We start from the raw sequence: 220,007 nt of genomic DNA, 5'->3' as shown, positions 1-220,007 counted from the left end.
CCGCGCCGCCCCGGCCGCCGACCACGCCGAGCACCAGGCCGGCTTCCTCCGCCGGAGTATCGACGACGTCGGCGAAGGCGCCCGCGAGCTCGGTCTCCTCGTCGGGCAACGAGATCACGCGCTCGACGCCGACGCGGAACGCGTGCTCCCACGTCCGCGGCCCCGGGCTGCCCTTGCAGACCAGGAGGATCCCGCTCCGCCGGGGCAGGACCGCCGGCTGCCGCGCGGCTTCTTCGTCGAGGACCACCAGCGGGGCCCGGGCCCAGTGCCCGCGGGCCGCCGTCAGGTCCGGTGCCCGGTCGAGCTCGCAGCCCGCGACCGCGGCCACCCGCAGGATCTCGTCGAGCACGGTTTCGTCCGCGGCGACCACGATCGGTCGTTCCCCCGTCATGCGTTCCTCCCCCGTCGTCGGTGCGGGCCTGGGTGGCCCGGGTTCCACCGTCGCGGTGGGCGGCTCGGGGGCGCAATGGGGCGGGCGGGCAGCTGTGGACAACCGGGGTGTTGTGGACAACTGCCGTCCGGTGACCGGCTCGCGGGCCGGTTCCGTCGGTGGGCTGTGGCATGATCGCGCCCGCCCGCGACGCACGTGCGGCGGGAAACGCCGCCGATAACCGTATTCGATGGTTTCGACCGTGCCGAAGAAATGACAATGCGGCCCGGGAAAACGGAATCGAGAAAGGTAAGCGGAAGACAAGAAGGCCCTGCCGAGAGCGCGAACCGAAAGGCCTGCGGATGGTTAAGAGGGCGGCCCCCGCCAGGGGGGAGGGACGGGGGCCGCCGCGGGTTCAGCCCCGGGGGGTCGGACTGAACCAGCCCGGTTGGACACCGGGCTCCCTCACTGTAACTCCGCCGATGGCCGGATCGCGCGCCGGGCGAGGCATACAGTTCGATAACGGCACAGCGCCCCGGAAGTGCCTTCCTGTCATGGATTTTCCGCCCGCCGCGGCACGCGGGTGGCGGACCAACGGGACGCGCCGCGATCAAGCTCTTATCCTGGGCACGTGGCCGAACCGAGCAGCGCGCTCCCGCGCATCCGGAAGCCGGGCCCGGAGTACGCGGTGGCCGCGTTCTTCGACCTGGACAAGACGATCATCGCCTCGTCGAGCGCGCTGGCGTTCAGCAAACCATTACTGAAAGAGGGATTGATCAACCGTCGCGCCGCGTTGCGCAGCGCCTACGCGCAGCTGGTGTTCTCACTCGCCGGCGCCGACGAGAACAAGACCGAGCGGCTGCGGGCCGAGGTTTCCGCGTTGTGCGCCGGCTGGGACGTCGCGCAGGTTTCGGCGATCGTCCGCGAAACCCTGCACGACGTCGTCGACCCGCTCGTGTACGTGGAGGCGGCGGAGCTGATCGCGCGGCACCGCGAGGACGGGCACGACGTCATCGTGCTGTCGGCGACCGGCGAGGAGGTCGTCGCGCCGGTGGCGGAAATGCTCGGCGCGACCCGGAGCGTCGCCACGCGGATGCAGATCGTCGACGGCCGCTACTCCGGCGAAGTCGACTTCTACTGCTACGGCGCCAACAAGGCCGTCGCGGCGAAGCAGCTCGCCGCGACCCACGGTTACGACCTCGCCGAGTGCTTCGCCTACACCGATTCGAGCACCGACATCCCGCTGCTCGAGGTCGTCGGGCACCCGCACGCGGTCAACCCGGACAAGCTCCTGCGGCGCGAGGCCCTCGACCGCGGCTGGCCGATCCTGGCCTTCGACCGGCCCATGTCGCTGCGCAGCCGGATCCCGACCCGATCGGCGGGAATCGTGGCGCTCGGCGTCGGCGCGATGGCCGCCGGGGCGACCTGGTACGGCCTCAATCGTCGCCGTCGGTCCCGATAGCGGCGGTCGGGCCACCCACACGGCCGTACGGCGTCCACTTTGCTTGGCCCAGCCCCGAATTGTCCGTCGCGCAGGGTGCCCGTGTCACCCGATCCAGCCTCTGTACCGGTGCACCCGTCCGCGCACTTGAAGTGACCGGGCTCACGGCGTAGAAAGTAGGTGCGGACGTTTGGTCGGCCAGGGAACAGGTAGAAGAGAAGCCTGCTCCACCCCGGCAAATCTCCGTGCGCGGACTCCGGGTACCCACGCGCAGCGCGCCGCGGGAGGCTCGTCGTCTAGGGACTGCGTAGTGGGACGCCACACGCCGAGTCCATGTAGGTACGACCAGAGTTGCACGCTTGGTCGCCCGAGATGTTCGCGCTTGCAGGCGGCGCCCGTTGGCCCTAGGCCACGGGCGCCGCCTCGTTTATGCGGCAGGGTGGGCCCACCGACCGCCCCCGCCCACCACCCGTTCGGTCCTCTTGCACCTTGCGAACGGCGAATTTCTTACCGATCCGGGTACGAACGGTCCATTGGTGCTGTCGGTCGATGGACATCGACGGATTCGGTGAGTAGCTTCCCGATACTGACGCTTCCGAGTGGACTTCTGACGTCCGCCGAGCGTCCGCAACTTTCTGGGAGGCTGGTCGTGACGACCCGAAATCGGAGGTTCCATGCGCTCGCGCTGCCCGTCGCGGGGGTGCTCGCACTCACCGGTGTGGGTGTCGCGACCGCCGCGAGCGCACCGCCGAGCGCGTCGAGGGTGAGTGCGGAGGCGCAGGCGGAGGCCGCGGCGACGCAGGCGCTGCGCGGGCTGACGCTCGAGCAGAAGGTCGGGCAGCTGTTCGTCACCTGGGTGAACGGCAAGTCGGCCGACGAGGTGAACCCGAAGAACCAGACGGACTTCGGGGTCGACACCGCGGCGCAGGTGATCCGGAAGTACCACCTGGGCGGCGTCATCTACTTCAACAACGACTCGCGCGACAACTTCGACGACCCCGTCCAGGTCTCGAAGCTGTCGAACGGCCTCCAGAAGGCCGCCATCGGCAGCGGGGCGCACATCCCGCTGCAGATCGGCGCCGACCAGGAGGGTGGCACGGTGACCCGGATGGGCGCGCCGGCCACCGAGTTCCCCAACGCGATGGCCATCTCGGCCGGCCGGGACACCGGGCGCGCGACGAAGGCCGCCACGATCCTCGGCCAGGAGCTGCGGGCCGTCGGGATCAACCAGGACTTCGCGCCCGACTCGGACGTCAACTCCAACCCCGTCAACCCGGTCATCGGCGTCCGGGCCTTCGCCGGGCAGCCCGGCCTGGCCAGCGACTTCGTCACCGCCGAGATCAAGGGCTTCCAGAAGTCCGTCGCGGCGACCTCGAAGCACTTCCCCGGCCACGGCGCCGCACCGACCGACAGCCACACCGGGCTGCCGCGGATCGACAGCACCGAGGACCAGTGGCGGGCCACCGACGTGCCGCCGTTCAAGGCCGCCATCAAGGCCGGTATCGACTCGATCATGACCGCGCACATCCAGTTCCCGAGCCTCGACCCGTCGCTGGAGCCCGCGACGCTGTCGAAGCCGATCGTCACCGGCAAGCTGCGCAACGAGCTGCACTACAACGGCGTCGTCATCACCGACTCCCTCGAAATGCAGGGCGTGCGCGAGATGCACAGCGACGCCGAGATCCCGGTCCTCGCGCTCAAGGCCGGCGTCGACCAGCTGCTCATGCCGGTGCACCTCGACGTCGCCGTCAACGCCGTGCTCGCCGCCGTGAAGTCCGGTGAGATCCCGATGCAGCGGATCGACCAGAGCGTGCTGCGCGTGCTGAAGCTGAAGTTCGAGCGCGGCATCCTCTTCTCGCCGTTCGCCGACCCGAACCGGGTGATGAAGACCGTCGGTACGCCGGCGAACCTCAAGACGGCGCAGGACATCGCCGACCGCGGCATCACGGCCGTCGCGAACGACGCCGGCCTCCTGCCGCTGAAGCAGAAGCCCGCCACGGCGCTCGTGACCGGCTGGGGCGTCTCCACCACGACGACGCTCGCGCAGAAGCTGACCGCCCACGGCACGGCCGCGACGGCCTACCAGACCGGCCAGGCCCCGACGGACGCCCAGATCGCGCAGGCGGTCGCGAACGCCAAGAACGTCGACCTCGTCGTCGTGCTGACCAACAACATCGGCGGCTTCCCCCTGCAGACCAAGCTCCTCGACGCCGTGGGCGCCACCGGCAAGCCGGTCGTCGCGGTCGCCGCGCAGATCCCCTACGACGCGGGTTACCAGAGCGCTGTGCAGACCTGGCTGGCGACCTACGGCTACATCGGGCCGACCCTGGAGGCGCTGGCCAAGGTGATCCTCGGGGAGACGAAGCCGGTCGGGAAGCTGCCGGTCGACATCCCGGCGGGGGCCGACGTCCACACCGTGAAGTACCCCTTCGGCCACGGGCTGACCTGGTGAACCTGAACCGGCGCCACTTCCTCGGCGCGGGTGCGCTCGCGGTCCCGGCCCTGGCGGGCGGCTCAGCCGTCGCCGGTGCCCAGCCCGGGCCGCAGGACCAAGCCCAGGCCCACCCCGGTCGCGTCCTCACCGGCGCCGAGCAGCTGGCCGCGCAGGGCTGGCGGTCCTTCAAGGGCCGCAAGCTCGGCGTCCTGTCGAACCCGACCGGGGTCCTGCTGAACGGCGACCACATCGTCGACTCGATGGTCGCGGCCGGCGTGCGGCCGGTCGCGGCCTTCGGGCCCGAGCACGGCTTCCGCGGCAGCGCGCAGGCCGGCGGCTCCGAAGGCGACTACACCGACCCGCGCACCGGCGTACCGGTGTACGACGCGTACGGCGCCGACGCGGCGAAGCTCGCTTCGCTGTTCACCAAGGCGGGCGTCGACACAGTCGTCTTCGACATCGCCGACGTCGGCTCGCGGTTCTACACCTACATCTGGTCGCTCTACACGGCGATGGTGGCCGCGGCGCAGGTCAAGGCCGCCTTCGTCGTGCTCGACCGGCCCAACCCGATCGGCGGCCGGGCGGCCGGCCCGTTGCTCGACCCGAAGTTCTCCTCGGGAATCGGGAAGAAGCCGATCGTCCAGCAGCACGGCATGACCGCCGGCGAGCTGGCGCGCTTCTACGCCGAAGAGTTCCTCCCCGGCGAAGGCGTGCAGCTCGCGAAGCTCGACGTCGTCCAGGTACGCGGCTGGCAGCGCGACATGCTCTTCGCGCAGACCGGGCTGAACTGGGTGCTGCCGAGCCCGAACATGCCGACGCCGGACACGGCGCTCGTCTACCCGGGCACCGGCATGTTCGAAGGCACGGTGTTCTCCGAGGGCCGCGGCACGACCAGGCCGTTCGAGATCATCGGCGCGCCCGGCCTCGACTGGCGCTGGCGCGAGAAGCTCGAGGACCTCGCGCTGCCCGGTGCCCGGTTCCGCGAGGCCTACTTCGTGCCGACGTTCAGCAAGTTCGTCAACCTGACCTGCGGGGGTGTCCAGGTCAGCGTCGACGACCCGCGGTCCTTCGACGCGATCCGGACCGCGGTCGCCATGCTCGTCACGGCGAAGGTGCTGCACCCGGACGTCTTCGCCTGGCGCCCCGACAACTACATCGACAAGCTCTCCGGTTCCGACCGGCTCCGGACCATGATCGACGCCGGCGCGGGCGTCGACGAGGTCACCGGGGCCTGGCGGGCCGAGCTGGCCGAGTTCGACCGGAAACGTCGTCGCTACCTGCTCTACCGCTGAGGGAGAACTCGTGCGTGCTAGGAAGGTCCTCGCCGCGGCCACCGGAGTGCTGGTCGCGCTGACCACGTTGACCTCGGGAGCCAGCGCCATCACCGGACACCACGACGACGCCGCGGGCCGCTTCGACCGCCCACAGCAGGGGTTCGCCTCGCCGTGGACGACCCTGCGCGACGGCAAGCCGAAAGAGGTGAACCTCGACCCGGCGCCGATCAAGGCCGCCGAGGACTTCCTCGCGAGCTGGACGAAGCCGGACGCCACCGGGCACCCGCACTTCTCCGGCGCGGTCGGCCTGCTGGCCCACGACGGCGTGGTCGTCGACCGGTACGCCGTCGGTGGCGCCCTGCGGTACGCCGACGCCGCGGGCACCGAACTACCGCCCGCCCAGCAGGTCCCGATGCGCAACGACACCATCTTCGACATGGCGTCGATCTCGAAGCTGTTCACCTCGATCGCCGTACTGCAGCTCGTCGAACGCGGGCAGCTCACCATCGACACCCCGGTGAGCCGCTTCTTCCCGGAGTTCGCCACCGGCGACAAGGCCGCCATCACGATCAAGATGCTGCTCACGCACGTCTCCGGGTTCGACGCCGACCCGATCCCGTCGCTGTGGGCCGGCTACCCGGACATCCCGTCGCGCCGGCAGGCGGTGCTCGACAGCCCGCTGAAGAACAAGCCGGGCACGACCTACCTCTACTCCGACATCAACCTGCTCACCCTCGGCTTCATCGTCGAGAAGCTGACCGGGCAGTCGCTGGACAAGGTCGTCCACGACCGGATCACCGCGCCCCTGGGCATGGTCGACACGGGCTACAACCCGCCGGCGTCGAAGCTGAACCGGGTCGCCGCGGAGGAGTACGAGGCCACCCCGCCGCGCGGGATGGTGCGCGGCAGCGTGCACGACGAGAACGCGTGGTCGCTCGGCGGCGTCGCCGGGCACGCCGGGGTGTTCAGCACCGCGAACGACATGGCCACCCTCGCCCAGACGATGCTCAACGGCGGCACCTACCGCGGGCACCGGATCCTGGGCCAGGAGACCGTGCGGCAGATGATGCTGACGAACTACAACCAGCAGTTCCCGGACGACGCGCACGGCCTGGGCTTCGAGCTCGACCAGCCCTGGTACATGGGCGCGCTGGCCTCCCCAGTCACCGCCGGGCACACCGGCTTCACCGGGACGACGCTGGTCATCGACCCCGAGTCGCGCTCCTTCGCGATCCTGCTGACCAACCGCGTGCACCCGAGCCGGAACTGGGGCTCGATCAACACCGCGCGCCAGGTGTGGGCGACGTCGCTGGCGAGGGCCATGGCCGTGCGGCCCGAGGCCGGGAAGGACGCCTGGACGAGCACGCTGGGTAACGCGAGCGCCGCGACGCTGAGTACCCGCCCCTTTACTACACAAAGTGATCAAGCACGGGTGTCCTTCTACGCCTTCGTGGACACCGAGGGAAGTACAGATCCATTACAGCTGCAGGCGACCACCGACGGGGTGAACTGGCAACCGATCTCGCTGTCGGTTTCCGGGCCGGGTGCACCCTCCGGAGATGTGACGTCGCTCTCCGGACACGGACACCGTGCCTGGTGGAAGGCGAGCGGCACGCTGCCCCAGGGCGCGACGGTCAGCCTCCGCTGGCGTTACAGCACCGACCCGAACTACACGGGCCGCGGTGTTTCGGTCGACGGTGTGAAAGTCACCGAGAGCGGCCGATCACTCCTCGACGGTGAACGAAACCCGGCCGCTTTCGTCGCAGAGGGTTGGCAGTTGAGCTCACGGTGACCGTGCCGTCGCTCACCGCCGAACTTCTGGCCGAGTTAACCCTCCCCTTGCCGTTTGCGCCGCGACACTAAGTTGCCAAGTCGTTAGCTTGACCTCGTTAACAAGAGCGACCTGGTTGGCGACTTTCTGGTCAGTGATTAATCGCAAATCCAGATCCGCAGACACGGACGGGTTGCGATGAGACTGAAGGGTGTGGGTAGCCTTGTCGCAGATGCCAACGGTTAGTAACTTTCCGACGGTGAGTGATACCGAATCCGTGGTCGGCACGGCACCGTCCGAGCCCGTATCGGTCCAGACGGCCGTACGGGACGCGGACGCCAGCCCGCTGGTCCGGATCCGGTCCCTGCTCCCCGGCCTGGCCCGCGCCGAGCAGCGCGTGGCGAAGGTGGTGCTGGAGGATCCCGCGCACGTCGCGAGACGCAGCATCACCGAGGTGGCCTTGGCCGCCAACACGAGTGAGACCACGGTGACGCGGTTCTGCAAGGCCGTCGGGGTCGGCGGGTACCCGCAGCTGCGCATCGCGCTGGCCGCGGACACCGCACGCACCGAGGCGCGCACCACGCGCAACCTCGGCGGCGAGATCGGCCCGGACGACGACCTGGCGGCCGTCATCGGGAAGGTCAGCTTCGCCGACGCGCGTGCCGTCGAAGAGACGGCGGAGCAGCTCGACGTCGCCACGCTGGAGCGCGTGATCGAGGTCGTCGCGAGCGCCGGCCGCGCGGACGTCTACGGCGTGGGCGCCAGCGCCTTCGTCGCGGCGGACCTGCAGCAGAAGCTGCACCGCATCGGCCGCGTGTGCTTCGCGTGGTCGGACACGCACATCATGCTCACCTCGGCCGCGGTGCTGAGCCCGGGAGACGTCGCGATCGGCGTCTCGCACACCGGTGCGACCACCGACACCGTCGAGGCGCTGCGGGTGGCCCGCGAGCACGGCGCGATCACCATCGCCGTGACGAACTTCCCGCGGTCCCCGATCACCGAGGTCGCCGACTACGTTTTGACCACGGCAGCGCGGGAAACCACGTTCCGTTCGGGGGCCACGGCGAGCCGGATCGCCCAGCTCACCGTCATCGACTGCCTGTTCATCGGCGTCGCGCAGCGACACATGGACGCGTCGGTCAACGCCCTGGACGCGACCCGGGACGCGGTCGGCTCGCACCGCTTGGGAGTGAGGCCGGACGGTCGTCGCCGTCCGCGGGAAACCGGCAAGTAATGACCGGAGAAAATGTGAGGCGCATGATGACCGTCCCCACGCAGGCGGTGCACGTCGATTCGCCGACCGAGACTCGCAATCCCCGCACGACGGACATCGACCTGATGTCCACCGCGGGGATTCTGGGCGCGATCAACGCCGAGGACCGCACAGTCGCCGGCGCCGTCGCCGCCGTGCTGCCCCAGGTGGCGCGCGCGGTGGACTACGCGGTGGACGCCCTGCGGGCCGGCGGCCGGGTGCACTACGTCGGCGCGGGGACCTCGGGGCGTCTGGCCACGCTGGACGCGGCCGAGCTCGTGCCGACGTTCAACGTGCCGGCGGACTGGTTCATCGCGCACCACGCGGGCGGCGAGCGCGCGCTGCGCCAGGCCGTCGAAAACGCGGAGGACGACGACGGGGCCGGCGCGGCCGAGATGGCCGCCATGGTCCAGCCGGGCGACTTCGTGCTGGGGCTGACGGCGTCGGGCAGGACGCCGTACGTCTTGGGCGCACTGCTGGCCGCGTCACGCCAGGGTGCCCGCACGGGGCTCGTGTCGGGCAACGCGAACGCCGCCAAGCCGCCGGGTGTCGACGTGCTCATCGCCGTCGACACCGGACCGGAGGCGATCGCCGGCTCGACCCGGATGAAGGCGGGCACGGCGCAGAAGATGATCCTCACGTCGTTCTCCACGGCGACGATGATCAAGCTGGGCCGGACCTACTCCAACCTGATGGTCAGCATGCGGGCCACCAACGCGAAGCTGCGCGGCCGGACCATCCGGATCCTGCAGGAAGCCACCGGCATGACGATGGCGGACTGCTCGGACGCGCTCACCGAGGCCGGGGGCGACCTCAAGGTGGCGCTGGTGCACCTGCTTTCCGGGGAAGACGTCAAGAGTGCGGCCAAGGCGCTGCACGCGTCGGGCGGGCACGTCCGGAAGGCGTTGGATCTGGTGCGGGTGCGCGCCAGCTAGAACTAATTGCCGTTCATCTGTTCACCTGTCTAACCTCTCAGATGAGGAAGGGCGGGCGGCGATGGCGGGCACGGGAACGACCGAGGACTCGCGGCGCGGGCTTTCGCGCCGCGAGTGGGTGTCGATCGGCGGGATGGCGGGCTTCATCCTGCTCCTCAACGTCGTGGGCTGGGTGGTGCTGGCGGCCTTCGTCGCACCGCACCACTACGCGCTGGGCACGACGGGCGTGTTCGGGATCGGGCTGGGCGTCACGGCGTTCACGCTCGGCATGCGGCACGCGTTCGACGCCGACCACATCGCCGCGATCGACAACACCACCCGCAAGCTGATGGCCGACGGCCAGCGTCCGCTGTCGGTCGGCTTCTGGTTCTCCCTCGGGCACTCGACGATCGTCTTCGCGTTGTGCCTGCTGCTCTCCCTCGGCGTTCGTGCGCTGGCCGGGCAGGTCGAGGACGACTCCTCGACGCTGCACAACGCGACCGGCGTGATCGGGACGTCGGTGTCCGGCGTGTTCCTGTACGTGATCGCGATCCTGAACCTCGTCGTGCTGATCGGCATCCTGCGGGTGTTCAAGCGGATGCGCCACGGCGAGTTCGACGAGACCGCGCTGGAGCACCAGCTGAACAACCGCGGCGTGATGAACCGTCTGCTGCGCGGCGCGACGAAGTCCGTGCGCAAGCCGTGGCACATCTACCCCGTCGGCGTGCTGTTCGGGCTGGGCTTCGACACCGCGACCGAGATCGGCCTGCTGGTGCTCGCCGCCGGCGCCGCCACGTTCGCCCTGCCCTGGTACGCGATCCTCGTGCTGCCGATCCTGTTCGCCGCCGGGATGACCCTGTTCGACACCGTGGACGGCTGTTTCATGAACTTCGCCTACGGCTGGGCGTTCGCGAAGCCGGTGCGCAAGATCTTCTACAACATCACCGTGACGACGTTGTCGGTCGCGGTCGCGTTCGTCATCGGCACGATCGAGCTGGTGTCGATCCTCGCCGAGAAGCTGGACATCACCTCGGGTCCGCTGGCCGCGATCGCTTCGGTGAACCTGGACTACGTCGGTTTCGGGATCGTCGGGCTGTTCGTGCTGACGTGGGTCGTCGCGCTCGCGGTGTGGCGGTTCGGGCGGATCGAAGAGAAGTGGTCGGCGAAACTGTCCGGTTAAGACCTGGTCTCAAAACTCGGCGTGTCGCCAGGTGAACCAACGGCCCGCCCGTGGCTCCGCACCGCCCGCCTGTGGACCCGGCCCGACGGACCGGAGGTCTGTCAGAGAGACTGGGGGCCATTACCCGCCCTCTCGACCTGGAGCTTTTGATGCCGCAAGGGACCGTCCGTTGGTTCGACGCCGAACGGGGTTTCGGCTTCCTCGCGCCCGAGGACGGCTCGCCGGACGTGTTCGTGCACGCCTCCGAGATCGTCGGGGACGGCGGCGCGAAACTGCTCCGCGAGGGTCAGGCCGTCGTGTTCGAGGTCGGCGAGAACGACCGCGGGCCCCAGGCGCTGCGCGTTCGCGTCACCGCCGATGCGGCCACCGGCAGCGCCGTGGGCCTGCTCGGCACCATCAACTGGTACGAGCCGGGCAAGGGGTACGGCTTCGCGTCGCCGGACGGCGGCGGCGCCGACATCTTCGTGCACAGCTCCGCCATCGTGACCGGCGGCGTGGTCACCGAGGGGCAGCGGGTGGCCTTCCTGATCGTCGAAGGCGAGCGCGGCCCTCAGGCCGGGCACGTGATCCCGCTGGGAGCAGGGGCCGGCTCACCCGCTGCGGCTGGTATCGCGGACGGTGCCGACGGCACGGTGGCCTGGTACGACGAGGACAAGGGCTTCGGCTTCATCAACCCCGACTCCGGCGCCGGGGACGTCTTCGTCCACGCCCGGGCCCTGGCCGAGGGGCTGACGTGGCTCGCGGAGGGCGACCGCGTCGCCTACGAGGTGGCTAGTGGAGACAAGGGCCCGCAGGCCCGCGACGTGCACCTGGTCCGGGGCGCCGAGCCCCAGACGGCGCCGCAGCGGTCGGCACCTGCCGCGGCCGCAGGGCCGGCGGCGCGGGACGTGCCCGTACGAGGCGGCGAGGGCGTCGTCGCGCGCTACGACGACGACCGCGGCTTCGGCTTCATCACCCCGGACGCAGGCGGCGACGATCTCTTCGCCCACGCGTCCGTGATCATGGGGTCGGAACCGCTGCAGAAGGGTGACCGGGTCCGGTACATGGTGCGTCAGAGCGACCGGGGCCCGCAGGCCGACCGCATCGAACGCCTCTGACGAGGCGGCCCCACCGATGGCTGATCGCTTCCCGACGAGAGTGCTCGTTCATCCCCGTCGATGGTGCCGTCAGCAACGCGGCTGCAGCCTCCTCCAGGAGATCGATCTCCCTCGTGGTGACGGGGCGTGGACGGATGCGTTAGACCTGGTCGCAGAGCTCGATCTTTATGAGCCGGCGGACGTGATCACGGTGCAGGCCAGCGTGAGTAGCGCCAGCGTGGTGCGTTCGGTCCGGTCGTAGCGCAGCCCCAGGAGATGGTGCGTTCGACGACCCAGCGGACCCGGCCGAGGCGGGACTTGCCCTCAATCCCGCGCCGGGCGATACGGACCTTGATACCGCGGCGGGTCAGGTAGCGGCGGTAGTCGTAGCCCTTGTCGGCGTGCAGCTTGTCCGGTCGGCATCGTGGCCGGCCCGCCCGGCCGTGGTGGCCGCGCACGGTCGGGTTCGTGTCCAGCAGCGGCTCGAACAGCATGCGGTGTGCCCGGAACCGCATCCGAGCTCCTCGGGTAGGTCTCGCCGGCGGCAGCCGGTGTCGAGCACGAACAAGATCCCCTCTAGCGCGGCACGGTCATCGATCCGGGGCCGCCCACCCGGACCGCGCGGCGCCTTAAGTTTTGAGACCAGGTCTAAGAAGCCGCGTCGGAAATGCTCTTCGCTTCGCGCGCACCGGCTTCGAACGCTTCGCAGCAGAAGAGCAGCCACGCGCGTACGCCCTCGGGCGTCCCGCTCGCGAACCCTGCCGCGGTTTCCAAGTACTTGGGCACGCGACGGAAGTACGCGACTTCGGGAATGCTCAGGGCTTTCGGGTCCAGGCCCGTCGCGACCATCGTCAGCCGGGCCGCGGCCCGCGCCACGACGCCGTCCGCGCTGCCGAAGGGCTTGAGCGCCAGCAGTTCCCCGTGCACGACGGCCGTCAGGACGGGCCCCGGCACCGAGGACGCGCCGGTCACGAGCTGGGCGAGCAGCTCCAGGCGGCCGCCGCCGGAGTGCGGGCGCCCCAGCGCGTCCGGGTCGTCGACGAGGTCCGCCGCGGCCAGGACGTGCATGCGCGCCAGCGCCTGCATCGGCGCGCGGCGCCACGTCGGGAGCATTGTCTCCAGCGTTTCCGCGACACGCAGCGCACCGGCCAGGACCGGGTCGGCGACCGCGCCGTCAAGAGGTAGTTCCGGGTTCGCGCCTTCGATGCCCGCCGACGCGCGAGCCGCGCGGACCGACGCTTCGGACGCGGTCGCCGCGCCGCCGCGGAGGTTCGCGGGGAGGCGGTGCACCGCGAACACGGCGTCCTGCGCGGACTTCGCCGCCGCGGCGACGCCTTCGAGGTCGAGGAGGGGCTTCAGCGGATCAGGCATCGAGCACCTGGCCTTCGCGGGAGACCACGGGCGGCAGCACCGACCACGGGAAGTTGATCCAGCGGTCGGTGTGCCGCCAGACGTACTCGCACTTGACCGTGGAGTGCGGCTTTTCGTAGACGACGGCCGAGCGCACCTCGGCGACGTGCGCGACGCAGAAGTCGCGGACCAGCTTGAGCGTGGCGCCGGTGTCGGCGACGTCGTCGGCGATCAGCACCTTCTTGCTCGTCAGGTCGACGACGTTGGGCACCGGCGGCAGCATCACCGGCAGGTCGAGGCGCTGGTCGACGCCGGTGTAGAACTCGACGTTCATCACGTGCAGGTTCTTCACGTCGAGCGCGTAGCCGAGCGCGCCGGCGACGAACAGCCCGCCGCGCGCGATGGACAGGATGAGGTCCGGCACGAAGCCGTCGTCGGCGATGGTGTGAGCCAGTTCACGGCTCGCGGTGCCGAACAGCTCCCAGCTCAGCTCTTCCCGCTCTTCGGCCATCGATCTCGCCCTTCGTCGTGGTCAGCCGAGCATAGGCAACGCCGAAGTGGCCTGCGGAAATGCTCGAAAATTGGCTATCAGGGAAAGCCATTACCGGGCTTACGGTGATCCCGTGAGCGAGTGGAGCACCCAACCGACCCTGGCCGGCGAGCACGTCCGTCTGGAGCCGCTGACGCCCGAGCACGCCAAGGGCCTGTTCGAGGCCGGCGCCGACCCGGGCATCTGGGCCTGGCTGAGCCTGCGCCAGCCCGCGGACCTCCCCGCGGCCGAGCGGATGGTCGAGCAGATCCTCGCCGACCCCGACCGGCGGCCCTGGGCGCAGATTGACGTCGCCTCCGGCCGCGTCGCCGGGACGACGTCGTACTACCAGGTCGTCGAGAAGCACCGGATCCTCGGCATCGGGCACACCTGGATCGGCGCGGACTGGCAGCGCACCGGGCTCAACACCGAGTCGAAGCTGCTCCTGCTCACCCACGCGTTCGAAACCCTTGACGCGCAACGGGTCTGCTGGGAGACCGACATCCGCAACCTGCGCTCGCAACGCGCCATCGAACGGCTTGGCGCGCTTCGCGAAGGCGTGCTGCGGGCGCACCGGATCCGGCCGGACGGGTCGTCGCGCGACACCGTCACCTATTCGATGCTGGCGCCGGAGTGGCCCGCGGCGAAGGCGCGGCTGAACGAACGCTTAGTCACCAGGACTCGCCTGGCTCGGTGAAACCACAGGGCAACGTGGGTGCAACCTTTTACAAGGCGGACTAACGTCGCTAGCGTGCCGCTAGCCGTCATGTCGGCGCACTACAGGAGGCCTTGCAACCATGACCGAGCAGTCCCCAGCCCTGGACAACCTGCTCACCGAGAGCCGCACGTTCCCGCCCAGCGACGAATTCGCTGGCCAGGCCAACGCGAAGGCCGATCTCTACGCCGAGGCGGACGCCGATCGCGAAGCGTTCTGGGCGAAGCAGGCGGAGCGGCTGACGTGGGACACGAAGTGGACCACGGTACTGGACTGGACCAATGCGCCCTTCGCGAAGTGGTTCGTCGGCGGCAAGCTGAACGTCGCGTACAACTGCGTCGACCGGCACGTCGAGTCCGGGCACGGCGACCAGGTCGCGATCCACTGGGTCGGCGAGCCGGGTGACACGCGGGACATCACCTACGCCGAGCTGAAGACCGAGGTTTCCAGGGCCGCCAACGCACTCGCGTCGCTGGGCGTCACCGCCGGCGACGTCGTCGCGATCCAGCTGCAGATGGTTCCCGAGGCCATCTTCGCGATGCTCGCGTGCGCGCGGATCGGTGCGCTGCACAACGTCGTCTTCGGCGGCTTCTCCCCGACGGCGCTGCGGGCCCGCGTCGACGACGCCGCCGCGAAGGTCGTGATCACCTCGGACGGCCAGTTCCGCCGGGGCAAGGCCGCGCCGATGAAGGCCAACGTCGACGAAGCGCTCGAAGGCGCCGAAACCGTCGAGAAGGTCATCGTCGTGCAGCGCACGGGCGACAAGCTCGAGGGCGACGTCCCGTGGACCGAGGGCCGCGACCTCTGGTGGCACGAGCTCGTCGACGCACAGTCCGAAGAGCACACTCCCGAGGCGTTCGACAGCGAGCACCCGCTGTTCATCCTCTACACCTCCGGGACGACCGGGAAGCCGAAGGGCATCCTGCACACCTCCGGCGGCTACCTGACGCAGACGGCGTACACGCACCACAACGTCTTCGACCACAAGGCCGGCGAGGACGTCTACTGGTGCACCGCCGACATCGGCTGGATCACCGGCCACAGCTACATCGTCTACGGCCCGCTCGCGAACCGCGTCACGCAGGTCGTCTACGAAGGCACGCCGAACACCCCGCACGAGGGCCGGCACTGGGAGATCATCCAGAAGTACAAGGTCTCCCTCTACTACACCGCGCCGACGCTGATCCGCACCTTCATGAAGTGGGGCGCGGAGATCCCGGAGAAGTACGACCTGTCGTCGCTGCGCGTGCTGGGCTCGGTCGGCGAGCCGATCAACCCCGAGGCGTGGATCTGGTACCGCGAGAACATCGGCGCGGGCAAGGCGCCGATCGTCGACACGTGGTGGCAGACGGAGACCGGCGCGATCATGATCTCGCCGCTGCCGGGCGTCACCTCGACCAAGCCGGGTTCCGCGCAGAAGGCGCTGCCGGGCATCTCCGCGAAGGTCGTCGACGAACAGGGCACCGAGGTCGGCCACGGCGGCGGCGGGTACCTGGTGCTCGACCAGCCGTGGCCGTCGATGCTGCGCGGCGTCTGGGGCGACGAGGAACGCTTCCGGGACACCTACTGGTCGCGCTTCAAGGACCAGGGCTTCTACTTCGCCGGCGACGGCGCGAAGTACGACAACGACGGTGACGTCTGGCTGCTGGGCCGCGTCGACGACGTGATGAACGTGTCCGGCCACCGCATCTCGACGACCGAGGTCGAGTCGGCGCTGGTCTCGCACCCGACGGTGGCCGAGGCCGCGGTCGTCGGCGCGACCGACCCGACGACCGGCCAGGGCATCGTCGCGTTCGTCATCCTGCGCGGCAACGCGGTCGACGGCGGCGAGGAGGCCATCCAGGCCCTGCGCAACCACGTCGCGAAGGAGATCGGGCCGATCGCGAAGCCGCGGCAGATCATGGTCGTGCCGGAGCTGCCGAAGACGCGCTCGGGCAAGATCATGCGCCGTCTCCTGCGCGACGTCGCGGAGAACCGGCAGGTCGGCGACGTCACCACGCTGGCCGACTCGTCGGTGATGGACCTGATCTCGTCGGGCCTGAAGTCGGGCAAGTCCGAGGAGTGAGCTAGCGTTCCTCTTGTCAGAGCCCTTCCGGCTTCGCGCCGGGAGGGCTCTTTCATGAACCCCCGAGCGGCGCACTTCGAACGCATGTTCTACACTGTGCCGCGAACCACACCCCCTTCCCGGGCAAGGAGACGACACGACGATGACCGTGGATGTCCTGACGCACGACGAGGAAACGGCTTCGGCGACCACTGAGGCGCCCGCTGTTGCCACTGACGAGGCGACGACCGTCACCGAGTCCGCGTCCCCGGCCGCTTCGGAGGACTCGGCTCCGGCCGAGCCCGCCGCCGAAGAGGCCCCCAAGCCGAAGCGTGGCCGCCCGAAGGGTGCGGCGACCGCGTCGACGGCGAAGAAGACCCGCACGGTCGAGCTGATCCTGACCGTCACCGGCACGGCCGACGGCGAGTGGCAGGCCGAGCTGAAGAACGGCTCCAAGTGGGTCGCGAAGGGCCTGGAGATCCCCGCCGCCGCGGTGTCGCGCGCGGCGAAGGAGCTGCACTCCGACCTGTCCGGCCCGATCGACGAGGTGATCAACCAGGCCCGCGAAGCGCAGGCCGCGAAGGTCGCCGCGCTGGAGGCCGAGCTCGAGAAGGCCAAGCAGGCCCTCGCCGAGCTGGACGGCTGAGCTTCACGCTGAGCTTCACTCCAGGAAGCGCCCGGTTCCGCGTTGGCGGGGCCGGGCGTTTCCGCTTGTCAGGGGTCGGCTCGCGTACCCAGACAGTCGGCTCGCGTGCCTGGAGGGTCGGCTCGCGTGATCAGAGGGTCGACACGCGTGATTTGAGGGTCGACACGGCTCAGGCGATGGGTGGGCGGGCCGGCAGGGGTGACTTGAACTCCACCCACATGGCGTCCGTCAGTGCCTGCACGCGATGGGCCACCCCGCGCGGGTGCGTCACCGAATCCCCCGGTTCCAGCACCGCCTCGACGCCGTCGACCACTCCCCGCAGCTTGCCCGACAGGACGTAGACGATCGAGTCGTGGTCGTGCGCGTGGGTCGGCGAACCCACCCCCGCCGGGTAGTGGATCAAGTACGCGAGACCGCTCTCCGCCGTCTCCAACAGCCGGAACCGGCCTTCGCCGCCCCGGAGCGGCAGGCCCTCCACCGTCGTCAGCGGCTGCCACACTTGCTCGTCCATGCTGCCCATGATGACCCAGAACCCCGGAGTCCACACAGGACTTGGCTTAGGTTAGGCACGCGTTAATTAGGCGAACCTGACCCAAACCGGAGGTCTCGCCACGATTCTCCATTCGTGTTTCACTTGTCCCGTGACCGAAACGATCGACGGTGACGCCGTGCAGCACGCGCACGAACCGCACCAGGGCGTTGGCGGAAAGCTGAACTGGCTGCGAGCCGGGGTTCTCGGGGCGAACGACGGGATCGTGTCGGTCGCCGGCATCGTCGTCGGGGTGGCCGGCGCGACCACGGAAAGCACCACGATCCTCACCGCCGGAATCGCCGGGCTGGTCGCCGGCGCCTTTTCCATGGCCGGCGGGGAATACGTCTCCGTCAGCACCCAGCGCGACACCGAACAGGCTTTGCTCCGGCTGGAAAAGCAGGAGCTGAAGACCATGCCGGAGGCCGAAGAGCGCGAGCTGGCGGGGATTTACGAAGAAAAGGGCCTTTCGCCCGAACTCGCCGGCCAGGTCGCCCGCGAACTGACCGAAAAGGACCCCCTGCAGGCGCACGCGGAGGCCGAGCTCGGCATCGACCCGGACAACCTGACGAGCCCGTGGCAGGCGGCCTGGGCGTCCCTGCTCGCGTTCTCGTTCGGCGCGCTGCTGCCGATCCTGTCCATCGCCTGGGCCGGCGTCTCCCTGCGGGTGTGGGCGTGCGCAGCCGCGGTCGTCGTCGGCCTCACGCTGACCGGGTGGGTCAGCGCGAGGCTCGGCGACGCGAACGTGGGGCGCGCGATCCTCCGCAACGTCGGCGTCGGCGCCCTCACCATGGTGGTGACCTACTTCGTCGGGGTGATCTTCGGCGTGACCGTCGGCTAGCTCAGTGGACGCCCTTCATCAGCTTGCGGATGAAGGGGATGCCCAGGAACAGCAGGATGCCGACACCGATGGCGGCCCCGCCGACCGTGCTGAAGTACGGCGTCTCGTCGTCGACCGAGTAGTACTCGGCGAGCTTGCCGGACATCGCGGTGCCGAACGAGATCGACAGGAAGTTCAGCGCCACCATCTGCGTCCGGAACGCCGCCGGCGCGAGCTTCGTCGACAGCGACAGCCCGACCGGCGAGAGGCACAGCTCGGCGATCGTGAAGACGAACAGGATGCCGACCATCGCGAGCATCGGGCTGGCGTTCTTGCCGCTGCCCACCATCGGCAGGAAGAGCAGGAACGCCGCGCCCATCAGGACCGTGCCGAGGACGAACTTCATCGGCGTCGACGGCTGGCGCTCGCCGAGCTTCGTCCACAGCGCCGCCAGCACCGGGGCGAACAGGATGATGAACACCGGGTTGATCGAGTTGACCCAGGACACCGGCAGCTCCCAGCCGAACAGGCTCCGGTTCAGCCGCTGGTCGGTGTAGGCCGCGACGACCGTGAACTGCTGCTGGTACAGCGAGAAGAACACCGCGCTGGCGATGAACATCGGGATGAACGAGAACACCCGGCTGCGCTCGTCGCCGGTGATCTTGCGGCTGGTCAGGATGACGAGGAAGTAGATCACCGAGATCACGCCGACCACCACGACGACGACGTCGGCGAGGTTGCCCGGGTTGACCACACCGGTCAGCACCAGGACCACGATCGCGGCGACCAGCAGGAGCGCGGCGCCGATCGCCAGCGCGCGCTGCGACGACGGCAGCGGGTTCGGCACCTCCTTGGCCTTGTCGCCGAGGTTCTTGCGGCCGAACGTGTACTGGATCAGGCCGAGCGCCATGCCGATCGCGGCGAGGCCGAAGCCGAGGTGGAAGCCGACCTCCGTCTGCGCGAGCCCGGTCAGCAGCGGCCCGACGAAGCCGCCGAGGTTGACGCCCATGTAGAAGATCGTGAAGCCGGCGTCGCGCCGCTCGTCACCTTCGGCGTAGAGCGTGCCGACGATCGCCGTCGCGTTGGACTTCAGCCCACCACTGCCGACCGCGACGCAGACCAGGCCGACGCCGATGCCGCCCAGGCCCGGCAGCAGCGCCAGGCTGATGTGGCCGATCATGATCAGCACGGCGCTGTAGAAGAGCGTCCGTTCGGAGCCGAGCAGCCGGTCGGCGACCCAGGCGCCGATGACCGCGGAGAGGTACACCAGACCGCCGTACGCGCCGACGATGCCGAGCGCGGATTCCTGCGCCAGACCCAGGCCGCCTTGTTCGACCTTGTAGTAGAGGTAGATCGGCAGGATGCCGAGCATCCCGTAGTAGGAGAAGCGTTCCCACATCTCCACGCCGAAGAGGTTCGCCAGCCCTCGTGGGTGCCCGAAGAACCTCGTGTCCTGCTGGACCTCGGTAGAGGTGCTCACAACTCTGTCTTCCTTTGTCTCGGACTTCGTTGTCGCTTGGCATGCTATGAGCACACCGTGTGACCCACCACCGGTACGACGTGTGGCGACCGCCATAACGGTCCGTGACAAAGAGGCGTTAAAATTTCGCCAAGGTGCGCCGGGAAGTCTGGTCGGCAACAGTGATCAGAGACCCCTGGAGCCGCCCGTGTCCCGCCCGTTGACCGAGTTCGCGCGCTACCTACGCACCGAAACCACCGGCGGGATCATCCTGCTGGCGGCGACCGCCGTCGCCCTGATCTGGGCCAACTCCCCCCTGCGGGACAGCTACCACGCGTTGCGCGACTTCCGGCTCGGCCCGGAGTTCCTCCACCTGAATCTCACGATCGGTGACTGGGCGAAAGACGGCCTTCTCGCACTCTTCTTCTTCGTCGCCGGGCTGGAGCTCAAGCGCGAGCTCGTCATCGGCGAGCTGTCGCGGTTCAAGCAGGCCGTGCTGCCGGTCGTGGCCGCGATCGGCGGCATGGCCGTACCCGCGCTCGTCGCGCTGAGCGTCGGCTGGGGGACGCCGGGGATCGACCGGGCCTGGGCGATCCCGGTCGCGACGGACATCGCGTTCGCGCTGGGCGTGCTCGCGCTGACGGCGTCCAACCTGCCCTCGAGCGCGCGGGTGTTCCTGCTGTCGCTGGCCGTCGTGGACGACCTCGGCGCGATCGTCGTCATCGCGGTGCTCTTCACGACCGGCTTCGACCTGGTCGCGGTGGGCGTCGCGGTCGTGGCACTCGCGCTGTACGCCTTCCTGCAGCGCCGCCGCGTCCGGACGCCGTGGCTGTACGTGCCGCTCGCGCTGGTCACCTGGGTCGCGGTGCACTCGGCGGGTGTCCACGCGACGATCGCCGGCGTCGCGCTGGGCCTGCTCACCCGCGTCCGCGCCGACGAAGGCGAGGCCGAAGCCCCGGCGCTGCGGCTCGAGCACCGGCTCCAGCCGTGGTCGGCCGCCGTCGCCGTGCCGGTGTTCGCGCTGTTCGCGGCGGGGATCTCGGTCAGCGGCGACTCGCTCGGCGCGGTGTTCACGACAGCGTTGCCGCTCGCCGTGCTCGCCGGGCTGCTCGGCGGCAAGGTCGTCGGCATCCTCGGCGCGAGCTTCCTGGCGGTCAAGTTCAAGCTGGCTGAGAAACCGCGGGGCATGGGCTGGCGGGACCTGGCGGCGTTGTCCGTGCTCGGCGGCGTCGGCTTCACGGTCAGCCTGCTGATCGCGGACCTGTCGCTGCCGCCGGAGACGAGCGAGCTGGCCAAGGCGGCGGTGTTGATCGCCTCGGCGATCGCGTCCCTGCTCGCGGCCGCGCTGCTCCTGCGGCGGAGCCGGGCACACGCCCAAGCGGAGTGATCTCGCGACACTCGGCTACGCCGCCGCGCCTGGTTTCGGGACACATGGCACGATGACCCGGTGAGCAGCCCCAAGCACGAACGCATCGGCCCCGACGGCGTGGGGGCCGTGCCTTACCTCCCGCTGTCCTCCGACACCGACGTCCCCGGCGACCAGTCGCTCGGCAGGCTCGTCGGCGACGCGACCCAGCACATCTCGACCCTGGTCAGGGCCGAGATGGAACTGGCGAAGTCCGAGCTCGTCGGCGAGGTGAAGAAGGGTCTCAAGGGAGCCGTCTACTTCCTGATCGCGCTGACCGTCTTCCTGTACAGCACGTTCTTCTTGTTCTTCTTCGCCGCCGAAGGGCTGGCGGAGTGGGTGCGCTACCGCTGGATCGCGTTCGGCATCGTGTTCTTCCTGATGCTGCTGGTCGCGGGCGCGGCCGGGTTCCTCGGCTACCGCAAGGTGAAGAAGTTCAAGGCACCGGAGCGGACGATCGCCAGCGTCAAGGAGACCGCCGCCGCGCTCAAGCCGCACAAGGCGCCCGACGCCGACCTGACCACCACGCGCGACTGAGTCGTTGCCCGCGTCCCCCGACCCGTCGAGCGTCCGGCTCGACGGCCCGTGGGCTCACCGCGACGTGTCCGCGAACGGCATCCGGCTGCACGTCGCCGAGCTCGGCGAGGGTCCCGTCGTGGTGCTGCTGCACGGGTTCGCCGAGTTCTGGTGGACCTGGCACCACCAGCTGCGGGCACTGGCCGATGCTGGGTTCCGCGCGATCGCCGTCGACCTGCGCGGCTACGGCGACTCGGACAAGCCGCCGCGCGGCTACGACGCGTGGACTCTCGCCGGCGACGTCGGCGGCCTGATCAAGTCGCTCGGCGCGCGCCGGGCGCACCTCGTCGGGCACGCGTGGGGCGGCATGCTCGCCTGGACGGTCGCGGCCCTGCACCCCCGGCTCGTATCGTCGGTGACGGCGATCGGCGCCGCCCACCCGCTCGCGCTGCGGTCGTCGATCGCCCGCACGCTCTGGCGCGGCCAGGGCCGGGCGGCCGGGCACCTCTTCCGCTTCCAGATGCCGATGGCACCGGAGAAGTGGCTGGTCCGCGAGGACGCCCAGGCGGTCGAGGACTTGTTCGACACCTGGGCCGGCCGCGCTTGGCGGTCCACTTCGGACTTCGCGGGCAGCGTCGAGGCGTTCCGGCAGGCGATGCTCGTGCCGGGCGTCGCGCACAGCGCGCTCGAGTACTACCGCTGGGCGTTCCGCGCGCAGTTCCGCGGCGAAGGCCGCCGCTTCACCGAAGCCGTCGGCAGCCGGATCACGGCGCCGACGCTCCAGCTGCACGGCGCCGACGACACCTGCATCCTCCCCGAGACGGCGACGTCGTCGACGCGCTGGGCGGGCCCGCACGCCGAGCCGGAAGTCTGGCCGGGCGTCGGGCACTTCCCCCACCTCGAGGTCCCGGACCGCACGTCGGCGGCCCTGGTGGACTTCCTCAGTCGAGCGTGATGGCGTTCTTCGCCCGCCCCACCGACTCTTCCGCCGGGCCACCGGTCGGGTTCTCCGTGGCCAGCGCCTGGTTGAGCGCGACGAAGGGCCGCATCCGGCGCTCGTAAGCCGCGAAGGCCGCTTCGTGCTCTGCGCGGCCCAGTTCGTGGGCGAGGACGTACGCGCCGACCAGCGCGAGGCTCGTCCCCTGGCCGGACAGCGCCGACGGGCAGTAGCCCGCGTCGCCGACCAGCGCGACCCGGCCCGCCGACCAGCGGTCCAGGTGGATCTGCGCCATCGCGTCGAAGTAGAAGACGTCCGCTTCGGCCATCGCTTCCAGGAGCTTCGGCACCTCCCAGCCGATCCCGCCCAGCCGCTCGGCGACGAGCCGCTTCTGCGCCTCGACGTCCAACCGGGGCAGCGGGTCCGAGCCGAACCCGAGGGTGACGCGCAGCTCGGTGTTGCCGCGGACCGGGTAGATCGCCCCGCCGGTCTCCTCGTGCCGGAACCAGACCTGCCAGTCCTCGAGGCCCAGGAAGTTGGCCGTCGGGAAGATCGCCAGGTACTGGCCGAGGTGCGTGCTGAACTCCTCCTCCGGGCCGAACGCCAGCCGCCGCACCGCCGAGTGCAGGCCGTCCGCCCCGACGACCAGGTCGAACGTCCGGAAGCCGCCGCGCTCGAACTCCACCCGCACGCCGTGCGCCTCCTCCGTCAACGCCGTGATCGAGTCGCCGAAGACGTATTCGACGTCGGTGGCCTCGTGCAGGATCGCGACGGCGTCGTCGCGCAGGATTTCGAAGTCGTCGCTGTCGAGCCGGCCGCTGCTGTAGGTGAACTCCTCGGACCGGAACAGCTCCTGCCCGGCACCGTCCACCACGGACATCCCGCGCATCCGGGTGCGCATCGCCCGCATCCGCTCGCCGAGGCCCATCCGGTCGACGACGTCGAGCGCGGCTCCCCGCACGTCGATCGCCTGGCCGCCGGTGCGCGGGCCGGGCGCGCGCTCCACCACGGTCACGGCCCAGCCCGCCTCGGCCAAGAACCAGGCCAGCGTGCCGCCGGCGACACCGGCACCCGAGATCAGGATGTTTCGCATGTTTCCCTCCAGAGTCGTACGCTTGTGTGCACCACGCTGGAGTTTCAGCAGTTTAAGGCCAAATCTGTACTAGTACAGAAAGCCGACTGCACTAGGTCAGGGAGCAGCCGTGAAGTACGCGCTCATCGCCGAAGAGCTGCGCGGCCGGATCACGCGTGGCGAGCTCCGGCCGGGCGCGCGGGTGCCCTCGACCCGGCGGCTCGCGACCGACCACGGCGTCGCGATGGCGACCGCGGCCAAGGCACTCGCCCTGCTGAGCCAGGAAGGGCTGGTGCGCGCGGAGCCCCGGTCCGGCACGGTCGTCGCCGGCCGCGAGCGCCGCGGCGGCAGCCAGCAGGCGCTGACCCGCGAGCGGATCGTGCGCACGGCCATCGACATCGCCGACGCGGAAGGGCTGGCCGCCCTCTCCATGCGCGGGATCGCGGCCCGCCTCGGCGCCGCGGCCATGGCGCCGTACCGGTATGTGAACGGCAAAGACGAGCTGGTGCTGCTGATGGCCGACGCGGTGTACGGCGAGCGCGGCTACCCCACCGAGCCGTCCGGAGACTGGCGCGAGCGGCTGACGCTCGGCGGCCGGACACTCTGGTCGCTCTACCGCCGGCACCCGTGGCTGGCCCAGCTCGCCCCGATCACCCGCCCGCTGCCGCTGCGCAACCTCGGCACGCACGCCGAATGGGCGCTGGCGGCGCTGTCCGAGCTGGGCGTCGACGCGGCGACGCTGTGCGACCTGCACGTGCTGTTCTTCAGCTACATCCAGGGCATCGCGATCCACCTCGAACGCGAGCAGCACGCCCTCGCCGCGTCCGGACTGTCCGAAGAGCAGTGGATGGACCGGCAGACGCCCTTGATGGCCCCGATGACCAGCGGCCGGCCGGTGTTCACCAGGATGCTCCACGAACTCGGCGAGACCGGCTACGACCTCGTCCTGGACGACATCTTCGAGTCGGGCATGCGGGCGCTGCTGGACGGCCTCGCCCTGCGGTTCGGGCGTTAGGCGGCGCAGGAGCCGGTCGACACGTTCGTCGACTGCGACGGCGCCGCGTCGACCTCGGCCCGCACCTGCTCGGCCGTGAGCGTGAAGCCCGTCTCCGGGTCCTCGACCGCCGCACCGAACACGACGCCGATGACCTGGCCGTCCGGCGTCACCATCGGGCCGCCCGAGTTGCCGCTGCGGATCTCCGCACGGACCGTGAAGACGTCCCGCTGGACCGTGTTGGCGTCATAGATGTCCGGGCCACGCAGGTTGATGCGGCCGCGCACACGCGCCGGCGTCGCCCGGTACGGGCCGTCGAGCGGGTAGCCGAGCACGATCGCGCTGTCGCCCGCCCGCGCGGTCTCCGACGCGAACTGCAGCGCCGGGGCACGCAGCCGCGGCACGGCGAGCACCGCGATGTCGACCTCCGGGTCGAAGTACACGACGCGCGCCGGGAAGTCACCCTGCGGCGTCTCGATGCCGACGGTGTCGGTACCGGCCACGACGTGCGCGTTCGTCATCACCCGCTGCGGCGCGATCACGAACCCGCTGCCTTCCAGGGACCGCGAGCACGAGCTGGCGCTACCGCGGATCTTGACGACGCTGCCGTGCAGCTGCTGGACGGTCCCGCTGCTCTGCAACGCCGGGTCCGGCGGCGAGGTGTCCGCCGTCGGAGCCTTCTCGAACGGGGGCACGATCGACGGGAAGCCGGACGCGTCGAGCAGCTTGCGCAGCTGGTTCGGGAAGCCCTGCGCGGCCTCCGGCATGGCGTCGTTGACCTTGCCGAGCACCAGCGAGCTGTTGATCCCCTTGGCCAGCCAGGGCACGGCGGACACGGTCGTCAGCGGCGTCGCGACCAGCCACGCCACGACGAAGACGACCACGGCCTGCACGATCGCGCCGAGCGTCTTGTCGACGCCGGACAGCTTGTCCGGGTTGATCTTCTGGCGCAGGCGCCGGCCGGTGTAGACGCCGATCGCCTCGCCGAAGGCGACCAGGAACACCACGGTGGCGACCGCGAAGGCGACCTTCCACACCGGGTCGTCGAAGAACGAGACGACGACCGGCGCGAGCTTGATCCCGGCGAGCGCACCGAGCACGACGCCGACCAGCGACGGCAGCGCGACGATCACGCCCTGGTATGCGCCGGACACCGCCGCCAGCACGGCCAGCAGCAGCACCAGCACATCGACCCAGTTCACCGCTTCACTCCCCGCCCTTCAACCGCTCCTGGAACGCCGCCAGCGATTCGTCGAGGTCCCGGACGTCGCCGTCGTCCCATTCGCGCTCCCAGCCTCCCAGGCCGAGCAGGACGGACAGCAACCCGGCGGTGAACCCCCACACGAACAGGCCGCCGACCTCGAAGGCCGGCCCCTTCCACGGCATGCCGGCCTTCTGGATCGTGAACCGGTTGGCCGGGTCGACCAGGTCCGCGATCGCGACGCGGGCGACGGACGCCGTCTCGCCCGGGTCGACCGCGTGCACCGGCGACGGCTCCGCCCAGTGCGCCAGCACCGGCGTCACCGCGAAACCGGACACCGGGACGAACAGCTCCGGCAGCACCGCGACCGGCCGGACGCCCGAAGGGACGACCCCGGTTTCTTCTTCGGCCTCGCGCAGCGCGGTGCCGACCGGGCCGCCGTCGCCGTCCTCGGCGCCGCCGCCGGGAAACGCGACCTGCCCGGCGTGCGAGCCCAGCGTGTCGGCCCGCCGTTGCAGCAGGACATCGGGCTCGCCGTCGGCTTCGCGCTCGCCGAAGAGGATGAGCACCGCCGCGGCGCGCGTGTAGGCGGCCTCGGGCGGGCTGAACCGGGTGAACGTCTTCGAATCGACCTCGGCGCTCACCTTGACCAGCGGCCGGAGCCACTCGGGCACCGACTCCGGCTCGACCAGTGGTCCGATCACGATGCCCCCTCGACTGCCGCGCGCACCTGGTCAGTGTTCCCGAAGGTCGGCGGGTTCGCGATGAACCGCACCTCACCGGCCGCGGTGACCAGGTAGGACACCGGGAGCCGCGGCGGCACCTTCAGCGCCGTCCGGACGGGCCCGCTCGGCCCGTCGCCGTCGAACACCGACGGTAGGTGCACGCCCAGCTTGGCCAGCAGGTTCAAGCCGTCCTTCGCCGGGCTCTGGACCTGGACGCCGAGCACGCGCACCGCGCCCGGCTGCCGGGCGTACTCCTGGAGCACCGGCAGCTCGGTCCGGCATGGCTCACACCACGACGCCCACACGTTGACCAGCACCGGAGCGCCCGCGAGCGCACGTGCGACGTCGACGCTCGCGCCGTCGCCGAGGCAGTCCGCCTCGACCCCGTCGAACTGCTTCACCGGCTGCGCGGGGCCGGCCGCGGGGCAAGGCTGGAGCGCCGCCGCCGACCGCGCGGGCGCGAGATCCCCAGCCGGTTGCGCGGTGCTGTCATCACCCCCACGGGGCAGCAGGGCGACGATGAGCGCCACCGCCAGCACGGCGGCGGCCAGCGCCCATTTGGTGACGGTCGTCACCGGGGCGCCGCCAGCGCCAGGATGTGCTCCTTCTCGACGCCCTTGACCAGCTTCGCGGCTTCCTCGAAGCCGGTCGGGCCGGTGCCGTACGACGGGCAGTCCCTGGCCAGCGGGCACGCCCCGCAGGCGGGCTTCTTGGCGTGGCAGACGCGCCGGCCGTGGAAGATCACCCGGTGCGAGAGCATCGTCCACTCCTTGCGGGGGATCAGTTCGCCGACCGCGTGCTCGACCTTGACCGGGTCCTCTTCGGCCGTCCAGCCCCAGCGCCGGACCAGCCGGCCGAAGTGGGTGTCGACGGTGATGCCCGGGACGTCGAAGGCGTTGCCGAGCACGACGTTGGCGGTCTTGCGGCCGACGCCGGGCAGCGTGACGAGGTCGTCGAGCTTGGCGGGGACCTCGCCGTCGAAGCGCTCGACGAGCGCCGCGCCGAGGCCCATCACGGAGTTCGCCTTGGCCCGGTAGAAGCCGGTGCTCCGGAGGAACTCCTCCAGTTCGGTGCGGTCGGCGCCCGCGTAGTCGGCGGCGGTCCGGTAGCGCTTGAACAGCGCGGGCGTGACGAGGTTCACCCGGACGTCGGTGGTTTGCGCGGACAACACGACCGCGACCAGCAGTTCCAGTGGAGTGGTGAAGTCGAGCTCGCAGTGGGCGTCGGGATACACGTCGTCGAGGCAACGCTTCATCCGCCTGGCGCGTCTCACCAGAGCTAACCGGCTTTCACCAGCGCCCTCACGGGGGGCGTTCGTGGTGGCAGGTGGCACCCCGATAGCCTACGGGCGCCGTCGGACGAGCCGGTCAGTGCACCGGTGGACGACCGACACGCCAGAGCACCACCTCGGCGCAGTTTCCCGGCCGCCATGAGCGAGGATCTGGAGTAGATGCTTCCCACTGAGTGTTTCGGGGTCCGGTCATGACCGTCTGGTTCGTCATCCTGGTCCCCCTGGTGATCATGTTCTTCGCGCTGTTCATGGAGCGCGTCGAAAGCCGGCTCAAGCACGTCGCGGTGCAGGAGAACGAGGTCGAAGAGTTCCTCGAGCAGGCGCAGCCCAACGAGGTCAGGGCGCTCTACGGGCACGGCATCGGCCGCGCGCTGGAGCTGTTCCGGCTGCGTAGGCTGGGCGGACGGGCGGCCAGGCTACGCGCGCGGCGCGTGCGGAGTTAGGCTCCACGTTCGAACGAGATCATCTGGCGGGCGCGCGCGTCCGACAGGCGATCTCGCGAGTACGCCCTAGACTGACGCGCAAGTGATCGGCGTCACGCTCTTCCAGCCACGGGGGAGCGTGAACGTTTCTCGACGAGGAGGCACCCGAGGTGGATGAAACCCTGGCCCGTGCGGGCATTTTCCAGGGTGTGGAGCCGGCAGCGGCGGAGGCGCTGGCCCAGACCTTGGAATCCGTGGAGTTCCCCCGCGGCCATGTCATCTTCAACGAGGGTGAACCCGGCGACAAGCTGTACATCATCCAGTCCGGCAAGGTGAAGATCGGCCGCAAGTCCCCGGACGGCCGCGAGAACCTGCTGGGCATCTTCGGCCCGTCCGACATGTTCGGCGAGCTGTCCATTTTCGACCCGGGCCCCCGGACGTCGAGCGCGACCACCGTCACCGAGGTCCGCGCGGTCACCATGGACCGCCCGGCGCTGCGGCAGTGGATCTCGACCCGCCCGGAGATCGCCGAGCAGCTGCTGCGCGTGGTCGCGCGCCGCCTGCGCCGGACGAACAACATGGTCGCGGAGCTGATCTTCACCGACGTCCCCGGTCGCGTGGCGCGGGCGCTGCTGCAGCTCGCCCAGCGGTTCGGCAGCCAGGAGGCGGGCCTGCTGCGGGTCACGCACGACCTGACGCAGGAAGAGATCGCCCAGTACGTCGGCGCCTCGCGCGAGACCGTCAACAAGGCACTCGCCGACTTCGCCCACCGCGGCTGGCTGCGGCTCGAAGGCAAGAGCGTGCTGATCCTGGACCCGGAGCGGCTCGCCCGCCGGGCCCGCTGAGCTTTTCCCGAAAGAAGGCCTCCTCACCCAGGTGAGGAGGCCTTCTTCACGTCCTGCGACGAACAAGGAGCCGGGCGCCACCCCCGACGTGGCGCACCGGCTCCTTGTTCGTCGCGCGGACCATCCCCCGACGATCCGCGCTCCCCGCCCTCCGGACCAGGCCCCGACCCATATGCCGGAGGGAGCTGGGTTGTGTGCTGTTGTTCAACCATCACGGCCCATACCCACGAATTCAAGGCCATTCACTCTCAAGGACGCCGTCCACGCCGTTTTGTTGCACGGGTCCACGGAGAATATCGTGAGTGTTACCTGATCGAGACATCATTTGAGCGGACGTCGGTCACCCGGTGACGCACCTGACCGGCAAATAACTGGTACCGACGTACCACTCTGCGGCATACTGGTACGCGTGTCCCAGTCTGAAGGTCGTACGTCTCTGGCCGACTACCGCAGCGCGCTGACGACCCGCGCGGCCCGGCGGCCCGCCGTCGCGTCCGTGCTCGCCCGCCTGCCGATCGCCATGATCGGCATCTCCGCGCTGCTCTACGTCCAGCGCGAGACCGGGTCCTTCGCCGCCGCCGGGCTGGTCTCGGCCGGCTCGCTCGTCGGCGTCTCGGTGGGCGCGGTGATCCAGGGCAGGCTGATCGACCGGTTCGGCCCGACGCGGCCGCTCCTCGTCTCCGCCCTGCTTTCGGCCTTGTCGATGGCGGTGCTGGTCGTGAGCATCGAGTCGCACGCCGCCACGGCCGTCATGGTCGCGTTCGGCGCGATGACCGGCCTGTCGGAACCGATGGTCGGCTCGGCGTCCCGGGCGCTGTGGACGCGGCTGCTGCCCCCGGGTGGCGCGCGCAACGCCGCGTTCTCGTACGAGGCGATCAGCATGGAGGTGTTCTTCATCCTCGGTCCCGGCCTGGCCGGCCTGCTGGTCCTGGCCCCGTGGGCGGGGACCGGCCTGGTGCTGGGCGTCGCGCTGCAGTTCACCGGGGCGGTGCTGTTCGCGCTGAGCCCGGCGGTGCGGGCTTGGCGGGCGTCCCCGGGTTCGTCCGGCTCGCTGCTGGGCGCGCTGTCGAGCCCCGGCATGCGGACGCTGGCGCTGGCCGCGCTCGGCTTCGGCATCGTGATCGGGTTCGTCGAGGTCGCGGTCCCGGCATCGGCTACTGCGGCCGGCTCTCCTTCGGTCGGCGGGCTGCTGCTGTCGGCGTGGTCCCTGAGCTCGGTGGCGTTCGGCGTGGCGTACAGCCTGCGCCCGTGGCCCCGCCGCATGGGCCTGCGGTTGCCGGCCCTGCTCGGCGGCTTCGGGGCGCTGGTGGCGCTGCTCGCGTGGCCGTCGTCGCTGTGGGGCCTGGCGCTGATGATGCTGCTGGCGGGGGCGTTGATCACGCCGCAGTCGACCGCGCATTCGTCGGCGATCGAGCTGGTGGCACCGTCCGGGACGGCCGCCGAGGCGTTCGGCTGGGTGTTGACGGCGGTGACCCTGGGGCTGGCGGCCGGCCAGTCGGTCAGCGGGTACGTCGTGGAGCACGCCGGCCCGGGCACGGCGTTCTTGGCGGCGAGTGTGGCCGGGCTGGTGCTCGCGGTGGTCGTTTGGCTGCTGCGGGGGACGGTCCGGGAGCCTCAGCGGGCTTCGGCGGTTCCGGAGCTGGTCGGCGCCGGCCAGTAGGTCTGCCGTTTTTGTCGGTGCTCGCCGCTAGCTTGCGGGGATGGACGTCACCGCGCCTGCCCACCGCCTCTCAGCGGCCGTCTCCGCTGCTTCGCGCCTGCTGCCCGCCCGCGCCGGACTGCGGTTGCGGGCGGACGCGGCCGGGCTGACGGTCACCGGGAGCGATCCGGATCTCGCCGTCCGGTTCGACTGCCCGGCGACCACCCACACCGACGGTTCGGTCGCCGTCCCCGCGGCGCCCCTCGCCGAGACGCTGCGGATGCTCGACACCGACCTGGTGCGCCTGGTCGTCGAAGGCAGCCGCCTGGCCCTGCGGCTCGACAACGCCCGGTTCGCACTCCCCCTCCTTTCCGCCGAAGCCGACCGGCCGGCGCCCGAGCCACCGCAAGTGTCCGAAGTGGACGGAACGGCGTTCGCGTCGGCGCTGCGGATCGTCGCGGGAACGGCGTCGAAGGACGACCCGCTGCCGTTGTTCACCGGCGTCCGCGTACAGGCGGCCGACCGCCTGACGCTGACAGCGTCCGACCGCTACCGGATGGCGGTGGCCCGGCTGCCGCTGCACAAGCCGGGCTCGCTGGACGTGCTGGTCCCGGCAACCCTGCTGACGGAGGCGGCCCGCCAGGCGAAGGGCACCGTCGGCCTGCACGCGGGCCCGGGCCGGTTCGGCCTGAGCTGGGAGGGCGGCTTGGTCGGCACGGCGGTCCTCGACGCGGGCTTCCTGTCGGAGGACTCGATCCCGTCGAGCGCGGTCGACACGACGGTGACTGTGCACGCGGATGCCCTGGCTTCTGCGGTCCGCCGGGTCGGGGTGTATGCCGAGGATCGCCGGGTGTTGACCCTGGAGGTCGGAGACGCCCAGGTCCGCCTGGCGAGCGCCCGCCAGGACACGGGCGAGGCGGAGGAGACCCTGAAGGCCGACGTCGGCGGCGGCCGGACATCGCCGTCATTCCAGGCTCGGTACCTGCTCGACGCGTTGCAGGCGTTCACGGGTGAGCGGGTGGTGCTGTCGATCCAACCGGGGATGCGGGCGTGCATCCTGCGGGCTGCGGAGCCCGGGGAGGTGCAGCTGACGTACTACCTGATGCCGATGCTGGCCCGCTAAGGGGCCACCGTGCCGAAGCGCTTCAACGTCCGGATCATCGGCGCCGTCTCCACCTGCCGGACTCCCGCCAGCCCGCTCAAGTCATCGGCCAAATACGAGTACAGCGCCGCGTCGTCGCGGCAGCCCACGTTCGCCACCAGGTTCGCCGGGCCCGTTGTCGCCGCCGCGAATGCCACCTGCGGATGCGTTGCCAGCGCCTGGCCGGTCGACTCCAATGCCGAGGGCGCCACCGTCAGCCAGAGCGTTGCCGTCAACGGGTAGCCCAGCAGGGCCGCGTCCATCTCTACGTCGAAGTACAGCGCTCCCGAGTCTCGCAGTGCCTCCAAGCGGCGGCGGACCGTTGACTCCGAGCGGCCGGATGCCGCCGACAATGTCGACATGTCGGCACGGCCATCTTGGGCCAACGCCGCCAGCAAGTCGAGGTCTCCCGGTTCCGGGCGGTAAGAAGCAAGCCCAGGTGCGCGCCGCAACGCGGAAACCTGTGAAGCCGACAAAGCGCTGGACCGACCGCTCCACCCCGCCGGCCCGCCCGCGAACCGGCGCAGCATCCGGTACGCCGTCATCGACACCACCCGCGGGGTCCGGGGCAGCTGCCCCAGGAGCAAACCGTCCGTCTCCTCGCGCAGCGGGGCCCGGATGAAGCACGCGATCTCCGTGCCGCCGGACATCAAGCTCACCCACTGCGTGTCGGCGCGCCGGGCCAGGGCCGCCGCGATCGCCGCCGCCGAATCCGGGACGCAGCGCAAGCGCACCAGCCAGTGCACCTGACCCAGGGGCGCCGCCTCCGGGACGCCCACCACCCGCAGCACCCCGGACGACCGCAGCTTCCGGTAGCGGCGCGCCACCGTCTGGTCGGAGACGCCCAGCACCGACGCGATCGTGCTGAACGACGCCCGCCCGTCCAGCTGCAGCGCGTGCGCCAGGCGGCGGTCCAGGTCGTCGAGCAGGCCGGATTCCACCACCTCAGCCTAAGCAATGTCGGATTCCGGGCACAATCCGCGAGCAGGCGGAAGAAAGTGCCGCCGGGAGCCACCCTGGACGCATGAACATCGACCACACCGTCTTCCTGACCAGGGACTACGAAGAAACCTGGCTGCGCTACGAACAACTCGGCTTCACGCTCAGCCCGCCGTCGCGGCACTTCGCCGCCGCCACCGACACCACCGAGCCGGTCCCGAGCTGCACCGCCAACCGCTGCGCCTACTTCGGCGACTCGTTCCTCGAGTTCATCGGCATCGTCGACGAAGCCGCCGGCGACCCCTGGCACGTGCTGCCCATCCTGGACGCCCGCGGCGACGGCCTCCACGGCTGCTCCTTCGGCGTCGACGACTCCGAAGAGGCGTCGAAAAGGCTCAGCGAAGCCGGCCTCTCGGCCTCGGGGGTGCTGAAGCTGCAACGCGACGTCGAGCTGCCCGAAGGCACCCGCACCGCACGCTTCCGCAGCGTCCACATCAGCCGGGACCGGACGCCCGAGGGCATCCTCCACACCGCCGAGCACCTCACCCCGGAGTACGTCCATCAGCCGCGCTACCTCGACCACCCCAACGGCGCCCGCGGAATCGCCGGGATCGTCCTGATCGTCCCCGACGACGAAGTCGGCGCCTACCGCAAGCGCTACGACGTGATCACCAACGGCCAGCAGCTGGTCGACATCGCCGGAGCGAGCGACCTCGACACCCTCCTGCCGGGGGAAACCGCGAAAGACCTGCCGTACTTCGCCGCCCACGGCGTCGTGGTTGCGGATCTGGCGAAAGCGCGGAAGCTGGTCGAGGACCACGTCCCGACGACCACGCACCACCGCGGGTTCTTCGTCCGCGCCGAGGACGCCCACGGCGCCGCGGTGTACTTCCAGGAGGCACGATGATCGTCGAAACCGCCGCCGGCCGGGTCCGCGGAACGGACGGTGCCTTCTACGGAATCCCTTACGCCACCGCGAAACGCCTGGAACGCCCGGTGAAGCCGAAGCCGTGGAACGACGTCCGGGACGCACTCGAGCCCGGGCCCGCGGCGCCGCAACCGCCGTCACGCCTGGAGCACGCCCTGGGCCGGATGCCCCTGCCGCAGAGCGAGGACTGCCTGTCGCTCAACGTCTTCACGCCGTCGACCACCGGGAGCCGCCCGGTGCTGGTGTGGATCCACGGCGGCGGGTTCTCCAGTGGCTCGGGCGGCCAGGACTGGTACGCGGGCACGCGCCTGGCCCGCGAGGCCGACGCCGTCGTCGTGACGCTCAACTACCGCCTCGGCGCGCTCGGCTTCCTCGCCCTGGACGGTGTTCCGCCCAACCTCGGCATCGCCGACCAGCTCGCCGCCCTCGAATGGGTGCGCGACACCATCGCCGCGTTCGGCGGCAACCCGGCCGACATCACCCTCGGCGGGCAGTCGGCCGGCGCGCAGTCGACGCTCGCCCTGTGGTCGGCACCGCGCGCCAGGGGGCTCATCAAGCGGATCGCCCTGCAGAGCGCACCCCTCGGCATGCGACCGTCCACCTGGGACGAAGCAAACCAGAACGCCCTGCTGCTACAAGAAGAGCTCGGCGAAGACATTCGCACGGCACCAACCGGGAAGCTCCTCGAAGCTCAACTCAGGGTCGCGGCCAAGACCGCGAGACCCGGCTCGCTGGAACCGCCGTTCCAGCTGGTCGCCGACGGCGATCTCGTCGCGGACGACCTCATCGAGAGCGCACCGGAAGGCCCGGCGCTGATCAGCTCGACGAAAGACGAGCTACGCGCCTTCGCCCCCGACGCGCCGCAAGAAACAGTCGACGCCGCGAACAGCTTCTTCGTCAGCGACAGGCTGGCCGAGAAGCTCGACGCCGTCGTCTACCGCATCGACTGGCACGCGCCCGGCAACCCGTTCAAGGCGTGCCACTGCATCGACATCCCGTTCCTCTTCGGAACCCACGACGGCTGGGACGCGCCGATGCTCGAAGGCGCGCCCAAGGGTCTCGAAGACGAACGCGGGCTGCGCGAAGTCTGGGCCGCCTTCCTGCACGGAAAGCGGCCCAGCGCGGACTGGGAAGGGCTCAGGCCGATGCGGCCTTGACGGCGGCCTCGACCTCGGCGAAGGAGGGGTTGACCATGGCGGTCGACCCGACGATCACGGTCGGGACCGTCTCGTTCCCGTTCGCGACCTCGCGCACGCGCGCGGCCGCGTCCGGGTCCTCCCAGATGTTCAGCTTCCGGATTGTGAAGCCGCTCTTCGACATCGGCCGGTCCAGCGCGGCGCAGAACCCGCACCCCGGCCGCCAGTAGAACTCGACCTCGACGTTGCTCATCCCTGGTCCTCCGACCGCAAGTAGTCCAGCTGCGCCTGCACGCTCAGTTCGGCCGGCGCCCACAGCGCCCGGTCGACGTCGGCGTACACGACCTCGACGACCTGGCGCGGGGTGGCGTCCGCACCGAGCGTCTTCAGAGCCGAACGCACTTGGTCCAGCCGCTGTTCCCGGTGGGCAAGGTACTCGCGGGCGGTCGCGGGCAGATCGAGGAGCTCCGGACCGTGGCCGGGCAGCCCGAGCGTGCCCGCCGGGAGCTCGATCAGCTTCCGCAGCGAGCGCAGGTAGTCACCGAGGTCGTGCAGCACCGTGGTGCCGCGCCCGAGGATGGTGTCGCCGGTCAGCACCTGGCCGTCGAGCACCAGCGACACCGAGTCGCCGGTGTGCCCGGGCGTGTGCAGCACGCGGATCGAGAGACCACCGGCCGAGACGACTTCACCATCCACAAAGGACGACGCGTCGAGGCACAGCGAAGGGTCGAAGGCCCGCACCGGCGCGCCGACGCGCTCGGCGAACCACGGCGCGCCCTCGGCGTGGTCGGGGTGGAAGTGCGTCAGCAGGACCAGTTCGACCTCGCCCACCCCGGCCAGCAGCTCGAGGTGCTCGAGGTCGCGGTACCCCGGGTCGACGACGACGGCCGGGGTGTCCGGCGTCGCCCGCAGCACCCAGCTGTTGGTGCCTTCGAGCGTCATCGACGACGGGTTGTTCTCCAGCAGCACCGACGCCGTCCCGGTCACCTGGCGCAGCACGCCGTACGCGGGGGCGGTCATCGCTTCTCCAGCACTACGCGGACGTGGTCGCCCTCGCGGATGAGCATCGGCGCGATCCGGACGATCTCGCGCGGCGCGCTCAGGACGTCGTCGGCCGTGGCGAACTCGGCCAGTTCGCTCAGCGTCAGCCAGGTCGGTGGCATGAGCATCCGGCGGCCTTCGCGCGCGTCGGCGATCGCGTCCTCCGGGCGCTGCCAGCCGGAGCTGGACGCCTCCGACGTCGCGCCGTCGGCCTGCTGGCCTTCCGGCAGCTTCGCGACGTAGAACCGGGTGTCGTACCGGCGCGGCTCCTCCTCGGGCGTGATCCAGTGCGCCCACGGGCGCAGCAGGTCGGCCCGCAGCGTCAGCCCCGCGTCGGCGAGGAACCCGGCGAGCGAGACCTCGCGCGTCTCGAGGGCTTTGCGGGCGGCCGCGTACGGCGTGACGTCGGTGAGGACCGCGTCCGCGCTGCCCGCGAGCAGCACGCCGGACTCCTCGAACGTCTCGCGCACGGCCGCGCAGGTCAGCGCGCGGGCGAGGGCATCGTCACAGGTGAAGCGCGAAGCCCACCACGACGGCTCCGGGCCGGCCCACGCGACCGAAGCGTCGGCGTCGCGCTTGTCGACCCCGCCGCCCGGGAAGACGGTCATCCCGCCCGCGAACGGCATGCCCTTGACCCGGTGCTGCAGGAAGATTTCGACGCCGTCGGCGCCGTCCCGGACCAGGATCACGGTGGCCGCGTCCTTCGGCGTCGCCGGCGGGCCGTCGGCGTTGGCCCGCGTCGCGACGCCGGCTCCTACCGGGATGTCGAAGACGAACTCCGTTGACTGCTCCACCCGGGAAACATACCTCCGGACCCCGACGTCCCGTCGCGCAGTTGTGGCGTCTCAGACAGTGAAAAGGCGGTGCCTCCCGGAGGAAGCACCGCCTTTTCTCGAGAGGAGGACTAAGGAGCGGTCCAGCCGCGCTGGTCGCCGCCGGAGCGGGAAGCGCCGTTGAGCCGCATCTTCGCCGCCTCCGCGCGCTCGCGCTCGGCCAGCTCGGCGTGCAGCTCACGCAGCAGCGCCCGGTCGCGCTCGCTCAGGCTCGGGTCGTCCAGGTCCAGCGCCGGCAGCTCGACGACCTCGTGCATCGACGGCTTGCCCGCGGCGATCTCGCGGCCCTTCTCCGGGTCCTCGGCCAGCGCCTGCCGCAGCTGCGCGACCTCGGCCGGGGTCAGGTCGGCCGTGCGCTCCGCCCGCGACTCGGCCCGCTCGGACGACCGCTCCGACCGCGACTGGCGAGGCGGCTCCGGGGCGGGCGGCGGCGACACGATCGGCACCACCGGGGCGACGGGCTCCGGCGAGGTCGTCGTCGTGGTGCTGGAGCGCATGCTGTGCCGGCTGCCCGACGACTCCGCGACCGGTTCCGGCGCCACCGAGACCGGCGGCTTGGCCGGCTCCGGCCGGTACACCGACGCGGTCGACGTCGTGCTCCCGGTCACCCAGGCCGGCGACGCGGCCGCCGAAGCGGCCTGGTGGTACTCGGAGTGCGCGACGCCGGGTCCGCTGACCTCGACGACGGAGTGGATCCCGGCCCGGCGCAGCGCCGTGTCGACGCGGAACGCGACAGCCGGCGGGTTGCCCTCCGGCCCCAGCTCCACGAGCACCACGCGCTGCGGCAGCGCGCCCGGCACGCTGCCGGCCGGGGTGTTGCGCCACACCGCGTGCACCGAACGGACGTCCGGCAGCACCTGCAGGGTCCGGTCGAGCGCCTCGGCGATGCCGAACTCCGGGGAGTTCTCGCCGCTGAACCGGTGCGTGCTGACCTGCTCGGCCTCGTCGACCAGCAGGTCGTTCGCCAGCGTCGCGTCCGACCGGCTCATCTCGAGCACCAGCGCGAGCTCGCGCTGCTCGGCGGAGCTGACCGGGATCCGGCCCGCGATGAGCGTGCCGGTGGTCAGCTCGACCGCCTCGTCGATGTGCGCCCGGGCGATCAGCTCACGCGCCTCGGTGAGCGCGCTGTCGTCGATCCGGCCCGCCAGGGCCAGTAACAGGTTGTGCAGGCGCAGTGGCACCGAGAACCCGTCCATGGGCGGGCCGTCGTGGACCTCCACCATTGCCTTGCTCCCTCCCAGCTCGCTGGCGGGCGAGCGTTATGCGGCTACTAGCCGGTTCCCCGTCACCGCGCCCACGCAGACCAGCTCTGAGTCGGCCAGCGCGGCCCGGTGGTAACCCGGCAGGTCGAAGCGCGGCGGGATGACCTCGACGCTGGGCTCTTCGTCGCCCAGAACGCGCAGCACCCGCTGCAGTTCGCCGGTCAACCTCGGCAGACCGCTCAGCGCGGTGATCAGCAGGACGCGCTTGGCCGTGCCCTGTCCGACCACACCGACGTGTCGCCAGCTCTGCCGCACTTCCCCCACGTCCGGGCGTCCCCGCAACGTTGCGTGGATCAACACGGACACGGAGTCGACCGAGTTAACCCATTCGGGCGCACTCGACGTGAATGTGTACCGGTTCTCGGTGACGTCGTCTACCCCCAGCGTCGAACTGACCTGGTGCCAGTCGGCGCCGTGCGGGATGAGCCCGGCCACGAGCAGCCGGTACTCCGTCTGGTCGAGGTCAATCCTGTGCTTAAGCAAAGACCTCGGCAGGGTCCGGGCGAGGGTGCCCATGGCGCCCTCGCCGAGCCAGTCGCGGAACCGCCACAGCAGCTGGTCGGGCAGCCGCCCGGCCAGCCGGAGCAGCAGCTCGTGGGTGGACTGCTCGATGTCCGGATCCATCACTGCACCTCCACGATCAGTTCGACCTCCACCGGCGAGCCGATGGGCAGCTCCGCGACGCCGACGGCCGAGCGGGCGTGGATGCCCGCGTCCCCGAAGACCTCGCCGAGCAGCTCGGACGCGCCGTTGACGACCGCGGGCTGGCCGGTGAAGCCCTCCGCGGAAGCCACGAAGCCGACAACCTTGACGATCCGCGCGACGTTGTCAATGCCCACCAGTGCGTGCACGGCCGCGAGCGCGTTGAGCGCCGACGTGCGGGCGTGGCCCTTCGCCTCTTCGGGACTGATCTCCGCACCGACCTTGCCGGTCGCGGCGAGGACGCCGTCGACGAAGGGCAGCTGGCCGGAGGTGTAGACGTGCTTCCCGCTCTGGACGGCGGGCACGTAGGCGGCCAGCGGGGCGGCCACGCCGGGCAGCTCGATGCCGAGCTCCTTCAGCCGTTCGCTCCAGCTCACGGGATCAGCCCTTCGGACGCTTGAGGTACGCGACGTGCTGCTCGCCCGTCGGGTTCGGCAGCACCGTGACCAGCTCCCAGCCGTCCTCGCCCCACTGGTCGAGGATCTGCTTCGTGGCGTGGATCAGCAGAGGGACGGTCGCGTACTCCCACTTGGTGGCGCTCATGACCGGGAGCGTAGCCAAGCGGGCAAGACCGCCGGGGGCCGCCGCCGGAAATCCGGGGACGACGCGCCGTGGTGTGGTTCATCTCACGCCGCTAGCGTTGCCCCGTGGAGACGTGGCGCGTGATCGCGACGGTGCTGCTCGCGGTGGCCGGGCTGCCCCTGGTGCTCGTCGTGATGGCGAAGGTGCGCGACCGGACGCAGAACTCCGGCCAGGTCGCCGTCGGCGGGGTGATCACTTTCACGCTGCTGGTCGTCCTCGGTGTGCTCATGCTCACCGTGCTGCCCGGGCTCGTCACCTGGGTACTGGTCGCGGCGGTCGCCGGTGCGGTCAGCGTCATGCTGCTGGCCAGCTGAGCGCTGATTTAGGGTGAAGAAGTGACCACCTCCCATGCCGGCTGGACCGACGAGCTTGCCCGCGCCCGGCTGCACTTCGTCACCGGCAAGGGCGGGACCGGCAAGACGACGCTCGCCGCGGCGCTCGGGCTCGCGCTCGCCCGCGAAGGCCGGCGCGTGCTGCTCATCGAGGTCGAGGGCCGCCAGGGCCTCGCCCAGCTCTTCGACACCGAGCCGCTGCCCTACGCCGAGCAGCGCATCGCCGCCGTCCCCGGCGGGGGCGAGCTGCGCGCGCTGCACATCGACGTCGAAGCCGCGCTGCTCGAGTACTTCGAGATGTTCTACAACCTCGGCTTCGCCGGCCGGACGCTGCGGCGGATGGGCGCGATCGAGTTCGCGACCACGCTCGCGCCGGGGCTGAGGGACGTCCTGCTCACCGGGAAGATCAAGGAGTGCGTCGGCCGCACCGAGTCCGACGGGCGGCACACCTACGACGCCGTCGTCGTCGACTCGCCGCCGACCGGCCGGGTCGTCAAGTTCCTGGACGTCACCAAGGCACTGACCGACCTCGCGAAGACCGGCCCGATCCGCGGCCAGGCCGAGGGCGTCGTGCGGCTGCTGCACTCCGGCGAGACCGTGATCCACATCGCCACGCTGCTGGAGGAGATGCCGGTCCGCGAGACCGTCGAGGCCGTGGCCGAGCTGGACGGCGCCGACCTGCGCCCGGGCGCGGTGCTCGTGAACCGGGTCCGGCCGCCGCGGCTGCCCGCCCGGTCGGTGACCGCCGCCGCGGACGGCCGCGTCGACGCCTCCCGCGTGCGCTCCGGGCTCGCGTCGGCCGGACTGAAGCTGCCGGACGCCACCCTGGAGGCGCTGGTCGAGGAGACCGTCGAGCACGCGGTGCGGGTCGCGGCCGAGCAGCGGGCGCGCGAGCAGCTCGCCGAGGCCGACCTGCCGACCCTGGAACTACCGGACCTGACCGACGGCGTCGACGTCGCGGCCCTCTACGACCTGGCCGAGGCCTTGACCGACCAGGGGGTGCGGTTGTGACCACCACCATCGACATCGACGCGCTGATCGACGACCCGGAGAGCCGCGTCATCGTCTGCTGCGGCTCCGGCGGCGTCGGCAAGACGACCACGGCCGCGGCGCTGGCCCTGCGCGCGGCCGAGCGCGGCCGCCAGACCGTCGTGCTGACGATCGACCCCGCGCGGCGGCTGGCGCAGGCGCTCGGGCTGCGCGAGCTGGGCAACCACCCGAAGCAGGTGCGGGTCGAAGGGTTCGAGCCCAAGGGTGAGCTGTGGGCGATGATGCTCGACATGCGCCGCACGTTCGACGACATGGTGCGCGTGCACGCCGGCCCGGAACGCGCCGAGCAGCTGCTGCAGAACCCCTTCTACCAGACCATTTCCACGTCGTTCTCCGGCACGCAGGAGTACATGGCGATGGAGAAGCTGGGCCAGCTCGCGGCTTCCGGCGACTGGGACCTGATCATCGTCGACACCCCGCCGAGCCGGTCCGCGTTGGACTTCCTCGACGCGCCGACCCGGCTGTCGTCCGCTTTGGACGGCCGGATGATCCGGCTGCTGACCGGCCCGGCGAAGGCCGGCGGCTGGGGACTGCGCAAGGTCGTCAACGCGGGGTTCTCGATGTTCGCCAAGGCCGTGTCGACGATCATCGGCGGCCAGCTGCTGACCGACGCGTCGGCGTTCATGCAGGCGTTCGACAGCATGTTCGGCGGCTTCCGCGAGCGCGCCCGCAAGACGGCCGAGCTGCTGCGCTCGTCCGGGACGTCGTTCCTGGTCGTGGCCGCGCCGGAGCCGGACGCGCTGCGTGAGGCGTCCTACTTCGTGGAGCGGCTGTCGTCGGAGTCGATGCCGCTGGCCGGGCTGATCGCGAACCGCACGCACCCGGTGCTGGCCAAGCTGTCCGGTTCGGAAGCGCGCACGGCGGCGGATTCCCTGCAGGGCGCACCCCTGGCCGAAGCGGTGCTGCGGCTGCACGCGGACCGCGTCGACCTGGCGGCCCGCGAAGAGCGGCTGCTGGCGCGGTTCACCCGGGCGCACCCCGAGGTGGCGTTGGCCCGGGTGCCCGCGCTGGCCGGTGACGTGCACGACCTGGAAGGTCTGCGCGACATCGGCGTGAAGCTCGCCGGCTGAGCGGCACGGGCGGCGCGCCGGCAGGGCCGCGCCGCCCGCGTCCGCTCAACCGACTTCGACCCGCTCCAGCGCGTCGCGCTTGGCCGCTTCCAGCAACTCCGCCCAGCTCAGCACGTCGGGACGGCGGCGCAGCAACGCCCGCCGCTCCCGTTCGGTCATGCCTCCCCAGACACCGAAGTTGATCCGGCCGTCGAGTGCTTCGGCGAGGCATTCCGTCCGGACCGGGCAGCCCATGCAGACCGCTTTGGCCCGGTTCTGCTCCGCGCCCCGGACGAACAGGCCGTCCGGGTCGGCGTCCCGGCAGGACGCGTTCATTCGCCAGCTCGACTGGTTGGTTTCCATACCCCCAGCTCCCTACCCTGGTGATCGACGCACCAGCGGGGAAAGGCACTGCGCTCCTTGCCCCCGCGAGCGTGTCTCCCTCTGCTCACGTCGGTTCCGGGCACCTCCCCGGTGCCAGGTGCCGCCGTTCGGACCAAGCGAGCTCCCACCCGCGTTGATCCATCCGACGGCTTGTCTTCGTGAGACGTTGACGGACTGTAGGGGCCCTCGGTTCCCCCCGTCGAGACCTAGGATGCCTTCCGTTACCAGTTGTCACCGAAGGGGGTCGGTTTTGTCACTGAATTCACACCTCCGGAGACACGGCGTCACCGGCGCCTGACTCACTCCGGGTAGCCTGGCCCTCGTGCGAAAAGCGGATGGTTTGTTCAAGCTCATCGGCCTCTGTCTGCTCGCGGGGGTGCTCGTCGCCGGCATGCTCTTCCCGGTCGTGGGGGCGGCCGGTGTCATGTCCAACCAGGCCAGCGAGACGGTGGAGAAGACGTCGTCCGACCTCGCCGACATCCCGCCGCCGCTGGTCACGACGGTCACCGACAGCACCGGGAAGCCGATCGCGACCCTGTACGACCAGTACCGGCTGCCGGTCAACGAGAACCAGATCAACGAGGCCATGAAGTGGGCGCTCGTCTCGGTCGAAGACAAGCGGTTCTACGACCACCACGGCGTCGACTGGCAGGGCACGCTGCGCGCGGCCGTCAGCAACACCACGGGCGCCGACACCCAGGGCGCCTCGACGCTGACCCAGCAGTACGTCAAGAACTACCTGATCAACGTCGTCTACCGGACCGACCAGGTGGGCCAGAAGAAGGCCCAGGAGCAGTCGATCGCCCGCAAGCTGAAGGAAGCGCGGATCGCGATCCAGCTCGAGACGAAGCTGACCAAGCAGCAGATCCTCGCCGGCTACCTCAACATCGTCGAGTTCTCCCGGCAGATCTACGGGATCGGCGCCGCCGCGCACGCGTACTTCGACACGACGCCGGAGAAGCTGACCGTGCCGCAGGCCGCACTGCTGGCCGGGCTGGTGAACAACCCGATCAACAACGACCCGTGGAAGCACGCCGACAAGGCGACCGCGCGCCGCAACCTCGTCCTCGACCGCATGGTGGAGAACAAGAAGCTGGCCAAGGCCGACGCCGACCGCTTCAAGGGCGAGCCGCTGGGCGTCGTGCCGGACTTCCCGGCCAAGCCGGCGGCCAACTGCATCGGCGCGGGCCCGGAGTCCGGGTTCTTCTGCCAGTACGTCGAGGACTACCTGCTCAAGGCCGGCGGGATGACGAAGGACCAGCTCTACACCGGCGGCTACACCATCAAGACGACGCTGGACGAGCGCGCCAACCACGAGGCGAAGGTCTCGGCCGAGACGCAGGTGAAGAAGACCCAGCCGTACGTCGCCAACACGCTGTCCTTGATCAGACCGGGCAAGAACCGGCACGAGGTGGTCGCGCTGGCCGCGAACCGCGACTACGGCCAGAACCAGGACGAAGGCCAGACGACGTACGCGTTGCCCACCGGCGTCTACAACACCGGTGGCGCGGGGTCGACGTACAAGATCTTCACCTCGGCCGCGGCGCTCGAAAAGGGTGTGGCCGGGATCTATTCGCCGGTCCTCGTGCCTGACTCCTACACCTCGCGCGTGTTCACCGGTGGTGGCAAGAGCTGCCCGCCGACCGGGCCACCGCTGAACTCGAAGTGGTACTGCGTCGGCAACGCCGGCGACTACAGCCGGATCGCTCAGGGTGCGACCCTGCAGACGGCGCTCGCGACCTCGCCGAACACTGCGTTCGTCGAGCTGGAGGACCAGCTCGGCAGCACGGCGCCGGGCATCGACATGGCCAAGCGGCTGGGCATGCGCGACACGATGGCGAGCAACATCGGCGGCGGCACGGTCGACCCGAAGTCCGACGACTCGGGCAAGAACACGAGCCAGGCGGAGGCGTACGGTCCGAACGGCCGCAGCCCCGGCTTCGGCGCGTTCACCCTCGGCTTCTCCCCGCTGAGCGGCCTGGAGCTGGGCAACGTCGCCGCGACGATCCTGTCGGGCGGCGTCTGGTGCCCGCCGACGCCGATCGCCGGGGTGACCGACCGCAACGGCGCGCCGGTGCCGATCAAGGAAGCCCCGTGCGAGCAGGCGGTGCCCGAGGGGCTGGCGAACACCCTGGCCGTCGGCATGAGCAAGGACGACCAGCCGGGCGGCACGTCGGCCGGCGCGGCGGCCGCGGTGAAGTGGGACCGCCCGATCATCGGCAAGACGGGCACGACCCAGGGCAACGTCTCGGCGACGTTCGTCGGCGGCACCCCGCAGCTGGCGGGCGCGGCGATGACGTTCAAGTTCGGCGGCGGCCAGGGCGGTATCTGCGACGGGAACGTGCCCGGCTCGGTCCGGGTGTGCCCCACCGGCAACATCTTCGGCGGCAAGGCCCCGGCGAGGACGTGGTTCGGCGCGATGAAGAACATCATGGACGCCAGCCAGCCGAGAATGGAACTGCCGCAACCGGATCCGCAGTACATGGGTGGCGGCGCCCGCTGACCGGCAACTGAAACGCGGGGTGTGGGAGCGCGGCTCCCGCACCCCGCGTTTTCAGTTCCCGGGCATGTCGGACAGGATTTCCATGTTCCACCAGTAGTACAGCTGGTCCAGCTGGTCGTTGTTCGTGACCTTCGTGGACAGCAGCACCCCGCCCATGAGCTTCTTCGCGTCCGTCCACACCAGGTGGGCGGGATCGCCGGGGAAGCACGTCAGGTAGTCGCCGGCGACCGGCGCCCGGGTTTCGGCGCGGTAGTACGTGCCCCAGATCTTCGGCACCTTCAACGGACGGCAGGCGCCCTGGGCGTCGTTGCGGGTCAGGCCCTGCGCCTTGACGATGTCCTGGAACCACTTGTCCATCGCCGCCGCGTCGGCGAAGCGCAGGAACTTCGCCCCGGTCGGCTGCGGGAACACCACGTTGCCCGCCTTGACGTCCCCGACGTTCGAGTCCCCGCACTCGACAGCGGCGACGGAGCCGGCCGGCACCGCCGCGTCTTCGCACGTGTATTGCTTGTAGACGGCGGGAAGCGCGCCGTACAGCTTCTCGTCGTGGGCCGGCTTGGATTCCGAAGTGGACGGTGGCGGTGTGGTCGTCTTCTCGGACGTCGTCGGCGGGTCGACCGTCACCGGCGTCAGCGGACCCGGGGCGCCGGTCTGCGTCTTGTCGTCCTTGGTCACCACGTACGTGATCACGAGCGCCACCACGACGATCCCGGCGAGCACGGCGCACAGCGCGATCCACCGGTTCCGCTGGGACTTCGCCGGCCCGCCCGCGACCGGGGCGAGCTTGCCCGACGGTCCGGTGAACGGCTTCGGTCCCGTCGGCGGCCCGGTGTACGTCCCGTTCGGCGGGCCCGGGTACGCGCCGGTCGGCGGCCCCGCGTAGGGCGCGGCCGGCATCGGCCGCGGCGGGGTTGTCGGCGCGGACACCGCGTGCTGCTGCGGGATCGGTCCGGAGAAGGTGGGCGGCGGCGCGGCCAGGGTGGGCCGCGGCGGGGTCACCGGGCCCGGCAGGGTCTTCTGCCACGTCGGGATCGGCGGCGCCGGCGCGGTCAGGGCCGCGCGGACGGCGTCGGCGAACGCGGCCGCCGTGGGGTACCGGTCGGCCGGGCTCTTCGCCATCCCGCGCGCCACCACCGCGTCCAGCGCCGCGGGCAGGCCCGGCCGCTCTTGCGAAAGCACCGGCGGCGGCGCGTTCAGGTGCGCGCCCATCTGCGCGGCCGCCCCTTCCGCCGGGAACGGGCGGCGGCCGGCCAGGCATTCGAAGAAGACGCACGCGAGCGCGTAGACGTCGACGAGCCCGGTGATCGGCGCGTCACCGAAGCGCTCCGGTGCCATGTAGTCGAGCGTGCCGATCACGTTGCCGGTGCCGGTGATCGACGTGCCCTCGCCCGACATCGAGCGCGCGATGCCGAAGTCCACGAGGTACACGAAGTCGGCGCTCGTGACGAGCACGTTGGACGGCTTCACGTCGCGGTGGACCAGGCCGTCCTCGTGGGCGGCGTCGAGGGCGCCCGCGACCTGCTCGACGATCCCCAGCGCCCGCTCGGGCGTCAGCGGCCCGTCCTCGAGCAGCTCCTTCAGGTCCTTGCCCTCGACGAGCCGCATGTCGAGGTACAGCTGCCCGTCGATTTCGCCGTACGCGTGGATCGGGATCACGTGCGGCTCACGCAGCCGCGCGACGATCTGCGACTCCCGGCGGAACCGCGCGCGGAAGGCGTCGTCGCCCGCGTTCGGCCCGGACAACAGCTTCAGCGCGACGACGCGGTCGTGCGCCGTGTCGTAGGCGCGGTGGACCTCGCCCATGCCCCCTCGGCCGAGCAGGCCCTCGATCCGGTAAGGCCCGAACTGCTCCATCGTTCTCCCCAACCCCCCGGTTGGAAACCCGTCGTCGGGCCGACGCAAATGCTAAGCGGAAGGTTCCCCGTAACGGCGGCGAAGTCATCCAACTGTTGAGCACGTATCCTGGACTCCGTGAGCACGCTCAGTAACAAATCCACGTCGGGGGCGAAAGCGGCACGCCTCGCCGCGGGGACGCTGGCGCTCGGCGCCGCGACCCTCGGTTACGCCGTCGGCATCGAACGGCGCCACTGGACCCTGCGCACCGCCCAGCTCCCGGTGCTGGCGCCCGGGTCACGGCCGTTCACCATCCTGCACGTTTCGGACCTGCACATGCTGCCGAGCCACCTCAGCAAGCAGCGCTGGGTCGCGGCGCTCGACGAGCTCGAGCCCGACCTCGTCGTCAACACCGGCGACAACCTGTCGCACCGGCAGGCGGTCCCGTCCGTGCTGCGCGCGCTGGGCCCGCTGCTCGACCGCCCGGGCGTGTTCGTCTTCGGCAGCAACGACTACTACGCGCCGAAACCCAAGAACCCGGCCCGGTACCTGATGCCGAAGGGCAAGAAGAAGCGCATCCACGGCGTCCAGCTGCCGTGGCGCGACCTGCGCGCGGCGTTCGTCGAGCACGGCTGGACCGACCTGACGCACGTCCGCCGCACGATCGACGTCGGCGGGCAGCCGGTGTTCGCGGCCGGCGTCGACGACCCGCACCTGCGCCGCGACCGCTACGCCGACATCGCGGGCCCAGCCGACAGCGGCGCGGCGGTCCGCATCGGCGTCACGCACTCGCCCGAGCCGCGGGTGCTCGACACGTTCGCCACGGACGGTTACGACCTGGTCCTGGCGGGCCACACGCACGGCGGCCAGCTCCGGCTCCCGGGTTACGGCGCTCTGGTCACGAACTGTGAGCTGGATCGCACCCGCGCCCGCGGCGCCTCGCGCTGGGGCGCGCACATGTGGCTGCACGTTTCGGCGGGCTTGGGGACGTCGCCGTGGGCGCCGGCGCGATTCGCGTGCCCGCCCGAGGCGAGCCTGTTGACGCTGGTCCCGCGTGGGTCGGGGACGGCGGAGCCGCGAAAGTCGGCCCCCCGAAAAGCCCGAGACACCGTCCGCTAGACTTCTCCACGACCCGTTAAGCAGTACCTCGGGGTGTGGCGCAGCTTGGTAGCGTGCCTCGTTCGGGTCGAGGAGGTCGTGGGTTCGAATCCCGCCACCCCGACGAGTAAGAGCCGGTGTCTTCGGACACCGGCTCTTCTGGTTTCCGGGGTCAGCGCGTCGCCGTCACTTCGACCCAGCACTGGCTGAAGTCGCCGTCGCCGCTGCGGACCCAGGTCAACGCCGACCGGGCCGCGCTCGCCAGCTGGTCGCGGTCGCGGCCGGGCTCCGCGACCGCCGCCTCCAACCGGGTCTGCACGTACTTCGCCAGGTCCCGGTACGTCATGTCCGCGCGGTAGCGGGCGTGCGAAACGACCTCCGTGAACCCCGCCGTCGCACATTGTTCGGCGATCACGCGGCCCGCGAACGGGTTGCCGCCCGCCTGGCGGCGCAGCAGGTAGTGGCCGCGCAGGGCCGCGTCGACGTTCGCCGTCTTCGGGCGCACGCGGGCCTTGCTCCAGTCCGAAGTGGACAGCGCAAGTCTGCCGCCCGGCTTCAGCACCCGGCGCAGTTCCGCCAGCGCGGCCGGCGGCGCCGCCAGGTGCTCGAACAACGCGTGGGAGAACGCCACGTCCACACTCGCGTCGGCGAACGGCAGGTCGTACGCCGACGCCACCAGGAAGTCCACTGTGGACCTTCCAGCGCGGCGGGCCAGCGAGCGCGCCATGGCCACCTGGTCCGCGTCGAGGTCGACCCCCGTCACCCGGGACTCCGCGGCGAGCCCCAGGGTGATCGAGCCCGGACCGCAGCCCAGGTCGACCACCCACATGCCCGGCTTGAACAGGGGCTGCGCGAACGTCGCGCGCTCCGCCGCCGTGCGCGCGGACATCATCGAAACCGCGTCTCGCCCGTAGCCCGGCGCGTAACCCTCCAGCACCCCGCACACAGTACGGCCAGAAGGTGGCAGGATCGAGGGGTGAGCACGCAGTCAGCCAAGCAATTCCCGCCCGCGGTGGTCCCGGACCGGCTGTTCGACGACGCCGAAGCCGAAGCCCGCTGGCGCGCCCGCTTCCACGCCCCCCGCATCTCCACGCCCGATTGGGCCCGCGACGCCCCCGACGCCAACCTCTACGTCTCCAACTCCAGCGGTGTCTGGGAGGTCTACGCCTGGAACCGCGCGACCGGCGAGCACCGCCGCGTCACCGATCGGCCCAACGGCACCCTGCACTCGGCGCCGTCCCCGGACGGCGAGTGGATCTGGTGGTTCGACGACACCGACGGCGACGAGTTCGGCTCCTGGGTGCGCGAGCCCTTCGCCGCGACCGAGGGCAGCAAGCCCGAGAAGGCCGTGCCGGACGTCCACGACGGCTACCCGGCCGGCCTCGAGATCGGCGCCGGGATCATCACGCTCGGCGTCTCGACCGACGACGGCAGCGAGCTGTTCGCCCGGATCGACGGCGAGACGCACCGCTTCTACAGCCACGCGGACGACGCCGGCATCGCGTCGCTCTCCCGCGACGAGAGCCTGATCGCGATCTCCCACTCCGAGCACGGCGACTCGCGCCACCCCGCGTTGCGCGTGATCGCGGCCAACGGGTTCGCCGCGGTGGCCGAGAAGTGGGACGGCGAAGGCAAGGGCCTGACCGCCCTCGAGTTCTCCCCGCTGCCGGGCGACCAGCGCCTGCTGGTGCTGCACGAACGCCGGGGCCGCGAGGAGCTGCTCGTCTGGGACGTCCGGGACGACACCGAGACGGAGCTCGAGCTCGACCTGCCCGGCGAGGTCGTCGCCGGCTGGTACCCGGACGCGCGCGCCCTGCTGGTCGTCCACTTCCACGAAGGCCGGAGCTCGTTGTACCGCTACGACCTCGACACGGCCGAATTGTCCTCTGTAGACACTCCGGCTGGGCGCATCGGCGGCGCCGGGGTCCGTCCGGACGGGACCGTCGAGTACTCGTGGTCCAGCGCCGCCGAGCCGGCCGCGGTCCGCGCGCGGACTGTCGACGGCGCCGACTCCGTGCTGCTCGAGCCACCGGGCGACCGCGCGCCGGGGTCGGAGCCGGTGACCGACGCGTTCGTCGAAGGTGTCGGCGGGCGGATCCACGCGCTGGTCTCGCGGCCGTCCGGGGCGCCGGAGGGCCCGCTGCCCACGGTGTTCTCGCTGCACGGCGGCCCGCACGCGGCCGACGAGGACCGCTTCTCCGCCTACCGCGCGACCTGGCTCGACGCCGGGTTCGCCGTCGTCGAGGTCAACTACCGCGGCTCGACCGGCTACGGCTCGGCCTGGCGCGACGCCATCGAGGGCCGGCCGGGCCTGACCGAGCTGGAAGACGTCGCGTCGGTGCACGACTGGGCCGTCCAAAGTGGACTCAGCGACCCGGGCAAGTGCGTCGTGAACGGCGCTTCGTGGGGCGGTTACCTGTCGTTGCTGGCGATCGGCACCCAGCCGACGCGGTGGGCGGCGGCCGTCGCCGGGGTGCCGGTGGCGGACTACGTCGCCGCGTACGAGGACGAGATGGAGCAGCTGCGCTCGTTCGACCGCGCGCTCTTCGGCGGTTCGCCGGAGGACGTGCCCGCGGTGTACTCGGAGTGCTCACCGATCACGTACGTCGACGCCGTGACGGCGCCGGTGCTCGTGCTCGCGGGGGACAACGACCCGCGCTGCCCGATCCGCCAGATCGAGAACTACCTCGACCGGCTGAGCGGGCGCGAGCTGCACCACGAGTTCTACCGCTACGACGCCGGCCACGGTTCGCTGGTGATCGCCGAGACGATCAAGCAGACGTCGATCGAGGTCAACTTCGCCCAGCGGGTCCTCGGCCTGCGCTGACCTTTTGCCCTGAGGGGCACCTTCAGGGCTTATATGTCCCTGAAGGTGCCCCTCACGGCTTTCAGCGTTCGGAGTGCAGGACCCCGCCGGTCGCCCAGTGGTCCGCGCCGATCTCGACGAGCGTCACCTGGACACCCTCGGGCTTGCCGCCGCAGGTGCGGACGAACGCGTCCGTCAGCTCGCGGACCAGGGCACTCTTCTGGGCGGGCGTGCGGCCGGGGAACATGGCAACGCTGATCATCGGCATGCCGCGCAGCCTAGAGGCCGCGCTTGACCGACTGAAGTTTGGCGACCGCGGCCGCGTCACCCTCGAAGTCGAGGTGGACGGCGTCGCGGCCGAAGACGAAGAGCAGCAGGTCCACGGGCTCGCCGACGACCGTCACCGGGTCGGGCCCGGTCTTGACGGCGGCCTCGCGGCCGTCTTTCGTGCGCAGGGTCACGCCGACCGGGGACTTGCGCAGGTTGAGCTTCGCGGCCCCCTTCGCCGAGCGCCACGCGGCCGCGTCCCGGGTGGGGTCCGCGGGCCGCGGCGTCCACTCCGGCTGCGCGCGCCGGACGTCTTCGTGGTGGACGAGGAACTCGGCGGCGTTGGTCAGCTCGTCGAGCGGGCCGATCGCGGTGGGCCAGAACTTCGACGGCCCCCGGCGCACCTGCTCGACCAGGCCGTCCCACGGCTTGGCGGCGTAGCGGTCCTGAACCTTCTGCGTGTACCCGGCGAGCGCGGGCACCATGATCCCGGGCGCGGCGTCCGGCCGGTGCTCACGCACGACGAGGTGCGCGGCGAGATCCCGCGTCGTCCAGCCTTCGCACAGCGTGGGCGCGTCGGGCCCGAGGTCTTGGAGGAGCGAGCTCAATGCCTGGCGTTCGTCAGCAGCGACACCCATGTGGTCGACGTTACCCGTCGGTAGACGCCCTGGCGACGGGAAGAGACGCCGGGCACGTGTCGTTGATCCAGACGTGAGCCGACTCTTCAGCCCCATCACCGTCCGCGGCCTGACCCTGCCGAACCGCGCGTGGGTGTCGCCGATGTGCCAGTACTCCGCCACCGACGGCGTCCCGGACGACTGGCACCTCGTCCACCTCGGCCAGTTCGCCACCGGTGGCGCCGGGCTCGTCATGACCGAGGCGACCGCCGTCGTGCCCGAGGGGCGGATCAGCCCGCAGGACACCGGCATCTGGAACGACGCGCAGGCCGAGGCGTGGCGCCGGATCGTCGGGTTCGTGCACAAGCAGGGCACCGCGATCGGCATGCAGCTGGGCCACGCCGGCCGCAAGGGCTCGACGCGGCGGCCGTGGGAAGGGCCGGGCAGCGTCCCGGCCGAGGAGGGTGGCTGGCAGAGCGTCGGTGCCGACGCGCAGCCGTTCGGGACCTACGCCCCGGCGCGGCCGCTGGCCACGGACGAGGTCAGCGCCCTCCCGGCGGCGTTCGCGGAAGCGGCCCGGCGGGCGGTCGACGCCGGGTTCGACCTGCTCGAGCTGCACTTCGCGCACGGCTACCTGGTGCACCAGTTCCTGTCCCCGCTGTCGAACAGCCGCACCGACGGCTACGGCGGCGACTTCGACGGCCGCACCCGCCTGGCGCTGGAGATCGCGGACGCGGTCCGCGCCGAGGTGAGCGTGCCGCTGTTCGCCCGGCTGTCGGCCACGGACTGGACGGACGACGGCTGGACCCTCGACGAATCGGTCCGGCTGGCGAAGCTTCTGGCCGAGCGCGGGATCGACCTGATCGACACGTCCTCGGGCGGCAACGTCCCGAACCCGGACATCCCGGTCGGACCGGGCTACCAGGTCCCGTTCGCCGAGCGGATCCGCACGGAGACCGGCCTCCCGACGGGCGCGGTCGGCATGATCACGAACCCCCAGCAGGCGGAGGACATCATCACCGGCGGCGAAGCGGACGCGGTGTTCCTCGCCCGTGCCCTGCTGCGGGACCCGCACTGGCCGCTCCGCGCGGCGAACACCCTCGAAGCGGACGTGCGGTGGCCGGACCAGTACGCCCGAGCCAAGTCCTGGCACTAGTGGTGGAAAGCGGTCGCCTTCGCCGGGTCCTTCGGGCGGCCGCCCTCCTTCTCCAAGTCGGGCAGCACCCGCTTCAGATCGGCCAGCAGCAAGTCGGCCAAGTCGTGCGTGAAGCCGTTGCGGACCACGATCCGCAGCACCGCCAGGTCCGTCCGGTTCTCCGGGAACGTGTACGCCGGCACCAGCCAGCCGCGCTCGCGCAGCCGGCGTGACACGTCGAACACGTCGAAGCCCGCGTCCGTGCGGGTCGTGAACGCGAACACCGGCAGCTGGTCTCCGCGGGTCAGCAACGAGAACGGCCCGAGCGACGCGATCCCCGCCGACAAGTGCGTCGCAACGTCACGCGAAGACTGTTGCACCGCGCGGAATCCCTCGCGGCCGAGCCGCACGAACGTGTAGTACTGCGCCGCGACCTCGGCGCCCGGGCGGGAAAAGTTCAACGCGAACGTCGGCATGTCGCCGCCCAGGTAGTTCACGTTGAACACCAGCTCCGACGGCAGCGCGGCCTGGTCGCGCCAGACCACCCAGCCGACGCCCGGGTACACGAGCCCGTACTTGTGGCCCGACGTGTTGATCGACGCCACGCGCGGCAGCCGGAAGTCCCACTCCAGGTCCGGGTCGAGGAACGGCGCGACCATCGCGCCCGACGCCCCGTCGACGTGCACCGGGATGTCCCAGCCCGTGCGCTCGGCCAGGGCGTCCAGCGCCGCGGCGATCTCCGCGACCGGCTCGTAGCTGCCGTCGAACGTCGAACCGAGGATCGCCACCACGCCGATCGTGTTCTCGTCGCAGCGCGCCACCGCCTCGTCCGCCGTGAGGTGGTAGCGGTCGCCGTCCATCGGCACCAGCCGCGGCTCGACCTCCCAGTACTCGCAGAACTTCTCCCAGCACACCTGGACGTTGACGCCCATCACCAGGTTCGGCTTCCCGGTGCGGCCGAGCTTCGACCAGCGCCGCTTCAACGCCATCCCGGCGAGCATGCAGGCTTCCGACGATCCGGTCGTCGAGCAGCCCATGATGTCGGCGAGGTCGGGCGCGTGCCACAGGTCGGCGAGGATGTTCACGCAGCGCCGCTCCAGCTCGGCCGTCTGCGGGTACTCGTCCTTGTCGATCATGTTCTTGTCGACGCACTCGGCCATCAGCTCGCGCGCCTGCGGCTCCATCCACGTCGTGACGAACGTGGCGAGGTTGAGCCGGGCGTTGCCGTCGAGCATCAGCTCGTCGCGCACGAGCTGCAGCGCGGTGTCCGGGGGCAGCGAGGTGTCGAGCAGTTTGTCGTGCGGCATGACGAACCCCGCCGCCAGCGCCGGGTTCGCCCCGGCGTACATCGGATTCGTGCCGCCGACGCGGTCCGGGCGGTCCGTCTTCCCCTGATGCAGCACCATGCCGCCGAACGTACTGCGAATCCCGGCTTTCAGCAGACGCGAAAGGGGCCGTTCCACCCGGAACGGCCCCTTTGTGCGGAAAAGTCAGGCCTGCTGGGCCTGCCACATCCAGTGCGCCTCTTCGAGCGCGCGGGTGATCTCGATCAGCAGGTCCTGCGTCACGAGGTCGCTCTTGTCGGTCTCGTCGATGCGGGCCCGCAGCCGCTCGATGAGCGACGCGAGGATGTCGACGATCGCGGCGACCGTGGACTCCACGGACTGCCAGTTGTCGGGGTAGTCGGGCACGCCCGAGCTCTCGACGACGGTTTTGGCCTTGCCGTTCGGCGAGATGCCGATGGCGTTGGCGCGCTCGGCGACCTCGTCGACGTACTGGCGCGCGGTGGCGACGAGCTCGTCGAGCTGCAGGTGCGCGCTGCGGAAGTTCGAGCCGACGACGTTCCAGTGCGCCTGCTTGGCGATGAGGGACAGGTCGACCAGGTCGACCAGCGTCGCCTGGAGGGCGTTACCGGTGATCTCCTTGTCGGCCTCGGAAAGCGGGCTCTTGATCGGAGACTTGCTCATCTCTGGTGTTCCTTTCCTCGGACTCGTTGGGACGCGAAAGCGGGGGTCAGACGGTGGCGGAGAGCGCGACCTCGATGTTGCCGCGGGTCGCGTTGGAGTAGGGGCACACCTGGTGGGCCTGCTCGACCAGCTGGTCGGCCTGGGCCTGCTCGAGACCCGGCAGGGAGACGTTCAGTGCAACGCCGAGACCGAAGCCGACGTCCTGCTTGAGCACGCTGACCTCGGCGGTCACCGTCGACTCGGGCAGCGTCACCTTGGCCTGGCGGGCGACGAGCTGCAGGGCGCTGTGGAAGCACGCCGAATAGCCGGCGGCGAAGAGCTGCTCGGGGTTGGTCTTGTCCCCACCGGGGCCGCCCATCTCCTTCGGGATGGCCAGCGACTCGTCGATGACGCCGTCGGACGAGGTCACCTCGCCGTTGCGGCCATCGCCGCGAGCTGTCGCCACCGCCGTGTAGATCGCCTGACCCATGCTCATGCCTGCCTTCTGTCGCGGACGCTCCACAGCGAGCGTCTCACTGAGCACAACATCCCGCACCCGCGGAACAGTGCCCCCACATGGCAGGCGTCACGTGGATCGATTACCCGGCAGCCCCCGGGCAAAACCTCAAGCGGCGCGCGTCACCGCAAATTCGGCGACCTGGCGCCCGATCAGGCGCAGGGTGCGAACGCTCTTCTCGTCCGACGCACCGCCGCCCTCGTCGAACTTGGTCTCGGCCGAGTTGATCGAACCACCCAGAGGGGTGGCCCAGCCGCGCAGCGCGTGCGTGATCGTGCGCAGCTGCTCGAGCGTCGTCACCGCGGCTTGCCAGCCGTAGGCGACGGCGGCCAGGCCGACCGCGCGGCCGTCGAGGTAGGGACGGCGGTCGTCCCGCAGGTCTTCGACGTAGTCCAGGGCGTTCTTGACCAGGCCGGACAACGCGCCGTGGTAGCCCGGCGACACGACGATGAGCCCGTCGGCCTGCCGCACGGCTTCGATGAGCGTGGCGGCGCGGTCGTCGCGGCCCGGCTCGCCGGCGTCGTAGAAGGGCAGCACCAGCTCCGGACCGGTGAGCATCCGGGTCCGGACGCCGACTTCGGCCGCACCGGTGAGCGCGATCTGCAGAGCGCGTTCGGACTGGGAGCCCTCGCGCAGAGAGCCGCCGATCCCGAGCACGTTGACCGTCCTGGCTGAAGTCACGCTTTCCAGGCTAACCCCTCGACTTAAGTGGATATCCAGACTTTGGGACGGAGGTCCGCGTCACAGGTGGACCTGTTACCTACTGGCGAGTAACATCCCTCGCGGCACCCACGCTCAGGAGGCAACGATGGCGATCCCGCTCCCGGTCCGCATCCAGGCGGCGGCGTCCCAGCTCGCGTTCTGGCTGCCCACGCCGCTGCGGAGGCTGGCCGCGGGCCGCCCGGTGCGCCTAGACGGACAGGACCTCGCGCTCGACGCCCAGCTGCTGCTCCGGCTGCAGAAGGTCGCGAAAGCCGAGCTGGTGCGGGGCTCGGTGGAGCAGTCGCGCGCCCTGCTCGACGTCGGACGGCACCTGGTCAGCGGCAAGCCGATCGAGCCCGTCTCGGTGCGGGAGATCGCCGTGCCGACGCCTGATGGCGACCTGCCGGCGACGCTGTACACGCCGGTCGGGCTGCCCGAGAAGTCACCGCTGCTGGTGTTCTTCCACGGCGGCGGCTGGGTGATCGGCACGCGCGCGAGCCACGACAACGCCGTCCGCTTCCTGGCCAAGCACGCCGGAGTGCGGGTCCTGTCGATCGAATACCGGCTGGCGCCGGAGTTCCCGTTCCCGGCGGCCGCGGAGGACGCGCTCGCGGCGTTCGAGTACGCGGTGGCGAAGGCGGGCGACCTCGGCGCCGACCCCGCGCGGATCGCCGTCGGCGGCGACAGCGCGGGCGGCAACCTCGCCGCGGTGACGGCGCAGCAGGCAGTGAAGCGCGGCGGCCCGGCACCGGCGTTCCAGCTGCTGATCTACCCGGCGACGGACTTCGCGCGGCGCTACCGCTCGCAGGAACTGTTCGCCGAGGACCTGTTCCTCACCGACGTGCACATGAAGTGGTTCGAGGGCCACTACGTGCCGGAGGGCACCGACCTGACCGACCCGCGGCTTTCCCCGCTGCGCGCGGACGACCTGAGCGGCCTGCCGCCGGCGCTGGTCGTCACGGCGGGCTTCGACCCGCTGCGCGACGAGGGCGAGGCGTACGCGGAGAAGCTGCGCGAAGCGGGTGTCGAGGTGGCGTTGCGCCGGCACGACGACCTGATCCACGGGTTCATCAACTTCACCGGCGTCGGCACCCGGTTCCGCGAGGCGCTGGCCGAGACGGCGGGCGCGCTGCGGCAGGGTTTGTCCAAACGGGACTGAGCCGCCCGGGAAACGACCCGGAGCCCGGCGCGGAGAAATGTCCGCGGCCGGGCTCCGGGCCCCCTGTTTTCACTGGTTTTCGACTCAGCCCGCCGGCGCGGGCAACGGCGGCACCGGCAGCGGCGGCACCGGCAGCCCGCCGAGCAACCCGCCCAGGATGCCGGTGACGGCGCCGAGCAGGGCCTTCACCAGGTCGCTGACGATCTTCAGCGGGCCCGGCAGGTCCGGCAGCGACGGGATCGGCAGCGGCAGCGGCGGCAGCTGGCGGGCCTTGGCCGTCGGGTCGGTCAGCAACCGGCTGGACTCGTCCGCCCGCCCCTTGGCGAGGCCGGCGAGCTGCTCGGTGTCGGTCTGGACGGTGTAGCGCTTTCCGGCGGCGATGTCCGCGAGCACCGGGCTCATCTGCCCCAGGTCGGCGCGCGTGGCACCGACGTCGCCCGCGTAGGCCACCTTGGTCAGGCCGTCCCGCATCTGGAGCACCTGTGCGGCGAGGGCCTGGGTGCTGGAGGAACCCTTGCCCCCGTCCGGGCTCGCCGAAGCGATCCCCGCCATTCCGACCGCCAGCAGACTGCTCGCGGCTACCAGGGCGATGGACCGCCCGAACTTGCCTTTCATAACTTACCTCCATGGCCTCGGGAGACCTGACGGGTTAAATCGATACCCCCCGTATCGGAGATAAGCCACCCGATCACCGGTTAGGGACGTTTTCTAACCCTTACGTGCCGGATGCGCAGGAAGCGAACTCGACCACAATTGATTAACGTCGAAACCTTGCCCATCCCCCTGAAGATCATCCTGAGCGATCCTCGTCATTACTCCTGGTAGCGAGCGTCCACTGTAGAGCGGTTCGATCACTCACGCGGGTGTAAACGGTGATCTATTGGCTTCATCACTCCGTCGGACCGCGTGTCGAGACTGCTCCAGAAGGGGGCATCTCCCGCTGTCGCACCGCCACCCACAAGGCGCTCCCCTGGTCGGGGCGGAAATGCGAAATCAATTCCGGGAAACGGCCGCGGCGATCGGTTCGAGCCCCGCGACCAGCTCGTCGAGTTCGTCCGCGGTGAGCACGTCGTACGGCGGCGCCGCCAGCTCGTCGGTGCGGGCCTCGATCCGTTCCTTGAGCTCCCGCCCGGCGTCGGTGAACCCGCCGGCGGCGTCCACGAGGCCGCGGCCGCGCAGCCCGTCGACGACCGCGTCCAACCGGGCCTTGGGCAGGTGGTGGATCCGGCCGAACTCCGCCGCCTTTATCCCGAGGGAAAGCGCGAGGAGGACGTGGGCCTCGGTGCCGCCGATGCCGTGGGCGACGAGGACGGCGTTGTGGCCGTCTCCGCGGTGCTCCCGCAGCAGCGTCGCCGCGTGCCAGAGCCTGGCCACCGGCTCCTCGGGCACGTCGAGCGCCCGGAGCCCGGCGTACAGCGCCCGCCCGTCGGTCGGCGCGCTGACCGCGGCCCGGGTGGCGAGGTCGGCGATCCGCACCAGAGCCGGGGAGTCGGCGAGCTCCCCGATCTGCTGCCGCAGCGCGGCGGCGCTGGCCCGCTCGCGCACGGCGATCGCCTCCTCCGGGGTGAGCTTCCCCCAGACCCACGGGATGTGGCGCGCCACCTCGCCGTCGGCGAAGTTGTAGAAGACCGCGTGCACCACCTCGGCCGGCGCCATCCCCAGCGGCGCGGCCCGGCCCGCGAAGTACCCGTCCCAGTAGTTGCGCATGCCCAGGGCCAGGAACTCCTCGTTCACCGCTTCGGAGAAGGTGATGGTGGCGATCGGCTCGACGAGCTCGAACACGCGGTGGACCTTGACCTGGGTGTGCGGCATCGTCGACATCTCCTGGGACCGTGGCCGCGCCTTCGTGGACGGCCTCTCACTCTGGCTACGAACGACGCGGCCCGGATCCGACACTCCGGCCGGACGATTACAGCGGCAGGCCCGCTTCCAGGTGGACCAGCGCCTGGTCGAGCACGACCAGGTAGTCGCTTTCGGGGTCGCCCGCGGCCTTCAGGAACGCCGCCAGCAGCACTCCCACCACCGCGCCGGCCCAGTTGCGCACCACGAAGTCGTCCGGCGCCCGGCCGGTGCGCTGCGCGGCCACCCCGGCGATCTGATCGATCCCCTCGGCGAACTGGTCCATGGTCGCGGCACGCAGGTCGGGCTCGCGGAACACCAGCAGCTGCCGTTCGCGGACGAACTCCATCTCCTCCGCGGAGAACCGCTGGAGCACGTCGGTCACCGTCGCCCGCATGGCCGGGATCAGGCCGAGCTCAGGGGGCTGCGCGATCGCGATGGCGATGAAGACCGGGTCGACGGGGTCGTAGAGGACGGCCGCCTCCTTGGTCGCGAAGTACCGGAAGAAGGTGCTGGGCGAGATCTCCGCCGCGGCCGCGATCTGGTCGACCGTCGTGGCGCTGTAGCCCTGCTCCCGGAACAGCCGCAACGCGTGCCGCTGGATCGCGGCCCGCGTCTTGGCCTTCTTCCGCTCCCGCAGCCCCATGGGCTCAGATGGCGACGACGTCATGCTCCGATTCTCGCCGCTGCGCTCCGGTGGCCGCCCGCCCGGGCAGGAACAGCGACGCCAGCAGGGCGCCGGCGACGCCGAGCCCGGCGCAGACCCACAGCGTCGCCGCCATGCCGTCGGTGAACGCGAGCCGCGCCGAGTCGGCGAGCGCGGGCAGGTGGAGCTTCTCCGCGACGGCGACCGCGCCCGACGCGCTGCCGCGCACCGCGTCGGCGACCGGCGCGGGCAGGCCCGTCACGGCGACGCCGTCGCGGTAGGCGCTGTTGAGCACGGTGCCCAGCACCGCGACGCCGATCGTGCCGCCGACCTGGCGCAGCACCTGGATCAGCGCCGAGCCGGCACCCGAGCGACCCTCGGTGAGCGCGCCCATCGCCATCGTCATCAGCGGCGTCAGCGTGCAGCCCGTGCCGAGGCCGATGACGAGCTCCCAGCCGATGGTGGCGCCGTAACCGTCCGACGGCGTCGTCGTCGAACCCCAGGCCAGCCCGGCCGCGAGCAGCACGAACCCGGCGGTGACGACCGCGCGCACACCGAGTGCGGCGACCAGCCGTTCGGCGACCTTCGACGCCACCAGCATCCCGGCGATCAGCGGCAGCAGCCGGACCCCGGTCTGCAGCGCGTCGGCCCCCTGGACCGCCTGGAACAGCTGCGGCAGCACGAACATCACGCCCATCAGCGCGAAGGAGGCCACGGTCGCGAGCACCGCACCCCAGACGAACCGCGGCTCGCGGAACAGCGCGAGGTCCGCGAGCGGCGCGGCCGTCCGCGTCTGCGACCAGCAGAACACCCCGAGGAGCGCGGCGCCGAGCGCGAGCAGGCCGTACGTCGCCGGGTCGGCCCAGCCGTGCTCGCCGGCGTAGACGAAGCCGTAGGTGAGCGCGACCAGCCCGGCCGCCGAGAGCACGATGCCGCCGAAGTCGATCGCGCCCTGGCCGGAGCCGCGCGTCAGCGGAATCAGGAACAGCACCGCGACCAGGCCGACCACGGTCAGCGGGACGTTGATGAGGAACACCGAGCCCCACGCGAAGTGGTCGAGCAGCCAGCCGCCGAGCAGCGGCCCGAGCGGGATGCCGACGAACGTCGCCATCACCCACGTCGTCAGCGCCTTCGCCCGCTCCTCCGGCGGGAACAGGATGTTCAGCAGCGAGAGCGAGAGCGGGATGAGGAACGCGGCCCCGACACCGAGCACGACCCGGGCGGCGATCAGCTGGCCCGGCGAACTCGCGTAGGCGCACCCCAGCGAGGCCAGCCCGAACAGCGCGAGCGCGCCGAGCAGCAGCTTCTTCGGGCCGAACCGGTCGCCCAGCAGGCCCGCCGGCAGCAGCAGCGCGGCCAGCGCCAGCGTGTAGGCGTTGCCGAACCACTGCAGCTGCGTGGTCGTGGCGCCGAGGTCGACGGCGAGCGTCGGCACGGCGACGTTCAGCACGGTCAGGTCGAGGCCGACGGTCAGCAGGCTCACGGCGAGCGCGCCGAGCGCCCACCACCTGCGTGGATAGAGCTGAGTCATAGTGACCCCCAGTTGGTAGTGTCTACCAAATGAGAGTAACTGTCAGAATCTCCTGGCGCCAGCCGTTGTGACGCGGGAAATAAGTTGCACGTGCGTACCACCTTGGGTTCTCATCGGGACGTGCCACTGCAGCCGTACCGCCGGGTCCTCTCGGTCCCCCGCGTCCCGTCGACGATGGCGCTGATGTTCCTGGCGCGGCTGCCGATGACCATGAACGGCGTCCTGATGACGCTGTACATCGTCACCGGACTCGGCCGCGGCTACGGCGCCGCCGGGCTGGTCGGCGCCGGCGTCACCCTCGGGATGGCCCTCGGCGCGCCGCTGCTCGGGCGCTGCCTCGACCGCTACGGCCTGCGTCCGATCGTCACCGTCTGCGGGATCGGCACGACGGTGTTCTGGTTCGCCGCACCGCACCTGCCGTATGAGGTGCTCGCCGCGGTCGCGGTCCCGGCCGGGATGCTCTCGGTGCCCGCGGGCTCACTCGCGCGCCAGGTCCTGGCCACGCTCGTGCCGGTCGAGGAGCGCCGCGCGGCGTACTCGCTCGACACGATCTCCATCGAAGCGACGTTCATGATCGGCCCCGCGCTCGGCATCGCGGCGATCACGACGCTCTCGCCGACCTTCACGCTCAGCGCGCTCGGCGCGCTGTTCGGCGGCACGGCGTTCCTGATCTGGCTGGTCAACCCGCCGATCCGCGAGTCGGTCGAGCCCGGCGCGTCGACGACCCGGCCGCCGCTGCGGAGCTGGCTCAGCGGCCGGCTCGTGGCGACGCTGCTGATCGCCGCCGGCGCGCTGTTCGTACTCGTCGGCACCGAACTGGCGACGCTCGCGGCCCTGCGCGCGAACGGCGACATCGGCGTGACCGGGCTGGTGATCGCGGTGATGTGCGTGGCGTCCATCCTCGGCGGCATCGTGCACGGCGCGGTGAAGAAGTCGCTGCCGCAGGGCCTGCTGATGCTGCTGCTCGCGCTGCTGGTGGTGCCGGTCGGGCTGGCGGACCAGCCGTGGTGGCTGCTGATGCTGGTGCTGATCCCGACGAACCTGGTCTGCGCGCCGACGCTCGCGGCGACCACCGAGACGGTCAGCCGGATCGCCCCGCCGCAGGTCCGCGGCGAGGCGATGGGGCTGCAGGACGCGTCGACACGGCTCGGCCTGGCGCTGGGCAGCCCGGTGGTCGGCTTCGCGATCGACCACTCGAGCCCGGCGTGGGGCTTCGCCGCGGCGGGCCTCGGCGGTCTGGTCATCGCGGCGGCCGGCCTGCTGTACCGCCGCGCGCCGGAACCCGCGGCGGAGCCGGTCTCGGCACTGGCCGAAAGCTAGCGCCGCCCGCGTCGCGAATGACTCATTCGGGGCACCGGAGGCCGCGAATGAGTCATTCGCGGCCTCCGGTGTGGGTCAGCCGCCGCAGGCCACGCGGAGCGCGTCGAGCTTCTTGACGTTGCGCTGCACCCATTGGGCCACCACGCCGGCGTCCTCGATGCGTTCCTTCTGCACCTCGACGTACGACCCGGCCATGCCGAGCAGCGCGTTCTTGACGTCCTGGTCCTGGACGTTCCCCGCGAGCTCCCGCAGCCGCTTCTCCTTGTCCGCGGCGCGGGCCTTGAGCCTGTCCGGATCGACCAGCGGGTTCAGGTCCGCCAGCCCGAGCGCCTCGGTGCACGCGCCCACCTTGTCCGCGGTCTTCGACCCCTGGTCGACCGCGTCGCTGACCTGGTCGCACCCGCTCAGCAGCAGTGCGGCCCCGGCCAGCAGCGCGGCCGTCGTTCCACCCCTCGTCATGGCGCCAAGGTACCGCTCAGCCCTTGACGCAGACCACCTGCTTGAGGTGCGCCACCACCTCGACCAGGTCGGTCTGGGCCCGGATCACCGCATCGATGTCCTTGTACGCCGCCGGGATTTCGTCGACGACGCCCGAGTCCTTGCGGCACTCGACCCCGGCCGTCTGCGCCGCGAGGTCGTCGGCGGTGAAGAGCTTCTTGGCCTTGGTGCGCGACATCCGGCGGCCGGCACCGTGCGACGCCGAGTGGAACGACGACTCGTTCCCGAGGCCGCGGACGATGTACGAACCGGTCCCCATGCTGCCCGGGATGATCCCGAGGTCACCCGATCCAGCGCGGATCGCGCCCTTGCGGGTGACGAGCAGCTCGACACCGTCGTACGTCTCCTCGGAGACGTAGTTGTGGTGGCAGGAGATCGCGTCGTCGAAGGTCGTCTCCGGGACGACGTCCTTCAGCGCCTGCTTCACGAGCGCGACCATCGTGGCGCGGTTGCGCGCCGCGTAGTCCTGCGCCCAGAACAGGTCACGCCGGTAGGCCGCCATCTCCGGCGTGCCGGCGACGAAGACCGCGAGGTCCCGGTCCGGCAGGTCGGCGTTGTGCGGCAGCTTCCGCGCGACGGCCATGTGCCGCTCCGCGAGCTCCTTGCCGATGTTGCGCGAACCCGAGTGCAGCATCAGCCAGACCTGCCCGGTGCCCTCTTCGAGGCAGACCTCGATGAAGTGGTTCCCGCCACCGAGGCTCCCGATCTGGCGCGCGGCCCGGTCGTGCAGCTCCTGGACGCCGGAGTGCAGCTCGCCGAAGCCCTGCCAGAAGGCGTCCCAGCCGCCGACGCCGTGCACCTTCGCGGGGTTCACGGGCGTCTTGTGCAGCCCGAAGCCGACCGGCACGGCGCTTTCGATGCGCCGGCGCAGCTTGCCGAGGTCGTCGGGCAGGTCGGTCGCGGTGAGCGAGGTGCGGACGGCGCTCATGCCACACCCGATGTCGACGCCGACGGCGGCGGGCGAAACGGCGTCACGCATGGCGATGACGCTGCCGACGGTCGCGCCCTTCCCGTAGTGCACATCGGGCATCACGGCGACACCGTGCACCCACGGCAGGTTCGCGACGTTGTGCAGCTGCCGCATGGCCTGCTCTTCGACCGACGCGGGGTCCGCCCACATCCGGATCGGAACGCGGGCGCCTTCGACAGCGGTGTACATGGTTTTCCTTTCCTCACGGGTGATTCCTCTTCAGGATCCCGGGAGGGGGAGGCCGCGACAACGGGTTTTCCCGGTCGGCTCCTCGCCGCGGGACCGGTCCCCCGGCACTCGTGGTCTCCTGCACCGGTCGCAGCCGTGATTCCCGAGAGGTGCGCCCCGCCATGACCGAGCCGGCCCCTTACCAGCCGCTGCCCGCTTCCGACGCGAACGCGGAACGGGAGGTGCGCCGCGGGATCAGGACGATACGCGCGGCGATCGCCGCCCAGGCCGTGCTTTACCTGACGCTCGCCGGCTTCCTCTGGTACCTCGCCGCGGGGGTGGACGACGCCCGCGACGTCGTCTTGCCGTTGCTGCTCGTGTCGGTGAACGTGGTGCTGCTGATCGCGCTGGTGGTGTGCAGCGTGCTGCTGAGCACGCGCGAGCGCAAGGTCGCCTTCGCGATCATGTTGCTGGAATGCGCGTTCATGGCAATGCTGCTCATCGGGTTGATCGTGAGCCTCGCCACGAGTTCGGGATCCACCGGCAGCCCGGTCGGCCTGATCCTGTGGGGCGCGCTGATGATGGCCGTCCTGCGGCCGATGCAGAAGCCGGAGCTGCGGGCGGCGTTCGGCTTGCCGCCGATGCAGCCCCGGCAGAAGAAGAAGTGAGACCGCCCGGCCCCGCACAGCGGGACCGGGCGGCTTCTCACCGGTTCAGAGCTGCTGTGCGATCAGCTCCGCGATCTGCACGGCGTTGAGCGCCGCACCCTTGCGCAGGTTGTCGTTCGCGATGAACAGTGCCAACCCGCGGCCGCCCTCGACACCTTGGTCGGTGCGGATGCGGCCGACGTAGCTCGGGTCGTTGCCCGCCGCCTGCAGGGGGGTCGGGACCTCCGACAGCTCGACGCCCGGCGCGTGCGCCAGCAGCTCCGCCGCGCGCGCGGGCGTCAGCGGCTGCGAGAACTCCGCGTTCACCGAGATCGAGTGCCCCGAGAACACCGGCACGCGCACGCACGTGCAGGACACGCCGAGCCCCGGGATGCTCAGGATCTTGCGGCTCTCGTTGCGGAACTTCTTCTCCTCGTCCGTCTCGAGCTCACCGTCGTCCACAATGGACCCCGCCATCGGCAGGACGTTGAACGCGATCGGGCGGACGTACTTGTTCGGCGCCGGGAACTCGATCGCCGCGCCGTCGTGGGTCAGCAGCGCCGCGTGCTCCGCGCCCGCCTTGACCTGGCCCGCCAGCTCGTCCACGCCGGCCAGCCCGCTGCCGGACACCGCCTGGTACGTCGACGCCACCAGCCGGACCAGCCCGGCCTCGTCGTGCAGCGGCTTCAGCACCGGCATCGCGGCCATCGTGGTGCAGTTCGGGTTCGCGATGATCCCCTTACGCGCTTCCTTGATGGCGTGCGGGTTGACCTCGCTGACGACCAGCGGCACGTCCGGGTCCATCCGGAACGCCGAGGAGTTGTCGATCACCGTCGCGCCCGCCTCGGCGAACCGCGGCGCCTGCGCCTTCGACGTCGACCCGCCCGCGGAGAACAGTGCGATGTCCAAACCGGACGGATCCGCCGTCGACGCGTCTTCGATCGTGATTTCGGTGTCGCGCCAGGGAAGCGTCGACCCCGCCGAGCGCGCCGAGGCGAAGTACCGCAGCTCGGCGATCGGGAACTCCCGCTCCGCCAGCAGCTTGCGCATCACCGCGCCGACCTGGCCGGTCGCGCCGACCACCCCGATCCGCAGCCCGTCCGCCATCAGCGACCACTCCCCGCGTAGACCACAGCTTCTTCGTCGCCGCCGAGCTCGAACGCGTCGTGGATCGCGCGCACGGCTTCGTCGAGCTGGGCGTCCCGGATCAGCACCGAAATGCGGATCTCGGAGGTGTTGATGATTTCGATGTTGACGCCGGACTGGGCCAGCGCCTCGCAGAACGTCGCCGTGACACCCGGGTGCGAGCGCATCCCGGCGCCGACCAGCGAGACCTTGCCGACGTGGTCGTCGTAGAGCACCGACTCGAAGCCGATCTCCGCCTTGACCTTCTCCAGCTCCTTGACGCCCGCGGCGCCGTTGGCCTTCGACAGCGTGAACGTGATGTCCGTGCGACCGGACACCGTGCTGGACACGTTCTGCAGCACCATGTCGATGTCGATCTCGGCGTCGGCGATCACGCGGAAGATCCGGGCGGCGGCACCGGCGTGGTCCGGCACCCCGGTGACCGTGATCTTGGCTTCGGAGCGGTCGTGCGCCACACCGGTGATCAGGGCTTGTTCCACGGGGATCTCCTCGATAGAACCGGTCACCGTCGTGCCCGGCTTGTCACTGTAGGAAGAGCGGACTCGGATCGGGACGCCGTAGCGGCGCGCGTACTCGACGCACCGCAACATGAGGATCTTCGACCCGCTCGCGGCGAGCTCGAGCATCTCCTCGTAGGTGACGGTGTCGAGCTTCTTCGCGTCCGGCACCACCCGCGGGTCGGCGGTGTACACACCGTCCACATCGGAGTAGATCTCGCAGACGTCGGCGTTCAGCGCGGCGGCCAGCGCGACGGCGGTGGTGTCCGAGCCACCGCGGCCCAGCGTGGTGATGTCCTTGGTGTCCTGCGCGACGCCCTGGAAGCCCGCCACCAGCGCGACGTAGCCCTGCTCGAGGGCTTCGGTGACGCGGCTCGGCGTGACGTCGATGATGCGCGCGTTGCCGTGCACCGACGTCGTGACGACGCCGGCCTGCGACCCGGTGAACGACCACGCCTCCGCGCCCTGGGCTGCGATGGCCATCGCGACCAACGAGTTCGAGATGCGCTCACCGGCGGTGAGCAGCATGTCCATCTCCCGCTCCGGCGGCGCCGGGTTCACCTGCTGCGCCAGGTCGAGCAGCTCGTCGGTGGTGTCACCCATCGCCGAGCAGACCACGACGACGTCGTTGCCCGCCTTCTTGGTGGCGACGATCCGCTCGGCGACGCGCTTGATCCGGTCGGCACTTTCCAGCGACGATCCGCCGTACTTCTGGACCACGAGGGCCACGCCCGAACCTCCTCGACGGGCCGGGTCTGCTCCCTGGTGGGCACCGGAGAGCCCCCGCGTCCCATGATTTGAAGAGGAGCCTACCGGGGGTTTCGCGGCCCGCCACCCTCTTGACTTGGGGCGGGCACCGGATGGAGGCAGCCCGGAAGTAAATCTTCCGTAACACCAAGGAAATACGCGAAGCCCTTCCTCCCGAGTGATGCAGCGCACGCCTGGGTACCGTGATGATCGTGCGAAAGCCAGCTGTGACGAGCGTCCCGATCGCGTCGGTGATGGCGGAGCGTTGGAGCCCGCGGGCCCTGGACGCGTCTTTTGCCGTGACTCCGGAGCAGGTGAGGGCCCTCCTGGAGGCGGCCCGCTGGGCCCCGTCGTTCGGCAACACCCAGCCCGCCCGCTACCTGGTCGGGTTGCGCGGCACGCCGTCGTTCGACGCGATCCTGGCGACGTTCAACTCGGGCAACCGGGCGTGGGCCCACCGGGCGAGCCTCCTGCTGATCGGCGTGATGGTGACGACGAACGAGAAGGGGGCGGTGCCGTACGCCGAGTACGGGCTCGGGCTGGCGTCGGAGAACCTCGTGCTGCAGGCGGTGGAGCTGGGGCTGGTCGCGCATCAGATGGCGGGGTTTTCGCCGGATGAGGTGTGCGCTTCCTTCGCCCTTCCGGAGGACGCGGTGCCTCGGGTCGCCATCGCGGTGGGGAAGCCGGCCGCGCCGGACGTCCTGGAGGAGGACTGGCGGGTCGAGCGCGAGAAGGCGGAACGGAAGCGGATCCCGCTGGAGGAGTTCGCGTTCACCGGCCAGTGGGGCCGGCCGGCGCTCGGGGATCAGTGACCATCCGACAAAGGTCAGATTTCAAGGTTTGGGTCGATACCCTGAAATCTTGAGCCGAGACTGCAAGAACCCTTAGATGCCGCCACCAGAACTAAAGCTTTATGCGCTAAGCTTTAAAAGTGCAGGTAGAGACGTTCGACAAGTCACCCGTCGGTCAGCTGGTGCCGATCAGCGGCGTAGATGGCCGAACCAAGCAGTCCTACAACCACTTCGCCTTCGTGCCCGCTCCACTCCCCAGCGTAGTCGACCTGCTACCCGGCACCTACAAGCTCATCAGTGAAGCCGACCGCGCCCTGGGCTCGCTGGACGCCCTGACCGACCGGCTACCCAACCCCGACCTGCTGGTACGACCGTCACTGACCCGGGAAGCCGTCAGCACCTCGGCGCTCGAAGGAACCTTCGCCCCCTACGCCGATGTGCTGGAAGCCCAATACACGGAAAGTCAGCGGCCGACGGCAGAGGTGCACGAAGTGCAGAACTACGTCCAAGCGGCTTTCGCCGGTCTCGACCTCATCAAGAAACTGCCGATCTGCCTGCAGGTGGTGTCAAAGCTTCAACAGATCCTCGTGACGGGAACACGGGGCGACGCCTACGACGCCGGCCGGCTCCGAGAACGGCTTGTCTGCATCGGAGACCGTGGCCGGGGAATCGAACAGTCCAGGTTCGTCCCACCACCCAATGGCGACGTGCTGCGCGACGGTGTGAGCGACTGGGAAAAGTGGATAAACGCCGAACAGGAGATGCCGGCACTGGTGAAGGTGGCGCTCGGCCACTACCAGTTCGAGACACTGCACCCGTTCAGCGATGGGAACGGCCGGATCGGCCGACTGATCATCACTCTTCAGCTCATCGAAGAGCACGTGCTGAAGCACGCCGTGCTGAACCTGTCCCCTTGGCTGGAACCACGTCGTGACGACTACATCGACCACCTGCTCACCGTGAGCCGGACAGGAAACTTCGACCCTTGGGTTCGATTCTTCGCCGAAGCGGTCAAGGCACGCGCCCTGGCGGCGGCGGAAACCATCCGGAACCTGATGGCGTTCTCCCGGGAAGTCATCGAAACGATGAAGGACGCGGGCGCACGCGGCAGCGTTCACGACTTGGCGGTGAACATCATCGGGTACCCGATGATGACCATTCCGAAGGTGCAGGCCGACCTCGGCGTGTCCTATCCGACCGCCGCCGGCGCGATCAGGAAACTGGAGGAAGCCGGTTTCCTCCGCGAGGTCACCGGAGGGAACTACGGGCGCCGGTACATCTGCGACCGGGTGTACGACGAACTCGCCGAGAGCTAGGCCGGCTCAGGAAGCTCCGCCCACCCGGCGGATGACCTTCGCCAGCACTCCCGACACCACGAGCCAGAAGATCGCCGCGATGCCGTAGTTCACCAGCACCCGCAGCTTCTCGTCACTCGGCGTGAACAGGTCGTCGAATCCCAGGGCCAGGCCGTTCGCCCACGATTTCACGAACGAGACGATCCCGTTGTCCGGGTTGGCCGAGCCGACCGTGAAGATCACGTGGATCACCAGCAGGGCGGCGAAGATCAACCCCACCCAGCGGACGATCGACGCCACGATGGAGGCGATGCGGCCGCCGGTCCGGCGCCAGTCGACCGGGTCCCGGCGAGAGACCTTGGTCTCCTCGTCCGACGCCGCCGAAGACGACTCTGCGTGCTCAGCCATGTCCGCAGTTTCGCACGGCCACCGACCAATTGCTACCCACAGGTAACCCCCGGAACGAGACGCCCGGCTTCCCTCACCCGGCGTTCCGTGGTTATGGTGGAGCCGTGGCGCGTGCTCTCCTGCTTCGCTGCCGCGACGGGGCCTGACCGGACCGGCTCCCCGTCGCGGGGCTTCGTGGTGCCGGTCGCACCCGTCGAGCTGGAGATCCCCGAATTCGCATGAGCAAGATTCGCAAGCCTTCTCGCACCGCGCCCGCTGACCAGCCCGCTTGGAACACCCAGCGCGGCACGTCCATGCCGGTCCACCGCTACCGCCCCTGGTACGACCTCGTCGAGAACATCGACCTGCCCGACCGCACCTGGCCCGAAAAGCGCATCGACCGCGCGCCGCTGTGGTGCGCCGTCGACCTGCGGGACGGCAACCAGGCCCTGATCGACCCGATGTCGCCCGCGCGCAAGCGCAAGTTCTTCGACCTGCTCGTACGCATGGGCTACAAGGAGATCGAGGTCGGCTTCCCGGCCGCGAGCCAGACCGACTTCGACTTCGTCCGCGAGATCATCGACGAGGGCGCCATCCCGGACGACGTCAGCATCCAGGTGCTGACCCAGTGCCGCCACGAGCTGATCGAGCGGACCTTCCAGGCCCTCGAAGGCGCGCCCCGCGCGATCGTCCACATCTACAACTCGACGTCGATCCTGCAGCGTCGCGTGGTCTTCCGCGAGGAGCGCGAAGGCATCAAGAAGATCGCGACGCAGGCCGCGGAACTGGTCGTCGAGCTGGCCGCGAAGCAACCGGACACCGACTTCCGGTTCCAGTACTCGCCCGAGTCCTACACCGGCACCGAGCTGTCGTACGCGCTCGAGGTGTGCAACGCCGTCACCGAGATCTGGCAGCCGACGCCGGAGAAGCCGGTGATCCTGAACCTGCCGGCGACCGTCGAGATGGCGACGCCGAACGTCTACGCCGACTCGATCGAGTGGATGAGCCGCAACCTGGCCCGCCGCGACTCGGTCATCCTCTCGCTGCACCCGCACAACGACCGCGGCACCGGCATCGCCGCCGCCGAGCTGGGCTACCAGGCCGGCGCGGACCGGATCGAAGGCTGCCTGTTCGGCAACGGCGAGCGCACCGGCAACGTCGACCTGGTCGCGCTGGGCATGAACCTCTACAGCCAGGGCATCGACCCGCAGATCGACTTCTCCGACATGGACGAGATCAAGCGGACCGTCGAGTACTGCAACCAGCTGCCGGTGCCCGAGCGCTCGCCGTGGGGCGGCGACCTGGTGTTCACCGCGTTCTCGGGCAGCCACCAGGACGCGATCAACAAGGGCCTCGACGCGCTGAAGGACGCCGCCGACAAGCAGGGCGTGCCGCTCGAGGAGTACCCGTGGCAGGTCCCGTACCTGCCGATCGACCCGAAGGACGTCGGCCGCTCGTACGAGGCCGTCATCCGCGTGAACTCGCAGTCCGGCAAGGGCGGCGTCGCCTACATCATGAAGGCCGAGCACCAGCTCGACCTGCCGCGGCGCCTGCAGATCGAGTTCTCGAAGGTCATCCAGCGCTACACCGACACCGAGGGCGGCGAGGTCGACCCGACCACGATGTACAACGCCTTCGCGACCGAGTACCTGGAGCTGAAGACGCCGCTGGAGCTGGTCCGCCAGCACGTCCGCGACAACGGCGACGGCGAGTACGACATCACCGCCACCGTGCGCGTGGAGGGTGACGAGCACGAGGTCACCGGCCGCGGCAACGGCCCGATCGCGGCGTTCTTCGACGCGCTCTCGACCGTGGGCTTCGACCTGCGCCTGCTGGACTACTCCGAGCACACGCTCTCGCCGGGCGACGACGCGCGCGCCGCGTCGTACATCGAGTGCGCGATCTCGGACCGCGTATTCTGGGGCATCGGGATCGACGCCTCGATCGTCACGGCGTCGCTGCGCGCGGTCGTCTCGGCGGTGAACCGCGCCAACCGCTGAACCTGTGGGCCGGCTGTCGGGTTCCTGTGAGTCCCCGGTGATCGGGACTCATCGGGCCCCGGCAGGCGGTTAATGGAGATGTGGACGGATCGACGGCGGGACTGCTGCTGCTGTTCGTCGTCTCGCTGGTGCCGCTGCTCCCCACCGAGGTGACGCTCCTCGGCATGGGCATCGCGGCGGCGCAGGGCGGGACGTCGCTGGCCGTGGTGATCGCCGTGGCCAGTGCCGGGTGCCTGGTTTCCGACCAGGTGCTCTACGCCCTCGGCCGGTTCGGTGGCCGGGCGGCGCTGGACCGGCTGAGCCGGCGGAAGAAGATCGCCGCCGGCATCGGCTGGCTCGACGGGCGCCTGCAGCGCCACCCCCGGCCGGTGCTGGTGGTCGCCCGCTGGCTGCCGTCCGGCGGCACGGTCGGCGCCCTGCTCGCCGGGTCACTCCGGTGGCCGATGGCGGAGTTCTTCACCGCGTCGGCCGTCGGCGTCACACTCTGGACGTCCTACGTGGCCTTCCTCGGCTACGCGGGCGGACAGATCATCACCGAACCCTGGATCAGCCTGCTGCTCTCCCTCGGCGTGGCCCTGGTCCTGGGTTCGGTGATCACCTACGGCGTGAAGCGCGGCGCTAAAGCGATTTGAGGATGTCCGTCGGTTCGGTGCGCGTCACGAAGTCCGGGTGGACGTCGACGAACCGCAGCACCCGGTCCCGGCCGACCACGACGACGGCCGGGTGGACCAGTTCCCAGGTGCCGTTGACCTTTTCGAGGTCTGTGCCGAGTGTTCGCATGGCCTCGCGCACCGGGTCGGACACCGGATAGCTCAGCCCGAGTCCGCGCGCGACGGTGCTGCCGACGTCCGAAAGCACCGGGAATTCCAGGTCCGGGAGTGGGCCGTCCGGCTTCTGCGGGCTGATCGCCGCCAGCGTCGCGCCGCGCTTGGCCAGCTCGGGCAGCAGTTCCTGCTGATAGGTGCGCAGGGTCAGGTTGCAGTACGGGCACCACTGGCCGCGGTAGAACACCAGCACCGCCGGGCCGTTCGCGACGAGGTCGCCCAGGCTCGCCGCCGTTCCGTCGGCGCCGGGCAGCGTGAAGTCCTCGATCTTGCTACCCACGTCGGCGAACTTCGTTCCGGCGGCGCGGCGCCGGTCCGCGTCGAGAGCCTCGGCGATCTCCGGCGGCAGAGCGCCGCGGAGCTGGTCGTTCAGCCCGGTCAGAGCGGTTTCGAGCGTCATGGATCCCCCTAGCGATTGTACTGATTGGTACAGTGGAACGGACTGTACTATTCGGTACATGGAGACGCAAGTGGCTTCGACCCCGCGCGGCAAACAGACCCGCGACGCGATCGTCGACGCGGCGGCGGGACTGATGTACGTGGACGGCGTCGCGGGCACGAGCGTCGACAAGGTGCTCGCCGCGAGCGGGGCCGGGAAATCGCAGATGTACCACTACTTCAAGAACAAGGACCAGCTGGTCGCGGCCGTGATCGACCGCTACCTCGAGCAGATCCTGGCCAACCAGCCGGCGATCTTCGAGCTGGCCTCCTGGGCCGACCTCGAGACGTGGACCGAGCAGCTGCTCGACGTCCACCGCCGCGCGGGCAGCCCGATCGCGTGCCCGCTGGGCAACCTCGCCGGGGAAGTCGGCGACAACCCGAAGCTCGCGCCGCTGGTCGACCAGGCCTACCGGACCTGGGAATCCCACCTGGCGCGTGGGCTGGTCACGTTGCGGGACAAGGGAGAGCTGGCTCCCGGCGCCGACCCGGCCCGGCTGGCGCAGGCGGCGATGACGTCCGTCCAAGGTGGACTGCTGCTCGCCCACCTCCGGCACGACCTCACGGCGATGGAAGACGCGCTGGCGATCGCACTCGCCTACCTGCGCGGCTTCAAGCCGTGAGCTGAGCGATCTCCGCGCGCAGTTCGTCGATCACCTTGGCCACGGCCGGGCGCTGCAGCGCCCCCGTGCGGCAGACCGCCTCCACCAGCCGCGCCGCGCGGATCCCCGCCAGCGGTCGCGCGACCAGGCCACGGCCGCGGCCAGTATTCATCGTGTAGCGCGGCAGCAGCGCGATCCCGTGGCCGGCCGCGACCAGCCGCTCGGTGATCCGGAAGTCGTTGATCCGCTGCACCACCACCGGCCGCACGCCGGTGCGGATGGTCAGCGAGCGCAGCACGTCGTCCACCGGGAAGCCGAAGTCGACGCTGATCCAGCGTTCGTCGGCCAGCTCCGCCAGCTCGACGCGGCGCCGGTTCGCCAGGCGGTGCCCGGCCGGGAGCGCGACGTCGAGCGGTTCGCGCAGCAGCGGCACGACGTCGAGGCGGTCCTGGTCGAACTCCGGCGCGTGCTCGTCCCGGTGCGCGACGACGACGTCGTAGTCCGCGACCAGGCCGGGCACCTCGGGCGGCGTCATGTCGACGTCGCGGACGTCGACCTCCAGGCCCTCGTACCCGGCGACGCGGGTCAGCAGGCCCGGCAGCAGCATCAGCCCGGCCGACTGGAAGATCGCGATCCGCACGCGGCCGCGCGGCGCGCTGCGGTAGGTGTCCAGTTCGGACTCCGCGCGCTCGAGCGCGGCCAGCACCTCGTCGGCCCGGGCCACCAGCGCGCGCCCGGCATCGGTCAGCCGCAGCCCCCGCCCGGCCGGTTCGGTGAGCGGCAGGCCGACCTCGCCCTGCAGGGCCCGCAGCTGCTGCGAGACCGCGGACGGCGTGCAGTGCAGCGCCCGCGCGGCCGCCGTCACGCTCCCGCGGTCGGCGAACTCCCGCAGCGTGCGCAGGCGACCCAGATCCACGGGTCCCAGCGTAGTTGAAGTACGGCTACACAGTGGCGACGCTTTCGACCTTCGCCACTTCACGGTCGTGGCGCAGCCGCGCGACGGTCCCGGCGCTGACGAGCGCGACGATCCCGGCCACACAGCCGAGGGTGAGCACCGACGGCGTCAGGCGGCTGTCGGCGAGCTGCAGCACGTACGCGAACAGCGGCGAGAGCGTCAGCAGGATCGACGCGGTGATCGGCTCGGTCCGCCGGATCCCCACCTGCAGCAGGTAGAGCGGCAGCGCGACCCCGAGCAGGGCGATCAGCGCGGACGGCCCGAACGCCGGCCCGAAGCCCGGCGCGTCGTCGACCGCGACGAGCGCCCAGGTCATCGCCAGGATGAGGAAGAACCGCACGGCGAGCACCCGCCGCGGCGGCAGCGCGGCGTCGCTCAGCCGCTTCGAGTAGATCACGTTCGTCACCGAGCCGACGCCCGTGACGAGCACGAGAGCCACCCCGATGAGCGTCTCGCCGGGGGTCCGGTCGAGTCCACTGTGGCCGGTGAACGAGCCCCAGACGAGCAGCCCGATCAGCACGCCGATCCCGACCGCCACCCACGACTCCGCGCGCAGGATCGCGGTTCCCTTGCGCAGCAACGGGTTGAACGCGAGGGTCAGCACCGGGCCGAGCGCGATGCCGACGACGTTCACCACCGCGGGCTCGAGGTAGCGCAGCGCGAAGAGCATCGACAGCCAGGTCGCGGCGGTCGTCACGTTGATCATCACGACGTCGCGGCGCAGCTCCCGCAGCGGGCGGAACGTCTCGGCCACGCCGTCCCGCAGCAGCGCGAAACCCAGGAAGAACACGGCGGCGAGGGTGAACGACACCGCGGCGACGGTCGCCGGGCGCAGCTGTTCCAGCTGGTTGCCGGCGAAGACGTCGAGCGCCGCGGTCAGCGCCGCGAACCCGGTCAGCGGCAGTACGCCTCGCAGCATCGGAATCTCCCAGTCGTCGGCGGACGCTCATCGTTGCCGGATCCGGACATCGCGGGCAATACCACGCCGACCGGTGAGCAACGCTCAAGACGTCATCTCCACCGAACGGCCCAGGTCACGGGCTTTTCCTTGAAGGGTGGCTAAACAGTCCCTGCAGATATTCTCGCTGGTCCTTCACGATCGCCGCCGTCACAGTGGAAGCATGCCCACCCGTGACCGCCTGCTCGCCGTGCTCGTCGCCGTCCTCTGGGGCCTGAACTTCCTCGCCATCCACGCCACGCTCGGCCAGTTCCCGCCGGTGTTCGCGGGCGCGCTGCGGTTCGCCGTGATCGCCGTGCCGACGATCCTGTTCGTGCCGTGGCCGAAGGTGAAGGTGCGGCACCTGCTCGGCTACGGCCTCGGCTTCGGCACCGGGCAGTTCGCGTTCCTGTTCATCGCGATGGACTCCGGGATGCCGACCGGGCTGGCGTCGCTGGTGCTGCAGGCGTCGGCGCCGTTCACGGTGCTGCTCGGCGCCGTCTTCCTGCGCGAACGCGTCACCCCGCACCAGCTGGCCGGGATCGCGCTGGCCGTCGCCGGGATGGCCGCGATCGCGTGGCAGCAGTCCGGGCACGCGGCCCTGCTGCCGATGCTCCTGACGCTGCTGGCCGCGCTGAGCTGGGCGTTCGGCAACCTGAGCACGCGCAAGGCCGAGCCGGACAACCCGCTGCACTTCACGCTGTGGATGTCGGTCGTGCCGCCGCTGCCGATGTTCGCGCTTTCGCTGGTCATGGAGGGCCCGGCCGCGCAGTGGCGGTCGCTGACGACGCTCGGGACGCCGACCGGGCTGACCGCGCTGGGCGGGCTGACCTACGTCGTGCTGATCGGCACCGTCGTCGGGTCGGGCGTGTGGACGACGCTGATGCGGCGCAACCCGGCGAGTGTCGTCTCGCCGTTCTCGCTGCTCGTGCCGGTGGTCGGGCTGACGGCGTCGTTCCTGCTGCTCGGCGAGCGGCCGACCTGGCTGGAGGTCGGCGCCGCCGCCGTCGTGATCGCCGGGGTGCTGCTCGGGTCCCTCCGGCGGGCGCGCAAGCCCGACCCGGAGCTGCTGCCCGAGGAGGTGCCGGTCTAGGCCGTCGGCTCGTTGACCGGCTTCTCCTCGGCGCCGACGGTCTCGTCCTCGTCGTGCTTGCGGCCGAGCCGCTTCTTCATGACGAAGAAGATGACCACGCCGATGATGATCGCGGCGACCAGGCCGAACTTGGAGAACCGGCCGAGCCACTCTTCGGCGACGACGCCGAGGTAGTAGACGGCCGCGGTCGTGCCGCCCGCCCAGACGATGCCGCCGGCCGCGTTCGCCAGCAGGAACTTCGGGTAGTGCATGCGCAGCGATCCCGCGAGCGGGCCGGCGAGGATGCGCAGGAACGCGATGAACCGGCCGAGGAAGACGGCCCACACGCCGCGTTTATTGAAGATCCTTTCGGCGTTGGCGAGGTGCGTCGGGCCGAAATGCTTCGGGAATTTCCGGCCGGCCCAGGCGAACAGCCGTTGACCACCGGTCTTTCCGATCAGGTAGCCGATGCTGTCGCCGATGATGGCGCCGGCGCTGGCCAGGATGCCGATCCACAGCGGGCTCAGGTTGCTGTGCTGCGAAGCCAGCAAAGCCGCGCTGACCAGCACGATCTCGCCGGGCAGCGGAATGCCGAGGCTTTCGATCATGATCACCGCACCGACGATCAGGTACACCGAGAGCGGCGGGATCGCCTCCAGCCATTGGTCGATGTGCACTGCCCGTACCCCCTGCTGTCCGGCGATCTGCTTTTCGCAGAGTACCGGGGGCGGCACGTTGGGGGCGGCCTACTCAGGTATTGCCAGGGGTACGACTCAAGTCGGGTTCAGCCGAACGTGGCGAGGACCCAATTGCCTGGTGAAAGAGTTGTCCACAGGGTTCACCCCCATGTGGACAACTCCGGCGGGTAGGGGGCGGGAGCCGGTCCTCGGTCGGCGGCCCGGACGTCATGAACGACCCTTTCATGTCGTCAGGCGAGGTGAACGAGTCGTTCATGACACCGCAGCGCCGGCCGGTCAGGGCTCGAGCTTCGCGGCCCGCGACTGCAAGTAACTCTGCTCGGGCAGGCTCAACGTCCGCTGGGCGGCGGCCAAGTAAGCCGCCCGCGCCCCGGCGAAGTCCCCAGCCTGCTCCAGCAAGTGCGCCCGGACGGCCTCCACCCGGTGGTTCTCCTTCAACCCGACGTCCGCCAGCTCCGCCAGCCCGGCCTCAGGCCCGTTGACCTGCGCGAACGCCACGACCCGGTTCACCGTCACCATCGGCCCCGGCGCCACCACCCGCAGCAGGTCGTACAGCGTGAGGATCTGCGCCCAGTCCGTCTCGCCCGCCGTCGGCGCCTCCGCGTGGACCGCCGCGATCGCCGCCTGGAGCTGGTACGGCCCGACCGGGGCCGTCGACAGCGCGTCCGTGATCAGCGCGATGCCCTCCTCGATGAACGGGCGGTTCCAGCGCGTGCGGTCCTGGTCGGCCAGCGGAACCAGCGCGCCCGACGACGAAGCGCGGGCCGGGCGGCGGGCTTCCGTCAGGAGCATCAGGGCCAGCAGGCCCGTGACTTCGCCGTCGTCCGGGAGCTCCGCGCGCAGCCGGCGGACCAGGCGGATCGCCTCGGTCGTCAGCTCGACGCGGTTCAGCGCGTCGCCCGAACTGGCCGTGTGGCCTTCCGTGTAGATCAGGTACAGCACCTGCAGTACCGCCGCCAGCCGTTCCGGACCGCCGTCCCGCGTGAGCCGCTCCCCGCGGAGCTTCTGCTTCGCGCGGCTGATCCGCTGGCCGATCGCGGCCTCCGGGACGAGGAACGCGCGGGCGATCTCCGCCGTCGTCAGGCCGCCGACCGCGCGCAGCGTGAGCGCCACCTGGGACGGCTGGGTCAGCGACGGGTGGCAGCAGAGCAGCAGCAACGTCAGCGTGTCGTCGACCCCGACCGGCTCCGGCTCCGGCGGCGAAGCCAGCACCACCGCTTCTTCACGCCGTTGCCGGGCCGTCTCGCTGCGCCACTGCTCGATGCGCCGCCGGGATGCCGTCGTGATCAACCACCCCTTCGGGTGGTCCGGGATCCCCGAAGCCGGCCACTGCTGCGACGCCGCCAGCAGCGCCTCCTGGACGGCGTCCTCGCAGGCCTCGAAGTCGCCATAACGCCGGACCAGGGCCGCGAGGACCTCGGGCGCGAGCGAGCGCAGCAGCTCGGGAATCACAGGTCCGGCCCGTGCAGCCCCATCACCGGCCGCACCTCGACCACCCCGAACGCGGCTTCGGGGATTCGCCCGGCGATCTCGACGGCGCGTTCGCGGCTCTCGCAGTCGAGCAGGTAGAAACCGGCGAGGAACTCCTTGGCCTCGGCGAACGGCCCGTCGGTCGTCGTCGTGCCGCGGTCGCCGACGCTGACCTGCGTGGTGAGCTCGGGGAAGGCGAGCCGCTCGGAGACGATCCGCTCGCCGGACGCGTCGAGGTCGTCGTTGAGCTGCTGGTAGTAGGCGAGCCCGGCCGCGCGCTGGTCGTCGCTCATGCCCGCCCAGGCCTGCCGGGACTCGGGGTTGCCGTAGATCAGGACCACGTATTTCACGAAACACTCCCGGTCGATGTCGAAATCCGCGTGGCGGCGCCTACGTCCCTTCCGACAGGCACCACACCTCAGGAGGATGACATGACGGAGCAGCGGATTCGCGAACTGATGGCGACACGCGAAGCGGCGATGACCGCACGGGACGCCACGGCGCTGGCGGCGCAGTACGTACCGGAGGCCGTGGCGTTCACGCTGGCCCCGCCGCTGGTGCACCACGGGGAGGACGTCGCGGCCCGGGAAGCGTGGTTCGCGTCGTTCGACGGCCCGATCGAGTATTCGACCCGGGACCTCGCGATCACGGTCGGCGAGGACCTCGCGTACTGCCACGCGCTCACCTACCTGTCGGCGACGCCGCAGGGGATGCCGCAGAAGTTCGAGCTGTGGTTCCGCTCGACGGTGTGCTTCCGCAAGCGGGACGGCGACTGGCTGATCACCCACGTGCACGACTCGACGCCGTTCTACATGGACGCGACGATGAGCGCCGCCCTGGACCTCAAGCCCTGAAACGGCGACGGCCGGCCGGGGAGAACCCCGGCCGGCCGCGCACTCACAAGATCACAGGATCACAGGATCTCGGCGGACGTGCCGACGTCCGGCGGGCCCAGGTCGGGGTTGAGCGCCCCGGAGAACTCCACCAGCTCCGGCTTCACCTCGTGCGGCTGGATGCGCCCGTCGCGGATGTCCTCCGCGTAGTGGCACGCCACCCGGTGACCGGCGCCGATCTCCCGCAGCTGCGGGCGGTCCGTGTCGCACAGGCTCGCCTGCTTCCACGGGCAGCGCGTGTGGAACCGGCAGCCCGTCGGCGGGTTGGCCGGTGACGGGAGGTCGCCCGCGAGCAGGATCTGCTCGCGGGTGTCCTCCACCTGCGGGTCCGGCACCGGGATCGCCGACAGCAGCGCCCGCGTGTACGGGTGCAGCGGGTCCTGGTAGAGCGAGTCCGCGTCGGTCTCCTCGACCAGCGCGCCCAGGTACATCACGCCGATGCGGTCGGAGATGTGCCGCACCACCGCGAGGTCGTGCGCGATCACCACGTACGTCAGGCCGAGCTGGTCCTGCAGGTCCTCCAGCAGGTTCACCACCTGGGCCTGCACCGAGACGTCCAATGCGGACACCGGCTCGTCGGCGACGATCAGGTCCGGCTCCACGGCCAGCGCCCGCGCGATGCCGATGCGCTGGCGCTGCCCGCCCGAGAACTCGTGCGGGTACTTCCGCAGCGACGACTCCGGGAGGCCGACGGCGGACAGCAGCTGACGCAGCCGCCGCTGGGTGGCCTCCTTGTCCTTGTCGAGGCCGTGCGCGTGCATGCCCTCGACGAGGATCGACTCGACGGACTGCCGCGGGTCCAAACTGGACATCGGGTCCTGGAAGATCATCTGCATCCGGCGCCGGGCCTTCCGCAGCTCCTCACCCTTGAGCTTCGCGACGTCGGTGCCGTCGAACTTCACCGAACCGGAGGTCGGCTCGTTGAGCCGCAGGATCGCCCGGCCCAGGGTGGACTTGCCGCACCCGGACTCGCCCACCAGGCCGTAGGTCTCCCCGCGCCGGATGGCCAGGTCGACGCCGTCGACCGCGAACACGTGCCCGACCGTCCGGTCGAACACGACGCCGCTCTTGATCGGGAAGTGCACCTTGAGGTCGTTGACCTCCAGCAGCACGTCGCCAGCAGGACGGGTCATCGGGCTCCTCCTCCCGCAGCGACCGCCGGCCGCACGGGGTTGTGACAACGCAGCAGGCCGCCCTGGTCGGGCACCAGCTGCGGCGAAACCTCACGGCAGACCGGCAGCGCGTTCGGGCAGCGGGGCGCGAACGCGCAGCCGCCCTCCCACGGGATGTTGTCGGACACCGAACCGCGGATGGGGACCAGCTTCTCGCCGCGGCCCGCGTCGAGACGCGGGATCGAGGCGAGCAGGCCGTGGGTGTACGGGTGCCGCGGCTCGCCGAACAGCTGGTGCCGCTGCGCCCGCTCGACGATCTTGCCGCCGTAGAGCACGTTGACCTCGTCGCACAGCCCGGCGACGACGCCGAGGTCGTGCGTGATCATGATCAGCGCGGTGCCGGTGTCCTGCACCAGTTCCCGCAGCAGCGCCAGGATCTGCGCCTGGATGGTGACGTCCAGGGCGGTGGTCGGCTCGTCGGCGATGAGCAGCCGCGGCCGGCACGCCAGCGCGATGGCGATCAGCGCGCGCTGCCGCATCCCGCCGGAAAGCTGGTGCGGGTACTCGGAAAGCCGGCGCGACGGGTCCGGGATGCCGACCTTGTCGAGCAGGTCCGTCGCTTCGACGGACGCCGCCTTGCGCGACATCCCGCGGTGGCGTTCCAGCACCTCGGTGATCTGCAGGCCGATCGGGATGACCGGGTTCAGCGAGGACAGCGGGTCCTGGAACACCATGCCGAGGTCGCGGCCGCGGCGGTCGCGCATCTCCCGGTCGGACAGCTTGAGCAGGTCGGTGCCCTCGAAGCGCACCGAACCGCTGACCTTGTTGCCGCGCCGGGCCAGCAGCCGCATGATCGCCAGCGACGTCACGGACTTGCCGCAGCCGGACTCGCCGACCAGGCCGACGGTCTGGCCCGGTTCGACGTCGAAACTGATCTCGTCCACCGCGGTGAACGACCGCTCGCCACGGCGGACGAAGTCGACCTTCAGGTCGCGGACTTCAAGGAGTGCCATGGGTTCTCACCGCCTGTTCTTCGGGTCGAGGGCTTCACGCAGGGACTCGCCGACCAGCGTGAACCCGAGCGCCACGATGATGATCGCGATCGCCGGGTAGTACGCCAGCTCGGGACGGACGTCGAGGAACTGGTGCGAGGCCTTGCCCAGCATCAGACCCCACTCCGCCCGTGACGGGTCCGGGTCGCCCAGACCGAGGAACGACAGCGCCGCGGCCTCCAGGATCGAAGTGGCCAACGTCAGGGTCGCCTGCACGATGACCGGGCCGAGCGAGTTCGGCAGCATGTGCCGGAACACGATCGCCCCGCGCTTGACCCCGAGCGACCTCGCCGCCAGCACGTGGTCGGCGTCCCGCTGCGACAGCATCGAACCGCGCAGCAGCCGGGCGAAGATCGGCACGCCGATCATCGACACGGCCAGGATGACCGTCCACTGGCTCGGCTGCGCGAACAGCGCCGCGATCGAAATGGCCAGCAGCAGCGACGGGAACGACAGCATGACGTCGACCAGTCGCATGAGGACGGTGTCGACCCAGCCGCCGAACGCGCCCGCCAGGCCACCGATGATGACGCCGATGAGCACGCCGACGATCGTGGCGAGCACGCCGACGATCAGCGTCTGCTGGGCACCGGCGATCAGCCGCGACAGGAAGTCGCGGCCGAAGTCGTCCACGCCGAGCGGGAACCCGGACTGCGCGCCCGGGATGAAGTTCGGCCGGATCTGGTCGCCGAGGTAGTGGACGTCCGGGTCCTTCGGTTCCAGCAGGGGCGCGAAGATCGCGACGATGAGGAACAGGCCGGTGATGATGCCACCGGTGATCGCGACCGGGCTGCGCAGCATCCGGCGAATCGCTTCGCCACCGAGGCTGCGCCCGCTCGCCGCGGCGAGCTTGTCGATCGGTTCCTTCTTCTTGTTCAGCAGAGTGTTCATCGCACACGCACCCTCGGGTCGATGATCCCGTACGAGATGTCGACCAGCATGTTCACCAGGACGTAGACCACGGCACCGAACAGCAGGAGGGCCTGCAGCCGGGGGTAGTCACGCCGTTCGATCCCTTCGGCCAGCAGGAAGCCGAGGCCGCGGAAGTTGAACACCCGCTCGGTCAGCACGGCGCCGCCGAGCAGCGCGCCGGTCTGCAGACCGATCGTGGTGACCACCGGCAGGAGGCCGTTGCGCAGGACGTGCCGGGTGCGCACCACCTGCTGGGTCAGGCCCTTCGAGTTGGCCGTGCGGATGAAGTCCTCGTTGAGGACGTCCAGCACCGACGCGCGCGTGATCCGGGTGATCACCGCGAGGGGGATCGTCGCCAGCGCGCACGCGGGCAGGATCAGGTGCTTGATCGCGTCCCAGACGGCGTCCCACTCGCTCGTCATGATGCCGTCGAGGATGGCGAAGTTCGTGATGGCCGTGGCGTCGAGGCCGGCGGCCTGCCTGCCCTGGGAGGGAAGGCCCAGCGGCGCGGCCAGGATGTCCTGCATCATGTAGCCGAGGAAGAAGACCGGCACCGCGACACCGATCAGGCTCAGCACGATGACCACGTTGTCGACCGGCCCGCCGCGGTACCGCGCGGACAGGTAACCGGCGGGGATGCCGATGACGATCGCGATGATCATCGCGGTCATGCCGAGCTCGATGGTCGCCGGCAGGAAGGTGACGATCTCGCCCATCACGGGCTGGGTCGACACCAGGGAGTTGCCGAAGTCGCCGGTGAGCGCGCGGCCGAGGAACCCGAAGTACTGCACGAAGATCGGCTGATCGAGGCCGAGCACGTGGTTGAGGTTGGCGATCTTCTCCGGCGTCGCCTTGTCCCCCAGCAGAGCGGCGGCGGGACCGCCGGGCAGGGACCGGAGCCAAGCGAAGACCAGGATGGACAGGATGAAGAGCGTCGGGATCGCTTGTAGCAGCCGACGCACGAGGAAACGAAGCACTTGCAGTCCTTTGTTGCCAGCCCGGGATCAGGCGCAGGGGGTGGGTGCGGTAGCACCCACCCCCTGCCTTTGGCTGAAATCCAGAATCAGCTCACGGTCACGGTGTTGAAACGCTCATCGGTGAGCGGGCTCGCCACCAGACCCTTGACCTTCGGGCCGACCACGATCGCCGGGGTCGGGTAAGCGATCGGGATCGCCGGGAGGTAATCCATGATCTGCTTGTTCACTTCCTGGTACGCCTTGGCGTGGGCGTCACCGGCGGGCGAAGCGTCCGCCGCACCCAGAGCCGAGAACAGCTGCGGGTTGTCGAAGCCGAACTCCGCCTTCTTGCGGCCGAAGAACGTGCCCACGAAGTTGCCGGCGTCGTTGTAGTCACCGGTCCAGCCGAGCAGGTGGAGGTCCTGCTTGCCGGCCTTCTGCACGTCGTCCTTGTAGCCACCGTTCCACGGCTCGGCGTGGGCCTCGATGTTGACGCCGATCTTCTTGAGGTCCTCGGAGATCGCCGTGAAGGTGTCCGCCGGGTTCGGCATGTACGGCCGGCTGACCTCGGTCGGGTAGTAGAACTTCAGGGTCAGCCCGGTCGCCCCGGCCTCCTGCAGCAGCTGCTTGGCCTTGTTCACGTCGTACGGGTACTTCGTGACGTCGTCGGTGTAGCCCGAGATGACCTTCGGGACGAACTCGGTCGCGACCTCGGAACCCTCGGCCAGCTTCGACTTCACGAACTGCTCGCGGTTGATGCCGTAGGCCAGCGCCTGGCGGACCTTGACGTCCTTGAGCTTCGGGTTGTTGGCCTGGTTGATGCCCAGGTACAGCACGTTGAACGACGGGCGGATGAGCACCTGCTCGCCGTCGTTGCGCAGCAGGCCGTAGTCCGCCGGGCTCGGGTAGTCGTAGCCGTTGATGTCGCCGGCCTTGAGCGCCTGCTTGCGGGCGTTCTCGTCCGGGATCACCTTGAAGATCAGCTTGTCGAGCTTCGCGGGCGACGGGCTGTTGTCGTTGCGCACCAGGGTGATCTCACCCTTGGCCTGGTCCCAGCTCTCGAACTTGAACGGGCCGGTGCCGACCGGGTGCTTGTTCGCGTACTCGCTGTAGGTGAACGAGTCGCCGCTCTGGGTGACCGTGTCCGCGTTGAACTGCTTGAGCGCGGTCGGGCTCTGGATGGAGAACGACGGCAGCGTGAACGCCGCCGGGAACGCACCCTTGGCCTTGTTCAGGTTCAGGACCGCGGTCGCCGGGTCCTTCGCCTCGCAGCTCTTGTAGACCGGGTCGCCGCTCGCGTCGCCCTCGTTCTTGGCGAAGCCCTCGAAGACGTCGCCGTAGTAGATCATCTGGCTCTGGGCGGCGGCGCCCTTCATGTTGTACCAGCGGTTGAAGTTGAAGCAGACCGCTGTGGCGTCCATCGGGGTGCCGTCGGAGAACTTCACGCCGGACTTCAGGGTGAACGTCCAGGTCTTGCCCTCGTTGCTCGACTCCCACTTCTCGGCGAGAGAGGGCTCGAGGTCGGCGGTGCCCGGCTTGTTCTGAATCAGCGTGTCGTAGATCTGCCGCGTGATCCGGAAGGTCTCGCCCTCGTCGTTGAACGCGGGGTCGAACATCTTCGGGTTACCGGCCGCACCGAAGATCATCGTGCCTCCGGTACCACCCCCGGCGCCCTCTTCACGCTTGGATTCCGCACAGGCGGACAGCGAAACCGCGAGCGCGCCGGCGAGCCCGATCAGGGCCACGCGGCGTGTTCGGGTCAGCCGCAATTGCTGCATCTGGCACCCCTTGGGAGATGTTCGGGTTTCAAAGTCACCGTCCGGTCGGTCAGGAACTCGACGGACGATCGGTGTGCTCGCCGACACTAGCGGGAACTCGGCCCGCACTTAAGCACGTGAGGTTACGATCGCGCTACGTGGGCGTCGATTTGACCGCAATGTGTCCGTAAATCGCGACAGAATGTGACCATTTGTGGCAGACCACTCCACCCAGTGGCGGATCACTGACTCTGATGGCGGTACCAACGTTAGCCCGGTCGTGGTGAGCCGAACGGGTTCCCTTGATCGATCCGGAGTGGCCCGTTCACGCACGGTGACGGTGCGGTTTCCGACGAAAGTCGGGTATCGGCGGCCCGGGAAGTGCCGTCGACGGCGAACCAGCCACGCTCGAACCGTTGCCAGCGGCCCAGTTCGGCCCGTGCGGCCTCGCCGTCCCGCGCCACCGCTTTCGCCAGCCGCTCGGCCGCCGAGCCACCGGAGATCCAGCACAGGTGCGAAAGCAGGGGTCTTACCGAAGTGCGGCCGCACGAGACACCCTCCAGCACCAGCACTTCCGGCACGATCACCCGGACGAGCTCACCCGGCCGGGGTGTCCCGGTGGACCAGTCCATCGGCCGGTAAGCGCCGTCGACGCCGTTCGCGAGGGGCCGCAGGACTCCACCGGCGAGCCGTGGCCACCACGAAACCGGGTCGTCCCACGTCGCGAAGGCGTCGGTGCTCACCAGCTCGGTCCGGCACCCGCGAGCACGCAGTCCGGCGACGATCTCGGCGGCCAGTGTGGACTTCCCCGCACCCGACGGGCCGTCGACGGCCAGCAGGCGCACGGCCCCCAACCGGGCGGGCGCGGCGAGCAGGGCTTCGATCAGCCCGTCACTTGCTGACGCGCTCGACCTCGGGAAGCCCTTTGACGTTGTCCGGCGCCGCGGTGCGCGCCTCCAGCTCGGCGATCCGGCCGGCCAGCTCGCGCTTGGCGTCCTCGAGCTCGCAGCGCAGCAGCGCGGTCTCCTCGACCGACGTGCGCACCTCTTCCTCCAGGTGCCCGACCTCGGTGGACAGGTGCAGCGACACCAGGGCCAGCACGACGCCGGCGAGGAGGAAGACGAAGTTCGACGGCGTCTGCACGCCGGTGTGCTTGGCCAGGAAGTCGGCCGCCTGCGGCAGTACCGCGAGGACGACGACGCCGACCGCGACGACGAGCCACACGCCCGCGTACTTCTCCCGCAGCTTCCGCCGCCGCATCATCTCGAGGACGACGAACAGCACCACGCAGGCGACGACGATGCTGAGGATGCGCCAACCGGCCATTTCCAGTTCCCCTTACGCCGAGTCGGAGGAGTCGACCGCGGGCCGGCGGCGCACCAGCGCCAGCAGCAGCGCGAGCCCGGCCCGGCTCAGGTAGACGGCCGACTTCACGGGCGAGTGGCTGGGCGTGCCGCCCACTCGCTCCCGCATGACGACCGGGATCTCCTTGATGGTCAGCTTGGCCCGGATGGCCATCACCAGGGACTCCACGGTGTCACCGAGGTACTCCGCCGGGTAGTAGCCGGCGAACAGCCGGATCGCGCGCGGTCCCATCGCCTTGAAGCCCGACGTGACGTCGGTGAGCTTGGTCTTCGCCAGCCGCGAGAACACGAGCGAGAGCGCGACCATCGCGTACTTGCGCGGCCCGCTCGCCTTGTACGAGCCCTTGCCGGCGAACCGGGAGCCGATCACGATGTCCGCGTCGTCCAGGCCGCGCAGCAGCGCGTCGAGCTCGTCGGGGTCGTGCTGGCCGTCCGCGTCCACCTGCACGACCACGTCGTACCCGCGGGCGGCGGCGTAGCGGAAGCCGGTGCGCATCGCGCCGCCGACGCCCAGGTTCACCGCGAGGCGGGCCACCTCGGCCCCGGCCGCGCGGGCGAGCTTGGCGGTGTCGTCGACCGAGCCGTCGTCGACGACCAGCAGGTCACCGCCCGGCAGGGCGCGTTTCACCTGCTCGATGACCGAAGCGACGCTCGCGGACTCGTTCAGCGCGGGCATCACGATGAGCACGCGGCGGCTGGTCACGGAGGTGCTGGACACGCGATCACTCTAGCCTTTCACTGCCCGTCACCGGCCGCGGACCCTGGAGCCGCCCCAGCTGCGGCGACACCTTGCTGGCCCTCGATCTCGTAGACGGACGCGCCGGGGTTCTGGAACACGACCTTGAAGCCGGACGTGGTGTCGAGGTGGCTCAGGCCGGGCCCGCTGTACGTCGACGACGTGACCTTGCCCTTGCCGACGAAGACGTACCGCACCTTGAGGTCGGTGAGCAGTTCCCGCACGTGCGGGAACTCGTCGATGTCGTCGAGGTAGATGGAGAGGTAGCCGGCCGGGGTGTCCGGCTCGGCGCCGTAGAAGGTCCATTCGACCGGCTGGACGCCGTCGAGGGCGTACATCCAGACCGAGCCGTCGGCCTTGCCGTTCATCACGCGCTCGCCCGGCCCGACGTGCGCGGCCAGCCAGTCGAACGCCTGCCGCTCGTCGTTGCTGACCGTCGGGCCGCCGCTGTAGTTGGCCTGCAGGCGGGCGGCGTTGCGGCCGATGTACCCGCCGCGGCTCAGCCCGCCCACGACGACGACCAGCAGCACGAGGCCGACGGTGGTGAGCGTCGCCGGGGAGACGTTCGGCAGCCGGGTGCCCGCCTTGCGCGCGAACCAGCGGGCCGCGGTGTCGGTGAACTCGCCGAACGCGACCGCCCCGGCCAGCGGGACCAGCGCGCCGATCCGCCAGTGGTCGTTGTAGAAGATGCCGGTCAGGGTGTGGATGAGCGGCGTCTCCAGCGACACGGTGGCCGCGAACAGCCCGCCGAACACGACGTAGGCGGCGACCATCCACAGCATCCGCCGGTGCTTCGCCAGCAGGAAGATGCCGATGAGGGCGGGCACGCCGATCCACCACTGCGGGAACGCCGCCATCGGCGAGAACGTGAGCGTTTCGCCGAGCCCGCCGCTGACGGTGGCCTCCGACGCCCAGAACGCGCTCGTGACGCCGCCCGCGTTGTACAGCGAAGGCAACGCGAGCGGCAGCCCGCAGAGGACCGCGAGCGCGACCGTGGCCCCGAGCGAGGCCGCCGACCGGCGCCAGTCGATCCGCTCGGCCTTGAACAGCACGGCGACCAGGATCAGCAGGAAGTACACGACGACGACGAACGCGACACTGGTGTGCAGGCCGATCAGGCCGGCGACGCCGACGCCGATCGAGACCGGGCCGGAGATCCCGCGCGGCTCCAGCAACCGGCGCGCGAGCGCGAGCATCGCCGGGATCAGCGCGACACCGGCGACGTACGGCCAGAGCGGGCCGCGCCACAGCGAGTCGTACGGGAAGTTGGTGAACGACGCCGACACCGCCGCGGCCGCGGCGACCGCGAGCGCCGGCATCCGCCACACGTGGCACATCGCCGCGACGCCGATCGGCACGCACAGGATCACCGTGAGCGCGCCCATGTTCAGCGTCGGCATCATCGCCAGGCCGGCCTTGTCGAAGACCAGCGCGAGCAGGGCGTGGTAGGTGTCCGGGTAGAAGTAGTTCGTCTGGTCCGGCAGGTTCGCGATCGTGCCGACGGTCGAAGGCCGGGCGTCGCCGTGCTCGGCGATCCAGCGCACCAGGTTGGCGTGAAACGGCGCGTCCCAGCCCTGCTGGACCTGGTTGAGGCCGCGGGCGCCACGCAGGAACGTGACGATGCCGACGAGGCTGCCGGCCAGGACGCCGGCCCCGATCAGCAGGTGGTCGCGCAGGGACCGGGCGGGGGCCGCCGCGGCGGCGTCCTTCTCGGCCCAGTCCGGGTGCCGCCGCGCGGTGAAGCGCTGGACGACGAACGCGAGCCCGAAGCCGACGGCCGAGAGCACGAGCGTCCACAGGGCGACGTCGAGCGTCGTCCAGCGGATGCCGAGCCCGCCGAGCACCGGCACGCCCAGGCTGACGATGCCGAACGTGAGGATCGGCGCGGCCGCGGCGAGCAACCAGCCGCGCAGCCGGATCGCGGCCCCGAAGACGAGGCCCGGCAGCCAGAAGGCGAGCACGACCAGAAGTACGTTCATGGTTTTCCGCTGTCCAACCTCACCGGCGTCATCCCGCCGATCCTGTCCCGGGTTCCGGCCGGGGTCACCCTACTGGGACGTCCGGAGCGGGCCGCACGTTGCCCGGACGCCGCAAAACGAACATCAACACGACCACGAGACCCAGCGTGGGCCCCCCGGCCAGCCCGGCGACCGCCTTGAGGATCGGGTCGCCCGGCACGAGCAGCAGCGTCGCCGCGGTGGCCACCGCGACCACCGCCCACGAAACGAGCACCTTGCTCGCCTCCTTGCGGGCCACCAGCACCGCGGTCATCAGCTGCAGCGCCGTGAGCAGCACCGCACCCCACACCATCCACGCCACCCACCAGCCCTGGGCGACGAAGTCCGAGCCGTAGAGCAGCGAGACCAGCCACGGTCCGATGAGCCAGCCGACCAGGGCGCCGACGACGCCGAGGGCGACCGTGGCGAGCGCGCCGAGTGCGAGCAGCCGCCGCAGCCGGTGCGTGCCCTCCTCGGTGCCGGAGAGCCGGACGACCGTCGGCACCGCGAGCGCCTGCAGCGGGGAAAGCAGCAGGAGCGGCACCCGGGACACGGTGAGCGTCGCGAAGAGGACGCCGACGTCGGCCACCGAGCCGCCGGGCGCGAGCAGGCTCACCATCGCCGGGTAGCCGGTGATGACGCTCGCGGTCAGCGCGGCGCCGGCCAGCAGGACCAGGATCCGGGCGGTCACCGGTCCCCAGCCCTCGCCGTCGGCGTGCGGGTCGACCAGCCCGGAGACCGGCTTGACGAACAGCAGCCAGGCGAACGAGCCGGTCGCGGCCGCGATCGCGAACGACGTCACGCCGGTGAGCCCGGCGGCCGCGATCCCGAGCAGCACGACCACGCGGACCGCGGCTTCGGCGACGACCAGGCCCGAGTACGGCTTGATCCGCTGCTGGCCGACCAGCAGGCCGCGGGCGGCGAACTGGCAGGCGAACGAGATCGCGCCGCACAGCACGATGACGCCGAGCGCGGTGTTGCCCCCGTAGAGCCGGTCCGACAGCACCGGCACGGCCATCGTCAGCGCCGCGACCACGGCGACGGTCACGGCGCCGACGGTCAGGGCGCGCAGCGCGGGCTTGCCGGCCCGGCCGCCGTCGAGCGCGGCGACCGCGGACTGGCGGGACAGCTCCTGCTCCAGCGGCGACAGCGCGCTGCCGAGGCCCATCAGGATGCCCCAGAACGACAGGTAGACCTTGCTGTTCTCCGGCCCGAGCCAGCGGGTGGCGACCAGCGTCAGCACGTAGCCGAGCGCGATCGCGACGAGCAGCGAGATGCCGATCTTCCCGGCCGAGCGCCCGGTCTCCTTCGCGAGGCTGCGGCCGTCGGCTTCGTCGGACTCGTGGGTCACCGGTGAGCTCATCGTCCCCGCCGCCGGCGGGCACGCAGCGCCATGACGAGGCCACGGACGGCACCGGCACCGAAGCCGGCGCCGAAGACCGGGGCCAGCTTCGCGACGGCCTTGGCCTCCGCGGTCGTCGCGCCGAAGCGCGTCACCGCCGCACCGGCCGCGGCCGAGCCGGCGGCCGCGAGCACCACGGCCGTCTTCGGGCGCTTGGCCGCGAGGCCGAGGCCGAGCAGCCCGACGCCGAACGCGGCGAACAGGCCGTTGCGGGCCGGGCCCGGCGAGCCGAGGTAGGAGTCCACGAAGGTGGTCCCGCGGAAGTAGGCCTGGGCGGCGAACTTCTTGAAGCTCTCGCGCCCGTGGTAGGTCGCGGAGAACTCCGGGGCGAGGAAGATGCGGTGCCGCTCGGCGATCCAGCGCAGGACACCGGTGTCGTCACTGGCGAAGCGCACGTCATCGAACAGCGAAACGAAAGCGTCCGAAGCCGACTCGAGAACCGCGCGGGGCGCGGAAAAGAATCCGGTGCCCTTCGGGAACAGGTCGAACTCTTCGATGCCGAAGGACATCAGGCGCGGGTTCGCGCAGTACCGGCGCCAGGGAATCTTCACCAGCCCGGCCATGAAACCGGCGTACGGGTTGTTCTCGGAGTCGACGTTGACGTGGCCGTTCCAGACCGTCCGCTCCGGGTGGTCGACCAGCTGGTCGCGCAGGAACGTCAGCGCGCCGGCGTCCACCACCACCCGGCTGTCGAGCAGCAGGATCTGGTTCCCGGAGGCCTTGGCGATGCCCGCCCGCCGGGCCTCGAAGCGGCCGGAGTTGGCCTGGCTGAGCACGGTGATGCCGTGGCGTTCGCGCAGCTCGTCGAGCCGCGCCGGGGTGGCGTCCGTGCTGCCGTCGTCGACGACGACGACCTCGATCGGCCAGCTGGCCTCCGTGGCGGAGGCGAGTAGCGCGCCGACACTGCGTTCGATCCAGTCCTGCTCGTTGTAGACCGGGATCACGACGCTGAGCGAGGGGAGGAGCGGGTTCGCACTCACCGGGCCGAGGCTACCCGGCGGCCCCCGCGCCGGGTCGGCCAGTATCCTTGCGCCACCGCACCCGACCAGAAATGGGCCTTCACGGTGATTTCCTTCATTCTCGGCACCACCGCGGAACTGATCAAGATCGCGCCCGTCTACCACGGGATCCGCGAGCGCGGGATGCGGCCGAAGATCTGGTTCACCGCCCAGCACGTCGACGAGGTCGCGGACGTCCTGGCCGACCTGAACATGCCCGAGCCGGACGTCTGGCTGGTGCCGGAGGAGAAGGCGCACAACCTCGAGTCGCCGGCGCAGGTGCCGGGCTGGGCCGCGCAGGTCATGCGCACCGCCTGGAGCCGCCGCCACGAGCTGCGCGCCGCGCTGACCGAGGACGGCCGTCCCCCGCTGGTGCTGGTGCACGGCGACACGTTCACCACGCCGTACGGCTCGCTGATCGGGAAGCGGATCCTCAAGTCCCGCGTCGGGCACGTCGAGGCGGGCGCGCGGTCGGGCAGCATCCTGTCGCCGCTGCCCGAGGAGCTCAACCGCAAGATCGCGGCGAAGATCGTCGACATCCACTTCGCGCCGAGCGCGCGTGAGGTCAACAACCTGCGCAACGCCCGCGGCGTGGTCGTCGACACCGAGGCGAACACGGCGATCGACGCGATGCGCCTGGCCATCAACCAGCCGCTGGACGTGCCGAACCTGCCGGAGAAGTTCGGCCTGGCCACGCTGCACCGCTTCGAGCTGGTCTCGCGCCCGGACAAGTACCGCGAGGCGCTGGAGATCCTGCGCGAGCAGAGCCGCAAGATGCCGATCCTGTACATGGCCGGGGCGCCGGAGCGCGAGAAGATCCGCGCGCTGGGCATCGGGAACATCTTCGACGACCAGTTCATCGTCCAGCCGAAGATGCGGTACCTGAAGTTCCTCCCACTGGTGGCGCGCGCCGAGTACGTCGTCACCGACTCGGGTGGTCTTTCGGCGGAGTGCTACTACCTCGGCCTCCCCTGCGCGGTGCACCGCGAGCGCACGGAGACGCCGCAGCACCTCGGCGAGACGGTCGTGCTGACCGAAATGCGCGGCGACAAGCTGCAGAACTTCCTCGACACGTACCAGAACCGCCGCGGCGAGTCCTGGATGGACAAGTACCACCCGTCCGAGATCGTCGTGGACACGCTGGCGCAGCTCGGCTACTGCTGACGTCTCTTTAGGGTGACCCTCGGGTCGCTCTTTCCCGGTGGATCGGGCAGCGTTCGGCCATGATCCACATCGGACTGGCGGCGCTGCTGCTGGTGACCCCGCCGATCGACCAGGCCTCGGTCCGGTCGGCGGCGCTGGACGCGGGCTACCAATCGGCGTACGTCGACGCGGCGGGCCCGATCGCCCGCGCGATCCACGCGGCGTACGACATCCCGGCATCGGTGACGGTGGCGCAGTCGATCCTGGAGTCGAACTGGGGCCGCAGCAAGCTGTCGACGGCGGAGCTGAACTACTTCGGGTTCAAGTGCGTGACGCCGACAAGCCCGGGGCCTATTGCGTTGCGCTGTGCGCGGTATCCGACCACGGAGTGCATTCCGTCGCCGTGCCACCCGGTGGACGCGTTTTTCCGGTCGTACGCGTCGGTTTCCGACTCATTTCGTGATTACGGGCGATTGTTGACGACTTCGTCGAATTACGCGGCGGCGCTGCCGGTGCGGAACGACCCGGACGCGTTCGTCCGGGCGGTGGCGCGCAAGTACGCCACCGATCCGGAGTACGCGAACAAGGTGATCAGGCTGATGGACCTCTACGACCTGCGCCGCTTCGACGCCGCTTAGAGCACCCGGCGGCCCGAGAGCGCGCGGCCCAGGGTCAGCTCGTCCGCGAACTCCAGGTCACCGCCCATCGGCAGCCCCGACGCCAGCCTCGTCACGCTCAGCCCCGGGAAGTCCCGCAGCATCCGCACCAGGTACGTCGCCGTCGCTTCGCCCTCGGTGTTGGGGTCCGTCGCGATGATGATCTCGCTGATGTCCGCCTCGCCGATGCGCTTGAGCAGCTCACGCATCCGCAGCTGCTCCGGGCCGATGCCCGACAGCGGGTCGAGCGCGCCGCCCAGGACGTGGTAGCGGCCCTTGAACTCGCGCGTGCGCTCGACCGCCAGGACGTCCTTCGGCTCCTCGACCACGCAGATGACCGTGAGGTCGCGGCGCTCGTCGCGGCAGATGCGGCACCTCTGCTGCTCGGAGACGTTGCCGCAGACCTCGCAGAACTGCACGCCCTCCTTGACCTTGCCGAGGACGTCCTGCAGCCGCGAGATGTCCACCGGGTCCGCGGCCAGCAGGTGGAACGCGATCCGCTGGGCGCTCTTCGGCCCGACCCCGGGCAGCCGCCCGAGCTCGTCGATCAGGTCCTGGACGACACCTTCGTACAAGTTCGTCAGCCGCCGAAGCCGAGGGCGCCGAGGTCGGGCATGCCGCCACCGCCACCGAGGCCGCCGGCCAGGGGGCCGAGCTTCTGCTCGGTGAGCTTCTGCGCGCTCGCCGACGCGTCGCGGACCGCCGCCACGATCAGGTCGGACAGCGTCTCGACGTCGTCCGGGTCGACGACCTTCGGGTCGATCTGCAGGTTCTTCAGCTGGCTGTCACCGGAGACGGTCGCGGTGACCAGCCCGCCACCGGCCGTGCCGGTGACCTCGGTGTTGGCGAGCTCCTCCTGGGCCTCGACGAGCTTCTGCTGCATCTGCTGGGCCTGCTGCATCAGCTGGGAAATGTCGAAGCCGCCGCCGGGTTGCACCATGATCGCACTCGGTCCTCTCTGCACGCCTGTGTCCTCCGCCAGGGTAGTCGCGCCACGCCGGGTGCCGGGCTGTGGCACCGTGGTCGCCGTGCGACGCGCGATTGCCCCCCTCCTGCTGGCCGGTGCCCTGCTGCTCACCGGCTGCGAAGAAGACACCCCGGCGGCTCCGGCGCCCGCTCCCGTGACCACCCGGACGGTCACGCCACCGCCCACGACGGTGACGCCGTCCCCGACACCGTCTTCCTCGGTGGCACCCCCGCCGGCGCCCGCGTCCGGGAAGGTCGTCGTGCTCGACCCCGGCCACAACGGCGGCAACGGTGCGCACCCGGCGGAGATCAACCGGCAGGTGCCCGCCGGGCGCGGCCAGAAGAAGCCGTGCAACACGACCGGCACCGCGACCAACGCCGGCTACCCCGAGCACGAGTTCACCTGGGACGTCTCGCAGCGAGTCGGGAAAGCGCTGGCGGGCAAGGGAATCCGTGTTGTCTACACGCGACCGAACGACACCGGCGTCGGCCCCTGCGTCGACAAGCGGGCCGCGATCGGCAACGACGCGAACGCCGACGCCGTCGTCTCCATCCACGCCGACGGCTCGACCGCGGCCGGCGCGAACGGCTTCCACGTCGCGTACTCGTCGCCGCCGCTGAACGCCGCGCAGGGCGAGCCGTCGACGCGGCTGGCGCAGACCGTGCGGGACACGCTGCGCACGAGCGGTTTCAGCACGTCGAACTACATCGGCGGCAGCGGCCTTTCCGCGCGCGCCGACCTCGGCGGGCTGAACCTCTCGACGCGGCCGGTGGTGCTCGTCGAGTGCGGGAACATGCGCAACGCGGCGGAAGCGGCCCGGATGACCAGCGCGGAGGGACGCCAGCAGTACGCGTCCGCCATCGCGGCGGCGATCGAGGCCTACCTGGCTTCCTGAGCTTCGAGGACGGCTTCGCCGTGGCTCGTCGCCCACTTCGTGAGGACGCCGATGGGCTCGACGAGCGTCTGCCCGAGGGTGGTCAGGCAATACTCGACACGCGGCGGCGCTTCGGCGTACGCGCGGCGGTCGATGAGGCCGTAGCCCTGGAGCTTGCGCAGCGTCTGGGTGAGGACCTTGCGGGAGATGCCGCCGATGAGGTCGACGAGCTCGCCGTGGCGCCGCGGGCCGCGGCTGAGCGCGAACACGACGACGACGGCCCACTTGTCGGCGATGATCTCGATCGCCAGCCGGGCCGGGCAGTCCGCGAGGAAGACGTCGCCGGGAAAGTCACCCATGGGAACCAAGGTACCGAGCGGTACCCGTCGGGTTCCTAGTCTCGGGAGCATGGAACTTCCCGAAAGCAGCCACCGCCTGTTCGAGCGGCCGTTCAACGCGGTGCTGACGACGATCAACCCCGACGGCTCGCCGCAGACGTCGATGGTCTGGGCCAGCCGCGAGGGCGACGAGATCGTGATGGGCATGGAGGGCCGCCGGCCCAAGGTGCGCAACATCCGCCACGACCCGCGGGTGACGGTGCTGATCGAGGACCACGACGGCCACGACGAGCGCGGGTTGCCGCAGTACCTGCTGGTCCGGGGGACGGCGTCGATCGTGGGCCCGGACATCGCCGACGAGTTCACGGCGTTGATGGACCGGCAGGCTCAGCGGTACCTGGGCGTGCCGAAGTACCTGCTGGGCAACCAGGGCTCGCCGACGGCGGTGATCGTCCGGATCAAGGCGGATCGGGTGACCGGCATCGGCCCCTGGGCCTCCTGACGCGTACCTGGAGGGTCGGCTCACGTACCTGGAGGGTCGGCTCACGAGCCGACCCTCTGGGTACGCGAGCCGACTCCCTGGGTACGTGAGCCGACCGTCCGGGTTCAGTCGAGCGGGCGGGCGCCGAGGTGGTCCGAGATCAGCTTGCGGGCCAGCTCGTCGGGGTCTTTGTCCGGCGGCGGTGGGGGCGGCGGCGGGGCGGGGCTGGCGTCCTCGTTGTAGAGGTCGTCGTCGTCCTCGTCGGAGGGTTCCGGGGGCAGCGGGATGTCCGGCTCGGACGTCGCCACCCGCGGCCGGGCCGGGGCGGCGGGCGCCGGTGCCGGCGCGGGCCGGGCGGGCGCTTCGGCGGGTGCCGCGGCGGCGGCCGGAGCCGCCGACTGCCGGGTGAAGGACCGTTCCGGCGCGGGCGCGGCCTGCTGCGCCCGCGCGGTGGACGCGGCCGGGGCGTTGCCGTGGATGCAGCGGACCTGCCAGTCGCCCCCGACGACGTCCGCCAGCGCACCGGCGATCTTGCGGGCGTTGTCCTGGTCGGACAGGCGGCGGGCCAGGGGTTCGGACTTGTGGGTGAGGGTGAGGGCGTGCCCCTCGACGGTCGCGACCGTGGCCTGGGTGAGCATCGCCTCGAGACTGCGGCCACCGGTGAACTTGCGCAGGGCGGTCATGAGCTGCGGCCAGACGTTCCGGATCGCGGCGGCATCCAAGCCCCCGGACGCCGGAGTTGCCGCGGGTGCCGGAGCGGAGCCGCCGGTTTCCGGCGCGCCGGAGCTTGCGGCCGCCGGAGCGGGCGAAGCGGCCGCCGGAGCCGGGGTTTCCGCATCCGGATTCGTGGCCGCCGGGGCGCTGGGGCTCGAAGCCGCCGGAGCCGGCGGGCCACCACCTGGAGTTCGCGTCGTCCCCCAGCCGCCGTCCGCGGACTGGCCGGCCGGAGCGCCGGTGGCCACCGGCGGGCGAGCTCCCGAGCCCTCATCGGCGGGCTGGGCCGCCGAGGCGCTCGCAGCCGCAGGTGGCTCGGGCGCAGCGGGCTCAGGGACCGGCGCCGGGCCGGCCGAGGCCGGCCGCTGCGAAGGCCGTGAGAACGCTCGGTCCGGCGCCGCCCGGACCGGGGGCTCCACGCCGCCCTCGGCGGGCGCGCCACCTCCGCCGGCCAGCGTCGCGCGGCGCTCCAGCCGCTCGATGCGGGCCAGCAGCGCGTTCTCCGCCTCCGTCACCGACGGCAGCAACATCCGTGCGCACAACAGTTCGAGCACCAGCCGGGGCGAGGTCGCCCCGCGCATCTCCAGCAGTCCATTGTGGACGATGTCCGCGTACCGCGAGAGCGTCGCCAGGCCGATCCGCTCCGCCTGCCCCACCATCCGCGACAGTTCTTCCTCCGGCGCGGACACCAGCCCGCCCGCGGAGGACGGCACCGCGCGCAGCAGCACGAGGTCGCGCAGCCGGTCGAGCAGGTCCGTCGCGAACCGACGCGGGTCGTGCCCGGCCTCGGTGACCTTCTCGACCGTGCCGAACACCGTGCCGGCGTCCTCGGTCGAGAGCGCGTCCACCATGTCGTCGAGCAGCGCGACGTCCGTGACGCCCAGCAGCGCCACCGCGCGCGAGTACGAAACGCCGTCCGGGCCCGCGCCGGCGAGCAGCTGGTCGAGCACCGACTGCGTGTCCCGCGCCGAACCGCCGCCGGCCCGGATGACCAGCGGGTACACCGCCGGCTCGACCTCGACGCCCTCGGCCGCGACGTTGCCCTCCAGGAGGGTGCGCATCGCGCCCGGCGGGATCAGCCGGAACGGGTAGTGGTGCGTCCGCGAGCGGATGGTGGTCAGCACCTTTTCCGGCTCGGTGGTCGCGAAGATGAAGATGACGTGCTCGGGCGGCTCTTCCACGATCTTCAGCAGGGCGTTGAAGCCCTGCGTGGTGACCATGTGCGCCTCGTCGATGATGAACACGCGGTAGCGCGACTCCGCCGGCGCGTAGAACGCCTTGTCGCGCAGCTCGCGGGCGTCGTCGACGCCACCGTGGCTGGCCGCGTCGAGCTCCGTGACGTCGACGCTGCCCGACCCCTCGGGGGCGAGCGCCTTGCACGAGTTGCACTCGCCGCACGGGTCCGGCGTCGGCCCCTTGGCGCAGTTCAGCGAGCGCGCCATGATGCGCGCGCTCGACGTCTTGCCGCAGCCGCGGGGGCCGGAGAAGAGGTAGGCATGGTTGATGCGCCCGGCGGACAACGCCGTGCGGAGGGGTTCGGTCACATGCTCCTGACCGACTACCTCGGCGAACGTCGCCGGACGGTACTTGCGGTACAGCGCGAGAGCCACGTCCGTGAATCTACCGCGACGCGAAGCGTCTCCGTTGAGGGCGGTGGTGGGGGCATGGATGGAGTACCGGGGACCCCCGACAACTAGGCTCGCCGGTCGTGGCGCGTGCGCGAAAGGCTGGTCCGGTGCCCGGGCGGTACCCGGTCAGGTTCGGGATGGCGGAGCTCCTCCGGGACGTCGACCGGAGCAACGCCTGGCTGGTGTCCGTGGAGGGGGTCGCCCAGTCCTACGTCGACCTCGACGACCCGGCCAACCTGGAGTTCGACTACGTCCGGCGGTTCGGCGACGTCGTGGACCAGCTCCCGCCGGGCCCACTGGACGCGCTGCACATCGGCGGCGCGGCGTGCACGCTGCCGCGTTATGTCGCGGCGTCGCGCCCGGGGTCGCGGCAGCTGGTGTTCGACGCCGACGGCGAGCTGGTCGAGCTGGTCCGCGCCCAGCTGGGGCTGCGAGTGCCGGGCCTTCGCGTCCGGGTGACGGACGGCCGCGAAGGCCTGGCGACGCGCCGCGAGGACACGGCGGACCTGGTGGTGGTCGACGCGTTCGAGCGCGCGACCCTGGCCGGCGGCCTGGCGACCCTGGAGGCGACGCGGGCGATCGCGACGATCCTGCGTCCCGAGGGGATCTACCTGGCCAACATCACGGACGGCTCGGGTCTCCCGTTCGCCCGCCGCTTCCTGGCGACGCTGCTGACGGTGTTCCCGCAGGTGGTGCTGCTGGCGGACCCGGCGGTGCTGAAGGGCCGCCGCTTCGGCAACCTGGTGTTCGCGGCCTCGGCGTCAGACCTCCCGGCGGCGGAGATCGCCCAGCGAACGGCGTCGGCGGCCTTCCCGGCGAGGTGCGTACAGGGCACGGAGCTCCGAAAGCTGGCGGGAAGAGCGGCCCCGATCACGGACGAGGACCGCCCACCGTCGCCTCAGCCACCAGACGACGTGCTGGGCCTGTTCTAGAGGGTCACGGCAGAGCTCCCAGCCCGCGGCGAAGGCACCGTGGGGGTCCGGGGGCTCGGCCCCCGGGCAAAAGGACGAAGTGAAGGCCCGGCGAAGGGGCGAAGCCCCGAGAGCCGGAGCCGAAAAGAAGGGGACCCCGCGCACCCGTCAGAGCCTGCTTATCCTTGCTGCCTTCCGGCCCTGGGGAGGTTCACAGGGTGGACGCCGCGCGGGGTCCGTGGTCAAGTGTAGCGGGCTCCGGTCAGGCTCCCGCGCCCGCCTGGGCACGGGCCTTCTTGAACGTGTTGCGCAGGACCTCCAGCAGCGCATCCCGCACCGAAAGCCGCTGCCGCGCGTCGAACGTGATCAGCGGGACGTCCTCGCTGACCGCCAACGCCCAGCGGATGTCCTCGAGGTCGTGCCCCAGGGCGCCGTCGAACATGTTCACCGCCACCACGAACGGCAGGCCCGCGTTCTCGAAGTAGTCGACCGCCGGGTAGCAGTCGTCCATGCGGCGGGTGTCCACGATGACCAGCGCCCCGAGAGCGCCGTGGACCAGGTCCTGCCACATGAAGCCGAAGCGGTCCTGGCCGGGCGTGCCGAACAGGTACAGCTTCACCTCTTCGTCGATCGTGATGCAGCCGAAGTCCAGGGCGACCGTCGTCGTGGTCTTCGCCGGGACGTGGCCCGTCCGGTCGACCGACGCGGCGACCGTCGTGATCGCCGCCTCCGTGGTCAGCGGCTTGATCTCCGAGATGGACGACACCGTCGTCGTCTTGCCCACGCCGAAGCCGCCCGCGATGACGATCTTGACCGGCGCCGGTGGGCGGGCCACCGGTTCAGTGAATGGCTTCGAGTCCACGAATGACCCTTTCGATCATGCCGAGGTCGTGCGAGTCGCTCGCCGGCCTGCGGACGACGACGTAGCCCAGCTCGGCGAGGTCGGCGACCAGCACCCGGGCGACGCCGATGTGCAGGCCGAGCATGGCGGCCACTTCGGCGACCGACATGGTGTTCCGGCAGAGGGAGACGATCTCCTGCCGTTCGAAGGTGAGCTTCGGGTGCGACGCCGCCCCGAGCCGGGACGTCATGACCTGCGCCTCGATCTCGAGACTCTGGTCCACCGGCTGGGCGCGTCCCGACGTCATCAGGTACGGCCGCAGCAGCGAAGGTTCTTCGGCCATCACGAACCCACGGTGTTCTTGAGCTCCTCGATCAGGCCCGGCGTCAGGACTTCGGTGGCGCGGTTGGCGAACATCGCCATCTCGTAGGCGATCGTGCCCAGGCTGGCCTGCTTGGTGGCCAGGACGCCCAGCGAGCAACCGATGCTGATGGTGCAGACCAGCAGGTACCCGTGCTCCAGCTCGATGATCACCTTGTCGGGCGAGCCGAGCGGGTGGCTTTCGGAGACGCCGTGCGCGAGGCCGAGCATGGCCGACGAGATCGCGGCGAGGCGGTCGGCGTTGGACCGCTCGAGCTCCGAGGACACCGCGATCAGCAAGCCGTCGGCGGACACCGCGATGGCGGCGATCGCGCCCGCGGTGTGCTGCGCGAAGCGGCTCACCAGCCAGTTGAAGTTCTGGGCTTCGACGCTGACGCCGGCTGCGGGGATACTCATTTCCTGCTCTCTTCTCCTTGTTCCGACACACGACCGGCGGCCACGCCTTGCGGCGGGCTGTCCGCCGTGATCTCGTCCGCCTTGGCGAGGCCGGCGGCGAACGAGTCGAACGCCGCCCGCTCGGCCGCGGGGTCCCGCTTGGGTCGGTTCACGACGGCTCGGGCGACCGGCCTGCCCGCGGCCGTCTGCGGGCGCAGGCCCGGGGCGAGCTGGGCACCGGGGACCCGGCGAATCAGGCCGTCCCGGGACGCCGGGGCCTCGGTGGCCATCGCCGAGCCGCCGGGCACGCGGACCGGCAGCGACGCGCCGTCGCCCGCCGTCACGGGGGCCTCGGCGGCCCGGGCGAAAGCGTCCTGGAACCCGTCCAGTGCGGCCTTGGTCGCCTCCGGGTCGTGCCGCGGCTTGGTCTCGGCGGCCACCGGCGCGGTGGTGCCCGGGCTCGGCAGCTGGGCGCCGCGAACGCGCCGCTTGAGCCCGCTCCGGCTCTCCGGCTCCCGCTCGGCCTTGACGTCCGGCTCGGCATCCGGCCACACCGGTTCCAGCTGGTTGAACCAGCGGAAGCCGTTGCGGGAAAAGAGAAGCGCCGGGATCGCCGGCGACGGCAGTTCGACCGGACGCAATGCGTCCGAAGTGGACGCCGCGGCCGCCACCGCGACGGCCTCCGCGGGACGCGCCCCGGGGACGGCCGGAGCCGGGATCACCGGCTTCACGCGCACCCCCGCGCGGTGGCTGAACAGCGACGGCGGGATCGTCAGCCGCGCGGTCACGCCGCCGGTGGACGGCGTCGCGAGCAGCTCGACGCCCAGGTCGTGGCGGCGCGCCAGGCGGCCGACCACGAACAGGCCGAGCACGCTGGTCGGCGCCAGCTCGAGCCGTTCGCGCTCGACGAGCCGCTGGTTCTCCTCGGCCACCTTCTGCGCGGTCATGCCGATGCCGTGGTCGACGATGCTGACCAGGCAGGAGCCGTCGGCGAGGAACATCGTGTCGACCTCGACCGTCGAGCCCGGCGGCGAGAACGACGTCGCGTTCTCCAGCAGCTCGGCGAACACGAGCACCAGGTCGGCACCGAGGGCCGACGACAGCAGGATCTCCGCGACCACCCCGAGCTTGACGCGCTGGTAGTCCTCGATCTCGGCGAGCGCGGAGCGCAGGGCCGTGGACAGCTCGATCGGGCCCGCGATGCGCGTCTCGTCGCGGGTGCCGGACACCACGAGCAGGTTGTCGGCGTTGCGGCGCAAGCGGGTGGAGAGGTGGTCGAGCCGGTAGAGGCTGGCCAGCAGCCGCGTGTCCTGCTCGTCGCGCTCGACTTCGTCGATCAGCGCGAGCTGGCGGCCGACGAGGTTCTGCGTGCGCTTGGCGACGTTCGCGAACATCAGGCTGGTGTTGCGCCGGGTGAGCGCCTGCCGTTCGACCAGCTCGGCCGCGGTGGTCTGGACCCGGTTGAACGCCGCGGCCAGCTCGCCCAGCTCGTCGCTCGAGACGACGTCGATGGTGGCCAGCCGCGGAACCTGCTCCTCGGCCTCCTCGGTGTCGGTCACGCGGACGAGCTCGGTGCCGGCGAGGTCGGCGACCGACGTCGCCGCGGTGGTCAGCCGCCGCAGCGGCACGGCGATCGAGCGGGACACCGCGACGGCGAGGAAGGCGACCAGCAGGAACAGCAGGCCCGCGCCGGCGCCGACCAGCCACGCCAGCCGCGTGCCGGCGTCCGCCCGGTCGTTCGCCGCGTCGGCGATCTCGCCGGTGACCCGCTCCTGGACCAGCTTCCGTTGGCCCGCCTGGCTTTCCGACGCGGTGAGGACGTCCGTGACGTACTGGGAGGTCGCCGCCGCGTCCCGCGGGTTGCCGATCCCGGCGGCGAGGTCGTCGATCCGGCGGCCCGCGTCGCTCTGCTCGACGTTGACGACCAGGGCGGACTGCGCACTGTCCGCCTGCTGGACGAACCGGTCGGTGAAGATCGGCGCCTGCTGCGTCGCGTCGTCCAGGATGGACCGGCCGGCGTCGGGCGACACCGCCGTCACGATCAACGCCATGCCGCGCAACGAGTTCTCCTCGTTCGCGCGCAGCAGCGCCTCCAGCGCGGTCAGCTCCCGCGTGCCCTCGGCGTCACTGGTGAGCTGCGGGACGAGCCGCAGTGCATCGATCACCGCGCCGATCACGGCGTGGTAGGTACGGGCGACGCTGTCGAGCGCGACCCCGCGACGCTCGGCGTTCTGCCGCAGCTCGTTCAGCGAGCCGATCCGGGTCAGCGCCGCGGAAAGCTCGTCCGGCGCGTCGGCACCGAGCGACGACCGCACGTCCCCGACCGCCGTGTTCACCGCCTTCTGCTGCTGGAGCATCTGGCCGGCGGACATCGACGGCGTCGCGACGTACGCGCCGGTGAGCAGCCGTTCGCGCTGCAGCTGCCAGACCAGGCCGCCGAGCTGCTGGGTGTGCCGCGCCACCGTCGCCGACTGCGTCGCGGCCATGGCGCTGCTCGCCTGGGTCAGCACGAACGGCACCGACACCAGCACCACCGCGACCAGCGGGGGCAGGAGCAGCAGGTTCAGCTTGCCGCGAATGCCGAGCCGGGCCAGGATTCCCCCGCCGCCGGCCCGTTCCGCGGCCGCCCCGCCGTGCCTCATCCCCACACCTTCCCGTCTTCCGTTCTCACCCGTCCGCGGCAACCCGGCTCACGTGGCCGCGGTGCTGCTCCCGGACGAGGTCCTCGATCCGGGCGCGCAGCGCGAGGAACCGTGGTTCGCGCTTCACCGCCAGGTCCCGCTCGGCGGGCAGCGTCACCTCGACGTCGGCGGCGATCCGGCCCGGGTCGGAGGCGAGCACCACCACCCGGCCGCCCAGGAACACCGCTTCCTCGACGTCGTGGGTGACCATCAGCACCGTGGTGCCGGTGTCGGCCTGCACCTGGCGGATGAGCACCTGCATGTCCTCTTTGGTCTGGACGTCCAAGGCACCGAAGGGTTCGTCCAGCAGCAGCACTTCCGGCTCGCAGGCCAGCGCCCGCGCGATCGCGACGCGCTGCTTCTGGCCGCCGGAAAGCTGTTTGGGCAGCGACTTGCGCACGGCGTGCAGCCCGGTCTCGGCGAGGTACCAGTCCACGCGCTTGGCGCGCTCGGCCGCGTCGACCGGCAGCAGCTCGAGCCCGAACGCGACGTTCTTCTCGACGGTGCGCCACGGGTACAGCGAGCCGGCCTGGAAGACGAGCCCGCGGTCCGGGCCGGGGCCGGTCACCGGGACGCCGTCGAGCAGGATCTCGCCCTCGGTCGGCCGGCTGAGCCCGGCCACCAGCGACAGCAGCGTCGACTTGCCCGAGCCGCTCGCGCCGACGACGCAGACGAACTCGCCGCGCAGCACTTCGAGGTCAACGCCGTCGAGCGCGCGCGTGACCCGGCCGCGGACGCTGTAGTCCTTCGCGACGTTCCGCAGTTCGAGCGTCATGCCGCCCACTTCCCGGCCCGCGTGCGCAGGAGGCGCAGCAGGACGTCGATGACCAGCCCGGCGATCCCGATGACCACGAGCACGGCGAAGATCTTGTCCGTCTGCAGGAACCGCTGCGCGCGGACGATCCGATAGCCGAGGCCCGCCGAGGAGTTGATCAGCTCGGCGACGACCACGAAGTTCCACGCCGCGGCGGCGTTGACGCGGATCGCGTCGATCAGGCCCGGCAGCGAGTGCGGCACGATGACCTTGCGCAGCACCTCACCGCGGCGCGCGCCCAGGGTGTAGGAGACGTCGATGAGCGCGCTCGGCACGCCGCGGACGACGTCGGCGGTCATCAGCGTGTTGAAGAAGACCGTCCCGATGAAGAGGATCGCGATCTTCGACGGCTCGCCGAGGCCCAGCCAGATGATCAGCAGTGGGATGAAGGCGCTCGCCGGCAGGTAGCGCAGCAGCCCGATCAACGGCTCGAAGAACGCCTGCCCGGCGCTGAAGCCGCCCATCAGGATGCCGAGCGGCACCGACACCAGCACGGCGAGGCCGAAGCCTTCGAGCACCCGCTGGGTCGTCGCCCAGAGGTCGTCGAAAAGTTCGCCGGTGCTCGCCATGCCGACGCCGGCCTTGACCACCGCGGCGGGGGACGGCAGGAACGTCGAGTCGACGACTCCGCTGACGCTCAGCACGATCCACGCGAGGAACGGGATCGCGAACGACAGCACCGCCAGCGTCCAGCGCGCCGACGCGGAAATGGGCGTGCGCAACGAAAACAGCGGCAACGCGGTCTTCGGCGGGGTCCGGCGCGGGAGCGGTGCCCAGGCCGGGCGGCCGGACTCCCGGCGTTCCGCGAGCTGCCGGGTCGGACCGGTCACTGCGGCGCGGCCTTCACGAACCGGTCGTCGAACAGCCCGTCCAGCGACGGCCGCTGCTGGGCGAGCCCGGTGTTCACGATGAAGTCGGCGATCTTGTTCGCCTGGAAGTCGAGGTGCTGCGCGGTGACGCCCGGCGTGAACGCGTCGAGGTTCTGCTGGCGGGTGAAGATCGTGGTGCCGGCGTCGTAGGTCTGGTAGTCCGCGTCGGCGACCCCGCCGCGCTTGGCCATGATCCCGACGGCCGCGTCCTTGTTGTTCTTGATCCAGGTGAGCGTCTCGAACCAGGTGTCGACCAGGGCCTGGACGTCCTTCGGGTGGTCCTTGACCAGCTTCTGCGACGTGACGAGGTGGTCCGGGATGGCGCCGGGGAACTCCGCCGACGTCGAGATCGCGCGGCTGCCCGGGCGCTCGAGGGCCTTCGAGGTGAACGGCGCGAACGCACCGACCGCGTCGACCTGGCCGCCGACGAACGCGGCCGCGGCGGCGTCGGTCGGCAGGTTGACCAGCTCGATGTCCTTTTCGGTCAGCTTCGCCTCCTGCAGCGCGAGCAGCAGCAGGTAGTGGTCGACCGTGCCCTGCTCGACCGCGACCTTCTTGCCCTTCAGGTCGGCGATGGCGTTGATGCCGTCCCGCGCGATGATCTTGTCGTTGCCGGTGGAGTTGTCGTTCACCAGCACGATCGACAGCTTGGCGCCGCCGGAAGCCGAGGAGAGCGTGTCGTTGAGGGTCTGGCTGTTCGCGTCGATGGCCCCGCTGGACAGCGCGTTGATGCTGTCGGTGTAGTTGTCGAAGTACTTCAGGTCGACGTTCACGCCGTTCTTGGCGAACAATCCCTGTTCCTGCGCCACCTGCCAGGGGAACCAGCCCGGCCAGGCGCTGAACCCGAGGGTGATCTTGTCGCCGCTGCCGCTCGCGGAACTGTCACTGCAGCCCGAAAGCGCGGTGACCCCGGCGAGGGTCAGCAAGGTCAGGAACACCGTCAGCGGACGGGGGCGGGAAGTCACAGCGAAACTCCAAAAGGCGGGGGAAGTGGAGTGTTGCGGCGCCGAAAGCGCACAGTCATCGCTGCCCTCTTCCAGACGCACCTGATCGGGTCACGGATGAGAAAACGCGGACAGGGATCACCCACACCCAGTGAGATCCGACCCCTCAGCGCACCGGATCAGTTACCCCTTGTCCCTCACCCGGCGGAGAGCCTAGCGAGGCGCACAAGATCACCACAATGCCTTGGGGATGCCGCCGAACGAGTGATCCACGCCCGGGCCAACCAGGGTCATCGACACTTTCGACAGGCACCGTCGACCGGCTTCCGGTCGGCCGCCCGGCCAAGATCGCGGCCGCGACCGCGGGCAGCCGCACGGCCGTAGTCCCTCGTCGTCACCCCACGCCGTGATCATCACCGAGCACTATCCGGCGGCGGCGAACAATCGTTCGGAATGGGTCGTTCACCGCGACGGGAATCGAACAGGTGTGCGCCTTCGCCGCTATCGCACCGGGCCCGGATCCACGAATGATTCCTCGACTGTTAACACGCCTGAAACAATCGGCGGATTTCGATCAACCGACAGATTTTGTCAGGTCATAAACCGTTGTGCCGCCGATGGTGACCGGGGTGAAGTTCTGCTCGACCCAGGTCTGGATTTCACCCGAGGTCCCGCGGCCGCCGCCGCCGAAGCCGCCCCGGCCGCCGGCGACGAAGTAGTGGACGTCGCCCGCCGCGACGTACTGCTGGAACTGCGCCAGCGTCGGGGCCGGGTCGCTGCCGCTGAAGCCGCCGATCGCGAGCACCGGCCGACCGCTCGACAGCGCCAGCCCGGCCGACTGCATCGCGCCGCTCTGCGCGGCGGCCCACTTCGTCGTGGTGTTCTTCAGCAGGTCGATCACCGCGGCGTCGGTCTGTCCCTCGCCGAACCCGCCAAACCCGCCGAACCCGCGTCCACTCGCGACGGCCGGGCCGGACGACGGGGTGCCGCCGGAGTGCGCGGTCGCCGCCGTGGCCAGGGTGAAGGACGCCGTCCCGAGCAGCGCGCCGCACAGGCCGAGCGCGGCCACCGCCGGGCCGGACCGCCGGAGCCGGTCGGGGCCGAAGAGCAGCGCCAGCACGCCGGCCGCGCTGAGCACGAGCAGCGCGTAGCGGATCCACGGCTGCCAGTCCGGCGTCCGCGCGAGCAGTACGAAGCCCCAGACCGCGGTGACCGCCAGCATCACGGCCAGCACCGTGCGGGCCGCGAAGTTCGCCCGGCCCCGCCACAGCTCACGCGCGGAAATGCCCAGCGTGCCGGCGATCCCCGGCGCCAGCGCGACCGTGTAGTACGGGTGGATGATGCCGCTCATGTAGCTGAACACGAGCGTCGTGACGACCAGCCAGCCGCCCCACAGCAGCAGGGCCGCGCGGGTCCGGTCGGTGCGGGGCGCGCGCCGGGTGAACCACAGCCCGGCGACCAGGCCGAGCACCGCGGCGGGCAGCAGCCACGACGCTTCCCCGCCGAACTCGCCGCTGAACAGCCTGCTCAGCCCGGTTTCGCCGCCGAACCCGCCGCCGAAGCCGCGTCCGCCGGCTCCGGACGGTGGCGTGAACGTCCCGCCACCACCGCCGCCCCGGCCTTCGCCGAAGATCCGGCCGAGGCCGTTGTAGCCGAAAGCCAGCTCCAGCACGGTGTTGTCGGTGGAACCGCTGATGTACGGCCGGTCCGCGACCGGCCACAACGCGACGACCGCGATCCACCAGCCCGCGGAGACGAGCACCGCGCCGGCCGCCGCGAACAGCTGGCCGATCCGACGGCCGAGTGACGTCGGCGCCGCGACCGCGTACGCCAGCACGAACGCGGGCAGGACGAGGAACGCCTGCAGCATCTTGTCGAGGAAGCCGAACCCGACCGCGACCCCGGCGAGCAGCAGCCACTTCGTGCTCGCGTGCTCCAGCGCGCGCACGACGCAGTACGCGCCGGCAACGAGCAGCAGCACGAGGAAGGCGTCGGGGTTGTCGTAGCGGAACATGAGCGCGGCGACCGGTGTCAGCGCGAGCCCGGCCCCGGCGAGCAGGCCGGCGCCCGGTCCCGACAGCCGCCGCACGGCCAGGTACAGCAGACCCACCGAGGCGACGCCGGCGAGCGCGTTCGGCACGAGCAGGCTCCAGCTCGAGAAGCCGAAGAGCCGGCCGGACAGCCCCATCACCCACAGGGAGAACGGCGGCTTGTCGACGGTGACGACGTTGCCCGGGTCGAGCGAACCGAAGAACAGCGCCTTCCAGCTCCACGTGCCGGCCTGGGCGGCCATCGCGTAGAAGTCGTTGGCCCAGCCCGTCTTCGCCAGGTCCCACAGGTAGAGCAAGCCGGTGCCGAGCAGCAGCGCGGCGACGGAAGGCCTGACCCAGCGAGGTTTCCGGGCAGCCTCGGGAGCGGGCTGGGCGTGTTCGGGCGCCGCCAGCGTGGTCGTCATGAGCCTCACCGTGTCGGCGCCGCATGTGGTGAACTTGTGCCGAAGCTGTGCGCGCGCTGTGCATCGGCCCCGATCGGGTGCGACCGCCGTCACTCCGGCGCCGGGGCCTCCGGGAAGGTGATCTCGAACTCCGTCCGCCCCGGCCGGCTGTGCACGCCGACCCGGCCTCCGTGCACGCCCACGACCGCAGCCACGATCGCCAGGCCGAGGCCGGTGCTCCCGGCCGCCCGCGAACGCGAATTGTCACCGCGGGCGAAGCGCTCGAAGATGTCCGGGAGGATGTCCGGCGGGATGCCCGGGCCGTCGTCGGCCACGCGGAGGCGGAGTATCCCGTCCGAAGTGGACAGTGAGGTGGTCACCGTGGTGCCCGCCGGGGTGTGCGTGCGCGCGTTGGCCAGCACGTTGATCACCACCTGGTGCAGCTGACCCGCGTCACCGAGAACGCCGATCGGCTCACCCGGGACGTCCATCAGCCACTTGTGGCCCGGGCCCGCGACGTGCGCGTCCGCGACCGCGTCGGCCACCAGCCGGCACAGGTCCACCCACTCGTGCACCACCGGGCGGCCGGAGTCGAGGCGCGCGAGCAGCAGGAGGTCCTCCACCAGCGTCGTCATCCGGCGTGACTCGGACTCGACGCGGCTCATCGCGAACGCGATGTCCGGCGGCACCTCCTCGCCGCTGCGGCGGGTCAGCTCCGCGTAGCCGCGGATGGCCGCCAGCGGCGTGCGCAGCTCGTGGCTCGCGTCCGCGACGAACTGGCGGACGCGGTTCTCGCTCGCGTGCCGTGCGCTCAGCGCGTTCGCGACGTGCTGCAGCATCCGGTTCAGCGCCGAGCCGACCTTGCCGACCTCGGTGCCCGGGTCGGTGTCGGCGTCCGGGACCCGTTCCGACAGCGCGACTTCGCCGCGGTCCAGCGGCAGCTCGGAGACGCGCGTCGCCGTCGCGGCCAGCCGGTCGAGCGGCTTCATCGTGCGGCGGATCGTCGCGGCGCCGACCGCGCCGGCCACGAGGATCCCGGCGAGCGCGACGCCGCCGAGGATGAACCCGAGGCGCCAGAGCGTCTCGTTGACGTCCTTCAGCGGCAGCCCGATGACGGTCTTCTCGCCGCTGGGCGACATCGTCGAGACGACGCGGTAGTCACCGAGGCTGCCGCCGAGGTCGATGCTGCGCTGCTTCCCGTCGGACGGCACCGCCAGCAGCGCCAGCACCTGGTTCGCCGGGATGGCGCGGAACGGCGGCTTGCGCTTCGACGGCAGGCCGACGCTGGAGTCGAGCACGCTGCCCTGGGCGAGCGGTCCTTTTTGGACGACCGCGAGCGTCCCGTCGCCTTGGCCGAGCGCGCGCAGGGGGTCCGGCGGCGGGGCGTCGCCGTACGGCCAGGTCGACCGGTCCGGCGCGTGCGCGGCGCGGTCGGTCGCCGCGGCGAGGCGTTTGTCCTGCTGCCCGACGAGGAACTCGCTCAGCGCGAACTCCGTGACCACGCCGACGACCAGGCACACCAGCGCGAGCAACGCGGCGAGCTGGACGATCAGCCGCCGCCGCAACGACCACGGCCGCTGTGTCCGGAACCGCCGCGGCTCAGCCTGCTGGCTTGAGGACATACCCGGCGCCCCGCATGGTGTGGATCATCGGCTCGCGGTCGGCGTCGATCTTCTTGCGCAGGTAGGAGATGTAGAGCTCGACGATGTTGGCCTGGCCGCCGAAGTCGTAGCTCCACACGCGGTCCAGGATCTGCGCCTTCGACAGCACCCGCTTCGGGTTGCGCATGAGGTAGCGCAGCAGCTCGAACTCGGTCGCGGTCAGCGGCACGAGGGCGCCGCCGCGGTGCACCTCGCGGCTGTCCTCGTCCAGGGTGAGGTCGCCGACGACGAGCGTCGACCCGCTCGCGCCGGTCACCCCGCCGGCCCGGCGCAGGAGCGCGCGCAGGCGCAGCGCGACCTCTTCGAGGCTGAAGGGCTTGGTGACGTAGTCGTCGCCGCCCGCGGTGAGCCCGGCGATGCGGTCCTCGACCGCGTCCTTCGCCGTCAGGAAGAGCACCGGCAGGTGTGGCGCCTCGGAACGCATTCTCCGCAGTACTTCGAGGCCGCTGAAGTCGGGGAGCATGACGTCGAGGACGACGGCGTCGGGCCGGAAGTCGCGCGCGATCCGGACGGCTTCGGTGCCGTCACCCGCGCTGCGCACCTCCCAGCCCTCCATGCGCAGGGCCATCGACACGAGCTCGGCCAGCGTCGCCTCGTCGTCGACGACGAGGACCCGCACGGGGCTCCCGTCGGCGCGGCGCAGGTCGGCCTTTCCGGGGCCGGGTGACGTGGCGTTCATAGCGGTCATAGTGCCATCTTCTCGACGGCGCTTCAGTGCTCACTGTGACCTCGCTGTGCGTTTCCTGTGAGAGTCCTTCGTCCGGGTAAGGGAGCCACAGCGCGTGCTGACGCCCCGCACAGCTCAAACACAGCCTCGGCGGTGAGTCTGGCCTGGACCAGTGTGGGTACGACCGGAGGACACGATGACGACCGAGCCGACGCCGAACACGCCACCGCAGGGCGAACCGGCCCCCGCCAACTGGGGCGACCCGGCCCAGGCCGCGCCGAAGAAGGGCTGGTCCGGCAAGAAGACGGCGATCGCGGCCGGCATCGCGGTGGTGATCGCGGCCGGCGGCGGCGCGGCGATCTGGGCGGGCACCAGCAGCGCCGACAACTCGGCCCAGCAGGGCCCAGGCGGCTTCGGCGGCCCGGGCGGCGGCCAGTTCCGCGGCCAGGGCGGGCCGGGCGGGAACTTCGGCGGCGGGATGACGGCGCTGCGCGAGGCGCTCCACGGAGATTTCGTGGTGTCGAACGGCAGCGGCGGCTACACGACCGAGCGCCTCCAGACGGGCGACGTGACGGAGCTGAGCGCGACGTCGGTGACGCTGACGAGCAAGGACGGCTACAAGCAGACGTACACGCTCGACGGATCGACCCAGAAGACGGGCGACGTGAAGCAGGGCGACACGAACGTGACGGTGGTGGCGAAGGTGGACGGCCAGACGGCGACAGCGACCTCGCTGGGCCAGGCGCTCCAGGGCCAAGGCCAGGGCCAGCGTCCGGGCGGCGGCCAGCGCCGAGGCGGCGACTACTCGGCCCGCCCCACGAACTGACCAAGCGCCCCAATGTGGCGTTCGGTGCGTCCAACGCACCCAATGCCACATTGGGGCGCTCGGGACCCGACCCGCTGCCCCTCCCGTCCAGGGAGCGCCCCGGTGCCGCGTACCCCTCCCGCGCATCGGGGCGTTCCCGCCCACCGCGCCCGCCGACTAGGGCAGAGTTGCGGGGGTGCACGACATCAGCGGATCCCTGCGGCGCCAGTCGCTGCTGGTCGCGCTGGTCTGCGTCGTCTGCGACGCCGCCCTCTTCACCCTCCGCGGGCCGATCGGCGGAAGTGAAGCAGGGGTCGTGGCCGATTGGCGTGCCTGGGCCGTCCTGCTCGCCGGGGTCGCCGTCAACGCCGCCCTCGCCGGCCCCGCCCGGTACTCCGGCTGGGTCGCCCTCGCGCACGCCCTCCTCTTCGCCTCTTCGCCGCTCCTGCTCTGCACCTGCCAGGGGTACGTCGTCGGCAACAACGCCGGCATCCTCATCGCCGGCTACCGGGCCGGCGCCTGGCTCCGCCCCAAACCCGCCGTCCTCGCGCTCCTCGCCCTGATCGCCGGCGTCGTCGCCGGGTGCATCGAAGGCGGCGGGCGCACCGCCGCCGACTGGCGGCTGATCGCCATCAGCGTCAGCGTCAGCGGGCTGCTGCCGTGGCTGGTCGGCCGGTACACGACCGCCCGGCGCGCCTACATCGCCGATCTCGAGCGGGCGACGGACGAACGCCGCCAGCACGAAGAAGAAGCCGTCCGAAGAGCCGTCACCGAGGAGCGCACGACCATCGCGCGCGACCTCCACGACGTCATCTCCCACCACGTCAGCGCCATCGGCGTGCACGCCGGCGCGGCCCGGCTCGGCCTGCCCGACGGCGACTCGCCCGTGCGGAAGTCGCTCGGCGCGGTCGAGTCCGCCAGCCGCTCGGCGATGGCCGACCTGCGCCGGCTGCTCGACCTCCTGCACGCCGAAGAAACGGCCGCCCAGCCCGGTCTCGACAACCTCGACGAGCTGGTCGAGACCGTCCGCGCGGCCGGCCTGCCGACCCGGCTGACCCTGCGCGGCGAACCTCGCGAGCTCCCCGGCTCGCTCGACGTCGCGCTGTACCGGATCGCCCAGGAAGCCCTGACCAATGCGCTGCGCCACGGCGAAGGCCCGGTCGACGTCGAGCTGAACCACGGCCGCACCGAAGTCGTGCTCACCGTGACCAACAACCTGCGTCCCGGCCGCACGAGCCAGCACGAACACGCGCACCGCGGCCTGGCGGGGATCCGCCAGCGCGTCACCCTGTTCGGCGGCCAGGTCTCCTACGGCGAGACCGGCGAGCACTGGCAGCTGCGCACGACCTTCCCGGTGGAGAGCACATGATCCGCGTCCTGCTGGCCGACGACCACGCGATGTTCCGCTCCGGGATGCGCGCGCTGCTCGACACGCAGCCCGACTTCACCTGCGTCGGCGAGGCGTCCGATGGTCGCGAAGCCGTCGCCGAGACCGCGCGCCTGCGTCCGGACGTCGCGGTCCTCGACGTCCGGATGCCCCGTCTCGACGGCCTCGCCGCGACCGAGGCGATCCTCGCCGCGCCGGGCAACGACACCCGCGTCCTCGTGCTCACGACCTACGACGCCGACGAGTACGTCTACCGCGCGCTGCGCGCCGGGGCGAGCGGGTTCCTGCTGAAGAGCCTGGCGCCGGAGGAGCTGGTCGCCGCGATGCGGGTGGCCGCGCGCGGCGACGCGCTGATCGACCCGTCGGTGACGCGGCGGCTGGTCGCGAAGTTCGCCTCGGTGCTCGAACCCGCGGCCGCCGAACCGCCCGAGCTGGCCCGGCTCACCTCCCGCGAACGGGAGGTCCTGCTGCTGATCGCCAACGCCTGCAGCAACGCCGAGATCGCGCGGCAGCTGCACGTCGGCGAGGAGACCGTGAAGACGCACGTGTCGCGGGTGCTTTCGAAGCTCGGGTTACCCGACCGCGTGCACGCTGTCGTCTACGCCTACCGCCACGAACTCGTCCCGGGCGAGCGACCTGCCTAGACTGGCCGCATGAGGCGCTGGATCACCTTCGCGGTCGGGGTAGTGCTCGTGCTCGTCGGCGCCGTCTGGGTGCTGCAGGGCATCGGCGTCATCACCGGCAGCTTCATGACCGGCCAGAAGCTGTGGTTCCTGATCGGGCTCGTCGCGTTCCTGGTCGGCGTGGTCCTGGTCGCCGCGAACCTGACCAAGCGGCGCAAACCTACTTCGTGAAGATCTCGAAGATCGGGTAGCCGGGCGCGATCTCGCGCAGCTTCTCGTCCGAGGCCTTGGCGTCGACGCCGTCGAAGAACACGCCGACCTCGAACTTCCAGCGCTTGAGGTAGGCGCGCAGGATGCCGGGCTTCTCGTCGTCGCCCAGCTCGCGGAAGGTGAACTCCTCGACGCGCTTGCCGACGCGCAGCGTGCCCTGGCCGGCGGCCCGCAGGTTGCGCACCCACTGCGTCTCGCCGCGCGGGGCGACGAGGTAGCGCACGCCGTCGACGGTCAGCAGGTTGACCGGCACGGACCGCGGCTCGCCGCTCTTGCGGCCGACGACGGTCAGCACCCGGCTGCCCCAGACGCTGAAGCCCATCCGGGTCAGCTTCGCGACGGCCTCGTTGAACGCGTTGGTGGCCTTCTTCGGCTCGATGTAGCGGGCGGCAGTCATGGTGTCCTCCGACGATCCGGGAGAGCAGTGCTCTCGGTTAAGAGCAGTGAACACCCACTCGCACGCACTGTCAAGAGCACTGCTCTCTATTTTGTGCGGCGCTCTCGTCATGGCACACTGATCCTCATGACCGCGACCCGGACCGCGCGCGAACGTGCCCGCGCCGAACTCACCCAGGAGATCAAGGACGAAGCCCGCCGCCAGCTCGCCGAGGTCGGCGCGCACGGGCTTTCGCTGCGCGCGGTGGCGCGGGAGCTGGGCATGGTGTCGTCCGCGCTGTACCGGTACTTCCCCAGCCGCGACCGGCTGCTGACCGACCTGATCGTCGACGCCTACAACGCGATCGGCGAGGCAGCCGAACAGGCCGACCCGGGCAAGGGCGCCCCCCGCGAGAGGTGGCTCGCGATCTGGCACGCGACACGCGACTGGGCCCGCGCGCACCCGCACGAGTACGCGCTGATCTACGGCTCCCCGATCCCCGGCTACCAGGCCCCGCAGGACACCGTCGCGCCGGCGGCCCGCGTCGCGCTCGCCCTGGTCAAGGTGCTCACGCACACCGAGCTGCGGGCGGTCGACGGCGCCGTCTCCTCCGAGCTGCGCGCCCAGGCCGAGACGCTCACGAAGGTCCTCGGGATCATCGCCGGACCCGAGACCGTGACCCGGCTGATCATGGCGTGGACGCAGCTGTTCGGGGCGATCAACTTCGACCTGTTCGGCCAGTACGTCGGCAGCGTCGACCCGGCCGACGAGTTCTTCGCCCACTCGGCGAAGCGGATGGCGGAGTTCGTCGGCCTTTAGCGCAGCCAGGTCCGCAGCAGCAGCTCGACGGCGTCGGCGATCACGGTGTCACTCGTGCCCTCCGGGCTCAGGTACCGCTGCCGGAGCAAGCCGTCCTCCAGCGCGTGGATGATCAGCGCGAGGAACGCCGGATCGGCCGGCGGCTCGACACCGCGAGCGGCGAACGTCGCCCGCACGCCCGTCTCGATCAGTTCCCGCGCCGCGCGCTCGTTCTCCCCCGCCGACGGCCGCGCGTCCGGGTTGCGCAGCGCGTACAGCGTCAGCTCGGTGCGCAGCGCGAACCACTCGGGCAGGTGCTCCGCGCGCGCCGCGTGCCACTCCTTCAGCCGCGCCATGACGTCACCCTCGAGCGCGGCCACCTCCACCGCTTCCCGCGAGCGGCGCTGGGCCAGCAACGCCACGACCAGCTCGTGCTTGTCCTCGAAGTTGCCGTAGAACGCCCCGCGCGTGTACCCGGCGCGTTCGGCGATCTGCTCGACCGACGTGCCGTTGACCCCGCGCTCGGCGAACAGCTCGGCGGCCGCCGCGAGCAGCCGCTCCTTCGTCCGTTCGCGGCTTTCCGCCCGCGTCAGCCGCTTCCCCGTCACGGCCGAGACGGTACCGTCGGCGCGACGACATCGGCGGGAAGGCGGAGGCGACGTGACGGGGTGGGCCGGGAAGGTCGGCAGGATCCGGGTGATCGGGACCGGGGTGATGGGCCGCGGGATCGTCCAGCTCGCCGCGACCGCGGGGGTGACCGTCGAGCTGGCCGACGTCCGGCGCGAGGCCGTCGCCGAAGCGATCGAGTACGTCGGCGGGATGGTCGACAAGCTGGCCGCGAAGGGCAAGCTCGACGACCCGCAGGCGGTCAAGGACCGGCTGGTCCCGGTGGACGCGCCCGACGCGCCCGCGGACGGCGTCGACCTCGTCGTCGAAGCCGTGCGGGAGGACGTCGAGACGAAGCGGGCCCTGTTCGCCGGCCTCGAGCGCGTCTGTCCACAGGAGACGATCTTCGCGACGAACACCAGCTCGCTGTCGGTCACCGAGATCGCCGCCGAGCTGGCCGACCCCGGCAGGCTGATCGGCCTGCACTTCTTCAACCCGGTGCCGCTGATGCGCCTGGTCGAGGTGGTGCCGGGCACGCGCACGCACGACTGGCTGCCCGGCGAAGCCCTCGAACTGGTCAAGAGCTGGGGCCACGAGCCGGTGCTGGCGAAGGACGCGCCGGGCTTCCTGGTCAACCACGCCGGGCGTGGCCTGAACACCGAGGCCCTGCAGATCCTCGCCGAGGCGCTGGGCGAGCCCGCCGACGTCGACCGCGTCGCGCGGGACGTGCTCGGCCTGAAGCTCGGGCCGTTCGAGCTGCTCGACCTGACCGGCCTCGACGTGTCCCACGCGGTGCTGGAGAGCATCTGGAGCGGCTTCCACGGCGAACCGCGGCTGCGGCCGTCGTGGCTGACGCGGCCGCGGGTCGCCGCCGGGTTGTTCGGGCGCAAGAACGGTTCGGGCTTCTACTCCTACGTCGACGGGAAGCAGCAGGTCGTCGAGGAGCCGCCGGCGCCGCCGAAGCCGTCGAGCCCGGTGTTCACGGCGGACGAGCACCTGGGCCGGCTGCTGTCGGCGGCCGGCGTGCAGGTGGTGTCGGACGCGTACCCGGACGCGGTCCTGCTCGTCCCGCTCTACGGCGAGTCCACAGTGGACGCGGCCACCCGCACGGGACTGCCGCTGGCCCGCGTTGCCGGCGTCGACCCCCTCGGCGGCTACGAGCGACGCCTGACGTTGTCGGTCCACCCGGGCCTCGACCCGGCGGTGGGCCGCGCGGCCTGGGGCGCCCTGGCCGCGACGGGCCAGCCGGTGACGGTGGTCCGCGACGGCCCGGCCCCGATCGCCCAGCGCCTCCTGGCGTCCATCGTCAACACGGCGTGCTTCATCGCGGGCCAGAACCTGGCGTCCCCGGGGGACATCGACACGGCGGTCCGGCTGGGCCTCGGGTACCCGCGCGGCCCGCTGGCTTGGGGAGACCTGGTGGGCGGCGACATCGTGCTGCGGATCCTGCGCGGCCTGGCCACGACCACCGGGGATCCGCGGTACCGGCCGAGTCCGTGGCTGACCGAGCGGGTGGCGCTCGGGCTGCCGCTGACGTCGGCCGGGACGACACCGGCGGACCTGCGCTCCTGACCGGCCCCACGAGCGACGCGGCGCGGGCCGCCTCCGGATTCCGGAGACGGCCCGCGCCTGTTTCGTTCACTGCCTTCGAACACCCGTCACCAATGGTGGTCGACCGCTCCCGTCGCCGGCGTGAACGTGATGTAGCCGCCCTGGAAGTCGCTGCGGTACACCCCGTTCGTCACGTACTCGTCCGTCGTCGGGTAGCGGAGGTACGACCGCTCCCAGCCGAGCACCCCCCAGCGCTTGCGGATCTCGCCCTGCACCACGTGCGAGCCCGTCGCCGGGGAGAAGTAGATCGAGCCACCGAGACTGAAGTGGTTGTACCGGGCGACGCCGTCCGGGGTACCGAGCTCGTCGGTCGTCGGGTAGCCCAGGCCACGCTCGTACCCGTACGCCGCCCACTTCTTCCGGATCTCACCGTAGATCGCCTGCGCACCCGTCGCCGGGGAGAAGTAGATCGAACCGACGTTGGTGCCCTTGATGAAGTGGTTGTACCGGCCGACGCCGTCCGGCGTGCCGAGCTCGTCGGTCGTCGGGTAGCCGAGGCCGCGCTCGTAGTCGAGTGCCGCCCACTTCTTCCGGATCTCGCCGTAGAGCGCGTGCGCGCCCGTCGCGGCCGTGTAGTAGATCGACCCGACGTTGCCGTTGTTCACGAAGTGGCCGTACTGCGCGACGCCGTCCGGGGTCACCGCCGTGTCGGCCGTCGGCGGGCCGAAGAAGCCGTGGCCGCCCAGCGCGAGGTACTTGTCCAGCACCGGACCGGTGAGAACCCTCGTGCCGCCGACCGCGCTCCAGTAGAGGCGACCATTGGCGTAGGTCCGGTAGTGGACCGGACCGTCGGTGACCTCGGTCCCCGTCGCCGCCCCGAGCTTCGTCCGCAACGCCGGGTCGGCGTTGTAGCGCTGGTCGATCGGGGTGTCGTAGTTCGCCGTCAGCGTCATGTCGCCCGTGCCGACCGTGACGATCCACTTCGTCTCCGTCGGACCGTCCTGCCAGCCGGCGAACTTCGAGACGCCGTCGGTGCCCAGCGGCGCGGCCTCGACGTCGAAGCGGGCACCCTCGGTCACGAGCGCCGAGTTGACGCCGCCTTCGACCGGGATGCTCAGCGCCGCGGGCTGCGTGCTGAGCAGGGTGATCCGGTGCTGGCGCGGCATCGCAGTGTACGTCTTGGACGTCGTGACGCCCGCGCTGTCGGTCACCGTCGCGGTGAACTCCATCCGGGAGTCCGGGTGCTCGGTGAACGGCTGCGCGAAGCTCGTCCCGGTGCCGCCGACGCCGGGGTGCGAGTGACAGGTCGCCTCGCTCGGGCAGTGCCGGACCGCGGTGGTCCACGTGATCGGCAGCGTGCCGTCCTCGGCGTCCGTCGCGGTGGCGCTCAGGCCGACCTCCTGGTTCACCGCGAACGTCGCGGAGTCCCCGGGCGTGGTCACCGCGAGCTGCGGGGTGTGGTTGCCGGGCGCGACCGCGATGGTGGTCGTGCCGGTGGACCCCAGCGGGTCCCGGACCGTCAGCTTCGCGGTGAACGACTCGGTGCCCGCCGCGTAGGCGTGGTTCACCGCCGGGCCGGCGTCGGCGACCGTGGTCCCGTCACCGAAGTCCCAGTCGTACTTCAGCAGGTCGCCGTCGTAGTCGACCGACGTGGAGCCGTCGAACGACACGGTGCGGGTGTCCGGATCGGTCGTCGTCGTGGCCTTCGCCACCGGCGCGGTGTTGTTGGCCGAGTAGCTCAGCCGCCGCAGGGTGCCGGTGAGGATGTCGGCGTAGACGATGTCGCCGTTCGGCGCCGCCGCGAACTTCGTCGGGCCGCCGATGTCGGTGAACTTCGGCGGGTTCTCCGGGGCCTGCGTGAGCTTGCCCTGGTCGTCGTAGCGCATCGTCCAGATCTTGTGCGTCACGTAGTCGCCGAAGAAGTACGAACCGCGGTAGGACGCCGGGTAGCTGGATCCGTTGTAGACGATCCCGCCGGTGACGCTGTTGCCCTGCATGGCGCCGTTGCCGTGCTGGTACTCGAAGATCGGCGCCTGGTTCGCCACGCCGGCGCAGCCCGCGAGCGCGCTGTAGCCCGGGGTCGCGTGGTTGCCTTCCCAGCAGGGCCAGCCCTGGTTGCCGCCGCGCTGGACGACGTCGACCTCTTCCCAGTTGTTCCAGCCGACGTCGCCGGCGACCGGCAGGCCGAGGTTCTGGTCGATGGTGAACCGGAACGGGTTGCGGAACCCGCGCGCGAACACCTTGCTCGCGGTCGACGCCGGGTTGGCCGCGTCGTAGTACGGGTTGCCCGGCACGCCCTTCCCGTCGGCGGCCAGGTGCAGGACCTTGCCGTAGGGCTGGTTGATGTCCTGGGCGCGCAGCGCGCCCGAGTCGACCTTCGTGAAGTCGCCGTTGTCCCCGATGGACATCCAGAGCGTCCCGTCGGCGGCGGCGATGACGCCGTTGATGCCGTGGACGTCGTAGAAGCCCGGCACCTCGAAGATCGGCTGTTCGCCGGACAGCCCGGCCGGCGCGCCGTCCGCGTCCACGGTCACCGTGAACTTCGACAGCCGCATGACGAAGCTGTTGCCGACGTTGAGCGACCGCGTCAGGTAGATCGTGTGCGACGTCGCGTAGTCCGGCGCGACGGCCAGCCCGACCAGTCCCAGGTCACTGATCTCCCGCGTCGCCAGCGTCGCGATCGTCCGCGGTGTCCCGGTGGCCGGGACCCACTGGACGCGGCCGTTCTTCGCCGTGGCGAGAACGGACTGGTCCGGCAGGTACGCGAAATCGGTGAGCTGGTAGTTCCCCAGCCCGGTGCTGGTGTCCCGCAGGACGAACCCCTGCGGAAGTGCTGTTGCTGCCGTCGCCACCCCCGTGGACACGACGGGCAGCATCGCCCCTGTCAGCACCGCCGCCACGAGAGCGTGACGTAGTGCTCTTAGCTTTCCCAAGGCCATTTGGCCCCCCTTCCCAAGCGATCACTTATCGCCTGAGCAGGGGGGCCAGTTGCACTCGGCCGAGTGAATTTATCTGTTTGTGACCTACTGCCCGTGTTGACCGGTCAGTGATTACGGGACAACCTGCACGACGTCACCGACGTGCAAGGTGTTGAAGAACTTCAGGGACGCGCCCGCCGACAGGTGGATGCAGCCGTGCGAGTACACCGACAGGCTGCCGGTGTGGAAGGCGTCGCCCGGGTAGAAGAAGACCGAGTTCGGCATCTTCGCGTTGTCGAACTCCTTCGACAGGTGCATCTTCTCCTTGGAGAGGACGCGGAACGTGCCGGTCGGCGTCGCGTAGCCCTTGCGACCCGGCAGCATCGGCACCGGCCCGTAGACGACCTTGCCGCCCTGGAGGATCCACGCCTTGTGCGCGGAGAGGTCGACGCAGGCGGCGGTACCCGACGCGGCAGCCGCGGCGGCGCACGGGACGCCCGGGTCGCTCGCCGGAGCCGCCGGCTTCGGCTTGGGCTTCGGCTTGGCCGTGGTGCTGGTCGGCGCCGGCTTCGTGGTCGAGGGCGTCGGCGTCGGCGTCGGGGTGGCGCTGGTCGTGGTGGGAGCCGCGGTGGTGCTCGACGTGGTCGGCGCCCCGCCCCCGGACCCGGCCGCGGCGACAGCCCCGCCGCCGGCGTTCGGCCCCCCGGACGCCGCCCCACCCCCGGAGCAGGCGGTCAGCACGAACGCGGTGGCCAGCGCGGCCGCTCCCGCCAGAAGCCTCTTCACGATCCGTTACCCCCATGTTCGATCATCGCTTGTGGACACCCGTAAAGACGGCGGTCACCCGTTCGAGGTTCGTCCGGGAAGGTCACGATTTGGGTAGATGATGAACCCACGGTGATCGTTTCGCCGTACAACCCGTCGCTTGCGCCGCCTCAGGTGTCGTGAACGACCCTTTCACCTCGTCCGACGCCATGAACGAGTCGTTCAAGACGTCCGGAAGCGGTCTGGGACAGGTCGCGCCTCAACCCCCGGGTTGAGCCGGAGATCCACCCGGGCCCGATCCCCAAGCCGACGAAACCGGGCCGCCGTTCGCCGAAGCTGGGAGCACCTCGAAAGCCAAGGAGCCCCGAAATGCCCAGCGCAGCGAACGTCCTGCTCTACGTGGTCATCGCCGCCTACGTCCTCTACAAGGTCGTCTACAAGCAGGTCCGCGGCACGCTGCTCGACCGCAAGTCGCTGGTCGTGATGCCGCTGATCCTGGTCGCCGTCGGCGGCTACCTCGCCGCGAAGGCCCTGCCCGGTGCGTCGCCCGCCGAGGTCGGGCTGCTCGGCGCCGACCTCGTCGTCCTCGCCGGGCTCGGGGTCCTGCGCAGTGCCACCACGACGCTCACCGAGCGCGACGGCACGACCTTCCAGAAGGGCTCGGCCGTCACCGTCGGGCTGTGGCTGCTGACCATCGCGGTGCGGGTCGGGCTGGTCGCGCTGGGCACCGCGCTCGGCGTCGCCGGCCCGCTGACCACGGCGTCGATCGCGCTCACCCTGGGCGTCAGCATCGCCGTGCAGAACGCGACGACCTACTCCCGCATCCAGCGGCGCGGCCTGCCGCTCGCCGACCAGCGGCCGGCGGCGCTCAGCCGCTGACGCGCCCCAGCATCCGGGCGTACATCCGGCCCGGGCTGGGCACCGACGGCGGCACCAGGAACCCCGGCAGCGGCGGCAGCCCGCCGACGAACGCGCCGAGCCGCTCGTACAGCGCGGCCGCCCCGGGCGGTCGCGCTTCCGGGTCCTTCGCCAGCATCTCGGCGAGCAGGGCGTTGAGCGGCTTCGGCAGCCCCGGCACCGGCGGCGGCAGCTCCTTGACCTGCCGCTCGAACACGGCGTACGCGGTGGGCCCGTCGAAGAGCCGCTGCCCGGTGAGCATTTCGTGCAGCACGCACCCCAGCGCGTACAGATCGCTTCGCGGTTCGGCGCCGCCCCGCTGGATCTGCTCGGGCGCCATGTACGACGGCGTCCCCAGCAGCTGCCCGGCCCGCGTGAACTGCGCGGCGTCGGCTTCGCGGAGCACCGCGAGCCCGAAGTCCATCACCTTGACGCCGCCGTCCGGCCCGAGCATCAGGTTGGACGGCTTGAGGTCGCGGTGGCACACCGCGAGCGCGTGGGCGGCCGTCAGCACCGCGCACGTCTGCGCAGCGATCGCCGCGGCCCACGGCACCGGCAGCGGCCCGTGCTCGGCGAGCAGGTCGGCCACCGTCACGCCGTCGACGAACTGCATGACCTGGAACAACCGGTCGTCGTGGGTGCCGTAGTCGTACAGCGTCGGCACGCCGGGGTGGTCGAGCGTCGCCAGGATCCGTGCTTCGCGGGCGAAGCGGGCTTCGAGCTCTTCGTCGCGGCCCGGCAGCCTGAGCAGCTTGATCGCCACGCGCCGGCCCAGCCTGCGGTCGTGCCCGCCGTGCACCGCGCCCATCCCGCCGCGCCCGAGCGGCAGCTCGTCGAGCTCGTAGCGGTCGGCGATCAGCATCCGTTCCCCTATCGGCCCGGGATGAGCCGTCCTTCGACAAGTCCCGCGAAGCCTAGCCGGACCAGCTCACGGCCCGTTTCCGCCGTCTCGCGCAGGACGGCGTCGAACTCGGCGAGGCGCCGGAAGACCTCGCCGTACTCGCGCTGGACGCCGATCGCGACCCGCGGGATCCGCACGCGCCTGCCGTCGATGCGCGTCGACGCGGAGGCGGCGGGCAGGTCGGCCGCGCGCAGGCACCCGGCCAGGAAGTCCGCGTCCAGCCGGTCCGGGTCGACGCGGTACACGGTGAGCCCGGCGCCGACCGGCTCCGATGGTCCACTGTGGACGTACGCGATCCCGGTCACGGACGCGACGACGTCGCCCGCGTCGGCCGTGGGGTGCTCGGCGTCGGCGCGGGCCGCGTGCCTGACCTCGACGACCCCCGCCTTGACCAGCTCGCCGATCGTCGTGAACGCCGGTTCGGTGTCGGCGGCTTCGAGCGTCGGCAGCCGCGGCGCCAGTTCGGCGAACCGGCCCCGCACGGCCTGGAAAGCCTGGCCGAGGTCCTCGTCCCGGCCGCGGCGCCGGGCCGGCGTGAGGTCGACGTCGTCGTCGAGCAGGTCGATGATCCGGACACCGGATTCGGGGTGCTCGCGGAACTCCCGCCACATCTCGTCCACTGTGGACAGCTCGTCACCCGCCTCCGCCAGCAGCACGGTGGACGGCGGACGCTGCCCAGGCACCGGCCGCCGCAGCAGCCAGAGGTCGGGGCCGGCCGGCGTCAGCGTGACGACCGCGCGGACCGCGCCCGCGCGCAGCAGGTTGCCGCGGATGCGCTTCCCGCTGCGCCGCCCGGCCGCCGCGCCCGGCATCAGGATCGCCACCGGGCCACCGGGTTCGACGTGGGCGAGGCAGTGCTGCACCCAGGCGAGCTCGGGTTCACCGCGCGGCGGCAGGCCGTACTCCCAGCGCGCGTCGCCGACGAGTTCGTCGTGTCCCCAGGCCCGTTCGTTGAACGGCGGGTCGCACAGCACGGCCTCGGCGGTCCGGCCGGCGAAGGCGTCTTCGCGCAGCGCGTCGACCGCGTAAACGTCGGCCTCGATGCCGCGCAGCCTCAGCCGCAGCATCGCGATCGACGCCGTCATCGGGTCACTGTCCTGGCCCAGCACGGTTTTCGCGCCGCTCGCCAGCGCGAGCGCGCCGAAGCCGCAGGCGGGGTCGAGGATCGCCGAGACCGGGCCGGCGAGCCGGGCCATCAGCTCGGCGACCGGCTCCGGCGTGGCCGACAACCGCCGCGAATGCGCTTCGAAGTACCGGCGGCACAACAGTTCGAACGACTCGACCGGCCCGGCCCGGTGCGTCATCTCACTGAGCAGGGTGAGCAATTCGGGGTCGTCGAGCTTGCTGTCGAAGGTGTCGAAGATCCCGGCCTGGAAAGCGAAGAAGGCGCCCGCGCGGCTCACGCGCTCGGCGAGGTCGAGGTCGTCGCCCAGGGCACGCAGGCGCTGCCACGCGCGTTCACCGGCGGACAGCTCGAACTTCTTGCCCCGGGCGCGGAACCAGCCGGCGACGGCGGACAGGCCGAACAGCGGGCTCGACGCGGTGCCGCCGACGGGCGGCGGGAAGTCCGGGTAGCGACGACGCCAGTTGCTCACCGCGGCCCGGCCGACCCCGGCGAGCCGCGCGATGTCGGCCGCGCTGACCGTGGCGTCGTCGTCCATGGCGGGAACTCTATCGGAGAGTGCTCCATTCAGCCGACTTGCTTGTGAACTCAGTCAACCAATGCTTTCATGGGAGCATGACACACGATCGGTACGTCCTGCGGTACGCCGCGGGGTCGGACGTCGGCAGGCGACGCAAGATCAACGAGGACTCGCTCTACGCGAGTTCCCGCCTGCTCGCCGTCGCCGACGGCATCGGCGGCCAGCCGCACGGCGAAGTCGCCAGCGCGACCGCGGTCGACGTGGTGCGCGAGCTCGACGTCGACCTCCGGCGGGTGGACCTCACGGGCGTCGACCTGGCCGCGACACTGGCCGGCGTGGTCAAGTCGATCGACCAGCGACTGACGGAAGTCGCTTCGAACGAGCCGGCGACCGTCGGCATGGGCACGACACTGACGGCACTGATGTTCGACGGCGTCGAGTTCGCAGCGGCCCACGTCGGCGACTCCCGCGGTTACCTGCTGCGCGAAGGCGGCCTGCGCCGGCTGACCCGCGACCACACGCTCGTCCAGGCCCTGGTCGAGGACGGCCGGGTCGCGGCCGAGGACGCGGACTCACACCCGCGGCGTTCGCTGCTGATGAAGGCGTTGCAGACGACGGGTTCCAGCGACCCCGACATCTGGACGTTCACCGCGAAGCCGGGCGACCGGTACCTGCTCTGTTCGGACGGCCTCAGCGGCCCGGTGAACGAGCCCACCCTGCGCGACGTCCTGGCGGCGATCCCGGACCCGGCCGACGTGATCCCGGAGCTGATCCGCCTGGCCAACGAAGGCGGCGGCCCGGACAACATCACGTGCGTGGTGGCCGACGTCGTGGCCGCACCGCCCGCCACCAACGGCTGAGACCCACCTTCAGGTCCCCGGACAGCCATCCGGTATCGTCTCCTGCGGAGGATTGGCCGAGCGGCCTAAGGCGCACGCTTGGAAAGCGTGTTGGGTTCACGCCCTCGCAGGTTCGAATCCTGTATCCTCCGCCGTTTGATCAGGCAAAACGCCGGGTGCCCCACTTCGGGACACCCGGCGTTTTCCGTCTTAGTCTCAGTTCTAGTCTCATTCGCCCCTCGTTAGGCCACCTCCGGCGTCTCGTCGCCGTCGTCCGCCACGTCGTCCGGCGCTGCCCAGATCAGCCCGTCGACCCGGCCGGCCACGCCCCGCCTGATTCGGTCGGTCACGTGCTGGTACCTCGCGGCCATGGCCGTGCTGGACCACCCCATGATGGACATGACGGTCCGCTCCGGGACCTCAAGCAGCAGGAGCACCGTCGCGGCGGTGTGCCGGGCGTCGTGAAGCCGCCGCTCTCCCACCTTGGCGTCGCGCAGCAGCTCCTTCCAGTGGTGGTAGTCGGTGTTGGGCACGAGCGGTTGACCGGTCGGCTTGGTGAAGACGTAGCCGGTCTCCTCCCAGAGGTCGGCCGCCAGGGCGCGTTCCTGGGCCTGGGCCGCTTGGTGCCGCACCAGCAGCAGCGCGAGTTGCTTGGGCAGCCCGATGTACCGCTTACCGGCCCGCGACTTCGTAGGCGCGGTCTCCCGGCGCGTCGAGACGCGCTGCGGGCAGTACCCGGCGAACTTCCGGCCGCACGGTTTCGAGCAACCGTGCTTGTACTTCGGCCGGAGCCGGTTCCGTCGCACGCCGATTTCGGGTGTGTGGCGCTCGAAGCACTCGGCACAGAACGGGGACTTGTGCTTCTTGCACGCTCGGTCCCAGCGATCCCAGTTCACGTCGGGCCACTGGATCCCCAAGGCCTCACCCTGGCGGAGACCCAACGCGAGGGCGATAGCCCACCGGGCGCTGTTTCGCCTACGCCCGGCGGTTTCCAGGATGCGCTGGATCTCGTCGACGTCGTACGGCTCGTAGTCCTGCTCCTCCATCTTCGGGGCACGAGCCAGTTCCGCCGGGTTGTCCGTGATGATTTTGCGCTTCTTGGCTTCCTTGAGCGCGGTACGGATGGTGCGGTGAACCTGATGCACCCGGCCGGCGGCGGACCCCTCACGCATCATCTTGCGGTAGAGCTTCTCCAGGTGATCAGGTTCCAGCCTGTCGCCCGTGTGTGAGCGCTGGAGACGGTGTGCACCCACGCCCGGGATGAGGTGAACTCGGCACGCCACCTCGTATGCGTCCCACGCGTTCTCAGTGATGGTCGGTGGCGCGACGATGTTCTCAAGCCAGTGGGTCAGCCAAGATTCGACAGTCCAGTTCTGCCCAGCCTTCCGCACGCGCCCTTCGTCGCGCTCGTTCTCCCACTCCCGCACCTTGTTCCGGACCTTGGCCTCATCCTTGGACATGGTGTGACGGCGGTCCGGCTTCCCGTTGTCCTTGCGACCGACCGTCACACGGCCGTGCCAGTGTCCGTCGCTTTTGCTGAAGTAGACGCTGCTCGCGCCGTTCGGAGCGCGCGTGCCTTCGGGGCGCTTCTTCCTAGCCATTAAAAGTCCTTCCTCAGGCGGCGGCCTCGCCGGCCGAACCGGCGACCAAGCGGGCGGCGAACGCGTCGATAGCGGATACGGAGATGCGGCGGAGTCGACCGATGCGGACGGACTCCAACGCGCCGGAACGGACCAGGCTGTAGGCGGTCGTGCGGCCGATGCCGAGCCGTTCCCCGGCCTCTTCGACAGTCAGGAGCACGCGAGGTGGCAGAGGCCGGGGTGCCGGCCGCGCGTCGTCGGCGTTGTGGGCCGCGAGGCGTTCGGCGAGCTGAGCGAGACCGGCGGCAAGCTGGGCGATGTCGTTGGCGGTAGCCATTGGTGGTGAGCCCTTCGGGTCGTGCTGTCGGTGGCGGCGATGCGCATGGGCTCTCCTCGGGTCTGGTGGTCGGTTGTCGGTGCTGAGGGGGTAAGCCGTACCAGCCGTACCAGCCTCGTTTTGCCTGGTCAGGTGCGGTACGGCTTAGTTTTGTGGTACGACTTGAGCCGTACCAAGACGGTTGCGGTGGTACGGCTTGAGCCGTACCAGGCGAGGGAGCCGTACCAGGACTGACCTGCGAAAATGAGGCTGGTACGGCTGGTACGGCTACCCCGCCCAGCGGGTGTCAGGCCGACCGCGCCCGGCGGAGCGGAATAGCTCCCCCGGCGGCCTCGCCGTCACGTTTGGACGGCGGCTCTGAGCAGTAGCGATCCCACGAGTCAGCGAAGTCCGCACGGCGGTAGCCCTTGGCCTGCCCTGTACCGGGAAAGCGCATAGTGTCCGACCGGATGCCGTACTCCTTGAGCAGCGTCCCGAGCCTCATGGCGGTGAGCCCGGTCGCGCCGTACTCGCGCCACGGCGACTCCTCCATAGCCCGCAGCCGGTGCAGCAATTCGGCCGTGGGCAACGCGGTCTCGTCCCCGAACGCGGTCCGGCAGTCGACGAGCAGCCGCTGACGGTCGGAGTTGCCGTCGTCTTCCTCTGCGGTAGCGGTGAGGGCGAGCACGGCGGAGCGGGAGCGGTCACCCCAGCCGCCGCCGGCATGGTCGGCGACAGCCACGAGCGGTTCCCAGGTGTCGGCTGCGCGGTCTTCCACGGGCATCTCCGGTTCGGCGGCTTCCAATGTGGACAGGTCGGCGCGCAGCCACGCGCGCAGGTCGTCGGCGAGCACTCGCAGCGCGGGCCGGTCCCGGCGGTGCCGGTACGGGTCAACGCTTTCGCCGGGGGCGCGGCGGCGCATTCGCACGATGACCGCCCGGTCCTCGATGGTGTCCGGCATCGCGCCGATCCCGGCGAGCGCGGCCATGGCGAACGTGGGGATGGACTCGACGCGCTGATTGGTGGCGTCGTAGCGCTTGGCCGGCCGGTTGCGCTGGTGACCGGCGTTGAGCAGCCCGCGCAAGTCCTCGTTGCCCTCGGCTTTCGGCCCGAAGATCGTGTCCGCCTCATCCACGAGCAGGGTGGGCGGGTCCTCGGACACCGACCGGTAGACAGCAGCCGGAGAGCTGTTGACCGTGATGAACGGGTTGTGGCAGGTGGCTTCCACGATGTCGAGCAGCCGGGACTTTCCGCAGCGCTTCTCCGGCGCGCGGATCACCAGCCGGGGCGCGTGCGCCCACGCGGGTTGGGCGTGGGTGGCGGCGATCCACAGGGCGACGGCGTCGGCGGTCTCGGGATTTGGCAGGGCCACGTATCGGGTGAGCGCGGCCCGCAGGTCGTCCAGGAGCGTCGCGCCGGGTCGGGTGGCGTCTGGGGTGGGTTCGGTGGTGGTCATGCGTGCTGGGCCTTTCTGGACAGTGGTTCAGGCGGCAGCGGCGGGGACGAGCGCGGCGTGGTGGGTGGCGAGGATCAGGCGTCCGAGTCGTTCGGCGGCGTCGGGGACGACGGCGTTGCCGAGGGCGCGACGTCGGTCCAGCCCTCGGGGAACCCCATAAGCCACTCGACCCACGTCGGGTTCGACGGCCCACCGAGAGCGGTGCGCAAGTTCAGGCCCCCGGTGCGGCCGGAGGTTCCCGGGCCGCCGGTGGCATCGGAGGCTGTGGGCGTGGGCCACGCCGAACAGGCGGCGTCGCAGGTGTGGGGCACCCACGGCACAAGCGCTGAGCGTGCCGACGCGGCATCGGTACCCGAGACGATCGAGGTCAGCGAGAACAGTCCGGAGTCCTCGGGTCCGCAGACCGGGCACGTTCTCCCACACGACCCAGCTGGGTCGGAGGTCGGCGACGACGTCGGCCATCGCCGGCCAGAGCCACCGCGGGTCACGTTCTCCGAGCATGAGTCCGGCGTTGCTGACCGGTTGGCACGGGAACCCACCGGCGACGACGTCCACCCGGGGCCGGGCTTGGGAGTGCCACCACGGGACTGCGGTGCGGACGTCGTCATGACGCGGGACCTCCGGGAAGTGTCGTTGCAGGACGGTGCGGCAGAACGGGTCGAGTTCGACCTGTCCCACGGTGGTCATCCCGGCCCGTTCGAGTCCGAGTTCGAGGCCGCCGATGCCGGAGAACAGCCCCAGCACGGTCATAGCTCCGGTGTGGACAGTGGTCGTCATCAGGCGGCCTCTCGCGTGGCGATCCAGGCCTCGACTCGCGCCCAGGACGTGGCGGCCTGTTCGCGGATCTGGCGCGGTGTCAGGGCGGGCCGGGTGACGACGGCGCGGCGGCAGGCGAGTTCGGCGTAGGTCGGCGCGGCGGCGAGGGCCCGCCAGTCGGCGGCGGCCGACACGGCGTTGGACGTCTCCCGCAGCGTGCGGCGACGGTCCCACTCGATCCATTCGGCGAGAAGTTCCGCGACGTGCGGGCTGGTGTTGAGCAGTCGCCAGGCGGCGGCGTCGAGGGTGAGCGCGCGGTACTCGGTGAAGGGGACGGTGACCCGGGTGGCCGGGCCGGCGGCGGTGGTGTGCGTGGTCAAGGCAGATCCTCACGTCGGTCACACGGGGTGACGGTGTGTGGGCGTGTTCAGCCAGGGCTAGGGCCGGGCGGCGAGGGCGCTAGCCTGGTTTTCTGGGTGTTTCCGCAGGTCGGAGCGAGGTGGGCCTAGGGCGCTAGTGCGCTGGTCACGACCGCTGCGGGTGTCTAGAGGAGGGGTCTAGGTCTAGGGGCGGTCCGGTCTAGCACGCGCACCGCCCCTAGCCTCTGCGACTGGTTACGCTCGGTTGTTCTTGGCGGTGGTGAGGGCGTCGCGGGTGTAGCCGTTGCGGTTGGCTCCCTTGCCGGTGTCGGGGTCGGTACTCCACACCTGCTTGGGCTTGACGCCGTACGGCTTGAGCGCGGTGGCGAGGTTCTGCGCGGTCCAGCCCCGGTACTGGCCGGGCCGCAGCTCGGCGAGCCGGGTCACGATGGCGTCGGACCAGAGCTTGTCCTCGCCCCGGGCGAACACCGCGATGGTGTCGTCCAGCGGGTCCAGCCGCGCGGCCTCGACGTCGACGGCCTCGCCGGCGGCGTAGCCGGTGATGTTGCCGAGAGCTTCCCGCCGTACCCGGGCGCCGGCGGCGATCTTCTTGGCGTCGGTGGCGTCCTTGTAGACGCTGCGGACGATCTGCGCGTCGTCGCCTTCCCCGGCGAGGTAGCCAATACCCCGGTCGGAGCGGGCAAACATCGTGGCGCGGACACCGGACTTGTACTGGCTGGTGCCGAGCACCATGTCGTTGGCCTGCTGCCCCATGACCTTGAGGCAGAACCGGAGGATGGCGTTGGCGGAGATGCCGGTGGGCAGCGACTTCGCGTCCGGGCGCTGCGTGGCCAGGATCAGCGTGATCCCCAAGGCGGGGCCGCGCTTGACCAGGTCGGTGCAGATCTCCTCCAGCTCCTCGCCGTGCTCGGGGTGCTCGAACCACACCTGGCACTCGTCGACCCCGACCACGATCGGCGCGAGCCGCAAGTCCTTGCGCGCGGCCAGCTCCGGGGTGACCTTGTTGTCCGGGCACACCGACTCCGGCAGGTTGCGGATCACCTTGGTGCGGCGGCGCATCTCCTCCCGCAGCTCCCGCATCTCCACCACCATGCGTTCGATGTCCTCGGGGTCATCGCCCACGCCGTAGGCCTGCGCGCACTGCCCCAGCGGCGAGAGGTCACCGGTGCCCTTGAGGTCGTAGGCGTAGAGCACCGCGCGCGGGTCCAAGGCGGCGATCAGCAGCAGTTCCCGCAGCGTGACCGTCTTGCCCATGCGCGGGACCGCGCCGATCACCATGGACGCGAACATCAGCGTGATGGGCACCCAGCGGCCGCGCTGGTCGGTGCCGAACGGCTGGGCCTTGAACAGGTCGACCGTCGCGCCCGGCTTGGCCAGCGGCCACGGCTTCTGCTTGGCCTTGGACATGTCGGTATCCCCGACCCACAGCACCAACCGTCCTTCGTGGACCTTCGCGTCCCCCTCGGGCCACACGCAACCGATCTGGCGGCGCAAAGCGGAGGACAGCTCGTCGCGCTTGGCGATGATGTCGCCGGCCGTGACACCCAAGGGCAGGTCGACGTCGGCGCGCCAGCCGTCGCCGTCGCGGGCGATCGGGTTCGGGAACTCGATGCGCTTGCCCTTGGCGTAGGCCTGGTTCAGGCCACCGATGCCCAGCGAGCAGAGCGCGTCCTCGATCATCGACGACGTCAGCTTGGGTGTCTTGACCGCGTCCACGGCGCGGCCGGCGACCGGCTTGTCCGCCGGTGCGCCCCACCAGCCCACGAGTGTCATCGCGACGACCAGGGCGGTCCAGTTCCAGAACGGCGTCACGAACGTGATGCACAGATAGACGATGGCCAGCAGCACGACCACGGCGAACATCACAGGTCCCAGCCGGTGGCGCACGGTTTCGTTGCGGATCTCGCGCAGCTTCATGTACAGCTCCGCGTCGGAGCGGTCGCGGGCGTTCATGCGGACCGGGTGGGACTCCGCGTCGTACACCCACGCCCGGACCCGGACGATCAGGCGTCCGATGGCGCCGAACGAGCGCAGGAACGCGGTCGGCACGTACACCGGCACCCGCAGCGCGTGGAAGGCGAAGGTGTGGGCGGCGTAGCGGACCAGGAACCGGGCGCGGGAGCGGAACTCTTCGGCCGAGGTCAGCCAGCGCGCGACCAGCGGCCGGGCGGTGGCGTTGCCGGCGGCCTCCCACCACGTCGCCTTCGTCGCGGGCGGGTCGACCAGCCGGACGACCGCGCCGGGCTCCGCGTCGTCGTCGACGGCGGGCCGGTCCTGCTCCGGGATCTCCTCAGGCGTGCGGGCGGTGTCGGGGCGGATCGGGACGACGTTCCCGGCCCGGGTGGTGGCGGTGTCGGTGGCGGCCGGGTCGGTGTTCACGGTGTCGTCGCCGGTGGCGTTCACGGGCGCGTCGGCCGGGGTGTTCGTGGACGGGTCGGGCGTGCTGTTCACGGAGAGAGGCCTTTCGGGGTCGGGTCCATTCACGGACTCAGGGGTGTGGTCGGCGGTGGTGGACATCAGGCGGCCTCCTCCTGGTCGACGGTCACGGGCTGGTCGGCGGGCACCGGCGCGACGGCCGGGCGGGAGGTGTCGGCGATCAGGTCGTCGGCGACGTTCTTGCTGGTGCCGCGCGAGATCTCCGGGCAGACGGACCGCACCCACGCCGGGGTGATCTCGATCCCTGGTGCCCACGCGGCGCGGGCGTCGGCCAGGTAGTCCCCGCGCAACTTCCGGGCCGGCTTCGCGGCGGGCTTGCGGGCCGGACGGCGACGCGGCCGGGTGGCCGGTGCCGCCTTCTCCCCCGCGCTGTCCTCCGCCGGGGCGGCGGGCACGGTGGCCGGAGCGGCGGCGGCCTGCTGTCCCGTGAACGCCGTGCCTGCGGCCGCCATGACGGCCTCGGTGAGCTTGTCCCGCAGCACCGGCGCGGTCTCCGCCGCGAGGAACACCAGTACCGGCGGAACCGAGTGCAGCACCACCCCGGCGACGTCGAAGTGTGTCCAGGACTTCCAGGTGTTCATGACGTAGGTGGCCAGGAACGCGAACCACTTCGTCCGGTGCGCCCACCGGCCGGTGTCGACCTGGTACCGGGCGGTCACCTGCTCTGCCCGCAGCACCGCCACGAGCACGAGGGACACCATGGGGTCCAGCAGCCACCCGGCCAGCCACCCGAGTGACCAGGTGGCCGCACCGGCGGCGGCGAAGGACTGGACGTTGACCATGGTGAACGCCAGGCCGAGGAAGATCCCGAGCCAGATCACGGCGTCGATCTGGGTGCGGACCTTCTCCACCCGCAGCGCCACCACGTCGGGGTGGTTGGCCAGCCGTCGCACCTGCGCGGCGGTGGCGGCGTCCTGGGCGAGCTTGTCCGCGTCGGTCAGCGGCTGGTGTCGGGCGTCGGTCGGCGTGAGGTCGGTGGTGGTCATCGGCGGCCTCCCCGGGTGGTGTGGACGATTTCGGTGATGGCCATCAGCCGCACGATCGTCGCGGCGGCCAGCAGCGCCGGGACGACCAGCGCGATCCAGGTAGCGGTGGTGTTCTGGATCTTCACGATCACCAGCCACTGAACGAACGCGATGATCGCGGTGGCCAGGATCAGGCGGATGGTGTTGCCGGTCATGCGGGTGACCTCGCGGACGCCCTTCTGCGCCCGTACCGCGGATTTGCGGCCGGAGCGCCACACGGCGAACACGCCGACCAGCGCGAGGCCACCGAGGACCATCAGCATCTGGGTGTTCATCACGCCACCTCCGCAGCGTCGTCGGGAAGGGGGAACAGGTCGGCTTGCCCGGGGGCCTGCCAGTCCCCGCCGTGCCACACCGCGTCCAGGGCGATGCCGTGGTCGGCGCGGATCAGCGGTTCTTGCTCGGTCAGCCAGTCGCGGCGTTGCTTGGCGGTGGCCTTGGCCCAGGTCTGTCCGGTGTGGTCGGTGAACCGGCGGATCGCCAGTCGCTCGATCGCGCGGGGGCTGAGGTTCTTGGTGCTCACGCCACCTCACCCCCGGCCAGCAGGTCCAGTTCGCGGGTCCAGTTGATCCGGGTGGCTTCGGTGCCGGCCGGGACCATCGCGTCGGTGTTGTCCAGGAACCGCTCCAGGTCGGCGCGGCAGAACCGCAGCAGCGCCGGTCCGATCCGGCCGGACGGGTCGCGCAGCTCGATCCACGTCGCCGTGTCGTCGAGCAGGTCCGGGTAGACCTGGACGTCGCCGATCCCGCAGCACGCGTCCAGTCCTTCGGCCAGCAGCTCCCGGGAGAGCAGCCACGTCACCGGACCCGAGGTGGTGGGGATCTCGACGGCCACCGCGAAGACGTCGGACACCCGGTAGGTCAGCGCCACCCGCACCTGGTGCCACCCAGCGGCCGGGACGTTGGTGGCCGGGATCAGCCGCGCCGGGACGCGGCGGCGGAGTGTTGTGCGGGCGGTCATCGGGCCACCACCGGACGGTTGATGTGCAGGTGCTGGATGTGCACCCGCACGCCTTGGGTGGCGAGGTGGGTGGCCACGGTGTCGGCCAGGACCACCGAGCGGTGACGGCCGCCCGCGCAGCCCAGCGCCACCATGACCGGCACCGCGTTGGTGTCGTCCGTGGGCAGCACGGCCGTGACGGTCGCGGCCAGCGACGCGGCGAACGCCCGTGCTCCGGGCTGTCCCAGGACCCGTGCCCGCACGGCCGCGTGGTGGCCGGTCAGCTCCCGGAACGCCGGGTCACGGTGCGGGTCCCGGAACAGCCTGCGCAGGTCGACGACGAACTGCGGGTTCCAGGTGAAGACCTTCGTGTCGTGCAGGTACCCGAACGAGTACACCGACACCTGCGGGGTCTGCGGGGCGCTCATGCCGCACCGCCGGAGACCAGCTCGACCGACTTACGGACCAGCGTGAGCGCGGCTTCGCGGACGTCCTGCGCGTCGTCGGTCAGGCACGCCCTGTCCAGCGCGTCGGCCATCGCGAACAGCCACGCCACCCGGGCGGAGACGTAGTCACTTTTGCCGGGCCGCTCGGCCAACAGGTCAGCGATGTCCTTGTACTGTCCCGCGCCGGGCGCGGTGGCGGTGCCTACCATGGGAAACCTCTCCGAGTAGCCATGTGAGTGGTTGGGGAGACCCGACGCGGCGTGCGCGTTCTTGGCGGAGTGAGCCGCCGTGTCGGGGTCAAAAGCAGCGGATACGGCGCGGTGGCCGTGCAGCATCGCGCCGACGTAAGCGGCCATCACGCGGCCTCGCCCTCAGCCGACACGGCGGTGTCCAGCCGGACCGGCAGCACCCGCAACGTCGCGCGGTCGGTACGTCGGCGAGCCCGGTGGGCGTGCTGCAGGTCGGTGAACGCGTAACGGGTGCGGGTCTCCGCCACTGCCGTCGCGGCGGCCAGCTCCTCGTCGACCTCGGCGATCAGTGCGTCAATGGCGGCCTCGTCCAAGCCGTCCGGGCAGTAGCCCTCACCAGCGGCAAGGCCGTCAGCAGCGATCTGGACGACTCGGTTGGTGATGTGTGCGGACTTCATGGTGTGCCCTTCGGTGGGTGTGGTGTGGAACACCATGAACCTAACAGTTGGTTTTTTAACCAGTCAACTGGTTGACTCGAATGGAGTAACGCCACCAGCTCTGAGCTGCGAGAACTTCTCCAGTCATCTGGTATGGTCTGACCTGTTCGCCATCCAGATGATTGGTCGCAGTGGCGACCCGAAGGAGCTGCACACATGTCCCGGCCGCGCTCTGGGGTCCAGCGGTCCGACCCGCTGCACCAGCAGGTAGCCCGCAACATCCGGAACGACATCGAAGCCGGTCGACTCCGCGACGGTCAGCCCCTGCCGTCCACGCGCGAGCTGGCGACCGAGTGGAACGTCAGCCCGTTCACGATCAACGAAGCGATGGACGTGCTGATCAAGGAAGGGCTTGTCATCAGCAAGCCCCGCGCCGGCCGCGTCGTCAACGCGCCGCACGTCACCGCAGAGACGCGCCCGAAGCCCAGCGCTCCCCACGTCCTACTGGTCGGCGGCTACGCCGGCAGCGGCAAGACCGAGCTCGGCCGCGTCGTCGCCCGCGAGACCGGCTGGCCGATGCTCGACAAAGACACCCTGACTCGGCCCGTCGTCGAAGCAGCTTTGGAGCTGCTCAACCTGTCCCCCAACGACCGCGAGTCCGAGACGTACCTCAGCAAGGTCCGCCCCCGCGAGTACGAAGCGCTGATCAGCGCCATGACCGAGAACGTCCAGTGCGGCAACAGCGCGATCGTGACCGCACCGTTCATCAAAGAGTTCTCCGACCCGGCGTGGGTCGAACGCATCCAGGCGACCTGCCAGGGGATGGGAGCCAAGCTCTCGTTCGTCTGGGTCTACTGCGACGCGGAGACGATGCACACCTACGTCCGCCACCGTGGCGCCGCACGCGACGCCACGAAGCTCGCGAGCTGGGAGAGCTACCTCGCCGGCATCGACCTCGAGCTACGGCCACCCGTTCCCCACGTCGTCATCGACAACTCGGCGTCGAGCAAGCCTCTCCAGGACCAGGCGAGGAACCTTGTCAGCACCGTATTGAGCGAGGATTCAGAGAAGCAGTGACCACGACAACGCGCATCCTCGTCAGCTCAGAGGCGGACGACGTGGTCGGCCAGGAACTGTTCGGCCAACTCGACTCCGTCGAGGTCATCCCGTACGACCCCACGACGACGACCCTGAACGAGCACCAGCGGCAGGCTGAGATCTTCGTTCCGCCCTATCGTGGCACCAACCGCCCTATGCCGTTGATGGCACAGATGCCCAACCTCCGGATGGTTCAGCTCACGGCCGCCGGCACGGACGAGTGGGCGAACGAGGTCCCGGATGGCGTCGTCCTCGCCGGTGCGAGGGGAGCACATGCCGGCCCAGTCTCCGAATGGGTACTGTCCGCCGCGCTGACCCAGTACCGCCAATGGCCAGCTCTGGTGCGGTTCCAGGACGAGCACACATGGGCGCACCGCAAATTCGCCGCCGACACCCTGCGCGGAAAGCGGGCTCTTATCGTCGGAGCGGGCAGCATCGGTTTGGCCGTGGCGCGGCTGTTCGCGGCGTTCGGCACGGAGTCCACCCTGGTCGCGAGCACTTGCCGAGACGGAGTCCACGCGGCCTCGGAGATTCCCAACATCATCCAAGGGCACCACATTGTGGTGATCGCCGCGCCACTGAACGAAAAAACTCAGAATCTAGTCGACAAAGACTTTCTCGCAGCCATGGATGACGGAGCACTGCTCATCAACGCCGGACGCGGAAAGATCGTCGACACGGACGCACTTGTGACCGAAGTCAAATCAGGGCGCTTGCGCGCAGCACTAGACGTCACAGAGCCCGAACCGCTCCCCGAGGACCACCCGCTCTGGACCTTCTCCGGCGCCATCATCAGTCCGCATTCAGCCCGCACTGTGCCGGGGACTAACGTCCTTTGCTACGAAGTAGCGGTACTGCAGATTGAGACTTTCCTTAATGGAAAGATACCGAGCAATTCGGCCAGACCGAAGGGAACGTGAGCAGTGAGCCAAGAACAGCGCGAAGTAATAACTGTTCGCGGTCACTCTTTCGAAGCGCCAGCACTCGAACGCGCGCTTGAGTTTCACACACCTTTTAGCGAATATGGCCAGGATCCAACCTGCTTTGAATATTGGTGGAAGCTTCTAAGCTTCATGTACGACCTGGACAATCCAGCCACTTTCCCTCCCTTGGGTCGCAACTCACTCAATACAGACGACGCAGCATCAGTCAACCGATACATCAAGACTTGCACCGACCTAGCTGGCACCTCCATCATTAACACCAAAGCTGCGGCCTCTTTCAAACCGGGCCCAAACGGCACGACGGAAGTGACACTCGAAAGATTCCCGCCAAGAGATAGCATGATCGGCTTCGCGAGCATGTGGAGACAGCTGTACACAGAGGCTGAACTTGGAAGTTTTATCAACGTACACAACATAGTCGGCCGAATAAATTCAGAGGTCGGCGATTCCGCGCAGCCTGAGCGGGCAGAAACCCTCAAGAAGTGGCGTCAGGTTCAAAATCGACTAAAGGCCACCTCACTCAAGGAACAAGTGGGGGCGAAACTCCAAGGCGGTAACAGAAACTTTATCCCCAGGCATCACGATCTAAATCCTCAGCAACTGGTATCGCTTTACCTCTACGGAGACTGGATTCACTGGGGAGAATCCCGAGAAGACTACGCCGCGTTCGTCGCAGATCCCGTCATGGGACCGATGCGGGATATCAGCGCACTAGAAACCATGGCCTCTTTGTCTCACGTCTACATGGGATTCGCCAGCCTCCTCAAGTCAGCCTTTTCGGGTAACGTCCTCAGCTCCACATGAAGTCAGGCGGCTTGACGAGTACCCTTCCATTCACCATGAAGGAGGTTGGAATGGCTAACGATGAGACAGCCCCCAGGCTCAGTGAACTACTGAAGGACGCTCGTGCCGCAGTCGAACACATCGAGGAAGCTCGAAAACACTACGCTGCGGGCAACCAGCAAGCTGCGGTCGACGTCGTCGCTCTAACGCCCTACAAACTGAACCAGGCGCTTGGAGACATCGACGAGCTACTTAAGTACTGGTCAGGCAGGGGCATCGTGCCAGGTGCCGGCGACTAGAGCTGCGTGAGGCTGAAGCTCGGCGACTCCCGAGCTTCAGCCTCGCACGATGCCCGCGGAAGAACAGGCCCAGCGACCACCCGTCGAAAGAACCACCAGACCGGAAAGGGGATGTACGCGCCAGACTGGCAGGTCTCCGAGATAGCCAGCCCCGCGTGCAGGCTGCGTCTTGCCTGCAGCCGACACATCTCGCTAGCAGCTGGCGCACTTGGGTCTAACTCACGTCCTGTTCAACATCCTCCGTTAGTGAGGCTAAAACTTTCCTGAGGGTACTGGTTTTTTCCTCGGTGTCTAGATATGACTTGTATGATTCGTAAGCATTAATAAGCAACTCTTCATACATGACGATACGGGCATTAATCGGCTTCAAAGTGTCTTCGGAGATCTGCCGTCCGTTGATACGTTTCCAGTCGGCAGGGTCCTCGCCGAGCACGCAGACGCATTCAACCGACTCGTCGCCCTTGCCTTGCTTACTAAGTTGGGCCACGAGAGCAGTTCGATACTTATCGATCTGCTCATACAACTTCAGCGTGGTCGTCTTCACAGAGTGCCTCTTTAGCTCGACAATCACATGTGAGCCAGCGACCCGCTTGTATTTGATATCGACACGTGATGCCTTTTCTTCCTCGGAAAGATCATCGACAATGTCTATAAAGGCCTTCCCGAGGGTGATCTCAGAAAGTTTCTCCGTTGCACGCTCCCAAGACGGATCCAAAAGCCAGAGATTTGTAAACAGGTGCTCGTGCAGGATCCTCTCAAGTGCATTGTTGTCGACGTGTTCCTGCAGCTTCTCAATGACCTTGAGGCGTTGAGTGACGATTCGATGGTAGAGGACCGCCTCGAGATCTTCAATGCTACTAAACAACACTCCAATTGCCTGAAGGTCGGCGGTCTCCATTGACTCGATCGCATCGAGATTGTCTTTATAGCGAAGGACCTCAAATGCGAGGACTGAATGCGCGAACAGTTGGGCACGCTGTTCTTTATTGTCAATGGTCAGCTGGTTGATTCTCCCGAAGAGGCGCTCGGCTTTGCTCTTCGTGTTGCCCTCGAGCGTTTGGAACCAGTCATTGATGTGCTGGTTCTCCAGCGCCGCACTGGTGCCTTGGCTGTTTCGAAGCTCCGTCCATTTGGCTCCCACCTTTCGCACTTCTCCCGTGAACCAGTTGATTAGAGACTGGTATCGTGGGTCGTCTTCGACAATCTTCTGCCTGCTACTTGTGGCAATGTCATCGGACTCGTCATTGTCTAAAAAGTCAGCATGAATCTCACCGAAAAGGTAAGCGCCGAAAATACTGGATTCTTTGATCTCTTCCAGTAGGTTTTCGTGGGCCAGTTTACCGCGAACGATGAGCGTGACGCGGTTAATCTTCTCCCCGTCGTCGTCGATGAGGTCTTTAGGACTGAACGAGGTCGCCAACCAGCCTGAAGCGGATCCCTCAGGGAGATTCACCGGTGGTGCCGTAGCAGAATGCTCCGAATTTCGACACAGGCGGAATACCTCACTGGACCTTTCTTCACTCTCGAAGGTCCAGATGAACTGAGCTTTGTGGAAGTAGTTTCGATCGAGTGGCGTGACTTCGTGCGCGTCAATGAAGACTTGGAAGTGATACTCGGACCCAAGGATCGAGAATCGTCGGGCCAGACGTTTTGTCAAGCCACCCACTACATTACGCATCTCTTTCTTGAGATCGCTCAGGACGATTCGAGTACCTTTCGGCAAGTCTACTGGAAAGTTATCCAGAACCGCTGGCCGATAGTGACCGGCTTCCGAATCTTTAATTTGCTTTTCGATATCTGAAAGTAGCATCCTGAAAGCCGACTTTTGGCCGTCTTTTGTGGTGTAGACATCAATCTGTCGAGCAATTGAAAACAGGGACAGCTTGCCGATTCCTTTTCGACCCATAACTGGGCGCTCGAACCGCTTGGTTACCGCGTTATTATTGTCGCGCCGACGATATCCGACTGTAAGGAAGCGTTCGTTAACGTCGTCCTCGGTCATGCCGATTCCATCGTCAGTTATCGTGATCTGCTTGTTGACCTGGTCAACAACGATGCGAACAGTTTCAGCGTCTGCGTCGTACGCGTTTGCAACCACCTCAGAAAGTACGGCTGAGACGTTGCTGTACAGGTTGATCCCCAGGTGGTTGAGCACATTTAGGCTCAAAGTCATGGCAAACGGCGACTGAGCGGCTGCGGTCATACCTTACCGTAACCGCTTTGTTGGATCCAACCAACCGTCGGACGAGATTAAATGTTGATCTTGAGTGCCAACTGCAGAAGGATGGCGGACGACGTCCGCGATCAACGCTGGACCAGAAGTCTGGGAGTCGCGCACGGTCGTTAGCGGGCCTGAATTCCCCCGAACAGCAACACCTCTTCGGGGCGACGAGCGCTGACCGCGTTCTTGTAGCCATGCTCGATGTCGCGTAGGAGTGCGTCGACGTCTCCGCCGTGGCTGTCGAAGGCCATCTTGCGTACTTCCTCGGCCAGCCGCCGGCCGTCGATCAGGAGGATCGGGTACTGGTCCTCAACGATCTCCTCCTGAGCCTTCAGGCTGTAAACGGCGGTCGTGACGTAGACCCCGATCCACCCGCGGCGAAGCCTGGCCACGACGCGAGCTATCTGCTCGGCATTGATCGACGATGTCGGTGTAACACACTTGGCCTGTCCGAGGACTACGAGCTTGACCACGGCGTCGCCGCCGCCTACATCGAGCCGGCCAACGAAGTCGGTGCCACCGTCGCCAGCACCCCGAGTAATCCAGCCGTCGACATAGGTTCCACCTCGCTCGCGGAACACTGCGCTAGCGACGCGCGCGGCGAGGAGCTCGAACTGAACCTTCTTCCCGTCGAAAGCCTTATAGATCTTCTCCAGAACGGCTGACTCCGCGGTGCCCGGCGCTGGGCGTTGGTCGTTGAGTGGCCGGATCTGGCTTGCAGCAACCCGGCGGCGGACCCTTGGCAGCGCGACGTCACCGAGCTCTATCCACTCGTTCCACGCGCTTGGCGCGTGCCGCAATGTCCGCGCCGCTGTCAGAGTTGGATCCCACCGGTCGTCGAACCACCGCCAGTCGACTTGCTCGTCCTCGACCGCCAAGTTCAGTACCACGAGGTCGAACACGTAGTTGGCGAAGCTCTGCCCCGTGGCGGGATCTCGCTGGATGACGTGTTCGAGACGTTCCATCACCGCGATGCCGCAGAACTGCACGTGGCCCTTGACGAGTCCGCTCACGGTTACCGAGCGAAAGAGTGCGATGGGAGTCGCCCGTAGTCGCTCGGCCGAAGTCGCGCCACGGTGCGCCGGCCACGCTGCCAGGAGTCCGGCGTTGCCTCGGGTGGCGCCCAGGGCGGCCGTGCTGCCGAGTTTGTGGTCACCGAAGTACCGGACGTAGCCGTGGTCTAAGTCGTACACATCGTGCCAGGGATTTGACGCTTGGCCCGCCTTCCAGGAACTTGTCCGGAGGGCGATCAGTGGCCGGCGGGCTTGATCGACCGCTGCGACCTGGCGTGTGGGGTTGATGCCACTCTCGAGCGAGACGTGTGTGCCGTCTGGCGCAATCGTGAGATGGTGAAAGTTGGGCAACCCGTCGATCTGGAGATCGCGAGTGTCGGCGCCCCGCGCATACCGAAGGGTCGACGTCATCCGCATGAACCTGTCCGACGAAGTGGTCACCTGCCGATCATCCCAACCGATCGTGACCTACGCGACCATCGACGCACCGAGATGGTCACATCATCCGGAATGGCTCTGGCCCGTGCTCGCGACCAGCCCAGCTTCGACGCCGCCGGAGAGTACCCAATGCCCGAGAGCACCCCGCCAAGACGGCGCCTGTTGCCCGCAGAGGCTTCTCGCGGCGATCTCGCACCTAGGAGACCTTCCCCAGCCGAGAGCCGCTTGACGGCCCGCTAAGACCAGCGTGAGCAGGCCAGCGAAGCTGCGGCCGTAGTCTCAGTTCTAGTCTCATTCGCCCTGGTTCGCCGGAGTTCGCCGATCGGCCGATAGTGCGCTGACCTGGTCTTTCGCACTCATCGGACTCCTGTGTACGGCAGTGTGCAGACTTGGAAAGCGTGTTGGGTTCACGCCCTCGCAGGTTCGAATCCTGTATCCTCCGCACTTGAACAGGCGAAACGCCGGGCCGCGCGCCCGGCGTTTCGTCGTTCCGGGCCGGAAACCGGTGGCCTGCCCCGAATCCGTCCGCACGAGCACCTGCCCGTGCGGGTGCTCGGCCGCCTCGGCCGCTGCCCGAAATGTGAAATGTCTTCGAGCGATTGCCGGACAAATCTGCTCGTCCACAGGGAGTTACGGGCAGGGCTGATCGCAGCCCGTTGCTCCGGTCGCGCTAGTCTCACCCCAACCCGAGCCCGACGCTTCCAGAAAGGCCAGCAGTGGCACGAAAACCGCTCTGACCTGGGGTAGCGCCGGCCAGCGACTTCAGTGTGCACCACACGTGCCAGGTCAACCCCGGCACGCACCGTGATCGGCCCGGCCCCGGACGTCCCACGTCCGGGGCCTTGCTGATTCCGGGCCCGTGATCACTCCGCACAGTCAGATGATCACGGTGAGTCGTTGGATCTGTTTCAATGGATTCGCCCCCGTACGACCGACGAAATTTCGAGGAGTAGAGGCCCGATGGCCGGAGTCGAAGAGATCCGCGCTGGCATCGCGCTCGCCAATGAAAAGGCGTCCGCGAGCATCGCCGCCCTGCAGCAGGCAGCGCAGTCTCTCGAAGAAGCCCAGCAGTCGCTCGCACAAGCGACGCAAGGCAGCAGCCAGCACGAAGTGAGCCAGGCACACGGGTTGCTGGCGGAGGCACTGCAAGGCATCAACGGCCTGCAGAGCACGGTCCAAGCAAGCATTTCCTCCGCCGACTCCTACTCGGCGCGTCTCTAGCCGGATGACGCTCGCCGATCTCCACCAGCTGCTCACCTCCGTCGTGGCCGGGCTCGCCGATGCGCGGGCCCACTCCGAGCGGGCCACAAGCCTGCTCGGGGAGGCCCGGCAAGCTCTCGTGGACGCCCAGGCCAAGGCCGATCCCTGGCTGCCTTCGCAGTACGCGCAGGCCGGCGAGGGGCTGGACCAGCTCCTCGTCCGCCTGGCTGCTGCCGAAGACCTGGTGAGCGGATACCGGTCGCGCCTGTAATCCTTTTGGGGACACCTTTTCTTGGGGACGCCGATGGCCAACAAGTCAGCCGAGCAACGCAACCGCGTCGAAACCGCACTCGACCGGGTCCGCCATCAGATCGGACTGGTACTGGGCGCGGCGGCCGGCGCGCGCCAAGCCGCGGAAGCCGACCTCGCCAAGCTCGAGCTGGAGCGCGAGATCGTCCGCGTCGGCATGAACCACGCCACTGCCGAGCAGCAGAACGAGTGGTCCCGGCACCCCGCCGCGCACGAAGTGTTCGGCGCGCTCGGCAGTGTGCGAAGCGCTTTCTACACCGACTGGGGCCAAGGACCCGCGACGCTGCGGGAACTCGTCTCGCAGAACGCACCCGGCGCGGCCGGGCTGCCACCGGGTGACTGGCTCGGGCGCGTCGGCCACAACGCCGGCATCACCTCGCCCGGCCTCTGGCGCGTCGGCTCCGCGACCGCCGCCGGTGGCGACGCCACCCGGACGTTCGACGTCGCCGTCCCGCTCCTCGACGAATCGCACCTGGCGATCACATCGGCGCCGAAGACGCGTCCCACCATCGACGGCATCGTGCAGAACCTGCTGATCCGCGTGCTCTCGACGTTCGAACCCGGTGCCGTGCGGGTGCACCTGTGGGACATCGGGCAGCTGACCGCGATCCTGCCCGACCTCTACCCGCTGAGCCGCACGAGCGCGCTTTCGCTGTACGACCCGGGCCGGCTCGAGGACCTCCTCGACGAGCTGGCCGGGCACATCCGCCGCATCCACGCGACCGGGATGCAGGCGGGGCACACGTCGCTGCGGGAGCTGCGCATCGACCGGCAGGAGCGGGTCGAACCGTTCCGCATCGTCGTGCTGTACGGCAACGGCGAAACCCTGGAACCGGAGCGCGCCCGCGACCTCAAGCGCGTCGCGAGCGGGGCGCTGGCCGCGGGGATCTGCCTGATCATGATCGACGTGCCGACCGCCGTGAGCGCGTCGGTCGAGACGCTCAGCCTCATCGACGACCGGCATGCGATCAGCAGCATGAGCGGCACCGACCTGGTCGTCGACCTCGATCCGCCGATGCCGTCCGGGCAGGTCATCCGGGCCGCCGACCGGATCGCCGCGGCGCTGATCGCCAAGCAGGGCGGGCCGCGGTCGTTCGACGACCTGCTGCCGGCCGAGATCGGGCACGAAAGCTCGGCGCGGGAGCTGCGCGCGCCGGTCGGGTTCTTCGAGGGCGAGCCGGTCGAGGTCGTCATCGGCGACGCGAGCCCGCACGCCCTGATCGGCGGGCCGTCCGGTTCGGGCAAGACGAACTTCCTGTACGCGCTGCTCGGCAGCCTCGCGGCGCGGTACACACCGGACGAGCTGGCGCTGTACCTGCTGGACTTCAAGGAAGGCGTCTCCTTCGCCGGGCTGGCGCCGGGGCGCAAGGACGCGAGCTGGCTGCCGCACGCGCGGCTCGTCGGCGTCAACGTCAACACCGACCGCGAGTTCGGCCTGGCGCTGCTGCGGTTCCTGGCCGACGAGCTGCGGCGCCGGTCCGCGGCCGCCAAGGAGCACGAGGTCACGAACCTCGCCGACCTCCGCGAAGCCGACCCCGGCGGGCACTGGCCGCGGATCGTCGCGGTGATCGACGAGTTCCAGTACCTGTTCGCGGGCCGCGACCAGGTGACGGCCACGGCCACGCAGCTGCTGGAAGACATCGCGCGACGCGGCCGGTCACAGGGCATCCACCTGGTGCTGGCCAGCCAGGACGTCGCCGGCATCGAGGCGTTCTGGGGCAAGCCGGCGGTGTTCGAGCAGTGCACGCTGCGCATCGCGATGCCGAAGGCGCGGCGCGTGCTGGCCGAGACGAACAACGCGGCGGTGTCGGCCCCGAAGTGGCACGGGGTGATCAACCACGACTCCGGCGTCGCGCACGGCAACCAGCTGGCCCACATCCCGGACGCGAGCAGCAAGAACGTGTTCGTCCGGCTGCAGCACCGGCTGTGGGAGGAGTACCAGGGCCGGTTCCCGCGGCCGCGCCTGTTCGACGGCGCGCATTCGCCGGTGCTGGAGCAGTTCCCGGCGTACCTGGACCTGAAGCCGAGCTCGCGGCCGCGGGCGCTGCTGGGCCAGTCGATCGACGTCACCGAGGCCGCGTGCGGCGTCGACCTGTCGTGGGCGCCGGGCCGCAACATCGCGGTGCTCGGGTCGGCCACCGCGGAAGCGCTGTCCATCATGGACTCCTCGGCCCGGTCCCTGGCCCGGCAGTACGAGCCGGGCGAGGTCGAGTTCGTGCTGGGCTGCACGATCGAAGCGTGCGCCCCGGCGGTGCTCGAGCTGGCGGAGCGCCTCCGCGAGGACGGCCACATAGCGACCCTGGCCGACAACCTCACGGCCACGTTGGAATCGATCACCGGCGGGATGTCCGGCGGCGCGAAGGTCCTGCTCCTGTACGGGGTCGACGCGGCGCTGCCGGTGCTGGAGGCCAAGGCCGTCGGGCAGCTGAAGAGCGGCCTCGACCACCTGCGGATGGTGCTGAAGCAAGGACCGGGCCACGGCGTCCACACGATCGGCTGGTGGCGCAGCATCGCCCGGCTGAAGGACACCCTGGGGTTCGCGGGCACCGACGACATCGGCACGTGGGCGGCGCTCGACGTCCAGGGCAACGAGCTGGCGCCGTTCGCGGCGGGCCAGGTGGTGCACTGGTCCCCGCGGCCGGGCCGCGCGTTGTTCTTCGACCGCACGACCCACGGTGCGCCCGAAGTGATCATCCCGTTCCAGCGCCCGGAGAACGCGCAATGACCGACGACAGCGCCACCGCGGCCATGCGGTACAAGGAAATCATCGCCCTCTCCCGGGGCTCGGCGGAGAACCTGCGCAGCTGGGAACTGGCGCGCGCCGACGAGCTGGCGGGAGAGATCGAGGAAGCCCAGACGGCCATCGAGACGGCGACCGAGCGCGAGGCCCGGGCGGCCGAGCGCGCGACCCGCTGGTGGAAGATGGCGCTGCACAACATCCAGGGCTTGCTCTGGCTGGATCCGGGCGACGTGCCCCGCCCGGTCTTGACGGCGCGTGCGGCTTATCTGGAGCGGTACCTCGAAGAGGTCAAGCCCAGTTACCAGGAGCTGGTCCAGGCGGTGCTGGCCCTGGGGTGGCGCGCCAAGCGGGCGGTTTCGAAGCGCGGGGAGCAACCGCCGGCCTAGACATCGAAGACCGTGTCGTAGGGCTCGTCGTCGTCCGTGGGGGCTTGCCTACGTTGGGGTGGGGTGGGTGCACGCTCGGGTTGGGGCGCCGGGCGTGGCGGTGCGGTTGGCCGCGGCGCTTCCCCCGCCGGCGGCGGTGCGGCAAGCCGTCCTCCGGCGGCGACCGCTTCCCGGATGGCGGCGGTGATGGTCCGGCTCAACGTGACGGCGTCGAACCGCATGGCTTCCGGCGCGAGCCGCACTTCGCTGACCACCCCGCCGGGCCCGGCGAGGACGGTGACGGACCGATCCGACGAGACGACCGTGGTGTGGTCGCTCCCGGCGATGCCGGCGAGGATGCGCTGGTTGTCCGCCTTGCGGTCCTCGATCCGCTTGAGCTGCCAGCGCATTTCCTCGATGAGCTGCGCGTTGTCGCTCATGCCAGTCTCCCCGGCTGGTGCGGTGTGTAGACGAACTCGTAGTACTTCCCGACCCGGTGGTCGATCAGCGAGTAGCCCCGGCTGTGGGCGACGCGGAGGAGATCCTCCTGGGCCAAGCCGATCTCCATCTTCCGGAAGTACACCTGCCGCCGGCCGTCGAGCTCCGCGGCCAGCACCGCCATCTGCTGTTCACGCGGCTTCATCGAACGACGAGTACGGACGATGGTCAACGCCAGACCGCCGATGATCACCACGCCCAGCAGGACGGCGAAGATCACCTCCCCAGCCGAGAACTTGGTCGAACTGGCCACCGTGCTGATCACGGCGTCTCTCCACTGCGAAGGCTCCAGGCGACCTTCGCCGTCGCCTCTGCGACCGCCGGCCAAGCGTCGTCCGATTCCGCTACCACCGACAAGATCACCACGGACCGGCCGTCCGGCAGCGGGATCTGGTATTCCGCCTTGATCTGGGTGCGGACGTCACGTTCGGGCAGGTGGAACTCACCGCCGCTGATCGCGACGATCGCCGGGCCGATCGGGAGCCGCACCGGCCTCACCACCGCGCGCTTGTGCTGACTTCGGTACTGCTCAGCCATCGCGGCCACCAGGGCGTCCCGGTTGGCGGGCGACGTTTCCGGCCACTGCGCGACGCCCAGCGTCAGGGTCGCGACGTCGCCCTTGCGCCTGCCCACCGCGAACTTGCCGAACACACGGATGCCGTTGGCCTGCATGGCCGGGACCAGTGCCATCAGGTAGCTGCCGAACTCCTCGATGGACGTCCCGGACGCCAGGTTTTCCGCAATGGTCCAGGCGTGGCCGCGGTTCATCTTGTCGTCGGTACCCACCGGCATGCCGGCGAACCCGGGCGGCAGGTCGATTTGGAGAGGCATCAGTTCCACACCTCGTCTTCCGCCCGTTCACGCTGGCGCTTCGGCGCGTTGTCGGCCTGCATTCCCGCATCAGCCGCATTGCCCAGCGCCACCGCCGCCCAAGGGACAGGCCCGGCGATGAGCGTGCCGGCGACCACCGCTGCCTGGCCCATGTCCTTGGGCACCCAGTAGTTCTTGAAGTCGCCGATCGGACCCTCGAACTTCTTGTCCATGGCACCAGCGGCGACTTCCCCGCCCACCTGATCTACGAGCAAGCCGTAGGCGGCCACCTTGATCGCGGTATCCGGAATCACGTCAGTGAGGCCCGCCAGCGACGTGACCGCGCCCGCCGCGTCGAAGAACAGTGTTTCGGGCGCCACGTCGGCTCCGGCTGTCATGGCGAGAGCGTGACCACTGAGAGCCCCGAGCCCCAGGCCGGTGGCGACCACGCTCGCGACCTTGTCGGCCGGAGGCGGCAGGACATCGCTCAGGACGCCGAGGCCGTTGCCGATGTCGCCCACCACGTCCGAGAGCTTCGAAATCAGCTCCGCGTGATCCTGAACGAAGTTCCACGCGTCGTCCACCCCGTCGGCGATGGTGTTGGTCAGATCGCCGAGTGCTCCGCCAACCGCATCGCTCAGCTTGTCGAGGACGTCCGGTTCGTCCGGGGCCAGCTCCTTCGCCTTCCGCAGCGCCTCCGCGACCCGGCCTGCCGCGTCCGTGTGCTCCTGCTGGAGCTGCTTGGCCGCGTCCTGGATGTTCTGGCAGCCGTCGATGGCGGTCTGGAGCTGCTGGCCCGCGTTGTCCAGCAGGCGCTGGGCGAGCTGCAGGGACTGCTGGTCGGGGAACGTCCGGTTGGCCAGTGCGAGGTCCGGATTCGCGCGCGCCTGCTCGGCCGCCTGCGCCGCCGCCTCCGCGCGGACCTCCAGGTCGGCAGCACGTTTCTGCAGGTCACCGAGGTCTCGGGACCAGCTTTCGAGGGCGTCCGCGGCCTCGCCCATCGACCTGCCCGCGCCCTCGAGGTACTGCGGCAGCGGGCCGATGCGCCTCGCGAAAGCCTCGCTCGCTTCGCCCTGCCAGATGCCCTGCTTGCGGACGATCTGACGCAGCGAGTCGTCGGCCTCGGTGAGATCCTTGCTCACCGCGCGGTACTTGCCCGCCAAGTCGGTGACGCCGTCGAGGTCGCCGGGCGCCGGGTCGAAGCCCAGGGCCGGGAAGTCGCGGGCGCTCATCGGTCGAGGCCGTTCAGGATGTCGGTGATGCCGCCGGTCGCGCCGCCACCGACCATGCCGCCGTCGGGATCCACGCCCGGGTTCTTGCGTCCGGCCAGGTCGTTGACCCCGGGCACCCCACCCGTCACCCCGCCGCCCACCATGCCACCGCCGAGGTCCGCGCCCGGCTCCTCGCTCTCGGCCTGGTCGTTGATGCCCGGCACGCCACCGGTGACTCCCCCGCCCACCATGCCGTCGTCGCCCAGCACGTCGCCGAACGAGCCAGGGCCGGCCGGGCCTTCGCCGCTCGGCCGGCCGACCCGGGGGTAGTCCCCACGCTGCGCGTGGGGCACAGTCGGGTCGTCGTCGCCCATCACCATCGAGCCGAACTTCTTCAGCTCGCCGCCGAACTCCGCTTCGATCTGCTCGTACTTCTGCTTCGCCTGCTTCAGGCGCTCCGTGATCCCCGAAGCCGCCTCTCCCAGGCGTCCGATGCCGTAGCCCCAGGCCTCCTCGAACTCGACGCCCGCTTTGCCCAGGTCAGCCGTGCCCAAGGACCCGAAAGCCCCGCCGCCGCCGAGCTTCTTGTTCGCGTCAGCCATCCTGTCCGCCGCCGTGCCCAGGTCGTCGATGAGCTTGCCCAGCTCGTCGACCTTCACCGCATACCCGTCCACGCCACCTCCCCTGTGGTCCCGTCCACCCTAAGACGGCCGTCAAAGCTCCACGGTTTCGCCGTCACCCGAAGGTGTGCAAGAAAAAGGCCACCACCGGACGCGATCGCCCGGTGGTGGCCTCTGTCAAGCGAGACTTACGGGAAGTACTTCCCCAGCAGCTGCTCCAGGTAGTCGAGCAGGTCGTTGATCCCGTCCTGGATCGCGTTGCCGGTGCTCGGCCGGAAGCGGATCACCTGGGGGTCGTGGTCGCTGGCCTGGTCGGCGAACTCCGCGTTGATGTGGACGACGTCGTAGTCCACTCCGCGCGGTGCCTTCGACGCCAGGATGTGGTCCAGCACCTGCGACTGTCCCTCGAACACGTAGCTGTACCGCTCGGCCTCGGGCACCGTCGCGATCAGGTCCTTCAGCGCGCCACCCGCGGTGAGCGTCTTGACCACCGGCGAGAACGGGTAGTCGTTCAGGTCGCCCGCCACGACGATGTTCGCGTTGCGGTCGGCCGTCAGCAGCGAATCGACGAACCCGCGCAGCACCGTGGCCTGCTTCGCCCGCTGCACCTCGGAACTGCGCACCGGCGGCTGGAACCGGCCGTGCGTCGGCTGGTCACCGCCCTTGGAGTTGAAGTGGTTGGCGATGACGAACACCGTGCGGCCCTTGAAGACGAACTCGCCGGCGAGCGGCTTGCGGCTGTCCTCCCAGGCTTCGTTCGTCGGGTCGACGCGGCCCGGCGACGCCGTCAGGTGCGCCTTCCCGTGATCACGGACAACACCGACAGCAGAAGTCGGCGTCCCACCCGGACGATCCACAAAGGACACCCGGGCCGGGTTGAACAGGAACGCCACGCGGATGTTGCCGCCCGGCTGGCCGCCGTCCTCGTCGTTCACCGGGTCGATCGAGCGCCACTGGTAGCGCGGGCCACCCTTGGCGACGATGGCGTCGGTGAACTTCTGCAGCGTCTGGTCCGCCGCGACGGTGCCGTCGTCGGTCGCGCCCGTGTTGTCCTGGATCTCTTCCAGGTTCACGATGTCCGGTGTCGCCAGGTGCGTCACGATCGCCTCGCCGAGCCGGTCGTACTTCGCCTGCGGGTCACCCGGCGCCAGGTTCTCGACGTTGTACGTCGCGACCGCGAGTTCGCCGGATCGCTGCTTGCGCGTGGTCTCGGCCTGCAGCCCATTGTCCTTTTCGGTGCCGAGCACGCTGGCGAACAGCGTGTAGCCGCCGAAGTTGTTGTACTCGACCGGGCCGGACGTGGTGCCGGTCAGCACGTCACCGACGTTGAGCTTCGGGAACGGCCGCTGCTCGAACGGGATCAGCGACGACACCTTCATGACGCCGCTGTTCAGCTGGTCGTACCCCAGGTAGACGCTGCCGCCGCGCACCGACTTGTGCTGGTCCGGCTTGGACGTCACGTACAGCTCGTTGAAGGAGTTCGACGGGCCGACGACCCGGGCGTCGCTGATCGAAACGATCTCGCTCTCGTGCGACTCCCAGAAGTCCAGCGCGTACTTCGTGGGCTCCAAGGTGAGCGGCTCGATGTTCCCGCCCGGCGCGGGCGCGTAGGAGACCGGCACGGTGTCCGGGTTGAGCACGGTCGGCGCCGGCAGGGCGTTCGCGTGCGAGTCGACCGTCCACTGTGCACTGCCCAGCTCGGTGAGCGACTGGTAGTTCGACGTCGCCGGCGCGTCCGGGTAGAACTCGCGGACGGTGCCGGTCGCGGTCACCGCGTCGCCGACCGCGACGGCCGGGCTCGTCGAGCCGGTGAACACGAACAGGCCCTCACTGGTGCGGGGGTCGTTGTCCGGGTTCGGGTCCGTGATCCAGAAGCCGCGCACCGAGCCGAACGTCCGGGTCGCGGTGACGACCCCGGTGACGCCGCTGACCTTCTGGTCCTTGAACGGCGAAATGCGCGTGGTGCCCTGGATTTCGTGGATCTTCGCCGGGGTGCCCGGTTCGCCGGGGTCACCGCCGCCGGTCGTCTCGCCCTTGGTGTTCGTCGGGGACGGGTCGCCGACGGCGAAGTCGGTCGCGTTGTCGTCGGTGTCGGCCAGCGCCGTGCCGCGCGCGACGGACGTCGAGTTCGACGGCGCGGCCGTCGGAGCGCCTTCGCGCACGGTCGCCGTGCCGAACCCGACGAGGTCCTTGACCCGGGCGTCGGCGGCGCAGTCCGCGGCGGTCTTGCAGGTCAGCGCGGCCGTGCCGGAGACGAGGGCGATCGTGCCGGCGGTCGCGGACATCGCGATCGTGCCGGTCGCGTCCGGTGCGGGCAGCGCGACCGTGCCGCCGCTGCCCTTGCCCTCGGCGACGAGGTAGCGCCCGCCCGGCGCGACGCTGCCGGCCAGCTGCGTCACCTGCCAGGTGCTGGACGCGCTCGGCGAGCCGGGCAGGTACTGGACGCTGAAGCCGTCGACGCTCGTCGCCGCAGTACCGTGGTTGGCGAGCTCGACGAAGTCGTTGGTCAACGTGGCGCCGGAGTTGCCGCCACCGCCGTAGACCTCGGCGATGACCGCGTCGGCGCTGGGTGCCGCGAACGCGGCCGGTGCGGCCACTCCGCCGAGCACCAAGCCGGACGCGACGGCCACCGTCAGCGTGGTCTTGGCTCTGTGGGTCTTGGTCACCCTGAGTCCCCTTTGTGCTTGAACAGTCGTGGCATAGTCCCCCGAACAGATGAGGAGGAGGAAGACAAAGGTGCAACGATTCGTAACAACTACTTTCGTCGTCACTCTTTCGGCAGAGCAGGTTTCGTGATCACGCTGGTACTCGGCGGGGACGTGAACGTCCAGGGCCGCGCGACGCCGTCGACGGCGTTCAAGCAGCTGGATCCGCTGCTCAAGGGGGCCGACCTCCGGTTCGTGAACCTCGAAGGACCCCTCGACGTGCCGATGGCCGAAGCGCTGACGTCGGCCGGCATCAACGTCGTCTCGTGCGCCAACGACCTGACCCACCCGCCGGCCGCGGCGATGGCGAGCCTCGCGGTCCTCGACCGAGCCGGGATCGCGCACTGCGGCGCCGGCGCGAACCTCGACGCCGCGCACGCACCCGCGGTGCTCGAGCGATCCGGCGAAAAGGTCGCATTCCTCGCGTACACCGCACTTCGCCGCGCCTACGGCCAAGCCGCGCAGTCGGGCTCCCCGGGCGTCGCGCAAGCGTTTGCGACCACGGCGTACCAGCCCGATCCGCGCGTGGCGGAGATCCCGGGCCGGCCGCCGGTGGTCCGCACGACCCCGGTGCCCGAACACCTCGACCGGCTCGTCGCCGACGTGAAGCAGGCCAAATCCGGCCACGACCACGTCGTCGTCTCGATGCACTGGGGCCTGCCGGGACCCGACCTCACGGAGTACCAGGTCACCTACGGCCGCGCCGCGATCGACGCCGGCGCCGACCTGGTCGCCGGGCACGGGCCGCACACGATCCAAGCCGTCGAGGTCTACCGCGGCCGTCCGATCCTCTACAGCCTCGGCAACCTCGTCTTCGACTGGCCGGCGATGCGCCGCCGGCACGTCGACGGGCTGCTGGCCGGCTGCATGTTCGGCGAAGAACCCCGGCTCGAGCTCATCCCCGTGCGGCGAAACGCCGACAACGAGTGCGAACCGCTCGCCGGGGAGGAAGCGGAAAAGGTGCTGCGGTACCTCGCGGACGTCTCGGCTCTGCGCTCCACAGCGGTGTCCGTCCGGGATGGAATCGCGTCGGTGGCCGGTTTAGGCGTTGGCGCGTAACCGATCGCGCGCGGACTGTGACAGGATCCGACGCCTCTGTCACCCATCCGGCGCATCTGCCTTAAATGCTCCCTAAGACCCGGAACAACCCGCGTGAAGCGGCGGTACGGTCTGCGAGAGCCGCCGGAAAGTGGCGCAGACCACTCCTCGACAGCTCTCGACCAGCACGAACACGTGGGGGAGGGAGAACCATCATGTGGGGGCTGATTGTTCTCAGTTGCGTGTTCGTGCTGGTGCTGGGGATAGCCGCGGTCGTGGACCTTCGGGACCACGACCGCGGCGCACCGCGGGTCTAGCGCACAGCCTGCTTCGCCTTGTAGCGGCCGATAAGCGTGCGCGCGCCGGCCAGCGCGACCCGCCCGGCGCCCTTCGCGCTCGCGGCCAGGACCGTCGTCCAGTCGAAGTAGTCGCGCCACAGCACGATCCGGCCGGCTTCGACCTCGAACGTGCCGCACACCCAGAACTCCGCTTCCCACGCGCCGCGGCGCAGCACGTCGGTGCGTTCGGTGAGCACGACGTTGCCGTCCGCGGCGATGTGGTGCGTCCGCGCTTCGAACCCGGAGCCGAACCGGGCCAGCAGACGCAGCTGCTTCTCGACCGCCGCGACGCCGCGGGCGGGCGGCAACGGCACGTTCTGGTACACGATGTCGCTCGCCGCGAACGTCAGCGCCCGGTCGATGTCGAGGTCTTCGAGGGCCTTCAGGAAACCGGTCACCACTGCCTGGGGGTCTTCGGTCATACCCCCAGGCTAAGGGTCAGAACGGCCGGTCGCCCGCGATGGCGACGCGCTCCGCGATCCGGACGTGCGGGTGGTAGTCGTTGACCGCGTAGTGCTGCGTCGCGCGGTTGTCCCAGAAGGCCACCGAGTTCGGCCGCCAGCTGAACCGGACCTGGAACTCGGGCGTGTGCGCCTGCAGGAACAGGTACCGCAGCAGCCGGTCGCTCTCGGCCCGGTCGAGGCCGGTGATGTGCGTGGTGAACGCCTGGTTGACAAACAGGGTGCGCCGCCCGGTCTCCGGGTGCGTCCGGACCACCGGGTGTTCCACCGGCGGGAAGCGGTCCTGCCACTGCGCGAGGAGCGCGGGATCGGAGAACCGGTCGAAGCCGGGGAGGTAGTCGTGCACCGCGGTGAGCCCGTCGATGCGGGCGCGGACGTCTTCGGGCAGGTTGTCGTAGGCGGCCGCCATGTCGGCCCACATCGTGTCGCCGCCGACGGGCGGCACCTCGACCAGCCGCAGCACCGAGCCGAGTGCGGGCTCGGGCCGCCAGGTGACGTCGACGTGCCAGATGTTCTCGTAGCCGGGCATGGCGGCGGTGCGCTCGAAGCGCGTGACCGCGTCGTCGTCGCCCTTCGGGATGAACGGGTTGGTCTCCAGCTCGCCCCAGTTCGCGGCGAACGCGCGCTGCTGCGCCGACGTGATGTCCTGGTCGCGGAAGAAGATCACCTTCCACTCGAGCAGGGCACGGTTGAGCTCTTCGCGCAGCTCGGGCGTGAGCGGCTCTCGCAGGTCGACGCCGTCGATCTCGGCGCCGATCACCCGGCTCAGGGGGCGGAGGGTGAAGAGCTCGTACTCTTTCCGCGGCTCGTGCAGGACGCGCGGGCCTTCAAGCAGGCCATCGGTGGGTGTGACGGCCTCCCGCAGCTGGATCCGGGCAGGCAGGTCTACGGACATGGTTGTGCTCCAAGGGTTTTCGGGGGAATTCGGACGCCGGGGTTCGCGTCAGGCAGGGGGCGAGCCCAGGCGGCCGCGGCGCAGGAGCAGCTCCACGGTGCCTTCCCCAACCGACCGCTTGGAGGCGCGGCCGTGCCACCGGATGGGCGTGCTTTCCGAGGTGGCGGGCATGTGCTCATGGTGTTCTTCCTCCCGCCCTGCGGTCAAGACGTCCACTTGGTGGAACGTGATCAACACCGCTGGTCACCGCGATGCGGGCCGCTCGGGAGCATGAGGCAAGATCTTCCACGATCGGGTGAGCGCCCTTGACGACGGAGGTCCCCATGCCGGAAGGCAGAGGCTCGCGGATCGACCCTGATCGGCTGCGAACAGCCGCCGACCAGCTGGACCAGGCCGCAGCGGCCGACGACAAGGCCGCGGGGAGGTTCGCCGAAGCCCGCGTCGACTCGACCCCCTTCGGCATCTCGGCGCAGGCCCGCGAGCTGGCGGCGCGCTGGTCGGCGGCCCTCGCGGCCCGCGAAGCGGACGCGCGCGTCCTCGGCGACGCGACGTCCGACCTGGCCGGCCGGCTGCGCATGGCGGCGGAGAGCACCCGGAGCACCGGCTTCCGGGGGCGGATCGCGGTGGCGCCGTGACCTCGGTCGGCGAGGTCTTCGAACACCCGGCGCTGACGTCGGCGGCCGCCCGGCTGGTGTCCCTGCGCGCCGCGGCGGGCCGGATCGGCGCCCCGGACCCGATCGCGGCCCTGCGGCACCTGGACTGTTCACCGTCGTCGATCAGCGCGTCCGCGTCGACGGTCGACGGGGGCGCTTCGCTGGTGACGTCGGCTTCCGCGGAGTTCCGCGCCGGCGTCGAGCACGCCGAAACCGGCGGCAGCGCGGAGACGTTCGGCATCTGGGCGGACACAGTGGACGGTCAGTACGCCACCGCGGCCCGCGCGGCCGCGTCGACTGCCTCGTTGGGCGTCCGGATCGCCGCGCAACTGGACGAGCTCGCCATTTCCGCGTCCGCCGAGGTGTGCGCGCTGGCGGACTCGGCGTCACCGGCCGTCGCGGCGGTGCTGGCGGACGACCGGTCGGCCGAGGTGGTGAGCACGGTCAGCACGGCGTGCGCGGCGGTGGTCCGGACGGTTTCCGCGAAGATCGCTTTGCTGTCTTCGCTGCTGGCGGAACTGGAGCCGTTGACGGCGCCGGCGGTCCAGCTCAGCTGAACCTTTCCCGGGCCCAGTCGTCGAAGGACCTGGCGGGATGCCCGGTGACCTTCGCGACGTCCAGGGAGACGGGCTCCGGATCGTCCACGAGGGAAGCCCAATAGGGCAGGGCGCTTTTCGCGAATTCCTCGCCCAGTTGCGTTGTCGCTTCTTCCAGAGGCTGTTCTTCCCATTTCGCCGGTGTTCCGAGCGCTTCGCCGATGATCTCGACCTGCCGGGCTTGACTGAGGGCCTCGGGACCGGTGACGAGGTAGATCTGCTTGCTGTGATTTCCGGTGAACGCCTCGATCGCCATGTCGGCGACGTCCTTTTCGTGGACGAGAGACCGCTTGGCCTGTCCGTACGGCGCCCGCACCTTGCCGGTTTTCGCTTGCGGCACCCAGCCGAGGGTGTTGGTGGCGAGGCCGGTGATGCGGAGGAAGGTCCAGTCATCGGTGACGGTTCTGATGGCTTCCTCGACCTCGTCCCAGAACCCGCCGTCTTCCGCGGCTGCGGATGAGACGTAGACGATCTTCTTGTCCTTGAAGGACTTTACGGCCTTGTCGATCCCTTCGGCGGAGTAGAAGGGCCAGACGAAGTAGACGGCGTCGACCCCCTCGGCAGCTTCGGCCGGGTCGGTGATGTCGCCTTGGACTAATTCTCCGCCAGGGGATTTGGCTGCGTCCCGGACCAGGACCCTGACGTCGATACGCGCGTCGAGCAGGCCACGAACGACGTGGCGGCCGGTGTTACCGGTAGCCCCGGTGACGAGGACCTTCATGGTGCGCTCCTTGGTGATCGGCTTGTACCGGCCACGGTCACACTTCAAGAGCCCTTCAAGTCAAGCGGCGGCCGAGTACATTGCCTGCCATGCCTGACTGGCCACCCGCCCCGATCAAGACCGAGCGGCTCGTGCTCCGCGAGTCCGAGCCCCGGGACCGTCCGGCGTTCATCGAACTGTTCGCCTCCCCGGACGTGGGTACCTACATCGGTGGCCCTCGGCCGCGTGACGAGCTCGAGCGCACGACCGCCGACGTGCCCGGGCGGCGGCCCGGCCTGTTCGTCGTCGATCTCGGCGGCGCACTGATCGGCATGATCACGCTCGATCCGCGCGACCCGAAAGGTCACGCCGCGGAAACCGAAATCGGCTACCTGTTCCTGCCGGAGGCGTGGGGACACGGGTACGCGACCGAGGCGTGCACAGCGGCGCTCGGCTGGTTCGCCGAAACGCATCCCGGCGAGCGGGTGGCGCTCTGCACCCAGACCGCCAACGCCGGTTCGATGCGCCTCGCGGCGAAGCTGGGGTTCACCGAAGTGGAGCGGTTCGAGGCGTACGGTGCCCCGCAGTGGCTCGGCGTGTGGCCTTCCGTCGAACCGTCGCGACGGCCGTGAGCTGTGCGATGATCGGAACATGATGAAACCGGCCGGCCGCGACATCTGCCGTCGGCGACATGCCGATACCGGTGCGGAGTGCTGCCTGCCGGACACCCATTACCCGCAGCCGCACTGCGACATCTCCGGAACCACTTGGCACGACGGCCTTTGCCCGGACTGCCACGGCGGTGGCACCGTGTTCGGCGCGGTCTGTCCCACCTGCAACAGCTACGGGTTCGCCCTCATCGACGTCGACGAGGACTGAGCCACACGCAAAACCGCCCGGCAACCTCGAAAGGTCACCGGGCGGTTCGAGAGCGGTGGCGGTGGGATTTGAACCCACGGACGGGGATTAGCCGTCACACGATTTCGAGTTCCGATCCATCCTGTCCATCTCGGATCGAACAAGTAAGTTCGTCCTGGACGAACCACCCATCGAGACCCGACGAACGTGATTGAACATCCCCGAACTGAGACGCAAACTGAGACGCTTGGCCGCTCTGACACGCCTCTGCGAGCTCGGCAACCAGCTGGTGCGATTATCGGAAGTTGCCCCCACCCACCAGACACCCGGCTACTTTGCCACTTCACTCGGCCGAACGGTCCAGTAAGCCACCTTGTGGCGGGTGGCGAGGGTGTCGGGGGTAATGGGAACAAGCACTCGCAAGCGGTCAACAAGGGCGTCCTGGTAGGCAGTGACGCGTGGGCCGGGTCACCAACCGGTCCGCGCCAGAAGGCGACGTTTTCCACGGGCGGTGGGAGTTACGGGGTGATCGGGGCCGAGTGCCCGCAGGTAGTCAACGACGAGGCAACCTCACCGTGGGATTCACTTTCTGAAACCAGGTTCTCACTCTGAGCGACCGACAGGTCAGACGTCGGGAAACGTCTCGCCAACACCCGACCGAACTACCCGTATCCCATTCAAGATCGGGGTCAGTCGGACATGTTGCTGCCATGGTGCCGACTTCAGGGGTCCAGTAGGCTGCGTCAGCATGGTCGTCAACTCCTGACGGATGGAACGAGGGGGCAATTCAATGCCTGACGCGCCGAGTACAGTCACCGTTGTGCCGCTGGGCTTCTGGTCGAATTCATGGTCCGGTCCGACAAGCTCGTTCGCCGTGCAGTCCCAGGCGGAAACAATGCTCTTGGACGTAGGGGTCGACCCTGTTGGGAGTCTTCGCGCGGCGGCAATACACCCATCCACGGTGAGTCACGTGTTTATTTCTCACCTACATTCAGATCATTCGAGCGGATTCGCAAACCTGATCTTCACTCGTCAAACCCTAATGCGAAAGAACGACCCCAATACGAAACCCGTTCAGGTTTTTGCCGAAGCGGTTACCATCCAGGGATTGCGCGACATGGTCGCTATTCAATATCCCGACCGAAAGCTCGCCATAGACTGGCACGAGGCCGAAGAGGCGAAGGTCCTTTCGTTTACTGAGTCACTGTCAGTAACCTTTCTGCCGACGCGGCATAAGATTTCGGGGTTGTCAGCGCGATTGGATGCGCCAACAGGTCCTCTTGTCGGTTATCAGGCTGACAGCCGACCTACTGAGAAAGATCCACGCTTCTTCCAGGGGGTTGACCTGCTCATCGCCGAGTGTTTCGCCGAAGGATCATCACCCGACGATCGTTCGAGCACACACACCAAGGGGCACAGCACCTTTTATGACGCCCTCCAACTTGCCAAAGATGCCGGGGTGTCCAGCGTGCTGCCATACCATCTCCCCGAGACCTATCGAGCCGACACGGATTTCCACGCAAGAGCACACGAATCGTTTTCCAAATCAGGTATTGACCTCATCGATCCTTTGATCCGTTCGTCGATTCACCTTCAGAGCAAAACCTGAGGCGGTTATCCGGCGCGCGCAGGCGATGAAGGTGACATCTTCGAAGAGTTACCAAGAACGCCTAAGCCGCCCTAGCCAAGACTCGAAAATGGCGAAAAATTAATATAATGCAGACCGAGTTTCGCACTGGAACTGGCATCATTGAGAGAATCCCCGACGAATAAGCACTCGCAGGGCTCGAAGCCCGAGAACGCCGCGTGGAGCAGGTCTACCTTGGCTACCCCATCAGTATCATTGTCGCGACCAAGAACTAGAATATCGGCCACAGACCTGCCAACCGCGGAAAACGATCTGTTGAGCAGGTCACGAGTTTCATCGACGTGTCCTTGACTCACGATCCGGACAGGCATATTCCTGCCGATACTAATCAGGAGTTCGACCGCCTCGACCGGCATGCGCGCTGCCCGCTGAAGGGTTGCCAAGTCTTGCCGTTTGGCTCGCAGAGCCATTTCGAAGTTCGGGACTTTGATGCCCAAAGAGTGCGCTATTCGTGGTAGCCATGTATTCGAGTTGGACCCTACACGCAACTCCTCGCGGACAAGCCGATCGACCTCTGTCACTACGGCGGCGTCATCAATTCCCAGCGCACGTGCGGTTGAACTGACATGTAGGGGGGTTCTATCGAAGAGCGTTCCCCCCAGGTCAAATCCGACCACCGCGATACCATCCTTGCCCAGAACGGTGGCCACTAGACGTGAAAAGACTGTCTCCATTTCCGCCCTCCACTGCGACACACTTCGAGGCTATCGATTCCATTTCTCAGGATGGTCCCTTATCCACTCCTCTGCAACCTTGACATCGATGCCACGATCGATATCGAAAACCGGATCCTCGACACTGCAGGTTATGGCCCCGGGTGAGCTATCCATCAGAAATCGCATGACAACAGAGGCACGAATTTCACCTGTAAATAACTCTGATGTAGCCGCCGCGCGCACCCGACTTGCAGCCTCCCTAGATAACCATCTAATGTTGGCAAACACGAGGCCTGCAGGCTTTCCCCCTTTACTGAATCTCGTCAATCGCCAATCGGGTGATGTCTCGATCCAGATAGGATCCTCATCCGCAATGAATCGGGTGGCCAGTACGTGACCTATTCGGCCAACCGCCGGACGGCCTACAGCGTCAATCATCCGTTTGATCGCATCTAGTCGAATGACTGTATCAGCGGTTCCAATGCAGACATCAGACTCAGATATTGAATCCAATATTGCCAAGAGGGCATTCCCAGTCCCACTGCAGTTATCAGTGGACACGGGAATAAATTCGATACCGGGGAAGGTGGCCTGAAGATGTCTTAACAACTCGACATTTAGTTCATTTGTACCAATAGATATCTCATTGATTCCCGCATGAGCCATTCCGACCACCGTGTGATCTATGACCGGCCGGCCTAAAACCTCTACTAGCGGCTTCTGCTGGGTGCTGAAGTCGCGAATTCTTGCACCGGAACCGCCAGCGAGAATCGCGCCCACCAATCTTTCGGAACTAATCACTAAACCTTCCTCTTCTGCGCAAGTGGAATCAATTCGCTTTCGATCCAACTGGCAACCTGGACGGTCGACCGCCACTCCGATGGTATCAGCGACCACAGCAACTCAAAGTCATCAACGAAGGGGCGCGCACTTTCGGAGCCATAGATAAAGATCGAATTGAGCCGGTGCGACTCGCCGCGCCCGATCGGCTCATGCAGGATCACGACTTCCCGATCGATGATGTGGTACTTGAGCGGGATCTTAACATCGGCAATTCCCACAAAGTACGAGTCGAAGTTCTCTAGGGCATGCTTCCAGTTCACCAAGGACGCGACCACCTCGCTCGGCTTCATAGGCCACATCTTCGGCGCCAACGCTCCCGTTCTCGCATAGAGAGTGATCTTGTCTCGAGGATAGATCTCGCGCAGTTTGTTCCCTGCAGCCAGGTGCGCTGCGAATGACTTCTTCCGACTCGTCTGACTGTGTCGGTAGCCGTCCGCATCGGGACTACCCTCACCATATCGGATAAGCGCGACATCATCGATTCCGCCGTCGGTCTTGAAGTATGGAGCTATCCGATGCTGAATGAATGAAAACTCGTGAGCAGTGGCCTCCAAATCGGCAATTGCGGAACGATATTCCGATACCGTTGCGTACGATACCGTGCGAGCCAGGACGGCATTCCCGGGGACACGGCAATGAACATTCGGCTCTATCAACGGCGCCTCGCCATGGTTTTTTGGGGAAATCTGCAGCCGCAGTTCACTAATTTTCTTCTCGGCATCATCAAGGTCGCGCCCGTGAGATTTCCTCAGTTTACTCGAGTTAATTACCGCGACACACGAAACATGGACTCCCAGAGCCGCTACCGTCGATGCCAAGGTAAGAAGAATCGCACTGGCCCGAGTTGGCAGGATTGATGAAGGAATAAGATTAACAAGAATTGGCAGCAAAGACAAATAGCTCAAAGCCAAGGCAATATGCTTGGAGAGCGGCCGTGGCGAGTTTGACTTGCCGGACTGTGCAAAGAGGGCAGCTACCACGACGTTCACTACGAGGCCTATAGCCAGGCTCGCAATCGTTGCAGTCGCACCGGGATCGTACAGCACGTCTAACTCTGGCCCCCTCGTAGTTGGCGCTGACGTCGCAGACTGGGTGTCGGCTTACTCCCGCCTCGGTCGCAAGTATGCGACGGGAGGATAGCTCATCCGGAGGCGTCCCGCTGGAAGTCGGACGTCTTTCATAGTTTGATCTTGATGGTCCCCATGGCGTACCGAAGCCCCATACATGACGACCAAGCACTGCTCCACCAGAAATAGCCTCGCCTGCCTGCGTCGCCATTGATCAATGTGGCATGGAACGCAGCACCCACCCCGAGGTGCAGGGGAGCGTTCTGGACGCGCCGGCCTGGGCCCCCGTGCCTGCCTGTAACTGTTACGGTCGCGCGTGGTCACCTTAAAGTTTATCGGTTGGGCACTCCCATAACCCGCTGGGACACAGCCGAAAGGCAACCAGCACGCACGGCCTGGCGCAATCATCAGAGTCGATCTTCTAAGAAGGCGTGAATCCTGATCTCTGGGGACGTGACCGCTTCAGGGCGTTCAGGATGCGGATCAAACGCGATACTGAGTTCGAAGGCTGGTGTACTTACAATGGTCGCGACTACCACATTCATGAGCTTAACCGAGGTCAGCGCGGGTACGAGGTCTACTTCGATGTAATGTCGGCTCTGCTTTGCTACTTCCTGCGAGTGCACAGCGCAGTTGAACAAGCCCACGCTCAGCGCGACCAAGAGCTCGATAACCGCGACCGGCGTGCTTAGGAGTCGGTTTCGGAAGTTCTTCGGGCGAGCATGCAGCCTGGGGTCGACAGGATATCTTGACGTTGACACTCGCTGCCCCTGGTCGGGAGGTCGCGCAGATCTCGGCGACCCGAATTTTCGCTTGTTGACCCTGTCACAGGGCACGCAACGTACAAACTCACCGGGGCCGGCGCCTGACTCCCCCGGCGGAAGGGCCTCAAGCCCGCGTGACGCAGTACGAGCGCGAGCGGAAGGCACGACAGCGCAAAAAGGAGGGAAGCAGCCAAAGACGCCCGATAAGACTTGTGACGACAGTGACGGTCTGTTCAGGGGTGCAGGCCCCGCGAAACCTCCGTGACCATGTCAATCGTTCACTTGCGCAATCAGCAGCGAACCTGCCACACCTGCCTCCGGAGGGATGGGCTTGTACAGGGTGGCGCAGGGCCCTGACCTGCACGTTGTCACGTCCCTAGGTTGGTTGAAGAGTCCGGCCGCACACGCATTGCACACCGCTCGTCCGTGACTACAGCGACACAGACTCGCGTCCTTTAGCTTGAACAGCCCCGGCCTCAGCTAGTGAGCTGAGTGACTGGCACAGGAACCAACCGGACCCACACCTCCTCCCCATCGCTTGGTACAACGTTTGGCACGTCAGCCGCCCATCCGAGCGGCCATGATGAACGCTCGAAATTCAGCTTGGTGGGGGCGGCTCGAACACGCGCTTCACGAGCGCGAGCCGCCATGTAGAAGTTCGCACTGTCGAACTGCGCGATGCCGGTGAAGGTCGCCTCGTCGAACCGGGCGTCGCCGGTGAAGGTCACCTCGCGGAACTGGGCGTCGCCGGTGAAGGTCGTCTTGTCGAACCAGGCGGCGCTGGTGAAGGCCGTCTTGTCGAACCGGGCGTTGCTGGTGAAGGTCGCCCCGCTGAACAGGGCGTTGCTGGTGAAGGTCGTCTTATCGAACAGGGCGTCGCCGGTGAAGGCCGCCTCGTGGAACCGGGCGTTGCTGCTGAAGGTCGCCCCGCTGAACAGGGCGTTGCTGGTGAAGGTCGCCATATCGAACAGGGCAGCGCGGGTGAAGGTCGCCTCGCGGAACAGGGCGGCGCCGACGAAGGTCACCTCGCGGAACTGGGCAGTGCTGGTGAAGGTCGTCTTGTCGAACAGGGCGCTGCTGGTGAAGGTCGCCATATCGAACAGGGCGTCGCTGGTGAAGGTCGCCATTTCGAACTCGGCGTCGCCGGTGAAAGTCGTCTTGTCGAACTGGGCGTTGCGGGTGAAGGTCGCCTTGTCGAACCGGGCCTTGCGGGTGAAGGTCGCCGCGTCGAACCGGGCGTTGCCGGTGAAGGTCGCCTCGCGGAACCGGGCGTTGCCGGTGAAGGTCGTCTTGTCGAACTGGGCGTTGCGGGTGAAGGTCGCCTTGTCGAAGAGGGCGTTGCCGGTGAAGGTCGCCTCGCGGAACTGGGCAGTGCTGGTGAAGGTCGCCTTGTCGAACTGGGCGTTTAGGGTGAAGGTCGTCTTGTCGAACAGGGCGATGCGGGTGAAGGTCGCCTCGTCGAACCGGGCGTTGCCGACGAAGGTCACCTCGCGGAACTGGGCCTCGCCGGTGAAGGTCGCCTTGTCGAACCGGGCGTTTAGAGTGAATGTCGCCTTGTCGAACAGGACGTCGCCGGAGAAGGTCACCTGATCGAACAGGGCGAGGCCGACAAAAGTCGTGTTGGCAAAACCGGCCTCGTTGGTCCAGCAGCCAGTTAAGTCGAGTTCGATGAGAGTGGCGCTGGTGAGGTCAAGGTTGATGTCTTTCCAGAAGGTCTTCGCAGGATGTTTCGGGTCGTTGCCCGGCTTGAGATGCGTGGCGAGGATGCGCTGGGCCGTGAGGCGGACTTCTCGCTCCTGCCGGGCGACGTCGTCGAGTTCGGCCACGGTCGGCGACTGGGGCTGCTCCCCGCTTGCGGCGCATTTCCGAGCGAAGCCTCTGCTAGATGCCAACGGGCGGTGGATCCCGGGACGGTTCCGAGGCCGGGCTGCGCCAGGCAGCTGGAATGGAGCGCGCAGATAGGCGCAGATGACGTCGACCACAACCTGCCGATGGTTGGGGTTGTCCTGGGCGACGCGCTCAAGCGCGTACAGCCCGCCATGACGGACCGCGGGTTTGTCGGAGCCGAGTTGCTCGACGGCCTTGACGTACAGCTCGGTGAGACGTCGTTCGGTCGCGTCGTGCTCGGTCGACCACTGCCGTCGCCCGGTGAGCACCAGCGCGACCACACCACCGGTGCCGGCCCCGACCGTGAGACCGACCTTGATCAGCTCGATCTTGGTCTTCTCGTCGTTGCCGGGGTCAACGAATAGCAGCAGTGTGGTCAGAGCCGCGGCCGCGATCAACGCGACAGGAACGACGATGACGACGATCGCCCACCACCACGTTCCTCCACGGTCCCGCCATCGCCGCATCAACGCGGTCTTCGGTGCGTTCATCCTCTTCGGCTTCACGTCTTGTAGTCGGCCGCTCCCCTGCCGATTGCTACATCGCCGGCGATAGCTGTGCCCGCCCGCGGTGCGGGCGGGCGGGAATCGCGCAGGCGACGACGGGCTGTAAACCAGTTGGCTTACGCCTACGGGGGTTCGAATCCCTCACCCGCCACCCAGCGAAGAAGCCCCGTGACCACGGCGTATGTCCGGCGCGGGGCTTCTTCGTGTGTGCAGCCATGTGCGGCGGTATGCGGCCGTGTGCGGCCATCCGTGGGCCATCTGTGGGCAGCGCGAGACGCCTTTCAAGCTGGTTGCCCGGCCCCGGCAGCGGGCAAGCAGAGGGCACGTGAGGGAACAAGCGGCTGAACCAGGGGGGCGCCCCCCCTGTTTCAGCTCTTTCTTCGCTTCTGTGACTACAGAGACAGAGAATTAGTGTGGGAAGAAGGTTGTCACCGCAGGTGTCACTCACCTGTCACACCTAAAACTGCAGGTCAGACGGGTTAGAGTGACAGAGTGACAGGTGTGACAGTCTCGACACGCCACTGGTGTCACCCCCTGAGGCACGCTGGGCCTAATCCGCATTAGCGGACGCAAGAAAGTCGACTCTCACAGCCTCTGTGGCGTTCTTCCGGGTCCCGACCACACCACGAAGGTCCCGCGGGCAGTGTGCGGCCCTCTCAGGCGGCGAAATTCCGGGCCTCGCTGGCGCTGCAAGCGCGCTCAGCATGGCGTTTCCCGTTCGGGGCCGTTGCAGGCCACCCGGCCGCTGGCCCGCCGCCTGCTCTCCCACGGGGTTGCGGCATGGTCTACAGGCACTCGTGAAGCCTGTGGTCTGGTAGCCGCCGCCGCCTCCGCCGGCGGCGAGTTCGAGGTCGAAGGTCCCCAACGAGGCAGGCCCGCAGCCGGGCGTCTCGCCAGCATCGTCAAGCCTGACTGCATGCCAAATTGAACATATGTTCGACCGGGTCGGCCGCGGCGCGGCGCAGAGGCGTCAGGTTCGGCGAATGGGGATCGGTCGGCGGTTAGAGTGCCGGACATGTCAGACGAGGGTTCACCGAAGGTTCGACCGCGCTGGCTCACACTGAGCGCAGTGCTCGGTGTTGGCGCGGCGTTCGTGGCTTGGGCGATCGGGTGGCAGGGTCGCGACGCATGGCCGGGGATCTTTGTCAATATCGGAACCGGGTTTGTTCTCGCAGGTATTCTTGTATTTATTGAGCCCCGCTTCACTCGTCGATTAAGTGCGGCAGTGACAAAGAATGTTGCTGAAACTGTGACCACTCAGGTCGCAGAGGCTACCGAACAACGTATAGCTGCGCATATTGATGATCTTGAAGCCAGATTCGCAGAGCGCATCAAGGAGCGTGTTCGAGAACGCGAAGCTACGGTCGACAGTATGGAGCGTCCGACGTTCGATTCAGTTATGAACGCCTTCGACGAGGCTGACCGAATGAGCGCCATATCCGCTGCGGCCGTGACCGTCCCCGCGAACAAGCTCCCCTCATCGCTGGTGTGCCTGAAATTCACTCGCCTCTGGATGCAGCGCGGCGACGGATTTGGTCCCGCGGCAGACCGCACCAGTCAGATCGGAGTGATGGTACTCGGCGTGTCTGACTACCCCGAGAATTTTTCGATCCCATGGCAGGAGAGCGAAACTGCCGAAGAAATGGGTGTAAGAATAGTTGAAAGCCTTCGCGCGAAGGGGGCTTGGAGGTCGGAACTTCTCGACTGGCCGCTAGGTCTAAGAAATCTACAGCTAGCACTTCGTACCGCAGTTAGTCATCGCTCCGGTGAGGAGGATGACAAGTGGTTCAGCACTGATTCAATGCAAGAACTATTGGACAAAAACTGGATAGTGACATACGCTGGGATCGAGTCGTGTGACCCAGATTTGCGCTACGTCTTCAAATGGGATGAAATTCCGGGACTGGTTCGCAGTGCGGAAGATAAAATGACTAAAGAAGAACGTGAAAATTGGCCCCCGGCTGACGAGTGGCCACCGCCACCGCCGGGTGGTCTGACAACTGAACAATGGCATACTTTTCTATATAAAGCCATTGATCACCACAAGGGCACTCGCGGCAGTAAAAGGCTTATCGCGCGACTGCAGGTGACGCCACCAAGCAGGGTTGCAACTCCAGTCCTTCATCCATATTGATAAACCGTACTTGTTCGACTAGTAATGAGGGGAGCGCACCGTTGTCGTGAGTTTGGCCCTGCTCGACGGCAACGGTGCGCTCCGGGCATCACGCTAGCAGTTAAGCAACTCCGGCTTCTGATTGAGCACCTGCGCCCGCATCGAGGTGAACTCCTCGTACTCGGACGTGGCGTCCGGCGCAAAGGCGCCGACCTTGCAGCAGTTCTGGAAGGCGAGCTTCACGCCGAACTTTCGCTCGACCGCGGCCCGCATCGAGTCGCTCGCCATGAGCCGGAAGAGCTGCCCCCACTCTGCGTCGGTCTGCGGCACGTCCTCGTTGACCTCGACGGCTCCCCCGTTGGCGTTCAGCTTCTCCGCCGTTCCCGCGACGACCGACCACGCGTACGGCAGGGACGTCTGGATGCACGCGAGGAAGTCTTCCTCCTTGATCGTTCCCTGCTGTGCCTGCTCAAGCAGCGTCGGCGGAACCGTCAACGACATGGCGACCTCCTGTGATGAACTTGGTTGTCATCTCCATTCACCCACAGTTCACGGAACGACGGAAGGCCCCCATCTAGCTGATGAGGGCCTTCACGTTCGGTCACATGCGTGGGCGGCTACGTCGGGCCGGCCCCGCCTTCTGCGAGCGGAGCCACCTTGGTGACGTACTCAAGCTTGTACTGGTGGGCGGCAAGGAGGATGTCCGCGGTCTCGATCGGGGTTTCGCCGGCGTATGACGTCCGAACGATCACGACCACCGGTATGCCCGGCTTGAGCGCTAGCGCCTCGACCTCGGACGGTCGCGGCATCCGGGAGTGCAGTCGCTCGACCACGGCGGTCGGACGCAGGCCGATGCTGGTGAACCGGTCGACGATTCCCGCACCCATGTGCGGGCCTTCTTCCGGCTTCTCGATCGGCGTTCCACGCGTGATCGCCAACGGCTCGTACGACGTGGTCAGCATCATCGGTTCGTCGTTCGCGTAGGACACGTAATCGGTGCGCATCACGTCATCCCCGACTCCGATCTTGAGCCGGTGCGCCGTCTCAAGGCCGGCGCGGTCGGGACGCGTCTCGTGGCTGTACCTAGGCACACGCTCGGTCGCGATCGCCTCTTCGGCGAACGGTGCGCCCGGCTCGGACTTGTAATGTTGCTCAGCTCGCCGGATCAGAGGGTCATACAGGCGAACCGTGGGTGCCGCACCTCGCCCGCGGTTGATCAGTCCCTCCGATTCAAGCAGGTCAAGCGCGAGACGAACTGTGGTTTCGGACGCACCGAAGGTCGCAGCGAGCTCGTCACGCGTCGGCAGGCGCGCCCCGGGGGCGAGCGTGCGAGCCAGGATCTGGTCCCTCAGGGCCGCGGCAATCCGCTCGTACAGGTGTCCAGGGGTCTGACCGGACATTGATCAACTCCCTCTCTTCAAAGTTGGTGCACCAACCTCTTGTGCCTCCTCGTGGCGTGTGCCATAGTTGGCGCACCAACTCAAGTTGGTACACCAACTCTAGCAGGAGGGTCCAAATGGCGAGGCAGCAGCAGATGATCCCCGGTTTCAAGGTCGGTTCTGGCGTCGGTCGGAAGCTCGTCGGTCTGATCGTCCTGGTCGCGCTGGTGGTGTTCGTCGTGTCGTCACCGCTGGAGGCGGCCGCGCTCGTGCGGCACATCGTGCAGAGCCTCGTGACCTTCTTCCGCTCGTTCTGAGCGCTTGCTGACCTGCAACTTTCTCTGAAGGGACTTCCCAGATGGACACCAACATTTCCCGTCGCCGGATCGACGCCGCCGCGCTATTCGCCGACGAGTTCGTCGGCGAGGCTGTGCACCCGGACGGGCTGACCGAAGCGTCGATTGACTCGCTGCTGGAAGACGTGGACCGCGAGCTGGCTGCGGACGACTCTGCAGCTGAGGCCGCGTACCGGTTCGACTTCAACGACCAGCGTCGGGTGAGCCGGGCGCGTCGCCGGGCTGGCCGTGAGGCGCTGCGGGCGCTGCCGACCCGGGTGCAGGTGACCTGGTCGTCCAGCGGCGAGGCCGCGTGATGGCGGCCCGTCTGTTCTTCAGCCCCGACGCGGCGGCCCCTTCCGGCAAGAACGTGCCGACCGCGCCGGGTTCCACCGAGCAGTCGCGAAACCGTACGGAGGAACACCAGATGGTAGACACCACCGGTCCGGTGCGCGAGGCCGCGACCGTGGCCTACACGCCGGTGGAGCTGAACCGGCTGATCTCCCGCGAGATCGCCGGCCGGCTGCGCGAAGCCGCCGACACGCTGAGCACCAACGCCGACCTGGTGGGCGAGCTGTTCACCCGGCTGGTTCTGGCTGGGACCTACATCGGCGCGTTCGCGGTGCGGGCGCAGACGTACCGGGACGTGGCGTCGCAGCTGCGCGGGGTCGCGGCGTTCGAGCTGGAGACAGCCGGCATCGCCTGCTCGTGGTGCGGGGAGGCGCTGTGAACCCGCGCAACCGTCGCCAGCAGGTGACCACGGTGTTCGACGGCCGCACGCACCATGTGGCGCTGTGTCGCGGAGAGCGGGACGGGCTGCCGGTGTTCGGGTGGGACGAGGCACCCTCGACCCTGCTCACCCGCTCCCAGCTGCGCGAGGTCGGGTTGCGCCCGAACGGGCAGGACCCGGTTGCGCTGCTGGTGTTCCGGCACGTCAAGCCCTACGCCCGGGAGACCGTCGCGGAGCTGTTCTCCGTCGAGCGGGCCGCGCTCAAGCGCCCGGTCGTGCCGGGTCAGCTGGATCACGCGATGGAGGCCCGCCGCACCTGCGTGGACTGCGGAGAGATCCAGGACTACTGCGTGCCGACCAGCACGCGGCAGTGCTGGACCTGCTTCGAGGGCGAGCAGGCCGACCGGGTGGGGGTGGCCGCGTGAGCAGCAACGACTCGGGCGCGTGGCACGCGGAGTTGCAGCGCCAGCAGGAAGCCATCGAGAAGGCACGACGTGAGGCACAGGAGGGGTCCCGGTGAACACGTTCGAGGTGTTGCAGCAGCACGGAACCCTCGCGCTGATGCGGTTCGCCGGCACGGTGTGCCTGTTCCTGGTCCTGCACCTGCTGCGCATCCCGCTGGTCATCGCCGAACGCGTGCTGGCCGGCGTGCTGGTCCGGCTCGACCGGGCCGCGGCAGTGCAGGCGTCGAAGCCGCCGCGGCGGCCGGTCAACCAGTTCTTCCCCGCAGGTTTCCCGACCGGGCAGGAGGTGTCCCGATGAACGTGACCCGTGAGCAGCGGACCCGGTTGCAGGTGGCGATGGAGTGGGCGGTGTGGCACTTCGGCGAGCTGGCCGGCGTGCTCGGGCCGCTGGTCCTGGCGCTGGTGTTCACCCCGTGGGTCGCCCTGGTGTCGGCGATCGTCGCCGCCGGGTGGGCGGCGCACGAGGTGCGCGACCACCGCGAGCAGACCCGGCTGAAGGCCGGCGCAGTCGAGCGCAAGCAGCTGCCGGCGTGGCCGGCCACCGACACCGACGCCGCCGCGGCGTCGGGTCGTGACGAGAGCCGAGAGGTGACGCGATGACCAGCTGGCAAGAGGAACGCCGCGCCACCCGCGCGGCCGAAGCAGAGCAGCAGCGGCAGAACGCCGACGCCGCGTTGACCCGGAAGCTGCGCGAGCAGGCCGCCCGCGTCGAGCAGTACCGCACCGAGACCGCGGCCGCCGCGAAGCTGGCCGACCAGCAGCGCAAGACCCGCCAGGCCAACCGGAAGGCCGCGCGGGCCGCGGTCACGGCGTGGCTGTCGACGAACCGGGTGCGACTGCCGATCTACCTGCTCGCCCTGGTGTCCGCCGGCATGGCCGTGCCCGCGATGGCCGGCTACGGCGTCGGGGTCTACGGCAACGCCACCGGTGCGCCGCTGCCGGCACTCTCGGAGCTGGGCATGTGGGCCTTCGCGTTCGCGGTGGAGGTCACCCGCCACCGCCACCCGGACCGCCCGGTGTGGGCGCTGCAGCTCGGGGTGTGGGTGTTCGCCGGCGTCGGGTTCGCGCTGAACGTGCTGCACGGCTGGCACCGCGGGTGGGACGCGGCGGTGGTGATGGGCATCGTGTCCGTCGCCGGCGTCATCGCTCACCAGCTCGCCGTGGCGTCCCCGCCGCGGTCGAGCGCGGAGCGGGCCGCCGCCCGGATCGAGCGCAAGACGCTGCGCAAGGTCGCGAAGGTCCGGGCCGCCGCGGTCCGCACAGCGGTCGCGGAAATCGACGCTGAGGGCACGGCGCGGCTGGTGTTCACGCCGGGCCGCTACACCCTCGACGGCCGTCGACTGGCCGCGGTGGTCGATCCGGACCGGCACGCCGCGGACGTGCTCGACGACGAGATCGCCGCGTTCTTCGCGGACCAGGACTCAGCCCCGCGGGCCGATGACGGCCCGATCGCCGACGCCCCGATCCTGACCCTCGACCGCCCGGCCGACCAGCCGAAATCGACCCGCAAGCCCCGCCCGCCGCGCGCCCCGAAGACCCGTTCGATCGAGGACCTGCGCGCCGCGTTCACCGCCGCGATCGACAACCCGGACGTGGCGATCAACCCGGCGTCGGCGGAGTCGATCCGCAAGACCCTGCACTGCGCACCGAAGTACGCCCGGCAGCTGCGCGACGAGCACGCCAACCCCAACCGCAAGTGAGCCCGGAGGACCTGATGAACGAGCACACCGAGCAGACCCCGGCCGCCGGCGAGCTGGCCACCGTCCACCACCTGCCCACCGCACCGGAGCAGGGCGAGGTGATCGAAGGCGAGATCGTCACCGATGAGGAGTACCAGCGCCTCACCTCCCAGAAGACGCGGGCGCTGGCGCGCTACGCCGGCTACCGCAACGACGTCGTGGTCGCCGCTCGCACCGCCCGCAAGGTCGTCAAGCACGACCGGACCAAGGCCGCGTTCCGGCACGGCGTCGCCTACCCGACCGCCGGCGTCAAGGTCGTGGTGACCCGGTGGCGCGACACCCACGGCGCGAACCGGTACGAGCGGATGATGCGCGCCGCCGAAGCAGCCGGCGACCACGACAAGCTTCTCGAATGGGAGTCCCGCGACGTGTCGGAGAAGCAGCGTCGTCACGACCGCACGATGGACTGGCTGCGCGCGCCCGGGCAGTGGATCAAGGCCGCGGTCATCGGTTCCGTTGGTGTGACTGGTTTTCTGCTGGTCCTGGGCATCATCCTGGCCATCAACGACGGCGAGATCGGCGAGATCCTGACGCCCATCACGGGCGTGTTCGACGCGGTGGCGTTCGTGGTGTGGTTCCTGACCACCTACGGGGTGTTGCTGCTGGTCGCCGGTACCGTCGTGGGTGCGGGCTACCTGTACCAGCAGGGCCGCACGCACGGGAACATGCCGCAGTGGCTGACTCCGCCCGTGGACGGGGACACGATGGACGAGCTCCCGGACGAGAACACGATCCTGAACGCGTTGAAGAACCTGAACATCCCGGGGTTCAACCGGGCGGTCAAGGAGGGGTGGCGGATCAAGTTCATCACCCCGCCGCACGTGGACGGCAAGGGGTGGCGTGCGCAGGTGGCGTTGCCGCCGGCGTGCCCGGTGGAGGAGATCGTCAAGCGCAAGACCACGTTGGCGCACAACCTGGTCCGCTACCCGCGCGAGGTGTGGCCGACCGAACCGCAACCGTCCGTGTTGGACCTGTGGGTCGCCAAGCCCGGTGCCCTGTCCGGTCCGGTCGACCCGTGGCCGCTGCTGGCTGACCTGGACAACGTCACCGCCGACTACTTCGCCGGGGTCCCGGTCGGGGTGACCCTCAAGGGCGACGTGGTCCGCGGCCGGCTGTTCGAGGCCAACTATGCCCTGGGCGGCATGATGGGCTCGGGCAAGTCCACGCTGGCGATCGACCTGGTGTTGGGCGCGATGCTCGATCCGCTGGTGGACATCGACGTCGTGGTGATGGCGGAGAACACCGACTACGACCCGATGAAGCCGCGGCTTCGCTCGCTGACCACGGGCGCGGGGGAAGAGACCGTGGATGCGTGCCTGAACCTGCTCTACGAGCTGCATGACGACCTTTCCGTGCGGGGCAAGGCACTTCAGGCCCACGCCAGCGACCGCGCTGTGACTCGCGCGCTGGCCGAAAAGGACGGACGTCTTCGCCCGCGGGTGGTGGTGATCGACGAGTGCCAGAACCTGTTCATGGGCAAGGACGGCAAGAAGGCGATCGAGGTCGCGTCCAAGCTGATGAGCACCGCGCGGAAGTACGCGATCACGTTGCTGTTCCTCACGCCGGAGCCGTCGAAGGACGCGCTGCCGCGCAAGATCACGTCGGTGGCCAGCAACAAGGCGTGCTTTGCCATCGGTGACCAGATGGTCAACGACGCCGTACTCGGCACCGGGTCGTACAAGGCTGGGATCTCCGCGGTGGGGCTCGCGCCGAAGACGGACGAGGGTCCCGGCGACGTCGGCACCTGCATGGCCCGCGGCTTCACCGCACAGCCCGGTCTGCTGCGCTGCTTCTACGTGGCCCCGAAGGACGCGCACCGGGTCACCAAGCGCGCCATGGTGTTGCGTGAGCAGGCCGCGCTGCCAGCCGCCGACGCGCTGGCGGAGCTGGCCGGGCCGGTGGACCACCTCGCGAACATCGCGGACGTGCTCGGCACCGAAGCGCGGATGCGGACGCAGGAAGTGTTGCAGCGGCTGACCGAACGCGACCGCGGCACCTACGGCGAGTGGGGTTTCGCCGACCTCGCCGACGCGCTGCCGGAGTCGGCGAAGCCGTACAAGACCGGCGGCACCATGCAGGTCTCCGCCGCCCGCGTCCGCGACGCCATCGCGGAGCGTGACGAAGGCGGCGAGTTCGACGGCGACGAGACCGAAGGGACCGACTGAGGGAGGCAGCAAAACCGAGGGAGTTCTCCCTCACCGCCTCCCCGGGCTCTCCTCCCTCACCTGACCAGCACCGACGCTGAGCAGGGAGGCGAGGGACCCACCCCGCAAACTCCCTGATCACGGCCCGAAACCCCACCCGAACATCGCGTGACGCGGCTCCCTCCCGGGACACCGCGCCGGCCGAACCTACCCAAAAACAGGCACACACCGTCACCAACGGAAAGGACCTGAGATGACGACCCAGTACGCGCACATCGGCAAGAAGTCCTGGTGGTCCGGCGACATCAAGACGCTCTGCGGTCTCACGATCCCGGCCGACACCGCCACCGCGCCGTGGTTCCCGATCTTCATCAAGACCTGCCCCGGGTGCGCCGCGGTCCAGAAGAACGGAGGCAAGTAGCGATGGACACGACCACTTTGCACGCTGCCCTGAACGCCGCGGCTCGCGGCTGGCACGTCTTCCCACTCCGCCCCGGCAGCAAGCGCCCCGCCGGGCACCCCGAGGACCGCTGCCCCGGCACCGGCCGGTGCGCCGGCGGGCACCTCACTTGGGAGCAGCGCGCCACCACCGACCCGGACAAGATCCGCGCGGCGTGGACGCACGCGCCGTACGGGATCGGTGTGGCCACGGGGCCGTCCGGGCTGTGTGTGCTCGACCTCGACACGCTCAAGCCCGGCGAGGAAATCCCCGACCGGTGGGCCGCGGCCGACGCCCGTTCCGGTGAGGACGTGCTCGCCGTCGTCGCCGACGAGGCCGGGCAGGAGCTGCCCGGCGACACGCTCACGGTCCGGACGCCCTCGGGTGGGCTGCACCTGTACTTCCGGGTGCCGGGGGACGCGACACTGCGCAACACCCGCGGCGAGGACGGCAACGGGCTCGGCTGGAAGGTCGATACCCGCGCCGGGGGCGGCTACGTCGTCGGCCCCGGCACCACCACCCGCGACGGCCGGTACGAGTTCCTCTGGGACGGCGTGGTGGCGGAGCTGCCCGGCTGGCTGGTCGAGCGGCTCACCCCCGCTCCGCTGCCCGCGGCGCCGGTGCTGCCGATTCGGCCCGCGACCGGCCGCCGGTCCCGCTACCTCGACGTGGCGGTGCGCGCAGAGGCCGGGAAGGTCGCCGACGCCAAGCAGAACCGCAACGCCACCCTCTACGCCGCCGCAGTCGCGCTGGGGCAGCTGGTGGAAGGGGACGCGCTCACCGAAGAGGAGGTGCGCACGGCGCTGATGACCGCGGCCGGGCGGCACATCGGGACGCGGCACTTCACCGCCCGCGAGGCGGAAACCACGATCACGTCCGGCCTGCGCGCCGGCGCCAAGCGACCGCGGAAGGTGGCCTGATGTCCACGCAGGACGAGCAGGTGGTGGAAGGGTTCGCCGGTCCCGGCGGCTGGTCACACGGCCTGCGGCTGGCGGGGTTCCGCGGCCGTGCGCGCGGGGTCGAGCTGAACGAGCGCGCGTGCGCGACCGCGCGGGCCGCCGGGCACGAGCGCGTGCACGGCGACGTCGCGCAGGTCGACCCGCGGCTGTTCGGCCCGGCGGACGGGGTGGTGCTGTCCCCGCCCTGCCCGGGGCTGTCCGTCGCGGGCTCCCGCAAGGGTCTCGAGGATCGGCCCGCTATCCGCAACCGCATGACCGCGTTCGCCGCCGGTGAGGTCGCGCCCGCGGTCGCGTGGGCGGATCCGCGGTCGCCGTTGTCGGCGGAGCCGCTGCGGTGGGTGCGGGCGCTGGCGCCGCGGTGGGTGGCGCTGGAGCAGGTCCGTGCGGCGCTGCCGCTGTGGGAGCACGCCGCCGACCTGCTCACCCAGCTCGGCTACCGGGTCTGGTGCGGGGTCCTGGCGGCGGAGAACTACGGGGTCCCGCAGACCCGGCGCCGCGCCGTCCTGATCGCCCGTTGCGACGGGCTGCCGGTGGAGCGGCCGCGTGTCACGTCCCCGGCGCCGGTGTCGATGGCGGACGCGCTCGGGTGGGGCGGGGCGGTGTTGGTGTCGAACTACGGCACCGGCGGTGACCCGAAGCGCCGTGGCCGACGCCCGATGACCGCGCCCGCGTTCACCGTGACCGGCCGGTGCTGCCGCAACAAGTGGGAGTGGCCGGACGGCTCCCGCCGTCCGCTCACGCTCGCCGAAGCCGGGCAGTTGCAGGGGTTCCCGACCGACTACCCGTGGCGGGGGGACGTGACAGCCCGACAGCAGCAGATCGGCGATGCGATGCCGCCGCCGCTGGCCGCCGCCGTCGTCGCGCCGCTACTCGCTCGTGTCGCCGTCCCGGTCCCCGCCGCGGCCTAAGCCCGCCTGAACCATTTGGGAGACACCATGACCACGCCCCGGCCTTTGGCCGCCGTGCCGACACCGCCCGCCCGCCGCACCCGGTGGACGGATGCGGAGCTGATGCGAGAGGAGTTTCCGCCGCCGAAGTGGGCTGTGCCCGGTCTGCTGGCGGAAGGGCTGAACCTGTTGGCCGGTGCGCCGAAGCTGGGCAAGTCGTGGTTCTCCCTCGGCACCGGCGCCGCGATCGCGAACGGCGACCCGGTGTTGGGGTCGATCGAGGTGGAGCGTGGGCCGGTCCTGTACTGCGCGCTGGAGGACACCGGCCGGCGGTTGCAGCGTCGTCGGCGGCAGATGCTCGCCGCCGGCGGTCGGGCCGCGCCGCTGCTCACCCTCGAAACCGCCTGCCCCACCATGACCGCGGGCGGCGACGCCGTGCTCGTGGAGTGGCTGGAGGAGAACCCGCACGCCCGGCTGGTCATCATCGACACCTTCGAGAAGATGCGCGGCTCCGACGCGGCCGGGTCGTCGGCCTACAGCGCCGACTACGCCGCGGCCGGGCGGTTCAAGCAGCTGGCCGATCACTACAGCGTCCCGTTCCTGCTCATCCACCACGTCCGCAAGCAGAGCGCCGAAGACTGGCAAAACCTGGTGTCCGGCACCGCGGGCATCACCGGCGCGGTCGACGCGACGCTGGTGCTGGAGCGCGGTCGGGGGCAGGCGGACGGGGTGCTGCACGTGACCGGCCGCGACGTCGAAGAAGCCGACTACGCCATGTCCTTCGACGCCACCGCTGGCGCGTGGACGAAGCTCGACGGCCCCGCCAGCGATCACCTGGTCGGCGACACCCGCGCGGACATCCTGCGGTTGCTGCGCGAGCACGGGCCGCTCAAGCCCGCGCGGATCGCCGAAGCGCTTGAGGCCAACCCGGGCAGCATCCGCCAGACCTGCAAGCGCATGGGCGACGCCGGCCAGCTCGCCCGCACCACGGACGGCACCTACAGCGCACCCGGCGGGAGCGGTGACAGCGGTACCACCCCTGCCCCGTCACACCTGTCACCGCTGTCACTCCAAGCCGCTGACCAGCACGAGCAGCAGTGACAGCCGGAGTGACACCCCGAGGACCTGTCACACCCCGCCGCCTGTGGGGACGTGACAACGCCCAGCTCACCGCACTGAGAGGAGACCCGGATGTGTCGCTCAGCTGCCGAAGGTGGCCGCCGGTGCACCGGCGGGAGCTGCGGCGCCGCCGGCGCCCGCGCCCGCCAGGCCCGCTGCCGCGCGCGCAACAACCTCGAAGCCGCCCGCATCACCGCCGACCCGGACCGGATCGCCGCGGCCGAAGCGAAGTACACCGCCGTCACCGGCACCCCACCGCCCGACGTCGGCGCGTTCGCCGGCCAGCTGCCCACCATGCCCGAACCGACCACACCGGAGAAGCCCATGCCGAAACCCGAAGAACCGAAGCCCCGCAAGCCAGAACCAGCCGGGTCGACCGCGGACCGGGTCCGCGACGCCGTCGCCAAGCTGAACAAGGCGCCGGGTGAGTGGACCAGCTTCATCGACATCCGCAAGGCCCTCGGGGACGTCGACCACGAGGAGTTCAGCCAGGCCGTGCGGGAGTTGGCGCGCACGAACCCCCACGTCTTCCTCATCCCGGAGGACAACCGGAAGGCGTTGCGGCAGGTGGACCACGACGCCGCGGTGGACTATAGCGGAGAACCGCAGCACTACATCGCGATCGAGAAGCCACGCGAGGCCGCGGCCAAGGACCGGGTTCAGGCCGCCGGTCTGAGCGACGCGACCCCGGACGACCTCGCGCAGGCCCTGCGGGACCCGCTCACGTCATCGCAGCTCTACGACCAGATCCGTGCCGAGCAGAAGCGCCGAGGGCTCGCGTAGCTGCCCTGACCTGCACGTTGTCACGTCCCCGGCAGGGGTGACACCAGCGACCACCCCATGGGTGTCACACCTGTCACTCCGTCACTCAACCCACCCTGACCAGCACAAACAGTTGTGACACCTGCTGTGACACCCCGGATCACCTGCCACATCCACCGATCGAAGGAGAACGCCGTGTTCGTGCCTTGCCGTCTTGCCCGCCACGCCACATGGAGCACGCCTTGGACACCGCCACTCACGCCGGACCCCGAACTCTCCTGACCGTCGAAGCCGCCGCGGAACAGCTCAGCATCGGCCGAACCACCATGTACGCCCTGATCAAGGCCGGCGAAATCACCACTGTCCGGATTGGCCACCTCCGGCGCATCCCGGCCGCCGCGCTCGCCGCCTACGTCGACCAGCTCACCGCCATCCAGATCGCAGCCTGAAGGGAACTCCCATGGCACGCAGGAAACGTCCCGAAGGCACCCGCGCACCGAACGGCGCAAGCACCATCTATCTCGGCAAGGATGGGAAATGGCACGGTCGCGTCACAATGGGAATCCGCGAGGACGGTAAGCCGGACCGGCGGCACGTCGAGCGGAAGACGGAAGCAGAAGTCATCGAAGCCGTCCGAGAACTCGAACGCCAGCGCGACTCCGGCCGCGCCCGAAAAGCGGGCCGGAGCCTGACCGTCGAGCAGTGGCTTACCCATTGGGTCGAGAACATCGCGGCGCCAACGGTTCGCCTCACGACGATGGTCGGATACCGCGCGTCGGTGTACAAGCACCTCATTCCGAGCATCGGCGCACACCGGCTCGACAAGCTACAGCCTGAGCACCTGGAGACCGCTTACCGGAAGATCCTCCGAAAAGGACTCAAGCCGTCGACAGCGCACCTCGCGCACCGGACCGTCCGGGCCGCGCTCAACGAAGCCGTCCGGCGACGGCACATCACCGAGAATCCCGCGCGCATAGCGAAAGCGCCGCGCGTGGAAGAAGAAGAGATCGTGCCCTTCTCGCGCGACGAGGCGCGACGCCTGATCACCACCGCCGGGGAGATCCGGAACGGCGCGCGGTTCATCATCGCGCTTTCGCTCGGACTTCGGCGCGGCGAAGCGCTCGGGCTCAAGTGGTCTGACGTCACGATCACGTGGAAGCACGGGTGCGCGCGCGGCGAAGCCTGCCGCCGCAAGCTCACCGCCGTCGAATGCCCAGCGCGACGCGGCGCCGGCACGCTCGCGGTCCGCCGCTCGATCCAGCAGCTGAACTGGCAGCACGGATGCACGCCCGACAAGCCGTGTGGGCACGAGCACGGCGCCTACTGCCCGGAGCGGTTCGGCGGCGGCTTGGTCGTCGGTGAGGTGAAGTCGCGGGCCGGGCGCCGCGTCATCGGCCTTCCCCGGCCCGTGATCGAGGCCCTGGAGGCGCACCGCGTCCAGCAGACAGACGAGCGCGAAGCGGCGGCGGATCTCTGGGAGGAAGGGGAGTGGGTGTTCGCCACGCCGATCGGCCGGCCGACGCACCCAACGCCGGACAACCGCGCGTGGAAAGCGTTGCTGCGCCTGGCAGGCGTGCGCAACGCGCGGCTCCACGACGCGCGGCACACGGCCGCAACGGTGCTGCTGGAGCTCAAGGTGCCATTGCCCGCGGTGATGGAGCTGATGGGCTGGTCCAACGCGGCCGTGGCCAAGCGGTACATGCACGTCAACACCGAGCTGGTGACGTCGGTGGCGGAGCAGGTGGGCGCTCACATGTGGGCCGATCCGGACGACGAAGACGAGGAGGACGACGGCCCGGGAGGCGCGCTCGCGCCCGCCTGATCAGGGGGCATCTGAGACGGAAACTGAGACGGGACAGCAAAACGTCCGGCAACCCCATGAGGGTCGCCGGACGTTTTGCCTGTTGAGAGCGGTGGCGGTGGGATTTGAACCCACGGACGGGGATTAGCCGTCACACGATTTCGAGTCGTGCTCCTTCGGCCGCTCGGACACGCCACCGCCGAGAACAATACCGGAGGGCACCCGCGCGCCTCACAAGGGGTCGGCGGGGCGGTCGGGCCGCCGCCTGACCTGCACGTCTCGCACCAGACCGCGGGCCTTCGAGCGCAGGTCGTGGGCCACCTCGGCCACCTGCGCGCGGCGGCGCTGCATGCGTCCTGACGTCTCGAGGCGCCGGTTGCCCGTCACCGCGCCGAGCTTCTCGCGCGCGCCGCCCATCGTCTGCTGGACCTTGTCCTTCATAGTCATGTCCATAGGGGTACCCACCCCGGAGAAGCCGAATCAGCGCCGCGTCGCGAAGTACGTCTCCAGCATCCCGGCGCACTCCTCGACGAGCACGCCGCCGTGGACCTCCGGGCGGTGGTTCAGCCGGCGGTCACGCACGACGTCCCACAGCGACCCCACCGCGCCCGTCTTCGGCTCCCACGCGCCGAACACCAGCCGCGAGATCCGGGCCAGCACCAGCGCGCCGGCGCACATCGTGCACGGCTCCAGCGTCACCGCCAGCGTGCAGCCCTCCAGGCGCCAGCCGTCGTCCACCACCCGCGCCGCCGCGCGGAGCGCGAGGATCTCCGCGTGCGCCGTCGGGTCGCCCAGCTCGATCCGCGCGTTGCGCGCCGCCGCCAAGGGCTTGCCGTCCGGGTCGAAGACCACCGCCCCGATCGGCACGTCCGCGCCGGGGGCGCGCGCGGCCTCCAGCGCCGCCTCCACGGCCTCGGTGTCGGACGGCCGTCTCAGAGCTCGTCCAGGAGCTTGGCGAACTCGCTGCCGAACCCGACGCGCTGCGCGATCATCTGCAGCTGCTCGTCCGGGTACAGGTCGACCTCGCCGACGATGACCTCCAGCTCCGGCCCGGGCAGCCCGAGGTCGGTGAGGATCGACAGGTCGCCTTCGGGCCAGACCGAGTCGTCCTCCTCGTCCGGTGGATCGACGCGCAGGACGTCGAGGACGTCCGCCGCGATGTCGTAGTCCAGTGCCGCCGCCGCGTCCGAGAGCAGCAACGACGGCCCCCGTGGACTCGGCCGGACGATGACGAAGAACTCGTCGTCGACCGCCAGCAGCCCGAAGGACGCACCGGTGGAACGTAGTTTGCCCAGTTCAGTGATCGCTGCGTCCAGCTCGGTCAGCGCCCCCGGGTCGAGCGCACTGCACCGCCACCGACCATCTTCCCGGACCACGGCTACCGCGAAGCCCGTGACCGGCTCATCCACCGCCATGCGCACACCGTATTCCGCCGCCCGACCGAACGCACGCACGGTGCGCCCGAAGCGCCGCATGGGGCACTATCGGGAGCATGACCGGCCCCACTGATCTGCCCACGCTGCCCGGCACGCCGTTCGCCGGGCTCCTCGACGACGCGCGGGCGCTGCAAGACCGCACGGTGGCGCTCCGGCGCGCCGTGCACCGCCACCCGGAGCAGGGGCTCCACCTGCCACGCACCCAGACGGCGATCAGGGAGGCCCTCGCCGACCTGCCGCTGGAGATCACCGAAGGCAAGGCGACGACGTCGCTGACGGCCGTCCTGCGCGGCGCCCGGCCCGGCCCGGCGGTGCTGTTGCGCGGCGACATGGACGCGCTGCCGCTGACCGAGGCGACCGGCCTCGACTTCGCGTCCGAGGACGAGGAGTCGATGCACGCGTGCGGGCACGACACGCACGTCGCGATGCTGGCGTCGGCGGCGCGGCTGCTCGCCGAGCGCAAGGACCAGCTGGCCGGCTCGGTCGTGTTCATGTTCCAGCCGGGCGAGGAGGGGCACCACGGCGCCCGGTTCATGATCCACGAGGGCGTGCTCGACGCCGCCGGGACGCGGGTGGAGCGCGCGTTCGGCGTGCACATCCTCGCCAACCTGCGCAGCGGGCTGCTGTCGGTCCGGCCGGGCGCGCAGATGGCGTCGGCGGACTCGTTCTCGGTGCTCGTGACCGGCAAGGGCGGCCACGGCTCCGCGCCGCAGCACACGATCGACCCGGTCCCGGCGGCCGCGGCGATGGTCGGCGCCCTGCACACGATGATCACGCGCCGGGTCAGCGTGTTCGACCCCGCGGTGCTCTCCGTGACGCGGATCCAGGCCGGCACGACGACGAACATCATCCCGGAGACCGCCGAGCTGCAGGGCACGATCCGGACGCTGTCCGAGCAGACGCGCGCGCTGGTCCGCGCCGAGCTGCCGAAGGTGTGCGAACAGATCGGCGCGGCGTACGGCTGCCGCGTCGTCGCCGACGTCGAGCCGGGCTACCCGGTGACGGTCAACGACGACCGCGTCGCCGCCGAAGTCCTGACGCTTGGGGAAGCCGTGCTCGGCCAGGAGAACGTAGAGCTGATGGCGGACCCGCTGATGGGCGCCGAAGACTTTTCCTACGTCCTGCAACGCGTTCAGGGCGCGTACGCGTTCCTGGGCGCGTGCCCGCCCGGCGTCGAACCCGCCGAGGCGGCCGCGAACCACTCCAACCGCGTGATCTTCGACGAGGACGCGATGCCGAACGGCGTCGCGATGCTCGCCGCTTTCGCGTTGGACGCCCTGAGCTAGGGCCCGGTCCGCGAAGGACGGCCGTCCTCGAGGTGGCCGGCGAAGCGGCGACGCCACCCGGGCGCCTCGAAAGTGACGTCGTACCAGCCGTTCTTCGCCGACACCGGGAAGTCGTGCGAGGTTTTCGGGGCGATCGTGACGCCGTTCAGCGCGACCGGCGCCGGCCCGCTGTTGGTCACCGTGACACGCAGCGCGGGCGCCAGCGTGAAGGTGACGGAGGCGTCGAGGCCCGCTTTGCCGGAAGCCTCGACGACGAAGCCGTTCGGGCCGTGGATGGCGATGTCGTACGACTCGGCGTACGGCACTTCGCCCGTCATCTCGCTCTTCGGGCCGACGTCGAAGCGTTGTGACGCTCCGCCCGCGTGGTAGGCGTACGCGGCCAGCTGCAGCGCCTGCGTCCCGTAGTTGGCCAGGTGCAGCTTCAGCGCCCCCGGCTCGGCCGCGGCCCAGGCGACCGGCTGGTACGGCAGCGGGCGCGCCTTCGCCGTGCCGGGGTCCTGCACGAGGGCGCCCGGCCCCAGCCCGGGCTTCGGCAGCCGGGACTGCGTCCGGTCGGCTTCGGCGCGCAACGCGTCCGCGTCCGGCAGCAGCGGGATCGTCGTGTCGTGCGAGCGGAAGTCGAAACAGCTGGTCAGGTCGCCGCAGATGGCTCGGCGCCAGGCCGAGATGTTCGGCTCGCGCACCCCGGTCCACGTCTCGAGGAAGCGCAGCACCGACGTGTGGTCGAAGACCTGCGAGTTCACCCAGCCACCGCGGCTCCACGGCGAGACGACGGTCATCGGCACGCGCGGGCCCAGCCCGATCGGCACCGGAGCGCCGGACGCCCCGCCCTTCTCCGGACGGTTCCCCGGCAGGTACTCGCCCGGGGTCCCGGGTGGCGGCGTCGGCGGGACGACGTGGTCGAAGAAGCCGTCGTTTTCGTCGTAGTTGAGGAAAACCACGGTCGATTCCCACAGCTCCGGCTGGTCCCACAACGCTTTCAGCATCCGCTGGATGTAGGCGGCACCGTCGACCGGCCGCGCAGCGGGGTGCTCGCAGTAGCCGTACGGCGCGACGACCCACGACACCGCGGGCAGCGTCCCGGCCGCGCAGTCGGCGAGGAACTCGGCCAGCACGTGGTCGAGGTCCTTGCCCTTGCCGGAGTCGGGCAGCAGCTTCGTGCGCAGGTTCGCGCGCTCGGCCATGCGCCGCTTCACCGGGTCCATCGAGTACAGCGCGTCGTGGAAGTTCTGGAACAGCCACAGCGGGTTGTCGCCGTAGTCGCCGGCGAAGTGTTCGGGGACGCCGCGCTCCTCGTCGTTCGCGTAGATCCGCCACGTGATCCCGGCGGACTCGAGCCGCTCCGGGTACGTCGTCCAGCGGAACGACGGCTCGTAGTCCGGGAAGTTGTGCGTGACCGGGCCGCCGGCGACGCCGTCCGGGTCGATCGTGCCGGTCCAGTGGAACAGCCGGTTCGGCTGCGTCGGGCCCTGGATCGAGCAGAAGTAGTGGTCGCAGATCGTGAACGCGCTCGCCAGGGCGTGCTGGAACGGGACGTCGTCGCGCGCGAAGTGGCCCATCGTCATCGGGCTCTTCGCCTTGACCCAGCTGTCGTACGCGCCGCCGTTCCACGCGCGGTGCGTGCTGTTCCAGTCGTGCGGCAGCTCGCCGAGGTCCTGGCCGTCCACAACGGACGTGTCCACCCGGAACGGCAGCACCGGCGCACCCTTGCCGCGCTGGCGGAAGACGTCGCGCAGCGCCGCGCGGTCGCCGAAGCCGCGCACGCCGGCCATGGTGCCGTAGTAGTGGTCGAACGACCGGTTCTCCTGCATCAGCACCACGACGTGGCGGACGTCGTCGATCGTCCCCTTCCGCGCCGGGGCGGCGCACGAGGCCGTCAGCGACCCGGCGACGGTGGCCGCGGCGGCACCGCCGAGCACCGTGCGCCGGCGGATCCGGCCCATGCCTGCCTCCTCATCCCCACGTCAGCGGCCTGGCGAGGGGGTACGTTCTCCGCCGAGAGAGGTGGTACCCATGCTCGACTCAGCGGATCTGGTCGCCTTCGCACCGTCGACCGACCTGGAGCGCTCACGTGCCTTCTACACGGACGTCGCCGGGCTCGAGTTCATCGAGCAGTCCCCCTTCGCGTGCGTTTTCCGCAGTGGCGCGACCATGCTCCGCGTCACCGCCGTCGCCGAGTTCACGCCGCAGCCGTTCACGGTGCTCGGCTGGGCGGTCGCCGACATCCGGGCGGCGGTGGACGGGCTGCGGGACCGTGGCGTGGAGTTCCTCACCTTCGACACGCTGCCACAGGACACCGACAAAATCTGGACCACGCCCGGCGGCCGGATCGCGTGGTTCCGCGACCCGGACGGCAACGTGCTGTCGCTGACCGAGTTCACTGGCGATTAAACAACAGTGTTGATTTAATGGACGGATGACCGACTCCGATCACCTCGTCCAGCTCGCTGACCAGGAAGAACGTCTCCAGTTCACGAAGTTCGACAACGAGACGGCGCTGGCACTCGGTGCCCAGCTGCTGGCCGCGGCGCGGGAGCGCGGGCTGCCGGTGACGATCTCGGTCCGCCGCAACGGCCAGCGGCTCTTCCACGCGGCACTGCCGGGGACGTCGGCCGACAACGACGCGTGGATCGACCGCAAGAGCCGTGTCGTGGACCGCTACGGCCACAGCTCCTTCCTGGTCGGCACGCAGTTCCGCGCGAAGGGCGGCTCGTTCGAGCAGGACTCGCGCCTGGACCCGGACGAGTACGCGGCCCACGGCGGCGTGTTCCCGGTGATCGTCCGCGGGGTCGGCCCGGTCGGCACGGTCGGCGTGTCCGGCCTTCCGCAGGCCGAGGACCACGCGTTCGTCGTCGAGCAGCTGGAGCTGTTCCTGGTTTCGTGAAGCTGTCGATTCGACGCCTCCCCGGGTGACGTACAGGTACACGACATCCGAGGAGGCACCATGAGCAAGCTGATCGCCACGACGTTCCTGAGCCTGGACGGCGTCTACCAGGGCCCTGGCGGCACCGAAGAGGACCCGTCCGGCGGCTTCGACCTGGGCGGCTGGGTGACGCCGTTCTACGAGGACGGCATGGCGGAGCTCGCCGAGGAGTGGATCACCCGGGCGGGCGCGTTCCTGCTCGGCCGCCGGACGCACGACATCTTCGCCGCGCACTGGCCGAAGGTCACCGACCCCGCCGACCCGGTGGCCTCGCGGCTCAACGGCCTGCCGAAGTACGTGGTTTCCCGGACTCTGACGGAGTCTCCCTGGTCGGGCACGTCGATAGTGGACGGCGACGTCGTCGAATCCGTCCGGGACCTGAAGTCCGGGCAGGGCGGCGAGATCCAGGTACACGGAAGTGGCGCGCTGCTGCAGACGTTGATCGCCCACGACCTCGTCGACGAGTACCGGCTGTGGCTGTTCCCGGTCGTGCTGGGCAAGGGGCGGCAGCTCTTCCCGGCCGGGGTGGTGCCGAAGAAGTTCGAGCACGTCGAAAGCCGCCACACCGCCGCGGGTGTCACCGTGCTCGTGCTGCGGCCGGCCGGGAACCCGGAGTACGACACGTTCCGGCTCGAGACGGAATAGCGCTGGACGACGCTGCTACCGTCGAAGACATGAAGCGCGCAGCGAACACGACGACGCCGGAAAGTGTCCCGGCGCGCTGAACCATTCTCACCGAAGCCCGGGGCGGTCGCCCCGGGCTTCGTCTTGTGGCCGACCGCCTCGCCGTCCACGAGGAGTCCACAATGCACGATCACCGCAAGCTCGGCCGTGAGCTCGGCCTGTTCGGCACCGACCCGCTCATCGGCGCGGGCCTGCCCTACTGGCTGCCCGACGGCGCGGTCGTCCGCCACAGCCTGGAGGAGTACGTCCGCGGCCTCGAACGCCGCGCGGGCTACCAGCACGTCCACTCGCCGGTGCTCGGCAAACGCGAGCTGTACGAGATCTCCGGGCACTGGTCGCACTACCGCGACGACATGTACCCGCCCATGGACGTCGGCGGCGAGCAGCTCGTGCTGCGGCCGAGCCTCTGCCCGCACCACGCGCTGATCTACCGTTCGCGCGGCCGCAGCTACCGCGAACTTCCGCTGCGCATCGCCGAAATCGGTGGGATGTACCGCAGTGAGCTCTCCGGCGTGCTCGGCGGCTTGAGCCGGGTGCGCGCGATCCAGCTCAACGACGCGCACATCTTCTGCACCCTCGACCAGGTCGAAGCCGAGGCGGCCGCCGCGCTGGCCCTGATCCGGCAGGCCTACGACGCGCTCGGCATCAGCCCGGCGCGCTACCGGCTTTCGCTCCCCGGAGCCGGCGGGAAGTACGTCCCCGGGAACTGGGACCGGGCGGCGGACATCCTGCGTTCGGTCCTCGACGGGCTCCCCTACGACGCCGTCGAGGGCGAAGCAGCCTTCTACGGGCCCAAGATCGACGTCCAGATCGTCGACAGCGCGGGCCGCGAATCGACCCTCTCCACCGTCCAGGTCGACTTCCACCAGCCCGGACAGTTCGGCCTCGAATACGTCGGGGCGGACGCGGCGAAGCACCGGCCGGTCATGGTGCACCGCAGCATCATCGGCAGCGTCGAACGGGCGGTGGCGCAGCTGCTCGAGGTTCACGGCGGTGCGTTCCCGGCCTGGCTGGCGCCCGTTCAGCTGCGGCTGCTCCCGTTGTCCGCCGCCGAACTGCCTTACGCACAGGAAATCCTGGACCGGTGCGATGACCTGCGCGCCGAGATCGCGCCGGAAGGCAGTCTCGGCGCGCGGATCCGGGACGGGCGGCTGGTGCCGTACCAGGCCGTGCTCGGGCCGCAGGAGGTCGCCGCGGGGCAGCTTTCCTTGCGGCTGCGCGACGGACGCCGGGTCGACGCGCAGCCGGCGGCCGATGCCCTGGCCTGGATCAGGGCGGACGTCAAGCCGTAGCCGCGGCCAGCCAGCCGAACGCCGGGGCCAGGCTTTCCGGGGCGGCCCAGCCGTTGATCACCGCGAGCAGCCGCAGGTAGCGCTCACGCCGGGGATCGTTGACGAGACCGAGCCATTCCCGCACCTGGCGGGGATCGCGGCCGAGACCGTCGACGATCGCCCCGGCCTCCGGCGAGTCCGGGGCGACCCCGGCTTCGAGGGCCGGCGTGACGACGTCGCGCACCTCGGCGGCCAGGTCGCGGCGAATCCCGCCTTCGTGCTGCTCCACGAGCTGACGCAGGATCGCGCGGAACTCCTCGTCCTGTGCCAGTTCGGCCAGCTCGATCCAGGCTTCGAGCTGCTCGGGGCGGGGGTTCTCCGGCAGTTCGGGGGTCAGGGTGCGGGCGATGCCGGCGAGGTCGGGACGGTCGCCCAGGGTGTCGGCGAGGAAGTCGTCCACCAGGCGCCGTCGCTCCACTTCGGACAGCCGGGCCAGCTCGTGCATGAGAGTCGTCTCCTCCGGGTTCGAACCGCGCTTCGCCACGGCTGCCAGCACCGTCTGGCGCACGCGCAGCACGCGGATCTGGACCTCCAGGGCCTCGGCGTGCCTCGCCGCGACGTCGGCGACGGTCGCTTCGCCGTCGACCACCCGCTGGATCGTCGCGAGGTCGACGCCGAGGTCCCGGAGGGTGCGGATGAGGTCGAGCCGGGTGCGCGCGGCGTCGTCGTACCGGCGATGACCTGCGGTGTTGCGTCCGGACGGCGGCACGAGACCGCGGTCGGAGTAGAACCGGACGGCCTTCACCGTCAGGCCGGTCCGGCGGGCCAGGTCGCCGATCGAGTACCGCATGCCGTCAGCGTGACACCTCCCCTCGGGGGAGGCGCAAGGGTCAGGTTCGCCCGATCGTGTCGATCACCAGTTCGATGTTTCGCGGTAAAGTCGAACACGTGAGCGAACGTACTAGGTCTCCTCCCGGATCCGGGTGACCAGTTGGGTCGGGTTCACGAACCGCAACGCGACGAGAAGGAGCACGAGCATGGACGCGGTGTAGATGGTCGCCATGGCGTCGACCGACTGGTTGGCCCGGATGCCCGCGGCGAACACGGAGTTGTACAGCGCCACGACGAGGGTCGTCGAGTCCGGGCCGGCGGTGAGGAACGTCAGCTCGAACATGCCGACCGTCCGGACCAGCACGAGGATCGAGGCGGCCAGGATCCCCGGCAGCAGCAGCGGGCCGAGGATCCGGGTGAACACCGAGACCGTGCGCGCGCCGGACATGCGCGCGGCGGCTTCGATCTTCGGGTCGATCTGCTCGATGAACGGCGTCATGGTCAGCACGACGAACGGCACCGACGGCACCAGGTTCGCCAGGATCACGCCGGTGGTCGTGCCGGCCAGGTGGAACTTGTAGAGCACGGTGGCCAGCGGGATGCCGTAGGTGATGGGAGGGATCAGGATCGGCAGCACGAACAGCAGCATCACCAGGCGCTTGCCGGGGAACGAGCGGCGGGCCAGCGCGTAGGCGGCCGGGACGCCGACCGCCACCGACACGGCGATCACCACCAGCGCGACGATCGCCGTGGTGAGGAGGACGTCGGAGAGGCCGAACTCGCGCCAGGCGTCGGCGTACCAGTGGGTGGTGAAGCCGTCCGGGAGCCAGGTGCCGAACCACTGCTTGCCGAACGAGTCGACGACCACCGAGAGCACCACGCCGGCGAGGTTGACGAAGAAGAACACGACGATGGCCCAGACGACCCAACGTCCGGGACGCGCGACCCAACCGGTCATCCCTTGCCTCCGGTCGCTCCGCGGTACAGCGTGCCGCGCCACGCCATGACCAGGCCGATCACGATCAGCATGATCACCGCCATGAGCATCGCGACGGCCGAGCCCATCGAGTAGTCGTACTCCTCGAAGGCGGCGTGGTAGGCCGCGATCGAGATGACGCGGGTCTCGTTCGCGGGGTCGCCGACGAGCTGTGCCGAGGGGAAGACCGAGAACGCCATCACGAACGAGAGGCAGAAGGTGATCGCCAAGCCGGGAGCCAGCAGGGGCAGCGTGATCCGCCGGAAGCGCTGGACGCCGTTCGCGCCGAGTGTCGCGGCCGCCTTCTCCAAGGAGGGGTCGATGCCCGAGAGATAGGACAAAGTCAGCAGGAAGGAGAACGGGAAGCCGGTGATCACCAGGGACAGCAGCACGCCGGTGTAGTTGTGGATCAGCGGGAGCGGCTCGTCGGTGATGCCGAGGACGCTGAGCACCTTGTTCAGCCAGCCCGCCGGCCCGCCGTACATGATCAGGCCCTGCGCGGTGAGCACCGTGCCGAGCGTGATCGGCACGACGAGGATCGTCGTCAGGAGGCGCTTGCCGCGGACGCGGCCGCGCATCACGTAGGCGATCGGGATGCTGGCGAGCACGTTGATGAACGTCGCGGGCAGCGCGATGCCGAGCGTCGTCCAGATGGTGTCGCGCAGGTAGGGGTCGCCGAAGAAGCGCGCGTAGTTGGCGAAGATCCCGCCCTGACGCGGAGCGAAGGAGAGCTGGAGGCCGTAGAGGAAGGGGTAGAGGAACAGGCAGGCAGTGACCAGCAGACCGGGGACGAGGAGGAGCAACGTGCGGTCGATGCCGCGTTCGGCCAGGCGGTGACGCAACGCCGGGCGAGCACCCGCGACGGCGGTCATGGCTCGAACACCAGGACCCGCTCGGCCGGCACGCCGATCTGGGCGGTGTCGCCGGGGGCGAGGCGCTTGTCGGTCCGGAAGTACACCGGCACCCCGCTCGCCAGCCGGGCCGAGATCGACAGCTCGCGGCCGTGGTACTCGACGATCTCGACCGTCACGTCGAGGGCGTTCTCCGCGCCGTCGCCGACCACGAAGTCCTCCGGGCGGATCGCGACCTTGGCCGGGCCCTCCGTGAGCGACCCGCGGTTCGCGCCGGTCAGGCGAATCCCGTCGCCCTCGACGGTCGCCGACGAGCCCGTGGTTCCGGTGATCGTCAGGTCCAGGAGGTTGCGGTAGCCCATGAACGACGCGACGTAGCTGTTCACCGGCTGGGCGTAGACCTCCTCGGGCGTGCCGATCTGCTGGACCGTGCCGTCGCGCAAGACCACCAGGCGGTCCGCCAGGGACAGGGCCTCCTCCTGGTCGTGGGTGACGTACACCGTGGTCAAGCCGAGCGTCTGGTGGAGGCGGCGGATCTCCATCCGCATCTCGAGGCGGAGCTTGGCGTCCAGGTTGGACAGCGGCTCGTCCATCAGGACGACCGGGGGCTCCAGCACCACGGCCCGGGCGATGGCGACGCGTTGCTGCTGCCCGCCGGAGAGCTGTGCGGGGAACTTCGCCGCGTGCTCGGTGAGCTGGACCAGGCGCAACGCCTCGTCGACCCGCCGGCGGGCGTCGGCGCGGGCGACCTTGCGCATCTTGAGGCCGAAGCCGACGTTGGCGCGGACCGACATGTGCGGGAACAGCGCGTAGTTCTGGAAGACCATCCCGAACCCGCGCTGCTCCGGGGGCTGCCCGTCGATGCGGGCGTCGTCGAGCCAGATGCTGCCGCCGGTCAACGGCAGCAGGCCGGCCAGGCAGTTCAGCGCGGTCGACTTGCCGCAGCCGGACGGGCCGAGCAGGGCCACGAACTCGCCGCGGGCGATGGCGAGGTCGAGGCCGCTCAGGGCGTTCGCGGTGCCGAAGCTGCGCGAGACCCCGTCCAGCCGGAGCTGCTCGAACGTCACTTCTTGCCGACCTTCGAGCCGCCGACCAGCTGGTTCCACTTGTCGAACGCCTTCACCTGCTGCTCGGCCGGCAGCGAGGTCTCCTTGGGGTACTGCGAGATCCACTGCTCGTACTCCGGGCGCCCGAACTGCTTGATCGTGTCCTGGCTCTTCTGCGGTGCCATCTGCAGCGTGACGTCCTTGACCGCCGGGCCCGGGTAGAAGTAGCCGTCGTCGTACGCGATCGCCTGCTGGTCCGGCTTCAGCATCCACGCGATCAGCTGCAGGATCGCCGACTCCTGGTCGGGTGACAGGCCCTTGGGGATCAGGGCGTACTGGGCGTCGGTGACCCAGTGCATCGGCTGCATGATCCCGGTCTTGACCGTGTTGGGCACCGTGCCGAGCTTGCGCGGGTTGATGTCCCAGCCGGTCGTCGACATGACCATGTCCACCGCGCCGGACGCGAGGTTTTTCATCGTCTCGGTGGTGCCGGAGGGGTAGTACTTCACGTACTTGCCCAGCTCCTGCAGGAACGCCCAGGTCTTGTCCCAGCCCTTGTCCGGGTCCTTCGGGTCCTTGTCGCCGAGCAGGTACGGCAGGCCCATCAGGAACGTCCGGCCGGGGCCGGAGTTCGACGGCTGCGCGTACTGGAACTTCTCCGGGTGCGCCTTGGCCCAGTCGAGCAGCTCCTGCGGGGACGCCGGCGACGCCGGAACCGCTCCCGGGTTGAACTCCAGCACCGGGCCGGACGGGTAGTAGACGACCTCGATGCCGTAGCCGTTGGCCAGCTCCTGCATCTTGGCCGCGGGCTCGAGGTAGTTCTGCATCAGGTTCGGGAACCGGCTGGAGAAGTCCGGCAGGACCTTCGCCAGCGTGCCGTTCGCGATGCCGGCGGACAGGCCGTCCGTGCCGCTGAGGACCAGGTGGGTCTGGGCGACGCCGCCGTCCTGCTCGGCCTTCAGCTTGCCCGCCATGCTCGGCGCGGGGGCCGTCGAGTACGTGACCTTCGAGAGCACTTCCGGGTGCGCGGTCTTGAAGTTCTCGATCATCTGCTTGGTCAGCTGCAGGTTGCCGGCGATGTCGAGGATGTTCAGGTCGACGGGCTTGCTCGGCTTGTCGGGGACGGCCTGGGGATCCGCCGCCTGGCCGCCGTCCCCGCCGGGCGCGCCACAGGCCGCCAGCCCGGCGGCGAGGCCGGCCGCCAGGAGCACCCGGCGGAATCGGAAGCCGGTGCGACGTTGCATGGCTGCTCCCTGGGTCCGTGATAATGTTGTATGTCGCATCGTATATCAGATCGGACATGCCAGTGGCGAGCACTTCTTCGGCCCGGAGACCGCCGCCGCCCGTCTCGCGCACGGATTTCGTGCGCGACGCGATCAAGGAATCGATCTTGAGCGGGGAGTTCGGACCGGGCGAAACGCTCGTCGAGGCCGAGGTGGGCGCCCTGCTCGGGGTGTCGAAGACGCCGGTGCGCGAAGCGCTGCGGATCCTGGCCGGTTCCGGTTTGGTCACGATGAGCACGTACAAGGGAGCCGCGGTCCGGGTCATGGACGCCGAGAGCGCGCACGCGGTGTACGACCTGCGCGCGCTCCTCGAACCCGAAGCCGTCCGACGCGCTGTCGAGCGCGGTGCGGACTTCGGCGAAGCGCGGCAAGTCCTGGCCGCGGTCGACACCGGCACCGCCGCCGCCAGCCGCGCGAAGGCCAGCGTCACCAACCGGCTGTTCCACCGCGCGCTCTACTCCGGGTGCGGGAACCCGTTGCTGGTCGAGATCCTGGACGGCCTGCGCGACCAGGCCGCGCTGATCACCGTCACCGGCTGGGGCATCAGCCCGACGTGGCAGGGGGAAGCCGCCGAGCACCGGGCGATCCTGACCGCCGCCGAGAGCGGGAACGCCCGGCAGGCCGAACACCTGCTTCGCCGGCACATCACCGATTTCATCGACCGGGTCGCCTTCGTGCTCCCGGACGAGCGCACCACCGAGACCGGCGATCCGAAAGGGGCCCGATGACGTTCGAGCAGCAGAAGCGGCGGCTTTCCGGGGTGGTGGCTATCCCGGTCACGCCGTTCGACGCCGAGGGCGCCGTCGACGGGCAGACGTACGCGAAGCTCGTCGACCGGCTGATCACCGGCGGCGTCGAAGTCGTGACGCCGAACGGGAACACCGGCGAGTTCTACGCGCTGGACGCCGCCGAAGCCCGGCAGTGCCTGGAAGTCACCGTCGAGGCCGTCGCCGGCCGGGGCAGTGTGCTCGCCGGGATCGGCCACGACGTCGCGTCGGCGACGCGGGCCGCCGCGCACGCGCGGGACGCGGGCGCCGACATGATCATGATCCACCAGCCCGTGCACCCGTACATCTCCGGTGACGGCTGGGTCGACTACCACGCCGCGATCGCGTCCGCGGTACCCGAACTCGGTGTCGTGCTCTACGTCCGCAACCCGGCGATCGCCGGCGATCAGCTGCACGCGCTCGGCGAAGCGGCGCCGAACGTCATCGGCGTGAAGTACGCCGTGCCGGACCCGGTGCGGTTCGGCTCGGTCGCGCGGGACGCGGGCTTCGAGCGGTTCGTGTGGATCGCCGGGCTGGCCGAGCTCTCGGCGCCCGGCTATTTCGCCGTCGGCGCCACGGGTTTCACGTCGGGCCTGGTGAACGTCGATCCCGCGATCTCGCTGGAGATGTTCCGCGCACTGTCCACAGGGGACTATCCGGCCGCGATGACCGTCTGGGAGCGGATCCGGCCGTTCGAAGAGCTTCGGGCCGCGAACGGGAACGCGAACAACGTCAGCGTCGTCAAGGACGCGCTCGGCCAGCTGGGCTTGTGCCGCCCCGACGTCCGGCCGCCGAGCCGGCTGCTCACGGGTGCCGAACGCGAGCGCCTCTTCGGGCTGCTGTCGTCGTGGGGACTTTCGTGAAGGTGGCGGCTCATCGGCGCACCAGAGCGCGGTGACGCCGAAGTCCGGCTCGCCGACGAGCCACCTGAATGACCGGAGCCCCATCGGAAGGAACAAGCTGTAGCAACCCAACTGGGCGCCTCGGGCGTCGCTCTGCGCGACTACGGGCGGCTGCTCGCCGGCCGATCGGCCGACACGGTTGCGTACGAGCGGGTTCCGGACCCGGACTCGGCTCCTGTCCCCGGTCGGAGCGATCCGGCCGGAAGGTCACGGGTGTGTGGTAGATCACCTTCATCCCGCTGTGGCTGACTGTACACCTCTTCGGCAACCGGCGGGGAATTGCTATCAGCGCGGTGGAGTGAGAGGCTTGGGTGAGGACGCGGTACCACCGCGACCAGGCCCCAGTGCCCTTTTCCCGGACCGGACCCGGACCCAGTCGGGGACGGAAACCGTTGCTGGACAAGCCTTCAACGACTTAGCCAGAGCGGTGACGCGATGACTTCTACCCAAATTCCGGATACCCCGGCCGCGTCGGGCAGTGATTTCGCCGAGCTGTCCCGGCTGATCAAGGCCGCCGGCCTCCTCCAGCGACGGCGTCGGCACTACGCCGTGCGGATCGGGCTCAACCTCGCCGCCTTCGGTGGCGGCTGGGTCGCGTTCGTCTTCCTCGGCGACTCGTGGTGGCAGCTGTTCCTCGCCGCGTTCTTCGCGATGATGTTCGCGCAGCTGTCGTTCATCGGACACGACGCCGGGCACAAGCAGATCTTCAGCAGCCGCAAGGCGAACGACGCGACCGGGTTCGTCCACGGTGGACTCACCGGGCTGAGCTACGGCTGGTGGGTCGGCACGCACTCGCGCCACCACGCCAACCCGAACCACGAGGACGAAGACCCGGACGTCGACATCGCCGCACTCGCGTTCAGCAAGGCGCAGAGTTCCCAGAAGCGCGGTTTCCTGCGCTGGATGGCGAAGTACCAGGCGTTCCTGTTCTTCCCGCTGCTGCTGCTCGAAGGCCTCAACCTGCACGTCTCGAGCGTGAAAGCCGTCCTGCGCAAGGACATCCGCCGGCGCAAGCTGGAGTCCGCGCTGCTGATCGCCCACCTGGCGGCCTACCTCGCCGCGGTGTTCATCGTGCTTTCGCCGCTGACCGGGATCATCTTCATCCTCGTGCACCAGTTCCTGTGGGGGCTGTACATGGGCTGCTCGTTCGCGCCCAACCACAAGGGCATGGAGATGCTGACGACCGGGCACAAGCTGGACTTCCTGCGCAAGCAGGTCCTGACGTCGCGCAACGTCCGCGGTGGCCCGGTGGTGGACTTCGCCCTCGGCGGCCTGAACTACCAGATCGAGCACCACCTGTTCCCGAGCATGGCCCGGCCGAACCTCAAGCACGCCCAGGTGATCGTCCGGGACTTCTGCGCCCGGCACGGGATCTCCTACGCCCAGTGCGGCTGGGCACGCTCCTACGGGTACGTGTTGCAGCACCTGCACGAAGCGGGCGAACCGCTGCGGCGGCGCACGGCCGAGGTGGCGGCGTGACCGCCCCGACGCCGGACGCGCCCGAGGTGCCCCGCTCCGGCACGCAGTGCCCGAACTGCCCGCACCCGCTCGGCACGCACGACGCGATCGCCCGCCGCTACTGCGCCGCGACCGCGAACGCCCAGGGAACCGACCGCGGCTGTGTGTGCGGCACCGTGCAGGACCACCAGAGCCCGGAAGGTCCCCGGGGCCACAAGAGCCACACGTCGACAGCCTTCGAAGAGCAGAAGAGGACCGAAAAATGACCGCACCGATCACTTCCCCCACCCGCTACGAGCTACGTGTCGACCGCGTGAAGAAGATCGTCATGGAGGACACCAAGCTCGGCGACTCGAAGGCTCTCGCCCTGGCCGTGCGCATGGTGCACGAGCTCGACACCGTCCCGGAGCCCGTGCGCTGACCGGCAGCACGTCCGTCGTGGCGGAAGCACCTCGCCACGACGGGGCGGCCGTCCTTGCGGCTCCGCCCAGGTCAACCGGGGTGTGGCCGAAGTTACTCGCCCGTAAATAAGGAGTAAGCGGCCGGCGCGAACCCATCAGCGGAGCGTTCACGGGTGATCCACCCCGACGGACACAGCGGTGTCCTGACGGGGTCAGATCCGCCGAGATGCCCGGAGGCACCCCGTGACGCTCAGCGAGCTTCTTCCCAGCCTCGGTTGCGAAGCCGCCGACCACCTCGAGCCAGGAGTCTGGCCGCGAAGCACCCGACTCGGCGAAGACGGCGAGCTCCTCTTCGCCGGCGCGAAGGTCAGCCACCTCGCCGCCCGCTTCGGGACGCCGTCCTACCTCATCGACGAACAGCAGGTCCGCGACACCGCGCGCGAGTACCGGCGCGCGCTGCCGGACGTTGAAGTCGCGTACGCGAGCAAGGCGTTGTGTACGCGGTCCGTACTGCGTTGGGTCGCCGAAGAGGGGTTGTCGCTTGACACCTGCTCCGCGGGCGAGATCGCTGTCGCGCGCGGAGTCGGCTTCCCCGCGGAGCGCATGCTGCTGCACGGCAACGCGAAGACGCCCGAAGACCTGAAGGCCGCTCTCGAGTACGGCGTCCGCCGGATCGTGGTCGACTCGCTCGACGAGATCGAGCAGCTCGGCGCGCTCGCTCACGGCGCGCAGCAGGTGATGATCCGGGTGACGCCGGGCGTCGCGGCCGGCGCGCACGCGGCCATCAGCACCGGCACCGAGGGCCAGAAGTTCGGCTTCTCGCTGCTCGACGGCGTTCCCGACAACGTCGACGCCGCCGCGAAAGCCGTTCTCGCACAACCCGGGTTGCGCCTCATCGGCCTGCACTGCCACATCGGCTCGCAGGTCTCCCGCATCGACCGGTACGAGGCCGCGGCGCGCCGGATGGCCGAAGTGCTCGTCCGGATCCGCGACACCCACGGCGTCACGCTGCGAGAGCTCGACCTCGGCGGCGGGCACGCGGTGCCGTACGTCGGCGGCGAGCCCGCGTTCGACCTCGGCGGTTACTCGCGACGGCTGCGCGTGGCGCTCGCCTACGAGTGCGCGGCGCACGGCTTTCCGTTGCCACGTTTGACGATCGAGCCGGGCCGGGCGCTCGTCGGGCCGGCCGGGATCACGGTGTACCGCGTGTGCGCGGTCAAACGCGGCAGCCGCACGTTCGTCGCGGTCGACGGCGGGATGACCGACAACGCGCGGCCGTCGCTCTACGGCGCGCGCTACACGACCCGCCTGGTCGGCCGGCGATCGAGGGAAAAGCGCGTCCCGATGACCGTCGTCGGCCGGCACTGCGAATCCGGCGACGTCCTCGCCGACGGCATCAGCCTGCCCGGCGACCTGCACGCGGGCGACCTCCTGGCCGTGCCGTGCACCGGCGCGTACCACCACTCGCTGGCGTCGAACTACAACCAGGTCGGCCGGCCGCCGCTGGTCGGGGTCCGCGACGGCGTCGCGACGCTGCTGGTGCGCCGCGAGACCGAAGAGGACCTCAGCCGCCGCGACTTGGGCTAGGCCTGGGCACTGACGGAGTCGAGCCCGGCGAGCAGCACGCCGAGCGCGTATCGGAAGTCCTCTTCGACCGTCGATCCGGCCCGTTCTCGCAGGCCACGAGCCATCAGCGGGAACGGGAACGACTCGGCCGCGATCACCGCGGCCTCTTCGGAAGGCGGCAGCCGGGTCTGGTCTTCGACGGCCCGGCCGAGCACGAAGTGCACCAGCACCCCGGCCGCGCGGGTGGCCTCGCCGAGCGGAAAACCCGCGTCGTGCAGCACCCCGACCGTGCGCTCGGCGAGCTCGCCGAGCGCACGGGCCACGGTGAGGTCGGCCCCCAGCGCGACACGGGCGCCGTCGCGGTGCGCGAGCAACGCCGTGTGCAGCGCGAAGCCCGCGTCTTCGAGCCACTTCAGCCACGGGCCGCCGTCGGGCAGCCCGGCGACGACCGGCGCGACGATCGCGTCCGTCATGTGGTCGAGCAGCGCGCGCTTGCTCCGGAAGTGCCAGTACAACGCGGGGGCCTTGACGCCGAGGTCGGTGGCCAGCCGCCGCACGGTGAGCTTGTCGAGACCCTCGTCTTCCAGCAGTTTCAGTGCGACGCGCACCGCGTCGCCGACTTCCAGCGCCATGCTCCTCCTTGACGATTTAACTTGTTAAGGCCATCCTAGCCCTTAACAAGTTAAGGAGAAGCATGGATGCCGACGTGATCGTCGTGGGCGCGGGTCCGGTGGGCCTGTTCCTCGCCGCGGAGCTCAAGCTGGCCGGGGCCGAACCCCTGGTCCTGGAACGGCTGGCGACGCCGTCCGAAGAGACGAAGGCCCGCGGGCTGGGCACTCTGGCCACCGAAGCGCTCTGGCGGCGAGGCCTCGGCGACCAGCTCGCCGAGGCCGACGCCGAGGGCACGAAGGACCTCGCCCGCGACCACGGCAGCACCCGCGGCCACTTCGCGAACATCTTCAAGATCGTCCCGGACGCCGGCCGGCCGCGGACCAACATCTGGCAGCCGGAGCTGGAACGCGTCCTCGCGAAGCACGCCGAGGGCGTCCGGGTGCTGCGCGACCACGAGGTCACCGCGATCCAGTCCGATGTGGACGGTGTCACGGCCACGGCGGGAGGACGCGAGTGGCGCGCGAAGTACCTCGTGGGGTGCGACGGCGGCCGCAGCAGCGTCCGGAAGCTCGCCGGGTTCGGCTTCCCCGGCACGCCGGCGCTGCTGCACACCATCGCCGGACGCGTCCGGTTCGCGGGTGACGTCCCGCCGAGCGGGCGCTACCCCACCGGCTCCTTCATGCAGGGCGGCAGCATGGCCGGCGTCACCGAGCCCGCGACCGGTGCCGAACCGGAAGTCACGGCGGACGAGCTCGCCGCGAGCATCGAACGCGTCACCGGCACGACCGTCGTCGTCGAAGAGATCCACGACGCGCGGCGGTTCGGCGACCAGGCCCGCCAGGCCGACGACTACCGCCGCGGCCGCGTCTTCCTCGCCGGCGACGCCGCGCACGTGCACTCGCCGAGCGGCGGCCAGGGCCTCAACCTCGGCATTCCGGACGCGGCCAACCTCGGCTGGAAGCTCGGCACCGTCCTCCGCGGCGACAAGCCCGAAGCGTTCCTCGACACGTACACGCGCGAGAGGCACCCAGCCGGCGAGGCGGTGCTACGCAACACGCGTGCGCAGTCGGCGTTGCTGGCACCCGGACCACACGTCGACGCGCTGCGCGAGATCGTCGGCGAAGTGCTGGACCTACCCGAGGCGAACCGGTACTTCGCGGACCTCCTGTCCGGTGTGCGCGAGCGCTACGACTTCCCTTACCCCGCCCCGGCACCGGTCGGCGAGCACTGCCCGGACCTCGAGCTCGTCGACGGCGCCGGCCGCACGACCCGGCTGCACGAACACACCCGCACCGGCCGCGGCCTCCTGCTGACGGCCGGGCACCGGCCCGATCCGCGCATCGACGTCGTGGCCGTGGCGAACACCGGTCCGCTGCTGCTCCGGCCGGACGGCGTCATCGCCTGGGCCGGCGAAGGTCCCCTCGACGTCGCCTTGGACACCTGGTTCTAGATCGGCGGTGCGCGGGCTCGCAAACCGCCTCGGAATGACTCGTGAATTTCCTCCACAGCCACCGAATCCTCGGCAAATCACGATCCTGGCGCCGGATCACGTGAAGCTGGCGCAGGGGTCTCGCTTTCTGGTCAGGTCTCGATACGCTGCGCACTTGACAAATCACATGCCGAAACACAGGGAGGGACGGCATGGGTGAAGATTCACGTGCGCGCGGACTGGACACCACGGACAGATCGCTGATCGACCTGCTGCAGCAGGACGGCCGGGCATCGTTCACCGCGCTCGCGAAAGCGGTCGGACTTTCGGAGGGAGCCGTCCGCCAGCGCGTCCAACGGCTGCTGCGCGACGACCTCATGCAGATCGTCGCGGTGACCGACCCGGCCAACGTCGATCTGACCAGGCAGGCGATGGTCGGGATCAGCGTCGACGGCGCTGATCCGCGCACGGTCGCCGACAAGTTGTCCGAACTGCCGAACGTGCACTACGTCGTGTTGTGCGCCGGGCGCTACGACCTGCTGGCCGAACTCGTCTGCCGGGACGACGACCACATGCTCGAAGTGCTGGGCGAGGAGATCCGCAAGATCGACGGCGTGTCCGGGACCGAGCTGTTCGTCTACCTGAAGCTGGCCAAGCAGAACTACGCGTGGGGCCGGCTCACGGCGTAGCCCCTCGTGAGTGAGAAACAGCGTTGGAACACCGTTTCTCACTCACGAGCCGCTACAGGAACCGCCGGTGGCCGGCCCGGGCGAGCGTGCCCGCTTCGGCGAGCCCGGCCAGCGCGGCCGGGAGCGGATCCCGGTGCAGCACCCCGAGGCGCTGCGTGGCACGGGTGAGCGCGACGTACAGCTCGGCCGCGCCGCGCGCGCCCTCGGCCAGGATCCGCTCCGGCTCGACGACGAGAACGGCGTCGAACTCCAGGCCCTTGGTCGCCGACGCCGGGACCGTGCCCGGCACGCCGGGCGGGCCGATGACGACACTGGTGCCTTCGCGGCCGGCCTCGTCGCGGGCGAAATCGTCGATGGCGTCCCGCATGTCGCCGTCCGCGACTCGTCTGGACCACGGCCGGACCCCGGACGCCCGCACCGATTCCGGCGGCCGCGCGCCCGGTGCGAACTTCGCGAGCAGCGCCCCGGCGACGGTCATGATCTCCGCCGGGGTCCGGTAGTTCACGGTCAGCTCCCGGTACACCCACCGGTCGGCGACGTACGGCGCCAGCACCGGCCCCCACGCCGTCGCCCCAGCCGCGCTGCGGCGTTGCGCCAAGTCGCCGACGATCGTGAACGAACGGCTCGGGCACCGCCGCATCAGCGCCCGCCAGTCCATTTCGGACAGTTCCTGTGCCTCGTCGACGACGACGTGCCCGTACGTCCAGTCGCGGTCGGCGGCCGCACGTTCGGCGAGGTCACGTGGGTCGCGCTCGACGAACCGGTCGGCCAGGTCCTCGGCGTAGAGCAGATCGGTGGCGACCAGGCCGAGGTCTTCGTCCTGTTCCTCGCGGTCCAGCTTGATGAGGTCCATGACGCCTTCGGCGTACTCCGCGTCCTCCTCCGCCCGGCGGCGCGCGGCGGCCCGTTCGGCCGAGTCGTCCCGGCCGAGCAGGTCGACCAGCTCGTCGAGCAGCGGCACGTCCGACACCGTCCAGGCCGCGCCGTCCGCGCGGAACAACGCCGGATCGGCGCCGGCGGCCTCGAGCCGGCGCGGCGACATGTAGAGCGGCGCCAGCAGCGTCTCCGGCGTCAACTCCGGCCACAGCGCGCCGAGCGCGGCGTCGAGGCCCTCGTGGTCAGCCAGCTCGTCGAGGACATCGGTGCGCAGGTCGGCCCACGCCCCGCGGTCCTCCCGGGTCAGCCAGCCTTCGCCGATCTCGGCCACGGCACGCTCGGCGAGGAGCGCCACGACGTGCTCGCGGAAGACCGCGCCGGCCTCGTTGTGCGGCAGCCCGGACCGGCGCGCTTCGAGCCGGGCTTCGGCCGCGATACCGGCGTCGAGCGCCACGGTGACGTCGGCCAGCTCGACCGGCACCGGTCCGTCGGGCACCTTCTGCCGGTCAGCGACCGCGGCGGCCAGCACGTCGAGGATCTTCAGCGACCCCTTGAGCTTCGCCACCTCCGGCGGGTCCTCGGCGGTGACGCGCAGCCCGGGCACGAGGTCAGCGGTGGTCAGGAAGACGACGTCCGACTCACCGAGCGAGGGCAGCACGCGGCCGATGTGGTCGAGGAACAGCGGGCTGGGCCCGACCACCAGCACGCCGGTGCGCGACATCCGCTCGCGCCGGGTGTAGAGCAGGTAGGCCACCCGGTGCAGCGCGACGGCGGTCTTGCCGGTGCCGGGCCCGCCCTCGACGACCAGCACCCCCGAGTGGCCGAGCCGGATGATCTCGTCCTGCTCGGCCTGGATCGTCGCGACGATGTCCCGCATGCCCTCGCCGCGGGGTGCGTTGACCGCGGCCAGCAACGCCGCGTCCCCGCGCTCGCTGAAACATGCCTGGGCCCCGAAACCCTCGGAGTGGGGCCGGCCGAGGACCTCGTCGGTGAATTCGACGACCCGGCGCCCGAGTGCGTGGAACTGACGGCGGCGGCGCATGTTTTCCGGCGTCGCCGCGGTGGCGACGTAGAACGGCCGCGCCGCCGGCGCCCGCCAATCCAAGAGAAGGGGTTCGTAGTCGTTTTCCCCGTCGAAGAGACCGATCCGCCCGATGTAGCTGGTTTCGCCCGAAAGGGCGTCCAACCGGCCGAAGCAGAGCCCGTTGTCGGCGACGTTCAGCCGGACCGTCTCCCGGGCCCGGACGTGCACGTCGGCATCCCGCTCCACCAGCGTGGTTCCCGGTTCCCCGAGCGCGCCGCGGTAGCGCGCCCGAGCCTGTTCGCGTTCGCGGTCCAGGCGCGCGTACAACCCCGTGACGTACGCGCGTTCGGCCCGCAATTCCTCGTCGTACCCCTGGTTTGACAAATTCCCCTCACAGCGGTTAGACTGAAGCTACATTCGATGGGCCTTCCTGTTTATCTCGGAGGGCACGTCGATTTTTTATTGTCCACCCGCTGTCAAGCCCCCTATCCGCGCCTGAATGTGCAGCGGTACTGTGCGCGCATGAGCGGCCCCCGGGTGTTCCGGCTGATCCAGCCCGTCGACGACATCGAGATCGCGGTCGCCTTCTACGAGCAGGTCCTCGGCCACCGCGGCGAACGGATCGCGGTCAACCGGCACTACTTCACCTGCGGCGACGTCGTGCTCGCCTGCGTCGAAGCGCCGTTCGAACACCGCGAACCGCGGCCGCAGCGGGACCCGCGGATCGTCTACCTCGCGGTCGAAGACGCCGACGAGACGTTCCAGCGGGTGCGTCTCGCCGGACCGCGCTGGATGGACGACGCGATCGAAACCCAGTTCTGGGGCGAACGTTCCTTCTACGCGGACGACCCGTTCGGCAACCCGCTCTGCTTCGTCCAGGAGGACACGCTCTACTTGGGCGGACCCGTCGGCTGAACGTCGTCCGTCGGGTTGAGCCGCAGCGGCATGACGAACCAGAGCAGCCCGAAGAGCAGCACGCAGAGCACAGCCATGACGATCATGGCGATCTCGCCGTAGACCACCTTCGCGATCAGCGCGACCGTCGACGTGATCGCCAGCGCGAGGCAGACCAGGCCGACCAGCACGAGCCGGTTGCCGACGGTCAGGATCCGCTCCCGGCTGCCCGTGCGGAACAGCAGGCGGTGCCACGCCGCGGGCGCGGTCAGCAGCGCCGTCGCCGCCACCGCGAGCGCCACCGCGGACAGGTGCAGCGACTTCTCGAACCCGCTGGCGTCGTGGAACCGGTCGGTGAACACGACCGAAAGCAGGAAGCCGAAGAGGATCTGCACGCCGGCCTGCGCGACCCGCAGCTCCTGCAGCAGCTCGCCGATGTTGCGCGTCAGCTGCTCGTTGCGGGTTTCGCCGGTGTGTTCCGTCACGGGAAAACGATACGTGGAGTTTGCCGGATTCACCCGTTGGTGGCGGCCAGCAGCCGCTGCCCGAGGACGCGCGCGGCCTCCCGGAGCTCGGGGCACCGCACGATCCGGTACGGCGCCGGGATCCGGGCGAGCTGCTCGGCGTACCAGCCGGGGTTGCTGGTACTGCCGCTCAAGCGGGTCGTCCCGTCGTCCATGCGTTCGAGCCGCCCGACGGCGCGGGGCAGGCACCGGCGTACCCGGTCGAGGGGCGCGTCGATGACGACCTCGGTGTCGTACTCCCAGCCGACGGCGAGGTGTTCCTCGATCATGGCGACCGGGTCGAGGTCCCGGGGCGGCTCGAAGGTGTCGTCCAGGACGTCGACGCCACGGACCCGGTCGATCCGGTACGCCCGGCGCGCGTCCTTCGGGTGGTTGCGGCACAGCAGGTACCAGCGCCCGTGGCGGACGACGACGGCCCACGGGTCGACGTCGGCGGTCCATGCGGTGCCGGCCTCGGAGCGGTAGCCGAGCCGGACCCGCCGGTGCTCGGCGCAGGCGTGCACGAGGGCGGCGGTCGTATCGGGGTCGGGCCGCGCGGCGGCGGCGTCCGGCGCGGGCGCGGCGGTCCGCCGGACGGCCTCGGCCTGCGCGGCCACCGGCTCGGGGAGGGCCTGCACGATCTTGCCGAGCGCGCTGCCGACCAGGGTGGCGGGATCACCGGCCTCGTGGTGGCCGTCGAGCACCGCCATGACCAGCCCGAGGGCCTCGGCGGGGCTGAAGGTCAGCGGCGGCAGCCGCAGCCCGCGCCCGACCCGGTAGCCGCCGTAGGGCCCGCGGACGGACACGACCGGGATGCCGGCCTCGCGCAGGATGCCGATGTAGCGCCGGGCGGCGCGTTCGGAGACGCCGAGCTTGCCGGCGAGCCGGTCGGCGGTGATCCCCGGACCGGCCTGGAGGAGTTCGAGGGTGCGCAGGGCCCGCGCCGTCGGGCTCGTGTCGGCCGCCATGAGGATTCTCGATTCCGGCAGTGGATCGTCCGGAATGGATCCTAGGCTCCCCCGCCATGACCGACACCTACGCGACGCTCGTGGTCGACGGCGACGAGCTCGACTCCCTGCTCAGCACCCTCGAACGCATCCGACGGACCTTCGCCTGGAAGTGCGGGGGCCTGGACGCGGAAGCGCTCCGGGCCACCACCGCGGCGAGCACGATGACGCTGGGCGCCCTGCTCAAGCACCTCGCGTTCGTCGAGGCCGAGTGGTTCGCCGTGCAGCTGCGCGGCGAGCCGATCGGACCGCCGTGGGACACCGCCGAACCGGGCAGCGAGTGGCAGACGGCCGCCGACGACAGCCCGGAGGAGCTCTACGCCCTTTGGGACGCCGCGGTCACCCGGTCGCGCGCGATGGTCGCCGCCGCGGTGGCCGAGGGCGACGCCGGTCAGCCGGGGCACCTCACCTGGCCCGACGGGCGGACCCCGAACCTGCGGCGGATCATCTTGGACATGATCGAGGAGTACGCGCGCCACACCGGCCACGCCGACCTGCTCCGCGAAGCCGTGGACGGCCTGGTGGGCGAGGACGCGCCGGCGTGACGGCGGTCGAAGACGTCACCATCGTCCCCGCCAACGAAGCGTCGTGGGACGACCTCGTCGCGATCTTCGGGACCGCCGACTACCCCGGCCGCTGCCAGTGCCAGCGGTTCAAGGTCGCCGGCTGGATCTGGCGCGACTCCACACAAGAGGAACGCACCGCCATGCTGCGGACCCAGACCGCCTGCGGCAAGCCGGGCACCGCGACGAGCGGGCTCGTGGCCTACGCCGGCGGCGAACCGGCCGGCTGGGTCGCCGTCGAGCCGCGGACCGCCTACCCCAAGCTGCGCGGCTCGCGCGTCCCGTGGTCCGGCCGCGCCGAAGACAAGGACGACGACGGCGTCTGGGCGGTGACGTGCTTCGCCGTCCGCAAGGGCTACCGCGGCCGCGGCCTCACCTACCCGCTCGCCCGCGCCACCATCGGCTTCGCCCGCGAACGCGGGGCCCGCGCGCTCGAGGCGTACCCGATGATCACCCAGCCGGGCAAGGAGATCACCTGGGGCGAGCTGCACGTCGGCGCCCGCCAGGTGTTCGCCGACGCGGGCTTCGAGGAGGTCAGCCACCCCACGCCGCGACGCGTGGTCATGCGGATCGAGCTGTCTACTGTGGACTGACCCTCACCACCCCCAGGAGCGGTCGGGCACCAAGCGGATGCGGACGGAGTACACGGCGTCGAAGGCTTCGGGCGTCTCGAACCCGATGCCGGCGTACGACGGGCCGTACTTGTCGAGGTAGCCGGGCGCCTCCGACGCTGCCCCCGCCTCGACGTGCGCCTTGCCGTTGACGACGAGGATCGCGCCGCCGGCTTCGTTGCCGTTGAGGTGGAAGCTCACCTCGGGGTTGGCCTCGAGGTGCCGCAGCTTCGCGGTGTCCGGCTTGCTGAACACCACCACGTCGTCGCCGTCGAGCACGAACCACACCGGCCGCGGCGCGGGCCGCCCCTTCGGCGTGACAGTGGTCAGCCAGCCGATCTTCTCCGCGGCACGGTCGGCGAGTTTCGGTTCTGCCATCGGTACATCCCCCTGGTCGTCGGGCTGGTGACCCAGGTAACCACGAGGCACCGACAATTCTTCCCGCGCTCGTTCCGGCGATCAGTGCGACGCGACGCGCCGGGCGTACCGCGCCCCGGCCGCGAGCAGCACCAGCCCGGCGCCGAGGAACGCGCCGACCCGCGCCAGGCCGTCCAGCGCCGACAGGTCGAACAGCACCAGCTTGAGCACCGCCGCGCCGACCAGGACCAGCCCGCTCACGCGCAGCCCGACGACGGCGATCCCGCGCAGCAGCAGGACGAGCGCCGCGATCGTCCAGGACACCGTGATCAGCGCGTGGCCGAGCAGGAAGCCGGTGCGGCCGGGGACGGCCAGCAGCGACCCGCACAGCACGACCCCGGCGGCGCCGTACAGCGCGGAAACCCCGGCGACGAGCCAGATCGGCAGGTCGTCGGCCGGCCCGCGGAAGACCGCCAGCCGCACCGCCGCCCACGGCAGGGCGACCGAAACGGCGAGGATCAGCAGGGCGACCGCGAGCGCGCCGGCGACGTCGCCGGCCGGCCGGACCCGGTACACCATCAGCAAAGCGGGCGTGACGTCGAAGAACACGCCGACCAGGCCACCGATCGTCGCGAAGCCGAGCGCGGCCCCCAGCGCGAACTTGTTGCGCCCGCCCACCGCGGCCACGACGAGCAGCAGCGCTTCGCCGAGCAGCACCGCGGCGCGGGCAGCTCCGTCGAACTGCGTGACGGTGGCCTGCAGGATCGCCAGCAGGCCGGCGAGCCCGGCCAGCTGCCCGGCGAGTCCCGGCCACCAGCGGCGCGCCGCCCACACGGCCAGCAGGACGACCCCGGCACCGGCCGCGACGGGCACGGCCTGGACCTTGGGCAGGAGCAGCGCCGCAACCAGCGTCGGGACGACCGCCGTCGCCAGCACCGAAAGCGCGGCGGGGTCGTTTTCGCGGCGGCGAAGGACGATCAGCGCGAGCGCGACGCCGAGGACGCCCGCACCCAGCGCGGCGGCGGTGTTCGGCCAGCTGCCGTGCGCCACCGCCGTGGTGATGACGGACGCGAACAGCGGCGGCACCCCGGCGGCGAGGGTCAGCGACGACCAGTCGCGGCGCAGCTGCACCGGCGCCGTGGCGAGCTGGACCATCAGCAGGAAGGCGACAAGCTCGGGGGTGAACCCGCCGGTGATCATCGGCGCGCACACCGCACAGCCGACGACGACGACGGAAGCCAGCAGCGCCGACTCCCAGCGCAGGGCCACGAGCAGCCCGCCGACGGCGACCGCGAGGCCCGCGGCGAGCCCGGCGAGCACCGGCAGGAAGTCGTACAGCGACGTCGCGGCGACGACGTCCAGGTACAACGTCGCGATGCCGGTCCAGGCGAGGGCGAACGCCCCGGTGCGACCGGCGGGCTTGCGGTGCAGCCAGACGCCGGCGCCGGTCAGCGCGAGCCCGAAGGCAGCACCGACGAGCACCCGCGGCATCGGCCCGAGCCAGCCCCGCTGGACGGCCAGCACGAGCAGCAGGACGACGCCGAGCAGCGTCACGGCACCGCCGACCCAGGCCAGCACGCGGCTGCCCGCGCCCTCCTTGCCGAGCTTCTCGCCCAGCGTCTGCCGCGGCGGGGCGGGCAGGTAGGGGGACGGCGGCGGGACGTAGTGCTGCTGGGGCGGCTGCCAGGGGTTCTGGGGCCACGGCGGCGGCATCTGCTGCGGCGGCGGTTGCGGCCAGGGCTGCTGCTGAGCCTGCTGAGGCTGCGGCGGCGCTGGGTGCGGTTGCGGCTGTTCGGCCGGCTTCGGCTGTTCGGCCGGCTTCGGCTGTTCGGCCGGCTTCGGCTGTTCGGCCGGCTTCGGCTGTTCGGCCGGCTTCGGCAGCTCAGCCTGGACGGTACGCAGTTCGGAGCCCACCACGGCGAGACGACGCCCCAGGTCGTCGATCTCGCCGGCGAGCCGGAGAAGCACATCAGCTTCGGTGGTCATACCGGACAGAGTCACCCACAAGGGGCCCTCGGCGGATCCGTAGCACTACTCAACCGCGGTGAGTACCTGGTCCATGGTCGTCATGATCGAGACGGTCTCGTCGAGCGGCATGAGCGGGCTCTCGGTCTCACCGGCGGTCAGCAGCCGTGCCACTTCGTCGGCCTGGTGCCGCAGGCCACGGCCCTCGTCGACGTACTCGTAGCGGCTCCGGTCGCCTTCGCGCGGGATGAGCGTGAAGGACGCGGGCGCGTAGAACGGCCCTTCGACCTCGATGCGCGCGTCGGTGCCGATGATCGCCGCCGTGGTCGGCGAAACGGCGCTCAACGTGCAGCTCAGCACGGCCTGCGCCCCGCTCGCGTAGCCGAACAGCATCGACGTCTGCGCATCGACGCCGGTGAACGTGGGGGTCGCCATGGCGGCGACGCGGTCGGGCGCGCCGAGGACCATCGACGCGAACGAAACCGGGTAGATCCCCAGGTCGAGCAGGGCACCACCGCCGAGTTCGGGGGCGAACAGCCGGAACGCGGGGTCCTCGGCGAACCACTGCCCGTGGTCGGCGGTGACGGTGACGACGTCGCCGAGGCTCGGCAGCAGCTCGCGGATGTGCCGGATGTGCGGCAGGAAGCGCGTCCACATCGCTTCCATCAGGAAGACGTTCCGTTCCCGCGCGAGAGCGACCAGGTCACGCGCCTCTTCGGCGTTCATCGTGAACGGCTTCTCCACCAGCACGGGCTTGCCGGCCTCGAGCGCGAGCCGCGCGTTGCCGTGGTGCAGGGGGTGCGGCGTGGCGACGTAGACGATGTCGACGTCGGAATCGTTCGCGAGGGCTTCGTAGCTGCTGTGCCGGGTCGGGATGCCTCGCTGCCCGGCGAAGGCATCGGCACTTTCGGCCGTGCGAGACCCGACCGCGGCGACGACGCCGGAGTCAGTCAGCTTCAGGTCTTCCGCGAAGGCGCCGGCGATCCCGCCGGTCCCCATGATTCCCCAGCGCAGGGGCTTGTCGGTCATACCGGAACCCTACGGGCAGACGGTGGCGGCAAAACCACGGTGGACGTCCGCCGCGGGGTGGGGCACGGTGATGGTTCCCGAGTCGAGCGGAGGCTCGCCGTGCCCCGTCGCCGCGTTCCCGAACGCGCCACGCCCGTCGGCGCCGGCCGGATCTTCCTGCCGGTGATGCTGGTCGTCTTCGGCCTGGGCACGCTGGTGCTCCTGGTCGCCGCAATCAGCGTGCTGGCGGGAGACCTCAGCCACGGCGGTGATCCGTCGCCGTGGTTCGTGCTCGCGGTGTTCGCGACGGCGATCCAGCTGCTCGCGGTCATCGCCCTCGCCTTCCGCCGCCGCTGGGGCGCGAAGGTGTTCGCGGCGGCGTTCGTGGCGGACGTGCTGCTGGACTTCACGTCGCTCACCGGGCTGAGCAGCGGGCTGATCCTCATCAAGATCATCGTGGCCGGCCTGCTGGCCACGGCGATCCTGGTCCGCTGGGACGACCTCGTCGCTTGACCGCCGGCTAGCCGATGCGTTTCTGGACAGAACGATGACAATCGGCAGTGCGTGCTGACTTCATACCATCGTTTTGGTTAACTTGTTCATTCTGCCCAAACTTTCTTGAAGGAACCGACTGGATGAGCCCGAGTGAACGACCCGAGGTCTTCATAAGTTACGCCCAAGACTCGGAAGAACACCAGGACATGGTCCGCCAGTTCGCAACTTTCTTACGCGCCCAGTTGGGCGTTGAAGTATATTTCGATCAATGGGTGGACAGCTTCCGGCTCGACTGGTCGCTGTGGGCGTCCCAGCACCTCGCGAAAGCTGACTTCGTGCTGGCCATAGCCTCGCCCGCCTACAAGCGCCGGGCCGAGGGACACGAGGTGCCCGACCTGGGCCGCGGCTCCCAGTTCGAGGCGGCGATGATCCGCGACAACCTGACCAGGGACCTGCCGCGCGAAACGCGTCGAATTCTTCCGGTGGTGCTGCCCGGACGCAAGGTCGAGGAGATACCGAACTTCCTCAACGCGCATTCCACCACCCGGTACGAAATCAAGGAATTCACCCTCGAAGGCGCCGCGGACCTGCTGGCCGCATTTACCGGCGTACCCCGGTTCGCGCCGCCGGAAATCGGCGAGTGGGTCGGCGCGTGGCACGCGACGCGGCCCACCGCCCAGCCCGCGGCCGGCGCGCAGCTCCTCACCACCGTCCTGCAGCCGGCCGCCCGTTCGTCCGACATCCGGTTCGGCGGCGCGGAGATCGACGGGCTGCACCGCGGCAGCAGCATCGTCTACCGGCCGCAGCTGTACGCCGGCGATCCGCAGGGCGTCGTCGAATACAACCTGAGCCGCCGGTACCGGCGGTTCGAATCGACCGCCGGGGTGCTCGACGACGCCGACGAGGCCGGCCAGGTCGGCTACTTCCAGGTGTTCTTGGACAACGTGCCGCAGGGCCAGCACGAGGTCCGGATGGGCAAGCCCGCGTGGATCCAGTGCGACCTGACGAACGTGCTGCGGATGAAGCTCGTCGCCTGGCGGCCCGGGATGACCCTGCACCCGCTGGCCGCCGGGGCGGCGATGGCCGTCGGCCGGTCGAACCAGTTGCCGTCGCTGGCCTGGGGCGACCCGACGCTGGTCGCTTAGGCCGCAGGGCCCGATCCTCGACCGACCGGGCCCTGACCGGCGAGATCAGCTCGTCGTGGTCGGCGTGGGTACCTCGCCGGGCAGGCCGAGCAGCTTCGCCTCCCCGAGTGCGAAGGCGTCACCCCCGACCCCGCCGCTACAGGTCGCATTGGCGACCTGCCACGACAGCCGCAGCCGGAGGACGCCGCTGACATCGACATCGATGGGCGTCGCCTTGCCCAGCTCCAACGTCACGGACTTCAGCTTGCGCCCGTCGCCGAAGACCTCGAGCTGGACCTTCAGCCCGGCGTCGCCGGAGTTGTCGTCCATCCCCGCCGTCGCGGCGAACCGCCGATAACCCTTCGAAATGTTGTATTCGATCGCGCCCGTGTCGGAACAGTACGAAACGCTCTTCGAGACGCTGTGCAGATAGCTCTTCCCGGCGATGTCGGCCGGCAGGGTGTCGTTCGTCCAGGAGTTCCCGTTGACCGGCCGCAGATCGGACAGGTAGACCTCGACCGCCGACTGCGCGACCGTGAGCTTGATGTGCCCGTTCAGCGCGCCCCCGGCCTTCGGGTCCTGGTCGATCACCGTGCCCGCCGGGGCGGTCTGCTCGATGGAGTTCACCGTGTCGACCTGGATCCCGTTGCCCAGCAGGTCCTGCGCGTCCGCCAGTTTTCTGCCGATCAGGTCGGGCGCGATGGTCGGCGCCGCCGAGGTGGTCGGAACCACCTCGGACGTCGACGGCTGCACCTCCGCCGACGCAGTGCCTGCGGCGATCGCGGGCGCGGGCGGCGGTGTCGCCGAGGAGCTGATGCTCAGCGCCGTGATCGCCCCGGCGGCCAACACGGCCCCGACGATCAAGATCGGGACAAGCTTCTTCTTGCGCCTCGGGGGCGGCGGGCTGACGTAAGGCGTGCCGAACACCGTGTCTCCGATCCCCGGCGCGGGCGCGCCGGCTTTGTCCTGGGGCCGCGCATACGTCGGCAGCGGCGGGCGTTCCAGCCGGGGCCCGACCGGACTGTTCGCCAGATCGGGCGCGATCGCGTTCAGCACCGCGGCGATCCGGTCGGCGGCCGGGCGCGTCGCCGCGTCGAACGCGAGCAGCACCCGAACGATCTCCCAGAGCGCATCCGGCATGTCGCCCGGCCGGCCCGGCTCTTCGTCCGCGCGCCGGACATACCCGCCAGGGAACGGCGCGACCCCGCAGTAGAGCTCATAGACCATGACGCCGAGGGCGTACAAATCGGCCGACGCGGTCGGTTCACCACCGGTGACGATTTCCGGCGCGAGGTATTTCGACGCCGTCCTCATCGAGGTCTGCGGAATTCTCGGGACGACGCGGAACACGCCGACGTCGGTCAGCTTCGGCACCCGGACGGCTCCGGAATCGTCCATCAGGACGCTTTCCGGACGCACATCGCCGTGCACCACGCCAACCTCGTGGACAGCGTGCAGTGCCGCCGCGACCCCAGCGGCGATCCGGGCGATCTCCTTGGGCAGCAAGGTTCCCGACGCGGCGAGCCGGTCGCGCAGCGAGCCACCGCTGATCAGATCCAGCACGAGCGTCACAACGCCACCCTCGTCGAGGAGGTCGTGCACCGTCACGAGATTCGGGTTCGACAACCCCAGCAGGACGGACTGCTCGCGCATGAACGACGCACCGGCCTCGCCCAGCTCGGACAGATCGGTGCGCAACTGCTTGCAGGCGAATTCACGGCCACTCGGATCCACCCCGGCCCGGACGGTCGCCCGCGTGCCCTGTCCCAGTTCCGCGCCGAGCCGGTACCGTCCAGCGAACTCAGATTCCATTTCGCGCTCTGCCCTTCATCAGTACGTGCTCATACGCGCGACCTCATTCGGCGTCATGGCCGACTGATCGGGTACCGCCACACTTTCGCTACCAGCCCCCGTGATGTGTCCTGTTTCTGACCACTATCCCGGGAGCAAGAACCCAGGAATACCCACCGGACCGGTCTCTTCCAACACGACATTTCGAAGACAACATCTCGTTCCGTGAAACGAATCGAGTACGCGCGACGATTTCCCGGGAATTCTCAATTCACGAAGCCCCGTCCCGCTCGGTGGCTGCGACCGCTGCCGTCCGAACCGGGCGCCGGACAGGCCCCTGGTCGACGTGATCGACACCACAGGTGACAATGGAGGATGTGACCGCCCTGCTGAGCAAGCCCGCCCTGAAGATCGGCCCCTACCGGGTCGATCCCCCAGTGGTGCTCGCTCCGATGGCCGGCATCACCAACGTCGCCTTCCGGCAGCTGTGCGCCGAGTACGGCGCCGGCATCTACGTGTGCGAAATGATCACCGCGCGGGCCGTCGTCGAACGGCATCCCGGGACCATGCACATGATGACCTTCGGGGCGAACGAAAAGCCCCGGTCCATGCAGCTCTACGGCGTCGACCCGAAGACCATGGCCGAAGCCGTGCGGATCATCGTCGGCGAAGGGCTCGCCGACCACGTCGACTCCAACTTCGGCTGCCCCGTCGCGAAGGTGACGCGCAAGGGTGGTGGGGCGGCGCTGCCGTTCAAGCGGAAGCTGTTCGAGGCGATCGTCCGGGAGTCCGCGAAGGCCGCCGGCGACGTGCCGTTCACGGTCAAGTTCCGCATCGGCATCGACGACGACCACCGCACCTACCTCGACGCCGGCCGCATCGCCGAGGCCGAGGGCGCGGCCGCCGTCAGCCTCCACGCGCGGACCGCCGCGCAGCGCTACTCCGGCCAGGCCGACTGGACGAAGATCGCGGCGCTCAAGGAAGCGGTCACGAGCATCCCGGTGCTCGGCAACGGCGACATCTTCAGCGCCGCCGACGCCCTGCGCATGGTCGCCGAAACCGGCTGCGACGGCGTCGTCGTCGGCCGCGGCTGCCTCGGCCGGCCCTGGCTCTTCGGCGAGCTGGAGGCGGCGTTCGCGGGCCGCGCGCTGCCGACGCCGCCGAACCTGGGCGAAGTGTCCCGCGTCCTGCGCCGGCACGCCGAGCTGCTCATCCAGCACGACGGCGAGACCAAGGCCCTGCGCGACCTGCGCAAGCACATGGCCTGGTACTTCATGAACTTCCCGGTCGGCGCCGAGCTGCGCCGCGGCTTCGCGATGGTGTCCAGCCTGACCGAGCTCGACGACCTCATCGGCCGCCTCGACCACGACGCACCCTTCCCGGACAACGCCGACGGCCCCCGCGGGCGTCAGGGCTCACCCGGCAAGGTCACACTCCCGCACGGCTGGCTGGACGACCCGGACGACGACTGCGTCCCGGAAGCGGAAGACATGCACTCCGGCGGCTGAGCTGCAGCAGGCTGAACCCGAACAGCAGCACCCCCAGCGGGACATGCACGACCGTCACGTGCGCGATGCCCAGCACCACCTGCGCCAGCACCAGCCCCAGGAACACGGTCGCCGAAACGATCGGCCGGGGTGAGCCGCCTCCTGGGCGCCATGCCAGGGCCGCCGCCGCCACGTGCACCACCGCCAGCACGAACACCGTGTACGCCGCCGCGCTGTGCAGTGAATGCCCGTTCGGCGTGGTCAGCAGCAGGCCGGCGGTGACCGGGGAGAGGAACACGGCCAAGGTCTGCAGGCCGATCGTGAAACGCAGGAACGTCGCCATACCCCTACGACGACGTGGCCGCGCCGGACGTGAGGTCGTGACATCTGTAACCCCCCGATCGTGGCGGATCGCATCCTTGCCGGCCCCCGCGCCGCGACAAGCTCTTCCCATGACGAACGACAACGGCATCCGTTCCCTGCTCCAGACCCTCGGCGTCGAGATCGCCGTCCCGCTCGGCGTCTACTACGGACTCCACTCGCTCGGTGCGAGCGACTTCACCGCGCTCGCCCTCTCCGGGGTCTTCCCGCTGGCCCGGACGCTCTTCCAGTTCGCCAAGAACCGCACCATCAACGGGCTCGCGCTCGTCGTCCTCGTGACCAACGTCGTCGGGATGCTGCTGACCTTCGTCTCCGGGGACGCGCGGATGATGATCGCCAAGGATTCGATCGGCAGTGGGATCACCGGGGTCGTCATCCTGATCTCCGCCTTCACCGCGCAGCCGATCATGACCAAGGCCCTGCGCCCCTTCCTCACCCACGGCAAGGCCGACCACGAAGCCGCCTGGGAACGCCTGCGGTCCAACAAGAGGTTCATCACCGTCCTGCGTCGCGGCAGCTTCATCTGGGGTGTCGGGTTCATGGTCGAGAGCGCGGCCCGGGTGATCGGCGCCTTCACGCTGCCCGTCTCGACCATGGTCTGGCTGAGCACGGTCATCTTCGTGGCCTCGTTCGCGGTGATCATGCTGGTCGCCGGCGCGTCCGCGAAGGAGGCCGGCGAGCTGGTGGCCCGTGAGGCCGAGGCCGACGCCCAGCCGCTCGTCGCCGCTTGACCAGCACGAACGCAGCGTGTACAGGTGTGTACATGTACAGCAAGCGGCAGCAGCTCGTCGGCGACCTCTCCGACCTGATCCGCTCGGGACGCCTCGCCCACGGCGAGCGTCTCCCGGGGGAAAACCAGCTCGCCGAGCAGTACCAGGTCAGCCGGGGCACCGTCCGCAGCGCCCTTTCCGAGCTCCAGCAGCTCGAGCTCATCTCCACCCAGGCCGGCGTCGGGTCGTTCGTCACCTTCGACGGCGTCCAGCTCGACCAGCGGATCGGCTGGGCCCGCGCCCTCGCCGACGCCGGCGCACCCGTCACCACGCAGCTCCTCGGCATCGAGACGGTCGAAGACCGGGCCCTCGAAGAGGAGTTCGGCGAGAAGACCTACGTCGCCGTGCGGCGGCTGCGGCGGGAGCACGACCGCGGCGTCTCGCTCGAGACCGCCACCGTCTCCGCCGCCGGTGTGCTCGCCGACCTCCCCGAGACCGGCCTGCGGGACGGCTCCCTCACCAAGACCCTCGAAGCCGCCGGCCGGGTCTCCGTCGGCGGCGACCAGTGGATCAGCACCGAACGCCTCGAAGCCGGCGACGCCGAGCTCCTCGGCCGCAGCATCGGCGAGCTCTTCCTCCGCGCCGAGCGCACTTCGGTCGACGTCGAAGGCCGGCTCGTCGAGCGCGTCGTCAGCCTGCTGGACCCGGACCGGTTCCAGTTCCACCTCACCTTCGGACACCGGTGAACGCGCGGGACCGGGCGCTCGGCGCGTTCACCGGGCTCGCCGTCGGCGACGCGCTCGGGATGCCGACGCAGTCCATGTCCCGCGCCGCCATCGCCGCCGCCTACGGGCCGGTCACCGGCCTGCTCGCCGCCGTCGCCGAGCAGCCGGTCGCGCCGTCGATGCCCGCCGGGTCGGTCACCGACGACACCGAGCAGGCCGTCCTGCTGGCCCGGCTGCTCATCGACGGCCGCGGCACCGTCGAGCCGCGCGTCTTCGCCGACGCCTTGCTCATCTGGGAGGCGGACATGATCCGCCGCGGCTCCGCGGACCTCCTCGGGCCGTCGACGAAACGCGCGCTCTCGCGTCTTCAGGACGGTGTCCCGGCTGAGGAAGCCGGCCGCACGGGGACGACCAACGGCGCCGCCATGCGCGTCACGCCGGTCGGCATCGCGACCCCTTGCGAAGACCTCCACACGCTGGTCGACGCCGTCGCCGCGACCGCGCGCGTCACGCACAACACCAGCCTCGGCATCGCGTCCGCCGCCGCGGTCGCCGCCGCCGTGTCCGCCGGGGTCGAGGGCGCGAACCTCGCCGAAGCGCTCGACGTCGGCGAGCGCGCGGCCGTCGTCGGCGGGGAACGCGGGCACTGGGCCGCCGGCGGGGAGATCGCCGCCCGGATCCACTGGGCCCGCGGCTGGGTGCGGGGCATGACGCCGGCCGCCGTCGCCGACGCGGTCGCCCGGGTGATCGGCACGTCGGTCGCGTCGCAGGAGTCCGTCGTGGCCGCGTTCGCGCTGGCCGAGGCCGTGGGCGACGACCCGCCGGCGGCGTTGCGCCTGGCCGCCGGGCTCGGCGGCGACACCGACACCGTCGCCGCGATCTGCGGGGCGATGCTCGGCGCCGCGCACGGCGTGGGTGCCTTCCGCCCCGATGTCGTCGAGACTGTGCTGTCCGTGAACCGCCTCGAATTCGGGCCGCTCGTCGACGAGTTGCTCACCCTGCGGCGGCGGACCGGGCAGAGTAGGACCACCTACTGATCCAGGGGACGGGCCATGACCGAAGCGGGCACCCGGAAGCTCAAGGTGGAGACCAACGGTCTCGACGTGATCGACGACGCCGAGCGCCGCGGCCGCCCGCGGCAGCTGTTCTGGCCGTGGTTCGGCGCGAACGTGTCGGTGCTGGGGCTGAGCTACGGCTCGTTCACCCTCGGCTTCGGCATCTCCTTCTGGCAGGCGCTGGTCGCCGGCGTCGTCGGCATCCTGTTCTCGTTCCTGCTGTGCGGGTTCATCGCGATCGCGGGCAAACGCGGGTCGGCGCCGACGATGCTGCTCTCGCGCGCGGCCTTCGGCGTCCGCGGCAACCGGCTGCCGTCGGCGATCTCGTGGCTGCTCACGGTCGGCTGGGAAACCGTGCTCACCGCGCTGGCGACGCTCGCCACGTCGACGGTCTTCGAGCGGCTCGGCTGGGGCGGCGGGACCCCGACGAAGGTGATCGCGCTGGTCGTCGTGGCCGCGCTGACCGTCGCGGCGGGCGTGCTCGGCTTCGACGCGATCATGAAGCTGCAGACGTGGATCACCTGGATCACCGGCGTGCTCACGGTCGTCTACGTCGTCCTGGTCGTCGGTGACGTGCACTGGGACGCCGTCAGCGCGTTGCCGTCCGGTTCGGCGCAGCAGTGGGTCGGCGCGCTGGTGTTCCTGATGACCGGCTTCGGCCTCGGCTGGGTCAACGCGGCCGCGGACTACTCGCGCTACCTGCCGCGGTCGTCGTCGAGCCGCGGCGTGGTCGGCTGGACGACGTTCGGCGCGTCGGTGGCACCGCTGGTGCTGCTCGTGTTCGGACTGCTGCTGGCCGGCTCCTCCACGGAGCTGAACGGCGCCATCGCGAAGGACCCGATCGGTGCGCTCACGACGCTGCTGCCGCTGTGGTTCCTGGTGCCGTTCGCGATCGTCGCGGTGCTCGGCCTGGTCGGCGGCGCGGTGCTGGACATCTACTCGTCCGGGCTGGCGCTGCTGTCGGCCGGGCTGCGCGTGCGACGGCCGGTGGCGGCGTTCGTGGACGGCGTGCTCATGGTGGCGGGCACGATCTACATCGTGTTCTTCGGCGGCGAGTTCCTCGGCCAGTTCCAGGGTTTCCTGGTGACGCTGGGCGTGCCGGTGGCGGCGTGGTGCGGCGTGATGCTCGCGGACGTCCTGCTGCGCCGGCGCGACTACGCCGAGCCGGACCTGTTCGACCCGGCCGGCCGCTACGGCGACGTCCGGTTCGGGCCGATCGCGCTGGTGCTGGTAGCGACCGCGCTCGGCTGGGGCCTGGTCACGAACACCGCCGCCGGCTGGCTGCAGTGGCAGGGTTACCTCCTCGAACCGTTCGGACTCGGCGGGCGCGACGGCTCGTGGGCGTACGCGAACCTCGGCGTCCTGGTGGCGCTGGCGCTCGGGTTCGTCGTCACTTCGCTTACGCGGCACCGCGTCCGCGCGCAGGAGGCGGCGTGAAATCGGTCCTGGCGGTCATCGACCTGCAGAACGTCTTCGCCACTCCGGCGAGCGAGTGGTTCACCCCGCGCTTCGCCGAGGTGCTGCCGCCGATCCACCGCTTGGTGGACGCGTTCGGCAACGACGTCGTGTTCACGCGGTTCATCGCGCCTTCGCACCCGGAAGGGGCGTGGAAGCAGTACTACGAGCAGTGGCCGTTCGCGTTGCGGCCCCCGGACGCGCCGCTGTACCAGGTGATCTCCGAGTTCCAGCCGTCGTCCACAGTGGACGCGACGACGTTCGGCAAGTGGACCTCCCGCCTGGCGACCCGCGTCGGCGGTGCTGGGCTGGTGCTGGCGGGGGTGTCGACGGACTGCTGCGTGCTGTCGACGGCGCTGGCGGCGGCGGACGCGGGCGTCTCGGTGACCGTGGTGTCCGACGCGTGCGCGGGCGTGGACGACGAGAGCCACGCGAAGGCGCTGGACCTCATGCGGCTGTACGGGCCGCTGGTGAAGGTGGCCACCACCGACGAGGTGCTCGGCTAGGCTCGCCGCGGTGAGTCTCGAAGCGGCGGCCATCGCGCTGACGACCGCGGTGGTCAAGGCCGCCGCGAAGCTCTGGCTCGGCGACCGCCCGATCGCCGCCGACGCCTCGGCCAAGGTGTTCGACCTGCTGGAGAAGCAGGTCACCGGTCTCAACGACCGCCGCAAGCTCCGCCTGCTGTTCACGAACCTCGAGTCCCGCGTCGCCGACCGGCTGCTGCCGTTCCTCGACGTCGAGTTCCGCGGCCTGCCCGAGAACGAGCGGGTCGCGGCGGTGGACGCGGCCCGCGAGACGTTCGATCGCGCGGCCCTGACCGACGACGACCTGTTCGCGACCGACCTCGACGCGGCGTTCCTGTACCGCTCCCTGCTCCGGACGGTCCCGGGCGCCACGTCCCTGTTGTCGGCCGACGCGACCGAGCTGTACCGGCGGGTGCTGCGGGAGTGCTGCGCGTACCTGGTGCAGGTGACGAGCACCCTGCCGCGCTTCCAGCCGGGTGCGCTGGTCGAGGTGCTCCGGCGGGAGACGGAGATCCTGGAGACGGTCCGGAACGTCCTGGCGGCCCTGCCGGAACGCCGCCACCCGGACGACTTCGCGGCCGACTTCCGGCGTCAGGTCGTGACGGCGCTGGACCGGATGGCGCTGTTCGGCGCGGGCCTGGCCGAGGCGACCCGGCTGTATCCGCTGTCGGTCGCCTACCTGAGCTTGAGCGTCACCTCGGACCGGGCCGCGGGCGACCGGATCGAGCAGGTCCTGCCGAGCACGCGCCGGATCCTGCTGCGGGGTGAAGCCGGCTCCGGCAAGACGACGCTCCTGCAGTGGCTGGCCGTGCAGTGCGC

At 69.7% G+C, this 220,007-nt stretch carries 228 protein-coding genes, 3 tRNA genes, 1 other RNA gene and 1 pseudogene (2 of these 233 running past the window's edge); 109 read left to right on the top strand and 124 right to left on the bottom strand.

Annotated elements, in window-relative coordinates; all coding sequences use genetic code 11:
- Positions 1-391, bottom strand: the start of a protein-coding gene (gene ssd, locus AB0C38_RS05360; RefSeq protein ID WP_360666754.1) for a septum site-determining protein Ssd. Its footprint begins 683 nt before the window's first position; the window shows 391 of its 1,074 coding nt (coding positions 1-391); its start codon is at positions 389-391; the stop codon falls past the left edge of the window.
- 610 nt (positions 392-1,001) lie between these two features.
- On the opposite strand from ssd, the gene AB0C38_RS05355 reads away from it, so the two are divergent.
- From AB0C38_RS05355 to AB0C38_RS05320, 8 genes are all read left to right on the top strand, one after another.
- Complete coding sequence (locus tag AB0C38_RS05355; RefSeq protein WP_360666751.1) at positions 1,002-1,832, top strand: HAD family hydrolase; 831 nt, start codon at positions 1,002-1,004, stop codon at positions 1,830-1,832.
- A gap of 679 nt (positions 1,833-2,511) precedes the next feature.
- Positions 2,512-4,263, top strand: a complete 1,752-nt coding sequence (locus tag AB0C38_RS05350) for a glycoside hydrolase family 3 protein (protein ID WP_360667522.1) — start codon at positions 2,512-2,514, stop codon at positions 4,261-4,263.
- Positions 4,260-5,537: a DUF1343 domain-containing protein gene (locus tag AB0C38_RS05345; RefSeq protein WP_360666748.1), complete on the top strand. Its 1,278-nt coding sequence runs from the start codon at positions 4,260-4,262 to the stop codon at positions 5,535-5,537. Before AB0C38_RS05350 ends, AB0C38_RS05345 begins: the two co-directional genes overlap by 4 nt.
- Before the next feature lie 46 nt (positions 5,538-5,583).
- Positions 5,584-7,311: a serine hydrolase domain-containing protein gene (locus tag AB0C38_RS05340; RefSeq protein WP_360667519.1), complete on the top strand. Its 1,728-nt coding sequence runs from the start codon at positions 5,584-5,586 to the stop codon at positions 7,309-7,311.
- A 211-nt stretch (positions 7,312-7,522) separates the two neighbouring features.
- Positions 7,523-8,524, top strand: a complete 1,002-nt coding sequence (locus AB0C38_RS05335) for a MurR/RpiR family transcriptional regulator (protein WP_360666745.1) — start codon at positions 7,523-7,525, stop codon at positions 8,522-8,524.
- 23 nt (positions 8,525-8,547) lie between these two features.
- Positions 8,548-9,477, top strand: a complete 930-nt coding sequence (locus tag AB0C38_RS05330) for an N-acetylmuramic acid 6-phosphate etherase (RefSeq protein ID WP_360666742.1) — start codon at positions 8,548-8,550, stop codon at positions 9,475-9,477.
- A 61-nt stretch (positions 9,478-9,538) separates the two neighbouring features.
- A complete protein-coding gene (locus AB0C38_RS05325; protein WP_360666739.1) occupies positions 9,539-10,636 on the top strand; it encodes a HoxN/HupN/NixA family nickel/cobalt transporter in 1,098 nt (365 codons plus the stop codon).
- Between the two features lie 149 nt (positions 10,637-10,785).
- Complete coding sequence (locus tag AB0C38_RS05320) at positions 10,786-11,733, top strand: cold shock domain-containing protein (RefSeq protein WP_360666736.1); 948 nt, start codon at positions 10,786-10,788, stop codon at positions 11,731-11,733.
- Positions 11,734-11,981: 248 nt separating this feature from the next.
- Here the strand turns inward: AB0C38_RS05320 and AB0C38_RS05315 are convergent.
- The 3 genes and pseudogenes from AB0C38_RS05315 to AB0C38_RS05305 all read right to left on the bottom strand — a co-directional run.
- Positions 11,982-12,358: pseudogene (locus AB0C38_RS05315) on the bottom strand (transposase); the annotation flags it as partial.
- A gap of 2 nt (positions 12,359-12,360) precedes the next feature.
- On the bottom strand, positions 12,361-13,083 hold the full coding sequence (locus tag AB0C38_RS05310; protein WP_360666733.1) for an oxidoreductase: 723 nt from the start codon (positions 13,081-13,083) through the stop codon (positions 12,361-12,363).
- Positions 13,076-13,573 (bottom strand): phosphoribosyltransferase, encoded by a 498-nt coding sequence (locus AB0C38_RS05305; RefSeq protein ID WP_360666730.1) that lies wholly within the window; start codon positions 13,571-13,573, stop codon positions 13,076-13,078. The genes AB0C38_RS05310 and AB0C38_RS05305 overlap by 8 nt, the downstream gene beginning before the upstream one ends.
- Positions 13,574-13,685: 112 nt before the next feature.
- Here AB0C38_RS05305 and AB0C38_RS05300 point away from each other — a divergent pair, with 112 nt between their 5' ends.
- From AB0C38_RS05300 to AB0C38_RS05290, 3 genes are all read left to right on the top strand, one after another.
- Positions 13,686-14,288: a GNAT family protein gene (locus tag AB0C38_RS05300; protein ID WP_360666727.1), complete on the top strand. Its 603-nt coding sequence runs from the start codon at positions 13,686-13,688 to the stop codon at positions 14,286-14,288.
- A 100-nt stretch (positions 14,289-14,388) separates the two neighbouring features.
- Positions 14,389-16,371, top strand: coding sequence for an acetate--CoA ligase (acs, locus tag AB0C38_RS05295; protein WP_360666724.1), 1,983 nt, complete (start codon positions 14,389-14,391; stop codon positions 16,369-16,371).
- Between the two features lie 142 nt (positions 16,372-16,513).
- Positions 16,514-16,996: a DUF6319 family protein gene (locus AB0C38_RS05290; protein ID WP_360666722.1), complete on the top strand. Its 483-nt coding sequence runs from the start codon at positions 16,514-16,516 to the stop codon at positions 16,994-16,996.
- Positions 16,997-17,165: 169 nt separating this feature from the next.
- Here the strand turns inward: AB0C38_RS05290 and AB0C38_RS05285 are convergent, their stop codons facing one another.
- Complete coding sequence (locus tag AB0C38_RS05285) at positions 17,166-17,507, bottom strand: cupin domain-containing protein (RefSeq protein WP_360666719.1); 342 nt, start codon at positions 17,505-17,507, stop codon at positions 17,166-17,168.
- Between the two features lie 130 nt (positions 17,508-17,637).
- Here AB0C38_RS05285 and AB0C38_RS05280 point away from each other — a divergent pair, with 130 nt between their 5' ends.
- Positions 17,638-18,366 (top strand): VIT family protein, encoded by a 729-nt coding sequence (locus tag AB0C38_RS05280; RefSeq protein WP_360666716.1) that lies wholly within the window; start codon positions 17,638-17,640, stop codon positions 18,364-18,366.
- 1 nt (position 18,367) lies between these two features.
- Here the strand turns inward: AB0C38_RS05280 and AB0C38_RS05275 are convergent, their stop codons facing one another.
- The gene (locus AB0C38_RS05275) at positions 18,368-19,825 is read right to left on the bottom strand and encodes a peptide MFS transporter (protein WP_360666714.1); all 1,458 of its coding nucleotides are present in this window, start codon (positions 19,823-19,825) and stop codon (positions 18,368-18,370) included.
- A gap of 187 nt (positions 19,826-20,012) precedes the next feature.
- Here AB0C38_RS05275 and nhaA point away from each other — a divergent pair, with 187 nt between their 5' ends.
- From nhaA to AB0C38_RS05260, 3 genes are read left to right on the top strand one after another with little or no spacing between them, the layout of a single operon-like run.
- Entirely contained in the window at positions 20,013-21,191 is a 1,179-nt protein-coding gene (gene nhaA, locus AB0C38_RS05270; RefSeq protein ID WP_360666712.1) for a Na+/H+ antiporter NhaA, read from the top strand.
- A 60-nt stretch (positions 21,192-21,251) separates the two neighbouring features.
- Positions 21,252-21,746 (top strand): phage holin family protein, encoded by a 495-nt coding sequence (locus tag AB0C38_RS05265; RefSeq protein ID WP_360666709.1) that lies wholly within the window; start codon positions 21,252-21,254, stop codon positions 21,744-21,746.
- A gap of 4 nt (positions 21,747-21,750) precedes the next feature.
- A complete protein-coding gene (locus AB0C38_RS05260) occupies positions 21,751-22,680 on the top strand; it encodes an alpha/beta hydrolase (protein WP_360666706.1) in 930 nt (309 codons plus the stop codon).
- On the opposite strand, the gene AB0C38_RS05255 is transcribed toward AB0C38_RS05260, so the two are convergent.
- Positions 22,667-23,755: an FAD-dependent monooxygenase gene (locus tag AB0C38_RS05255; protein ID WP_360666703.1), complete on the bottom strand. Its 1,089-nt coding sequence runs from the start codon at positions 23,753-23,755 to the stop codon at positions 22,667-22,669. The genes AB0C38_RS05260 and AB0C38_RS05255 overlap by 14 nt on opposite strands.
- A 109-nt stretch (positions 23,756-23,864) precedes the next feature.
- On the opposite strand from AB0C38_RS05255, the gene AB0C38_RS05250 reads away from it, so the two are divergent.
- Positions 23,865-24,749 carry a GntR family transcriptional regulator gene (locus AB0C38_RS05250; protein ID WP_360666700.1) on the top strand — a complete coding sequence of 295 codons (885 nt, stop codon included), beginning with the start codon at positions 23,865-23,867 and terminating at the stop codon, positions 24,747-24,749.
- Here the strand turns inward: AB0C38_RS05250 and AB0C38_RS05245 are convergent.
- Genes AB0C38_RS05245 through nth form a run of 4 tightly spaced genes read right to left on the bottom strand, consistent with a single transcriptional unit; the run spans position 24,746 to position 27,909 of the window.
- Positions 24,746-25,930, bottom strand: coding sequence for a MarP family serine protease (locus AB0C38_RS05245; RefSeq protein ID WP_360666697.1), 1,185 nt, complete (start codon positions 25,928-25,930; stop codon positions 24,746-24,748). The two genes, AB0C38_RS05250 and AB0C38_RS05245, sit on opposite strands and share 4 nt — an antisense overlap.
- Positions 25,931-25,934: 4 nt before the next feature.
- The gene (locus tag AB0C38_RS05240) at positions 25,935-26,633 is read right to left on the bottom strand and encodes a CoA pyrophosphatase (RefSeq protein ID WP_360666694.1); all 699 of its coding nucleotides are present in this window, start codon (positions 26,631-26,633) and stop codon (positions 25,935-25,937) included.
- On the bottom strand, positions 26,630-27,229 hold the full coding sequence (locus AB0C38_RS05235) for a TlpA disulfide reductase family protein (protein WP_360666692.1): 600 nt from the start codon (positions 27,227-27,229) through the stop codon (positions 26,630-26,632). Before AB0C38_RS05235 ends, AB0C38_RS05240 begins: the two co-directional genes overlap by 4 nt.
- Positions 27,226-27,909, bottom strand: coding sequence for an endonuclease III (gene nth, locus AB0C38_RS05230; RefSeq protein WP_360667516.1), 684 nt, complete (start codon positions 27,907-27,909; stop codon positions 27,226-27,228). Before nth ends, AB0C38_RS05235 begins: the two co-directional genes overlap by 4 nt.
- A 227-nt stretch (positions 27,910-28,136) precedes the next feature.
- On the opposite strand from nth, the gene AB0C38_RS05225 reads away from it, so the two are divergent.
- The 4 genes from AB0C38_RS05225 to AB0C38_RS05210 all read left to right on the top strand — a co-directional run bounded on the left by AB0C38_RS05225 (position 28,137) and on the right by AB0C38_RS05210 (position 31,974).
- Positions 28,137-28,388 (top strand): hypothetical protein, encoded by a 252-nt coding sequence (locus AB0C38_RS05225; protein ID WP_013230551.1) that lies wholly within the window; start codon positions 28,137-28,139, stop codon positions 28,386-28,388.
- A gap of 149 nt (positions 28,389-28,537) precedes the next feature.
- Complete coding sequence (locus AB0C38_RS05220) at positions 28,538-29,212, top strand: Crp/Fnr family transcriptional regulator (protein ID WP_003081747.1); 675 nt, start codon at positions 28,538-28,540, stop codon at positions 29,210-29,212.
- Between the two features lie 409 nt (positions 29,213-29,621).
- Positions 29,622-30,872, top strand: coding sequence for an MFS transporter (locus AB0C38_RS05215; protein ID WP_360666690.1), 1,251 nt, complete (start codon positions 29,622-29,624; stop codon positions 30,870-30,872).
- 40 nt (positions 30,873-30,912) lie between these two features.
- The gene (locus AB0C38_RS05210; RefSeq protein WP_360666687.1) at positions 30,913-31,974 is read left to right on the top strand and encodes a DNA polymerase III subunit beta; all 1,062 of its coding nucleotides are present in this window, start codon (positions 30,913-30,915) and stop codon (positions 31,972-31,974) included.
- Here the strand turns inward: AB0C38_RS05210 and AB0C38_RS05205 are convergent.
- A complete protein-coding gene (locus tag AB0C38_RS05205) occupies positions 31,971-32,933 on the bottom strand; it encodes an AsnC family transcriptional regulator (RefSeq protein WP_360666684.1) in 963 nt (320 codons plus the stop codon). The two genes, AB0C38_RS05210 and AB0C38_RS05205, sit on opposite strands and share 4 nt — an antisense overlap.
- A gap of 83 nt (positions 32,934-33,016) precedes the next feature.
- Here AB0C38_RS05205 and AB0C38_RS05200 point away from each other — a divergent pair, with 83 nt between their 5' ends.
- Together AB0C38_RS05200 and AB0C38_RS05195 are read left to right on the top strand one after the other, a co-directional pair.
- Complete coding sequence (locus AB0C38_RS05200; RefSeq protein WP_360666681.1) at positions 33,017-33,838, top strand: VOC family protein; 822 nt, start codon at positions 33,017-33,019, stop codon at positions 33,836-33,838.
- Positions 33,835-35,016 carry a carboxylesterase family protein gene (locus tag AB0C38_RS05195; RefSeq protein ID WP_360666678.1) on the top strand — a complete coding sequence of 394 codons (1,182 nt, stop codon included), beginning with the start codon at positions 33,835-33,837 and terminating at the stop codon, positions 35,014-35,016. Before AB0C38_RS05200 ends, AB0C38_RS05195 begins: the two co-directional genes overlap by 4 nt.
- On the opposite strand, the gene AB0C38_RS05190 is transcribed toward AB0C38_RS05195, so the two are convergent.
- From AB0C38_RS05190 to AB0C38_RS05160, 7 genes are all read right to left on the bottom strand, one after another.
- Positions 34,997-35,248, bottom strand: a complete 252-nt coding sequence (locus tag AB0C38_RS05190) for a glutaredoxin domain-containing protein (RefSeq protein ID WP_360666675.1) — start codon at positions 35,246-35,248, stop codon at positions 34,997-34,999. The two genes, AB0C38_RS05195 and AB0C38_RS05190, sit on opposite strands and share 20 nt — an antisense overlap.
- Positions 35,245-36,015: an MBL fold metallo-hydrolase gene (locus AB0C38_RS05185; protein ID WP_360666672.1), complete on the bottom strand. Its 771-nt coding sequence runs from the start codon at positions 36,013-36,015 to the stop codon at positions 35,245-35,247. Before AB0C38_RS05185 ends, AB0C38_RS05190 begins: the two co-directional genes overlap by 4 nt.
- Positions 36,012-36,830 (bottom strand): NUDIX hydrolase, encoded by an 819-nt coding sequence (locus tag AB0C38_RS05180; RefSeq protein ID WP_360666669.1) that lies wholly within the window; start codon positions 36,828-36,830, stop codon positions 36,012-36,014. The genes AB0C38_RS05185 and AB0C38_RS05180 overlap by 4 nt, the downstream gene beginning before the upstream one ends.
- Before the next feature lie 110 nt (positions 36,831-36,940).
- Positions 36,941-38,092 (bottom strand): hypothetical protein, encoded by a 1,152-nt coding sequence (locus AB0C38_RS05175; protein WP_360666666.1) that lies wholly within the window; start codon positions 38,090-38,092, stop codon positions 36,941-36,943.
- Positions 38,093-38,128: 36 nt separating this feature from the next.
- The gene (locus tag AB0C38_RS05170) at positions 38,129-38,755 is read right to left on the bottom strand and encodes a hypothetical protein (RefSeq protein WP_360666663.1); all 627 of its coding nucleotides are present in this window, start codon (positions 38,753-38,755) and stop codon (positions 38,129-38,131) included.
- On the bottom strand, positions 38,755-39,210 hold the full coding sequence (locus AB0C38_RS05165) for a RidA family protein (RefSeq protein ID WP_086840822.1): 456 nt from the start codon (positions 39,208-39,210) through the stop codon (positions 38,755-38,757). Before AB0C38_RS05165 ends, AB0C38_RS05170 begins: the two co-directional genes overlap by 1 nt.
- Before the next feature lie 4 nt (positions 39,211-39,214).
- Complete coding sequence (locus AB0C38_RS05160) at positions 39,215-39,376, bottom strand: DUF4177 domain-containing protein (RefSeq protein WP_086679227.1); 162 nt, start codon at positions 39,374-39,376, stop codon at positions 39,215-39,217.
- 104 nt (positions 39,377-39,480) lie between these two features.
- Between AB0C38_RS05160 and AB0C38_RS05155 the strand changes: the two genes are divergently transcribed.
- Genes AB0C38_RS05155 through AB0C38_RS05145 form a run of 3 tightly spaced genes read left to right on the top strand, consistent with a single transcriptional unit; the run spans position 39,481 to position 41,867 of the window.
- Positions 39,481-39,729, top strand: a complete 249-nt coding sequence (locus tag AB0C38_RS05155; protein WP_360666660.1) for a hypothetical protein — start codon at positions 39,481-39,483, stop codon at positions 39,727-39,729.
- A gap of 21 nt (positions 39,730-39,750) precedes the next feature.
- Positions 39,751-40,758, top strand: a complete 1,008-nt coding sequence (locus tag AB0C38_RS05150; protein ID WP_360666657.1) for an ArsA-related P-loop ATPase — start codon at positions 39,751-39,753, stop codon at positions 40,756-40,758.
- Complete coding sequence (locus tag AB0C38_RS05145) at positions 40,755-41,867, top strand: ArsA family ATPase (RefSeq protein ID WP_360666655.1); 1,113 nt, start codon at positions 40,755-40,757, stop codon at positions 41,865-41,867. The genes AB0C38_RS05150 and AB0C38_RS05145 overlap by 4 nt, the downstream gene beginning before the upstream one ends.
- Before the next feature lie 45 nt (positions 41,868-41,912).
- Here AB0C38_RS05145 and AB0C38_RS05140 read toward each other — a convergent pair whose 3' ends face one another.
- On the bottom strand, positions 41,913-42,209 hold the full coding sequence (locus tag AB0C38_RS05140) for a WhiB family transcriptional regulator (RefSeq protein ID WP_360666652.1): 297 nt from the start codon (positions 42,207-42,209) through the stop codon (positions 41,913-41,915).
- Between the two features lie 343 nt (positions 42,210-42,552).
- Between AB0C38_RS05140 and AB0C38_RS05135 the strand changes: the two genes are divergently transcribed.
- The gene (locus AB0C38_RS05135) at positions 42,553-44,733 is read left to right on the top strand and encodes a transglycosylase domain-containing protein (RefSeq protein WP_360666649.1); all 2,181 of its coding nucleotides are present in this window, start codon (positions 42,553-42,555) and stop codon (positions 44,731-44,733) included.
- 51 nt (positions 44,734-44,784) lie between these two features.
- Here AB0C38_RS05135 and AB0C38_RS05130 read toward each other — a convergent pair whose 3' ends face one another.
- On the bottom strand, positions 44,785-46,587 hold the full coding sequence (locus AB0C38_RS05130) for a protein kinase (RefSeq protein WP_360666646.1): 1,803 nt from the start codon (positions 46,585-46,587) through the stop codon (positions 44,785-44,787).
- A 117-nt stretch (positions 46,588-46,704) separates the two neighbouring features.
- On the opposite strand from AB0C38_RS05130, the gene AB0C38_RS05125 reads away from it, so the two are divergent.
- Positions 46,705-47,685: a metallophosphoesterase gene (locus AB0C38_RS05125; protein ID WP_360666643.1), complete on the top strand. Its 981-nt coding sequence runs from the start codon at positions 46,705-46,707 to the stop codon at positions 47,683-47,685.
- 29 nt (positions 47,686-47,714) lie between these two features.
- A tRNA-Pro gene (locus AB0C38_RS05120) sits at positions 47,715-47,788 on the top strand.
- 48 nt (positions 47,789-47,836) lie between these two features.
- Here the strand turns inward: AB0C38_RS05120 and AB0C38_RS05115 are convergent.
- Positions 47,837-48,601 carry a class I SAM-dependent methyltransferase gene (locus AB0C38_RS05115; RefSeq protein ID WP_360666640.1) on the bottom strand — a complete coding sequence of 255 codons (765 nt, stop codon included), beginning with the start codon at positions 48,599-48,601 and terminating at the stop codon, positions 47,837-47,839.
- 39 nt (positions 48,602-48,640) lie between these two features.
- Here AB0C38_RS05115 and AB0C38_RS05110 point away from each other — a divergent pair, with 39 nt between their 5' ends.
- Positions 48,641-50,491: a prolyl oligopeptidase family serine peptidase gene (locus tag AB0C38_RS05110; RefSeq protein ID WP_360666637.1), complete on the top strand. Its 1,851-nt coding sequence runs from the start codon at positions 48,641-48,643 to the stop codon at positions 50,489-50,491.
- Between the two features lie 61 nt (positions 50,492-50,552).
- Here AB0C38_RS05110 and AB0C38_RS05105 read toward each other — a convergent pair whose 3' ends face one another.
- Together AB0C38_RS05105 and AB0C38_RS05100 are read right to left on the bottom strand one after the other, a co-directional pair.
- Complete coding sequence (locus tag AB0C38_RS05105) at positions 50,553-50,738, bottom strand: tautomerase family protein (RefSeq protein WP_086859558.1); 186 nt, start codon at positions 50,736-50,738, stop codon at positions 50,553-50,555.
- A gap of 10 nt (positions 50,739-50,748) precedes the next feature.
- On the bottom strand, positions 50,749-51,375 hold the full coding sequence (locus AB0C38_RS05100) for a TIGR03085 family metal-binding protein (protein ID WP_360666634.1): 627 nt from the start codon (positions 51,373-51,375) through the stop codon (positions 50,749-50,751).
- Positions 51,376-51,448: 73 nt separating this feature from the next.
- On the opposite strand from AB0C38_RS05100, the gene AB0C38_RS05095 reads away from it, so the two are divergent.
- Complete coding sequence (locus tag AB0C38_RS05095) at positions 51,449-52,510, top strand: NADH:flavin oxidoreductase/NADH oxidase (protein WP_360666631.1); 1,062 nt, start codon at positions 51,449-51,451, stop codon at positions 52,508-52,510.
- Here AB0C38_RS05095 and AB0C38_RS05090 read toward each other — a convergent pair.
- From AB0C38_RS05090 to AB0C38_RS05075, 4 genes are all read right to left on the bottom strand, one after another.
- Positions 52,507-53,895 (bottom strand): glutamate decarboxylase, encoded by a 1,389-nt coding sequence (locus tag AB0C38_RS05090; protein ID WP_360666628.1) that lies wholly within the window; start codon positions 53,893-53,895, stop codon positions 52,507-52,509. The two genes, AB0C38_RS05095 and AB0C38_RS05090, sit on opposite strands and share 4 nt — an antisense overlap.
- Positions 53,896-53,979: 84 nt before the next feature.
- Complete coding sequence (locus AB0C38_RS05085; protein ID WP_360666625.1) at positions 53,980-54,456, bottom strand: DNA starvation/stationary phase protection protein; 477 nt, start codon at positions 54,454-54,456, stop codon at positions 53,980-53,982.
- Between the two features lie 46 nt (positions 54,457-54,502).
- On the bottom strand, positions 54,503-54,925 hold the full coding sequence (locus AB0C38_RS05080) for an organic hydroperoxide resistance protein (protein WP_360667513.1): 423 nt from the start codon (positions 54,923-54,925) through the stop codon (positions 54,503-54,505).
- A gap of 135 nt (positions 54,926-55,060) precedes the next feature.
- Positions 55,061-55,633: an NAD(P)H-dependent oxidoreductase gene (locus AB0C38_RS05075; protein ID WP_360666622.1), complete on the bottom strand. Its 573-nt coding sequence runs from the start codon at positions 55,631-55,633 to the stop codon at positions 55,061-55,063.
- Between the two features lie 127 nt (positions 55,634-55,760).
- Here AB0C38_RS05075 and AB0C38_RS05070 point away from each other — a divergent pair, with 127 nt between their 5' ends.
- The gene (locus tag AB0C38_RS05070; RefSeq protein WP_360666619.1) at positions 55,761-56,813 is read left to right on the top strand and encodes an alpha/beta hydrolase; all 1,053 of its coding nucleotides are present in this window, start codon (positions 55,761-55,763) and stop codon (positions 56,811-56,813) included.
- A gap of 84 nt (positions 56,814-56,897) precedes the next feature.
- Here the strand turns inward: AB0C38_RS05070 and AB0C38_RS05065 are convergent, their stop codons facing one another.
- The 4 genes from AB0C38_RS05065 to AB0C38_RS05050 form a co-directional block, all read right to left on the bottom strand.
- Complete coding sequence (locus AB0C38_RS05065; RefSeq protein WP_360666616.1) at positions 56,898-57,428, bottom strand: hypothetical protein; 531 nt, start codon at positions 57,426-57,428, stop codon at positions 56,898-56,900.
- 378 nt (positions 57,429-57,806) lie between these two features.
- Positions 57,807-58,625 carry a MarR family transcriptional regulator gene (locus AB0C38_RS05060; protein WP_360666614.1) on the bottom strand — a complete coding sequence of 273 codons (819 nt, stop codon included), beginning with the start codon at positions 58,623-58,625 and terminating at the stop codon, positions 57,807-57,809.
- A gap of 97 nt (positions 58,626-58,722) precedes the next feature.
- A complete protein-coding gene (locus AB0C38_RS05055) occupies positions 58,723-59,322 on the bottom strand; it encodes a TetR family transcriptional regulator (RefSeq protein WP_360666611.1) in 600 nt (199 codons plus the stop codon).
- Entirely contained in the window at positions 59,303-60,829 is a 1,527-nt protein-coding gene (locus tag AB0C38_RS05050) for a DHA2 family efflux MFS transporter permease subunit (RefSeq protein WP_360666609.1), read from the bottom strand. The genes AB0C38_RS05055 and AB0C38_RS05050 overlap by 20 nt, the downstream gene beginning before the upstream one ends.
- A 183-nt stretch (positions 60,830-61,012) precedes the next feature.
- Here AB0C38_RS05050 and AB0C38_RS05045 point away from each other — a divergent pair, with 183 nt between their 5' ends.
- Positions 61,013-62,149: an MFS transporter gene (locus AB0C38_RS05045; protein ID WP_360667511.1), complete on the top strand. Its 1,137-nt coding sequence runs from the start codon at positions 61,013-61,015 to the stop codon at positions 62,147-62,149.
- A gap of 75 nt (positions 62,150-62,224) precedes the next feature.
- Here the strand turns inward: AB0C38_RS05045 and AB0C38_RS05040 are convergent, their stop codons facing one another.
- Together AB0C38_RS05040 and AB0C38_RS05035 are read right to left on the bottom strand one after the other, a co-directional pair.
- On the bottom strand, positions 62,225-62,608 hold the full coding sequence (locus AB0C38_RS05040; RefSeq protein ID WP_360666606.1) for a hypothetical protein: 384 nt from the start codon (positions 62,606-62,608) through the stop codon (positions 62,225-62,227).
- A gap of 16 nt (positions 62,609-62,624) precedes the next feature.
- Positions 62,625-63,806 carry an RtcB family protein gene (locus AB0C38_RS05035; RefSeq protein ID WP_360666604.1) on the bottom strand — a complete coding sequence of 394 codons (1,182 nt, stop codon included), beginning with the start codon at positions 63,804-63,806 and terminating at the stop codon, positions 62,625-62,627.
- Between the two features lie 161 nt (positions 63,807-63,967).
- On the opposite strand from AB0C38_RS05035, the gene AB0C38_RS05030 reads away from it, so the two are divergent.
- Positions 63,968-64,453 (top strand): hypothetical protein, encoded by a 486-nt coding sequence (locus tag AB0C38_RS05030; protein ID WP_360666601.1) that lies wholly within the window; start codon positions 63,968-63,970, stop codon positions 64,451-64,453.
- 45 nt (positions 64,454-64,498) lie between these two features.
- Here AB0C38_RS05030 and AB0C38_RS05025 read toward each other — a convergent pair whose 3' ends face one another.
- Both AB0C38_RS05025 and AB0C38_RS05020 read right to left on the bottom strand, forming a co-directional pair.
- A complete protein-coding gene (locus tag AB0C38_RS05025; protein WP_360666598.1) occupies positions 64,499-65,539 on the bottom strand; it encodes an aspartate-semialdehyde dehydrogenase in 1,041 nt (346 codons plus the stop codon).
- Positions 65,539-66,804: an aspartate kinase gene (locus AB0C38_RS05020; RefSeq protein ID WP_360666595.1), complete on the bottom strand. Its 1,266-nt coding sequence runs from the start codon at positions 66,802-66,804 to the stop codon at positions 65,539-65,541. Before AB0C38_RS05020 ends, AB0C38_RS05025 begins: the two co-directional genes overlap by 1 nt.
- Positions 66,805-67,028: 224 nt before the next feature.
- Here AB0C38_RS05020 and AB0C38_RS05015 point away from each other — a divergent pair, with 224 nt between their 5' ends.
- Positions 67,029-67,634 (top strand): nitroreductase family protein, encoded by a 606-nt coding sequence (locus AB0C38_RS05015; RefSeq protein ID WP_360666592.1) that lies wholly within the window; start codon positions 67,029-67,031, stop codon positions 67,632-67,634.
- Between the two features lie 119 nt (positions 67,635-67,753).
- Positions 67,754-68,929 carry a Fic/DOC family N-terminal domain-containing protein gene (locus AB0C38_RS05010; protein WP_360666590.1) on the top strand — a complete coding sequence of 392 codons (1,176 nt, stop codon included), beginning with the start codon at positions 67,754-67,756 and terminating at the stop codon, positions 68,927-68,929.
- Between the two features lie 6 nt (positions 68,930-68,935).
- On the opposite strand, the gene AB0C38_RS05005 is transcribed toward AB0C38_RS05010, so the two are convergent.
- Entirely contained in the window at positions 68,936-69,316 is a 381-nt protein-coding gene (locus tag AB0C38_RS05005; RefSeq protein ID WP_360666587.1) for a hypothetical protein, read from the bottom strand.
- A gap of 218 nt (positions 69,317-69,534) precedes the next feature.
- Here AB0C38_RS05005 and leuA point away from each other — a divergent pair, with 218 nt between their 5' ends.
- Together leuA and AB0C38_RS04995 are read left to right on the top strand one after the other, a co-directional pair.
- Positions 69,535-71,295 carry a 2-isopropylmalate synthase gene (gene leuA, locus AB0C38_RS05000; RefSeq protein ID WP_360666585.1) on the top strand — a complete coding sequence of 587 codons (1,761 nt, stop codon included), beginning with the start codon at positions 69,535-69,537 and terminating at the stop codon, positions 71,293-71,295.
- Positions 71,296-71,375: 80 nt separating this feature from the next.
- Positions 71,376-71,927, top strand: coding sequence for a DedA family protein (locus tag AB0C38_RS04995; protein WP_360666582.1), 552 nt, complete (start codon positions 71,376-71,378; stop codon positions 71,925-71,927).
- On the opposite strand, the gene AB0C38_RS04990 is transcribed toward AB0C38_RS04995, so the two are convergent.
- Complete coding sequence (locus AB0C38_RS04990) at positions 71,914-72,519, bottom strand: peroxiredoxin-like family protein (RefSeq protein ID WP_360666580.1); 606 nt, start codon at positions 72,517-72,519, stop codon at positions 71,914-71,916. The two genes, AB0C38_RS04995 and AB0C38_RS04990, sit on opposite strands and share 14 nt — an antisense overlap.
- A gap of 58 nt (positions 72,520-72,577) precedes the next feature.
- On the opposite strand from AB0C38_RS04990, the gene AB0C38_RS04985 reads away from it, so the two are divergent.
- A complete protein-coding gene (locus tag AB0C38_RS04985) occupies positions 72,578-73,180 on the top strand; it encodes a TetR/AcrR family transcriptional regulator (protein ID WP_360666577.1) in 603 nt (200 codons plus the stop codon).
- On the opposite strand, the gene AB0C38_RS04980 is transcribed toward AB0C38_RS04985, so the two are convergent.
- Together AB0C38_RS04980 and AB0C38_RS04975 are read right to left on the bottom strand one after the other, a co-directional pair.
- Positions 73,170-74,075 (bottom strand): LysR family transcriptional regulator, encoded by a 906-nt coding sequence (locus AB0C38_RS04980; RefSeq protein WP_360666574.1) that lies wholly within the window; start codon positions 74,073-74,075, stop codon positions 73,170-73,172. The genes AB0C38_RS04985 and AB0C38_RS04980 overlap by 11 nt on opposite strands.
- A gap of 25 nt (positions 74,076-74,100) precedes the next feature.
- Entirely contained in the window at positions 74,101-75,033 is a 933-nt protein-coding gene (locus AB0C38_RS04975) for an EamA family transporter (RefSeq protein ID WP_360666572.1), read from the bottom strand.
- A gap of 202 nt (positions 75,034-75,235) precedes the next feature.
- Between AB0C38_RS04975 and AB0C38_RS04970 the strand changes: the two genes are divergently transcribed.
- Positions 75,236-76,144, top strand: a complete 909-nt coding sequence (locus AB0C38_RS04970) for an EamA family transporter (protein WP_360666568.1) — start codon at positions 75,236-75,238, stop codon at positions 76,142-76,144.
- Here the strand turns inward: AB0C38_RS04970 and AB0C38_RS04965 are convergent.
- From AB0C38_RS04965 to AB0C38_RS04955, 3 genes are all read right to left on the bottom strand, one after another.
- A complete protein-coding gene (locus tag AB0C38_RS04965) occupies positions 76,141-76,800 on the bottom strand; it encodes a DedA family protein (RefSeq protein ID WP_360666564.1) in 660 nt (219 codons plus the stop codon). The two genes, AB0C38_RS04970 and AB0C38_RS04965, sit on opposite strands and share 4 nt — an antisense overlap.
- Before the next feature lie 297 nt (positions 76,801-77,097).
- Positions 77,098-78,273, bottom strand: a complete 1,176-nt coding sequence (locus tag AB0C38_RS04960) for a DUF6596 domain-containing protein (RefSeq protein WP_360666562.1) — start codon at positions 78,271-78,273, stop codon at positions 77,098-77,100.
- Positions 78,270-78,641 carry a YciI family protein gene (locus AB0C38_RS04955; RefSeq protein ID WP_360666559.1) on the bottom strand — a complete coding sequence of 124 codons (372 nt, stop codon included), beginning with the start codon at positions 78,639-78,641 and terminating at the stop codon, positions 78,270-78,272. The genes AB0C38_RS04960 and AB0C38_RS04955 overlap by 4 nt, the downstream gene beginning before the upstream one ends.
- Before the next feature lie 81 nt (positions 78,642-78,722).
- On the opposite strand from AB0C38_RS04955, the gene AB0C38_RS04950 reads away from it, so the two are divergent.
- Positions 78,723-79,145 carry a nuclear transport factor 2 family protein gene (locus tag AB0C38_RS04950; RefSeq protein WP_360666557.1) on the top strand — a complete coding sequence of 141 codons (423 nt, stop codon included), beginning with the start codon at positions 78,723-78,725 and terminating at the stop codon, positions 79,143-79,145.
- Positions 79,146-79,204: 59 nt separating this feature from the next.
- Here the strand turns inward: AB0C38_RS04950 and AB0C38_RS04945 are convergent, their stop codons facing one another.
- The 11 genes from AB0C38_RS04945 to AB0C38_RS04895 form a co-directional block, all read right to left on the bottom strand.
- Entirely contained in the window at positions 79,205-80,317 is a 1,113-nt protein-coding gene (locus tag AB0C38_RS04945) for an oligopeptide/dipeptide ABC transporter ATP-binding protein (RefSeq protein WP_360666554.1), read from the bottom strand.
- Complete coding sequence (locus tag AB0C38_RS04940) at positions 80,314-81,309, bottom strand: ABC transporter ATP-binding protein (protein ID WP_360666551.1); 996 nt, start codon at positions 81,307-81,309, stop codon at positions 80,314-80,316. The genes AB0C38_RS04945 and AB0C38_RS04940 overlap by 4 nt, the downstream gene beginning before the upstream one ends.
- A gap of 6 nt (positions 81,310-81,315) precedes the next feature.
- Positions 81,316-82,239 (bottom strand): ABC transporter permease, encoded by a 924-nt coding sequence (locus AB0C38_RS04935; protein WP_360666548.1) that lies wholly within the window; start codon positions 82,237-82,239, stop codon positions 81,316-81,318.
- Entirely contained in the window at positions 82,236-83,237 is a 1,002-nt protein-coding gene (locus AB0C38_RS04930) for an ABC transporter permease (RefSeq protein WP_360666545.1), read from the bottom strand. The genes AB0C38_RS04935 and AB0C38_RS04930 overlap by 4 nt, the downstream gene beginning before the upstream one ends.
- An 86-nt stretch (positions 83,238-83,323) precedes the next feature.
- Positions 83,324-84,994 carry an ABC transporter substrate-binding protein gene (locus AB0C38_RS04925; protein ID WP_360666542.1) on the bottom strand — a complete coding sequence of 557 codons (1,671 nt, stop codon included), beginning with the start codon at positions 84,992-84,994 and terminating at the stop codon, positions 83,324-83,326.
- A gap of 248 nt (positions 84,995-85,242) precedes the next feature.
- On the bottom strand, positions 85,243-85,860 hold the full coding sequence (locus AB0C38_RS04920) for a uridine kinase (RefSeq protein WP_360667509.1): 618 nt from the start codon (positions 85,858-85,860) through the stop codon (positions 85,243-85,245).
- A 4-nt stretch (positions 85,861-85,864) separates the two neighbouring features.
- A complete protein-coding gene (locus AB0C38_RS04915) occupies positions 85,865-86,299 on the bottom strand; it encodes a DUF2304 domain-containing protein (protein ID WP_360666539.1) in 435 nt (144 codons plus the stop codon).
- Between the two features lie 12 nt (positions 86,300-86,311).
- On the bottom strand, positions 86,312-87,055 hold the full coding sequence (locus AB0C38_RS04910; RefSeq protein WP_360666536.1) for a glycosyltransferase family 2 protein: 744 nt from the start codon (positions 87,053-87,055) through the stop codon (positions 86,312-86,314).
- A gap of 17 nt (positions 87,056-87,072) precedes the next feature.
- On the bottom strand, positions 87,073-89,052 hold the full coding sequence (locus AB0C38_RS04905) for a DUF6541 family protein (protein WP_360666533.1): 1,980 nt from the start codon (positions 89,050-89,052) through the stop codon (positions 87,073-87,075).
- Positions 89,053-89,116: 64 nt separating this feature from the next.
- Positions 89,117-90,421, bottom strand: a complete 1,305-nt coding sequence (locus AB0C38_RS04900) for a hypothetical protein (protein ID WP_360666530.1) — start codon at positions 90,419-90,421, stop codon at positions 89,117-89,119.
- Positions 90,422-90,429: 8 nt separating this feature from the next.
- Positions 90,430-91,452: a glycosyltransferase gene (locus AB0C38_RS04895; RefSeq protein ID WP_360666528.1), complete on the bottom strand. Its 1,023-nt coding sequence runs from the start codon at positions 91,450-91,452 to the stop codon at positions 90,430-90,432.
- A gap of 84 nt (positions 91,453-91,536) precedes the next feature.
- On the opposite strand from AB0C38_RS04895, the gene AB0C38_RS04890 reads away from it, so the two are divergent.
- Both AB0C38_RS04890 and AB0C38_RS04885 read left to right on the top strand, forming a co-directional pair.
- Positions 91,537-92,634: a UDP-N-acetylglucosamine 2-epimerase gene (locus AB0C38_RS04890; protein WP_360666525.1), complete on the top strand. Its 1,098-nt coding sequence runs from the start codon at positions 91,537-91,539 to the stop codon at positions 92,632-92,634.
- Positions 92,635-92,693: 59 nt separating this feature from the next.
- Positions 92,694-93,251 (top strand): glucosaminidase domain-containing protein, encoded by a 558-nt coding sequence (locus tag AB0C38_RS04885; RefSeq protein WP_360666522.1) that lies wholly within the window; start codon positions 92,694-92,696, stop codon positions 93,249-93,251.
- On the opposite strand, the gene recR is transcribed toward AB0C38_RS04885, so the two are convergent.
- Both recR and AB0C38_RS04875 read right to left on the bottom strand, forming a co-directional pair.
- On the bottom strand, positions 93,248-93,844 hold the full coding sequence (recR, locus tag AB0C38_RS04880) for a recombination mediator RecR (protein WP_360666519.1): 597 nt from the start codon (positions 93,842-93,844) through the stop codon (positions 93,248-93,250). The genes AB0C38_RS04885 and recR overlap by 4 nt on opposite strands.
- Before the next feature lie 5 nt (positions 93,845-93,849).
- Positions 93,850-94,209: a YbaB/EbfC family nucleoid-associated protein gene (locus AB0C38_RS04875; protein ID WP_247017138.1), complete on the bottom strand. Its 360-nt coding sequence runs from the start codon at positions 94,207-94,209 to the stop codon at positions 93,850-93,852.
- 79 nt (positions 94,210-94,288) lie between these two features.
- Between AB0C38_RS04875 and AB0C38_RS04870 the strand changes: the two genes are divergently transcribed.
- Entirely contained in the window at positions 94,289-95,131 is an 843-nt protein-coding gene (locus AB0C38_RS04870) for an N-acetylmuramoyl-L-alanine amidase (RefSeq protein WP_360666516.1), read from the top strand.
- Here the strand turns inward: AB0C38_RS04870 and AB0C38_RS04865 are convergent.
- Positions 95,116-95,469 carry a helix-turn-helix domain-containing protein gene (locus AB0C38_RS04865; RefSeq protein WP_360666514.1) on the bottom strand — a complete coding sequence of 118 codons (354 nt, stop codon included), beginning with the start codon at positions 95,467-95,469 and terminating at the stop codon, positions 95,116-95,118. The two genes, AB0C38_RS04870 and AB0C38_RS04865, sit on opposite strands and share 16 nt — an antisense overlap.
- 49 nt (positions 95,470-95,518) lie before the next feature.
- Between AB0C38_RS04865 and AB0C38_RS04860 the strand changes: the two genes are divergently transcribed.
- Positions 95,519-95,950 (top strand): TIGR03618 family F420-dependent PPOX class oxidoreductase, encoded by a 432-nt coding sequence (locus tag AB0C38_RS04860; RefSeq protein WP_360666511.1) that lies wholly within the window; start codon positions 95,519-95,521, stop codon positions 95,948-95,950.
- Between the two features lie 104 nt (positions 95,951-96,054).
- On the opposite strand, the gene AB0C38_RS04855 is transcribed toward AB0C38_RS04860, so the two are convergent.
- Positions 96,055-98,253, bottom strand: a complete 2,199-nt coding sequence (locus tag AB0C38_RS04855) for a DNA polymerase III subunit gamma and tau (RefSeq protein WP_360666508.1) — start codon at positions 98,251-98,253, stop codon at positions 96,055-96,057.
- Between the two features lie 155 nt (positions 98,254-98,408).
- On the opposite strand from AB0C38_RS04855, the gene AB0C38_RS04850 reads away from it, so the two are divergent.
- Entirely contained in the window at positions 98,409-99,203 is a 795-nt protein-coding gene (locus AB0C38_RS04850) for a fused MFS/spermidine synthase (RefSeq protein ID WP_360666505.1), read from the top strand.
- A gap of 125 nt (positions 99,204-99,328) precedes the next feature.
- Here the strand turns inward: AB0C38_RS04850 and ffs are convergent.
- From ffs to AB0C38_RS04795, 11 genes are all read right to left on the bottom strand, one after another.
- Positions 99,329-99,423, bottom strand: an RNA gene (gene ffs, locus AB0C38_RS04845) — signal recognition particle sRNA small type.
- A 21-nt stretch (positions 99,424-99,444) separates the two neighbouring features.
- Positions 99,445-100,044 carry an ATP/GTP-binding protein gene (locus tag AB0C38_RS04840; protein WP_360666502.1) on the bottom strand — a complete coding sequence of 200 codons (600 nt, stop codon included), beginning with the start codon at positions 100,042-100,044 and terminating at the stop codon, positions 99,445-99,447.
- Positions 100,022-100,366 (bottom strand): DUF742 domain-containing protein, encoded by a 345-nt coding sequence (locus AB0C38_RS04835; RefSeq protein WP_360667506.1) that lies wholly within the window; start codon positions 100,364-100,366, stop codon positions 100,022-100,024. Before AB0C38_RS04835 ends, AB0C38_RS04840 begins: the two co-directional genes overlap by 23 nt.
- Positions 100,366-100,800, bottom strand: a complete 435-nt coding sequence (locus tag AB0C38_RS04830; protein WP_360666499.1) for a roadblock/LC7 domain-containing protein — start codon at positions 100,798-100,800, stop codon at positions 100,366-100,368. The genes AB0C38_RS04835 and AB0C38_RS04830 overlap by 1 nt, the downstream gene beginning before the upstream one ends.
- Positions 100,797-103,421 (bottom strand): nitrate- and nitrite sensing domain-containing protein, encoded by a 2,625-nt coding sequence (locus tag AB0C38_RS04825; RefSeq protein ID WP_360666496.1) that lies wholly within the window; start codon positions 103,419-103,421, stop codon positions 100,797-100,799. The genes AB0C38_RS04830 and AB0C38_RS04825 overlap by 4 nt, the downstream gene beginning before the upstream one ends.
- 25 nt (positions 103,422-103,446) lie before the next feature.
- Positions 103,447-104,235 (bottom strand): ABC transporter ATP-binding protein, encoded by a 789-nt coding sequence (locus AB0C38_RS04820; protein WP_360666493.1) that lies wholly within the window; start codon positions 104,233-104,235, stop codon positions 103,447-103,449.
- Positions 104,232-105,104 carry an ABC transporter permease gene (locus tag AB0C38_RS04815; RefSeq protein ID WP_360666491.1) on the bottom strand — a complete coding sequence of 291 codons (873 nt, stop codon included), beginning with the start codon at positions 105,102-105,104 and terminating at the stop codon, positions 104,232-104,234. Before AB0C38_RS04815 ends, AB0C38_RS04820 begins: the two co-directional genes overlap by 4 nt.
- On the bottom strand, positions 105,101-106,069 hold the full coding sequence (locus AB0C38_RS04810; RefSeq protein ID WP_360667503.1) for an ABC transporter substrate-binding protein: 969 nt from the start codon (positions 106,067-106,069) through the stop codon (positions 105,101-105,103). Before AB0C38_RS04810 ends, AB0C38_RS04815 begins: the two co-directional genes overlap by 4 nt.
- Positions 106,070-106,661: 592 nt before the next feature.
- Complete coding sequence (locus AB0C38_RS04805; protein ID WP_360666488.1) at positions 106,662-108,542, bottom strand: glycosyltransferase family 39 protein; 1,881 nt, start codon at positions 108,540-108,542, stop codon at positions 106,662-106,664.
- A gap of 89 nt (positions 108,543-108,631) precedes the next feature.
- A complete protein-coding gene (locus tag AB0C38_RS04800) occupies positions 108,632-110,143 on the bottom strand; it encodes a HAMP domain-containing sensor histidine kinase (protein WP_360666485.1) in 1,512 nt (503 codons plus the stop codon).
- On the bottom strand, positions 110,121-110,870 hold the full coding sequence (locus tag AB0C38_RS04795) for a response regulator transcription factor (protein WP_360666482.1): 750 nt from the start codon (positions 110,868-110,870) through the stop codon (positions 110,121-110,123). Before AB0C38_RS04795 ends, AB0C38_RS04800 begins: the two co-directional genes overlap by 23 nt.
- A gap of 175 nt (positions 110,871-111,045) precedes the next feature.
- On the opposite strand from AB0C38_RS04795, the gene AB0C38_RS04790 reads away from it, so the two are divergent.
- The 4 genes from AB0C38_RS04790 (at position 111,046) to AB0C38_RS04775 (ending at position 113,895) form a co-directional block, all read left to right on the top strand.
- Positions 111,046-111,675: a hypothetical protein gene (locus AB0C38_RS04790; RefSeq protein WP_360666479.1), complete on the top strand. Its 630-nt coding sequence runs from the start codon at positions 111,046-111,048 to the stop codon at positions 111,673-111,675.
- 175 nt (positions 111,676-111,850) lie between these two features.
- Positions 111,851-113,023: a histidine kinase gene (locus tag AB0C38_RS04785; RefSeq protein WP_360666477.1), complete on the top strand. Its 1,173-nt coding sequence runs from the start codon at positions 111,851-111,853 to the stop codon at positions 113,021-113,023.
- A complete protein-coding gene (locus AB0C38_RS04780; protein ID WP_360666474.1) occupies positions 113,020-113,685 on the top strand; it encodes a response regulator transcription factor in 666 nt (221 codons plus the stop codon). The genes AB0C38_RS04785 and AB0C38_RS04780 overlap by 4 nt, the downstream gene beginning before the upstream one ends.
- A gap of 9 nt (positions 113,686-113,694) precedes the next feature.
- Positions 113,695-113,895, top strand: a complete 201-nt coding sequence (locus AB0C38_RS04775; RefSeq protein WP_360666471.1) for a hypothetical protein — start codon at positions 113,695-113,697, stop codon at positions 113,893-113,895.
- Here AB0C38_RS04775 and AB0C38_RS04770 read toward each other — a convergent pair.
- Positions 113,885-114,331, bottom strand: a complete 447-nt coding sequence (locus AB0C38_RS04770) for a nitroreductase family deazaflavin-dependent oxidoreductase (protein ID WP_360666468.1) — start codon at positions 114,329-114,331, stop codon at positions 113,885-113,887. The two genes, AB0C38_RS04775 and AB0C38_RS04770, sit on opposite strands and share 11 nt — an antisense overlap.
- A 126-nt stretch (positions 114,332-114,457) precedes the next feature.
- Here AB0C38_RS04770 and AB0C38_RS04765 point away from each other — a divergent pair, with 126 nt between their 5' ends.
- The gene (locus tag AB0C38_RS04765; protein ID WP_360666466.1) at positions 114,458-115,129 is read left to right on the top strand and encodes a TetR/AcrR family transcriptional regulator; all 672 of its coding nucleotides are present in this window, start codon (positions 114,458-114,460) and stop codon (positions 115,127-115,129) included.
- Here AB0C38_RS04765 and AB0C38_RS04760 read toward each other — a convergent pair.
- Positions 115,126-115,716 (bottom strand): TetR/AcrR family transcriptional regulator, encoded by a 591-nt coding sequence (locus tag AB0C38_RS04760; protein WP_360666463.1) that lies wholly within the window; start codon positions 115,714-115,716, stop codon positions 115,126-115,128. The genes AB0C38_RS04765 and AB0C38_RS04760 overlap by 4 nt on opposite strands.
- A 52-nt stretch (positions 115,717-115,768) precedes the next feature.
- Between AB0C38_RS04760 and AB0C38_RS04755 the strand changes: the two genes are divergently transcribed.
- A complete protein-coding gene (locus tag AB0C38_RS04755; protein ID WP_360666460.1) occupies positions 115,769-117,286 on the top strand; it encodes a 3-hydroxyacyl-CoA dehydrogenase in 1,518 nt (505 codons plus the stop codon).
- Between the two features lie 86 nt (positions 117,287-117,372).
- Here the strand turns inward: AB0C38_RS04755 and AB0C38_RS04750 are convergent, their stop codons facing one another.
- Complete coding sequence (locus tag AB0C38_RS04750; protein WP_360666457.1) at positions 117,373-120,204, bottom strand: PQQ-dependent sugar dehydrogenase; 2,832 nt, start codon at positions 120,202-120,204, stop codon at positions 117,373-117,375.
- A gap of 111 nt (positions 120,205-120,315) precedes the next feature.
- Complete coding sequence (locus AB0C38_RS04745) at positions 120,316-120,969, bottom strand: L,D-transpeptidase (protein WP_360666454.1); 654 nt, start codon at positions 120,967-120,969, stop codon at positions 120,316-120,318.
- A 348-nt stretch (positions 120,970-121,317) separates the two neighbouring features.
- On the opposite strand from AB0C38_RS04745, the gene AB0C38_RS04740 reads away from it, so the two are divergent.
- Positions 121,318-121,827 carry a hypothetical protein gene (locus AB0C38_RS04740; protein ID WP_360666452.1) on the top strand — a complete coding sequence of 170 codons (510 nt, stop codon included), beginning with the start codon at positions 121,318-121,320 and terminating at the stop codon, positions 121,825-121,827.
- On the opposite strand, the gene AB0C38_RS04735 is transcribed toward AB0C38_RS04740, so the two are convergent.
- Both AB0C38_RS04735 and AB0C38_RS04730 read right to left on the bottom strand, forming a co-directional pair.
- Positions 121,817-122,707: a serine/threonine-protein kinase gene (locus AB0C38_RS04735; protein ID WP_360666450.1), complete on the bottom strand. Its 891-nt coding sequence runs from the start codon at positions 122,705-122,707 to the stop codon at positions 121,817-121,819. The two genes, AB0C38_RS04740 and AB0C38_RS04735, sit on opposite strands and share 11 nt — an antisense overlap.
- Positions 122,708-122,715: 8 nt before the next feature.
- Complete coding sequence (locus AB0C38_RS04730; RefSeq protein ID WP_360666447.1) at positions 122,716-124,407, bottom strand: N-6 DNA methylase; 1,692 nt, start codon at positions 124,405-124,407, stop codon at positions 122,716-122,718.
- Positions 124,408-124,484: 77 nt separating this feature from the next.
- Between AB0C38_RS04730 and AB0C38_RS04725 the strand changes: the two genes are divergently transcribed.
- Both AB0C38_RS04725 and AB0C38_RS04720 read left to right on the top strand, forming a co-directional pair.
- The gene (locus tag AB0C38_RS04725) at positions 124,485-125,249 is read left to right on the top strand and encodes a protein phosphatase 2C domain-containing protein (RefSeq protein WP_360666444.1); all 765 of its coding nucleotides are present in this window, start codon (positions 124,485-124,487) and stop codon (positions 125,247-125,249) included.
- A 46-nt stretch (positions 125,250-125,295) separates the two neighbouring features.
- Positions 125,296-125,380 (top strand) — tRNA-Ser (locus tag AB0C38_RS04720).
- 90 nt (positions 125,381-125,470) lie between these two features.
- Here the strand turns inward: AB0C38_RS04720 and AB0C38_RS04715 are convergent.
- From AB0C38_RS04715 to AB0C38_RS04655, 13 genes are all read right to left on the bottom strand, one after another.
- A complete protein-coding gene (locus tag AB0C38_RS04715) occupies positions 125,471-126,829 on the bottom strand; it encodes a site-specific integrase (RefSeq protein ID WP_360666441.1) in 1,359 nt (452 codons plus the stop codon).
- Between the two features lie 13 nt (positions 126,830-126,842).
- Positions 126,843-127,145 (bottom strand): helix-turn-helix domain-containing protein, encoded by a 303-nt coding sequence (locus AB0C38_RS04710; RefSeq protein WP_360666438.1) that lies wholly within the window; start codon positions 127,143-127,145, stop codon positions 126,843-126,845.
- A gap of 286 nt (positions 127,146-127,431) precedes the next feature.
- Positions 127,432-128,580: a DUF3631 domain-containing protein gene (locus AB0C38_RS04705; protein WP_360666435.1), complete on the bottom strand. Its 1,149-nt coding sequence runs from the start codon at positions 128,578-128,580 to the stop codon at positions 127,432-127,434.
- Positions 128,581-128,607: 27 nt separating this feature from the next.
- Positions 128,608-129,357 carry a DNA cytosine methyltransferase gene (locus tag AB0C38_RS04700; RefSeq protein ID WP_360666432.1) on the bottom strand — a complete coding sequence of 250 codons (750 nt, stop codon included), beginning with the start codon at positions 129,355-129,357 and terminating at the stop codon, positions 128,608-128,610.
- The gene (locus AB0C38_RS04695) at positions 129,357-129,716 is read right to left on the bottom strand and encodes a hypothetical protein (RefSeq protein ID WP_360666429.1); all 360 of its coding nucleotides are present in this window, start codon (positions 129,714-129,716) and stop codon (positions 129,357-129,359) included. Before AB0C38_RS04695 ends, AB0C38_RS04700 begins: the two co-directional genes overlap by 1 nt.
- Before the next feature lie 234 nt (positions 129,717-129,950).
- Positions 129,951-132,167, bottom strand: a complete 2,217-nt coding sequence (locus AB0C38_RS04690; RefSeq protein ID WP_360666426.1) for an FtsK/SpoIIIE domain-containing protein — start codon at positions 132,165-132,167, stop codon at positions 129,951-129,953.
- A gap of 65 nt (positions 132,168-132,232) precedes the next feature.
- A complete protein-coding gene (locus AB0C38_RS04685) occupies positions 132,233-133,138 on the bottom strand; it encodes a hypothetical protein (protein WP_360666423.1) in 906 nt (301 codons plus the stop codon).
- A complete protein-coding gene (locus tag AB0C38_RS04680; protein WP_360666420.1) occupies positions 133,135-133,452 on the bottom strand; it encodes a hypothetical protein in 318 nt (105 codons plus the stop codon). Before AB0C38_RS04680 ends, AB0C38_RS04685 begins: the two co-directional genes overlap by 4 nt.
- Positions 133,452-133,700, bottom strand: coding sequence for a hypothetical protein (locus tag AB0C38_RS04675; protein WP_360666417.1), 249 nt, complete (start codon positions 133,698-133,700; stop codon positions 133,452-133,454). The genes AB0C38_RS04680 and AB0C38_RS04675 overlap by 1 nt, the downstream gene beginning before the upstream one ends.
- Entirely contained in the window at positions 133,697-134,137 is a 441-nt protein-coding gene (locus AB0C38_RS04670; RefSeq protein WP_360666415.1) for an SsgA family sporulation/cell division regulator, read from the bottom strand. The genes AB0C38_RS04675 and AB0C38_RS04670 overlap by 4 nt, the downstream gene beginning before the upstream one ends.
- The gene (locus AB0C38_RS04665; RefSeq protein WP_360666413.1) at positions 134,134-134,544 is read right to left on the bottom strand and encodes an RNase adapter RapZ; all 411 of its coding nucleotides are present in this window, start codon (positions 134,542-134,544) and stop codon (positions 134,134-134,136) included. The genes AB0C38_RS04670 and AB0C38_RS04665 overlap by 4 nt, the downstream gene beginning before the upstream one ends.
- Positions 134,541-134,771 (bottom strand): hypothetical protein, encoded by a 231-nt coding sequence (locus AB0C38_RS04660; protein WP_360666410.1) that lies wholly within the window; start codon positions 134,769-134,771, stop codon positions 134,541-134,543. The genes AB0C38_RS04665 and AB0C38_RS04660 overlap by 4 nt, the downstream gene beginning before the upstream one ends.
- Positions 134,772-134,917: 146 nt before the next feature.
- Positions 134,918-135,208 (bottom strand): hypothetical protein, encoded by a 291-nt coding sequence (locus AB0C38_RS04655; protein ID WP_360666407.1) that lies wholly within the window; start codon positions 135,206-135,208, stop codon positions 134,918-134,920.
- 195 nt (positions 135,209-135,403) lie between these two features.
- Between AB0C38_RS04655 and AB0C38_RS04650 the strand changes: the two genes are divergently transcribed.
- Genes AB0C38_RS04650 through AB0C38_RS04635 form a run of 4 tightly spaced genes read left to right on the top strand, consistent with a single transcriptional unit; the run spans position 135,404 to position 138,311 of the window.
- Positions 135,404-136,264: a GntR family transcriptional regulator gene (locus tag AB0C38_RS04650; RefSeq protein ID WP_360666404.1), complete on the top strand. Its 861-nt coding sequence runs from the start codon at positions 135,404-135,406 to the stop codon at positions 136,262-136,264.
- Complete coding sequence (locus tag AB0C38_RS04645) at positions 136,261-137,205, top strand: NAD(P)-dependent oxidoreductase (RefSeq protein ID WP_360666401.1); 945 nt, start codon at positions 136,261-136,263, stop codon at positions 137,203-137,205. Before AB0C38_RS04650 ends, AB0C38_RS04645 begins: the two co-directional genes overlap by 4 nt.
- Before the next feature lie 3 nt (positions 137,206-137,208).
- Complete coding sequence (locus tag AB0C38_RS04640) at positions 137,209-138,033, top strand: hypothetical protein (protein ID WP_360666399.1); 825 nt, start codon at positions 137,209-137,211, stop codon at positions 138,031-138,033.
- A gap of 50 nt (positions 138,034-138,083) precedes the next feature.
- A complete protein-coding gene (locus tag AB0C38_RS04635) occupies positions 138,084-138,311 on the top strand; it encodes a hypothetical protein (RefSeq protein WP_360666396.1) in 228 nt (75 codons plus the stop codon).
- 214 nt (positions 138,312-138,525) lie between these two features.
- Here AB0C38_RS04635 and AB0C38_RS04630 read toward each other — a convergent pair whose 3' ends face one another.
- Complete coding sequence (locus tag AB0C38_RS04630; protein WP_360666393.1) at positions 138,526-140,514, bottom strand: ATP-binding protein; 1,989 nt, start codon at positions 140,512-140,514, stop codon at positions 138,526-138,528.
- A 140-nt stretch (positions 140,515-140,654) separates the two neighbouring features.
- Positions 140,655-141,956 (bottom strand): restriction endonuclease, encoded by a 1,302-nt coding sequence (locus AB0C38_RS04625; RefSeq protein WP_360667500.1) that lies wholly within the window; start codon positions 141,954-141,956, stop codon positions 140,655-140,657.
- Positions 141,957-142,943: 987 nt separating this feature from the next.
- On the opposite strand from AB0C38_RS04625, the gene AB0C38_RS04620 reads away from it, so the two are divergent.
- The 4 genes from AB0C38_RS04620 to AB0C38_RS04605 are packed head-to-tail and all read left to right on the top strand — an operon-like array spanning position 142,944 to position 146,618.
- Positions 142,944-143,204: a hypothetical protein gene (locus AB0C38_RS04620; RefSeq protein WP_003056176.1), complete on the top strand. Its 261-nt coding sequence runs from the start codon at positions 142,944-142,946 to the stop codon at positions 143,202-143,204.
- A 4-nt stretch (positions 143,205-143,208) separates the two neighbouring features.
- Entirely contained in the window at positions 143,209-143,454 is a 246-nt protein-coding gene (locus AB0C38_RS04615; RefSeq protein WP_360666390.1) for a hypothetical protein, read from the top strand.
- 33 nt (positions 143,455-143,487) lie between these two features.
- Positions 143,488-146,217 carry an FtsK/SpoIIIE domain-containing protein gene (locus AB0C38_RS04610; RefSeq protein ID WP_360666388.1) on the top strand — a complete coding sequence of 910 codons (2,730 nt, stop codon included), beginning with the start codon at positions 143,488-143,490 and terminating at the stop codon, positions 146,215-146,217.
- A complete protein-coding gene (locus tag AB0C38_RS04605) occupies positions 146,214-146,618 on the top strand; it encodes a hypothetical protein (RefSeq protein WP_360666385.1) in 405 nt (134 codons plus the stop codon). The genes AB0C38_RS04610 and AB0C38_RS04605 overlap by 4 nt, the downstream gene beginning before the upstream one ends.
- On the opposite strand, the gene AB0C38_RS04600 is transcribed toward AB0C38_RS04605, so the two are convergent.
- The 6 genes from AB0C38_RS04600 to AB0C38_RS04575 all read right to left on the bottom strand — a co-directional run bounded on the left by AB0C38_RS04600 (position 146,615) and on the right by AB0C38_RS04575 (position 152,402).
- Positions 146,615-147,037, bottom strand: a complete 423-nt coding sequence (locus AB0C38_RS04600) for a YbaB/EbfC family nucleoid-associated protein (protein WP_360666382.1) — start codon at positions 147,035-147,037, stop codon at positions 146,615-146,617. The genes AB0C38_RS04605 and AB0C38_RS04600 overlap by 4 nt on opposite strands.
- Entirely contained in the window at positions 147,034-147,360 is a 327-nt protein-coding gene (locus AB0C38_RS04595; RefSeq protein ID WP_360666379.1) for a hypothetical protein, read from the bottom strand. Before AB0C38_RS04595 ends, AB0C38_RS04600 begins: the two co-directional genes overlap by 4 nt.
- Positions 147,357-147,926, bottom strand: a complete 570-nt coding sequence (locus AB0C38_RS04590) for a hypothetical protein (protein ID WP_360666376.1) — start codon at positions 147,924-147,926, stop codon at positions 147,357-147,359. Before AB0C38_RS04590 ends, AB0C38_RS04595 begins: the two co-directional genes overlap by 4 nt.
- On the bottom strand, positions 147,926-149,137 hold the full coding sequence (locus AB0C38_RS04585) for a putative T7SS-secreted protein (protein ID WP_360666374.1): 1,212 nt from the start codon (positions 149,135-149,137) through the stop codon (positions 147,926-147,928). Before AB0C38_RS04585 ends, AB0C38_RS04590 begins: the two co-directional genes overlap by 1 nt.
- Positions 149,134-149,790 carry a hypothetical protein gene (locus tag AB0C38_RS04580; protein WP_360666372.1) on the bottom strand — a complete coding sequence of 219 codons (657 nt, stop codon included), beginning with the start codon at positions 149,788-149,790 and terminating at the stop codon, positions 149,134-149,136. Before AB0C38_RS04580 ends, AB0C38_RS04585 begins: the two co-directional genes overlap by 4 nt.
- Positions 149,791-149,924: 134 nt before the next feature.
- A complete protein-coding gene (locus tag AB0C38_RS04575) occupies positions 149,925-152,402 on the bottom strand; it encodes an endonuclease/exonuclease/phosphatase family protein (protein ID WP_360666369.1) in 2,478 nt (825 codons plus the stop codon).
- 126 nt (positions 152,403-152,528) lie between these two features.
- On the opposite strand from AB0C38_RS04575, the gene AB0C38_RS04570 reads away from it, so the two are divergent.
- Entirely contained in the window at positions 152,529-153,500 is a 972-nt protein-coding gene (locus tag AB0C38_RS04570) for a CapA family protein (protein ID WP_360666366.1), read from the top strand.
- Between the two features lie 292 nt (positions 153,501-153,792).
- Here AB0C38_RS04570 and AB0C38_RS04565 read toward each other — a convergent pair whose 3' ends face one another.
- Positions 153,793-154,239, bottom strand: a complete 447-nt coding sequence (locus AB0C38_RS04565) for a limonene-1,2-epoxide hydrolase family protein (RefSeq protein ID WP_360666364.1) — start codon at positions 154,237-154,239, stop codon at positions 153,793-153,795.
- A 16-nt stretch (positions 154,240-154,255) separates the two neighbouring features.
- Positions 154,256-155,173, bottom strand: coding sequence for a TauD/TfdA family dioxygenase (locus tag AB0C38_RS04560; RefSeq protein WP_360666361.1), 918 nt, complete (start codon positions 155,171-155,173; stop codon positions 154,256-154,258).
- Positions 155,174-155,496: 323 nt separating this feature from the next.
- On the opposite strand from AB0C38_RS04560, the gene AB0C38_RS04555 reads away from it, so the two are divergent.
- Both AB0C38_RS04555 and AB0C38_RS04550 read left to right on the top strand, forming a co-directional pair.
- The gene (locus tag AB0C38_RS04555) at positions 155,497-155,808 is read left to right on the top strand and encodes a hypothetical protein (protein ID WP_360666358.1); all 312 of its coding nucleotides are present in this window, start codon (positions 155,497-155,499) and stop codon (positions 155,806-155,808) included.
- Positions 155,805-156,383, top strand: a complete 579-nt coding sequence (locus AB0C38_RS04550) for a hypothetical protein (protein WP_360666356.1) — start codon at positions 155,805-155,807, stop codon at positions 156,381-156,383. Before AB0C38_RS04555 ends, AB0C38_RS04550 begins: the two co-directional genes overlap by 4 nt.
- On the opposite strand, the gene AB0C38_RS04545 is transcribed toward AB0C38_RS04550, so the two are convergent.
- Positions 156,376-157,143 carry an NAD(P)H-binding protein gene (locus AB0C38_RS04545; RefSeq protein WP_360666353.1) on the bottom strand — a complete coding sequence of 256 codons (768 nt, stop codon included), beginning with the start codon at positions 157,141-157,143 and terminating at the stop codon, positions 156,376-156,378. The two genes, AB0C38_RS04550 and AB0C38_RS04545, sit on opposite strands and share 8 nt — an antisense overlap.
- Before the next feature lie 89 nt (positions 157,144-157,232).
- Here AB0C38_RS04545 and AB0C38_RS04540 point away from each other — a divergent pair, with 89 nt between their 5' ends.
- From AB0C38_RS04540 to AB0C38_RS04530, 3 genes are all read left to right on the top strand, one after another.
- Positions 157,233-157,754 (top strand): GNAT family N-acetyltransferase, encoded by a 522-nt coding sequence (locus AB0C38_RS04540; RefSeq protein ID WP_360666350.1) that lies wholly within the window; start codon positions 157,233-157,235, stop codon positions 157,752-157,754.
- A 19-nt stretch (positions 157,755-157,773) separates the two neighbouring features.
- On the top strand, positions 157,774-158,001 hold the full coding sequence (locus tag AB0C38_RS04535) for a hypothetical protein (RefSeq protein WP_360666347.1): 228 nt from the start codon (positions 157,774-157,776) through the stop codon (positions 157,999-158,001).
- 799 nt (positions 158,002-158,800) lie between these two features.
- On the top strand, positions 158,801-159,589 hold the full coding sequence (locus AB0C38_RS04530) for an MBL fold metallo-hydrolase (protein ID WP_360666344.1): 789 nt from the start codon (positions 158,801-158,803) through the stop codon (positions 159,587-159,589).
- A 71-nt stretch (positions 159,590-159,660) separates the two neighbouring features.
- Here AB0C38_RS04530 and AB0C38_RS04525 read toward each other — a convergent pair whose 3' ends face one another.
- The 4 genes from AB0C38_RS04525 to AB0C38_RS04510 all read right to left on the bottom strand — a co-directional run bounded on the left by AB0C38_RS04525 (position 159,661) and on the right by AB0C38_RS04510 (position 165,336).
- Positions 159,661-160,302 (bottom strand): HAD family hydrolase, encoded by a 642-nt coding sequence (locus tag AB0C38_RS04525; RefSeq protein ID WP_360666342.1) that lies wholly within the window; start codon positions 160,300-160,302, stop codon positions 159,661-159,663.
- Positions 160,303-160,332: 30 nt separating this feature from the next.
- Complete coding sequence (locus AB0C38_RS04520; RefSeq protein WP_360666339.1) at positions 160,333-161,085, bottom strand: NDP-sugar synthase; 753 nt, start codon at positions 161,083-161,085, stop codon at positions 160,333-160,335.
- Complete coding sequence (locus AB0C38_RS04515) at positions 161,085-162,116, bottom strand: hypothetical protein (RefSeq protein WP_360666337.1); 1,032 nt, start codon at positions 162,114-162,116, stop codon at positions 161,085-161,087. The genes AB0C38_RS04520 and AB0C38_RS04515 overlap by 1 nt, the downstream gene beginning before the upstream one ends.
- A gap of 1,318 nt (positions 162,117-163,434) precedes the next feature.
- A complete protein-coding gene (locus AB0C38_RS04510) occupies positions 163,435-165,336 on the bottom strand; it encodes a pentapeptide repeat-containing protein (protein ID WP_360666335.1) in 1,902 nt (633 codons plus the stop codon).
- 1,030 nt (positions 165,337-166,366) lie between these two features.
- On the opposite strand from AB0C38_RS04510, the gene AB0C38_RS04505 reads away from it, so the two are divergent.
- A complete protein-coding gene (locus tag AB0C38_RS04505) occupies positions 166,367-167,485 on the top strand; it encodes a hypothetical protein (RefSeq protein WP_360666332.1) in 1,119 nt (372 codons plus the stop codon).
- Positions 167,486-167,578: 93 nt separating this feature from the next.
- Here the strand turns inward: AB0C38_RS04505 and AB0C38_RS04500 are convergent, their stop codons facing one another.
- Positions 167,579-167,965, bottom strand: a complete 387-nt coding sequence (locus AB0C38_RS04500; RefSeq protein ID WP_360666329.1) for an SCO5389 family protein — start codon at positions 167,963-167,965, stop codon at positions 167,579-167,581.
- Between the two features lie 116 nt (positions 167,966-168,081).
- On the bottom strand, positions 168,082-168,864 hold the full coding sequence (locus tag AB0C38_RS04495; protein WP_360666326.1) for a GntR family transcriptional regulator: 783 nt from the start codon (positions 168,862-168,864) through the stop codon (positions 168,082-168,084).
- Positions 168,865-168,980: 116 nt separating this feature from the next.
- On the opposite strand from AB0C38_RS04495, the gene AB0C38_RS04490 reads away from it, so the two are divergent.
- From AB0C38_RS04490 to AB0C38_RS04420, 15 genes are all read left to right on the top strand, one after another.
- The gene (locus tag AB0C38_RS04490; RefSeq protein WP_360666323.1) at positions 168,981-169,160 is read left to right on the top strand and encodes a hypothetical protein; all 180 of its coding nucleotides are present in this window, start codon (positions 168,981-168,983) and stop codon (positions 169,158-169,160) included.
- Between the two features lie 41 nt (positions 169,161-169,201).
- Positions 169,202-169,495: a hypothetical protein gene (locus AB0C38_RS04485; protein ID WP_360666320.1), complete on the top strand. Its 294-nt coding sequence runs from the start codon at positions 169,202-169,204 to the stop codon at positions 169,493-169,495.
- A gap of 110 nt (positions 169,496-169,605) precedes the next feature.
- The gene (locus tag AB0C38_RS04480; protein ID WP_360666318.1) at positions 169,606-169,908 is read left to right on the top strand and encodes a hypothetical protein; all 303 of its coding nucleotides are present in this window, start codon (positions 169,606-169,608) and stop codon (positions 169,906-169,908) included.
- Positions 169,905-170,333, top strand: a complete 429-nt coding sequence (locus AB0C38_RS04475) for an RRQRL motif-containing zinc-binding protein (RefSeq protein WP_360666315.1) — start codon at positions 169,905-169,907, stop codon at positions 170,331-170,333. Before AB0C38_RS04480 ends, AB0C38_RS04475 begins: the two co-directional genes overlap by 4 nt.
- A gap of 91 nt (positions 170,334-170,424) precedes the next feature.
- The gene (locus AB0C38_RS04470) at positions 170,425-170,670 is read left to right on the top strand and encodes a hypothetical protein (protein ID WP_360666312.1); all 246 of its coding nucleotides are present in this window, start codon (positions 170,425-170,427) and stop codon (positions 170,668-170,670) included.
- Positions 170,667-170,972 (top strand): hypothetical protein, encoded by a 306-nt coding sequence (locus AB0C38_RS04465; protein WP_360666310.1) that lies wholly within the window; start codon positions 170,667-170,669, stop codon positions 170,970-170,972. The genes AB0C38_RS04470 and AB0C38_RS04465 overlap by 4 nt, the downstream gene beginning before the upstream one ends.
- Positions 170,969-172,072, top strand: coding sequence for a hypothetical protein (locus tag AB0C38_RS04460; RefSeq protein ID WP_360666307.1), 1,104 nt, complete (start codon positions 170,969-170,971; stop codon positions 172,070-172,072). Before AB0C38_RS04465 ends, AB0C38_RS04460 begins: the two co-directional genes overlap by 4 nt.
- 14 nt (positions 172,073-172,086) lie before the next feature.
- Positions 172,087-174,276, top strand: a complete 2,190-nt coding sequence (locus AB0C38_RS04455) for a hypothetical protein (RefSeq protein ID WP_360666304.1) — start codon at positions 172,087-172,089, stop codon at positions 174,274-174,276.
- Positions 174,277-174,508: 232 nt separating this feature from the next.
- Positions 174,509-174,676 (top strand): hypothetical protein, encoded by a 168-nt coding sequence (locus AB0C38_RS04450; protein WP_360666300.1) that lies wholly within the window; start codon positions 174,509-174,511, stop codon positions 174,674-174,676.
- A 2-nt stretch (positions 174,677-174,678) separates the two neighbouring features.
- Positions 174,679-175,614 carry a bifunctional DNA primase/polymerase gene (locus AB0C38_RS04445; protein ID WP_360666298.1) on the top strand — a complete coding sequence of 312 codons (936 nt, stop codon included), beginning with the start codon at positions 174,679-174,681 and terminating at the stop codon, positions 175,612-175,614.
- A complete protein-coding gene (locus tag AB0C38_RS04440; protein ID WP_360666295.1) occupies positions 175,614-176,561 on the top strand; it encodes a DNA cytosine methyltransferase in 948 nt (315 codons plus the stop codon). The genes AB0C38_RS04445 and AB0C38_RS04440 overlap by 1 nt, the downstream gene beginning before the upstream one ends.
- Positions 176,562-176,588: 27 nt before the next feature.
- Complete coding sequence (locus AB0C38_RS04435; RefSeq protein WP_360666293.1) at positions 176,589-177,641, top strand: AAA family ATPase; 1,053 nt, start codon at positions 176,589-176,591, stop codon at positions 177,639-177,641.
- A 90-nt stretch (positions 177,642-177,731) separates the two neighbouring features.
- Positions 177,732-178,442 (top strand): hypothetical protein, encoded by a 711-nt coding sequence (locus tag AB0C38_RS04430; protein ID WP_360666290.1) that lies wholly within the window; start codon positions 177,732-177,734, stop codon positions 178,440-178,442.
- Positions 178,443-178,663: 221 nt separating this feature from the next.
- Positions 178,664-178,870 carry a helix-turn-helix domain-containing protein gene (locus AB0C38_RS04425; protein ID WP_360666287.1) on the top strand — a complete coding sequence of 69 codons (207 nt, stop codon included), beginning with the start codon at positions 178,664-178,666 and terminating at the stop codon, positions 178,868-178,870.
- Between the two features lie 11 nt (positions 178,871-178,881).
- A complete protein-coding gene (locus AB0C38_RS04420) occupies positions 178,882-180,243 on the top strand; it encodes a site-specific integrase (RefSeq protein WP_360666284.1) in 1,362 nt (453 codons plus the stop codon).
- 89 nt (positions 180,244-180,332) lie between these two features.
- Here AB0C38_RS04420 and AB0C38_RS04415 read toward each other — a convergent pair.
- The 4 genes from AB0C38_RS04415 to AB0C38_RS04400 all read right to left on the bottom strand — a co-directional run bounded on the left by AB0C38_RS04415 (position 180,333) and on the right by AB0C38_RS04400 (position 181,637).
- A tRNA-Ser gene (locus AB0C38_RS04415) sits at positions 180,333-180,420 on the bottom strand.
- 33 nt (positions 180,421-180,453) lie between these two features.
- On the bottom strand, positions 180,454-180,669 hold the full coding sequence (locus AB0C38_RS04410) for a CsbD family protein (protein ID WP_360666280.1): 216 nt from the start codon (positions 180,667-180,669) through the stop codon (positions 180,454-180,456).
- A gap of 33 nt (positions 180,670-180,702) precedes the next feature.
- The gene (locus AB0C38_RS04405) at positions 180,703-181,131 is read right to left on the bottom strand and encodes a nucleoside deaminase (RefSeq protein WP_360666277.1); all 429 of its coding nucleotides are present in this window, start codon (positions 181,129-181,131) and stop codon (positions 180,703-180,705) included.
- Between the two features lie 23 nt (positions 181,132-181,154).
- Positions 181,155-181,637, bottom strand: coding sequence for a tRNA adenosine deaminase-associated protein (locus AB0C38_RS04400; RefSeq protein WP_360666274.1), 483 nt, complete (start codon positions 181,635-181,637; stop codon positions 181,155-181,157).
- Between the two features lie 77 nt (positions 181,638-181,714).
- Between AB0C38_RS04400 and AB0C38_RS04395 the strand changes: the two genes are divergently transcribed.
- Positions 181,715-182,944 (top strand): M20 family metallopeptidase, encoded by a 1,230-nt coding sequence (locus tag AB0C38_RS04395; protein WP_360666271.1) that lies wholly within the window; start codon positions 181,715-181,717, stop codon positions 182,942-182,944.
- Here AB0C38_RS04395 and AB0C38_RS04390 read toward each other — a convergent pair.
- Positions 182,941-184,887 (bottom strand): phosphocholine-specific phospholipase C, encoded by a 1,947-nt coding sequence (locus tag AB0C38_RS04390; protein ID WP_360666268.1) that lies wholly within the window; start codon positions 184,885-184,887, stop codon positions 182,941-182,943. The genes AB0C38_RS04395 and AB0C38_RS04390 overlap by 4 nt on opposite strands.
- Positions 184,888-184,957: 70 nt before the next feature.
- On the opposite strand from AB0C38_RS04390, the gene AB0C38_RS04385 reads away from it, so the two are divergent.
- The 4 genes from AB0C38_RS04385 to thrS all read left to right on the top strand — a co-directional run bounded on the left by AB0C38_RS04385 (position 184,958) and on the right by thrS (position 187,843).
- On the top strand, positions 184,958-185,335 hold the full coding sequence (locus AB0C38_RS04385) for a VOC family protein (protein WP_360666265.1): 378 nt from the start codon (positions 184,958-184,960) through the stop codon (positions 185,333-185,335).
- 25 nt (positions 185,336-185,360) lie between these two features.
- Positions 185,361-185,828 (top strand): heme-degrading domain-containing protein, encoded by a 468-nt coding sequence (locus AB0C38_RS04380; RefSeq protein ID WP_360666262.1) that lies wholly within the window; start codon positions 185,361-185,363, stop codon positions 185,826-185,828.
- A 60-nt stretch (positions 185,829-185,888) separates the two neighbouring features.
- A complete protein-coding gene (locus AB0C38_RS04375; protein WP_360666259.1) occupies positions 185,889-186,512 on the top strand; it encodes a dihydrofolate reductase family protein in 624 nt (207 codons plus the stop codon).
- A 161-nt stretch (positions 186,513-186,673) separates the two neighbouring features.
- On the top strand, positions 186,674-187,843 hold the full coding sequence (gene thrS / locus AB0C38_RS04370; RefSeq protein WP_360666256.1) for a threonine--tRNA ligase: 1,170 nt from the start codon (positions 186,674-186,676) through the stop codon (positions 187,841-187,843).
- On the opposite strand, the gene AB0C38_RS04365 is transcribed toward thrS, so the two are convergent.
- From AB0C38_RS04365 to AB0C38_RS04345, 5 genes are all read right to left on the bottom strand, one after another.
- Positions 187,833-188,672, bottom strand: a complete 840-nt coding sequence (locus tag AB0C38_RS04365; RefSeq protein ID WP_360666253.1) for a MerR family transcriptional regulator — start codon at positions 188,670-188,672, stop codon at positions 187,833-187,835. The two genes, thrS and AB0C38_RS04365, sit on opposite strands and share 11 nt — an antisense overlap.
- Before the next feature lie 111 nt (positions 188,673-188,783).
- Positions 188,784-189,611, bottom strand: a complete 828-nt coding sequence (locus tag AB0C38_RS04360; RefSeq protein ID WP_360666250.1) for an ABC transporter permease subunit — start codon at positions 189,609-189,611, stop codon at positions 188,784-188,786.
- Complete coding sequence (locus AB0C38_RS04355; protein ID WP_360666247.1) at positions 189,608-190,501, bottom strand: sugar ABC transporter permease; 894 nt, start codon at positions 190,499-190,501, stop codon at positions 189,608-189,610. Before AB0C38_RS04355 ends, AB0C38_RS04360 begins: the two co-directional genes overlap by 4 nt.
- Positions 190,498-191,547 carry an ABC transporter ATP-binding protein gene (locus AB0C38_RS04350; RefSeq protein WP_360666244.1) on the bottom strand — a complete coding sequence of 350 codons (1,050 nt, stop codon included), beginning with the start codon at positions 191,545-191,547 and terminating at the stop codon, positions 190,498-190,500. Before AB0C38_RS04350 ends, AB0C38_RS04355 begins: the two co-directional genes overlap by 4 nt.
- A complete protein-coding gene (locus tag AB0C38_RS04345) occupies positions 191,544-192,770 on the bottom strand; it encodes an extracellular solute-binding protein (RefSeq protein ID WP_360666241.1) in 1,227 nt (408 codons plus the stop codon). The genes AB0C38_RS04350 and AB0C38_RS04345 overlap by 4 nt, the downstream gene beginning before the upstream one ends.
- Before the next feature lie 62 nt (positions 192,771-192,832).
- On the opposite strand from AB0C38_RS04345, the gene AB0C38_RS04340 reads away from it, so the two are divergent.
- The 6 genes from AB0C38_RS04340 (at position 192,833) to lysA (ending at position 197,924) form a co-directional block, all read left to right on the top strand.
- A complete protein-coding gene (locus tag AB0C38_RS04340) occupies positions 192,833-193,537 on the top strand; it encodes a GntR family transcriptional regulator (protein WP_360667497.1) in 705 nt (234 codons plus the stop codon).
- The gene (locus AB0C38_RS04335; protein WP_360666238.1) at positions 193,534-194,439 is read left to right on the top strand and encodes a dihydrodipicolinate synthase family protein; all 906 of its coding nucleotides are present in this window, start codon (positions 193,534-193,536) and stop codon (positions 194,437-194,439) included. Before AB0C38_RS04340 ends, AB0C38_RS04335 begins: the two co-directional genes overlap by 4 nt.
- Positions 194,440-194,913: 474 nt before the next feature.
- Positions 194,914-195,957 carry an acyl-CoA desaturase gene (locus AB0C38_RS04330; RefSeq protein ID WP_360666235.1) on the top strand — a complete coding sequence of 348 codons (1,044 nt, stop codon included), beginning with the start codon at positions 194,914-194,916 and terminating at the stop codon, positions 195,955-195,957.
- Entirely contained in the window at positions 195,954-196,202 is a 249-nt protein-coding gene (locus tag AB0C38_RS04325) for an RGCVC family protein (protein WP_360666233.1), read from the top strand. Before AB0C38_RS04330 ends, AB0C38_RS04325 begins: the two co-directional genes overlap by 4 nt.
- Positions 196,199-196,357, top strand: a complete 159-nt coding sequence (locus AB0C38_RS04320; RefSeq protein ID WP_360666230.1) for a DUF6307 family protein — start codon at positions 196,199-196,201, stop codon at positions 196,355-196,357. The genes AB0C38_RS04325 and AB0C38_RS04320 overlap by 4 nt, the downstream gene beginning before the upstream one ends.
- Positions 196,358-196,580: 223 nt before the next feature.
- Complete coding sequence (gene lysA / locus AB0C38_RS04315; RefSeq protein ID WP_360666227.1) at positions 196,581-197,924, top strand: diaminopimelate decarboxylase; 1,344 nt, start codon at positions 196,581-196,583, stop codon at positions 197,922-197,924.
- On the opposite strand, the gene AB0C38_RS04310 is transcribed toward lysA, so the two are convergent.
- Positions 197,921-198,535 (bottom strand): TetR/AcrR family transcriptional regulator C-terminal domain-containing protein, encoded by a 615-nt coding sequence (locus AB0C38_RS04310; RefSeq protein ID WP_360666224.1) that lies wholly within the window; start codon positions 198,533-198,535, stop codon positions 197,921-197,923. The two genes, lysA and AB0C38_RS04310, sit on opposite strands and share 4 nt — an antisense overlap.
- Positions 198,536-198,597: 62 nt before the next feature.
- Between AB0C38_RS04310 and AB0C38_RS04305 the strand changes: the two genes are divergently transcribed.
- Complete coding sequence (locus AB0C38_RS04305) at positions 198,598-199,965, top strand: FAD-dependent monooxygenase (RefSeq protein ID WP_360666221.1); 1,368 nt, start codon at positions 198,598-198,600, stop codon at positions 199,963-199,965.
- Positions 199,966-200,156: 191 nt separating this feature from the next.
- Positions 200,157-200,633 carry an Lrp/AsnC family transcriptional regulator gene (locus tag AB0C38_RS04300; RefSeq protein WP_360666219.1) on the top strand — a complete coding sequence of 159 codons (477 nt, stop codon included), beginning with the start codon at positions 200,157-200,159 and terminating at the stop codon, positions 200,631-200,633.
- A 52-nt stretch (positions 200,634-200,685) separates the two neighbouring features.
- Here the strand turns inward: AB0C38_RS04300 and helR are convergent, their stop codons facing one another.
- Positions 200,686-202,917, bottom strand: coding sequence for an RNA polymerase recycling motor ATPase HelR (gene helR / locus AB0C38_RS04295; RefSeq protein ID WP_360666216.1), 2,232 nt, complete (start codon positions 202,915-202,917; stop codon positions 200,686-200,688).
- A 138-nt stretch (positions 202,918-203,055) separates the two neighbouring features.
- Here helR and AB0C38_RS04290 point away from each other — a divergent pair, with 138 nt between their 5' ends.
- On the top strand, positions 203,056-203,448 hold the full coding sequence (locus AB0C38_RS04290; protein ID WP_360666213.1) for a VOC family protein: 393 nt from the start codon (positions 203,056-203,058) through the stop codon (positions 203,446-203,448).
- Here AB0C38_RS04290 and AB0C38_RS04285 read toward each other — a convergent pair.
- Together AB0C38_RS04285 and AB0C38_RS04280 are read right to left on the bottom strand one after the other, a co-directional pair.
- On the bottom strand, positions 203,424-203,912 hold the full coding sequence (locus AB0C38_RS04285) for a DUF6328 family protein (protein ID WP_360666210.1): 489 nt from the start codon (positions 203,910-203,912) through the stop codon (positions 203,424-203,426). The two genes, AB0C38_RS04290 and AB0C38_RS04285, sit on opposite strands and share 25 nt — an antisense overlap.
- 29 nt (positions 203,913-203,941) lie before the next feature.
- The gene (locus tag AB0C38_RS04280; RefSeq protein WP_360666207.1) at positions 203,942-204,898 is read right to left on the bottom strand and encodes a WYL domain-containing protein; all 957 of its coding nucleotides are present in this window, start codon (positions 204,896-204,898) and stop codon (positions 203,942-203,944) included.
- A 56-nt stretch (positions 204,899-204,954) separates the two neighbouring features.
- On the opposite strand from AB0C38_RS04280, the gene AB0C38_RS04275 reads away from it, so the two are divergent.
- Together AB0C38_RS04275 and AB0C38_RS04270 are read left to right on the top strand one after the other, a co-directional pair.
- Entirely contained in the window at positions 204,955-205,482 is a 528-nt protein-coding gene (locus tag AB0C38_RS04275) for a DinB family protein (RefSeq protein WP_360666204.1), read from the top strand.
- Positions 205,479-206,093 carry a GNAT family N-acetyltransferase gene (locus AB0C38_RS04270; RefSeq protein WP_360666201.1) on the top strand — a complete coding sequence of 205 codons (615 nt, stop codon included), beginning with the start codon at positions 205,479-205,481 and terminating at the stop codon, positions 206,091-206,093. Before AB0C38_RS04275 ends, AB0C38_RS04270 begins: the two co-directional genes overlap by 4 nt.
- 3 nt (positions 206,094-206,096) lie before the next feature.
- On the opposite strand, the gene AB0C38_RS04265 is transcribed toward AB0C38_RS04270, so the two are convergent.
- From AB0C38_RS04265 to AB0C38_RS04255, 3 genes are all read right to left on the bottom strand, one after another.
- Entirely contained in the window at positions 206,097-206,489 is a 393-nt protein-coding gene (locus AB0C38_RS04265; RefSeq protein WP_360666198.1) for a pyridoxamine 5'-phosphate oxidase family protein, read from the bottom strand.
- A gap of 81 nt (positions 206,490-206,570) precedes the next feature.
- On the bottom strand, positions 206,571-208,454 hold the full coding sequence (locus tag AB0C38_RS04260) for a DUF2339 domain-containing protein (RefSeq protein ID WP_360666195.1): 1,884 nt from the start codon (positions 208,452-208,454) through the stop codon (positions 206,571-206,573).
- Positions 208,455-208,499: 45 nt separating this feature from the next.
- On the bottom strand, positions 208,500-209,462 hold the full coding sequence (locus tag AB0C38_RS04255; protein ID WP_360666192.1) for a Gfo/Idh/MocA family oxidoreductase: 963 nt from the start codon (positions 209,460-209,462) through the stop codon (positions 208,500-208,502).
- Between the two features lie 99 nt (positions 209,463-209,561).
- Here AB0C38_RS04255 and AB0C38_RS04250 point away from each other — a divergent pair, with 99 nt between their 5' ends.
- Positions 209,562-209,954 (top strand): hypothetical protein, encoded by a 393-nt coding sequence (locus tag AB0C38_RS04250; RefSeq protein WP_360666189.1) that lies wholly within the window; start codon positions 209,562-209,564, stop codon positions 209,952-209,954.
- Positions 209,955-210,076: 122 nt separating this feature from the next.
- Positions 210,077-211,081, top strand: coding sequence for an SEFIR domain-containing protein (locus tag AB0C38_RS04245; RefSeq protein WP_360666186.1), 1,005 nt, complete (start codon positions 210,077-210,079; stop codon positions 211,079-211,081).
- A 45-nt stretch (positions 211,082-211,126) separates the two neighbouring features.
- Here AB0C38_RS04245 and AB0C38_RS04240 read toward each other — a convergent pair whose 3' ends face one another.
- A complete protein-coding gene (locus AB0C38_RS04240; protein WP_360666183.1) occupies positions 211,127-212,872 on the bottom strand; it encodes a protein kinase in 1,746 nt (581 codons plus the stop codon).
- A gap of 347 nt (positions 212,873-213,219) precedes the next feature.
- On the opposite strand from AB0C38_RS04240, the gene dusB reads away from it, so the two are divergent.
- Entirely contained in the window at positions 213,220-214,359 is a 1,140-nt protein-coding gene (dusB, locus tag AB0C38_RS04235) for a tRNA dihydrouridine synthase DusB (protein WP_360666180.1), read from the top strand.
- On the opposite strand, the gene AB0C38_RS04230 is transcribed toward dusB, so the two are convergent.
- A complete protein-coding gene (locus AB0C38_RS04230; RefSeq protein ID WP_360666177.1) occupies positions 214,280-214,681 on the bottom strand; it encodes a hypothetical protein in 402 nt (133 codons plus the stop codon). The two genes, dusB and AB0C38_RS04230, sit on opposite strands and share 80 nt — an antisense overlap.
- A 109-nt stretch (positions 214,682-214,790) precedes the next feature.
- On the opposite strand from AB0C38_RS04230, the gene AB0C38_RS04225 reads away from it, so the two are divergent.
- The 6 genes in view from AB0C38_RS04225 to AB0C38_RS04200 are tightly spaced (at most 32 nt apart) and all read left to right on the top strand, a layout consistent with a single transcriptional unit that may run on beyond the window.
- Positions 214,791-215,450 carry a VC0807 family protein gene (locus AB0C38_RS04225; protein WP_360666175.1) on the top strand — a complete coding sequence of 220 codons (660 nt, stop codon included), beginning with the start codon at positions 214,791-214,793 and terminating at the stop codon, positions 215,448-215,450.
- Between the two features lie 32 nt (positions 215,451-215,482).
- On the top strand, positions 215,483-216,175 hold the full coding sequence (locus AB0C38_RS04220; protein WP_360666172.1) for a GntR family transcriptional regulator: 693 nt from the start codon (positions 215,483-215,485) through the stop codon (positions 216,173-216,175).
- On the top strand, positions 216,172-217,191 hold the full coding sequence (locus AB0C38_RS04215) for an ADP-ribosylglycohydrolase family protein (protein ID WP_360666168.1): 1,020 nt from the start codon (positions 216,172-216,174) through the stop codon (positions 217,189-217,191). Before AB0C38_RS04220 ends, AB0C38_RS04215 begins: the two co-directional genes overlap by 4 nt.
- 15 nt (positions 217,192-217,206) lie before the next feature.
- On the top strand, positions 217,207-218,646 hold the full coding sequence (locus AB0C38_RS04210) for a cytosine permease (protein ID WP_360666165.1): 1,440 nt from the start codon (positions 217,207-217,209) through the stop codon (positions 218,644-218,646).
- The gene (locus AB0C38_RS04205) at positions 218,643-219,170 is read left to right on the top strand and encodes a cysteine hydrolase (RefSeq protein ID WP_360666162.1); all 528 of its coding nucleotides are present in this window, start codon (positions 218,643-218,645) and stop codon (positions 219,168-219,170) included. Before AB0C38_RS04210 ends, AB0C38_RS04205 begins: the two co-directional genes overlap by 4 nt.
- Positions 219,171-219,180: 10 nt before the next feature.
- Positions 219,181-220,007 carry the beginning of an NACHT domain-containing protein gene (locus AB0C38_RS04200; protein WP_360666159.1) on the top strand. 2,236 nt of this gene lie beyond the right edge of the window, so the window shows 827 of its 3,063 coding nt (coding positions 1-827); the start codon lies at positions 219,181-219,183; its stop codon lies beyond the right edge, outside the window.

Origin of the sequence: Amycolatopsis sp. NPDC048633, from assembly GCF_040650695.1 — a bacterium.
Classification (GTDB): Bacteria; Actinomycetota; Actinomycetes; order Mycobacteriales; family Pseudonocardiaceae; genus Amycolatopsis.
This window is presented reverse-complemented; position numbering and strand designations above follow the sequence as displayed.

What these genes read in the sequence shown, in the direction of transcription:
- AB0C38_RS05070 (WP_360666619.1), top strand. Translation starts at nt 55,761, where the DNA reads ATGGCGATCCCGCTCCCGGTCCGCATCCAGGCGGCGGCGTCCCAGCTC.
- AB0C38_RS04330 (WP_360666235.1), top strand. Translation starts at nt 194,914, where the DNA reads ATGACTTCTACCCAAATTCCGGATACCCCGGCCGCGTCGGGCAGTGAT.
- AB0C38_RS05190 (WP_360666675.1), bottom strand. Translation starts at nt 35,248, where the DNA reads ATGAGCAACGTCGAGGTCGAGTTCTACTGGCGGCCGGGGTGCGGGTTC.
- AB0C38_RS04725 (WP_360666444.1), top strand. Translation starts at nt 124,485, where the DNA reads ATGACACACGATCGGTACGTCCTGCGGTACGCCGCGGGGTCGGACGTC.
- AB0C38_RS04445 (WP_360666298.1), top strand. Translation starts at nt 174,679, where the DNA reads ATGGACACGACCACTTTGCACGCTGCCCTGAACGCCGCGGCTCGCGGC.
- AB0C38_RS04825 (WP_360666496.1), bottom strand. Translation starts at nt 103,421, where the DNA reads ATGAGGCACGGCGGGGCGGCCGCGGAACGGGCCGGCGGCGGGGGAATC.
- AB0C38_RS04555 (WP_360666358.1), top strand. Translation starts at nt 155,497, where the DNA reads ATGCCGGAAGGCAGAGGCTCGCGGATCGACCCTGATCGGCTGCGAACA.
- AB0C38_RS04435 (WP_360666293.1), top strand. Translation starts at nt 176,589, where the DNA reads ATGACCACGCCCCGGCCTTTGGCCGCCGTGCCGACACCGCCCGCCCGC.
- AB0C38_RS05015 (WP_360666592.1), top strand. Translation starts at nt 67,029, where the DNA reads ATGATCGTGCGAAAGCCAGCTGTGACGAGCGTCCCGATCGCGTCGGTG.
- AB0C38_RS04210 (WP_360666165.1), top strand. Translation starts at nt 217,207, where the DNA reads ATGACCGAAGCGGGCACCCGGAAGCTCAAGGTGGAGACCAACGGTCTC.
- AB0C38_RS04700 (WP_360666432.1), bottom strand. Translation starts at nt 129,357, where the DNA reads ATGACGACCACTGTCCACACCGGAGCTATGACCGTGCTGGGGCTGTTC.
- AB0C38_RS04985 (WP_360666577.1), top strand. Translation starts at nt 72,578, where the DNA reads ATGGAGACGCAAGTGGCTTCGACCCCGCGCGGCAAACAGACCCGCGAC.
- AB0C38_RS05185 (WP_360666672.1), bottom strand. Translation starts at nt 36,015, where the DNA reads ATGACCGCCCCCGCGTACGGCGTGCTGCGCCAGGTGACCGGGACGGCG.
- AB0C38_RS04410 (WP_360666280.1), bottom strand. Translation starts at nt 180,669, where the DNA reads ATGACTATGAAGGACAAGGTCCAGCAGACGATGGGCGGCGCGCGCGAG.
- AB0C38_RS04560 (WP_360666361.1), bottom strand. Translation starts at nt 155,173, where the DNA reads ATGTCCGTAGACCTGCCTGCCCGGATCCAGCTGCGGGAGGCCGTCACA.
- AB0C38_RS04740 (WP_360666452.1), top strand. Translation starts at nt 121,318, where the DNA reads ATGCCCAGCGCAGCGAACGTCCTGCTCTACGTGGTCATCGCCGCCTAC.
- AB0C38_RS04345 (WP_360666241.1), bottom strand. Translation starts at nt 192,770, where the DNA reads ATGCAACGTCGCACCGGCTTCCGATTCCGCCGGGTGCTCCTGGCGGCC.
- AB0C38_RS05310 (WP_360666733.1), bottom strand. Translation starts at nt 13,083, where the DNA reads ATGCCTGATCCGCTGAAGCCCCTCCTCGACCTCGAAGGCGTCGCCGCG.
- AB0C38_RS04835 (WP_360667506.1), bottom strand. Translation starts at nt 100,366, where the DNA reads ATGGCCGAAGAACCTTCGCTGCTGCGGCCGTACCTGATGACGTCGGGA.
- AB0C38_RS04940 (WP_360666551.1), bottom strand. Translation starts at nt 81,309, where the DNA reads ATGGCACTCCTTGAAGTCCGCGACCTGAAGGTCGACTTCGTCCGCCGT.
- AB0C38_RS05305 (WP_360666730.1), bottom strand. Translation starts at nt 13,573, where the DNA reads ATGGCCGAAGAGCGGGAAGAGCTGAGCTGGGAGCTGTTCGGCACCGCG.
- AB0C38_RS04915 (WP_360666539.1), bottom strand. Translation starts at nt 86,299, where the DNA reads ATGGCCGGTTGGCGCATCCTCAGCATCGTCGTCGCCTGCGTGGTGCTG.
- AB0C38_RS04305 (WP_360666221.1), top strand. Translation starts at nt 198,598, where the DNA reads ATGGATGCCGACGTGATCGTCGTGGGCGCGGGTCCGGTGGGCCTGTTC.
- AB0C38_RS04875 (WP_247017138.1), bottom strand. Translation starts at nt 94,209, where the DNA reads ATGGTGCAACCCGGCGGCGGCTTCGACATTTCCCAGCTGATGCAGCAG.
- AB0C38_RS04380 (WP_360666262.1), top strand. Translation starts at nt 185,361, where the DNA reads ATGACCGACTCCGATCACCTCGTCCAGCTCGCTGACCAGGAAGAACGT.
- AB0C38_RS05170 (WP_360666663.1), bottom strand. Translation starts at nt 38,755, where the DNA reads ATGGATCCGGACATCGAGCAGTCCACCCACGAGCTGCTGCTCCGGCTG.
- AB0C38_RS04590 (WP_360666376.1), bottom strand. Translation starts at nt 147,926, where the DNA reads ATGCCTCTCCAAATCGACCTGCCGCCCGGGTTCGCCGGCATGCCGGTG.
- AB0C38_RS04390 (WP_360666268.1), bottom strand. Translation starts at nt 184,887, where the DNA reads ATGGGCCGGATCCGCCGGCGCACGGTGCTCGGCGGTGCCGCCGCGGCC.
- AB0C38_RS04610 (WP_360666388.1), top strand. Translation starts at nt 143,488, where the DNA reads ATGGCCAACAAGTCAGCCGAGCAACGCAACCGCGTCGAAACCGCACTC.
- AB0C38_RS04860 (WP_360666511.1), top strand. Translation starts at nt 95,519, where the DNA reads ATGGAACTTCCCGAAAGCAGCCACCGCCTGTTCGAGCGGCCGTTCAAC.
- AB0C38_RS05330 (WP_360666742.1), top strand. Translation starts at nt 8,548, where the DNA reads ATGATGACCGTCCCCACGCAGGCGGTGCACGTCGATTCGCCGACCGAG.
- AB0C38_RS04730 (WP_360666447.1), bottom strand. Translation starts at nt 124,407, where the DNA reads ATGGACGACGACGCCACGGTCAGCGCGGCCGACATCGCGCGGCTCGCC.
- AB0C38_RS04655 (WP_360666407.1), bottom strand. Translation starts at nt 135,208, where the DNA reads ATGAAGTCCGCACACATCACCAACCGAGTCGTCCAGATCGCTGCTGAC.
- AB0C38_RS04710 (WP_360666438.1), bottom strand. Translation starts at nt 127,145, where the DNA reads ATGGCTACCGCCAACGACATCGCCCAGCTTGCCGCCGGTCTCGCTCAG.
- AB0C38_RS04430 (WP_360666290.1), top strand. Translation starts at nt 177,732, where the DNA reads ATGTGTCGCTCAGCTGCCGAAGGTGGCCGCCGGTGCACCGGCGGGAGC.
- AB0C38_RS04535 (WP_360666347.1), top strand. Translation starts at nt 157,774, where the DNA reads ATGATGAAACCGGCCGGCCGCGACATCTGCCGTCGGCGACATGCCGAT.
- AB0C38_RS05030 (WP_360666601.1), top strand. Translation starts at nt 63,968, where the DNA reads ATGACCGAGCCGGCCCCTTACCAGCCGCTGCCCGCTTCCGACGCGAAC.
- AB0C38_RS04440 (WP_360666295.1), top strand. Translation starts at nt 175,614, where the DNA reads ATGTCCACGCAGGACGAGCAGGTGGTGGAAGGGTTCGCCGGTCCCGGC.
- AB0C38_RS05200 (WP_360666681.1), top strand. Translation starts at nt 33,017, where the DNA reads ATGAACATCGACCACACCGTCTTCCTGACCAGGGACTACGAAGAAACC.
- dusB (WP_360666180.1), top strand. Translation starts at nt 213,220, where the DNA reads ATGGAGGATGTGACCGCCCTGCTGAGCAAGCCCGCCCTGAAGATCGGC.
- AB0C38_RS05005 (WP_360666587.1), bottom strand. Translation starts at nt 69,316, where the DNA reads ATGGCTGAGCACGCAGAGTCGTCTTCGGCGGCGTCGGACGAGGAGACC.
- AB0C38_RS05025 (WP_360666598.1), bottom strand. Translation starts at nt 65,539, where the DNA reads ATGGCGGACGGGCTGCGGATCGGGGTGGTCGGCGCGACCGGCCAGGTC.
- AB0C38_RS04795 (WP_360666482.1), bottom strand. Translation starts at nt 110,870, where the DNA reads ATGACCGCTATGAACGCCACGTCACCCGGCCCCGGAAAGGCCGACCTG.
- AB0C38_RS04510 (WP_360666335.1), bottom strand. Translation starts at nt 165,336, where the DNA reads ATGAACGCACCGAAGACCGCGTTGATGCGGCGATGGCGGGACCGTGGA.
- AB0C38_RS05055 (WP_360666611.1), bottom strand. Translation starts at nt 59,322, where the DNA reads ATGACGTCGTCGCCATCTGAGCCCATGGGGCTGCGGGAGCGGAAGAAG.
- AB0C38_RS05290 (WP_360666722.1), top strand. Translation starts at nt 16,514, where the DNA reads ATGACCGTGGATGTCCTGACGCACGACGAGGAAACGGCTTCGGCGACC.
- AB0C38_RS05050 (WP_360666609.1), bottom strand. Translation starts at nt 60,829, where the DNA reads ATGACTCAGCTCTATCCACGCAGGTGGTGGGCGCTCGGCGCGCTCGCC.
- AB0C38_RS04615 (WP_360666390.1), top strand. Translation starts at nt 143,209, where the DNA reads ATGACGCTCGCCGATCTCCACCAGCTGCTCACCTCCGTCGTGGCCGGG.
- leuA (WP_360666585.1), top strand. Translation starts at nt 69,535, where the DNA reads ATGAGCAAGATTCGCAAGCCTTCTCGCACCGCGCCCGCTGACCAGCCC.
- AB0C38_RS04790 (WP_360666479.1), top strand. Translation starts at nt 111,046, where the DNA reads ATGACGACCGAGCCGACGCCGAACACGCCACCGCAGGGCGAACCGGCC.
- AB0C38_RS04770 (WP_360666468.1), bottom strand. Translation starts at nt 114,331, where the DNA reads ATGACTGCCGCCCGCTACATCGAGCCGAAGAAGGCCACCAACGCGTTC.
- AB0C38_RS04715 (WP_360666441.1), bottom strand. Translation starts at nt 126,829, where the DNA reads ATGGCTAGGAAGAAGCGCCCCGAAGGCACGCGCGCTCCGAACGGCGCG.
- AB0C38_RS04780 (WP_360666474.1), top strand. Translation starts at nt 113,020, where the DNA reads ATGATCCGCGTCCTGCTGGCCGACGACCACGCGATGTTCCGCTCCGGG.
- AB0C38_RS04450 (WP_360666300.1), top strand. Translation starts at nt 174,509, where the DNA reads ATGACGACCCAGTACGCGCACATCGGCAAGAAGTCCTGGTGGTCCGGC.
- AB0C38_RS04260 (WP_360666195.1), bottom strand. Translation starts at nt 208,454, where the DNA reads ATGACCACCGAAGCTGATGTGCTTCTCCGGCTCGCCGGCGAGATCGAC.
- AB0C38_RS04850 (WP_360666505.1), top strand. Translation starts at nt 98,409, where the DNA reads ATGGCGGAGCTCCTCCGGGACGTCGACCGGAGCAACGCCTGGCTGGTG.
- AB0C38_RS04335 (WP_360666238.1), top strand. Translation starts at nt 193,534, where the DNA reads ATGACGTTCGAGCAGCAGAAGCGGCGGCTTTCCGGGGTGGTGGCTATC.
- AB0C38_RS05335 (WP_360666745.1), top strand. Translation starts at nt 7,523, where the DNA reads ATGCCAACGGTTAGTAACTTTCCGACGGTGAGTGATACCGAATCCGTG.
- AB0C38_RS04300 (WP_360666219.1), top strand. Translation starts at nt 200,157, where the DNA reads ATGGGTGAAGATTCACGTGCGCGCGGACTGGACACCACGGACAGATCG.
- AB0C38_RS04935 (WP_360666548.1), bottom strand. Translation starts at nt 82,239, where the DNA reads ATGAACACTCTGCTGAACAAGAAGAAGGAACCGATCGACAAGCTCGCC.
- AB0C38_RS04280 (WP_360666207.1), bottom strand. Translation starts at nt 204,898, where the DNA reads ATGGCGGCCGACACGAGCCCGACGGCGCGGGCCCTGCGCACCCTCGAA.
- AB0C38_RS04420 (WP_360666284.1), top strand. Translation starts at nt 178,882, where the DNA reads ATGGCACGCAGGAAACGTCCCGAAGGCACCCGCGCACCGAACGGCGCA.
- AB0C38_RS04275 (WP_360666204.1), top strand. Translation starts at nt 204,955, where the DNA reads ATGACCGACACCTACGCGACGCTCGTGGTCGACGGCGACGAGCTCGAC.
- AB0C38_RS04495 (WP_360666326.1), bottom strand. Translation starts at nt 168,864, where the DNA reads ATGTCCGGTCAGACCCCTGGACACCTGTACGAGCGGATTGCCGCGGCC.
- AB0C38_RS04820 (WP_360666493.1), bottom strand. Translation starts at nt 104,235, where the DNA reads ATGACGCTCGAACTGCGGAACGTCGCGAAGGACTACAGCGTCCGCGGC.
- AB0C38_RS05160 (WP_086679227.1), bottom strand. Translation starts at nt 39,376, where the DNA reads ATGAGCGCCACCAAGTGGGAGTACGCGACCGTCCCTCTGCTGATCCAC.
- AB0C38_RS04775 (WP_360666471.1), top strand. Translation starts at nt 113,695, where the DNA reads ATGAGGCGCTGGATCACCTTCGCGGTCGGGGTAGTGCTCGTGCTCGTC.
- AB0C38_RS05130 (WP_360666646.1), bottom strand. Translation starts at nt 46,587, where the DNA reads ATGGAGCAGTTCGGGCCTTACCGGATCGAGGGCCTGCTCGGCCGAGGG.
- AB0C38_RS05325 (WP_360666739.1), top strand. Translation starts at nt 9,539, where the DNA reads ATGGCGGGCACGGGAACGACCGAGGACTCGCGGCGCGGGCTTTCGCGC.
- AB0C38_RS05060 (WP_360666614.1), bottom strand. Translation starts at nt 58,625, where the DNA reads ATGCCGCACACCCAGGTCAAGGTCCACCGCGTGTTCGAGCTCGTCGAG.
- AB0C38_RS04525 (WP_360666342.1), bottom strand. Translation starts at nt 160,302, where the DNA reads ATGGAGACAGTCTTTTCACGTCTAGTGGCCACCGTTCTGGGCAAGGAT.
- AB0C38_RS04800 (WP_360666485.1), bottom strand. Translation starts at nt 110,143, where the DNA reads ATGTCCTCAAGCCAGCAGGCTGAGCCGCGGCGGTTCCGGACACAGCGG.
- acs (WP_360666724.1), top strand. Translation starts at nt 14,389, where the DNA reads ATGACCGAGCAGTCCCCAGCCCTGGACAACCTGCTCACCGAGAGCCGC.
- AB0C38_RS05035 (WP_360666604.1), bottom strand. Translation starts at nt 63,806, where the DNA reads ATGTACACCGCTGTCGAAGGCGCCCGCGTTCCGATCCGGATGTGGGCG.
- AB0C38_RS05085 (WP_360666625.1), bottom strand. Translation starts at nt 54,456, where the DNA reads ATGAGCAAGTCTCCGATCAAGAGCCCGCTTTCCGAGGCCGACAAGGAG.
- AB0C38_RS04400 (WP_360666274.1), bottom strand. Translation starts at nt 181,637, where the DNA reads ATGGCGGTGGATGAGCCGGTCACGGGCTTCGCGGTAGCCGTGGTCCGG.
- AB0C38_RS05320 (WP_360666736.1), top strand. Translation starts at nt 10,786, where the DNA reads ATGCCGCAAGGGACCGTCCGTTGGTTCGACGCCGAACGGGGTTTCGGC.
- AB0C38_RS04735 (WP_360666450.1), bottom strand. Translation starts at nt 122,707, where the DNA reads ATGCTGATCGCCGACCGCTACGAGCTCGACGAGCTGCCGCTCGGGCGC.
- AB0C38_RS04650 (WP_360666404.1), top strand. Translation starts at nt 135,404, where the DNA reads ATGTCCCGGCCGCGCTCTGGGGTCCAGCGGTCCGACCCGCTGCACCAG.
- AB0C38_RS04830 (WP_360666499.1), bottom strand. Translation starts at nt 100,800, where the DNA reads ATGAGTATCCCCGCAGCCGGCGTCAGCGTCGAAGCCCAGAACTTCAAC.
- AB0C38_RS04245 (WP_360666186.1), top strand. Translation starts at nt 210,077, where the DNA reads ATGAGCCCGAGTGAACGACCCGAGGTCTTCATAAGTTACGCCCAAGAC.
- AB0C38_RS04620 (WP_003056176.1), top strand. Translation starts at nt 142,944, where the DNA reads ATGGCCGGAGTCGAAGAGATCCGCGCTGGCATCGCGCTCGCCAATGAA.
- AB0C38_RS04765 (WP_360666466.1), top strand. Translation starts at nt 114,458, where the DNA reads ATGACCGCGACCCGGACCGCGCGCGAACGTGCCCGCGCCGAACTCACC.
- AB0C38_RS04990 (WP_360666580.1), bottom strand. Translation starts at nt 72,519, where the DNA reads ATGACGCTCGAAACCGCTCTGACCGGGCTGAACGACCAGCTCCGCGGC.
- AB0C38_RS04750 (WP_360666457.1), bottom strand. Translation starts at nt 120,204, where the DNA reads ATGGCCTTGGGAAAGCTAAGAGCACTACGTCACGCTCTCGTGGCGGCG.
- nth (WP_360667516.1), bottom strand. Translation starts at nt 27,909, where the DNA reads ATGAAGCGTTGCCTCGACGACGTGTATCCCGACGCCCACTGCGAGCTC.
- AB0C38_RS05040 (WP_360666606.1), bottom strand. Translation starts at nt 62,608, where the DNA reads ATGACGAGGGGTGGAACGACGGCCGCGCTGCTGGCCGGGGCCGCACTG.
- AB0C38_RS04360 (WP_360666250.1), bottom strand. Translation starts at nt 189,611, where the DNA reads ATGACCGGTTGGGTCGCGCGTCCCGGACGTTGGGTCGTCTGGGCCATC.
- AB0C38_RS05210 (WP_360666687.1), top strand. Translation starts at nt 30,913, where the DNA reads ATGGACGTCACCGCGCCTGCCCACCGCCTCTCAGCGGCCGTCTCCGCT.
- AB0C38_RS04505 (WP_360666332.1), top strand. Translation starts at nt 166,367, where the DNA reads ATGTCAGACGAGGGTTCACCGAAGGTTCGACCGCGCTGGCTCACACTG.
- AB0C38_RS04625 (WP_360667500.1), bottom strand. Translation starts at nt 141,956, where the DNA reads ATGACGTCGACCCTTCGGTATGCGCGGGGCGCCGACACTCGCGATCTC.
- AB0C38_RS04310 (WP_360666224.1), bottom strand. Translation starts at nt 198,535, where the DNA reads ATGGCGCTGGAAGTCGGCGACGCGGTGCGCGTCGCACTGAAACTGCTG.
- AB0C38_RS04565 (WP_360666364.1), bottom strand. Translation starts at nt 154,239, where the DNA reads ATGACCGAAGACCCCCAGGCAGTGGTGACCGGTTTCCTGAAGGCCCTC.
- AB0C38_RS04545 (WP_360666353.1), bottom strand. Translation starts at nt 157,143, where the DNA reads ATGAAGGTCCTCGTCACCGGGGCTACCGGTAACACCGGCCGCCACGTC.
- AB0C38_RS04255 (WP_360666192.1), bottom strand. Translation starts at nt 209,462, where the DNA reads ATGACCGACAAGCCCCTGCGCTGGGGAATCATGGGGACCGGCGGGATC.
- AB0C38_RS04635 (WP_360666396.1), top strand. Translation starts at nt 138,084, where the DNA reads ATGGCTAACGATGAGACAGCCCCCAGGCTCAGTGAACTACTGAAGGAC.
- AB0C38_RS04865 (WP_360666514.1), bottom strand. Translation starts at nt 95,469, where the DNA reads ATGGGTGACTTTCCCGGCGACGTCTTCCTCGCGGACTGCCCGGCCCGG.
- AB0C38_RS04225 (WP_360666175.1), top strand. Translation starts at nt 214,791, where the DNA reads ATGACGAACGACAACGGCATCCGTTCCCTGCTCCAGACCCTCGGCGTC.
- AB0C38_RS05285 (WP_360666719.1), bottom strand. Translation starts at nt 17,507, where the DNA reads ATGGACGAGCAAGTGTGGCAGCCGCTGACGACGGTGGAGGGCCTGCCG.
- AB0C38_RS04480 (WP_360666318.1), top strand. Translation starts at nt 169,606, where the DNA reads ATGGTAGACACCACCGGTCCGGTGCGCGAGGCCGCGACCGTGGCCTAC.
- AB0C38_RS04670 (WP_360666415.1), bottom strand. Translation starts at nt 134,137, where the DNA reads ATGACCGCCCGCACAACACTCCGCCGCCGCGTCCCGGCGCGGCTGATC.
- AB0C38_RS04605 (WP_360666385.1), top strand. Translation starts at nt 146,214, where the DNA reads ATGACCGACGACAGCGCCACCGCGGCCATGCGGTACAAGGAAATCATC.
- AB0C38_RS04705 (WP_360666435.1), bottom strand. Translation starts at nt 128,580, where the DNA reads ATGACCACCACCGAACCCACCCCAGACGCCACCCGACCCGGCGCGACG.
- AB0C38_RS04905 (WP_360666533.1), bottom strand. Translation starts at nt 89,052, where the DNA reads ATGAACGTACTTCTGGTCGTGCTCGCCTTCTGGCTGCCGGGCCTCGTC.
- AB0C38_RS04465 (WP_360666310.1), top strand. Translation starts at nt 170,667, where the DNA reads ATGAACGTGACCCGTGAGCAGCGGACCCGGTTGCAGGTGGCGATGGAG.
- AB0C38_RS04320 (WP_360666230.1), top strand. Translation starts at nt 196,199, where the DNA reads ATGACCGCACCGATCACTTCCCCCACCCGCTACGAGCTACGTGTCGAC.
- AB0C38_RS04290 (WP_360666213.1), top strand. Translation starts at nt 203,056, where the DNA reads ATGAGCGGCCCCCGGGTGTTCCGGCTGATCCAGCCCGTCGACGACATC.
- AB0C38_RS05105 (WP_086859558.1), bottom strand. Translation starts at nt 50,738, where the DNA reads ATGCCGATGATCAGCGTTGCCATGTTCCCCGGCCGCACGCCCGCCCAG.
- AB0C38_RS05045 (WP_360667511.1), top strand. Translation starts at nt 61,013, where the DNA reads ATGTTCCTGGCGCGGCTGCCGATGACCATGAACGGCGTCCTGATGACG.
- AB0C38_RS04975 (WP_360666572.1), bottom strand. Translation starts at nt 75,033, where the DNA reads ATGCTGCGAGGCGTACTGCCGCTGACCGGGTTCGCGGCGCTGACCGCG.
- AB0C38_RS05175 (WP_360666666.1), bottom strand. Translation starts at nt 38,092, where the DNA reads ATGGTGGAGGTCCACGACGGCCCGCCCATGGACGGGTTCTCGGTGCCA.
- AB0C38_RS04540 (WP_360666350.1), top strand. Translation starts at nt 157,233, where the DNA reads ATGCCTGACTGGCCACCCGCCCCGATCAAGACCGAGCGGCTCGTGCTC.
- thrS (WP_360666256.1), top strand. Translation starts at nt 186,674, where the DNA reads ATGCACGATCACCGCAAGCTCGGCCGTGAGCTCGGCCTGTTCGGCACC.
- AB0C38_RS04365 (WP_360666253.1), bottom strand. Translation starts at nt 188,672, where the DNA reads ATGCGGTACTCGATCGGCGACCTGGCCCGCCGGACCGGCCTGACGGTG.
- AB0C38_RS04585 (WP_360666374.1), bottom strand. Translation starts at nt 149,137, where the DNA reads ATGAGCGCCCGCGACTTCCCGGCCCTGGGCTTCGACCCGGCGCCCGGC.
- AB0C38_RS04630 (WP_360666393.1), bottom strand. Translation starts at nt 140,514, where the DNA reads ATGACCGCAGCCGCTCAGTCGCCGTTTGCCATGACTTTGAGCCTAAAT.
- AB0C38_RS05255 (WP_360666703.1), bottom strand. Translation starts at nt 23,755, where the DNA reads ATGCGAAACATCCTGATCTCGGGTGCCGGTGTCGCCGGCGGCACGCTG.
- AB0C38_RS04490 (WP_360666323.1), top strand. Translation starts at nt 168,981, where the DNA reads ATGGCGAGGCAGCAGCAGATGATCCCCGGTTTCAAGGTCGGTTCTGGC.
- AB0C38_RS04680 (WP_360666420.1), bottom strand. Translation starts at nt 133,452, where the DNA reads ATGAACACCCAGATGCTGATGGTCCTCGGTGGCCTCGCGCTGGTCGGC.
- AB0C38_RS04395 (WP_360666271.1), top strand. Translation starts at nt 181,715, where the DNA reads ATGACCGGCCCCACTGATCTGCCCACGCTGCCCGGCACGCCGTTCGCC.
- AB0C38_RS04500 (WP_360666329.1), bottom strand. Translation starts at nt 167,965, where the DNA reads ATGTCGTTGACGGTTCCGCCGACGCTGCTTGAGCAGGCACAGCAGGGA.
- AB0C38_RS04665 (WP_360666413.1), bottom strand. Translation starts at nt 134,544, where the DNA reads ATGAGCGCCCCGCAGACCCCGCAGGTGTCGGTGTACTCGTTCGGGTAC.
- AB0C38_RS04945 (WP_360666554.1), bottom strand. Translation starts at nt 80,317, where the DNA reads ATGACCCGTCCTGCTGGCGACGTGCTGCTGGAGGTCAACGACCTCAAG.
- AB0C38_RS05090 (WP_360666628.1), bottom strand. Translation starts at nt 53,895, where the DNA reads ATGGTGCTGCATCAGGGGAAGACGGACCGCCCGGACCGCGTCGGCGGC.
- AB0C38_RS04660 (WP_360666410.1), bottom strand. Translation starts at nt 134,771, where the DNA reads ATGGTAGGCACCGCCACCGCGCCCGGCGCGGGACAGTACAAGGACATC.
- AB0C38_RS04460 (WP_360666307.1), top strand. Translation starts at nt 170,969, where the DNA reads ATGACCAGCTGGCAAGAGGAACGCCGCGCCACCCGCGCGGCCGAAGCA.
- AB0C38_RS05065 (WP_360666616.1), bottom strand. Translation starts at nt 57,428, where the DNA reads ATGAAAGGCAAGTTCGGGCGGTCCATCGCCCTGGTAGCCGCGAGCAGT.
- AB0C38_RS04925 (WP_360666542.1), bottom strand. Translation starts at nt 84,994, where the DNA reads ATGCAGCAATTGCGGCTGACCCGAACACGCCGCGTGGCCCTGATCGGG.
- AB0C38_RS04375 (WP_360666259.1), top strand. Translation starts at nt 185,889, where the DNA reads ATGAGCAAGCTGATCGCCACGACGTTCCTGAGCCTGGACGGCGTCTAC.
- AB0C38_RS05080 (WP_360667513.1), bottom strand. Translation starts at nt 54,925, where the DNA reads ATGGGTCAGGCGATCTACACGGCGGTGGCGACAGCTCGCGGCGATGGC.
- AB0C38_RS04220 (WP_360666172.1), top strand. Translation starts at nt 215,483, where the DNA reads ATGTACAGCAAGCGGCAGCAGCTCGTCGGCGACCTCTCCGACCTGATC.
- AB0C38_RS04265 (WP_360666198.1), bottom strand. Translation starts at nt 206,489, where the DNA reads ATGGCAGAACCGAAACTCGCCGACCGTGCCGCGGAGAAGATCGGCTGG.
- AB0C38_RS05100 (WP_360666634.1), bottom strand. Translation starts at nt 51,375, where the DNA reads ATGGGTGTCGCTGCTGACGAACGCCAGGCATTGAGCTCGCTCCTCCAA.
- AB0C38_RS05225 (WP_013230551.1), top strand. Translation starts at nt 28,137, where the DNA reads ATGACCGTCTGGTTCGTCATCCTGGTCCCCCTGGTGATCATGTTCTTC.
- AB0C38_RS04685 (WP_360666423.1), bottom strand. Translation starts at nt 133,138, where the DNA reads ATGACCACCACCGACCTCACGCCGACCGACGCCCGACACCAGCCGCTG.
- AB0C38_RS04885 (WP_360666522.1), top strand. Translation starts at nt 92,694, where the DNA reads ATGATCCACATCGGACTGGCGGCGCTGCTGCTGGTGACCCCGCCGATC.
- AB0C38_RS04600 (WP_360666382.1), bottom strand. Translation starts at nt 147,037, where the DNA reads ATGAGCGACAACGCGCAGCTCATCGAGGAAATGCGCTGGCAGCTCAAG.
- AB0C38_RS04240 (WP_360666183.1), bottom strand. Translation starts at nt 212,872, where the DNA reads ATGGAATCTGAGTTCGCTGGACGGTACCGGCTCGGCGCGGAACTGGGA.
- AB0C38_RS04485 (WP_360666320.1), top strand. Translation starts at nt 169,202, where the DNA reads ATGGACACCAACATTTCCCGTCGCCGGATCGACGCCGCCGCGCTATTC.
- AB0C38_RS04805 (WP_360666488.1), bottom strand. Translation starts at nt 108,542, where the DNA reads ATGACGACCACGCTGGCGGCGCCCGAACACGCCCAGCCCGCTCCCGAG.
- AB0C38_RS05140 (WP_360666652.1), bottom strand. Translation starts at nt 42,209, where the DNA reads ATGGAAACCAACCAGTCGAGCTGGCGAATGAACGCGTCCTGCCGGGAC.
- AB0C38_RS05195 (WP_360666678.1), top strand. Translation starts at nt 33,835, where the DNA reads ATGATCGTCGAAACCGCCGCCGGCCGGGTCCGCGGAACGGACGGTGCC.
- AB0C38_RS04385 (WP_360666265.1), top strand. Translation starts at nt 184,958, where the DNA reads ATGCTCGACTCAGCGGATCTGGTCGCCTTCGCACCGTCGACCGACCTG.
- AB0C38_RS04970 (WP_360666568.1), top strand. Translation starts at nt 75,236, where the DNA reads ATGCCCACCCGTGACCGCCTGCTCGCCGTGCTCGTCGCCGTCCTCTGG.
- AB0C38_RS04230 (WP_360666177.1), bottom strand. Translation starts at nt 214,681, where the DNA reads ATGGCGACGTTCCTGCGTTTCACGATCGGCCTGCAGACCTTGGCCGTG.
- AB0C38_RS04950 (WP_360666557.1), top strand. Translation starts at nt 78,723, where the DNA reads ATGACGGAGCAGCGGATTCGCGAACTGATGGCGACACGCGAAGCGGCG.
- AB0C38_RS04455 (WP_360666304.1), top strand. Translation starts at nt 172,087, where the DNA reads ATGAACGAGCACACCGAGCAGACCCCGGCCGCCGGCGAGCTGGCCACC.
- AB0C38_RS04355 (WP_360666247.1), bottom strand. Translation starts at nt 190,501, where the DNA reads ATGACCGCCGTCGCGGGTGCTCGCCCGGCGTTGCGTCACCGCCTGGCC.